At 68.9% G+C, this 227,458-nt stretch carries 224 protein-coding genes and 3 pseudogenes (2 of these 227 only partly in view); 77 read left to right on the top strand and 150 right to left on the bottom strand.

Annotation, left to right across the window (positions count from 1 at the left end; all coding sequences use genetic code 11):
• The 5 genes in view from OG817_RS10045 to OG817_RS10025 are tightly spaced (at most 23 nt apart) and all read right to left on the bottom strand, a layout consistent with a single transcriptional unit that may run on beyond the window.
• Positions 1-972: the 5' portion of a Gfo/Idh/MocA family protein gene (locus tag OG817_RS10045; protein WP_406053398.1), read on the bottom strand. It extends 192 nt beyond the left edge of the window; only the first 972 of its 1,164 coding nucleotides appear in the window; it begins with the start codon at positions 970-972; the stop codon falls past the left edge of the window.
• Positions 973-993: 21 nt separating this feature from the next.
• Positions 994-2,034 (bottom strand): substrate-binding domain-containing protein, encoded by a 1,041-nt coding sequence (locus tag OG817_RS10040; RefSeq protein ID WP_396393271.1) that lies wholly within the window; start codon positions 2,032-2,034, stop codon positions 994-996.
• A 23-nt stretch (positions 2,035-2,057) separates the two neighbouring features.
• Positions 2,058-3,098, bottom strand: coding sequence for an ABC transporter permease (locus OG817_RS10035; protein WP_396393270.1), 1,041 nt, complete (start codon positions 3,096-3,098; stop codon positions 2,058-2,060).
• Positions 3,095-4,597 (bottom strand): sugar ABC transporter ATP-binding protein, encoded by a 1,503-nt coding sequence (locus tag OG817_RS10030; RefSeq protein ID WP_406053397.1) that lies wholly within the window; start codon positions 4,595-4,597, stop codon positions 3,095-3,097. The genes OG817_RS10035 and OG817_RS10030 overlap by 4 nt, the downstream gene beginning before the upstream one ends.
• Entirely contained in the window at positions 4,594-5,865 is a 1,272-nt protein-coding gene (locus OG817_RS10025) for an ROK family protein (RefSeq protein WP_406053396.1), read from the bottom strand. Before OG817_RS10025 ends, OG817_RS10030 begins: the two co-directional genes overlap by 4 nt.
• A gap of 73 nt (positions 5,866-5,938) precedes the next feature.
• Between OG817_RS10025 and OG817_RS10020 the strand changes: the two genes are divergently transcribed.
• Positions 5,939-6,346 carry a hypothetical protein gene (locus OG817_RS10020; protein WP_406053395.1) on the top strand — a complete coding sequence of 136 codons (408 nt, stop codon included), beginning with the start codon at positions 5,939-5,941 and terminating at the stop codon, positions 6,344-6,346.
• On the opposite strand, the gene OG817_RS10015 is transcribed toward OG817_RS10020, so the two are convergent.
• From OG817_RS10015 to OG817_RS09995, 5 genes are all read right to left on the bottom strand, one after another.
• Positions 6,343-7,182 (bottom strand): hypothetical protein, encoded by an 840-nt coding sequence (locus tag OG817_RS10015; RefSeq protein ID WP_406053394.1) that lies wholly within the window; start codon positions 7,180-7,182, stop codon positions 6,343-6,345. The genes OG817_RS10020 and OG817_RS10015 overlap by 4 nt on opposite strands.
• Before the next feature lie 290 nt (positions 7,183-7,472).
• Positions 7,473-8,297, bottom strand: coding sequence for a dienelactone hydrolase family protein (locus tag OG817_RS10010; RefSeq protein WP_406053393.1), 825 nt, complete (start codon positions 8,295-8,297; stop codon positions 7,473-7,475).
• A gap of 161 nt (positions 8,298-8,458) precedes the next feature.
• Positions 8,459-9,823, bottom strand: a complete 1,365-nt coding sequence (locus OG817_RS10005) for an amidohydrolase (RefSeq protein WP_406053392.1) — start codon at positions 9,821-9,823, stop codon at positions 8,459-8,461.
• Positions 9,824-10,131: 308 nt separating this feature from the next.
• Positions 10,132-10,713: a dihydrofolate reductase family protein gene (locus OG817_RS10000; protein ID WP_406053391.1), complete on the bottom strand. Its 582-nt coding sequence runs from the start codon at positions 10,711-10,713 to the stop codon at positions 10,132-10,134.
• A 67-nt stretch (positions 10,714-10,780) separates the two neighbouring features.
• On the bottom strand, positions 10,781-11,620 hold the full coding sequence (locus tag OG817_RS09995; RefSeq protein WP_406053390.1) for a helix-turn-helix domain-containing protein: 840 nt from the start codon (positions 11,618-11,620) through the stop codon (positions 10,781-10,783).
• Between the two features lie 574 nt (positions 11,621-12,194).
• Between OG817_RS09995 and OG817_RS09990 the strand changes: the two genes are divergently transcribed.
• Positions 12,195-13,091: a phosphotransferase gene (locus tag OG817_RS09990; protein WP_406053389.1), complete on the top strand. Its 897-nt coding sequence runs from the start codon at positions 12,195-12,197 to the stop codon at positions 13,089-13,091.
• A gap of 416 nt (positions 13,092-13,507) precedes the next feature.
• Here the strand turns inward: OG817_RS09990 and OG817_RS09985 are convergent, their stop codons facing one another.
• On the bottom strand, positions 13,508-13,987 hold the full coding sequence (locus tag OG817_RS09985; protein WP_396393260.1) for a winged helix-turn-helix transcriptional regulator: 480 nt from the start codon (positions 13,985-13,987) through the stop codon (positions 13,508-13,510).
• A gap of 172 nt (positions 13,988-14,159) precedes the next feature.
• Between OG817_RS09985 and OG817_RS09980 the strand changes: the two genes are divergently transcribed.
• The 6 genes and pseudogenes from OG817_RS09980 (at position 14,160) to OG817_RS09955 (ending at position 20,493) form a co-directional block, all read left to right on the top strand.
• Complete coding sequence (locus tag OG817_RS09980) at positions 14,160-15,164, top strand: helix-turn-helix domain-containing protein (protein ID WP_406053388.1); 1,005 nt, start codon at positions 14,160-14,162, stop codon at positions 15,162-15,164.
• Between the two features lie 193 nt (positions 15,165-15,357).
• The gene (locus OG817_RS09975; RefSeq protein ID WP_406053387.1) at positions 15,358-16,770 is read left to right on the top strand and encodes an IS1380 family transposase; all 1,413 of its coding nucleotides are present in this window, start codon (positions 15,358-15,360) and stop codon (positions 16,768-16,770) included.
• A gap of 472 nt (positions 16,771-17,242) precedes the next feature.
• Positions 17,243-18,085 (top strand): alpha/beta fold hydrolase, encoded by an 843-nt coding sequence (locus OG817_RS09970; protein ID WP_406053386.1) that lies wholly within the window; start codon positions 17,243-17,245, stop codon positions 18,083-18,085.
• An 18-nt stretch (positions 18,086-18,103) separates the two neighbouring features.
• Positions 18,104-18,355 (top strand): hypothetical protein, encoded by a 252-nt coding sequence (locus OG817_RS09965; protein WP_406053385.1) that lies wholly within the window; start codon positions 18,104-18,106, stop codon positions 18,353-18,355.
• 115 nt (positions 18,356-18,470) lie between these two features.
• Positions 18,471-19,685, top strand: a pseudogene (locus tag OG817_RS09960) (integrase core domain-containing protein); the annotation flags it as partial.
• A 163-nt stretch (positions 19,686-19,848) separates the two neighbouring features.
• Entirely contained in the window at positions 19,849-20,493 is a 645-nt protein-coding gene (locus tag OG817_RS09955) for an alpha-ketoglutarate-dependent dioxygenase AlkB (RefSeq protein ID WP_406053384.1), read from the top strand.
• A gap of 92 nt (positions 20,494-20,585) precedes the next feature.
• On the opposite strand, the gene OG817_RS09950 is transcribed toward OG817_RS09955, so the two are convergent.
• A complete protein-coding gene (locus OG817_RS09950; protein WP_406053383.1) occupies positions 20,586-21,158 on the bottom strand; it encodes a hypothetical protein in 573 nt (190 codons plus the stop codon).
• 270 nt (positions 21,159-21,428) lie between these two features.
• Here OG817_RS09950 and OG817_RS09945 point away from each other — a divergent pair, with 270 nt between their 5' ends.
• From OG817_RS09945 to OG817_RS09930, 4 genes are all read left to right on the top strand, one after another.
• Positions 21,429-22,535 (top strand): IS110 family transposase, encoded by a 1,107-nt coding sequence (locus OG817_RS09945; RefSeq protein WP_406053382.1) that lies wholly within the window; start codon positions 21,429-21,431, stop codon positions 22,533-22,535.
• 118 nt (positions 22,536-22,653) lie between these two features.
• A complete protein-coding gene (locus OG817_RS09940) occupies positions 22,654-23,931 on the top strand; it encodes an MFS transporter (protein WP_406053381.1) in 1,278 nt (425 codons plus the stop codon).
• Positions 23,931-24,569: a pyridoxamine 5'-phosphate oxidase family protein gene (locus OG817_RS09935; RefSeq protein ID WP_406053380.1), complete on the top strand. Its 639-nt coding sequence runs from the start codon at positions 23,931-23,933 to the stop codon at positions 24,567-24,569. Before OG817_RS09940 ends, OG817_RS09935 begins: the two co-directional genes overlap by 1 nt.
• Before the next feature lie 84 nt (positions 24,570-24,653).
• On the top strand, positions 24,654-25,799 hold the full coding sequence (locus OG817_RS09930) for a sensor histidine kinase (RefSeq protein ID WP_406053379.1): 1,146 nt from the start codon (positions 24,654-24,656) through the stop codon (positions 25,797-25,799).
• Between the two features lie 4 nt (positions 25,800-25,803).
• Here OG817_RS09930 and OG817_RS09925 read toward each other — a convergent pair whose 3' ends face one another.
• Positions 25,804-27,018: an alpha-hydroxy-acid oxidizing protein gene (locus OG817_RS09925; RefSeq protein ID WP_406053378.1), complete on the bottom strand. Its 1,215-nt coding sequence runs from the start codon at positions 27,016-27,018 to the stop codon at positions 25,804-25,806.
• Between the two features lie 125 nt (positions 27,019-27,143).
• On the opposite strand from OG817_RS09925, the gene OG817_RS09920 reads away from it, so the two are divergent.
• The 6 genes from OG817_RS09920 to OG817_RS09895 all read left to right on the top strand — a co-directional run bounded on the left by OG817_RS09920 (position 27,144) and on the right by OG817_RS09895 (position 32,445).
• Positions 27,144-27,848, top strand: a complete 705-nt coding sequence (locus OG817_RS09920) for a FadR/GntR family transcriptional regulator (RefSeq protein ID WP_406053377.1) — start codon at positions 27,144-27,146, stop codon at positions 27,846-27,848.
• Between the two features lie 258 nt (positions 27,849-28,106).
• Positions 28,107-29,237 (top strand): sensor histidine kinase, encoded by a 1,131-nt coding sequence (locus OG817_RS09915; RefSeq protein ID WP_406053376.1) that lies wholly within the window; start codon positions 28,107-28,109, stop codon positions 29,235-29,237.
• On the top strand, positions 29,234-29,899 hold the full coding sequence (locus tag OG817_RS09910; protein ID WP_360443711.1) for a response regulator transcription factor: 666 nt from the start codon (positions 29,234-29,236) through the stop codon (positions 29,897-29,899). Before OG817_RS09915 ends, OG817_RS09910 begins: the two co-directional genes overlap by 4 nt.
• 39 nt (positions 29,900-29,938) lie before the next feature.
• Entirely contained in the window at positions 29,939-30,604 is a 666-nt protein-coding gene (locus OG817_RS09905; RefSeq protein ID WP_131514913.1) for a response regulator transcription factor, read from the top strand.
• Positions 30,605-30,689: 85 nt separating this feature from the next.
• Positions 30,690-31,610 (top strand): ABC transporter ATP-binding protein, encoded by a 921-nt coding sequence (locus OG817_RS09900; RefSeq protein WP_406053375.1) that lies wholly within the window; start codon positions 30,690-30,692, stop codon positions 31,608-31,610.
• The gene (locus OG817_RS09895; RefSeq protein WP_406053374.1) at positions 31,600-32,445 is read left to right on the top strand and encodes an ABC transporter permease subunit; all 846 of its coding nucleotides are present in this window, start codon (positions 31,600-31,602) and stop codon (positions 32,443-32,445) included. Before OG817_RS09900 ends, OG817_RS09895 begins: the two co-directional genes overlap by 11 nt.
• Here OG817_RS09895 and OG817_RS09890 read toward each other — a convergent pair.
• Genes OG817_RS09890 through OG817_RS09875 form a run of 4 tightly spaced genes read right to left on the bottom strand, consistent with a single transcriptional unit; the run spans position 32,438 to position 37,779 of the window.
• The gene (locus OG817_RS09890; RefSeq protein ID WP_406053373.1) at positions 32,438-33,712 is read right to left on the bottom strand and encodes a glycoside hydrolase family 125 protein; all 1,275 of its coding nucleotides are present in this window, start codon (positions 33,710-33,712) and stop codon (positions 32,438-32,440) included. The genes OG817_RS09895 and OG817_RS09890 overlap by 8 nt on opposite strands.
• 7 nt (positions 33,713-33,719) lie before the next feature.
• Complete coding sequence (locus tag OG817_RS09885) at positions 33,720-34,964, bottom strand: ROK family protein (RefSeq protein WP_406053372.1); 1,245 nt, start codon at positions 34,962-34,964, stop codon at positions 33,720-33,722.
• 10 nt (positions 34,965-34,974) lie between these two features.
• Positions 34,975-36,540: a hypothetical protein gene (locus OG817_RS09880; protein WP_406053371.1), complete on the bottom strand. Its 1,566-nt coding sequence runs from the start codon at positions 36,538-36,540 to the stop codon at positions 34,975-34,977.
• A gap of 48 nt (positions 36,541-36,588) precedes the next feature.
• Positions 36,589-37,779, bottom strand: coding sequence for a cysteine desulfurase-like protein (locus OG817_RS09875; RefSeq protein WP_406053370.1), 1,191 nt, complete (start codon positions 37,777-37,779; stop codon positions 36,589-36,591).
• 120 nt (positions 37,780-37,899) lie between these two features.
• Here OG817_RS09875 and OG817_RS09870 point away from each other — a divergent pair, with 120 nt between their 5' ends.
• Positions 37,900-38,859 carry a DMT family transporter gene (locus tag OG817_RS09870; protein WP_406053369.1) on the top strand — a complete coding sequence of 320 codons (960 nt, stop codon included), beginning with the start codon at positions 37,900-37,902 and terminating at the stop codon, positions 38,857-38,859.
• Here OG817_RS09870 and OG817_RS09865 read toward each other — a convergent pair.
• Genes OG817_RS09865 through def form a run of 4 tightly spaced genes read right to left on the bottom strand, consistent with a single transcriptional unit; the run spans position 38,856 to position 42,753 of the window.
• Positions 38,856-39,845: a DMT family transporter gene (locus tag OG817_RS09865; protein WP_406053368.1), complete on the bottom strand. Its 990-nt coding sequence runs from the start codon at positions 39,843-39,845 to the stop codon at positions 38,856-38,858. The genes OG817_RS09870 and OG817_RS09865 overlap by 4 nt on opposite strands.
• Positions 39,846-39,903: 58 nt before the next feature.
• The gene (locus OG817_RS09860; RefSeq protein ID WP_406053367.1) at positions 39,904-41,280 is read right to left on the bottom strand and encodes an RsmB/NOP family class I SAM-dependent RNA methyltransferase; all 1,377 of its coding nucleotides are present in this window, start codon (positions 41,278-41,280) and stop codon (positions 39,904-39,906) included.
• The gene (gene fmt / locus OG817_RS09855; protein ID WP_406053366.1) at positions 41,273-42,208 is read right to left on the bottom strand and encodes a methionyl-tRNA formyltransferase; all 936 of its coding nucleotides are present in this window, start codon (positions 42,206-42,208) and stop codon (positions 41,273-41,275) included. The genes OG817_RS09860 and fmt overlap by 8 nt, the downstream gene beginning before the upstream one ends.
• Positions 42,205-42,753: a peptide deformylase gene (def, locus tag OG817_RS09850; protein ID WP_360443745.1), complete on the bottom strand. Its 549-nt coding sequence runs from the start codon at positions 42,751-42,753 to the stop codon at positions 42,205-42,207. Before def ends, fmt begins: the two co-directional genes overlap by 4 nt.
• A gap of 389 nt (positions 42,754-43,142) precedes the next feature.
• Between def and OG817_RS09845 the strand changes: the two genes are divergently transcribed.
• Entirely contained in the window at positions 43,143-44,198 is a 1,056-nt protein-coding gene (locus OG817_RS09845) for a hypothetical protein (protein WP_406053365.1), read from the top strand.
• A 4-nt stretch (positions 44,199-44,202) separates the two neighbouring features.
• A complete protein-coding gene (locus OG817_RS09840) occupies positions 44,203-45,333 on the top strand; it encodes a hypothetical protein (RefSeq protein WP_406053364.1) in 1,131 nt (376 codons plus the stop codon).
• A gap of 21 nt (positions 45,334-45,354) precedes the next feature.
• On the opposite strand, the gene OG817_RS09835 is transcribed toward OG817_RS09840, so the two are convergent.
• The 3 genes from OG817_RS09835 to OG817_RS09825 are packed head-to-tail and all read right to left on the bottom strand — an operon-like array spanning position 45,355 to position 47,493.
• Positions 45,355-45,897: a DUF1707 domain-containing protein gene (locus OG817_RS09835; protein ID WP_406053363.1), complete on the bottom strand. Its 543-nt coding sequence runs from the start codon at positions 45,895-45,897 to the stop codon at positions 45,355-45,357.
• 4 nt (positions 45,898-45,901) lie between these two features.
• Positions 45,902-46,522, bottom strand: coding sequence for an HAD family hydrolase (locus OG817_RS09830; RefSeq protein ID WP_396393234.1), 621 nt, complete (start codon positions 46,520-46,522; stop codon positions 45,902-45,904).
• Positions 46,519-47,493 (bottom strand): Lrp/AsnC family transcriptional regulator, encoded by a 975-nt coding sequence (locus tag OG817_RS09825; RefSeq protein ID WP_406053362.1) that lies wholly within the window; start codon positions 47,491-47,493, stop codon positions 46,519-46,521. Before OG817_RS09825 ends, OG817_RS09830 begins: the two co-directional genes overlap by 4 nt.
• 97 nt (positions 47,494-47,590) lie before the next feature.
• Between OG817_RS09825 and OG817_RS09820 the strand changes: the two genes are divergently transcribed.
• On the top strand, positions 47,591-48,916 hold the full coding sequence (locus OG817_RS09820; protein ID WP_406053361.1) for an MFS transporter: 1,326 nt from the start codon (positions 47,591-47,593) through the stop codon (positions 48,914-48,916).
• Here the strand turns inward: OG817_RS09820 and OG817_RS09815 are convergent.
• On the bottom strand, positions 48,849-50,060 hold the full coding sequence (locus tag OG817_RS09815; RefSeq protein ID WP_406053360.1) for an MDR family MFS transporter: 1,212 nt from the start codon (positions 50,058-50,060) through the stop codon (positions 48,849-48,851). The two genes, OG817_RS09820 and OG817_RS09815, sit on opposite strands and share 68 nt — an antisense overlap.
• Positions 50,061-50,135: 75 nt before the next feature.
• On the opposite strand from OG817_RS09815, the gene OG817_RS09810 reads away from it, so the two are divergent.
• On the top strand, positions 50,136-51,125 hold the full coding sequence (locus OG817_RS09810) for a helix-turn-helix domain-containing protein (protein ID WP_393382141.1): 990 nt from the start codon (positions 50,136-50,138) through the stop codon (positions 51,123-51,125).
• Here OG817_RS09810 and OG817_RS09805 read toward each other — a convergent pair.
• From OG817_RS09805 to OG817_RS09760, 10 genes are all read right to left on the bottom strand, one after another.
• Positions 51,122-53,155 (bottom strand): primosomal protein N', encoded by a 2,034-nt coding sequence (locus OG817_RS09805; RefSeq protein WP_406053359.1) that lies wholly within the window; start codon positions 53,153-53,155, stop codon positions 51,122-51,124. The genes OG817_RS09810 and OG817_RS09805 overlap by 4 nt on opposite strands.
• Before the next feature lie 62 nt (positions 53,156-53,217).
• Positions 53,218-54,411 carry a methionine adenosyltransferase gene (metK, locus tag OG817_RS09800; RefSeq protein ID WP_406053358.1) on the bottom strand — a complete coding sequence of 398 codons (1,194 nt, stop codon included), beginning with the start codon at positions 54,409-54,411 and terminating at the stop codon, positions 53,218-53,220.
• A 188-nt stretch (positions 54,412-54,599) separates the two neighbouring features.
• On the bottom strand, positions 54,600-55,709 hold the full coding sequence (locus tag OG817_RS09795) for a winged helix DNA-binding domain-containing protein (protein WP_406053357.1): 1,110 nt from the start codon (positions 55,707-55,709) through the stop codon (positions 54,600-54,602).
• 39 nt (positions 55,710-55,748) lie between these two features.
• Entirely contained in the window at positions 55,749-57,002 is a 1,254-nt protein-coding gene (gene coaBC / locus OG817_RS09790; protein WP_406053356.1) for a bifunctional phosphopantothenoylcysteine decarboxylase/phosphopantothenate--cysteine ligase CoaBC, read from the bottom strand.
• 10 nt (positions 57,003-57,012) lie between these two features.
• Positions 57,013-57,315 carry a DNA-directed RNA polymerase subunit omega gene (rpoZ, locus tag OG817_RS09785; protein ID WP_130388473.1) on the bottom strand — a complete coding sequence of 101 codons (303 nt, stop codon included), beginning with the start codon at positions 57,313-57,315 and terminating at the stop codon, positions 57,013-57,015.
• Positions 57,316-57,317: 2 nt separating this feature from the next.
• Positions 57,318-57,959 carry a guanylate kinase gene (gene gmk / locus OG817_RS09780; protein WP_406053355.1) on the bottom strand — a complete coding sequence of 214 codons (642 nt, stop codon included), beginning with the start codon at positions 57,957-57,959 and terminating at the stop codon, positions 57,318-57,320.
• A 44-nt stretch (positions 57,960-58,003) separates the two neighbouring features.
• Complete coding sequence (mihF, locus tag OG817_RS09775) at positions 58,004-58,318, bottom strand: integration host factor, actinobacterial type (protein WP_132320042.1); 315 nt, start codon at positions 58,316-58,318, stop codon at positions 58,004-58,006.
• A 138-nt stretch (positions 58,319-58,456) separates the two neighbouring features.
• On the bottom strand, positions 58,457-58,831 hold the full coding sequence (locus OG817_RS09770) for a hypothetical protein (protein ID WP_131353643.1): 375 nt from the start codon (positions 58,829-58,831) through the stop codon (positions 58,457-58,459).
• 113 nt (positions 58,832-58,944) lie between these two features.
• Positions 58,945-59,304, bottom strand: coding sequence for a hypothetical protein (locus tag OG817_RS09765; protein WP_396393630.1), 360 nt, complete (start codon positions 59,302-59,304; stop codon positions 58,945-58,947).
• A 50-nt stretch (positions 59,305-59,354) separates the two neighbouring features.
• Positions 59,355-60,218: an EamA family transporter gene (locus tag OG817_RS09760; protein WP_406053354.1), complete on the bottom strand. Its 864-nt coding sequence runs from the start codon at positions 60,216-60,218 to the stop codon at positions 59,355-59,357.
• Between the two features lie 68 nt (positions 60,219-60,286).
• On the opposite strand from OG817_RS09760, the gene OG817_RS09755 reads away from it, so the two are divergent.
• Complete coding sequence (locus tag OG817_RS09755) at positions 60,287-61,156, top strand: LysR family transcriptional regulator (protein ID WP_406053353.1); 870 nt, start codon at positions 60,287-60,289, stop codon at positions 61,154-61,156.
• Here OG817_RS09755 and OG817_RS09750 read toward each other — a convergent pair.
• From OG817_RS09750 to pyrR, 9 genes are all read right to left on the bottom strand, one after another.
• Positions 61,129-62,037 (bottom strand): DUF4037 domain-containing protein, encoded by a 909-nt coding sequence (locus OG817_RS09750; protein ID WP_406053352.1) that lies wholly within the window; start codon positions 62,035-62,037, stop codon positions 61,129-61,131. The genes OG817_RS09755 and OG817_RS09750 overlap by 28 nt on opposite strands.
• A gap of 167 nt (positions 62,038-62,204) precedes the next feature.
• Positions 62,205-63,041, bottom strand: a complete 837-nt coding sequence (pyrF, locus tag OG817_RS09745; protein ID WP_406053351.1) for an orotidine-5'-phosphate decarboxylase — start codon at positions 63,039-63,041, stop codon at positions 62,205-62,207.
• Positions 63,038-64,066 (bottom strand): quinone-dependent dihydroorotate dehydrogenase, encoded by a 1,029-nt coding sequence (locus OG817_RS09740; RefSeq protein WP_406053350.1) that lies wholly within the window; start codon positions 64,064-64,066, stop codon positions 63,038-63,040. Before OG817_RS09740 ends, pyrF begins: the two co-directional genes overlap by 4 nt.
• Positions 64,059-67,364 (bottom strand): carbamoyl-phosphate synthase large subunit, encoded by a 3,306-nt coding sequence (carB, locus tag OG817_RS09735; RefSeq protein ID WP_406053349.1) that lies wholly within the window; start codon positions 67,362-67,364, stop codon positions 64,059-64,061. The genes OG817_RS09740 and carB overlap by 8 nt, the downstream gene beginning before the upstream one ends.
• Complete coding sequence (gene carA, locus OG817_RS09730) at positions 67,364-68,485, bottom strand: glutamine-hydrolyzing carbamoyl-phosphate synthase small subunit (RefSeq protein WP_406053348.1); 1,122 nt, start codon at positions 68,483-68,485, stop codon at positions 67,364-67,366. The genes carB and carA overlap by 1 nt, the downstream gene beginning before the upstream one ends.
• The gene (locus tag OG817_RS09725; protein WP_406053347.1) at positions 68,482-68,988 is read right to left on the bottom strand and encodes a hypothetical protein; all 507 of its coding nucleotides are present in this window, start codon (positions 68,986-68,988) and stop codon (positions 68,482-68,484) included. The genes carA and OG817_RS09725 overlap by 4 nt, the downstream gene beginning before the upstream one ends.
• Positions 68,985-70,277, bottom strand: coding sequence for a dihydroorotase (locus OG817_RS09720; protein ID WP_406053346.1), 1,293 nt, complete (start codon positions 70,275-70,277; stop codon positions 68,985-68,987). Before OG817_RS09720 ends, OG817_RS09725 begins: the two co-directional genes overlap by 4 nt.
• The gene (locus tag OG817_RS09715; protein WP_406057415.1) at positions 70,274-71,215 is read right to left on the bottom strand and encodes an aspartate carbamoyltransferase catalytic subunit; all 942 of its coding nucleotides are present in this window, start codon (positions 71,213-71,215) and stop codon (positions 70,274-70,276) included. Before OG817_RS09715 ends, OG817_RS09720 begins: the two co-directional genes overlap by 4 nt.
• Entirely contained in the window at positions 71,215-71,820 is a 606-nt protein-coding gene (pyrR, locus tag OG817_RS09710; RefSeq protein WP_396393216.1) for a bifunctional pyr operon transcriptional regulator/uracil phosphoribosyltransferase PyrR, read from the bottom strand. Before pyrR ends, OG817_RS09715 begins: the two co-directional genes overlap by 1 nt.
• Positions 71,821-72,024: 204 nt before the next feature.
• Here pyrR and OG817_RS09705 point away from each other — a divergent pair, with 204 nt between their 5' ends.
• Positions 72,025-72,537, top strand: coding sequence for a transcriptional regulator (locus OG817_RS09705; protein WP_406053345.1), 513 nt, complete (start codon positions 72,025-72,027; stop codon positions 72,535-72,537).
• A 275-nt stretch (positions 72,538-72,812) separates the two neighbouring features.
• On the opposite strand, the gene nusB is transcribed toward OG817_RS09705, so the two are convergent.
• Positions 72,813-73,223 (bottom strand): transcription antitermination factor NusB, encoded by a 411-nt coding sequence (nusB, locus tag OG817_RS09700; protein WP_131514879.1) that lies wholly within the window; start codon positions 73,221-73,223, stop codon positions 72,813-72,815.
• 25 nt (positions 73,224-73,248) lie between these two features.
• The gene (gene efp, locus OG817_RS09695; RefSeq protein ID WP_360443825.1) at positions 73,249-73,812 is read right to left on the bottom strand and encodes an elongation factor P; all 564 of its coding nucleotides are present in this window, start codon (positions 73,810-73,812) and stop codon (positions 73,249-73,251) included.
• Between the two features lie 139 nt (positions 73,813-73,951).
• Between efp and OG817_RS09690 the strand changes: the two genes are divergently transcribed.
• Entirely contained in the window at positions 73,952-74,650 is a 699-nt protein-coding gene (locus OG817_RS09690; protein ID WP_406053344.1) for a hypothetical protein, read from the top strand.
• Here the strand turns inward: OG817_RS09690 and fxlM are convergent.
• The 4 genes from fxlM to OG817_RS09670 all read right to left on the bottom strand — a co-directional run bounded on the left by fxlM (position 74,634) and on the right by OG817_RS09670 (position 77,846).
• Positions 74,634-75,848 carry a methyltransferase, FxLD system gene (fxlM, locus tag OG817_RS09685; protein ID WP_406053343.1) on the bottom strand — a complete coding sequence of 405 codons (1,215 nt, stop codon included), beginning with the start codon at positions 75,846-75,848 and terminating at the stop codon, positions 74,634-74,636. The two genes, OG817_RS09690 and fxlM, sit on opposite strands and share 17 nt — an antisense overlap.
• A gap of 34 nt (positions 75,849-75,882) precedes the next feature.
• The gene (locus OG817_RS09680) at positions 75,883-76,548 is read right to left on the bottom strand and encodes a LuxR C-terminal-related transcriptional regulator (protein WP_406053342.1); all 666 of its coding nucleotides are present in this window, start codon (positions 76,546-76,548) and stop codon (positions 75,883-75,885) included.
• 255 nt (positions 76,549-76,803) lie between these two features.
• Positions 76,804-77,253, bottom strand: a complete 450-nt coding sequence (gene aroQ / locus OG817_RS09675; RefSeq protein WP_131514875.1) for a type II 3-dehydroquinate dehydratase — start codon at positions 77,251-77,253, stop codon at positions 76,804-76,806.
• Entirely contained in the window at positions 77,250-77,846 is a 597-nt protein-coding gene (locus OG817_RS09670) for a TetR/AcrR family transcriptional regulator (protein ID WP_406053341.1), read from the bottom strand. Before OG817_RS09670 ends, aroQ begins: the two co-directional genes overlap by 4 nt.
• A gap of 56 nt (positions 77,847-77,902) precedes the next feature.
• On the opposite strand from OG817_RS09670, the gene OG817_RS09665 reads away from it, so the two are divergent.
• Positions 77,903-78,139 (top strand): hypothetical protein, encoded by a 237-nt coding sequence (locus OG817_RS09665; protein WP_406053340.1) that lies wholly within the window; start codon positions 77,903-77,905, stop codon positions 78,137-78,139.
• 100 nt (positions 78,140-78,239) lie between these two features.
• Here the strand turns inward: OG817_RS09665 and OG817_RS09660 are convergent, their stop codons facing one another.
• The 7 genes from OG817_RS09660 to OG817_RS09630 all read right to left on the bottom strand — a co-directional run bounded on the left by OG817_RS09660 (position 78,240) and on the right by OG817_RS09630 (position 83,210).
• Positions 78,240-79,325, bottom strand: a complete 1,086-nt coding sequence (locus OG817_RS09660; protein WP_406053339.1) for a Gfo/Idh/MocA family protein — start codon at positions 79,323-79,325, stop codon at positions 78,240-78,242.
• Positions 79,326-79,450: 125 nt separating this feature from the next.
• The gene (aroB, locus tag OG817_RS09655; RefSeq protein WP_406053338.1) at positions 79,451-80,539 is read right to left on the bottom strand and encodes a 3-dehydroquinate synthase; all 1,089 of its coding nucleotides are present in this window, start codon (positions 80,537-80,539) and stop codon (positions 79,451-79,453) included.
• Positions 80,536-81,036: a shikimate kinase gene (locus tag OG817_RS09650; protein ID WP_406053337.1), complete on the bottom strand. Its 501-nt coding sequence runs from the start codon at positions 81,034-81,036 to the stop codon at positions 80,536-80,538. The genes aroB and OG817_RS09650 overlap by 4 nt, the downstream gene beginning before the upstream one ends.
• Positions 81,033-82,238 carry a chorismate synthase gene (gene aroC, locus OG817_RS09645; protein WP_406053336.1) on the bottom strand — a complete coding sequence of 402 codons (1,206 nt, stop codon included), beginning with the start codon at positions 82,236-82,238 and terminating at the stop codon, positions 81,033-81,035. The genes OG817_RS09650 and aroC overlap by 4 nt, the downstream gene beginning before the upstream one ends.
• A gap of 51 nt (positions 82,239-82,289) precedes the next feature.
• Positions 82,290-82,700 carry a type II toxin-antitoxin system VapC family toxin gene (locus OG817_RS09640; protein ID WP_406053335.1) on the bottom strand — a complete coding sequence of 137 codons (411 nt, stop codon included), beginning with the start codon at positions 82,698-82,700 and terminating at the stop codon, positions 82,290-82,292.
• The gene (locus OG817_RS09635) at positions 82,697-82,957 is read right to left on the bottom strand and encodes a type II toxin-antitoxin system Phd/YefM family antitoxin (RefSeq protein ID WP_360443861.1); all 261 of its coding nucleotides are present in this window, start codon (positions 82,955-82,957) and stop codon (positions 82,697-82,699) included. Before OG817_RS09635 ends, OG817_RS09640 begins: the two co-directional genes overlap by 4 nt.
• Before the next feature lie 52 nt (positions 82,958-83,009).
• Positions 83,010-83,210, bottom strand: coding sequence for a hypothetical protein (locus OG817_RS09630; protein WP_406053334.1), 201 nt, complete (start codon positions 83,208-83,210; stop codon positions 83,010-83,012).
• Between the two features lie 121 nt (positions 83,211-83,331).
• On the opposite strand from OG817_RS09630, the gene OG817_RS09625 reads away from it, so the two are divergent.
• Positions 83,332-84,453: an ADP-ribosylglycohydrolase family protein gene (locus tag OG817_RS09625; RefSeq protein ID WP_406053333.1), complete on the top strand. Its 1,122-nt coding sequence runs from the start codon at positions 83,332-83,334 to the stop codon at positions 84,451-84,453.
• A gap of 60 nt (positions 84,454-84,513) precedes the next feature.
• On the opposite strand, the pseudogene OG817_RS09620 reads toward OG817_RS09625, so the two are convergent.
• From OG817_RS09620 to OG817_RS09570, 11 genes and pseudogenes are all read right to left on the bottom strand, one after another.
• A pseudogene (locus OG817_RS09620) lies at positions 84,514-84,588 on the bottom strand (BBE domain-containing protein); the annotation flags it as partial.
• 70 nt (positions 84,589-84,658) lie between these two features.
• Positions 84,659-85,366, bottom strand: coding sequence for a prepilin peptidase (locus tag OG817_RS09615; RefSeq protein WP_406053332.1), 708 nt, complete (start codon positions 85,364-85,366; stop codon positions 84,659-84,661).
• Between the two features lie 11 nt (positions 85,367-85,377).
• Positions 85,378-86,411, bottom strand: a pseudogene (locus tag OG817_RS09610) (DUF2330 domain-containing protein).
• Positions 86,412-86,451: 40 nt separating this feature from the next.
• On the bottom strand, positions 86,452-86,961 hold the full coding sequence (locus OG817_RS09605) for a BBE domain-containing protein (RefSeq protein WP_406053331.1): 510 nt from the start codon (positions 86,959-86,961) through the stop codon (positions 86,452-86,454).
• Entirely contained in the window at positions 86,901-87,230 is a 330-nt protein-coding gene (locus OG817_RS09600) for a twin-arginine translocation signal domain-containing protein (protein WP_406053330.1), read from the bottom strand. Before OG817_RS09600 ends, OG817_RS09605 begins: the two co-directional genes overlap by 61 nt.
• Positions 87,217-88,041 carry a shikimate dehydrogenase gene (locus OG817_RS09595; RefSeq protein WP_406053329.1) on the bottom strand — a complete coding sequence of 275 codons (825 nt, stop codon included), beginning with the start codon at positions 88,039-88,041 and terminating at the stop codon, positions 87,217-87,219. The genes OG817_RS09600 and OG817_RS09595 overlap by 14 nt, the downstream gene beginning before the upstream one ends.
• Positions 88,041-89,234: an endolytic transglycosylase MltG gene (gene mltG, locus OG817_RS09590; protein WP_406053328.1), complete on the bottom strand. Its 1,194-nt coding sequence runs from the start codon at positions 89,232-89,234 to the stop codon at positions 88,041-88,043. The genes OG817_RS09595 and mltG overlap by 1 nt, the downstream gene beginning before the upstream one ends.
• Positions 89,231-89,689: a Holliday junction resolvase RuvX gene (gene ruvX, locus OG817_RS09585; protein ID WP_396393198.1), complete on the bottom strand. Its 459-nt coding sequence runs from the start codon at positions 89,687-89,689 to the stop codon at positions 89,231-89,233. Before ruvX ends, mltG begins: the two co-directional genes overlap by 4 nt.
• Before the next feature lie 37 nt (positions 89,690-89,726).
• The gene (alaS, locus tag OG817_RS09580) at positions 89,727-92,396 is read right to left on the bottom strand and encodes an alanine--tRNA ligase (protein ID WP_406053327.1); all 2,670 of its coding nucleotides are present in this window, start codon (positions 92,394-92,396) and stop codon (positions 89,727-89,729) included.
• 5 nt (positions 92,397-92,401) lie between these two features.
• Positions 92,402-92,656 carry a DUF6167 family protein gene (locus OG817_RS09575; RefSeq protein ID WP_406053326.1) on the bottom strand — a complete coding sequence of 85 codons (255 nt, stop codon included), beginning with the start codon at positions 92,654-92,656 and terminating at the stop codon, positions 92,402-92,404.
• The gene (locus OG817_RS09570; protein ID WP_396393195.1) at positions 92,653-93,075 is read right to left on the bottom strand and encodes a DUF948 domain-containing protein; all 423 of its coding nucleotides are present in this window, start codon (positions 93,073-93,075) and stop codon (positions 92,653-92,655) included. Before OG817_RS09570 ends, OG817_RS09575 begins: the two co-directional genes overlap by 4 nt.
• Positions 93,076-93,295: 220 nt before the next feature.
• Here OG817_RS09570 and OG817_RS09565 point away from each other — a divergent pair, with 220 nt between their 5' ends.
• Positions 93,296-93,904 (top strand): hypothetical protein, encoded by a 609-nt coding sequence (locus OG817_RS09565; protein WP_406053325.1) that lies wholly within the window; start codon positions 93,296-93,298, stop codon positions 93,902-93,904.
• A 107-nt stretch (positions 93,905-94,011) separates the two neighbouring features.
• On the opposite strand, the gene OG817_RS09560 is transcribed toward OG817_RS09565, so the two are convergent.
• The 5 genes from OG817_RS09560 to OG817_RS09540 all read right to left on the bottom strand — a co-directional run bounded on the left by OG817_RS09560 (position 94,012) and on the right by OG817_RS09540 (position 99,829).
• Positions 94,012-94,320, bottom strand: coding sequence for a nuclear transport factor 2 family protein (locus tag OG817_RS09560; protein WP_406053324.1), 309 nt, complete (start codon positions 94,318-94,320; stop codon positions 94,012-94,014).
• Entirely contained in the window at positions 94,317-95,684 is a 1,368-nt protein-coding gene (locus OG817_RS09555) for a replication-associated recombination protein A (protein WP_406053323.1), read from the bottom strand. Before OG817_RS09555 ends, OG817_RS09560 begins: the two co-directional genes overlap by 4 nt.
• 44 nt (positions 95,685-95,728) lie before the next feature.
• Positions 95,729-96,373, bottom strand: coding sequence for a VC0807 family protein (locus OG817_RS09550; protein ID WP_406053322.1), 645 nt, complete (start codon positions 96,371-96,373; stop codon positions 95,729-95,731).
• A gap of 99 nt (positions 96,374-96,472) precedes the next feature.
• Positions 96,473-98,956, bottom strand: coding sequence for an accessory Sec system translocase SecA2 (secA2, locus tag OG817_RS09545; protein ID WP_406053321.1), 2,484 nt, complete (start codon positions 98,954-98,956; stop codon positions 96,473-96,475).
• Between the two features lie 69 nt (positions 98,957-99,025).
• Positions 99,026-99,829 carry a GNAT family N-acetyltransferase gene (locus OG817_RS09540; RefSeq protein ID WP_406053320.1) on the bottom strand — a complete coding sequence of 268 codons (804 nt, stop codon included), beginning with the start codon at positions 99,827-99,829 and terminating at the stop codon, positions 99,026-99,028.
• 105 nt (positions 99,830-99,934) lie between these two features.
• Here OG817_RS09540 and OG817_RS09535 point away from each other — a divergent pair, with 105 nt between their 5' ends.
• Positions 99,935-100,537: a hypothetical protein gene (locus OG817_RS09535; protein ID WP_406053319.1), complete on the top strand. Its 603-nt coding sequence runs from the start codon at positions 99,935-99,937 to the stop codon at positions 100,535-100,537.
• Positions 100,538-100,596: 59 nt separating this feature from the next.
• Here the strand turns inward: OG817_RS09535 and OG817_RS09530 are convergent, their stop codons facing one another.
• The 5 genes from OG817_RS09530 to OG817_RS09510 all read right to left on the bottom strand — a co-directional run bounded on the left by OG817_RS09530 (position 100,597) and on the right by OG817_RS09510 (position 105,635).
• Positions 100,597-102,618 (bottom strand): GxGYxYP domain-containing protein, encoded by a 2,022-nt coding sequence (locus tag OG817_RS09530; RefSeq protein ID WP_406053318.1) that lies wholly within the window; start codon positions 102,616-102,618, stop codon positions 100,597-100,599.
• 258 nt (positions 102,619-102,876) lie between these two features.
• Entirely contained in the window at positions 102,877-104,307 is a 1,431-nt protein-coding gene (locus OG817_RS09525) for a DUF2252 domain-containing protein (protein ID WP_406053317.1), read from the bottom strand.
• A gap of 38 nt (positions 104,308-104,345) precedes the next feature.
• Positions 104,346-104,699, bottom strand: coding sequence for a GntR family transcriptional regulator (locus OG817_RS09520; protein WP_360443925.1), 354 nt, complete (start codon positions 104,697-104,699; stop codon positions 104,346-104,348).
• Positions 104,700-104,751: 52 nt separating this feature from the next.
• Entirely contained in the window at positions 104,752-105,180 is a 429-nt protein-coding gene (locus OG817_RS09515) for a VOC family protein (RefSeq protein WP_406053316.1), read from the bottom strand.
• Entirely contained in the window at positions 105,177-105,635 is a 459-nt protein-coding gene (locus OG817_RS09510; protein WP_406053315.1) for a helix-turn-helix transcriptional regulator, read from the bottom strand. The genes OG817_RS09515 and OG817_RS09510 overlap by 4 nt, the downstream gene beginning before the upstream one ends.
• A 68-nt stretch (positions 105,636-105,703) precedes the next feature.
• Here OG817_RS09510 and OG817_RS09505 point away from each other — a divergent pair, with 68 nt between their 5' ends.
• Positions 105,704-106,375, top strand: a complete 672-nt coding sequence (locus OG817_RS09505; RefSeq protein ID WP_406053314.1) for a class I SAM-dependent methyltransferase — start codon at positions 105,704-105,706, stop codon at positions 106,373-106,375.
• Here the strand turns inward: OG817_RS09505 and OG817_RS09500 are convergent.
• The 12 genes from OG817_RS09500 to OG817_RS09445 all read right to left on the bottom strand — a co-directional run bounded on the left by OG817_RS09500 (position 106,372) and on the right by OG817_RS09445 (position 119,893).
• Positions 106,372-106,509: a hypothetical protein gene (locus OG817_RS09500; RefSeq protein WP_406053313.1), complete on the bottom strand. Its 138-nt coding sequence runs from the start codon at positions 106,507-106,509 to the stop codon at positions 106,372-106,374. The genes OG817_RS09505 and OG817_RS09500 overlap by 4 nt on opposite strands.
• A 10-nt stretch (positions 106,510-106,519) precedes the next feature.
• Positions 106,520-107,452 (bottom strand): proline iminopeptidase-family hydrolase, encoded by a 933-nt coding sequence (locus OG817_RS09495; RefSeq protein ID WP_393382053.1) that lies wholly within the window; start codon positions 107,450-107,452, stop codon positions 106,520-106,522.
• 10 nt (positions 107,453-107,462) lie between these two features.
• Positions 107,463-108,467 (bottom strand): alpha/beta fold hydrolase, encoded by a 1,005-nt coding sequence (locus OG817_RS09490; protein WP_406053312.1) that lies wholly within the window; start codon positions 108,465-108,467, stop codon positions 107,463-107,465.
• Entirely contained in the window at positions 108,467-109,405 is a 939-nt protein-coding gene (locus OG817_RS09485; protein WP_406053311.1) for an acetamidase/formamidase family protein, read from the bottom strand. Before OG817_RS09485 ends, OG817_RS09490 begins: the two co-directional genes overlap by 1 nt.
• A gap of 3 nt (positions 109,406-109,408) precedes the next feature.
• The gene (locus OG817_RS09480; RefSeq protein ID WP_406053310.1) at positions 109,409-111,469 is read right to left on the bottom strand and encodes a dipeptide ABC transporter ATP-binding protein; all 2,061 of its coding nucleotides are present in this window, start codon (positions 111,467-111,469) and stop codon (positions 109,409-109,411) included.
• Positions 111,466-112,422: an ABC transporter permease gene (locus tag OG817_RS09475; protein WP_396393178.1), complete on the bottom strand. Its 957-nt coding sequence runs from the start codon at positions 112,420-112,422 to the stop codon at positions 111,466-111,468. Before OG817_RS09475 ends, OG817_RS09480 begins: the two co-directional genes overlap by 4 nt.
• Complete coding sequence (locus tag OG817_RS09470; RefSeq protein WP_406053309.1) at positions 112,419-113,351, bottom strand: ABC transporter permease; 933 nt, start codon at positions 113,349-113,351, stop codon at positions 112,419-112,421. The genes OG817_RS09475 and OG817_RS09470 overlap by 4 nt, the downstream gene beginning before the upstream one ends.
• Complete coding sequence (locus OG817_RS09465; RefSeq protein WP_406053308.1) at positions 113,351-115,069, bottom strand: ABC transporter substrate-binding protein; 1,719 nt, start codon at positions 115,067-115,069, stop codon at positions 113,351-113,353. The genes OG817_RS09470 and OG817_RS09465 overlap by 1 nt, the downstream gene beginning before the upstream one ends.
• A 283-nt stretch (positions 115,070-115,352) precedes the next feature.
• Positions 115,353-116,024: a GntR family transcriptional regulator gene (locus OG817_RS09460; RefSeq protein WP_360443964.1), complete on the bottom strand. Its 672-nt coding sequence runs from the start codon at positions 116,022-116,024 to the stop codon at positions 115,353-115,355.
• 32 nt (positions 116,025-116,056) lie between these two features.
• Positions 116,057-117,859, bottom strand: coding sequence for an aspartate--tRNA ligase (gene aspS, locus OG817_RS09455; RefSeq protein ID WP_406053307.1), 1,803 nt, complete (start codon positions 117,857-117,859; stop codon positions 116,057-116,059).
• The gene (hisS, locus tag OG817_RS09450; RefSeq protein ID WP_406053306.1) at positions 117,856-119,190 is read right to left on the bottom strand and encodes a histidine--tRNA ligase; all 1,335 of its coding nucleotides are present in this window, start codon (positions 119,188-119,190) and stop codon (positions 117,856-117,858) included. Before hisS ends, aspS begins: the two co-directional genes overlap by 4 nt.
• A gap of 13 nt (positions 119,191-119,203) precedes the next feature.
• Complete coding sequence (locus OG817_RS09445; protein ID WP_360443973.1) at positions 119,204-119,893, bottom strand: MBL fold metallo-hydrolase; 690 nt, start codon at positions 119,891-119,893, stop codon at positions 119,204-119,206.
• Positions 119,894-120,128: 235 nt separating this feature from the next.
• Here OG817_RS09445 and OG817_RS09440 point away from each other — a divergent pair, with 235 nt between their 5' ends.
• From OG817_RS09440 to OG817_RS09430, 3 genes are read left to right on the top strand one after another with little or no spacing between them, the layout of a single operon-like run.
• Entirely contained in the window at positions 120,129-121,355 is a 1,227-nt protein-coding gene (locus OG817_RS09440; RefSeq protein ID WP_396393172.1) for a DUF349 domain-containing protein, read from the top strand.
• A gap of 52 nt (positions 121,356-121,407) precedes the next feature.
• The gene (locus tag OG817_RS09435) at positions 121,408-121,749 is read left to right on the top strand and encodes a hypothetical protein (protein WP_406057677.1); all 342 of its coding nucleotides are present in this window, start codon (positions 121,408-121,410) and stop codon (positions 121,747-121,749) included.
• The gene (locus OG817_RS09430) at positions 121,632-121,898 is read left to right on the top strand and encodes a hypothetical protein (RefSeq protein ID WP_406053305.1); all 267 of its coding nucleotides are present in this window, start codon (positions 121,632-121,634) and stop codon (positions 121,896-121,898) included. The genes OG817_RS09435 and OG817_RS09430 overlap by 118 nt, the downstream gene beginning before the upstream one ends.
• Positions 121,899-121,918: 20 nt before the next feature.
• On the opposite strand, the gene OG817_RS09425 is transcribed toward OG817_RS09430, so the two are convergent.
• On the bottom strand, positions 121,919-122,698 hold the full coding sequence (locus OG817_RS09425; RefSeq protein ID WP_406053304.1) for a hypothetical protein: 780 nt from the start codon (positions 122,696-122,698) through the stop codon (positions 121,919-121,921).
• A gap of 1 nt (position 122,699) precedes the next feature.
• Entirely contained in the window at positions 122,700-123,281 is a 582-nt protein-coding gene (locus tag OG817_RS09420; protein WP_406053303.1) for a papain-like cysteine protease family protein, read from the bottom strand.
• A 183-nt stretch (positions 123,282-123,464) separates the two neighbouring features.
• Here OG817_RS09420 and OG817_RS09415 point away from each other — a divergent pair, with 183 nt between their 5' ends.
• Positions 123,465-124,364 (top strand): hypothetical protein, encoded by a 900-nt coding sequence (locus OG817_RS09415; RefSeq protein WP_406053302.1) that lies wholly within the window; start codon positions 123,465-123,467, stop codon positions 124,362-124,364.
• Between the two features lie 82 nt (positions 124,365-124,446).
• Here OG817_RS09415 and OG817_RS09410 read toward each other — a convergent pair whose 3' ends face one another.
• The 12 genes from OG817_RS09410 to OG817_RS09355 form a co-directional block, all read right to left on the bottom strand.
• Entirely contained in the window at positions 124,447-125,088 is a 642-nt protein-coding gene (locus tag OG817_RS09410) for a hypothetical protein (RefSeq protein ID WP_406053301.1), read from the bottom strand.
• 284 nt (positions 125,089-125,372) lie between these two features.
• Positions 125,373-125,849 carry a hypothetical protein gene (locus tag OG817_RS09405; protein ID WP_406053300.1) on the bottom strand — a complete coding sequence of 159 codons (477 nt, stop codon included), beginning with the start codon at positions 125,847-125,849 and terminating at the stop codon, positions 125,373-125,375.
• Positions 125,850-125,854: 5 nt separating this feature from the next.
• On the bottom strand, positions 125,855-128,053 hold the full coding sequence (locus OG817_RS09400) for a RelA/SpoT family protein (protein ID WP_406057413.1): 2,199 nt from the start codon (positions 128,051-128,053) through the stop codon (positions 125,855-125,857).
• Between the two features lie 309 nt (positions 128,054-128,362).
• Positions 128,363-128,902, bottom strand: coding sequence for an adenine phosphoribosyltransferase (locus tag OG817_RS09395; protein ID WP_360444096.1), 540 nt, complete (start codon positions 128,900-128,902; stop codon positions 128,363-128,365).
• Between the two features lie 2 nt (positions 128,903-128,904).
• Positions 128,905-130,089: a protein translocase subunit SecF gene (gene secF, locus OG817_RS09390; protein WP_406053299.1), complete on the bottom strand. Its 1,185-nt coding sequence runs from the start codon at positions 130,087-130,089 to the stop codon at positions 128,905-128,907.
• A complete protein-coding gene (secD, locus tag OG817_RS09385) occupies positions 130,089-131,846 on the bottom strand; it encodes a protein translocase subunit SecD (protein WP_406053298.1) in 1,758 nt (585 codons plus the stop codon). The genes secF and secD overlap by 1 nt, the downstream gene beginning before the upstream one ends.
• 86 nt (positions 131,847-131,932) lie before the next feature.
• Positions 131,933-132,385: a preprotein translocase subunit YajC gene (gene yajC, locus OG817_RS09380; RefSeq protein WP_406053297.1), complete on the bottom strand. Its 453-nt coding sequence runs from the start codon at positions 132,383-132,385 to the stop codon at positions 131,933-131,935.
• A 189-nt stretch (positions 132,386-132,574) separates the two neighbouring features.
• Entirely contained in the window at positions 132,575-133,621 is a 1,047-nt protein-coding gene (gene ruvB, locus OG817_RS09375; protein WP_396393161.1) for a Holliday junction branch migration DNA helicase RuvB, read from the bottom strand.
• 3 nt (positions 133,622-133,624) lie between these two features.
• Positions 133,625-134,227, bottom strand: coding sequence for a Holliday junction branch migration protein RuvA (ruvA, locus tag OG817_RS09370; RefSeq protein WP_360444010.1), 603 nt, complete (start codon positions 134,225-134,227; stop codon positions 133,625-133,627).
• Positions 134,228-134,252: 25 nt separating this feature from the next.
• On the bottom strand, positions 134,253-134,849 hold the full coding sequence (ruvC, locus tag OG817_RS09365) for a crossover junction endodeoxyribonuclease RuvC (protein WP_406053296.1): 597 nt from the start codon (positions 134,847-134,849) through the stop codon (positions 134,253-134,255).
• A 76-nt stretch (positions 134,850-134,925) separates the two neighbouring features.
• Positions 134,926-136,083 (bottom strand): enhanced intracellular survival protein Eis, encoded by a 1,158-nt coding sequence (eis, locus tag OG817_RS09360; RefSeq protein WP_406057411.1) that lies wholly within the window; start codon positions 136,081-136,083, stop codon positions 134,926-134,928.
• A 43-nt stretch (positions 136,084-136,126) separates the two neighbouring features.
• Positions 136,127-136,588, bottom strand: a complete 462-nt coding sequence (locus tag OG817_RS09355) for a hotdog fold domain-containing protein (RefSeq protein WP_406053295.1) — start codon at positions 136,586-136,588, stop codon at positions 136,127-136,129.
• Between the two features lie 89 nt (positions 136,589-136,677).
• On the opposite strand from OG817_RS09355, the gene OG817_RS09350 reads away from it, so the two are divergent.
• The 9 genes from OG817_RS09350 (at position 136,678) to OG817_RS09310 (ending at position 149,054) form a co-directional block, all read left to right on the top strand.
• On the top strand, positions 136,678-137,145 hold the full coding sequence (locus OG817_RS09350; RefSeq protein ID WP_406053294.1) for an NUDIX domain-containing protein: 468 nt from the start codon (positions 136,678-136,680) through the stop codon (positions 137,143-137,145).
• A gap of 690 nt (positions 137,146-137,835) precedes the next feature.
• Complete coding sequence (locus OG817_RS09345; protein ID WP_406053293.1) at positions 137,836-138,888, top strand: LacI family DNA-binding transcriptional regulator; 1,053 nt, start codon at positions 137,836-137,838, stop codon at positions 138,886-138,888.
• Positions 138,885-139,526 carry a DUF1961 family protein gene (locus tag OG817_RS09340; protein WP_406053292.1) on the top strand — a complete coding sequence of 214 codons (642 nt, stop codon included), beginning with the start codon at positions 138,885-138,887 and terminating at the stop codon, positions 139,524-139,526. Before OG817_RS09345 ends, OG817_RS09340 begins: the two co-directional genes overlap by 4 nt.
• A gap of 189 nt (positions 139,527-139,715) precedes the next feature.
• Positions 139,716-140,348 (top strand): YesL family protein, encoded by a 633-nt coding sequence (locus OG817_RS09335; protein WP_406053291.1) that lies wholly within the window; start codon positions 139,716-139,718, stop codon positions 140,346-140,348.
• Positions 140,345-141,895 (top strand): extracellular solute-binding protein, encoded by a 1,551-nt coding sequence (locus OG817_RS09330; protein ID WP_406053290.1) that lies wholly within the window; start codon positions 140,345-140,347, stop codon positions 141,893-141,895. Before OG817_RS09335 ends, OG817_RS09330 begins: the two co-directional genes overlap by 4 nt.
• Before the next feature lie 3 nt (positions 141,896-141,898).
• A complete protein-coding gene (locus tag OG817_RS09325; protein ID WP_406053289.1) occupies positions 141,899-142,894 on the top strand; it encodes an ABC transporter permease in 996 nt (331 codons plus the stop codon).
• A 9-nt stretch (positions 142,895-142,903) separates the two neighbouring features.
• Positions 142,904-143,791, top strand: a complete 888-nt coding sequence (locus tag OG817_RS09320; protein WP_406053288.1) for a carbohydrate ABC transporter permease — start codon at positions 142,904-142,906, stop codon at positions 143,789-143,791.
• On the top strand, positions 143,788-146,391 hold the full coding sequence (locus OG817_RS09315) for a Tat pathway signal sequence domain protein (RefSeq protein WP_406053287.1): 2,604 nt from the start codon (positions 143,788-143,790) through the stop codon (positions 146,389-146,391). The genes OG817_RS09320 and OG817_RS09315 overlap by 4 nt, the downstream gene beginning before the upstream one ends.
• Positions 146,392-146,396: 5 nt before the next feature.
• On the top strand, positions 146,397-149,054 hold the full coding sequence (locus tag OG817_RS09310) for a Tat pathway signal sequence domain protein (RefSeq protein ID WP_406053286.1): 2,658 nt from the start codon (positions 146,397-146,399) through the stop codon (positions 149,052-149,054).
• 45 nt (positions 149,055-149,099) lie between these two features.
• On the opposite strand, the gene OG817_RS09305 is transcribed toward OG817_RS09310, so the two are convergent.
• The 5 genes from OG817_RS09305 to OG817_RS09285 form a co-directional block, all read right to left on the bottom strand.
• Positions 149,100-149,861: a YebC/PmpR family DNA-binding transcriptional regulator gene (locus OG817_RS09305; RefSeq protein WP_131353487.1), complete on the bottom strand. Its 762-nt coding sequence runs from the start codon at positions 149,859-149,861 to the stop codon at positions 149,100-149,102.
• 40 nt (positions 149,862-149,901) lie between these two features.
• Positions 149,902-150,528: a pyridoxal 5'-phosphate synthase glutaminase subunit PdxT gene (gene pdxT / locus OG817_RS09300; RefSeq protein WP_396393151.1), complete on the bottom strand. Its 627-nt coding sequence runs from the start codon at positions 150,526-150,528 to the stop codon at positions 149,902-149,904.
• Positions 150,525-151,070: a DUF6891 domain-containing protein gene (locus OG817_RS09295; protein ID WP_406053285.1), complete on the bottom strand. Its 546-nt coding sequence runs from the start codon at positions 151,068-151,070 to the stop codon at positions 150,525-150,527. Before OG817_RS09295 ends, pdxT begins: the two co-directional genes overlap by 4 nt.
• 17 nt (positions 151,071-151,087) lie before the next feature.
• Positions 151,088-151,999: a pyridoxal 5'-phosphate synthase lyase subunit PdxS gene (gene pdxS, locus OG817_RS09290; RefSeq protein ID WP_360444050.1), complete on the bottom strand. Its 912-nt coding sequence runs from the start codon at positions 151,997-151,999 to the stop codon at positions 151,088-151,090.
• Between the two features lie 74 nt (positions 152,000-152,073).
• A complete protein-coding gene (locus OG817_RS09285) occupies positions 152,074-153,429 on the bottom strand; it encodes a PLP-dependent aminotransferase family protein (RefSeq protein ID WP_406053284.1) in 1,356 nt (451 codons plus the stop codon).
• Positions 153,430-153,597: 168 nt separating this feature from the next.
• Between OG817_RS09285 and OG817_RS09280 the strand changes: the two genes are divergently transcribed.
• Positions 153,598-155,253, top strand: coding sequence for a bifunctional 3'-5' exonuclease/DNA polymerase (locus OG817_RS09280; RefSeq protein ID WP_406053283.1), 1,656 nt, complete (start codon positions 153,598-153,600; stop codon positions 155,251-155,253).
• A gap of 107 nt (positions 155,254-155,360) precedes the next feature.
• Here OG817_RS09280 and OG817_RS09275 read toward each other — a convergent pair whose 3' ends face one another.
• The 4 genes from OG817_RS09275 to OG817_RS09260 form a co-directional block, all read right to left on the bottom strand.
• Positions 155,361-155,516, bottom strand: coding sequence for a hypothetical protein (locus OG817_RS09275; RefSeq protein WP_406053282.1), 156 nt, complete (start codon positions 155,514-155,516; stop codon positions 155,361-155,363).
• The gene (locus OG817_RS09270) at positions 155,491-155,928 is read right to left on the bottom strand and encodes a hypothetical protein (RefSeq protein WP_406053281.1); all 438 of its coding nucleotides are present in this window, start codon (positions 155,926-155,928) and stop codon (positions 155,491-155,493) included. The genes OG817_RS09275 and OG817_RS09270 overlap by 26 nt, the downstream gene beginning before the upstream one ends.
• A 321-nt stretch (positions 155,929-156,249) precedes the next feature.
• On the bottom strand, positions 156,250-157,212 hold the full coding sequence (locus OG817_RS09265) for an RNA polymerase subunit sigma-70 (RefSeq protein WP_406053280.1): 963 nt from the start codon (positions 157,210-157,212) through the stop codon (positions 156,250-156,252).
• Positions 157,209-157,694 carry a hypothetical protein gene (locus OG817_RS09260; RefSeq protein ID WP_406053279.1) on the bottom strand — a complete coding sequence of 162 codons (486 nt, stop codon included), beginning with the start codon at positions 157,692-157,694 and terminating at the stop codon, positions 157,209-157,211. The genes OG817_RS09265 and OG817_RS09260 overlap by 4 nt, the downstream gene beginning before the upstream one ends.
• A gap of 85 nt (positions 157,695-157,779) precedes the next feature.
• On the opposite strand from OG817_RS09260, the gene OG817_RS09255 reads away from it, so the two are divergent.
• A complete protein-coding gene (locus OG817_RS09255; RefSeq protein WP_396393144.1) occupies positions 157,780-158,562 on the top strand; it encodes an S-methyl-5'-thioadenosine phosphorylase in 783 nt (260 codons plus the stop codon).
• Positions 158,559-159,605: an NAD-dependent epimerase/dehydratase family protein gene (locus OG817_RS09250; RefSeq protein WP_406053278.1), complete on the top strand. Its 1,047-nt coding sequence runs from the start codon at positions 158,559-158,561 to the stop codon at positions 159,603-159,605. Before OG817_RS09255 ends, OG817_RS09250 begins: the two co-directional genes overlap by 4 nt.
• A gap of 5 nt (positions 159,606-159,610) precedes the next feature.
• Here OG817_RS09250 and OG817_RS09245 read toward each other — a convergent pair whose 3' ends face one another.
• Both OG817_RS09245 and OG817_RS09240 read right to left on the bottom strand, forming a co-directional pair.
• Complete coding sequence (locus OG817_RS09245) at positions 159,611-160,762, bottom strand: sensor histidine kinase (RefSeq protein WP_406053277.1); 1,152 nt, start codon at positions 160,760-160,762, stop codon at positions 159,611-159,613.
• Positions 160,759-161,457 (bottom strand): response regulator transcription factor, encoded by a 699-nt coding sequence (locus OG817_RS09240; protein ID WP_396393141.1) that lies wholly within the window; start codon positions 161,455-161,457, stop codon positions 160,759-160,761. Before OG817_RS09240 ends, OG817_RS09245 begins: the two co-directional genes overlap by 4 nt.
• 122 nt (positions 161,458-161,579) lie before the next feature.
• Between OG817_RS09240 and OG817_RS09235 the strand changes: the two genes are divergently transcribed.
• The 5 genes from OG817_RS09235 (at position 161,580) to OG817_RS09215 (ending at position 166,679) form a co-directional block, all read left to right on the top strand.
• On the top strand, positions 161,580-162,230 hold the full coding sequence (locus tag OG817_RS09235; protein WP_406053276.1) for a glycosyltransferase family 2 protein: 651 nt from the start codon (positions 161,580-161,582) through the stop codon (positions 162,228-162,230).
• The gene (locus OG817_RS09230; protein ID WP_406053275.1) at positions 162,227-163,483 is read left to right on the top strand and encodes a DUF2064 domain-containing protein; all 1,257 of its coding nucleotides are present in this window, start codon (positions 162,227-162,229) and stop codon (positions 163,481-163,483) included. The genes OG817_RS09235 and OG817_RS09230 overlap by 4 nt, the downstream gene beginning before the upstream one ends.
• A 251-nt stretch (positions 163,484-163,734) precedes the next feature.
• The gene (locus OG817_RS09225) at positions 163,735-164,868 is read left to right on the top strand and encodes a glycosyltransferase 87 family protein (protein ID WP_406053274.1); all 1,134 of its coding nucleotides are present in this window, start codon (positions 163,735-163,737) and stop codon (positions 164,866-164,868) included.
• Between the two features lie 5 nt (positions 164,869-164,873).
• Positions 164,874-165,722: a RimK family alpha-L-glutamate ligase gene (locus OG817_RS09220; RefSeq protein ID WP_406053273.1), complete on the top strand. Its 849-nt coding sequence runs from the start codon at positions 164,874-164,876 to the stop codon at positions 165,720-165,722.
• Between the two features lie 27 nt (positions 165,723-165,749).
• On the top strand, positions 165,750-166,679 hold the full coding sequence (locus OG817_RS09215) for a threonine/serine dehydratase (RefSeq protein ID WP_406053272.1): 930 nt from the start codon (positions 165,750-165,752) through the stop codon (positions 166,677-166,679).
• Here OG817_RS09215 and OG817_RS09210 read toward each other — a convergent pair.
• The 4 genes from OG817_RS09210 to OG817_RS09195 form a co-directional block, all read right to left on the bottom strand.
• Positions 166,676-168,133, bottom strand: coding sequence for a glycosyltransferase family 87 protein (locus OG817_RS09210; protein ID WP_406057409.1), 1,458 nt, complete (start codon positions 168,131-168,133; stop codon positions 166,676-166,678). The two genes, OG817_RS09215 and OG817_RS09210, sit on opposite strands and share 4 nt — an antisense overlap.
• Positions 168,134-168,216: 83 nt before the next feature.
• A complete protein-coding gene (locus OG817_RS09205; RefSeq protein WP_406053271.1) occupies positions 168,217-169,014 on the bottom strand; it encodes an alpha/beta fold hydrolase in 798 nt (265 codons plus the stop codon).
• Positions 169,015-169,019: 5 nt separating this feature from the next.
• Positions 169,020-170,936 carry a glycosyltransferase family 4 protein gene (locus OG817_RS09200; protein ID WP_406053270.1) on the bottom strand — a complete coding sequence of 639 codons (1,917 nt, stop codon included), beginning with the start codon at positions 170,934-170,936 and terminating at the stop codon, positions 169,020-169,022.
• A gap of 111 nt (positions 170,937-171,047) precedes the next feature.
• Entirely contained in the window at positions 171,048-171,578 is a 531-nt protein-coding gene (locus OG817_RS09195; protein WP_406053269.1) for a MarR family winged helix-turn-helix transcriptional regulator, read from the bottom strand.
• 40 nt (positions 171,579-171,618) lie between these two features.
• Here OG817_RS09195 and OG817_RS09190 point away from each other — a divergent pair, with 40 nt between their 5' ends.
• The 4 genes from OG817_RS09190 (at position 171,619) to OG817_RS09175 (ending at position 175,597) form a co-directional block, all read left to right on the top strand.
• Positions 171,619-172,512: a DMT family transporter gene (locus OG817_RS09190; RefSeq protein WP_406053268.1), complete on the top strand. Its 894-nt coding sequence runs from the start codon at positions 171,619-171,621 to the stop codon at positions 172,510-172,512.
• Complete coding sequence (locus OG817_RS09185; RefSeq protein ID WP_406053267.1) at positions 172,509-174,533, top strand: glycoside hydrolase family 36 protein; 2,025 nt, start codon at positions 172,509-172,511, stop codon at positions 174,531-174,533. The genes OG817_RS09190 and OG817_RS09185 overlap by 4 nt, the downstream gene beginning before the upstream one ends.
• A gap of 57 nt (positions 174,534-174,590) precedes the next feature.
• Positions 174,591-175,235: a LysE family translocator gene (locus OG817_RS09180; RefSeq protein WP_406053266.1), complete on the top strand. Its 645-nt coding sequence runs from the start codon at positions 174,591-174,593 to the stop codon at positions 175,233-175,235.
• Positions 175,236-175,384: 149 nt separating this feature from the next.
• Positions 175,385-175,597: a DUF1918 domain-containing protein gene (locus OG817_RS09175; RefSeq protein WP_360454650.1), complete on the top strand. Its 213-nt coding sequence runs from the start codon at positions 175,385-175,387 to the stop codon at positions 175,595-175,597.
• On the opposite strand, the gene OG817_RS09170 is transcribed toward OG817_RS09175, so the two are convergent.
• Positions 175,581-175,889 carry a VTC domain-containing protein gene (locus tag OG817_RS09170; RefSeq protein WP_406053265.1) on the bottom strand — a complete coding sequence of 103 codons (309 nt, stop codon included), beginning with the start codon at positions 175,887-175,889 and terminating at the stop codon, positions 175,581-175,583. The two genes, OG817_RS09175 and OG817_RS09170, sit on opposite strands and share 17 nt — an antisense overlap.
• Positions 175,813-176,061, bottom strand: coding sequence for a hypothetical protein (locus OG817_RS09165; protein WP_406053264.1), 249 nt, complete (start codon positions 176,059-176,061; stop codon positions 175,813-175,815). The genes OG817_RS09170 and OG817_RS09165 overlap by 77 nt, the downstream gene beginning before the upstream one ends.
• Before the next feature lie 89 nt (positions 176,062-176,150).
• Here OG817_RS09165 and OG817_RS09160 point away from each other — a divergent pair, with 89 nt between their 5' ends.
• Positions 176,151-176,918, top strand: coding sequence for an SDR family oxidoreductase (locus OG817_RS09160; protein ID WP_406053263.1), 768 nt, complete (start codon positions 176,151-176,153; stop codon positions 176,916-176,918).
• Between the two features lie 11 nt (positions 176,919-176,929).
• Here the strand turns inward: OG817_RS09160 and OG817_RS09155 are convergent, their stop codons facing one another.
• From OG817_RS09155 to OG817_RS09145, 3 genes are read right to left on the bottom strand one after another with little or no spacing between them, the layout of a single operon-like run.
• Positions 176,930-177,430, bottom strand: a complete 501-nt coding sequence (locus OG817_RS09155) for a DinB family protein (protein WP_406053262.1) — start codon at positions 177,428-177,430, stop codon at positions 176,930-176,932.
• A 14-nt stretch (positions 177,431-177,444) separates the two neighbouring features.
• Positions 177,445-178,857, bottom strand: a complete 1,413-nt coding sequence (locus tag OG817_RS09150; RefSeq protein WP_406053261.1) for a ricin-type beta-trefoil lectin domain protein — start codon at positions 178,855-178,857, stop codon at positions 177,445-177,447.
• Between the two features lie 31 nt (positions 178,858-178,888).
• Positions 178,889-179,992, bottom strand: coding sequence for a DNA glycosylase AlkZ-like family protein (locus OG817_RS09145; protein WP_406053260.1), 1,104 nt, complete (start codon positions 179,990-179,992; stop codon positions 178,889-178,891).
• Between the two features lie 295 nt (positions 179,993-180,287).
• Here OG817_RS09145 and OG817_RS09140 point away from each other — a divergent pair, with 295 nt between their 5' ends.
• Both OG817_RS09140 and OG817_RS09135 read left to right on the top strand, forming a co-directional pair.
• Positions 180,288-181,016: a hypothetical protein gene (locus tag OG817_RS09140; RefSeq protein WP_406053259.1), complete on the top strand. Its 729-nt coding sequence runs from the start codon at positions 180,288-180,290 to the stop codon at positions 181,014-181,016.
• 104 nt (positions 181,017-181,120) lie between these two features.
• The gene (locus OG817_RS09135) at positions 181,121-181,390 is read left to right on the top strand and encodes a hypothetical protein (protein ID WP_360454617.1); all 270 of its coding nucleotides are present in this window, start codon (positions 181,121-181,123) and stop codon (positions 181,388-181,390) included.
• Between the two features lie 25 nt (positions 181,391-181,415).
• Here OG817_RS09135 and OG817_RS09130 read toward each other — a convergent pair whose 3' ends face one another.
• The 5 genes from OG817_RS09130 to OG817_RS09110 form a co-directional block, all read right to left on the bottom strand.
• A complete protein-coding gene (locus tag OG817_RS09130) occupies positions 181,416-183,782 on the bottom strand; it encodes a glycoside hydrolase family 65 protein (RefSeq protein WP_396393122.1) in 2,367 nt (788 codons plus the stop codon).
• A complete protein-coding gene (locus OG817_RS09125; protein ID WP_406053258.1) occupies positions 183,779-184,522 on the bottom strand; it encodes a beta-phosphoglucomutase family hydrolase in 744 nt (247 codons plus the stop codon). The genes OG817_RS09130 and OG817_RS09125 overlap by 4 nt, the downstream gene beginning before the upstream one ends.
• A 37-nt stretch (positions 184,523-184,559) precedes the next feature.
• Positions 184,560-185,531, bottom strand: coding sequence for an RNA polymerase subunit sigma-70 (locus OG817_RS09120; RefSeq protein WP_396393120.1), 972 nt, complete (start codon positions 185,529-185,531; stop codon positions 184,560-184,562).
• A complete protein-coding gene (locus OG817_RS09115) occupies positions 185,528-185,941 on the bottom strand; it encodes a VOC family protein (protein ID WP_406053257.1) in 414 nt (137 codons plus the stop codon). Before OG817_RS09115 ends, OG817_RS09120 begins: the two co-directional genes overlap by 4 nt.
• 76 nt (positions 185,942-186,017) lie before the next feature.
• Positions 186,018-187,031, bottom strand: coding sequence for an acetylxylan esterase (locus OG817_RS09110; RefSeq protein ID WP_406053256.1), 1,014 nt, complete (start codon positions 187,029-187,031; stop codon positions 186,018-186,020).
• Positions 187,032-187,055: 24 nt separating this feature from the next.
• On the opposite strand from OG817_RS09110, the gene OG817_RS09105 reads away from it, so the two are divergent.
• The gene (locus OG817_RS09105) at positions 187,056-188,510 is read left to right on the top strand and encodes a sulfatase (RefSeq protein ID WP_406053255.1); all 1,455 of its coding nucleotides are present in this window, start codon (positions 187,056-187,058) and stop codon (positions 188,508-188,510) included.
• Complete coding sequence (locus tag OG817_RS09100) at positions 188,507-189,505, top strand: phosphotransferase family protein (protein ID WP_406053254.1); 999 nt, start codon at positions 188,507-188,509, stop codon at positions 189,503-189,505. The genes OG817_RS09105 and OG817_RS09100 overlap by 4 nt, the downstream gene beginning before the upstream one ends.
• Here the strand turns inward: OG817_RS09100 and OG817_RS09095 are convergent.
• Positions 189,502-192,249 (bottom strand): AAA family ATPase, encoded by a 2,748-nt coding sequence (locus OG817_RS09095; protein ID WP_406053253.1) that lies wholly within the window; start codon positions 192,247-192,249, stop codon positions 189,502-189,504. The genes OG817_RS09100 and OG817_RS09095 overlap by 4 nt on opposite strands.
• Before the next feature lie 178 nt (positions 192,250-192,427).
• Here OG817_RS09095 and OG817_RS09090 point away from each other — a divergent pair, with 178 nt between their 5' ends.
• From OG817_RS09090 to OG817_RS09070, 5 genes are read left to right on the top strand one after another with little or no spacing between them, the layout of a single operon-like run.
• Complete coding sequence (locus OG817_RS09090; protein WP_406053252.1) at positions 192,428-193,147, top strand: SDR family oxidoreductase; 720 nt, start codon at positions 192,428-192,430, stop codon at positions 193,145-193,147.
• A gap of 13 nt (positions 193,148-193,160) precedes the next feature.
• A complete protein-coding gene (locus OG817_RS09085) occupies positions 193,161-194,018 on the top strand; it encodes a DUF427 domain-containing protein (protein WP_406053251.1) in 858 nt (285 codons plus the stop codon).
• Positions 194,015-195,697, top strand: a complete 1,683-nt coding sequence (locus tag OG817_RS09080; RefSeq protein ID WP_406053250.1) for an MOSC domain-containing protein — start codon at positions 194,015-194,017, stop codon at positions 195,695-195,697. The genes OG817_RS09085 and OG817_RS09080 overlap by 4 nt, the downstream gene beginning before the upstream one ends.
• Entirely contained in the window at positions 195,697-196,122 is a 426-nt protein-coding gene (locus tag OG817_RS09075) for a VOC family protein (protein ID WP_406053249.1), read from the top strand. The genes OG817_RS09080 and OG817_RS09075 overlap by 1 nt, the downstream gene beginning before the upstream one ends.
• Complete coding sequence (locus tag OG817_RS09070; RefSeq protein ID WP_406053248.1) at positions 196,119-198,002, top strand: Na+/H+ antiporter NhaA; 1,884 nt, start codon at positions 196,119-196,121, stop codon at positions 198,000-198,002. The genes OG817_RS09075 and OG817_RS09070 overlap by 4 nt, the downstream gene beginning before the upstream one ends.
• Here OG817_RS09070 and OG817_RS09065 read toward each other — a convergent pair.
• Positions 197,989-199,065 carry a mandelate racemase/muconate lactonizing enzyme family protein gene (locus tag OG817_RS09065; RefSeq protein WP_406053247.1) on the bottom strand — a complete coding sequence of 359 codons (1,077 nt, stop codon included), beginning with the start codon at positions 199,063-199,065 and terminating at the stop codon, positions 197,989-197,991. The genes OG817_RS09070 and OG817_RS09065 overlap by 14 nt on opposite strands.
• 9 nt (positions 199,066-199,074) lie before the next feature.
• Complete coding sequence (locus tag OG817_RS09060) at positions 199,075-199,269, bottom strand: hypothetical protein (protein WP_406053246.1); 195 nt, start codon at positions 199,267-199,269, stop codon at positions 199,075-199,077.
• Between the two features lie 126 nt (positions 199,270-199,395).
• Between OG817_RS09060 and OG817_RS09055 the strand changes: the two genes are divergently transcribed.
• From OG817_RS09055 to crcB (OG817_RS09035), 5 genes are all read left to right on the top strand, one after another.
• Complete coding sequence (locus tag OG817_RS09055; protein WP_406053245.1) at positions 199,396-200,808, top strand: MFS transporter; 1,413 nt, start codon at positions 199,396-199,398, stop codon at positions 200,806-200,808.
• 56 nt (positions 200,809-200,864) lie between these two features.
• A complete protein-coding gene (locus tag OG817_RS09050) occupies positions 200,865-201,716 on the top strand; it encodes a helix-turn-helix domain-containing protein (protein ID WP_406053244.1) in 852 nt (283 codons plus the stop codon).
• Positions 201,717-201,809: 93 nt separating this feature from the next.
• On the top strand, positions 201,810-201,953 hold the full coding sequence (locus tag OG817_RS09045) for a hypothetical protein (protein WP_406053243.1): 144 nt from the start codon (positions 201,810-201,812) through the stop codon (positions 201,951-201,953).
• Between the two features lie 184 nt (positions 201,954-202,137).
• Positions 202,138-202,620, top strand: a complete 483-nt coding sequence (gene crcB / locus OG817_RS09040; protein WP_406053242.1) for a fluoride efflux transporter CrcB — start codon at positions 202,138-202,140, stop codon at positions 202,618-202,620.
• A complete protein-coding gene (crcB, locus tag OG817_RS09035) occupies positions 202,617-202,991 on the top strand; it encodes a fluoride efflux transporter CrcB (protein ID WP_406053241.1) in 375 nt (124 codons plus the stop codon). Before crcB (OG817_RS09040) ends, crcB (OG817_RS09035) begins: the two co-directional genes overlap by 4 nt.
• Positions 202,992-203,013: 22 nt before the next feature.
• Here the strand turns inward: crcB (OG817_RS09035) and OG817_RS09030 are convergent, their stop codons facing one another.
• The 5 genes from OG817_RS09030 to OG817_RS09010 all read right to left on the bottom strand — a co-directional run bounded on the left by OG817_RS09030 (position 203,014) and on the right by OG817_RS09010 (position 207,162).
• Positions 203,014-203,307: a DUF1905 domain-containing protein gene (locus tag OG817_RS09030; protein ID WP_406053240.1), complete on the bottom strand. Its 294-nt coding sequence runs from the start codon at positions 203,305-203,307 to the stop codon at positions 203,014-203,016.
• A gap of 57 nt (positions 203,308-203,364) precedes the next feature.
• A complete protein-coding gene (locus tag OG817_RS09025) occupies positions 203,365-204,360 on the bottom strand; it encodes a cation diffusion facilitator family transporter (protein ID WP_396393103.1) in 996 nt (331 codons plus the stop codon).
• Between the two features lie 60 nt (positions 204,361-204,420).
• Positions 204,421-205,344 (bottom strand): ketopantoate reductase family protein, encoded by a 924-nt coding sequence (locus OG817_RS09020; RefSeq protein WP_406053239.1) that lies wholly within the window; start codon positions 205,342-205,344, stop codon positions 204,421-204,423.
• Positions 205,345-205,380: 36 nt separating this feature from the next.
• On the bottom strand, positions 205,381-206,808 hold the full coding sequence (gene rox, locus OG817_RS09015; RefSeq protein WP_406053238.1) for a rifampin monooxygenase: 1,428 nt from the start codon (positions 206,806-206,808) through the stop codon (positions 205,381-205,383).
• Between the two features lie 210 nt (positions 206,809-207,018).
• Entirely contained in the window at positions 207,019-207,162 is a 144-nt protein-coding gene (locus OG817_RS09010; RefSeq protein ID WP_396393100.1) for a GPGG-motif small membrane protein, read from the bottom strand.
• A gap of 138 nt (positions 207,163-207,300) precedes the next feature.
• Between OG817_RS09010 and OG817_RS09005 the strand changes: the two genes are divergently transcribed.
• Positions 207,301-207,984, top strand: a complete 684-nt coding sequence (locus OG817_RS09005) for an ANTAR domain-containing protein (RefSeq protein ID WP_406053237.1) — start codon at positions 207,301-207,303, stop codon at positions 207,982-207,984.
• 25 nt (positions 207,985-208,009) lie between these two features.
• Here the strand turns inward: OG817_RS09005 and OG817_RS09000 are convergent, their stop codons facing one another.
• Positions 208,010-208,957 (bottom strand): helix-turn-helix domain-containing protein, encoded by a 948-nt coding sequence (locus tag OG817_RS09000; protein ID WP_406053236.1) that lies wholly within the window; start codon positions 208,955-208,957, stop codon positions 208,010-208,012.
• A 367-nt stretch (positions 208,958-209,324) separates the two neighbouring features.
• On the opposite strand from OG817_RS09000, the gene OG817_RS08995 reads away from it, so the two are divergent.
• Positions 209,325-210,020 (top strand): GAF and ANTAR domain-containing protein, encoded by a 696-nt coding sequence (locus tag OG817_RS08995; RefSeq protein ID WP_360454537.1) that lies wholly within the window; start codon positions 209,325-209,327, stop codon positions 210,018-210,020.
• 70 nt (positions 210,021-210,090) lie between these two features.
• Positions 210,091-210,576 carry a DUF6328 family protein gene (locus OG817_RS08990; protein WP_396393096.1) on the top strand — a complete coding sequence of 162 codons (486 nt, stop codon included), beginning with the start codon at positions 210,091-210,093 and terminating at the stop codon, positions 210,574-210,576.
• A 7-nt stretch (positions 210,577-210,583) separates the two neighbouring features.
• On the opposite strand, the gene OG817_RS08985 is transcribed toward OG817_RS08990, so the two are convergent.
• Together OG817_RS08985 and OG817_RS08980 are read right to left on the bottom strand one after the other, a co-directional pair.
• A complete protein-coding gene (locus tag OG817_RS08985) occupies positions 210,584-211,168 on the bottom strand; it encodes a TetR/AcrR family transcriptional regulator (RefSeq protein ID WP_360454531.1) in 585 nt (194 codons plus the stop codon).
• On the bottom strand, positions 211,168-212,094 hold the full coding sequence (locus OG817_RS08980) for a GTP-binding protein LepA (RefSeq protein WP_396393095.1): 927 nt from the start codon (positions 212,092-212,094) through the stop codon (positions 211,168-211,170). Before OG817_RS08980 ends, OG817_RS08985 begins: the two co-directional genes overlap by 1 nt.
• A 209-nt stretch (positions 212,095-212,303) precedes the next feature.
• On the opposite strand from OG817_RS08980, the gene OG817_RS08975 reads away from it, so the two are divergent.
• Positions 212,304-212,702, top strand: coding sequence for a VOC family protein (locus OG817_RS08975; protein WP_396393094.1), 399 nt, complete (start codon positions 212,304-212,306; stop codon positions 212,700-212,702).
• Here the strand turns inward: OG817_RS08975 and OG817_RS08970 are convergent.
• Complete coding sequence (locus OG817_RS08970) at positions 212,696-212,938, bottom strand: hypothetical protein (RefSeq protein ID WP_360454522.1); 243 nt, start codon at positions 212,936-212,938, stop codon at positions 212,696-212,698. The genes OG817_RS08975 and OG817_RS08970 overlap by 7 nt on opposite strands.
• Positions 212,939-213,197: 259 nt before the next feature.
• On the opposite strand from OG817_RS08970, the gene OG817_RS08965 reads away from it, so the two are divergent.
• Both OG817_RS08965 and OG817_RS08960 read left to right on the top strand, forming a co-directional pair.
• The gene (locus OG817_RS08965; RefSeq protein WP_406053235.1) at positions 213,198-215,207 is read left to right on the top strand and encodes a hypothetical protein; all 2,010 of its coding nucleotides are present in this window, start codon (positions 213,198-213,200) and stop codon (positions 215,205-215,207) included.
• Between the two features lie 20 nt (positions 215,208-215,227).
• The gene (locus OG817_RS08960; protein ID WP_406053234.1) at positions 215,228-216,373 is read left to right on the top strand and encodes a S1C family serine protease; all 1,146 of its coding nucleotides are present in this window, start codon (positions 215,228-215,230) and stop codon (positions 216,371-216,373) included.
• 4 nt (positions 216,374-216,377) lie between these two features.
• Here OG817_RS08960 and glsA read toward each other — a convergent pair whose 3' ends face one another.
• The 9 genes from glsA to OG817_RS08915 all read right to left on the bottom strand — a co-directional run.
• The gene (gene glsA, locus OG817_RS08955) at positions 216,378-217,376 is read right to left on the bottom strand and encodes a glutaminase A (protein ID WP_406053233.1); all 999 of its coding nucleotides are present in this window, start codon (positions 217,374-217,376) and stop codon (positions 216,378-216,380) included.
• Position 217,377: 1 nt separating this feature from the next.
• Complete coding sequence (locus OG817_RS08950; RefSeq protein ID WP_406053232.1) at positions 217,378-219,174, bottom strand: SLC13 family permease; 1,797 nt, start codon at positions 219,172-219,174, stop codon at positions 217,378-217,380.
• 15 nt (positions 219,175-219,189) lie between these two features.
• Complete coding sequence (locus OG817_RS08945) at positions 219,190-220,851, bottom strand: AbgT family transporter (RefSeq protein ID WP_396393089.1); 1,662 nt, start codon at positions 220,849-220,851, stop codon at positions 219,190-219,192.
• Positions 220,848-222,377: a leucyl aminopeptidase family protein gene (locus tag OG817_RS08940; protein WP_406053231.1), complete on the bottom strand. Its 1,530-nt coding sequence runs from the start codon at positions 222,375-222,377 to the stop codon at positions 220,848-220,850. Before OG817_RS08940 ends, OG817_RS08945 begins: the two co-directional genes overlap by 4 nt.
• Positions 222,378-222,398: 21 nt before the next feature.
• Positions 222,399-222,620 carry a DUF1269 domain-containing protein gene (locus OG817_RS08935; protein ID WP_406053230.1) on the bottom strand — a complete coding sequence of 74 codons (222 nt, stop codon included), beginning with the start codon at positions 222,618-222,620 and terminating at the stop codon, positions 222,399-222,401.
• Between the two features lie 85 nt (positions 222,621-222,705).
• A complete protein-coding gene (locus tag OG817_RS08930; protein WP_406053229.1) occupies positions 222,706-223,218 on the bottom strand; it encodes an RDD family protein in 513 nt (170 codons plus the stop codon).
• On the bottom strand, positions 223,215-223,763 hold the full coding sequence (locus tag OG817_RS08925) for a hypothetical protein (protein ID WP_406053228.1): 549 nt from the start codon (positions 223,761-223,763) through the stop codon (positions 223,215-223,217). Before OG817_RS08925 ends, OG817_RS08930 begins: the two co-directional genes overlap by 4 nt.
• Positions 223,764-223,887: 124 nt before the next feature.
• Entirely contained in the window at positions 223,888-226,563 is a 2,676-nt protein-coding gene (locus OG817_RS08920; RefSeq protein WP_406053227.1) for a LuxR C-terminal-related transcriptional regulator, read from the bottom strand.
• Between the two features lie 175 nt (positions 226,564-226,738).
• Positions 226,739-227,458 carry the 3' portion of a c-type cytochrome gene (locus tag OG817_RS08915; RefSeq protein WP_406053226.1) on the bottom strand. 114 nt of this gene lie beyond the right edge of the window, so only the last 720 of its 834 coding nucleotides appear in the window; the start codon falls outside the window, past its right edge; it ends in the stop codon at positions 226,739-226,741.

Raw genomic sequence — 227,458 nt, 5'->3', positions numbered from 1 at the left:
CTCGACGTACGGGTGGGCGGACTCGGTGGCGAGGATCCGGCGGAAGCCTGCGGTCCTCGCGTCTTCGGTCGCGTCGTAGTAGTGCAGGAGGTTCATGTCCTCGAAGTCGAACGCGAGGCTGCCGTCACTGCCGTTGATCTCGATCCGGATCGCGTTCTTCCGCCCGGTCGCGAACCGGGTCGCCTCGAACACCCCGAGCGCGCCGGACCGGAAGTGCGCCAGGAAGACCGCGGCGTCGTCCACGGTGACCGGTCCGCGCTCGGTGCCCGCCGTACCGGCCAGGCCCGAGTGCTCGGCCGCGACCGGGCGCTCCTTCACGAACGTCTCGAGCTGACCGCTCACCTCGGCGATGCTGTCACCGGTGATGTACTGCGTCAGGTCGATGATGTGCGCGCCGATGTCGCCGAGAGCGCCCGAGCCGGCCTTCTCCTTGTCCAGCCGCCACGACAGCGGCGCCTCCGGATCGGCGATCCAGTCCTGCAGGTACTGCGCCCGGACGTGCCGGATCGTCCCGAGCTTGCCCTCGGCAACGAGCTGGCGCGCCAGCCCGATCGCCGGCACCCGGCGATAGGTGAACCCGACCATCGACCTGATCCCCTTGGCCCTGGCCGCTTCCGCCGCGGCCGTCATCGCCTCGGCCTCCTCGACCGTGTTGGCCAGCGGCTTCTCGCACAGGACGTGCTTACCGGCCTCCAGAGCGGCGATCGCGATCTCGGCGTGGCTGTCCCCCGGCGTGCAGACATCGATCAGCTGGATGTCGTCGCGGCCGAGCAGCTTGCGCCAGTCGGTCTCGGTCTCCTTCCAGCCGAGCTTGGTCGCGGCCGCCTGGACGGCCTCGGGGTTGCGGCCACAGAGCACGTTCATCGCCGGGTCCAGCGGCAGGTCGAAGAAGCGCGGCGCGCTCCGCCAGGCCTGCGAGTGGGCCGCTCCCATGAACGCGTAGCCGATCAGGCCGATGCCCAGGTTCGTCATGACTCTCCTTTGATCTGTGGGTCAGCTCTCGAACGCGGTAGGCATGTACTGGTCCACGTTGTCCTTGGTGACGACCGGCGCGTACAGCTGCACGGTGCGCGGAACCTCGACCTCCACCAGGTCGCCGAGGGCCTTCTTGTGCACCAGCAGCCGGGCCAGCCGGACGCCGTCGGCGCCCTGCGTGGACGGGTAGATGACGGTGGCCTTCAGCAACGAGTTGCCGGACTTGATGTCCCGCATCACGTTCGCCGAACCGGCCCCGCCGACGACGAAGAACTCCTTGCGGCCGGAGTTCTTGATCGCGGCCATCACGCCGACACCCTGGTCGTCGTCGTGGTTCCAGATCGCGTCGATCTTCGGCGCCGCCTGCAGCAGGTTGGCCGCGGCCTTCTCACCGGACTCGACGGTGAACTCGGCGGCGACCCGGTTGCTCACCTTCAGGCCGCAGTCGGCCAGGGCCTCCTTGAACCCCTTGCTGCGGTCCTGGGTCAGCGGCAGCGAGTCGATGCCGGCGATCTCCGCGACGACGGCGTCCTTCTTGCCCTTCAGCTGCTGGCAGACGTACGTGCCGGCCGAGACACCCATGCCATGGTTGTCGCCGAGGATCGTGGTCCGGGCCGCGAACGGGCTGTCGAACTCACGGTCCACGTTCACCACCGTGATGCCGGCCTCCATCGCCTTGGTCGCCACCGGGGTGAGCGCCGCGCCGTCGAACGGCAGCAGCACGATCGCGTCCACCTTCTGGTTGATGAACGTCTCGACCTGGCTGATCTGCAGGTTCACGTCGTTCGTGCCCTCGGCAACGATCAGCTCGACGTCGGAGAACTTCTTCGCCTCCGCCTGGGTCGCCTTGGTGATGGCCCCCATCCAGCCGTGGTCGGCAGCCGGCGCGGAGAACCCGATCCGCACCTTCTGGCCGGGCTCGTCGTTCTTCCCGGCCGCGACTGCCGGTGCCGGGGCGTTCTCGCTCTCCTCGGCCTTCGGGGTGTTGCTCGTACAGGCGGCCAGGGCGAGCACACCCAGACCGGCGATGGTAACGCTTGCGAGTGTTCGTGCAGACATCGTTGTCCCCTCCTTGTGGCGATTCATTGGCTGGTTGCCCGGACGGCGAGTCGCTGCTGGAGGAGGACGGCGATCACGATGATCGCCCCCTTGGCGACCGACTGGGCGGAGATGCTCAGGTTGTTCAGCGTGAAGACGTTGTTCAGAGTCGTGAAGATCAGGACACCGAAGACGGTGCCCACGATCGTGCCGCGGCCGCCGGACAGCAGCGTGCCGCCGATCACCACGGCCGCGATCGCGTCCAGCTCGTACAACTGGCCGTGGGTCGCGCTGCCGGTCGTCGTCCGGGCCATCAGCATCACCGCGGCGATCCCGCAGCACAGCCCGGCCAGGACGTAGAGGGCGACGGTATGGCGCTGCACCCTGATGCCGGCCAGCCGGGCGGCTTCGGAGTTGCCGCCGACGGCGAACGTGCGGCGGCCGAACGTGGTCCGGTTCAGCAGCACCCAGCCGGCCGCGGCGACCAGCAGGAAGATCCACACCAGCACCGGCACGCCGATCAGCGATCCGCCGAAGAAGTCGACGAACGAGTTCACCGTGATGATCTGGGTCTTCCGGTCGGAGATGATCTCGGCCAGGCCACGGGCCGCTGCCAGCATCGCCAGCGTCGCGATGAACGGCACGATCTTGCCGTAGGCAATGAGCAGGCCGTTCACCAGACCACAGGCGGCACCGACGGCCAGCGCCGTGGAGACCATGAAGATCCAGTGCAGGTCGGACCCCAGTTGCTGGGTGGCCACCGTGGTGGCCCAGACCGACGCGAGCGCGACCATCGCGCCGACGGACAGGTCGATCCCGCCGCCGGTGATGACGAACGTCATGCCGATGCTGACCACGCCGATCACGGCGGCGAGCCGCAGGATCGTCAGCACGTTGGCGCCAGTGGCGAACGTGTCCCCCGCGGTGATCACTCCCACGATGCAGAGCAGAACCAGCGCCACCACCAGACCGAGGTTGCGCCCCAGGCCACTGTTCAGCAGGCCACCGGACCGCGGGGCGGCCGGTTGGGTGACGGTTGCCTGGGTCGATGCCGTTGTGTCCTGAGGTGCGATCTCGTCACTCACACCGCACTTCCTTCCATCACCAGGTCCAGGACCTGATGCTCGTCGATGTCTTGCGCGGGCCCGATGTGGACGGCACGCCCCTCCCGCAGTACGACGACCCGGTCGGCCAGACCGAGCACTTCCTCGACCTCACTGGAGACCAGCACGATCGCGACCCCGTTGGCGGACAGATTGCGGATCAACGCGTAGATCTCCGACCGCGCGCCGACGTCGACGCCTCGCGTCGGCTCGTCGAGCAGCAGCACGCGGCACTCCCGCAGCAGCCAGCGGGCCAGCACGACCTTCTGCTGGTTCCCGCCGGACAGGTTGCGCACGGGATACTCCACCCCGGCCGGGCGGACGTCCAGTGCTCTGGCGAGCCCGGTGGCTGCCTCCCGCTCGGCGCGGCCGTTCAGGAACCCCCCGCTGGCGAACCGCCCCATGCTCGACACTGTGATGTTCTTGAACACGGCCTCGTCCAGGAGCAGCGCCTGACTCTTGCGTTCCTCCGGCGCCAGCCCGACGCCGGCCTTCACCGCGGCCTGCACCCGGCCGGGCCGCAGTGTCACGCCGTCGACCCGGACCGATCCGGTCGTGGCCCGGCGGGCGCCGTACACGGTCTCGAGGACTTCGGACCGCCCCGAGCCGACCAGCCCGGCCAGCCCGACGATCTCGCCGGCCCGCACGGTGAACCCGATGCCGGCGAACTCGCCCGGCCGGGTCAGGTCCTCCACCTCCAGTACGACGGGCGCCGTACTGAGGATCTCCCGGCGGGGCGGGAAGGCGTACTCGATCGAGCGGCCGGTCATCAGCCGGATCAGTTCCTTGGTCGGGGTCGCGCGGGCGTCGAGGCCGGTGGCGACGGTCGCGCCGTCCTTGAGCACGGTGACCCGGTCGCCGATCTGGCGGATCTCCTCGAGCCGGTGCGAGATGTAGACGACCGCCACACCGCGCGCGGTCAGGCCGCGGATGACGCGGAACAGGTTGGCGACCTCTTCGGGATCGAGCACCGCGGACGGCTCGTCCATCACGATCAGCTGCGCGTCCCGCGACAGTGCGCGGGCCATGCTGACCACCTGCTGGCCGGCGGCGGGCAGCGAACCGACGGACCGATGCGCCGGGATCTCGCCGTGCCCCAAGCCCTGCAGGATCTCTCGGGCCCTGGCCGTCGCCTCGTGCCGGCGGCTGAAGCCGAAGCTGGACGGCTCGTGGCCGAGGAAGATGTTCTCGGCCACCGACAGTTCCGGGACCAGGTCGAGCTCCTGGTAGATGGCGGCGATACCGCGCTGAATCGCGGCGGTCGGGCTGTTCAGCTGGACCTGTTCGCCGTTGATCCAGATCGCCCCGGCATCGGGCTGATGAGCGCCGGTCAGTACCCGGATCAGCGTGGACTTGCCGGCGCCGTTCTGGCCGAGCAGGCAGTGCACCTCGCCGGCCCGGACGTCCAGGTCGACGCCGCCGAGCGCTCGTACGCCCGGGAACTCCTTGACGATCCCGGTCATCATGAGCAGATCGTTCATTGGGTCACCCCCGCGCCCACGCGGCCGATCACGGTCGGATCGACCAGGACCCGCTCCAGCGAGATCTGCGCGCCGCCGCGGACCGCCGCGGCGAACCCGAGGTCCGAGCGGACCACCTGGCAGCCGCCACCGTCCGGCGCGATCACGCGGTCGCGGATCGCCTTCTCCAGTGGTTCCTTCAGCCACGGCCCGAGGACGGCGAAGTAGCCGCCGAGCACGAGCACGTCCGGGTTCAGGATGTTCACCAGGATCGCTCCCCCAATCCCCAGCCAGGTACCGACTTCCTTCAGCGCGCTCAGCGTGCGCGCGTCCCCCGCTTCGGCCCGCCGGGTGATCCCGGCCAGCCGTTGCTCCACGTCCAGGGACGGGTCCCGGACCGGGTCGTCCCTGTCCGTTGCCTTGTGCAACAGCGCGCTCAGGCCGACGACCGTCTCCCAGCAGCCGGTCCGCCCGCAGCCGCAGATCCGGCCGGGAGGCGCGACGGGCATGTGGCCGACCTCGCCGCTGTAGCCGCGTCCGCCGCGGAGCAGGTGCCCGTTCGACACCATCCCGCCGCCGACACCGACCGCACCGGTCAGCAGCACGAGATCCTGCACCGGCGTGTTCTTGCGCAGCTCCGAGTACGCCGCCAGGGCCGCGAGGTTCGCCTCGTTGTCGACGTGCAGCGGGTACGACGGTCCGCCGAGCCGCGACCGCATCTCCTGGATCACCTGGACCTCGCCCCAGCCGAGGTTCGGCGCGAGCTTGAGGTCGCCGGTGTCGCGCTGGACGAGGCCGGGCACGGCGACGGTCACGCCGGCCAGCCGTCCGGCGCGCGCCTGCACGGCAGTCACGGCCTCGCGGACGAGGTCGGCCACCCGGTCGAGCGTCGTACTGGGGTCGAGGTGGGCCACGTCGAGCGGGTCGCGGCGTTCGACGACGGTGTCGCCGGCCAGGTCGAGGGCGGAGACGGCGATGTAGTCGACGTTGATCTCGGCACCGATGCCACACACGCCGCTGCCGTCCAGCTCGACCAGTTGGCCGGGGCGGCCGAGGGCGCGGGTGGAGTCGGCCGGGCCTTCGCGAAGCAGGCCGCGTTCGACCAGCTCGGCGACCAGGCTGCTGACTGTGGCCTTGTTCAGGCCGGTGTCGGCGGCGATCCGGGCTCGCGACTTCGGCCCGGACTCGCGGACGTGGCGCAGGACCACGGAGAGGTTGTTGCGGCGCAGCGAGACGTGGTCCGCGGCAACGGCTCGGTCTCCCGGGCGGCGGCCATCGGTCAGCGTCATCAGGCCCACCCCTCCCTCCGACTTTGTCTGTTGAGCCAACAAACTAAGTTTCAGCGGTGGAGCCGTCAAGGCCTTGTCGCGATCGCTTTCTTGCAAGACTCTGTTCGAGATTTCCTCCGCCCCCGACAGCAGTCCGCCCCACGGCATCGACTACCAGGCGTGCGTCATCCCGGGCGACCTGCAGTCCGGCCACCGGCGGCACGGCGACCTGATGTGGCGCCAGTTCTACAACCTCACCCGCGTCGGGGTGCAAGGTCTCTACATCTCGATGTTCGACGAGTACAACGAGGGCAACCAGATCGCGAAGACCGCAGAGAGCGGCTCCTGGGTTCCGGCCGGCTCCGGGATCCGAGCCATCGACGAGGACGGTACGGCGTGTACGTCGGACTACTACCTGCGGTTGACCGACGACGGCGGGAGGATGTTCAAGGGCCAGGCGCCCGTGACGACAATCCGGCCCACCCAGCCGTGGCCGGCCTAGAAGAGCTCCATGCTGTCTGCAGCGGCTGTGATGACAGGGTTGTCGAGGTAGAGGCGGCAGGCGATGGCGTGTCCGGCGCAGGTCAGCAGTGACGGGCCGGCCGCGTCCACGACGCGGTAGGCCACCGGGTGCTGGCAGCGCTCGACGGCGCCCTCGTTCTGCCGGTGGCAGCCGAGAATGTGGCAGGTGACGGTGTCGCCAACGTTCATCAGCGTCAGACCGTGCTCGGGGCAGACGCCCCAGCCGACGCCACAGGCCTGGGCTTCGCTCGCGGCCAGGCGGACGAGGCTGCCGGCGGTCGCCTCGAGCTCGCCGGCGATCGTGCGGAACGTGCTCGCGGCCTGGTCGAGCTCACGCCGGAACCGGCGCAACTCGACGGACTCGGGCATGCCACGGGTGGCGGCCTGCAGGTTCTCGGACAGGGCCATCGCCGCGACCGCGATCTCGTCGACGCGGACCGGAGTGTTGAACTCGCCCAGCGGCGTACCGTTCACCCGCGTGCTCGGCCGCTGGGACCAATGCACCTGCTCGGCACCGTTCTCCGGGCCGTTCTCCGGGCCGTTCTGGGGGTCGGCCTGAGGACCAGGCTCAGGCCCCCTCGCGGGGTTGGCTGGTTGAGCAGCGGTGTCGCGTGCGGGAGCGTTCTGCGCGGCCTTGCCGCGGCCCCGCTTCTTGTGGTCGCGATGCTCCGCGGGAGCTCTGTGCTCGTCGGCCCCTTCGTCCGCCGGAAGGTGGCCGAGTGGAGCTTGCGGCTGTGGGCCGTGACCATTGGTCCCGTCAGCCGCCGCGGTCCCGTTGACCGGGAGCCGGCTGTCCTGTGCTGTCCGCCCGTTCATACAGCCTCACTCTTCAAGTGCCTGGCCATCGCCATGCCTGCCCCCTGATGTGCTCCGGGGGCCGATCGTGCCATGTCCGCGGCGCTTGATACCAGAGGAAGTCACCGAGCGTCACCCACTGCTCCCCCTTACTTGCACACCGCAACGATCCACCCCAGATTCCGGTATGGTTCCCCACCCGGAGTCCGGATACTCACACGCTGCGTATTCCTCGACACCGCTTTAACATTTCGACACTGACGGTCATAGCTACTCGGCACGCTGTGACGGACCGCCGGTTACCGCAGAGTTCAATCGTGCGATTGAGTTTCGCGTTTCTCCATAAGGTGTTCGCGGAGGAACTCGACCGTCCGGGCACGCGCCCGGTACGCCGAGTTCGGCGGGTCCTCCCGCACCTCGTGGGTGACGACCGCGTGGGCCGAGGTCTTGAAGCCGTCCGGATTGCCCGGGCCGGAGTCGAGCTCGATCACCTCGAACGCGTCACCGAGCTCCGCGCGAAGTGTGGCGAAGCGCTCCGGCGGCGCCGCCCGGTCCTTGCTGAACCGCAGACCCAGCACGCAGAGTCCGTCGTTCCGCGTCCGTTCCTTGACGATCTCGAACTCCCGCCGGGACAGACCCGGATCCTGCCGCATCGTGCGCGTCACCGGGAACGGCACCGCCGGCTGACTGAGAACCGGCGCCGTCACCGACTCCTCGACGGCTGCGGCCAGGGCGAACCCGCCGGTGAAGCACATCCCGATCACGCCGACCCCACGGCCCGGCGTCCGGGTGGCCAGGTCGGCGGCAACGGCCCGCAGGTACTTCGTGATCGGCCGTTCCGCGTCCGTCGCGAAGGCCCGGAACTCCTTGGACACGCACAGGCGCGCGACCGTCCGCAGCACGTAGCCCATGCTCGGCTCGCGTCCCGGCGTACCGAACGGCGACGGAATGACGACGGTGAACCCCGCGCCGACCAGATGCTCGCCGAAGGACTGGACCTCGGGTGTGAGTCCCGGGACCTCGGGGATCAGCACGACTCCTGGACCGGACCCGTTCTCGAAGCAGTCGTAGGTCAGTCCGGCGCCGGTGAACGGCCCTCGCCGCCAGCCGGACAGATCGGAGCCCGATGCCGCCATCACGCCTCCTCGAAGTCGTGCCCCAAAGCTTAGAGTGCGCGGCAGGCAACAACCCGTCGTCCAGCACGCGCTGCAAGTTTCGACATCTGCTCCGGTGGACGTTGGGCGCCGGCGTCCTGTCATACCCCCGGGCGAATGTCGACCGGGGCGTTGCTGTCGGGTCAGGGGGTGTAGTGCTGGACGGCGCCGCCCTTCGAGAGGTCCACGAGGGTGTGGGCCAGGTCGCGGGCTTCGGCGAGGACCTCGTCGAGGTCGAGGGTGGTGAGTTGGCGGTCGCGTACGACGACCTGGCCGGCGACGAGGACGGTGACGACGTCGGACGGGCGGACGGAGTACACCAGAGCCGCCCGGGGGTCGTGGAGCGGTTGGCAATGCGGCCCGGAGAGGTCGACCAGGGCGATGTCGGCCTGGCGGCCCGGTTCGAGGGCGCCGATCGTGTCGGGGAGACCAGCAGCCTTGGCGCCACCCCGGGTGGCGAGGCGGAGGGTGTCGGAGATGGTCATCCACTCGGCGTCTTGCTCGCGTTGCTTCTGGGTGAGGGCCACCATGCGCAGTGACTCCCAGACGTCGAGCGTGTTGTGGACCGCTGCTCCATCGGTGCCGACGCCGACGGGCACACCGATCGACTGCAGGCTTCGGATCGGTGTCACCGAACCCATCGCGAGCTTCAGATAGACCTTCGGGCAACTGGCGACCGCGATGCGATCGGCATGGCGCTCGAGGATCGCCAGGTCGGACTCCCGGATGCCGCAGCCGTGCGCGATCAGAGCACCGGCGTCCAGTACGCCGGTCCGGTCGAGGACCTCCATAGGCGTGACACCGAGTCGGTCCACCGACGAACGGGTCTGCTCCTCGGTCTCGGCCGCGTGCAGATGGATCCGGAACCCCTCGGCTCGCGCGATGTCCGCCGTACGACGAAGGTCCTCGTCCGTCACCGTGTACGTCGCGTGTGGGCCGAGGCTGGCGGTGATGCGCGGGTCGAGGGTGCTGAGGTCGCGGGTGGTCGCGATGGCTGCGTCGATGGCTTCTGGGCCTGTCGAGGAGAAGTACGTCGGGGCGAGGTCGGCGCGGATGCCGGACTCGAGCGCGGCCCGCGCGATCTGGTCGGCGTAGAAGTAATGGTCCACGAACGTGGTCACGCCGGCCAGCAGCATCTCCGCGCACGCCAGCCGTGCTCCGACACGCACCCGATCCGGGGTCAGATTGACCTCCATCGGCCAGATCCGTTGGTTGAACCAGTCATCGATCGACACGTCCTCGGCCGCGCCCCGCATCATCACCATCGGACTGTGCGTATGCGAGTTCACCAACCCCGGTACAGCCAGCAGCCCAGTCCCGTCGATCACCTCCACCTCCTCCGGCGCACCGGTCTCGTCCTCCAGCCCAACCTGGAGGTCGGCTCCGGTCGGGGCGACAGCAGTGATCCGGTCGTCGTGAACATGCAGATCCTGAAACTCGTCGATCCGGCACTCCCCCGCCTCCGGCACCACCAGCACCGAGACGTTGCGGATCATCAAGCGAGCCATCAATCCTCCACCAGCCGGTGTCACAACCCTGCGCGGTCGCCCAAAGTCTTGTCCATCCACAGGCCAACCTGTGATGTCTCAGGACATAGGTGACAGTTCTGCATCAGGACATCGGTGACAACCGATGTGTCAGGACATCGGTGACGATTCACGGGTCTTGTCGTGGGCCGCGGAGGCGACCGTTGCCGACATAAGTCACTCTGGGCGTCGGCCTGGTGTGCTCGATGAGGATCTCGCCTTCCAGGTCGGCGACGGTGATCTTGTCGCCGGCGGTGATGACGAGGACTTCGCGTGCCCGCTCAGATCGGTCAACGGCGCACCTGATAGCGCAGGTGAAGCACCCGGTTGCCCTGAATCATCACGTCAGGATCCTCCAACAGGTGCTGCGCGTGGACCGACCCGAAGTAGCGCTTGCCGGACCCGAACACGACGGGTACGACGTCCATGCGCACCTCGTCGATCAGGCCCGCGGCAAGCACCTGGCCGCCGACGTCGCCGGCGGCGACCTCGACTATGCGGTCACCGGCAAGGTCCTGTGCCTTGGCCACGGCTGCCTCGACGCCGTCGACGAAGTGAAACGGCGCCTCGGGGTCCCAGCCCTCGGGCTTCGGCCGGTGTGTCACGACGACCACGTGGTCGATCCCGCTCGGAGGCTTCCCGTCCCATCCGTCGGTCATGTCGAAGACGTGGCGGCCGGCGATTGTCGCCCCGATCTGGTCCCAGTACGGCCGGGTGTAGTCGTAGGAGGTCTGCGACACCTTCACGTAGCCGCTCTCGTCCAACGGGACGTCACCACTGGTCAACCAGTCGAACAGCGGTCCGGGCTGGTCATTCTCGTCCGCGATGAAGCCGTCCACCGACACCGAGCTGTACATGACTACTTTGCCCACGGGGCGCTCCTCTGCTTTGGCGTGCCCCAAAAGTAGCGTTTTCGTGAGCTGTCGCTCTTGTAAGAAATCAATCGGCCGGCAGCGGCCAGCCGTCCAGCGCGTGGCCGGGATGTTCGCGCAGGAACCGCCGCCGGACTTCGACGTACCGGGTCGGCGTGAGCCCGGTGAACGCCCGGAACTCGTGGCCGAAGTGGGCCTGGTCGAAGTAGCCTGCGCCACCGGCGAGGTCGCCCCAGTCGATCGGTCCGGCGGGGTTGATCGCGAGCACGGTGGCGGTGAAGCGGTAGGTGCGGGCCAGCCGCTTCGGCGTGACGCCGATGAGCTCCTTGAACCGCTGTGCCAGATGAGTGCTGCTGACACCGGCTGCCACGCTCAGGTCGCCGATCGCTACCGCCCCGCTGGTCGCCGCGATGACACGGCTCGTATGGCGGACCAGCCCCAGGCCGGCGGTCTCGCACAGCCGTCGCATCAGCTCCTCCTCGAGCAGCGTCAGCATCTCGTGCGGTCCGTCCGCCGTGGCCAGCCGGTCTCGCAGCTCAGCAATGGCGGGCAGGCCCCAAACCTGCTCTACCGTCACCGGCCGGTCACACAGCTCGGCTGCGGGCATCGGCAGGAACGGCGCTGGCCCCCACGGCTTGAAGTGCACGCCGACGGACCGGGTCTTGGGTGGGTAGCCGAACTCCCACGCGCGGGTGGGCATGGTGACCACGCAGCCGTCGGAGTACTCGGCCGTCTCGATGTCGGTGCCGGCGCGGATGCGGAACGGCGCCCCGAGGTTGACGATGAGCAACGCCGCCGGACTTGCCGGCAGCGCCAGCCGGGCGTACGGCGGCGCACCCTCCAGGTAGTAAAGGTCGTCGATCAGCCCGTCCAGCGGCGGTCGCGGCACTCTGGACACGTACTCCACGCCCACAGCATCGCCGACGCCCCGCCGGCATCGCGCGCGGGGCTACGACGCTCCCCGCATCGCGTACCTGCCGGGTGATCTGCCGGTGCAGATCCTCGGCCGAATGCGGTCGGCCCGTGTCCTGCATCCACCACGCCAACCTGTGTCCGTCTCGCGATCACGCAGTGGCCGTCTGATGCGCCCCGTGGGGCGGTGACGACCTTCTGTGCCGAGCACGGCATCTCGCGCAGGACGTTCTACGAGATCCGGCGGCACTCGATTGGCTTGGCGGACGGCGTTTGGCCGACTAGGAGTACGGCCGCCACAGCGGATGGGTAGCCACGCTCACACCATCGCATGGTCGACTCATGCCATCACCTTGACGCTGCGGAGCCTGAACGGGAATCGGGCCACGCGCAGGGCTAGAGCATGGGGTCTCCGCCAGCCAGTTGCCTCTACGTCTCGGCAGTTGTGGGCCAGGCGGGCCCTCGACAAGTCCCAGCCAACCAAACGCGGAAAGGGCGCGCAGCCACGATTTCTCTGCCAGAATCCAATCTGCGACGACGTAGATGCGTGAACCCTGGGGGAGGAACTGATGCCGGACGAACCCGATGCCGAGATCCGACGCCGGGTCGAACAGGCACTGGGCCGGCCGACCACGACGTGGGCCGTCCCCGATACCGGTTGGTCGGGGGCGATCCGGCACTCAGTCGGATTGGCCGACGGCACGCGCGTCTTCGTCAAAGCCGCCACCGACGACGATACCGAGCACTGGCTCCGCACCGAACACCTTTCCCTGCAGCACGTTCCCGAGCGGTTCGCGCCAACGATCATCGCGTGGCTCGACGAACCCGGCCGCCCGATTCTCGTCACTGAAGATCTCAGCCGGGCTCACTGGCCGGCCAGCCATCAGGGTGTGAATTGGCGCCCCGGCGATATCGATCTCCTACTCACCGCTGTCGCCGATCTTTCACATATCGAGGCACCGAACGTTTTCTCAACCACACCGCGAACGCGCGCTCGCTGGCCCGGCCTACTGTGCGGCCCGGACCGAACGGCCTTCCTCGAATTGCAGCTGTGCTCGGAGAAATGGCTCGACAACGCCGCGCCACAGCTCATCGCCGCCGAATCCCGCTGCGACGAGGACGGAACGAGCCTGGTGCACGGGGATCTTCGCAGCGACAATATCTGCATCGACGGCGACCGGGTGGTTTTCGTCGACTGGAGCCATACCTCACGCGGCAGCGCCGACCACGATCTGGCCGGATTGCTCCCGACCCTGCACCTGGAAGGCGGCGCCCTTCCCTACGACGTCATGCCCGACGGCGCACCCTGGGCCGCCGCCGGTGCCGCCACGCTCGCCTATCGCGTTCACCACGATTCCCTGCCGGACTGGCTGGTGCCGGTGATGATCCGGCTGATCGCGATCGACCTGTCGTGGGCAGCGTCATCGCTGGGGCTTCAGTCGCCCGACGGCACCGCCCCGCGCTAGCCGAACAATTCTGGATCATCCGAGTCCGCGTTCTGGCCACCGATCGCGAAGAATCGGCGGGCCGGACGCCCCCGGGCCGGTGCAGAACCTGGCCGACCTCGAACGCGAGTACGCAATTGCTGCCGCCGGACCGCCCCCTCAGGGCGGACTACCGTCCCGCCCAGCCGGCCCCGACCCACCCGGCGCCGGCCCGCTTCGCACATGGTCGCAGCGTCCCAGCCCGCCGCCTCGATGGACGTGATCGATCCAGCCGCCCACTCAGCCGGGAGCACACACCCAGCCGGAGCATCACGCCCCGGCTGGCCGCTCCCGTGCCGCTCTAGTGCTATGGCCAAGATTTTTGGCCCGCTACACGAATCTGAGGATCGGTGCTCGTCACGTCCTGCCGGTGTCCACAGGCGCCCTGGGATGCGAAGTCAGGAGACTGTGATCAGCCCCGGGCCTGCCTCGATTACGACGTCACCCGGATCCACATCGTGGCCCGCGTCGCAACGGATGCGGACTCCGACGGCTGCGCCGCAGGCGCGGTGGGTCGCACGCACGGACGGGCCCGCCTCGTCGGTCTCCCACTTCGAACCCCATTGAAGCAGCGCATAGACAACGGGCTGGAAGTCCATTCCCTTGGCGGTCAATTGGTATTCGTGCCGGGTCCGCTGACCGGGCTCCTGGTAGGGCACCCGCTCCAGCAGCCCGGCGGCGGTCAGTTCCTTGAGCCGGGCTGCCGCCGCGGGCTCGCCGATCCCGACTCGGCGGACAAAGTCCTCGAATCGGCGGGTGCCGAAGATCGCCTCCCGCAGGACCAGGATCGCCGAACGAGTGCCGACGACGTCGATCGAGGCGGCGACCGAGCAGTTGGCCATCGACCAGGTCTCCCGGTGGCTGAGCAGATCTGTCATGTCACGAGTGTAGGGGCTGACTTGCGTGGACAATAGTCTGGGCCGTAGTCTCCTAACTGACTTAGGCAAACAGAAGTCAGCCGCGCGAGAGTAGTCGACTGCTGCGGCGTCGGAAAGACGGCCGCCTGGGTCGACGGTTGTGAGCTGGTGCCGCGGATCGAAGGTGGACGAGATGACAGACATTCTTGATACGCGAAGCGTGCCTGCCGCCGTTCGCGCCGAGGTGGTACGGGAGACGATTGCCAGCGCGAAGGTGCGGGTCGAGATCGATTTCCCAGCCGAGGCTGGGCCCGCGGCTGCGTACGGCGCCATCAGTCAGCTCGGACAGCTGACGGTGTGTTCGGTCCGCTCGAACGCGCTCACTGTGGAGCGGACACCGGCCCTGGCCCGGGACGAGCTTGCGCCGAGCATCTTCCTCGGTCTCCAACTGGCCGGTTCGAGCCTGGTCGTCCAGGGTGGCCGGGAAGCGGTCCTCAAACCACGCGATCTGGTCATCTACGACTCGACCGCGCCGTACACGCTGGTCGATCCCGACGGCATCCGCCAGCACTTCTTCCGGATCCCCATCGCTGCTCTGGGTCTGCCGCACGACGCGATCACCCAGATCTGCGCCACGACTCTCAGCCCCGGACATCCGATCGCTGACCTGGTCGCCACCTATCTGTATCGGCTGGCAAGCCGCCCGGACATTTACACCCACCCGGCTGCTGACGCGGTGAGCCACCCGAGTGTCGCACTGGTCCGTGCGCTCATCACCACCCAGCTGGATGCCACCGCACTGGGGAAGGAAGCACTGCACGCGACACTGCGGTTGCGGATCCTGGAGTACGTCCGCGCCCGGCTGGGCGACCCCGGGCTGCACCCCGGCCAGATCGCCGCCGAGCACCACATCTCGGTGCGGCACCTCTACAACGTCCTCGCCGCGGGCGGGATTTCGCTCGGTGACTGGATCCGCAATCAGCGGTTGGAGAGATGCCGCGAAGACCTCGCCCGGCCCGGGTTGCGATCGTTGACGATAGCAGCGGTCGCCCGGCGTTGGGGATTCACCGATCCGTCCAGCTTCGGCCGCGTCTTCCGTGCTGCCTATGGGCTCTCGCCGCGCGAGTGGCGAACCCTGGCACACCGTGATCCGGTAGGTGCCACCGGTGTCTCGACCCTGATCTCGCCGCCGGAGTAGCCGCTGGAACGTGCGCCGACCGCCGATGTCTGCACTGCGTGCGCGGTCCTCGGCCGGAGGTGGTGGCCGGCTAGCCCGGAGCTTTCATGCCGGTCGGCTGTGAGGATGTGTCGTTGAACTGAAAGGTGCTCCTGACCAGCGACGATGTGGTTTGTCTAGGACCATGTCGTGCGGATCGAGGAGCACCTTCGAGGTGAAGACTACCGGGTTCTATCCCTGTGTTCGGGTTGATGCGGCGGGATCGGGGGTGGTGTCGCGGGCCGGTGGTCTGCTGCTCACCGACGCGGTCCGGACCAGCGGGCTGGGCGCTGAGTTATCGCGGGCGTTGGCGCCGTGGCGCAAACCGTTGGTCCGGCACGACCCGGCCAAGATCGTCTGCGATCTGGCGGTCGCTCTCGCGCTGGGCGGGGACTGCCTGGCCGACATCGCGGTGCTGCGCGGCGAACCGGCGGTGTTCGGCCTGGTGGCCTCCGATCCGACGGTGTCGCGCACGATCGACGCGTTGGCCGGAGATGCTGAGCGGGTGTTGAAGGCGATCGGCACCGCTCGCGCCGCGGCGCGAGCGAGGGTGTGGGCGCTGGCCGGCCAGCATGCCCCGGACGCCGGGATCGACGCAGACAGCCCGATCGTGATCGACACCGACGCCACCTTGCTGACCGCCCACTCCGACAAGCAAGGTGCTGCGCCAACATTCAAGCGGGGCTACGGTTTCCACCCGTTGTGGGCGTTCGTCGACCACGGCGCCGACGGGACCGGTGAGCCGCTCGCGGTGATGCTGCGGCCTGGAAACGCGGGCTCGAATACTGCCGCCGACCACATCGCCGTGGTCCGTGACGCACTCAAACAGTTGCCGTCGTGGCGGCCAGGGACACGGCCCGGGCGCAAGGTGCTGATCCGCGCCGACTCGGCCGGCTGCACCCACGACTTCCTCGACTGGGTGGCGGTGTCGCAGCGCATGTCGTACTCGGTCGGGTTCACCCTGCCCGACGACTTCGACCAGGTGCTGCCGCGGATCCCGAAACGCGCGTGGACCCCGGCCTACGACGCCGGCGGCAAGGTGCGTGACGGGGCTTGGGTCGCAGACGTCACCGGCTTGTTGAACCTGTCCACCTGGCCGAAGGGGATGCGGGTGATCGCGCGCAAGGAACGCCCGCACCCCGGCGCCCAGTTGCGGATCACCGACATCGACGGGCACCGCGTCACCGCGTTCGCCACCAACACCGCCCGCGGACAGCTGGCCGACCTCGAGCTACGGCACCGCCGCCGCGCCCGCGCCGAAGACCGGATCCGAGTGGCCAAGGACACCGGACTGACCAACCTGCCGCTGCACGAGTTCACCCAGAACCAGATCTGGTGCGCCATCGTCTCGCTGGCCTGCGAGCTCACCGCTTGGATGCAGATGCTCGCCTTCACCAGCGACAACCACACCGGCCACGAAGCCCGCCGCTGGGAACCCAAACGCCTACGCCTGCGGCTGTTCTCGACCGCCGCGAGGATCGCCCACACCGGCCGCCGCATCATCGTTCACCTCGCCCGCGACGGCGCCTGGACCGACCTCCTGCTGACCGCGATCACCCGCCTACGCCAACTCGCCGTCCCCGGCTGAGCACCACCACACCCTGCCCCAACGACCCCAGGACCCACCCGGCCGGAACCGGCGTCCACCGAGACGACACTCGGCAAACGGTCACACCCAACTGCAAGAATCACACCTGCTGCGCGTCACCAACGCGCACCAAGCCGACCGTGCCAGCCCGATGAAAGATCCGGGCTAGTCGAGCTCTCGCCACTGCCATGTGGGCATCTCGGACGCCGCGAAGGTGGCGGTGGACCATTCGTGCACAGGTATCTGCACGGTGTGCAGGATAACGCGCGCAACGGCGCCAGCGGCCGCGTCGGACCCTAGCGTCGATTCCGACACCACGGACGGTGTCCTCGACGGGCGGCCCACACGCCACCTTCTGGACGCACGCCGAGCCGTTCGCGCCGCGCTGCTGAAGCTCCAAGCTCGGCACCGCGGCTGCCCCCCCGCCCGGCGAGCCCGCTGAGCGGATAACGAACCCCGCAAAGGACATGCCATGCGTACACCGAAGAAGTCACTGCCCGCGGCCGTCGCGGCTCTCACCGCCGGCGTGCTCGCGCTGGGCATCGGCACCGCGACCAGCAGCAGCGCGCAAACCATGCAGAACGACGCGCCACTCAAACCGACGATCGTGCTCGTGCACGGCGCGTGGGCCGACGGCTCGAGCTGGTCTGCCGTCACATCAAAGCTGCAGAGCGCCGGATACACCGTCGATGTCGAGGCAAACCCGCTGCGCGGACTCGCAACCGACGCGCAGTACCTGCGTGATCTGCTGGCCACCATCCCTGGCCCAGTCGTGCTCGTCGGGCACTCCTACGGCGGCATGGTGACCACCAGCGCTGCCACCGGCAACCCCAACGTCAAGGCCCTCGTCTACGTGGATGCCTTCATCCCCGACCAAGGCGACAGCGTGGGCGCGCTCGCCGCCGCAGAGCCCGGCTCCGAACTGGACCCGAACAGCTCGATCAACACGGTGCCGATCCACGACGCCAGCGGAAACGTCATCAACGCCGACGTCTACATCAAGCCGAATCAGTTCGCGGGCCTCTTCGCGGGTGGTATCCCTGCCAAGCAGGCCGCCGTCCTGGCCGCCACCCAGCGGCCACTGACCGCCAGCACGCTCAGTGAGACCCTCGCTGGCGTTCCGGCGTGGAAGACCATCCCGTCCTGGGACCTCATCGGTACGGCGGACAAGGTGCTGCCACCGGCGGAGCAGCAAATCATGGCGCACCGCGCCGGCGCGCACATCACCAAGGTCGACGCGCCGCACCTGTCGATGATCTCCGACCCGGACGCGGTCACCGACGTGATCGTCGACGCCGCCCGTACCACCAACTGACCGGCCAACCGCCAAGAAATGCACGGATCGACGACCGATGTCGCGCTCATCGCCAATGCGATCGACAACGGACCCGACGGCCTGCTGGACCTCGTCGACGGGCGACGAGGCTTCCAGCAGGTCCACGTCATCACCGCCGCCGACAAGATCACCGTCGCCGACCTCGAAGGCGAGATCCTCATCGAGCACCAGACCCGCGCCCGGAGTGACCTACGTCGGCAACGGCCAACACGGCAACGGCCAACCTGTCATGTCGCAGGACATCGGTGACAGTTCTGCATCAGGACATCGGTGACATTTCTGGTGGGCTTGGTGGTGACACTTCGGCCGCGAGGCTCGGGCGGTGCCAGCCAATGAACCTATCGATCCCCGTGTCCGCCTTGCGATCTCGCAGTGGCCGGACGATGCTCCGCGCGGTGCGGTCTCGACCTTCTGCGCCGAGCACGGCATTTCGCGCAAGTCCTTCTACGAGTTGCGCAAGCGCGCGACGGCCGACGGTCCGGCGGCCGTGCTCGAGCCCAGGTCCAGGCGCCCGAGGACGAGCCCGGCGAAGTTGACCGAGGAGGTCAAAGAACAAGCGGTGCAGGTGCGGGCTGCGTTGGAGGCCTCCGGGCTCGACCACGGGCCGATCAGCGTGCACGACAAGATGCGCGCGATGGGGCTGGAGGTGGTGCCCTCGGTCGCGTCACTGGCCCGGATCTTCCGGCAGGTCGGTGTGGCGCGGTTCGAACCGCGGAAGAAGCCACGCTCGGCCTGGCGCCGGTTCGTCTATCCAGCTCCGAACGCCTGCTGGCAGCTCGACGGCACCGAGTACGTGCTCACCGGTGGGCGTAGGTGTGTGATCCTCCAGCTCATCGACGACCACTCCCGCTATGCGGTCGCTTCCCACGTCGCGTGGGGCGAGACATCTGCCGCGGCGATCGCCGTGTTCGACAAGGCCGTGGCCGCCAACGGCGTGCCTCAGCGGCTGCTGTCCGACAACGGATCCGCGCTCAATCCGTCGCGCCGTGGGCTCCTGGGTCAATTCGTCGTACACCTGATGGCACTGGGGGTCGAGCCGATCACCGGCAAGCCCTACAAGCCGACGACCCAGGGCAAGAACGAACGCTTCCACCAGACCCTGTTCCGTTACCTCGACAAACAACCGCTCGCCGAGACGCTCGACGAACTGCAGGCCCAGGTCGAGGCCTTCGACCACATCTACAACACCCAGCGCCCCCACCAGGGCCTGCCCGGACGCGTCACGCCCCAGGCCGCCTGGGAAGCCACCGCGAAGGCCGAGCCGCCACGTCCCACACACAACCTTCCCCGTCGCTCCCACCGTCCCGCCAGCCGGCCCCGGCCGCCTCTCGCACCGGCGCCCGCTGACCTGCCCGACGACACCGTCGTCAAGAAGCTGACTCCCGCCGGCATGTTCTACCTGGACAAGGTCCAATACCTGGTCGACGGGCGACGCGGCTTCCAGCAGGTCCTCGTCATCAGCACCGGCAACAAGCCCGGCGACAAGATCACCGTCACCGACCTGGAAGGCGAGATCCTCATCGAGCACACCAGACCCGCACCAGGAGTGACCTACGTCGGCAACGGCCGCCCCCGCGGCCCACGCCAAGACCCCTGAACCGTCACCGATGTCCTGACACACCAACTGTCACCGATGTCCTGATGCAGAACTGTCACCCATGTCCTGAGACATCACACGGCAACGGCCAACCATCGCGAGATTCAGGGGAACATATGTTCGAATCTCGGGTATGGTGGGGGTTATGGCTGCTGGGCTTCAAGGGTCGTTGCTGGATGCGTTCGAGGATCCTGCGCTGGGTTCGCTGGCGGGGGTCGGGCGGACGGAGCTGGGGCTCGGGGCCTGGATCGATGTGTTGCCAGCTTGGTTGACCGGGGCCGATCAGGTGTACGAGCGGTTGGCGCGGGATGTGCCGTGGCAGGCCGAGCGGCGGCAGATGTACGACCGGGTGGTCGACGTACCGCGGCTGTTGTGCTTCTACGGGGAGAACGAGGAGCTTCCGGTGCCGATCCTGGATGAGGCTCGGGATCTGCTCAGTGAGCACTATGCGGACGAGTTGGGTGAGCCGTTCCGGACGGCGGGATTGTGTTTCTACCGAGATGGGCGGGACAGCGTCGCCTGGCATGGGGATCGGATCGGGCGCGGGAATCACGAGGACACGATGGTCGCGATTCTGTCGGTCGGTGAGCCACGTGTGCTCGCATTGCGGCCGCGGCCGGGTGGGGTGAGTGGGCCGGTGGGTTCGACGGTGCGTTATCCGCTCGGGCATGGGGACCTCATCGTGATGGGTGGTTCGTGTCAGCGCACGTGGGAACACGCGATCCCCAAGGCGTCCGGGCGGGTCGGACCTCGCATCAGCATCCAGTTCCGCCCCCGAGGCGTCCGCTGACCTGTCGGCCGGTGGCGAATGGGTGACCGGTCGGCTGCGGCTGTGGACGGGGTGCGGGGTGGTTGGTCTGGCTGCGGATGGGTGCTGGGTGGTCAGGCTGCGGCTTGGGTTTGGAGTTGGGGTTGGTAGACGTGGTCGGCCGAGGCGACGTAGAAGCCGAGGAGGCGGACGTCGGCGGCTTGGCAGATGCGGGTGGCGGCTTCGGCCCACTCGGTGTCCACCTCCGGCTGGAACGGCGGTCCTGGGCGGCCTAGAGCCAGGATGAGCCCGGTGCCTGGCGCTGTTCGGACCGCGGGCAGGATCGGGTCCAGCGCGGATGAGCAGACGCCGGCAGTCCCAGCGCGGTGGTGGTGCGAGGCATCGGCAGTCCCGGCGCGGTCGTGATGTGGGGCACCGGCAGTCCCGGCGCGGTGGTGATCTGGGGCGTCGGCAGTCCCGGCGCGGTGGTGGTGCGAGGCGACGTGCTCGACCGGAGCTGCGAAGTCTTCGGGTAGGTCGAGCGTCAGGGCTGCTCGATAGTGGTTGTCGGGGTCGCAGAGGAGAACGGTGAAGGTGCCGCGACGCCGGTCGCCGAGGGTGACCATCAGGTCGACGACATCGGCGGCGCGGGCGGGATCGGACAAGGGCTGGTTGGTCCACGTGGGTGGAAGGTTCTGGAAGCTCATACCTAGAAAGTGCCGTCGTTCCGACCGTCGCAGAGAGTTATCCACATGGATGATGTGCTCGTCGGCCGGATGACTCTGTTATCCACCGTCGCCTGGGAACGGGTTGACTTTTGTCTGATCTGTCTTCGGCCGGCGAGCTGCACGCACCGGCCGGACGGAACGTGACCTGATAGGAGCCTGTCGCAGAGGCCCGTCCATGTGCTGTCCGCCCAGCCGGCGGTGCGTGCCGTCCCATGTCGGTTCGCAAACGAGAGGACGGCTGTCTCTACGATGACAGACCCGATCAGCGCTACCCAGTTCGACATCACCGAGGTCGCTGGACCCGGTCAGGTCGTCGGCGGCGTGGATACCCACCTGGACACGCACACCGCGGCGTGTGTCGATCACCTTGGCAGGTTGCTGGCTCATGCCCAGTTCCCGGCCACCGCCGCCGGGGAGAAGCGCTTGCTGGCCTGGCTGGGCGGGTTCGGCGATCTGGCTGCCGTGGGTGTGGAAGGCACCGGCAGCTACGGCGCGTCGCTGGCTCGCAAGCTGACTGCCGAACGTCTGCGGGTCGTGGAGGTGTCGCGGCCGAACCGGCAGACCCGCCACCAGCACGGCAAGTCCGACCCGATCGACGCCGAGGCCGCCGCTCGCGCGGTACTGGCCGGCACCGCGACCGGCACCCCGAAGGCACGAACCGGTGTGGTGGAATCCATCCGCGTCCTGCGGACCGCGCGCTCCGGTGCGGTCAAGGCCAGGACCGCCGCGACCAACACGCTCAAGCACCTGGTCGTCACTGCCCCCGAGCCACTACGCAGCCAACTCGCCGGCCTGCCCACCGACCAACTCGTCGAGCACGCCACGGCGCTGCGCCCGGCCGCCGATCTGGCCGACCCGATCCAGGCCACCAAGACCGCGCTGCGCCGCCTCGCCCGCCGCTGCCAGCACCTCACCGAAGAGATCACCGACGCCGACACCCAACTGCGCGCCCTGACTCGCCAGACCGCACCCGCGCTGCTCGAGCGCTGCGGCGTCGGCCCGGAAACCGCCGGCCAACTCCTGGCCACCGCCGGCGACAACCCCCACCGGCTCCACAGCAACGCAGCCTTCGCCGCGCTCTGCGGCGCCTCACCCGTCCCGGTCGCCTCCGGCCGCACCCATCGCGTCCGCCTCAACCATGGCGGCGACCGCCAGGCCAACTCCGCCCTGCACACCATCGCCTTGGTCCGCATGCGCCACCACCAACCCACCCGCGCCTACGTCGCCCGACGCCACACCGAAGGCAAAACCACCAAAGAAATCATGCGCTGCCTCAAACGCGCCCTCTGCCGCGAACTCCTCCCCCTCATCCAACAAGCCCTCACCACCCCAAACTTGACACCCGGCGGTCTATAGGAGCATCAGACCAATTCCCGCACGTACAAATGGCCCACCACAGGAGGCATGAAGTGGATCTGCCTGCTGGGCCGCCGCGCTCCTAGGCTCGAAGCAGACCGAGCCGAGGGAGACTCCGATGAGCATCACGACAGACCGCATCCGCAGCGGACGCGGCAGCATCCTGCCGCCGGCCGGAGCACCCCGCGACCTCGCGATGGCGCAGCTGGCCAACTCCGTCGGCGACGGCGCGTTCATCGTCACCTCGGCACTCTTCTTCACCCGGGTCGTCGGACTGTCGACCGCCGAGGTCGGCCTCGGCCTCACGATCGCCTGGCTGGTCGGCTTCCTCACCGGTGTCCCGCTCGGCAACCTCGCCGACCGTCGGGGCCCTCGCGGCACAGCCGTCCTGCTCGCCCTGACCACAGCTGCCTCGGTCGCCTCGTTCCTCTTCGTCCGCAGCTTCGTTCTGTTCCTGGTCGCCGCGATCGTCTACGCCTGCAGCCAGACTGGTCTCACCGCCGCCCGGCAAGCACTCCTGGCCGGTCTGGTCACGCCGACCGAGCGGACCCGCATCCGGGCTTTCCTCCAGTCCACAGTCAACGCCGGCCTCGCAGCAGGCGCCGCACTCGGCGGCCTCGCGCTCCGCTTCGACACATCAACGGCGTACCTGACGGTCTTCGCACTGGACGCGCTCAGCTTCCTGATCGCCGCCCGACTGCTCCACCGCGTGCCGTCGGTGGCGGTCAGAGTGCGCGTGAAGGGTGAGCCGCGGCTCGCCGTACTGCACGACCGCCCGTACGCCGTCCTCGCGCTGCTGAACTCGATCATGCTGCTGTTCATGCCGCTGCTCAGCCTGGTGGCACCGCTATGGATCGTCTCGCACACGGACGCACCGGACTGGGTGGTCGCCTCGTTGCTGATCGTCAACACGCTCGGAGTCACGTTCTTCCAGGTGCGGATCGCCCGCAGCGTTCGCGACCTGCGCACCGCCACCCGCTCGGTCCGGTTCGCCGGAGTCGCGATGCTGACCGCGTGCGCGGTGTTCGCCATCTCCGCCGCCAAGATGAGCGCGTGGACCGCGGCCGTCGTACTGGTCGCCGCCGCTGCGCTGCTGACGCTCGGCGAGATGAAGCTGGCGTCCGGTGCTTGGGAAATCAGCTTCGAACTGGCGCCGGCCGACAAGCAGGGCCAGTACCAGGGCTTCTTCGGCACCGGCCCTGCGATTGCTCGCATGCTCGGTCCGGCGCTGCTGACCACAGTGGTCCTGGGGTGGGGTCCGATCGGCTGGATCGCTGTGGGTGCACTGTTCCTAGGGACCAGTTGCGCAACTGGTCCCGCCGTACGATGGGCTGCACGGACGAGGACCGTCAGCGAGACGGACCATCCGTTGCAGGCAAAGGAGAACGCCGTCTGATGGACATCCCCGGACTGGTCGAGATCACGACGTACGACGAGCTGCGCAGCGTGGTCCCGGAGCCGCTCGATGCCGCCGCCAACAAGACCCGCAAGGAGCTCCACGAGCTCGACCGGCAGTGGCTGTCGGTCTCGCCGTTCTGCCTGATCGCGACGTCCGCGGCCGACGGCAGCTGCGACGTCTCACCGAAGGGCGACCCGGCCGGGTTCACCAAGGTCTTCGACGACAGCACGATCGCGATCCCCGAGCGCGCCGGCAACCGGCGGGTCGACGGCTTCACCAACATCCTCTCCAACCCGCACGTCGGCCTGGTCTACTTCATCCCGGGCCGCGGTGACACGCTCCGGATCAACGGCCGGGCCCGGATCGTCCGCGAGGCGCCGTTCTTCGACGAGATGATCGTGAAGGGCAACCGGCCGCAGCTCGCGCTGCTGGTGGAGATCGAGGAGGTCTTCCATCACTGCTCGAAGGCGTTCCTGCGCTCGCGGTTGTGGAAGCCCGAAACCTGGGACCCGACCGCGGTGGCGAACCGGGCCACCATCTCGAAGACCCTCGAGCGGAAGGACACCGATCTGGCCGAGCTGGAGGAGTACTACGGCACGGCGTACGAGGAGAAGATCTACAAAGTCAAGTACTGACTCCGGATACTCCCGACGGAGCAGAACGAAGTACTCCGTGGCGACGATGACACCTGACCGCGCGGCCCCGTACGGTTTCGTATTGTGAGCACGACTGACCTGACAACCGAAACCGCACCCACCGTCTTGGCCCGGGCGCGGCGGATCGCGTTGCCGCTGGTGCTCTCCTTGATCGGCGTGGTGGGCTCGCTCGGCGCGTCCAGGGGCGAACCGGAACGCCGGGCCGCCGACTGGTTCATGGTCGTTCTGGTGCTGATCGGGACAGTGTCGCTGTACTGGTTGCAGACCCGGCCGATTCCGGTGCTGTGGGCAACGGTCGGGTCCACGCTCGTCTACATGCTGATGCAGTACCCGTACGGCCCAGTGATCTTCGCGTTCGTGATCGCGGTCTTCAGCGTGATCCGGCGCGGCTACCGGCTGGCGGGCTGGGCCGGCCTCATCACCTTGTACGTCGGGCACCTCCTCGGCCGGTTGGTGCTCGGGATCAACGAGGATGGTGTGTACCAGGTCCTCCTCGTCGCCACGTGCTTCGTCGTACTCGGATTCGTTGCCGAGCTTTTCCGGGCGCACCGCGACCGCGTCATGGCTGCGGCCCGGACCCGCCGGGAGGCGGAGCTGCGGAAGGCCGGTGAGGAACGGCTGCGGATCGCACAGGAGCTGCATGACGTGGTGGCGCACCACATCTCGCTGATCAACGTGCAGGCCTCGACCGCGCTGCATCTGGTCGACCGGCAGCCCGAACAGGCCGGTCCGGCGCTCTCGGCGATCAAGGACGCCAGCAAGGAAGCCCTGGTCGAGCTGCGCACGATCGTCGGCATCCTGCGGCAGTCCGACGAGACCGCACCACGCCAACCGGTCGCGGGACTCGAACGGCTCGAGCATCTGATCAGCCGGACATCGATGGCCGGCCTCGAGGTGCACACTGTCGTCCACGGCGATCCGCATCAGCTCCCGACCGGACTGGACCGGGCCGCGTTCCGCATCATCCAGGAGTCGCTCACCAACATCGTCCGGCACGCCAAGGCGAGCGAGGCGACCGTCCGCATCCAGTACGGCGCACAGTCGCTCGTACTGCAGGTCGACGACGACGGTCAGTCCCTCGCGGGCCCGCCGAAGGAAGGCAACGGCATCATCGGCATGCGTGAGCGAGCCACCGCCCTCGGCGGGACACTCACCGCCACCCGCACGCCGACGGGTGGCCTGCGCATCATCGCCAACCTGCCGCTGTAGCGGCCTACTCCGGCAGGCGGACGTGTGAAGGGTTGAGGTCCGCCACCTGCGAGACACCGAGCAGCGCCATCGTGCGGCGGACCTCCTTGGTCAGGATCTCCGCGGCACGCGCCACACCGCGCTGGCCGCCGGCCATCAGGCCGTACAGGTACGCACGGCCGACCAGACACGCGTCCGCGCCCAGAGCGATCGCCGCGACGATGTCAGCGCCGGACATGATGCCTGTGTCGAGGTAGACCTCGGCGTCACTGCCCACCGCCTTGCGAACGTCCGGGAGGATGCGCAGCGGTGTCGGAGCTCGGTCGAGCTGGCGGCCACCGTGGTTGGACAGCACGATCGCGTCCGCGCCGGCATCGACCACCCGGCGGGCGTCGTCGACCGTCTGGATGCCCTTGACGATCAGTGGACCGTCCCAGATCGAGCGCAGCCAACTGAGGTCGTCGATGGTCATCGTGGGGTCGAACAGCTTGTCCAGTAGCTCGGCGACCGTACCGTCCCAGGTCGACAGCGACGCGAACGTCAGCGGCCGCGTGGTCAGCAGGTTGGCCCACCACGCCGGGTGCAGCGAAGCGTCCAGCACAGTCTTGGCCGTCAGCTGCGGCGGGATGGTGAAGCCGTTGCGTACGTCGCGCAGCCGCGCACCGGCGACCGGTACGTCGACCGTCAGCATCAAGGCCTCGTAGCCAGCCGCGGCCGACCGCTTCACCAGGTCCTCACCGGCGTCGCGGTCCTTCCACACATACAGCTGGAACCACTTCCGCGCGGCCGGCGCGGCCTCGGCGACGTCCTCGATCGAGGTGGTGCCCATGGTCGACAGCGCGTACGGGATGCCGATCTCCTCGGCGACCTTCACGACCGCGCTCTCGCCCTCGTGGTTCATCATCCGGGTGAACCCGGTCGGCGCGAACGCGAACGGCAGCTCGGACCGCCCACCCAGGATCGACGTCCCGAGGTCGATGTCGGACACGTCGCGCAGGATCGACGGCTGCAACTCCAGCTCCGCGAACAGCCGGCGTGCACGGCGCAGGCTGATCTCCGCCTCGGCCGCGCCGTCGGTGTAGTCGAACACCGACCGCGGCGTCCGCCGCCTGGCGATCGCCCGCAGGTCCGCGATGGTGAGCGCCTTCTCCAGCCGGCGGTCGGTCGCGTTCACCGTGATCGGCTTCGGCCGCAGCAGCGGCTTCAGCTCGGACCATTTGGGCAGCTGTCGATCGGTCATCAGAACTCCGGAACGGCCGGTTCGGCGGACGACCAGGCGCACCTGATCGTGTGGTCGGACCACAGCATAGCGTGTGGTCCGACCACACAGGTAGAGTCGCCCACAACCGAGGCGGGGGTTGTCGCGTGAAGAACTACGAACTGGTCCTGCACCGGGTCGAGGCCGATCTGGCCGCGGGGCGGTTGCGGATCGGCGGGCGGCTGCCCGGTGAGCGGACGCTGGCCGAGCAGCTCGGCATCAGCCGGCCCTCGGTGCGCGAGGCCGTCCGGGTCCTCGAGGCGATGGGCGTGGTGCGGACCGCGACCGGGTCCGGTCCGGAGGCCGGCGCGGTGATCGTCGCGGAGCCGGTGTCACCGCTGACCGCCGTACTGCGGTTGCACCTGGCAACCAATCACCTGCCGATGAGCGACGTCGTGCAGACCCGGATCCTGTTGGAGTCGTGGTCCGCGCGGGAGGCCGCCGGGCGTGCGCCGGGGCTGGACGTGGCCGAGTTGAAGATCGCCGATGACCTGCTGGACCGGATGGACGCCGACTGGTTGTCGCCGGACGAGTTCCACCTGCTGGATGCGGAGTTCCATGTGGCGCTGTCCGGGCTGGCGGGCAATGTGCTGATCGCCGCGGTGATGGCGTCGTTGCGATCCGCGATCCATGGGTACGTGCTGGCCGCCGTACCCAATCTCCCGGACTGGGAGGCAATGGCCGTCACACTGCGAGGCGAGCACCGCGCGATCGTGGCGGCGATCCGTGCGGGCGAGCCGGACAGTGCGGCCGAGTTGGTGACCGCGCATATCCGGGGCTTCTACCAGGCGGCTCAGTTGCAGACTCCCTAGCAGCGTTCCTGGGCTGTCAGAGCGGTGCGACGCAGGCCGAGGACGATGGCCGCGCCGACCACACGGTGGAGTGAGGCGAGGCCGAGCTTCGCGCCTCCGTGGTTGGTGGTGGGTTCACGGTGGCTGAGGACGAGGTGTCGCGGCATCGGCCGCGGGGCTCGGGCGGGGTGGTCCGAAGTCGGGAAGGGATCGACTTTGGTCGGTGGTGTGTGAACCGCAGCCCGCCCTAGGGTCGGCGGCATGGAGGTTTGTGCGCCGGTGAGGCGGAATCGTCGGGCGTACTTGGTCGGCGTGGCCCTGGTCGGTGTCCTGTCGGCCGCCAGCATCTACGGCCGGGTGGCCAGCACCGGCGACACGCAATGGCTACCGCTCGACATCATCGTCGGGATCGTCTCGACCGGCCTCCTCCTTCTGCTGCCCCGCCGGCCCGTTTCCACCGCGCTCGGCCTGGCCGTACTCGCAGCCCTCTCCCCCGCCGGCACTCCCCCCTCGACCGTCGGTACGCTCACCGTTGCCCAACGGTTCCCGCTGCGTACGGCGGCCCTCGTCGCGCTGGCCGGGACCGCCGGCCACCTCGTCCAGGGACTCTGGCGCTCCTTCGACAACCTCAGCTATCTGTGGTTCGTCATCCTCGACTTCGCCGTCCACGCGGCGCTGCTCGGCTGGGGGCAGTGGACCCAGGCCCGTCAGCAACTCCTGGACTCCCTGCGCGAGCGCGCCGAGCGCGCCGAGGCCGAGCAGGGCCGGCGGGTCGCGGAGGCGCGCACTCTGGAGCGGACCCAGATGGCCCGCGAGATGCACGACGTTCTCGCCCACCGGTTGTCGCTGCTGGCGACGTACGCAGGCGCCCTCGAGTACCGGCCGGACTCGTCACCGGACAAGCTCGCCAAGGCCGCCGGGGTCATCCGCTCCGGCGTCCACCAGGCGCTCGACGAACTGCGAGAGGTGATCAGCGTGCTGCGCGACACCGAGATCGACGAGATGCCCGGTGGGCGGCCGCAGCCGACCTTCGGCGATCTCCCCGCGCTGGTGGCCGAGTCCCGCGAGGCGGGTACGACGGTCTCGTACGACGATCATGTCGCCGACGCGACGACGTTGCCTCCGGCAACCGGACGGACGGCGTACCGGGTCGTGCAGGAAGGGCTCACGAACGCACGCAAGCACGCGGCCGGGCATCCGGTCTGGCTGACCGTGGCCGGCGGGCCGGGCGACGGCCTGCGGATCGAGCTGATCAACCCGGCATCGAACGGAACGCCGCTCACCCCGGGCAGCGGGACCGGGCTGGTCGGCCTGACCGAACGCGTCCACCTGGCCGGCGGCACGCTCGACCACGGAAAGGCGCCCGGCGGCGGGTTCCGGCTCGAAGCCTCGCTACCGTGGCCCGCATGACCGGGAACGAGAACGCGACCATCCGCGTGCTGGTGGTGGACGACGACGCGCTCGTCCGGGCCAGCCTGGAGATGATGCTCGACGGGACGAACGGGATCGCGGTGGTCGGCCAGGCAGCCGACGGCGACGAGGTCCCGGCCGCGGTGGACGCGCACTTCCCCGACATCGTGCTGATGGATCTGCGGATGCCCCGGGTGGACGGCATCGTCGCGACCCGCCGGCTCCGGGCCCGGACCAATCCCCCGGAGGTCGTCGTCCTGACGACGTTCGACACCGACGAGAACGTGCTGCACGCGCTCCGCGCCGGGGCGAGCGGGTTCCTGCTGAAGGACACCCCGCCGGCGCAGATCGTCGACGCCGTACGACGGGTGGCCGCGGGCGACCCGATCCTGTCGCCGGCGATCACCCGGCGGCTGATGGACCGGGCCGCCACCCAGGCCGACGCGCACACGACGGCACAGCAGGCGCTCGAGCGGCTGTCACCACGGGAGTACGACGTGATGCTCGCAGTCGCGCAGGGGAAGGCGAACGCGCAGATCGCCACTGAGCTGTACATGAGCCTGGCGACGGTGAAGGCGCACATCTCGCACATCCTGACCAAGCTGGAGCTCGGCAACCGGACCCAGATCGCCCTCCTCGCCCATGACGCCGGACTCGCCTGACGCAGTGGCTTGGCCTGACGCATGCTCTAGCGTGAGCGCATGATCAGGGTGCTGCTGGCGGATGACCAGGCGTTGGTGCGGGCCGGGTTCCGGTCGTTGCTGAACGCCGAGGACGACATCACGGTGATCGGTGAGGTCTCCGACGGGGCCGAGGCGTTCGCGGTGGCGCAGGCGGAGAAGCCGGACGTCGTGCTGATGGACATCCGCATGCCCGGGACCGACGGGCTCGAGGCGACCCGGCTGATCGGGGCCGACGAGGCGCTGGCCGACGTCCATGTGGTGATCCTGACGACGTTCGACCTGGACGAGTACGTGTTCGAGGCGCTGCGGGTCGGGGCCAGTGGGTTCCTGGTGAAGGACACGGAGCCGGTCGAGCTGCTGCAGGCGGTGCGGGTGGTGGCGCGCGGCGATGCGCTCCTGTCCCCCGGCGTGACCAGGCGGCTGGTCGCCGAGTTCGCGACGCGGAGCCGGCAGCCGCACGCCAGCAAGGAGCTCGACGTGCTGACCGAGCGCGAGAAGGAGATCGTCGCCCTGGTCGGCGAGGGCCTGTCGAACGACGAGATCGCCGAGCGCCTCGTGCTCAGCCCCGCCACCGCGAAGACCCACGTCAGCCGCGCCATGATCAAACTCGGCGTCCGTGACCGCGCCCAGCTCGTCGTCGTCGCCTACCAGACCGGCCTCGTCCGCCCCGGCTGGCTCGGCTGACCCCCGGAGTACTCCGGCTGCGGTAGGAGCGGTCACTCCCTCTGGCCGACGCGGCGCCAGGCGCTCGACCGGCAGTCTCGTTGGTATGAACGAGACAGCTGCTCCGCTGGTCGAGGTGACCGGGTTGACGAAGAGGTACGGCGACACCCTGGCGGTTGACGGGGTCGATCTGACGGTGCTGCCCGGGGAGGTCTACGGGTTCCTCGGGCCGAACGGCGCCGGGAAGACGACGACGTTGCGGATCCTGACCGGGCTGATCGCGCCGACGAGCGGCAGTGTCCGCGTGCTCGGTGGCGCACCGGGACAGGCCGACGTCCTCGGGCGGACCGGGTCGATGATCGAGTCGCCGGCGTTCTATCCGTACCTCTCCGGTCTGGACAACCTGCGGCTGCTGGCCGAGTACGCCGAGGTGCCGCGGGAACGGATCGACGAGGTGCTGGACCTGGTCGACCTCCCCGATCGGGCCAAGGACCGGTTCTCGACGTACTCCCTGGGGATGAAGCAACGGCTGGGGGTCGCGGCCGCCCTGCTGAAGGACCCGGAGCTGGTGATCCTGGACGAGCCGACCAACGGGCTCGACCCGGCCGGGATGCGGGACATGCGCCGGCTGATCCGGGAGCTCGGTTCCGAGGGACGGACGGTGCTGCTGTCCAGCCATCTGCTCGGCGAGGTGCAGCAGATCTGTGACCGGGTCGGGATCATCAACTCCGGTCGGATGGTTGCCGAGCACAACGTCGAGGACCTGCGCGGCGAGCAGGAACTGGTGGTCCGGGCCACACCGCGGGAGACCGCGCAGTCGGTCCTCACCGACTTCCTCGGCACCGGCACGGTCCACCTGTACGACGACACGCTGCGGGTCAAGGTGGCCCCGGACCGGGCCGCCGAGGTGAACCGGGTCCTGGTCGAGGCCGGGATCGCCGTGTCGGAGTTGCACAGCACGGAACGGGCTCTGGAGGACATCTTCTTCGAGCTCACCACCAGCGAGGAGAAGACCGATGTTGGGTAGTTACCGCGCGGAGTTGCTGAAGCTCCGCAAGCGGTCAGGGGTGTGGGTGCTGTTCGGTGCCGGGCTGGTGCTGAGCCTGATCTTCGGCTATCTGCTGCCGTACCTCGGCTACGCCACCGGCGACGACAACCCGGGGACCGACGGCGTACCGAGGGCCCAGGTCCTCGAGGGCATGCTGCCGAGCCACGTACTGGACAACACGATCGGCGGCTATCCGATCTTCGCCGGCGCGCTTGCCCTGGTGCTGGGCGCGATCGTGATCGGCGGCGAGTACACCTGGGGCACGCTGAAGACGATCCTCACCCAGCGGCCCGGTCGCGCCTCCGTACTGACCGCACAGTTCCTCGCCCTCGGCACCATGATCGTGGTCTGGGTGCTCGGCATCTTCGTCGCCTCCGCGCTGTGCAGTATCGGGATCGCCGCGGCCGAGAACGGCTCGACGAGCTGGCCGGGACCGCTCGACCTGCTGCGCGGTCTCGCCGGCGGCTGGTTGGTGCTGATGATGTGGTGCCTGGCCGGCGCGGTCCTGGCGGTTGCCTTCCGCAACGTCGCGCTGCCGATCGGGCTGGGCGTCGTGTGGATCCTGGGGATCGAGACCCTGCTGGCCGGCGTCGTGAGCAGCCTGCTGCCGGACCTCGACGTGGTGTCCAACGCGTTGCCGGGCACCAACGCCGGATCGCTGGTGTTCGCCGTCACCGGCATCACCGCGGCCGACGCGCCTCCTGGAGTGCGGGATGCGGTCAGCGGCGGCCGTGCCCTTCTGACCCTGCTCGTCTACTGCGCGGTCTTCGCCGGACTGGCCGCCTGGACGACCCGGCGGCGAGACGTCACCTGATCCCGGCGTGAACCAGCGCGAGCTCGCAGAACATCGCGTTCGCCCAGGAGAACCACTCGCGCGTGAAGTTGGCAGGGTCCTCGACGTGGAACGACTCGTGCATCTGGCCGGTACCACCCGTGGTGTCTCGGAGGAGCTCCAGCAACCGCTGGCGCTCCTCCGTCGACGTGCTCGTCAAACCTTGCACCGCGAGCGCGATCGGCCACACCTGGTCCGTCGGCGTGTGCGGACTTCCGATACCGGCGGCGTGCGTTCCGCTGTAGTAGAAGGGATTCTCGGCGCTCAACAGCAGCCGGCGCGTGGCGACGTACGTCGGATCGTCAGCCGCGGCGTAGCCGCTCAGGGGCATCGACAGCAGGCTCGGCATGTTGGCGTCGTCCATCAGCAGGGTCGCACCGGCGCCGTCCACCTCGTAGGCGTAGATCCGGCCGTGTTCCGGGTGGTCGACCATGCCGTGCCGCGCGATGCCGTCGTCGATGTCGGCCTTGAGTTCCTTGGCACGCGCGGCCAGTGACTCGTCCGCGAACACCTCGGCCGCCATCTCCTCCAAGTAGCCGAGCACCACGGAGGCGAACATGTTGCCGGGCACGTTGAACCCGAGCTCGGTGGCATCGTCACTCGGCCGGAACGCACTCCACGACATCCCCGTCGGCCGGGTCAGCCGGCCGCGCCCTTCGCGGGCCAGGGTGTCCGACGGCAGCATGTCCGGTTCGTCCCGCTGGAACCGGTACGGCGACCTCGCCTCGTGGTCCTGCTCCACGGTCCACAGGTCGATGGTCGCGTCGGCCGCGGCCCGCAGGCGCTCGTCGATCACGTCCGCCCGTCCGGTGATCCGCCACAGCCGGTAGGCCAGGTCGAGCGGGAAGCACAGCGAGTCGATCTCGTACTTGCGTTCCCACACCCACGGCGACATCTCGGTCTCGTCGTCGGTGTGGCCCTCGCCGTTGGGCTCGCGGTTGAACGCGTTCGCGTACGGGTCCAGGACGACGTACTCGAGCTGGCGGTGCAGGACGCCGATCAGCATGTCCTGCAGGGCGGGATCGTCCTTGCACAGCAGCAGATACGGCCGGAGCTGGGCGGCGGAGTCGCGCAGCCACATCGCCGGGATGTCGCCGGTGAGCACGAACGTCGTGCCGTCCGGCAGCCGTTCGGCCACCGCGGGCAGGTTCTCGGCCATCGACCGCCGGAACATCTCCGCGATCACCTCGTCGCCGGTCGCCCGGCGAACCGCCTCGGTGGCGCGGGACAGAACCTCGGGATCGATCATCGACACATCACCTTTCAGCAACGAGTTCACGGTCGGGCAGCAGCACCGAGGGATTGGGCGAGAACGTCTGGTCGAGCACCAGGCTGGCCGCGCCGATCGCGCCGACGTCGACGCCGAGCGCCGTACCGGCGACCTCGAACGGGTGCACCGAGCGGACCAGGAACCGCTCCTCGAGGGCGACTCGGACCGCGTCGCCGAGCAGTGGTGCGAGCTGCTCCCAGTGCGGGCCGCCGAACACCACGCGTTCGAGGTCGAGCAGGTTCGCGATGTCCTCGACCACCTTGGCGATCCGCTGGGCCAGCACCGCGACGATCTCGCGCGCGAGCCCCGGCCCGTCCTCGGCCTCCGAGCAGAGCCGGGCGAACGCCGCGTCGACCGCGCCGCGATCGTCCAGGTCGATGCCCTGGGCAAGTACTCCGGCCTGCATCGCCTGCTGGACCAGGTAGCGCGGCTGGCTGGTCTCGCCGACGCAGCCGCGGCGTCCGCAGTAGCAGACCGGGCCGTCCGGGTCGACGATCACGTGACCGATCTCGCCGACGTTGCTGGACGATCCGCGGACCACCTCGTCGCCGATCACCAGCCCGGCGCCCACACCCGTGCCGAGGTAGAAGAAGACGAAGCTGCCGCCTCCGCCGGCCCACTTCTCGGCCGACGCTGCCGCCGTCACGTCCTTGTCCAGCAGGACCGGCAGGCCGATCCGCTCGCGCAGTTCGTCTCGTAGCGGGACCAGATGCCAGGCGGACAAGTTGGGCGGGTCGACGACTACGCCGCGTTCGACGTCGATCGGTCCGGGTGCGGCGATCCCGACACCGGTCACGCGATCGCGCGGTGCCCCGGCCTCGGTGATCACGTCCTCGATCGTGGCCGCGATCCCGTCGATCAGGACCTCCGGGTCGTCGGCGTGCGGCGTACCCACACTGCGACGCGCGATCACTTCGCCGGTGAGGTCGAGTACGACGACAGTCACGACTGCAGGGTCGAGGTGAACGCCGACGGCGTACTGGCCGGCGGGTTCCAGCTCGAGCAGTGTGCGCGGCTTGCCCAGGCCGGTGCTCTTCTGCCGACCGGCTTCACGAACCAGTCCCGCTTCGAGCAGTCGGCGAGTGATGTTGGAGATCGCCTGGCCGGACAGACCGGTGACCTCGGCAAGCTCCACCCGGCTCAGTCGGGCACTGCGGCGGATCGCGTCGAGGACCACCGCGTCGTTGAAACCGCCGACGCGATCGAGGTTCGTGCCCCGGCGAACGCTCACAACTCCCCCATCAGCCGGACACCGGATCCGCACCCCACGGACGTGACCAGTCGTAGTGGATGGTCCCGCTCCCCGTCCGCCACGCGTTGGGTGTGGTGTTCACAAGCCAGTCCACCGGCTCGATCCCGGACGCGTCTCCACCACTGAGCGCCAACCGTATGCCGTCGCTCAACGCCCGGTCCGTCTGCTCCGTCCGGGCCGCCGGATCGACCGACACGAACAGCGCCGTCCCCGACCGGGCGACCAGATCCAGGAAGCGCTGGTTCAGTTCCCACGGCGTCTCCGGCGTACACGGGACGCAGTCCGCGTCGACGCTGAAGAACCGGTTGTGCTGCGGCAGCCGGAACGCGAGCGTGTTCACGCCCATCTTCCGGGTCCGCTCCCAGTCCCGGCCGGAGGTGTCGTCACCGATGCGCTGTACGTCGACCAGCCCCGCCGCGAGATGCCCGACGGTGTTGCATCCGATCAGTACGACGTCCTCGGCCGCGGACCGGATCTCGCGGTAGAACGCCAGCACGATCTCGGCCGTCGTCCGCGCCGGATCGTGGAGCTGCCAACCGCTGTCCGTCAGCCGCGATCCCATCGCCGGCCCGAACCGGCCGAAGACGTCGTACGTGCTGAAGTCGTGCTTCACGAGCTCGAATCCCCAGCCCTTGAACCGCTGCAGGTCCGCGCGGACAAGGTCCAGGACCTCCGGGTACGACGGGTCGAGTGCGCGACCGTTGCCGGGTCCGGGGCGGCTCCACGGGCCGGCCTCGCGGACCAGGAGCGGGCGGAACCACAGGCCCGGCCGGGCGCCGAGCTCCTTGATCGCGGCCGCAGTACCGGCCATGTCGTCGAAGACACCGGGCTTGCCGAGGTCCCATGGACCGCCGGACGCGATCCCTCCCGGGTACCAGCCGTCGTCGACCACGCTGAACGGCTTGACCGGGTGACCGTCGGCCAGCTCGACGATCGTGGCGGCGTCCTCGAGCACCGCCTTCTCGTCGAAGTTCTGGCCGTACGCGTAGTACCAGTTGTTGGCCCCGACTACCGGCGCGGGCTCAGGTCGTGCCGGTAGCCGGGAGCTCATGGTGGCGACCGCCGCTTCCACGGTCTGCCAGGGGGTGCCGGCGTCGTCGAAACTCCGGACGATCGCGGCGGTCAGGGTCCGGCCGTTGAGCTGGGTCGGGCCGCCACCGTTGCGAAGGTCTAGCCACAGAGTGAACCCATCCGCGTCGACCGTCCACGCACAGAACGCATTCGGCTGGACCTCTACGCCGGCGCCTGTCGTGCTGCCGGCCCGCGGATCGTGGCTGAGGAAGTACCACGGGAGCAGTCGCTCGGGTTGCAGATGCCGCCATTGCAGGTCGCCGTACGAGCGCTCCCAGGCGTCGCCGAGCACGAGGGCTTGCTCGGGCAAGGCTTCGGCCCAGCGGAGAGCGACTCGCGAGACAGAGGCGGCGGTCACGTCGACGGCGCCGTCGGACCAGTCCACGTCGACTCCGGCGGCCGACCAGGTCGTGCCGTTCCGGACCGCCGTGCTCAGGGCGTCCGCAGAACCGACCTGGACGAAGACCGCGCTCGGTTCTCTCACCCAACCCCCTCGAACGAATTTCCCCACAGACTTTAGATAGTCGCCTGATTAATCGTCAAGACGGGCGATCGCGTCCACGAGACGATCCACATCGGACTGATCCGTGTACGGCGCGAGGCCAACGCGGACCCCGCCGGCCGAACCCAGACCGAGGTGGCGGGCGGCTTCGTAGGCGTAGAACGAGCCGGCCGGAGCGTTGACGCCGGCCGCCGCCAGCCGCGCGGCCACCGCCAACGGTTCCCAGCCGTCCACGGTGAACAGCAGGGTCGGCGTACGGCGGGATGCGTGGCCGTGGAGCGTGATGCCGGCGATGGCAGCCAGCCGGGATTCCAGATCCTCCCGGAGCCTGTCCTCGTGCTCCTCGACCAGCCGCAACGAGTCGAGCAGACACTCACGACGGGTGCTCCCGGTCCCACCGAGCCCGGCGATGAAGTCGACCGCCGCGGTGGTCCCGGCCAGGAGTTCGTACGGCAGCGTGCCGAACTCGAAGCGCTCGGGTACGACGTCCGCCGACGGCAGCAACTTGTCCGGCCGCAACGTCTCGAGCAACTCGGGCGCTGCCGTCAGCACACCGAGATGCGGCCCGAAGAACTTGTACGGCGAGCACGCGTAGAAGTCGGCGTACGTCGCATCGACCGGCGCGTGTGCGGTCAGGTGGATACCGTCGACGTAGATCAGCGCCCCCGCCTGGTGGACCTGATCGGCGATGTGGGCGACATCGGGTCGGGTGCCGAGCAGGTTGGACGCGCCGGTGACGGCGACCAGGCGAGTGCGGTCGGTCAGCAGCGGCGCGATGTCGTCCAGTTCGGACGTCGCGGTGTCGAAGCCGAGCCAGCGGACGGTCGCGCCGACGGCCTCGGCGGCCTGGACCCACGGGCGGACGTTCGCGTCGTGGTCGAGGCGCGAAACGATCACCTCGTCGCCGGGTCCCCATGACTTGGCGAGTGTGCGGGAGAAGTCATACGTCAACTGGGTCATGCTACGTCCGTAGACGATGCCGCGCGGATCCGTACCCAGCAGGTCGGCCATCGCCGCGCGGCCGGCGACGACGATCTCGTCGGCCCGACGCTCGGCCGCGGTGAGGTGACCACGATTCGCCATCGCCGAGACCATCGTGGCCGCGACGGCGTCCGCGACCACGCGCGGCGTCTGCGAGCCGCCCGGACCGTCGAAATGTGCGGCGCCCTCGTCGAGCGCGGGGAACTGCTTGCGGACCGAGATCACGTCGAAGGCACCCATGGCCGTCATCCTCCCCCGCCGGACAAGACCTCAGTCACCGGGTGGCTATTTCTCACGACCATTGCCCGATGCCGGGCAGATATATACGAACTGTCCATCAGGTAGTGCAGGATGTCAGGAGTGAGCACCGAGACGACTACTGACCAGGTCCCGCTGCAGGCCTGGCTCCCGACAATGCTGGCCCTCGCGGCCATCTGGGGTTGCAGCTTCCTGTTCATCTCCGTCGGGGTGCGCGAACTGCACCCGCTGTACCTCGCGCTCGGGCGGGTGATCGCCGGCGCGACGGTGCTGCTGGTGATCCTCGCGATCAAGCGCGAACCGCTTCCCCGCGACCCGCGGCTGTGGATGCACTCCTTCGTCGTCGGCGCCGCCGGCTCGGCGATCCCGTGGACCCTGTTCGGGTTCGGCGAGGAGCGGATCCCGTCCCTGCTGGCGGGCATCTGGAACGGCATCACGCCGCTCATCGTGTTGCCGATGGCGGTACTGGTGTTCCGGACCGAGACGTTCTCGGCGCAGCGGGTCGCCGGTCTTGTCGTCGGATTCGGGGGCATGCTCGTCGTCCTCGGAGCCTGGCACGTCGACGGTGGAGCGGACCTGCTCGGGCAGGCGCTGTGCATGCTCGCGGCGGTCAGCTACGGCGTCGTGATCCCCTACCAGAAGCGTTTCGTCGCGGGCTCCTCCCTGTCCGGGACCGCCTTGTCGGCCAGCATGTTCTTGTGCGCAACGGTTCAACTGGCGATCGTGGCGCCGATCGTGACAGGGCAGGCACCGCCTGCTCCCTGGTCGCTGTCCATCGAGGTGATCGCCAGCGTGCTCGCGCTCGGCGCCCTGGGCAGCGGACTCGCGTTCGTGCTCAGCATGCGCAACATCCGCCTGATCGGCGCCAGTCGTGCGTCGATGGTGACCTACCTGATGCCGGTGTTCTCGATCCTGGTCGGCGTGATCGTGCTGCACGAGCACATCACCTGGTACCAGCCGGTCGGCGGCCTCGTCGTACTGCTCGGCGTCGCGGTCTCGCAGGGGCTGTTGGCGTCACTTCGGCGTAAGCCGGCGGTCGTGGCGACGGCGACGACGGGTTAGTGGCGGCGGAGGTTCGGAACCGCCGCGATCACGACGGCGGCGAGGGCCAGCACGGTCCCGGCGACGACCGGGGACGTGACCGCCTTGTCGGCGGCCGGGAGGAACAGGTCGATGAACAGGCTCGCGATCAACTGACCCGCGATGGTGCCGAGGCCGAGCACGAACACGCCGACCACGCGGACCACGGCGGCCGCGGCGCTGATGAAGATCACGCCGCAGGAGCCGCCCAGGTACAGCCACGGCTCGCTCGGCAGGTGGTGCGGCAAGCCCTCGAACCCGAGATCGACGAGGAACACCAGCAGCAACGCGGCGAACCCGACCAGGAAGTTGACCACGCCGGCCGCGATCGCGCCGTACGCATCCGGTGAAGCGGTCCGCGCGACGCGTCCGTTGATCGCCTGCTGAACTGCGGCGCCGAGCCCGGCCAGTGCGGGCAGGATCGCCAGCAGCAGGCCGTCGGGGTGACCGAGTTGATCCGAGACCGCCAGTACCACGGCGACCAGCGCGACCAGCGCGCCCACAACGCGGACGGTGGTGAACGCCTGCGGGCCGGCGGGACCGAAACCGAGCCGGTCGACGACGAGGCTGCTGATCGCTTGACCTGCAACGCCGGCCACGGTGAAGACCGCGACGCCGATCACCGACACGGTGATCGACTGGGTGGCGACGAGGAAGGCACCCGAGAGGCCGCCGAGGCATTGCCACCAGCGCAGGCCGCCGTGCCCGCGCATCGGCGTACGGATCGCTCGCCAGACGTTGCCGAGCGAGTGACGAATCTGCGGCACGAGCGCGGCACCGGCGAGCAGGACGGCGAGTCCGGTGGCGAACGAGATCAGGGCGGCCGCGATGCCGTCGGCGAGGACGTCGCCGAGCTCACCGTTCAGCCGGGACTGGACCGCCACCAGCATGCCGATGCCGAAGGCGGCGGTCAGCCCGATCAGGTGATGCTGTCGGGTCGAGCGAGGCGCCGGGGCGATCGTTGTCACCCCACCATCATGACCGTCGCGCCTCTTGCACCTGACAGCAGGTCCAGGTGGTGGGCCGCTACGTCCGGCGGATGAGCGCGAGGTACATGGCGTCCGTGCCGTGCAGGTGCGGCCACAGTTGGACGTCGGGGCCGTCGCCGAGGTCGGGTACGCCGGGGAACAGCGGGCGGGCGTCCTCGAGTTTGGCGTCGTCGCGCTTGGCGAGTACGGCGTCCACTACCGCTCGGGTCTCGTCGGGATGCGGGGAGCAGGTGACGTACGCGACCACGCCGCCTGGGCGGGCCGAGGTGATGGCTGAGTCGAGCAGGTCCTCTTGGAGTGGGCGCAGTTCGGCGACGTCTTCCGGCGTACGGCGCCAGCGGGCCTCGGGCCTGCGGCGGAGTGCGCCGAGGCCGCTGCAAGGGACGTCGGCGAGCACTCGGTCGAATGAACCAGCCGGCCAGGTCGGCTTGGTGCCGTCACCGATGAGTACCTTGTGCTCCCCTGGGATCGCGCGCAGGTTCGAGCGGACGAGTTCGGCGCGGTGCTTGAGGGGCTCCACTGCCGTCAGTTGACCGTCGCGCTGGTTCACGAGGGCTGCCAGCAACGCGGACTTCCCGCCGGGTCCTGCACACAGATCCAGCCAGCTTGCGTCTGCGCCCTCGATCTCGGCCGTCGCCAATGCGACCGCAACCAGTTGGGATCCTTCGTCCTGAACGCCCGCTCGCCCGGTCGCGACGGCGTCGATCCGGCCGGGATCACCCCCGCCCTCCAGCACAGCCGCATACGGCGACCACCGCCCCGCGGTAGCACCCGCCGCCACCAACTCGTCGAGATCGGACACCCCAGGCCGAGCCACCAGCGTCACCCGAGGCGGCTCGTTGTCGGCGTCCAGCAGCGCTTCGACGTCACCGTCCAGTGCCTGGGCGAAGGCCTCGATGACCCAGCGTGGGTGGGCCTTGGCGATCGCCAGGTGGCCCAGGCGATCCTCCTCGACCGGCGGAGCGACGGTGTCGATCCATTGGGTGAGGGTGCGTTGGCTGATCTTGCGGAGGACCGCATTCACCAGGCCGCTGCGTTTCTGGCCGATCTCGGCTCGGGTGAGGGTGACCATCTCGGAGACCGCGGCGTACGAGTCGACGCGCATCCGGAGGAGTTGGTGGGTGCCAAGACGGAGAAGGTCGAGCAGCTCGGGATCGAGATCGGCGAGAGGGCGCGACACGCTGCGGGCGAGGAAGGCGTCGTACGTGCCCTGCCAGCGCAGTGTGCCGTGCACGAGCTCGGTGCAGAACGCCGCGTCACGACCGCTGAGTCGCTGCTCGCGGAGCGCCTTGTTGAGCGCGAGGTTCGCGTAGCCACCTTCGGCCGTGACCTGACGGATGACCTGATACGCAACCCCGCGCACCCGATCCGGCCGACGCTGCGGCGCGCGATTGCGAGGCGACCGGTCACTCACCGGACGGTCCCAACCGGTCCTCGTCGGTCAGACGGACACCACGGGCCCAGTCGGCCGCGGCCATCGGCTTCTTGCCCTGGGGCTGCACCGTCACCAGCTCGACCGCCTTGCTCCCGGTGCCGACCGTGACGCTCGACTTGGTCGCGCGCAACTCCCCCGGCTTCAGTTCCTCGTCGGTCAGCGCCACCGCGAGCACCTTCAATCGCTCGCCACGGAACACCGTCCACGCGCCCGGCGCGGGGTTGCACCCACGCACCAGCCGATCCACGCGCTGCGCCGGGGCGGCCAGATCCAGCTCCGCGCCCTCGACGGTGATCTTCGGCGCGAGCGTCACGCCGTCGGCCGGCTGCTCCCGCGCTTCCAGTACTCCAGCCTCGATCCCGTCCAGCGTGTCGACCAGGAGCTTCGCGCCCGACTCGGCCAGCCGGGCGAGCAGGTCGCCCGAGGTGTCGTGCGGACCGATCGGCTCGGTCAGTACGCCGTACACCGGGCCGGCGTCGAGCGCCTTCACGATGCGGAACGTGGTGGCGCCGGTCACGTCGTCCCCGGCGATGATCGAGTGCTGCACCGGCGCGGCACCACGCCACGCAGGCAGCACCGAGAAGTGCAGGTTGATCCAGCCGCGCGGCGGGATGTCCAACGCCGCCTGCGGCAGCAGACCGCCGTACGCGACCACCGGGCAGCAGTCCGGGGCGATCTCGGTCAGCCGGGCCAGGAAGTCCGGGTCCCGCGGCTTGACCGGTTTGAGGATCTCGATGCCCCCGAGCTCCTCGGCGTACTGCGCGACCGGGGAGGCGACCAGCTTGCGGCCGCGGCCGGCGGGCGCATCCGGACGGGTCACGACGCCGACGAGTTCGTGGCGGCTGGCAACGATCGCCTTCAGCGCGGCGACAGCAGGTTCCGGCGTACCGGCGAAGACGAGTCTCACAAGCCGAATCCGTTCGTCGGGTGGGGCGAGATCCTGACCTGCGGCGGGCCGCTGAGGCCGGACCACTCGGCCTCGCGGATCGCCTTCATCGCCTGCTTGCGGGTGACGGTGTCGAGCCGGTCGACGAAGAGGATGCCGTCCAGGTGGTCGGTTTCGTGCTGGATCGCCCGGGCGAGCATGTCGGAGCCCTCGATCACGACCGGGTCGCCGTACATGTTGAAGCCCTTGGCGATCACAGACAGGGCGCGGCGGCAGTCGAAGGTCAACCCGGGGATCGACAGGCAGCCCTCCGGGCCGAACTGCTCATCCGCGGACAGCGTCAGCTCCGGGTTGATCAGGTGCCCGAGTTCGCCCTCGACGTGGTACGTGAACACCCGCAGGCCGACGCCGATCTGCGGCGCGGCCAGGCCGGAGCCGGGCGCGTCCTGCATGGTGTCGGTGAGGTTCGCCACCAGGCGGCGCAGCTCGGCGTCGAAGTCGACGACCGGCTCGGCCTTGGTGGTCAGGACGGGGTCGCCGAACAGGCGGATGGGTTGGACCGACACAGACTCTCCACAGCGTTCCACGGACCGGGACCGGCCAAGTCTAGTGCGCACCGGGAGTGGATTCAGGTGGCAGGGGGCTCTCCACATTGTTGCCCCAAGCACGTACTGTGGTCTCAGGCGTACCCTCAGTCACTGTCGTCACACGCCCAACGGGAGACCCAATGCCCACAGCAGCACGGGGGGCAACTCTGATCCTCCTGGGTGCACTGCTTGCACAGGCACCCCTCACCGCAGCCGCCTACCAACCCCGCGACCCGGAGACCTCCGGACCGCCTCGCACCGTGGTCCCTTCCGCGGAGCCCACGGTCGCCCCGACTACCGCCCCGACAACCGCGCCGCCCAGCGAGCCGGTTGCCGAGCCTGAGGCGGCGCGGTCCTGGAGTGATGTGGTGAAGCAGGTGACGGAGACGTCGCCGAACGATCCGCAGTTGAAGGCGGCGGATACGTCTGCGCAGGCGTCGTCGATCCTGCGTTGCTTCACGTTGGAGGACGAGAACTACTGCCTCGGGCTGGGGTTTGTCGACCAGGTTCCGACTGGGGCTCAGTTGCAGGAGGTGATGAGCCCGCCGGCTGTTCGCGCGGACGGTGAGGTCGGGGTCGAGCGGGACATTCCGACCGGGGATCTGACCCCGGCCGCGTTCGTGGCGGAGCGCGCGGCGATGCCGAAGAGCGCCCGGGTCACCACCGAACTGGACGAAATGCGAGCCGCCTGGGACGGGCGGGCCAAGGCCCGAGACCTGCGGCTCCTGGCTGAGCCCCGTTCGCCGTCGGCTACGCCGACGGCGACCACGACTGCAACACCTGTGCCTACTGCTACTCCGACGGTGACTCCTACGCGGAGTGCGCCCACTCAGGGGACTCCTGTACCCGTGACTCCGTCTGTGGTGCCGGTTGTGGCTCCGGGGTCGGCGTACATCATGAAGGGGTTTCAGACTTCGCAAGAGAAGGGGTACTGGTGCGGGCCGGCGACGTTCCAATCGATCGACTGGGCCGACGACAACCAGAAGGACACGCAGGCGTCCTGGGCCAAGGACCTCGGTGCGACCACGTCCGGTACGGCGATCTCAGCGATGGTCAAGCAGACCAACCTGAAGACGGCTTGGCCGAAGTCCGCCGGCACCTACATCGTGCAGAACGTGTCCGGCTGGAACTCGAAGACGTTCATGACCGTGCACGAGAAGCACCTCGGCGTCTACAAGGCACCCGTCATCGAGCACGTGCAACTGCTCAAGCGGTACTTCCCCTACCTCGCCTTCAACCACAGCGGCCACTACCAGGTCGGCCGCGGCTACGACCGGGCCAAGAACACGATCGCGATCTTCGAGGTGTTCAACGAACGCCGGTTCAACAGCCGCGGCAACGTGACCGACGGCCCGAAGAACATCCCGGCGTCCGCCCTGTTCAACGCCACCCTGGCCAACTCCTTCCAGAACATCGGACTCTGACCGGATGCGTCGTACCGCCGTTGCCGTAGGCACCGTTCTCGTCCTCCTGCTGGCCGGCTGCTCGTCCTCCTCGAAGGACGGGTCGAGCCCCGCACCGTCCAGCCCACCGAGCCGGACCCCGACGGGAACGCCGGGCCCGCCGACCGACTCCGGTACGGCGGTCCCGGCCTGGACGAAGGTGATGCGGCAACCGGTGGACGGCCTGCACCTGGTCACCCAACAGCGCAAGTACGTCGTCACCCGCGCCAGCGACGAGGCCGGGATCACCACCGTGACCGACCGGAGCAGCAAGAAGGTCGTGATCCGGCACACCCCGGCCGCCGGATTCGTCGCGCAGTCGCCGGTGGTGATCGACGACCACTGGGCCCTGATCGAGGACATCCGGTCCGACGGTCCGGCGCCCGAGATCAAGGTGTTCCGCTACGACCTGACCACCGGCCGCTCGGCCGAACTGTCCCAGCTCCCCAAGGTCTCCGAACCCGAGATCGGCGCGTACGACGGCACGTTCGCCTACAGCTCGACCGATGCACGCAACCGGTCCTGCCTGATCGTCGCCGACCTCGCCACGCTGAAGGGACGGATCGTCACCTGCGTCACCGACCCCGGGTACGTTGCGGATCCGGTGGTGTCGGCGGACTCGGTGACGTTCAGCGAGATCATCGCACCCGAGACCACCCGCCGCTGCAAGCGCCTCCTGACCGCACCGCTGACCGGCGGCCCGGGCCAGCCCGTGCCGGCGGCAACCAAGTGCATTCAGTGGAGCGGCGCATCGGTGCGCGGGGCAACGGTGTGGTCGGAGGTCGGCGCCGCCGACCCGGACCAGTACCAGAGTAAGGCGTACGTGCGCGAGTCCGCCGACTCCCCCGCGCGCCCTCTCGGCACCGTCGTCACCGACACGATCATTGCCTGCGGCGGCTGGATCCTCTGGGAGACCCGGACCGTCATGGGTGGCGAGGACGTCTACCAGATCAACCGCTGGCGCCCCGGTCTCGGCAGTCCGCAGCGCATGTACGCCGGCAAGCCCGGGACCGCGCTCACACCGATGACCTGCCAGGACAACACGGTGTACGTCGAAGCCGCCGACTTGTCCGGCAGCCCGACGTACACCGAGGCGATATCAGCAGCCCTCACCTAGGGCGTGTCTGGGAGACACGCCCTAGCGGCGCGAGTGGCGGATTCTCAGCTTCCCGAACCCCATGGACCCCGAGATCCGGATCGTCGGTCCTGCTGCACCAGTCTGCCGTGGCGGTTGGTACTGCGAGTCCTTCCATCCGGTGCGCAGCCCTTCGACGTCGACGATCGCATCGCGCGGCACGGTGATCTTGGCCCCGCCGGTGCCGAGTTGCAGCTCGATGTCCACGACCCGATGCTTGATGATCGCCCGCGACAGATCCAGGTGCACGCGCCCGAACGAGGAGTGGACCTTCAGCGTCCTCGGCACCAGCCATTCGCCGCGCCGCCGGATGCGCCCGGAGGCAGCGGAGATCGTCGACGTGGTGCCGGCATCCGGCGCAGGAAGCCCGGACAAGGCCCCATCGATGTCGTGCTGGGTCGTCGCCGTGAGCACCTGGTGGAGGCGCTGATCCATGTCCTCGTGCGAGATAAGCCCACTGGTGTAGGCCTCCTGAACACGCTCGACGGCCGTGTCGCGGTCGTCGGACCTGATCAACGATGAGCGGTCGTCCGGCACAGAGGTCACCGCTTCACTGTAGTGCGATCCCCCGGGCACGGAGCTGATCGCGGAGGTCGGCGGCGCCGGTGAACTGCTCCGCGTCGAGGCCGACCGCGCGAGCGCCGTCGACGTTGTACTGCATGTCGTCGGTGTAGAACGTGCGCGCCGCGTCCAGGTGGAAGCGCTCGAGCAGGATCCGGTAGATCTTCTCGTCCGGCTTCACCGTCTGCTCGACCCCCGACACGATCTCGCCGTCGAAGCTGGTGAGGATCGGGAACGCCTCCTGCGCGACCTCCCACTTCTCCGCCGAGAAGTTGGTCAGCGCGTACGTCGGGATGCCCAGCGCACGGATCTCGGTGACGACCGCGGCAGTGTCCTCGAAGACGCCCTTCACCATCGTCAGCCAGCCGGTGTCGTACGCCTCGATCAGGTCGGCGTGCTGCGGGTGCAGACTCTTCAGCTCCGCGATCGCCTCGGACCATGGCCGGCCGGCGTCCTGCTGGTGGTTCCACGCCGGAGTGGTGACCTCGGTCAGGAATCGGGTCCGCTCGTGCTCGTCGGGGATCAGGTCGGCGTACAGGTAGTCCGGGCTCCAGTCCAGCAACACTCCACCGATGTCGAACACCACTGCGTCGATCGTCCGCTCAGTCATGCCCGCAACCCTACGAGACCGGGGGTGAAGGGTGCGGCGGCCTTCACGGTGCGGAGGACGGGGACGGTCTCGAGGGCGGTGATGTGGTCGATCGCGCCGAGGCGGTCCGTCAGGTAGGTGTGGAGGGCTGCGGGGTCAGCGCAGAGGACCTGGGTGGCGAGGTTCGTCCGGCCGGTGGTCGCGGCGACGAAGGCGAGTTCGTCATGTTCGGCCAGGGCGCGGGCGACGGCGTCCAGGTGCGCGGGCGGGACCGAGAGCCAGAGCATCGCGCTGGTGGTGGCACCGAGCGCGGCCGGGTCGACGTCCACGTCGAAGAAGAGCGCGCCGGTGTGCTGCAGTTCGTCGAGCCGCCGCGCGACGGTCGCGGCCGACCAGCCAGTGCGTACGGCGAGGTCCGCGAGGGTGGCGCGACCGTCCTCGCCGAGCGCGGTGAGGAGCTTCGCATCACCGGCATCGAGTGGACGGATCTGACCGATGGGCGCAACCACGCGACGCAATGTGGTCTCCTGCTCCGGCGTCAGGCTCTTCGCGCGACCCCGCCAGGCCGTCGGGCCGCCGACGTACAGATGCAGGAGGTGCTGCGCCGACACGGACGTGATGCCGGCGGTCCTCGGGATGTCGTGCAGGAGCAACGCGTTCCCGTCGCTGGGCGTGGTGTGGACAATCGCCATGATCTCGGTGCCACCCGATGCCAGCTTGATCCAGCTCGTATCCGGCCGCCGCGCGAGAGCACTCGCGAGATCCTGCGCAGCCTGAGGTGTCGCCGTCAGCCGGACGAACCACTGGGAACGGCCCGCCTGCTGGGGATCCGGCAGACCGGCCACCCGCAGCCCGGCCTCCACCCGCAGCCGGTTGTACCGCCGTGCGACCGTCTGCGTCGATACCTCCAGGACCTCCCCGATCCGGCTGTACGGCGCCCGCCCGTCGATCTGCAGCGCATGGATCACAGCGCGATCGATCTCATCCAGCATGTGAAGATCATGGCGAAGTACGGACTCATATGGAAGATATCCGCAGATATCGACCGGAACTCGGAACTACCGAGTCACTGCCGTTGACAGTTGTCGCATGCAGAAACGATGGATCGGGCTGATCGCCCTACTGGTAGCCGAGGCAATGAATCTGCTGGACGCGACGATCGTCCAGGTCGCGGCGCCGGTGATCCACGCCGACCTCGGCGGCCGAGCGTCCGACATCCCCTGGTTCAGCGCGGCCTACACCCTGCCGTTCGCCGCACTGCTGATCACCGGCGGCCGCCTCGGCGACGTCTTCGGCCGGCGAAGGATGTTCCGGATCGGCGTCACGGGCTTCGTGATGGCGTCGAGCGCGTGCACCCTGGCGGCGCAGCCCGGCGTACTGATCGGAGCACGGGTCGTGCAGGGAGCGGCGGCCGCGTTGATCATTCCGCAGACGATCGGATTGATCAGATCCAGCTTCGAGGGACCGGAGTTGCCCAAGGCGCTCGGCACCATCGGCCCGGTGATGGGCCTCGCCGGCATCTCCGGTCCGCTGCTCGGCGGGTTCATCACCGAGGCCACGTCGTGGCGGGCCGTGTTCCTCGTCAACGTCCCGCTGGGCCTCGCCGTCCTCGGCCTCGCGCATTTGCTCCCGCAGTCGAAGTCGCCGCGTCGACCGGCCGTCGACCTCGTCGGTACCGTCTTGCTCACCGCGGGTACGGCGCTCGTCGTCTACCCGATCCTGCAATCGCAGAACTGGTACCTGCTCCCCGCTGGTGTCGCACTGCTCGGCCTGTGCCTACTACAACAGCGCTACAGCCGCGGCCGCCTGATCGAGCTGAGTCTGTTCACCCACCGAGGCTTCAGCGCCGCCCTCGTCACCTCGACGCTGTTCTTCGCCGTGATGAGCGGCCTCACCCTGGTCGTCGTACTGCATCAGCAACTAACACTCCACCACGGCGTCATGCGCTCGAGCCTCGCGTTGCTGCCGTGGTCGGCGGCGACCGGCATCACCGCCTGGATCGCCGGTCAGTGGCTGATCGGCCGCTTCGGTTCACGGCTCATGTACGTCGGTCTCGGCGTACTGCTGGTCGGCATCGTCATCGCCAACTACTGGCTCCTTCCCGGGCTCGCCCTCGGCGGCGCCGGTGTCGGATTGTTTACAACCGCATTCTTCACCGAAGCGCTCCAGCGGGTTCAGCCGCACGAGACCGGATCAGCGGCCGGACTGCTGAACGCGGTCCAGCAGTTCGGCGGGACGCTCGGCGTCGCCGGGCTGGGCACAGTGTTCCTGCACCACCCGGCGACACCGCACCGCGCCTTCTGGATCGCGACCGCGGTCATCGCCGCGACCGTGGTCACGGCTCACCTCATGCGGTCGCAGCGTTCGCGGCAGCCCGCGCATGCAGCGCCGGCGCCAGCGAGTACTGCCCGATGAAGATCACCACGCCCAGTACGGCGCAGCCCAGCCAGGTGACGGTCGGACCGAAGTGCTCGAGGGCGTTGGTCCCGGTCAGAGGGCCGATCACCGTGCCGACTCCGAAGGCCATCCCGGCCAGACCCATGTAGCGGCCCCGCAGGTCGATCGGAGCGAGGTCGGCGAACACGGCACCGATGACTGCCGCGAACCCGATCTCGCCGACCGTCCAGACCACGACCGACAGCCCGTAACCCCACCAGGTGTGGACGACGGCACCGATCCCGAACCCGAGACCGACCACGAGCATCGACACCGCGAGCAGCTTCGGCCGGTCGATCCGCACCAGCCACTTGCCGAGGAACGGCTGGATCAGCACGATCACCACGCCGTTCAGCGCGATCACCAACCCGTACGTCGAGGACGGCAGACCGTCGCCCGCCATCGCCAGCGGGAGCGTCGAATAGCCCTGCATGTAGATCGTCGCGTAGCCGATCTGGAGCAGGATCATCAGCAGGAACACGGTGTCTCGCAGTACCACCGGGAGCAACGGCCGGCGCGGTACGCCGGCCTCCGGTGTCGGCCGGCTCTCCGGCACCATCGCCCAGATCACCAGACCCGCGATCACCGAGGTACCGGCGTTCAACCAGAACAGCAGGCCGTAGCCGACCGAGGCCAGCACGCCCGCGCTCACGGTGGACACCGAGAAGCCGAGGTTGATCGCCCAGAACAGCAGGCCGTACGCCCGAACGCGTTCGCCCGGCTCGAGCAGATCGGCCACGGTCGCCTGGACGGCCGGACGGAACAGGTCGCCGAGCAGGCCGACCAGGAAGGCGGTCACCCAGATCATCGCCATCGACCGGGCCGAGCCGAGCAGGATCAGGGCGGCGGCGGTGCCGAAGAAGCAGATCAGCATGGTCAGGCGGCGCCCGACCCGGTCCGCCAGCCAGCCACCGCTGAGCTGGGCGGCGACGCTACCGGCTCCGACCGCGGCCGCGACGGCACCCGCCGTACCGGCCGACAGGTGGCGGTCGTGGGTCAGGTAGAGGACCAGGAACGGCTGCACGAAGCTGCCGAGCCGGTTGACGAGCTGGCAGACCCAGAGCGCCCAGAAAGCCCTCGGCAGGGCGGCGGGCGCAGGGGACTCGACGGCGACAGCACTCATGGTGACAACTCTCCCGGTGAGCTCGGGCAGTGTCGAACATTAGGCACAGGACTAATCGAGGGGTAGTCTGCCCAGGTGATCACGATCAGCCTGAACGCCGGCGATGTCGGCCGGATCCGGTTCGCGCTCTCACCGGTGTGGGAGGCAGTGACCAGTGTTCGGGCGCTGAGCAACAACACCGCGCGCAGTGTGCACGGGCCGTGGCTGCAGAAGGTGCGGCCGATCATCGAGGGCCCGGATCTGACGTTGCTGAGGGCACTCATTCCGCCGGTCGGCTACATCCCCGACTTCATGACGCCGGCGCCACCCCGCAGGTCGACCAGCCTGGAGTCGGGCCTGGCCGCGATCGCCGCCACACCACACCATCTGGTGGTCAACGAGATCGGCCAGGTCCAGGCAGACAATCCGCATCCCCTGCTGCCGGACCTGATCGCTCACCCGGCCAAGGCGCTGGAGCTGATCACCTCGTCGCTGGAGACGTACTGGCGGCGTGCGATCGAGCCCGACTGGCGGCGGATGCGGGCGCTGCTGCAGGAGGATCTGGCCTTCCGGCTGGACGAGCTGGCCAGTGGCGGGCTGGAGCGGCTGTTCCGGAGCCTGCATCCGTCCGTGCGCTTCACCGGCGATCGGATCGTCATCGAGCGGCCGTTCTGCTGCCACGGCGAACCGATGACCGGCCAGGGTGTGCTGCTGGTGCCGTGCGTGTTCAACTGGCCGGCCGCGCTGGCGGTGACCGCGGCGCCGCACGTACCGACGATCACGTACCCGCCGCGCGGTCTTGGGCGCCTTTGGGAGGACCGGCAGGAGACGGCCGACTCGCCGCTGGCCGACCTGGTCGGGCGGACCCGAGCCGCGATCGTGAGTCACCTGGATCTGCCGATGTCGACGACGCATCTGGCCCATCAGCTCGGGGTGTCCGCGCCGACGTTGAGCGTGCACCTCGGCATCCTGCGGAACGCCGGTGTGGTCGATTCGCGCCGCGACGGCCGGACCGTGCTCTACTACCGCACCTCCCTCGGCAGCCAACTCCTGACCGCCGCCACTCCCTTGGCCTCTACGGCCTAACCGAAGCTGGGCGGGTCCACCTGGATTCGGACGGAGCCGGGGTTCTTCTTCGTCGTGCGCGCGGACTGGGCTTCCTTGAGCGAGCGCGCGAGGGCGGTGCCTGCCGCGCGCGGCGTACGGACCACCGCTCGGACAGTCTCGTCGTCGACGTCGACAGGGCCCAGGACCTCGAGGCCGGCCGTGGTTGGTAGCAGCGGGCGCAGCCGGGTGATGAGGTCGGCGACCGCGTCGGCAGGTCCGGTGAGTTCGGCGAGCTTTGCAGCGGGCGCGAGGCGCGCAGCCCGGCGCTCCTCGATCTCGCGCGTGGCAAAGCCTTCTGGGCTCCAACGGACGACTGCCTGCAGCGGGAGCGCCGACGGCTCACCGACCAGGATGACTGTGCCGCCGTCGCGGGCGGGCCGGACCAGAGCCGCCGCGTTGAACCACCGCCGTACTGCTTCCTCCGGCGCGCGCAGATCCGGGCGGGCGAGCATCAGCCACGTGTCGAGCAGCAGCGCCGCGCTGTAGCCTCCCTCCGCGACCGGCTCCGCGCCCGGCGTACTGACGATGAGCGCCGGTTTGTCCGGCACGACGTCCAGCACGTTATCGCCCCCCGACGTACGAACCACCAATCCGGGAAAGGCTCGCCCCAACTCCTCCGCCGTACGACGGGCTCCCACGACAGCAGCGCGCATTCGGGTGTCACCACACTCCGGGCAACGGTGGTCCGCCGCGGGCCGTCCGCAGATGCTGCAACTCGCCGGCCCGGCTCCTCCGGTACGACGCAACGTCCCGCCGCACGTCGAACACCGCGACGGCGCTCGGCACGTCTGGCACACCAGGCTCGGTAGATACCCGGCCCGCGGAACCTGCACCAGCACCGGCCCGGACCGCAGCCCCTCCCGGGCGATCTCGAAGGCCCGATGCGGCAGCCGCGCCGCGCGAGCCGCCGGGTCGCGGGCCAGATCCGTGTCCGACTCCCCCGCGATGTGCACCGCCGGAGCCGCCGCCCGGATCACACTCCGGTCCGCGATCAGCTCGTGCGCGAAGCCTGACTCGATCAACGCCGCCGAGTCCACCGACCGCGCGAACCCACCGACCAACGCCGCACACTTCTGCCGGAACGCTCGCAGCAGCAACACCTCACGAGCATGCGGGTACGGCGCCCGCGGCTCGGCGTACGAGTCGTCACCGTCGTCCCACAACGCGACCAGCCCAAGGTCCGCCACTGGCGCGAACGCGGCCGCCCGCGTCCCGATCACCACCCGCGCGGACCCCCGCAACGCCGCGAGGAAGGCGCGGTAGCGAGCGGTCGGCCCGAGATCCGCCGACAACGTGACGAACCCCGCATCCCCGAGCACCGCCGTACACGCCGCCGCCAGCCGCTCGAGATCACGCGCATCCGGCGCCAACAGCAACGCCCCCCGCCCCGACGCCGCGCACACAGCCGCGGCCTGGGCGAACGCGAGCGGCCAATCAGCCCCGGGTACGGCGGTCCAGATCGCGCGCGGCGACTCCGATCGCGCGATCGCGTCCAGGAACCCAGCCGGGTACTGCGACCACTCGGAGCGCGAGGTGGACACCGGTGGCGGCGCGGGCTGGTTGCACCGCAGCGCCTCGCCCTCGACCTTCGCGTGGCGGGGCGGCACCGCCAACCGCGTCACGTCCGCGAACACTCCGGCGTACCGATCGGCGACCGCGCGGCAGAGGTCCGCGATCTCCGGCTTCAGCACCTGCTCGGGCGACACGACCTTCCGGATCCGGACGAGCTTGCCCTCATGGTCGGACGACTCGAGCCGCTCCAGCACGAACCCGTCCAAGTCCTTGCCTGCGAAGCGCACCTTCACCCGGGCACCAGGCTGCGCCGCCGCGGCCAGATCCTCCGGCACGAGATAGTCGAACGGCCGGTCGAGATGGGGCAACGACACATCGACCGCGATCCGGGCCACCGGCAACGTCTCGGTGATGCCGGCCGGCTCCTTGATGCGGGACTTGCGAACGGTGTCCCGCAGCAGTGTCAGCTGCTCCGGCGAGTCCCCGTTCGATGTCACCGGGAAACTCTAGTCCGGTGGGACGACAGTGCGGGTGAGCACTGCCGTCCCCCTGTGGACAACTACTTGTTGATCGCGGCCTTCAGCGCCTCGACCCGGTCGGTCCGCTCCCAGGTGAAGTCCTCACCGGTGCGGCCGAAGTGGCCGTTGCGGGCGGTCTGGGCGTAGATCGGCCGGAGCAGGTCCAGGTCGCGGATGATCGCGGCCGGACGCAGGTCGAACACCTCGCGGACCGCGTCGGCGATCTTGTCCACCGGCACGGACTCGGTGCCGAAGGTGTCGACGTAGAAACCGACCGGCGCGGCCTTGCCGATCGCGTACGCGACCTGGCACTCGACCCGGTCGGCCAGCCCGGCGGCGACGATGTTCTTCGCCACCCAACGCATCGCGTACGCCGCGGAGCGGTCCACCTTCGACGGGTCCTTGCCGGAGAACGCGCCACCACCGTGCCGCGCCATCCCGCCGTAGGTGTCGATGATGATCTTGCGGCCGGTCAGTCCGGCGTCACCCATCGGGCCGCCGACCTCGAACCGGCCGGTCGGGTTCACCAGCAGCTTGTAGCCGGTCGAGTCGATGTCGAACTGCTCGAGCACCGGGTCGACCACGTGCTTCTTGATGTCCGGCGTCAGCATCGAGTCCAGGCTGATGTCGGCCGCGTGCTGGCTGGACACCACCACGGTGTCGATCCGGACCGCCTTGTCGCCGTCGTACTCGACCGTGACCTGGGTCTTGCCGTCCGGCCGCAGGTACGCCAGCGTGCCGTCCTTGCGGGCCTCGGACAGCCGCTCGGACAGCCGGTGCGCGATGGTGATCGGCAGCGGCATCAACTCGGGCGTCTCGTTCGACGCGTAGCCGAACATCAGGCCCTGGTCGCCCGCCCCCTGCAGGTCCAGCGCGTCCTCCGACGCGTCCGAGCGCGTCTCGTACGCCGTGTCGACACCCTGGGCGATGTCGGGCGACTGACTGCCGATGGCGACCTGCACCCCGCAGGACGCGCCGTCGAAGCCCTTCAGCGACGAGTCGTAGCCGATCTCGAGGATGCGTGCCCGCACGATCCCCGGGATGTCGACGTACGCCGCCGTAGTGACCTCACCCGCGACCACGACCAGCCCGGTGGTGATCAAGGTCTCCACCGCGACCCGGCTGCGCGGATCCTCGGCCAGCAGGGCATCGAGAATGGAGTCGCTGATCTGGTCAGCGATCTTGTCCGGGTGACCTTCGGTCACGGACTCGGACGTGAAAAGGCGCCTCGCCACAGTTCTCCCTCGGATTCCTCTTGTGCCACGCGGCTGTCTGCGGCAGCCGTGCGATCCCCCCAAATGCACCGACGGTTGGCGATGCATCTTGGGAAGTATGCCAGCAGTTTCGGCCCGCGTCCCGGCGACCCTCCGAATTCCTCCACTATACGGGATTCGCGGCCATATCGTGGACAGAGGGTCGGGTTTCAGGCGTGCGGACCGACCGCGACGTCGCCCACGGTGAGCGACGGTGTGCAGGCCAGGATCGCAGCCGACCGGTCCACCTCGGCTTCGAGTTGCCGGCGTCGGGTGCGGTTGAGGGAGGTGAGCGCCTCGACGGTGACGTGCACTGTCCGGCCGGCCTTCTTGTGGTGCCAGACGCCCGCGACGATGCCGTCGATCAGCACGAGCGGGTAGTTGCCGGCCTGGCCGCGGGCGAGTGCCCGGGTGAAGGCCTTGCCCGGGAACAACAGCTCTCTCGGGTAGCTGCCGACGCCGTAGGCATCGAAGTACGGCAACAGCCTGACGCCTCGCGGCGGTTCGTCGTCGAAATCACCGTCGCCTGGTGCGTGCCAGGCGGGCTGGCCGTCGAGCTGCACCTGCGGGAGGCCGGTGAAGTACGGCTTGACGAAGGTCGGCGTCGTGTTGAGCCAGCGGGCGAACTGCTGCGGCGTCGCGGGTCCGTAGGAGTGCAGGTAGCGGTGGAGAAGCTCGGTGAGCGCTGCGTCGCCGTTCATCGGCTCGAACGGCTGGAAGCGGTGCGGGTTCGAGTACGTCGTCTTGCGGCCGCGGTTGGGTCCGTAGCAGAGGACGCCGGCGTTGGCCGCGACCGAGATCGCCTGCCGCCACCGTGGCCAGTAGCCCTGGAACGCCGGCATCACCAGGTCACCCGCCCAGGACCCAGTACGCCGTACGACCTCGTCGGAGAGTTCGTCGACGGACAGGTCGTCGTGAGCGAGCGCTTCACCGATGGCGGCGATGACTTCCGCGGTCTGCTCCGGAGTCATCCGCATGAAGGGCGGCGCGAGCCCGGTCGGCAGAGCGGAGAGCGCCCCGGTCCACATCGGGAGATCGTCGAGCGGCAGGAGATGCACGGTCCCGCGTGGCCCGAACGTCTTCACGAGGCCGTCGGCCTGCTGCACCGTCTCCCGCGTGGCATCCGCGAGCCGGAGAGCCACGGACATCTCCCCCGCCGACAACACCTGGGCATGCGCCCCACACATCGCCCGTACGACGTCGACCGGAGTGGCACCGGGGTCGGTCAGGTGGTGTCGCTTCATCCGCCGGGCGACGACGGCCTGCCAGCTGATCTGCATACCGCGACGCTAACCGCCGAACAGGACAGATCCTGTCCTCTACTTCCAGTGAGCCGCGACCAGGTTCCAGATCACTCCGGCCAGCGCGTCTTTGCTGCCGGACGGGAACGGGAGGGCGCCGCCGTCGCGGTCGAGGATGACGGCGTCGTTCAGGTCGCTGCCGAAGACCTTGCCGCCGGAGACGTCGTTGACGACCAGCAGGTCGCAGCCCTTGCGCTCCAGCTTGGCGCGGCCGAGCTCCAGGACCGAGTGCTCCGCGTCGCCGGTCTCGGCGCCGAAGCCGACAATCACCTGGTTCGCCCGGCGGCGGTCGTGCGAGACCGTCTGCAGGATGTCCACGTTCTGCACCAGGTTGACCGCGGGGACCGCACCGTCCTCGGTCTTCTTGATCTTGTGCTCGGCGACCTCGGCCGGACGGAAGTCGGCCGGGGCGGCCGCCATCACGATCGCGTCCGCGTCCGCGGCGCGACCAGTGATCTCGTCGTACAGATCTCCGGTGCTGACGACCGGGACGACCTGGACGCCGGCCGGATCGGGCAGTTCGGAGTTCGCCGCGACCAGAGTGACCTTGGCGCCGCGCGCGGCGGCGATCCGGGCCAGGGCGTAGCCCTGCTTGCCGGACGAGGAGTTGCCGAGGTAGCGGACCGGGTCGAGGTGTTCGCGGGTCCCGCCGGCGCTGACCAGGACGTGCTTGCCGGTGAGGTCGGCGACCTCATGACCGGCGGCGCGGGCGGCCTCGTCGGCGAGCATCAACTGGCTGATCGCGAAGATCTCCGACGGCTCGGGCAACCGGCCGCGGCCGGTGTCCGTGCCGGTGAGCCGGCCGACGGCCGGGTCGAGCACGGTGATGCCACGGGACCGCAGGGTGGCGACGTTCGCCTGAGTGGCCGGGTGCTCCCACATCTCGGTGTGCATCGCGGCCGCGAACAGGATCGGGCAGCGCGCGGTCAGCAGCGTGTTGGTGAGCAGATCGTCGGCCAGGCCGTGGGCGGCCTTGGCGATCAGGTTGGCGGTGGCCGGAGCGACCACGACGAGCTCGGCGGCCTTGCCGATCCGGACGTGCGGAACCTCATGCACGTTGTCGAACGGATCGGCCGTCACCGGCTGACCGGACAGTGCGGCCCAGGTCGCCGCACCGACGAACTCCAGCGCACCCGCGGTCGGGACCACCCGCACACTGTGCCCGGACTCGGTCAGCCGTCGCAGCAGGTCACAGACCTTGTACGCAGCGATACCGCCGCCGACTCCGAGCACCACATTCGGCCGGCCCACGCCGGCGGACCCGGTCGCCATCGCCCGAGAACTACTCGGACTTCTCCGCGGCGGCGGCTTCCGCCTCGGCCTCGGGGTCGATGTCGGTGCAGGTCAGCACGCCCTCGTTGATCTCGCGCATAGCGATCGAGAGCGGCTTCTCCTGCACGTGGGTCTCGACCAGCGGACCGACGTACTCGAGCAGGCCTTCGCCGAGCTGCGAGTAGTAGGCGTTGATCTGCCGCGCCCGCTTGGCCGAGTACAGCACCAGCTTGTACTTGGAGTCGGTGCGGGTGAGCAGGTCGTCGATCGGCGGGGACGTGATGCCGATGGCGACGGGCTGGTTGCCAGACAAGGTCAGCTCTTTCCAGAGATGGAGGGTGATCGAATCAACTTTACCAACTGATCAGCGGCTTCCCGAACCGACGCGTTCACGATCGTCGCGTCGAACTCCTTCTCGGCGGCCAGCTCGACGGTCGCGGTCTCGAGCCGGCGCTCCCGCTCCTCCGGAGTCTCGGTGCCGCGGAAGACCAGGCGCCGGACCAGTTCGTCCCAGCTCGGCGGGGCCAGGAAGACGAACTGCGCCTCCGGCATCGACTCGCGGACCTGGCGGGCACCCTGCAGGTCGATCTCGAGCAGGGCGGGCCGGCCCTCGGCCAGTTTGTCCAGCACCGGCTGCTTCGGAGTGCCGTAGCGGGCCGCTTTGTGCACCACCGCCCACTCCAGCAACTCGCCGTCGGCGATCATCCGGTCGAACTCGGCGTCGGACACGAACAGGTAGTGCACGCCGTGCACCTCGTTCGGCCGGGGCTTGCGGGTCGTGGCCGAAACGGAGATCCAGATGTCCGGGTATCGCTCCCGGACGTCGGCGGCCACCGTGCCCTTCCCGACCGCCGTCGGCCCGGCCAGTACGGTCAGCACAGCTCCCCCGGTCGTCGACCTGTCGGTCCGGCCGGAACCGGCCGGGTTGTCTGTCTGGTTCCTCGGGTGCGTGGTCATCGTCACACCAGTGTCCAACGAGCCGCGGAGAACGTCGGTTCGGCTCACTCGGCGAATTCGCGCTCGAGCGCGGCGATCTGGTTCGAGCCGAGGCCGCGCACCCGCCGCGTCTCCGAGATCCCCGCCCGCTCCATGATCTGCTGGGCGCGGACCTTGCCCACGCCGGGGATGCACTGCAGCAGCGCGCTCACCCGCATCTTGCCGATCACGTCGTTCGTCTGCCCCTCGTGGAGCACCTCCGTCGGAGACGCTCCCGAATGCCGGATCCGGTTCTTGATCTCGGCTCGTTCACGCCGCGCCGCCGCGGCCTTGTCCAGAGCCGCCGCTCGCTGCTCCGGGGTCAAAGAAGGAAGTGGCACCGTTTCACCTGTCCCGTTGTGTGGCTTCGCAAGGGAACCTAACACGGCCACGGGCGCCTCCAGCGCCCAATCGGGGCATGTCAAGGCCCCCTGCGCGCACAGTCACCGGCCGGGCGGCGGATTGGACCGATCAGAGGGTCAGTTCAGCGCCGGGACGTCGACCTTGCAGGAGTCCTTCGCGTGCGTGCTGATCGCCTTGTACGCCGTCATGACGGTGCCGGTCTCCTTGCTCAGGCGAGCCAGTTCGACCCGGTCCGAGCCCGCCTTCTGGGCCTTCTCGGCGAAGCCGACCACGACGCCCCAGTCGTCCTTCACGTCCGCGGGGGCAGAATCGCGCAGCTTCTTGGCGTCCTCGAGGATCTTCACGTAGTCGGCCGGCTTCTGCGGGTCGACGTTCACCGCGTTGGCGGCGTACCCGGCGAGGTCGACGCAGTAGGCCTGCTCCTCGGTGCAGGCGGTCAGCGTGGCGGTACCGGCGATGACGGTTGCGGCCAGGGCGAGGGTGCGCTTCATGCCTGCCGAGGCTACCGGCGGTGATCAAATCATCAGAAACGAATACTTTCCGCAGCCGCGCCCGACCGGACGGCGCGGAAGAGGACGGCGGGGACGGCCGCCGTCCTGGCGGGTCAGCCGTCGATGGTGACCTTGCAGGTGTCCTTGGCCTGCTTGCCGATCGCCTCCATCGCGGGGGTGATCTTCTCGCCGTCGCTCTTGGCCAGCTCGGTCAGCTTGTCCATGTCGCCGTTCGCGTCCTGGGCCTTCTCGGCGTAGTCGAGCACGATCTTCCAGTCGTCCTTCAGATCGTCCGGCGCCGACTTGGACACCTTCTTCGCCTCGTCGAGCATCTTGCCGACCGCCTCGGAGTCCTTGATGTCGAGGTTCTTGGCCGCCTCGGCGTAGTTCTGGAGCTCGCTGCAGTAGTCGCCACCCGAGCACGCCGTCAGCGCGCCGACACCCATGGTCATTACCGCCGCGAGGGCCGCCACCTTACGCAATTGCATTCCTTACTCTGCTGCGAGGAGACCGTCACTCCCCGTCAGCGGACACCCTTCCGGACGGCGGGGTCAAACGGACGGACCAGGATCGCGACGGCGTTCGCGGTCACGATCACCGCGATGGCGATCCAGTCGATCGGGCCGAGGTGCTGATCGAGCACGACCAGGCCGACCATGGCGGCCAGCACCGGGTTCACGCTCATGAAGACGCCGAAGAACTGAGCCGGCACCCGGCGCAGCGTCAGCAGGTCCACCAGGAACGGGACCGCCGACGACAGCACCCCGGCGACCAGCGCGTACGACACCGCCGCAACCGTCGGTGGGTGCTGCCAGAGCACGAACACACCGATCGGCACGTACACCAGAGCGGACACCCCCGCCGCCGCGGCCGATCCGGTCGCGCCTGGCAGCTCGCGCCCGACGACCCCGTTCAGCAGGATGTAGCAGGCCCAGCAGACGGCAGCGAGCAATCCGAGCCCGATACCGACGTAGTCCGACGTCGCCTGCGGCCTGGTCAGCAGCAGGACCGCCGGTGCGGCAGTCAGCGCACACAGCAGGTCGACCATCCGCCGCGATCCGATCAACGCGACCGCCAACGGCCCCAGGAACTCCAGCGTCACCGCCAGCCCGAGGCCGATCCGGTCGATCGCCGTGTAGAGCGACAGGTTCATCACCGCGAACACGGCGGCCAGCGCCAGCACCGCGCGCCATTGCCGCCTGGTGATCGTCCGTAGCTTCGGCCGCCCGACCGCGAGCAGCACCGCCCCGGCCATCCACTGCCGGACAGCCACCACGCTGACCGGTCCGATGACCGGAAAGGCGAGCGCGGCGACCGACGCACCCACCTGAGTCGACAGCCCGCTCCCGAGCATCATCGCTACCCCACCCAGCCGACCTCTCTCCATCCTCAGAGGTTCCGTGCCGCCGCGCCTTCGGCAAAATGCATCGGCGCAGCCATCTATACGCTGGGGTTATGGATCTCGAGCTCCGGCACCTGCGGTGCCTGGTCGCCGTGGTGGACACCGGGACGTTCACCGACGCGGCGATCGAGCTGGGCGTCTCGCAGGCCGCGGTGTCGCGGAACCTCTTGGCGCTGGAGGGCCGGCTGGGTGTTCGGCTGCTGCACCGGACGAGCCGGTCAGTGACGCCGACGACCGCGGGCGTGCAGGTGCTGGCGCGGGCTCGCCAGATCCTCAACGACGTCGACGAGTTGGTGGCTGAAGCGACGACCGGGCACAGGCGGTTGCGGATCGGGCATGCGTGGTCGGCGATGGGACGTCATACGGCCGAGTTCCAGCGGCGATGGGCCACCGAGCATCCAGAGATCGAACTGCAGCTGATCCGGACCAACACGTCGACCGGCGGACTCGCCGAAGGACTGTGCGACCTCGCGGTCGTCCGCACCCACATCGACCTGCGCCGGTTCGCGCACACCACAGTCGCCCAGGAACGCCGGTACTGCGCCCTGCCCGCCGACGACCCGCTCGCCCGCAAACGCACGGTCACCCTCGACCAACTCCGCGACCGCGTCCTGGTGATCGATCGAAGGACCGGCAGTACGACGGCCGACCTCTGGCCCGAGGAAGCACGCCCACGGATCGAGTACACGCACGACGTCGACGACTGGCTGTCCGCCATCGCCTCCGGCCGTTGCGTCGGCGTCACACCGCAGGCGACGACAACGCAGTACCGCCGGGACGGCGTCGTCTACCGTCCGCTCCGCGACGCACCGCCGGTCGACGTCCACCTGATCTGGCACCGTCAGGACCCGCACCCCGCGACCCAGGCTGCAGTCGACCTACTGTCCGGCCTGTATCAGGAGTCCAAGAGCTCGACCAGCTGACGGCGGTCGTTCACGCGGCCCCAGAAGACCTCCCGGACCTGCTCGATCCCGCCCACCGGCCAGCGCTCGGCGACCCGCTTCACGTCCGGATCCTCGATCGCCGCAGCGAGCGCGCCCGGGAAGTCGGCCCAGACCACCCTGAACGGCCGCCCACACATCCGCTCCACTCCGAGCTCCAGTGGCGGCGTAATCTCCAGCCGGTTGTGGAGCTCCCCCACTGCCCGGTACGCCGCCATCAGCGCCTCCTCACGCTCCTGCCACGAAGTAGCCCGCAGCACGTCGCGCAACATCGGACCCACCGTCGGGCCACAGGACAGCCGGCTGAACGCCGTACCGAACCACTTCCGGTACGGCGCGTAGTCCCGCTCCAGCAGGAAACACAACTGCATCAGGTCCTGCACGAGCTGCGCCCCGATCACCGCCGACCCGAGCTCGTCCCCGGCATACCCGGCTCGCCCGATCAGATTCATTTCCGGATGGACCCGCCACCAGGCCGCGATCATCAGGTAATACCAGACATCGCGCGGGTAATACGCCAGCCGATCGCGCACATCCTGCAACCCGAGCTCGTCATGAAAGACACCACCGGCCGTCTGCATTCGCAGGATCTGCTCCGGGAATGTCAGCCAATCCCGGACCGTGAGTTCCCGATCCGGATCGAATCCCAACTGCTTCTGGTAGTACGACCGGAGCGTGTGGACCTCGACGAAGGAGGGCCGCCCCTCGAACTCGTCCGGCACCTCCGGCTCCAGCGTGACGCCGTCCTGAACGAACAGCAGCGCCCGGGGCTCCCAGTTGTGGTCCCCCGACATCTCGTCGTCGAACCCGAGCACCTCCGAGCCGCGTCCCATCAGCCCCGCACTGTGTGGCACGTCGACCACCGGTCGCACCTTCTCCTGATAAAACCGCCGGCTCAACTCCAACCCAGAAATGAACATGCCGAAAAGATCGCACGCCAGAGCCACGGAATACAAGAAAAAACACCAAATGGCGCGAAATTCATCGCGCCATTTGGTAAATCAAATTCTACCGAACAAACCGGCCTTTGTCAGTAACCCAGCACCGTCCGGAACGCATCGTTGGCCCGGTCGGCGGCATCCTTCAAACCGGAGGCCGAGGGACCGGCACCGAGGATCTCCCGCGAGCTGGACGGTACGACGTTGCGCACCGCCGCCCCGAACACGGCGGCCAGGCCCTCGGCGGTGCCGCCCTGGGCGCCGAGCCCGGGCGCCAGCAGCGGACCGTTGATGTCGAGGACCTCCTCGGTCGGCTTGATGGTCGCGCCAACGACCGCACCGAACGACCCCAGCCCCTCAGCGCCGGCGTTGAGCGACCGCAGCCCGTCCAGTACGGCGCCCGCCACCGTCGGACCGTCCGCGGTCCGAGCCGACTGGAACTGCGGTCCCTCCGGATTCGACGTCAACGCGAGCACGAACAGACCGGCGCCGGACTCCCGGGCCACATCGATGGCCGGCTGCAGCGACCCGAACCCGAGGTACGGGCTGACTGTCAACGCGTCGCACGCGAGCGGCGCCTTCTCCGCGAGGTACGCCGCCGCGTACCCATCCATGGTCGAGCCGATGTCACCGCGCTTGGCGTCGATGATGACCAGCGCACCGGCCTCCCGCAGCCGGATGGTCGCCTGCTCGAGAACGGCGATTCCGGCCGAGCCGAACCGCTCGAAGAACGCCGACTGCGGCTTGAACACCGCAACCCGGTCCGCCAGCGCGTCCACTACGCCGTACGTGAACGACGCGAGGCCGTCCGGGTCGTCGGGCAGATCCCAGGCGGCGAGCAGATGTGCATGCGGGTCGATGCCCACGCACAGCGGGCCGCGGGTGTCCATGGCGGCCCGGAGCCGGGCGCCGAAGGGTTGGTTACTCATCTCACTCCCCGATTGATCTGACGGACAAGGCCGGGGCCGCGGTAGATCAGCCCGGTGTAGATCTGGACGAGACTGGCTCCGGCGTCGAACAGCCGGGCCGCGTCGGCGGAGTCGAGAATGCCGCCGACACCGATGATCGGCAGGGTTCCCCCGGTCTCCGCATGGATGTGGGCGACCGTCTTGGCCGCCGTCTCGGTCAGCGGCCGCCCGGACAGGCCGCCGGTCTCCGACGCCAGCGGGTGCGACTCCACCCCGGGCCGGCCGATCGTGGTGTTGGTGGCGATGATCCCGGCAATGCCGACCTCGGTGCAGACCTGCAGCAGTTCGTCGATCGCCGACGAGGTCAGGTCCGGCGCGATCTTCACCAGGATCGGCTTCCCGTCCAGACCGCCGACGCTCAACGACGAAGCCTCGGCCCGCAGCGCCGTCAGCAGCTCGCGGAGGTGCCCGGCATCCTGCAGGGAGCGCAGCCCCGGCGTATTCGGCGACGACACATTGACCGCGAAGTAGTCGCCGTACCGGTAGAGCCGCCGCAGCGACGTCACGTAGTCCTCGACGGCATCCTCGAGCGGGGTCACCTTCGACTTCCCGATCGAGACGCCCAGCGGATAGCCGAGCGGTCCGTACGCCGCCAGCCGGGCAGCGAGTGCCTCGGAGCCCAGGTTGTTGAACCCCATCCGGTTGATCACGGCCTCGTGCTCGACCAGCCGGAACAGCCGCGGCTTCTCGTTCCCGGGCTGCGGGTGCGCGGTGACGGTGCCGACCTCGACGAACGCGAACCCGAGCGCCCGCCAGGCCGGCAGTGCGATCCCGTTCTTGTCCATGCCCGCGGCCAGGCCGACAGCACCCGGGAAGCGCACTCCGAAGACCGTCCGCTCCGAGCCGGTCTGGAAACGCGACATCAAGCGGACGGCACCCGGAACGCGGCCCAGCCGTCGCAGGGCGTTGAGCGTCTGCTCGTGCGCGACCTCGGCGTCGCCCTTCCCCAGCCGGTACAGGACCGGCCGGACGACGCGGCTATACACCGCGGATCCTCGGCACCCAGTCCTGCAGCGACCGTACGCCGATGTCACCGGCCCGCTGCGCCTCGATCCCCTGCACCGCGGCCGCCAGTCCCTGCACCGTGGTGATGCACGGGATGTTCCGGGCCACCGCGGCACTGCGGATCTCGTATCCGTCCAGCCGGGGCGAACCGCCCTGGGTGATCCCGATCGGGGTGTTGACGATCAGGTCGAGTTCGCCGTCGTGGACCATCTGGACGATGGTCGGCTCGCCGTTCGGGCCCGGACCCTGGCTGTTCTTGCGGACCGTGATCGCCTCGACCCCGTTGCGGCGCAGTACGTCGGCCGTCCCGTCGGTCGCGTAGATCTCGAAGCCCAGATCGGCCAGCCGCTTCACCGGGAAGATCATGTGCCGCTTGTCCCGGTTCGCCACCGACACGAACACCTTGCCGGCGCCCGGCAGCGGCTGCGACGCCCCTGCCTGCGACTTGGCGAACGCCGTACCGAACGTGTCGTCGATACCCATCACCTCACCGGTCGAGCGCATCTCCGGCCCGAGCACGGTGTCCACCGACCGGCCGTCGACGGTCCGGAACCGATTGAACGGCATCACGGCTTCCTTCACCGCGATCGGCGTGGACGTCGGCAGCGTCCCGCCGTCGCCCTCGGCCGGCAGCATGCCCTCGTCGCGCAGCGACGCGATCGTGGCACCGAGCATCACCCGGGCCGCCGCCTTCGCCAGCGGCGTCGCGGTCGCCTTCGACACGAACGGCACCGTCCGGGACGCCCGCGGGTTCGCCTCCAGCACGTACAGCACGTCACCGGCGAGCGCGTACTGCACGTTCAACAGACCCCGTACGCCGACGCCGCGCGCGATCGCCTCGGTCGACTGGCGGATCTTCTCGATGTCCGCGTTCCCGAGCGTGATCGGCGGCAGCGCGCAGGACGAGTCACCGGAGTGCACCCCGGCCTCCTCGATGTGCTCCATCACGCCACCGAGGAACAACTCCTCGCCGTCGAACAGCCCGTCGACGTCGATCTCGACCGCGTCGTCGAGGAACCGGTCGATCAGCACCGGATGCTCCCACGATCCTGTGCCACCGCTCAGCCGTCCCAGCGCCGCGGTCAGTTCGGCCTCGCTGTAGACGATCTCCATCCCGCGGCCGCCCAGCACGTACGACGGCCGCACGAGCACCGGGAACCCGATCTCCTCGGCGACCTCACGCGCCTCGTCGGCCGACATCGCCGTACCGTGCTTCGGCGCCGGCAGCGCCGCGTCCGCGAGCACCTTCCCGAACGCGCCCCGCTCCTCGGCCAGGTGGATCGCCTCCGGCGACGTACCCACGATCGGTACGCCGGCGTCCGCGAGCCGCTGGGCCAGACCCAGTGGCGTCTGCCCGCCGAGCTGCACGATCACCCCGGCGACCGGTCCGGCCTGCATCTCGGCGTACACGATCTCGAGCACGTCCTCGCAGGTGAGCGGCTCGAAGTACAGCCGGTCCGAGGTGTCGTAGTCGGTCGAGACCGTCTCCGGGTTGCAGTTCACCATCACCGTGCAGTAGCCCGCGTCGCGCAGCGCCATCGACGCGTGCACACAGGAGTAGTCGAACTCGATCCCCTGCCCGATCCGGTTCGGCCCCGACCCCAGGATCAGCACAGCCGGCTCGGTCCGCGGCGCGACCTCGGTCTCCTCGTCGTACGACGAGTAGTGGTACGGCGTCTCGGCCTTGAACTCGGCCGCACAGGTGTCGACCGTCTTGTAGACCGGCCGGATCCCGAGCGCCTGCCGGACCCCGCGGACGACGTCCTCCGTCAGCCCCCGGATCTCGGCCAGCTGCCGGTCCGAGAACCCGTGCCGCTTCGCCAGTCGCAGCACCTCCGGCGTGAGGCGCGGCGCGGCCGCGGTCTGCAGGGCGATCTCGTGGATCAGGTAGAGCTGGTCCACGAACCAGGGGTCGATCTTCGTCGCATCGAAGATCTGCTCCGGCGTCGCCCCGGCCCGGATCGCGTCCATCATGGTCCGCAACCGGCCGTCGTGCGGCGTCTTGATTGCCTCCAGCAACGGTTCGAGGTCGGTCGCGGGCGAGCCGGCCCAGGAGAACCGGGCCTCCGGCTTCTCCAGCGAGCGCAGCGCCTTCTGCAGTGCCTCGGTGTAGTTGCGGCCGATCGCCATCGCCTCGCCGACGCTCTTCATGTGCGTGGTCAGCGTGGCGTCCGCGGCCGGGAACTTCTCGAACGCGAACCGCGGCACCTTCACCACCACGTAGTCCAGCGTCGGCTCGAAGCTGGCCGGCGTCTGCCGGGTGATGTCGTTCGGGATCTCGTCCAGGGTGTAGCCGATCGCCACCTTGGCGGCGATCTTGGCGATCGGGAAGCCGGTCGCCTTGGACGCCAGCGCGGACGAGCGCGACACCCGTGGGTTCATCTCGATCACGATCAGCCGGCCGTCGGCCGGGTTCACCGCGAACTGGATGTTGCAGCCGCCGGTGTCGACGCCGACCTCGCGGATGATGCCGATGGCAAGATCCCGCATCACCTGGTACTCGCGGTCGGTCAGCGTCATCGCCGGCGCGACCGTGACCGAGTCGCCGGTGTGCACGCCCATCGGGTCGACGTTCTCGATCGAGCAGATGATCACGACGTTGTCGGCCTTGTCGCGCATCACCTCCAGCTCGTACTCCTTCCAACCGAGGATCGATTCCTCGATCAGCACCTCGGTGGTCGGGCTGGCCTGCAGTCCGGCGCCCGCGATGCGGCGCAGGTCCGCCTCGTCGTACGCCATCCCGGAGCCGACGCCGCCCATCGTGAACGACGGCCGCACCACCAGCGGGTAGCCGAGCTCACCGGCCGCACCGAACACGTCGTCCAGCGTGTGGCAGATCCGCGACCGCGCGACCTCCGCGCCGAGGTTCTCGACGATGTGCTTGAACGACTCGCGGTTCTCGCCGCGCTGGATCGCGTCGACCGACGCACCGATCAGCTCGACGCCGTACTTCTCCAGTACGCCGTTCTCGTGCAGAGCGATCGCCGCGTTCAGCGCGGTCTGGCCGCCCAGCGTCGCGAGCAGCGCGTTCGGGCGCTCCTTCTCGATCACCTTCTCGACGTACTCCGGAGTGATCGGCTCGACGTAGGTGGCGTCGGCGAACTCCGGGTCCGTCATGATCGTGGCCGGGTTGGAGTTGACCAGGACGACCCGGAACCCCTCCTCGCGCAGCACCCGGCAGGCCTGGGTGCCGGAGTAGTCGAACTCGCAGGCCTGACCGATCACGATCGGGCCGGAGCCGATCACCAGGACCGACTCGATGTCTGTACGCCGCGGCATCAGGCCCGCCCTTCCATCAGCTGAACGAACCGGTCGAAGAGGTACGCGGAGTCGTGCGGACCCGCCGCCGCCTCAGGGTGGTACTGCACCGAGAACGCCAGCACCCGGCCGTCCTTCCCGGTGAGCTTCAGCCCTTCGACCACGTTGTCGTTGAGGGAAACATGGCTGACTTCAGCCGTTCCATACTCGGTCTCGACCGTCTGCTCGATCGGCGCGTCCACCGCGAAGCCGTGGTTCTGCGCGGTGATCTCGACCTTGCCGGTGGCTCGGTCGAGCACCGGCTGGTTGATCCCGCGGTGCCCGTACTTGAGCTTGAACGTGCCCAGTCCGAGCGCCCGGCCGAACACCTGGTTGCCGAAACAGATCCCGAAGTACGGCTTGCCCCGCTGCAGCAGGGCCTTGAGCAGGTCCGTCGGGTGCTCGGTGGTCTCGGGGTCGCCCGGGCCGTTGCTCATGAAGATGCCGTCCGGGTTCACCGCCAGCACCTCCTCCAGCGTCGCGGTGGCCGGCAGGACGTGTACCTCGATGCCGCGCTCGGCCATCCGCTTCGGCGTCATCGACTTGATCCCGAGGTCGAGCGCGACCACGGTGAACCGCTTCTCGCCGTCGGCCGGGATCACGTAGGGCTCGAACGTGGTGACCTCGGAGGCAAGGTCCGCACCGACCATCGGTGGCTGCTGCAGGACCTTGTCCAGCAGCGCGTCCGGGTCGAGGATCTCGGTGGAGATCCCGGCCCGCATCGCGCCGCGCTCGCGCAGGTGCCGGGTCAGTGCCCGGGTATCGATGCCGGAGATCCCGACGATGCCCTGGCCCTTGAGTTGGTCGTCCAGCGAACGCGTGGCGCGCCAGTTCGACGGCACCCTGGCCGGGTCGCGAACGACGTACCCGGCGACCCAGATCCGCTGCGACTCGTCGTCCTCGTCGTTCACGCCGGTGTTGCCGATGTGCGGTGCGGTCTGGGTGACGATCTGGCGGTGGTACGACGGGTCGGTCAGCGTCTCCTGGTAGCCGGTCATCCCGGTGGTGAACACCGCCTCGCCGAACGTCTCGCCGGTCGCCCCGTACGACGTACCGGTGAATGACCGGCCGTCCTCCAGGACCAGCAGTGCGGGCTGGCTCATCTTTGCTCGACTCCGATCACGGTCGCGATGGTTTCGGTCAGCGGTGCGGTGTCTGCCTTGCGGCGGGGACGGAAGCCGGTGTCGAGCTCGCGACCGTCGTGGTTCCAGGTGACCACCACCAGGCCGGACTTCTCCGCGGTCACCTTGCCGGCGATGCCACGGTCGGTCCGGACGGCGGTCAGGTGGTCCGCGGGGATGAACACATCCGCCGCGCCCTGCCGGTGGAAGATCAGGCCGGCCTCGCTGACGGCCAGGTCCGCGATACTGCGGACGCCCAATTCGTGCACGGCGATCCGGTCCATCCAGTCGCCGGCCGAGGTGGTGGCGACGTAGATGCCCTCCACGCCCCGTTGATTGAACAAGTTCTTGTCGTTCTCGGGCACTGCGGGCAGCGGTGCCAGCTCGGCCTGCCGGGCCTGGCGGTTCCGCCAGCCCCGGAGCATGCCGTAGTACGCCAGCGCGAGCACCAGCAGCGTGCCGAAGATGCCCAGGAAGGCCTTCACCGGGCCGGCTTTCCGTGCAGGACGGTCGGCGTACCGCGCAGGAACGTGGCCACCACCCGGCCCGGCAGGGTCATCCCCCCGAACGGCGAGTTCCGCGACAGCGACGCCGACTCCGCCGGTACGACGGTCCGCTCGACCGCCGGATCGATCAGTACGACGTTCGCCGGCGCACCGGCCTCGAGCGGACGGCCGTGGTCACCGATCTGGCCGATCTCGGCCGGGCGGTAGCTCATCCGGTCGGCCACCTCGGCCCAGGTCAGCAGCTTGGTGTCGACCATCGCGTGCTGGACCACACTCAGCGCGGTCTCCAGACCGATCATGCCGGGCGACGCTGCGCTCCACTCGCAGTCCTTGTCCTCGATCGGGTGCGGCGCGTGGTCGGTGGCGACGATGTCGATCGTCCCGTCGGCCAGGCCCTCGCGGACCGCCTCGACGTCCTCCTTGGTCCGCAGCGGCGGGTTCACCTTGTAGACCGGGTTGTACGAGGCGGCCAGATCCTCGGTCAGCAGCAGGTGGTGCGGGGTGACCTCGGCGGTCACGTCGAGACCGCGTCGCTTCGCCGCCCGGACGATCTCCACCGAGCCCTTGGTGGACAGGTGGCAGATGTGCAGCTTCGAACCGACGTGCGCGTTCAGGAGGATGTCGCGAGCGATGATCGCCTCCTCCGCGACACTCGGCCAGCCGGTCAGGCCGAGGACGCCGGAGAGCGCTCCTTCGTTCATCTGCGCGCCCTGGGTGAGCCGCGGCTCCTGCGCGTGCTGGGCGATCACGCCGCCGAACGCCTTCACGTACTCCAGCGCCCGGCGCATCAGCGCGGCGTCCCAGACACAGTCGCCGTCGTCGGAGAACACCCGCACGCGCGCGGCCGAGTCCGCCATCGCGCCCAGTTCCGCGAGCTGCGACCCCTGCCGGCCGACCGTGACCGCGCCGATCGGGAACACATCGGCGTACCCGCCCTCGCGGCCGAGGCGCCAGACCTGCTCGACGACGCCGGCGGTGTCGGCGACCGGGTCGGTGTTGGCCATCGCGAACACCGCGGTGAATCCGCCCAGCGCGGCGGCGCGGGTGCCGGTGAGGACGGTTTCGGCGTCCTCGCGGCCGGGCTCGCGCAGGTGCGTGTGCAGGTCGACCAGCCCGGGCAGCGCGATCAGGCCCTTGGCGTCGATCGTCTCCACGTCCGCCGGCGTCTCGAGGTTGGTGCCGACAGCAACGATCTCGCCGTTGTCGATCAGCAGGTCCGCCACCTCACCGCCCAGGATGTTGGCTCCGGTGATCAGGTACGCGGTCATGCGGTCTGCTCCTCAGTGGTTTCGTTGCTTCCGGACAGCAGTAGGTACAGCACGGCCATGCGGATGGCCACTCCGTTGGTGACCTGCTCGACGATCACCGAGCGGGTCGAGTCCGCGACATCGGCGCTGATCTCCATGCCGCGGTTCATCGGGCCGGGGTGCAGCACGATCGCCTCGTCCGGCAACTGCGCCATCCGGTGCACGTCGAGCCCGTAGCGGCGGGTGTACTCGCGAGCGCTCGGGAAGAACGCGTCGTTCATGCGCTCCCGCTGCACCCGCAGCATCATCACCGCGTCGCTCTTCGGCAGCGCCGCATCCAGGTCGTACGACGTGACACACGGCCAGCTCGTCATGTCGACGGGCAACAGTGTCGGTGGCGCGACCACGGTGACGTCCGCGCCGAGCGTGGACAGCAGCAGCACGTTGGACCGGGCGACGCGGGAGTGCAGTACGTCGCCGACGATCGTGATCCGGCGACCCTCCAGCGAGCCGAGGTGACGGCGCATGGTGAACGCGTCGAGCAGCGCCTGGGTCGGGTGCTCATGGGTGCCGTCGCCCGCGTTGACCACCGAGCCGGTCATCCAGCCCGAGGTGGCGAGCAGGTGCGGCGCGCCGGACGAGCCGTGCCGGCAGACCACGCCGTCGGCGCCCATTGCCTGCAGGGTGAGCGCGGTGTCCTTCAGGCTCTCGCCCTTGCTCACACTGGAGCCCTTGGCGGAGAAGTTGATCACGTCGGCGGACAGCCGCTTGGCCGCCGCCTCGAACGAGATCCGGGTCCGGGTGGAGTCCTCGAAGAACAGGTTCACCACGGTCCGGCCGCGCAGCGCTGGCAGCTTCTTGATCGGGCGGTCGGCCAGCGACCGCATCTCCTCGGCGGTGTCCAGGATCAGGTGCGCCTCGTCCCGGCTCAGATCCCCCGCACTCAGCAGATGCCGCATCATGCCTTCGCCCCCGTTCCGGTCTTGTCCGCGATCAGGACCGCGTCGGCTCCGTCGTACTCGGTGAGGTGGACGGTGACGCGCTCGACCAGGGAGGTCGGCAGGTTCTTGCCCACGTAGTCGGCGCGGATCGGCAGTTCGCGGTGGCCGCGGTCGACCAGGACCGCGAGCTGGACCGCGCGCGGCCGGCCGATGTCGCCGATCGCGTCCAGCGCGGCCCGGATGGTGCGGCCGGAGAACAGCACGTCGTCGACCAGCACCACCACCTTGCCGTCGATGCCGCCGGGCGGGATGTCGGTGTGCTCCAGGCCACGGGGTGGTTTGAGCCGGATGTCGTCGCGGTACATGGTCACATCGAGTGACCCTGTCGGTACGCTCTGCCCCTCGACCGCCGCGATCCGGTCGGAGACACGCCGGGCCAGGCCGACGCCTCGGGTGGGGATGCCGAGCAGGACGACCGGGTCGGCACCGCGGTTGCGCTCGAGGATCTCGTGCGCGATCCGGGTCAATGCCCGGGAAATGTCGGAAGCGTCCAGGACCGTGCGGGGCGCCGGTTTCGGCGCGGCCGCGAAGTCTGGGGACTCTGCGCTGTGGGCAGGGCTCATCGCTACCGTTCCTCCTTTCCCGCCTCTCTGGACGGGTCTTTAAAGGACGTTCGGACCGCTTGACATGGTATCGGATGTGACACGCCGTCTTGACGCTGGCCTCTGGCCCGGAATATTGTTACTCTGTGTAATCGAGGGGGTTTCACCGACCGGCCCGTTCCGGCAGGCCGGACCAGACGAAACTAGTCGGAGGGAAGAACCAGCGTGCCTAGCGAATACGCGAAGACACTGGGTGGCAAGCTACGTGCCATCCGCCAGCAGCAAGGACTGTCGCTGCATGGCGTGGAAGAGAAGTCCAAGGGTCGCTGGAAGGCGGTCGTCGTCGGCTCGTACGAGCGCGGCGATCGGGCCGTCACGGTCCAGAAGCTCGCGGAGCTCGCCGATTTCTACGGCGTGCCGATCCGTGAACTGCTGCCTGGTTCCGCCAGCGCGGCCGCTGCGGCTGCCGCTCCGCCCCGGTTGATCCTCGACCTGGAGGCTCTGCAACACCTCGACGCGAGCGAGGCCGGTCCGCTGACGCGGTACGCGGCCACGATCCAGGCTCAGCGCGGGGACTACAACGGCAAGGTGCTGTCGATCCGTCAGGACGACATGCGCACGCTCGCGGTGATCTACGACGAGTCGCCGACGACTCTGACCGAGCGCTTCATCTCCTGGGGAGTACTGAACCCGGAGGCGAAGGGCGACGTCGAGGAGGCCGAGGTAGCCGGCGCCTGAAGCGAGGCGTGAGAGACGGTCGGGGCTCGTAGCAGCTGGCCCGCGGCCGCCCGCCCGCTCCCTTCCGGGGCCGGGCTTGACCAGAACAAGCAGGAACGCAGTACCGAAGACGCAGTACTGAAAGCTGCGGGACCAGTGGCGGGCGCCACCAGACCCGCCGCGCCAGGCCGGGGCCGTTCCCCCCGCGCCACACCACGGGGACGACAAGCCGGCCCGGGACCGTACCGAGACGGTCACCGGGCCCGATTTCCCGGAGGGCTCGCCCCCCTCGTTCCTCAGACGCCGAGGGTGGGCTTCAACTGCAGCAGTCTGGCCAGTAGGCCGTTCACGAACGCCGGCGACTCGTCCGTCGACAGGTCGCGCGCCATCGCGACCGCTTCGCTCACCGCGACCACATCCGGCACCTGGTCGTCGAACAGCAGCTCGTAGGTCCCGATCCGCAGGATGTTGCGGTCGACCGCGGGCATCCGGTCCAGGGACCAGCCCACCGAGTGCGTCTGCAGCAGGTCGTCGATCACGTCGATGTGCTTCGCGACACCCTCGACCAGCGCCACGGTGAACTCGTTCACCGGCGGGTCGTTGTCCGCCACCCGGTCGGCCAGGGTGCCGCCGACCGGCAGTCCCCTGACCTCGGACTCGAACAGCACGTCGAGTGCGCGTTTACGGGCCTTGCTACGGGCAGACATGTTCTGTTGTCAGCTCTCTCGAACGTCAGGAAGTGACGCGGCCGAGGTAGTCCCCGGTGCGGGTGTCGACCTTGACCTTCTCGCCGGTGGTCAGGAACAGCGGGACCTGGATGTCGTAGCCGGTCTCCAGCTTGGCCGGCTTGGTGCCACCGCTGGAGCGGTCGCCCTGCAGACCCGGCTCGGTGTACTCGACCGTGAGCTCGACCGAGGCCGGGAGCTCGACGTACAGCGGCAGGTCCTCGTGAACGGCCACGATCGCGTCCTGGTTCTCCAGCAGGAAGTGGGAGGCGTCGCCGACCACCTCGGGCTGGATCTGCAGCTGGTCGTAGGTGGACTTGTCCATGAAGACGTACGCCGAGCCGTCGTTGTACAGGTAGGTCATGTCGCGCTTGTCGACCGTGGCCACCTCGACCTTGACGTCGGCGTTGAAGGTCTTGTCGACCACCTTGCCGGACAGCACGTTCTTCAGCTTCGTCCGGACCACGGCGCCGCCCTTACCCGGCTTGTGGTGCTGGAACCAGACCACGGACCACAGCTGCCCGTCCAGGTCGAGCACCATGCCGTTCTTGAGGTCGTTCGTCGTTGCCACGCGGGTATGCCCTTCGAAATCGATCAGCGGTAACACCGGATTGTAGCGGTCACACCCGCATCCTCCGATTCCGCGGCGGCGGGCGGCCCCCGACGGCCCGTAGGCTGGACCATCGGGACACCGGGACAGGAGGTCAGCCGTGGAGTTCGCGATCTTCGTCGTGATCATGATCATCGTCAGCCTGGTCGCCAAGGCCAAGCAGCAGAGCAAGGGAAGCGGTACGCCGAACGCCCGCGTCCAGGCGGTGATCAACCGGATCCAGACCGAAGTGCAGAAGAACGGCGGCCCGCCGCTCGAGCTCGGGCCGAAGTACGCCCAGTACACGCAGCCCGCCCAGCCAGCACAGCCGCCGCAGTACCAGTCGGCCCAGTACCAGCCGTACCAACCGGGTCCGTACCAGCAGTCGCAGTACCAAGCGGCCCGGCATGAGACGCCGCCGCGGCAGGACACGGATGCCCGGGTGCGGGAGCTGATGATGGCGGGCCACGAGGTGAGCGCGGTCCGGCTGCTCTCCGACGAGCAGGACATGGGCCTCCTGGAAGCGCAGGAGTACGCCCGCGCCCTGATCGCTCCGACCGCCGCCAAGCCAACGGGAACCGCGAGCAAACCGGCACAGGACAAGCCGGCGCCGGAGACTCCTGAGCCTGAGGCCGACGAGGACACCCGGTACGTCGGCTCGGCTGCGTTCGCCGAGTCGATCTTCGACCTGGACCGCGACGAGGAGACCTGGGCCAGCGGCTGGGTCGACAAGCCCGAGGCCGACGACCGTTCGGACATCGACGAGCTCTGGGAGACGGTCCGGAACGCGGCGCGCCCCGGGACTACCCCGGCCAGTTGACGGTGACGCTGCTGTGCCGCCGGTCGATGTGGAACCCGGCGGGCGGTTCGGTCCCGGCCGCGTCGACCCGGTAGCGCGGCCCAGGACCGTGCCGAAGCCGCCGGTTCCAGATCCGCACCTGGTCGATCAGCCGGTCGATCAGGTCATCCGCGTCCGGGCCGTGGCCGTTCACCCCGAGTTCCATGTGCGACTCCGGCCGCCGCTTGGCCGGACACGACGTCAGATACGCCACGCTGTCGCCGGTTGCCACCGCCGCCGCTCCCCAGTGCGGCGACGGCGTGACCACGCCTTCCTCCTGGAGCGATCGCTGCGCGGACAGAACGCAGTACCCGGGCAGTGTGCTGGCCAGCCAGAGCTGGAGGTCCGACAGCTGTTCCTCGCGGTTGACCACGACGCCTGACCAGACCTGTTCGCGCGGCTGGTCCAGGACCCCGTCGAACGGGTGCTCCTCCGGCACCTGGTCCTCGTCGAAGCTCACACTCGCCGCGTCACCCCGGATCGAGATCAGCCGCTCGTAGTTCGCCCCCGCTCCCTGCATGGAGACGAAACCGCAGGGCGTCGTCGACCGGCTCTCCAGATGCTCGTCCACCCGGTCGAACGCGATCGACCGCGTCTGCCCCCGCAGCCGCAGCGGTACGACGATCCGGCCGCCGGCGCCGAGCTGATCGCTCCAGGCCGGCGCGATGTCCCACGCCGTCACGGTCACCACGATCCGGTCGTACGGCGCGTCCTCCGGCACGCCGAACTCCCCGTCGGCCTCGACCACACGGACATCGCCGTACCCGGCATCGTCGAGCACGACCCGGGCCCGGTCGGTGACCTCGGGGTCGATGTCGACCGTCGTCACTGCGCCCTTCGGTCCGGCCAGTTCGCGCAGCAGGGCGGCGTTGTAGCCGCCGGAACCGATCTCCAGCACACGATCGCCGGGACGGACCTCGGCCTGCTCCAGCATCAGCGCGACGATGCTCGGCTGCGACACCGAGCTGATCACCACCCCGGCCGCGTTGCGCTTCATCAGTACGACGTCGTCGGCGTAGGCGATGTCGAGGCTGCTCCGGGGGACGAACAGATGCCGCGGCACGCTGGCGAAGGCCGCCGCCACCCGCTCGTCCCGAATGGTGCCTTCGGCAACCAGATGCCGGGTCAGCGCGGCACGCAGCGCATCGGCCTGGGCCGCGTCGCTGCGGTGATCTGTCATGCATCCAGCGTAGTCGCGCGCCGACCCGAACGGGCTAGATCAGGCCCTCACGCAGGGCGTAGGCGACGGCGTGCGAGCGGTTCTTCAGTTGCAGGCGGCTGGTGACGTCGTGCAGGACGTTCTTCACCGTGCGCTCGGAGTAGGACAGCTCCCGGGCGATCTCCTGGGTGTCCTTGCCGTCGGCCACCAGGCGCAGTACCTGCGTCTCGCGGTCCGACAGCCCGGTGTGCGACAGCCCGCGCGGTGCGAGCACGTGCCGCTGCATCCGCGACACCTGACCGAGCAACCGGCCGAGCAGATCGGGTGGCAGGCTGCCGTCACCCGCAGCGGCGGACTGCACCAGGTGCACGATGCGGTCGGCCGTCGCCTCGGTCCGCCGGAGTACGCCGGACACCCCCAACTCGACCGCGGTCATCAACGCGTCGTCGTCGATCACGCTGCCGATCAGCACAGTCCGGCGGCACCCCCGCTGAGTAGCCGACCGGAGCACCTGGACCGCGGCCGCGTCCAGCGAGTCGACGGCGATCAAGGCAACCGCTGGCGGGGCGGTGCGGTCGGTCGACTGGCTCTGCAGCGCGGCCAGGTCGGTCTCGTTGATCATCGCGATCTCCGGCCGCTGCCTGAGCGCGTGCACGAGCCCGAACTGCGACAGCGGGTCCAGCGCTTTCACCCAGACCGGAATAGGTTGTTGCGTCGTCATTCTTGTCACTCCCCCAGAGCGTTGATGAACGGAACGGACCGAATCCGAAGTCACGCGAAGCCCCCACATCGTCGATTCCGATCGTGACCCCTGGCCTTCAGCAGCCTTAAGAACTGGTGACGGCCACAACACGACCCGATCCCTAGCGTGAGGCATCCACATTTCACCGGCATCTCAGCCTGATCTCTTGGCCGCATCGCCGCCCCCGGCCGGCCCCACGCTCCCTAGATGCCCGAAAGGGCACTTTGGTTCGAATCAGGCGGTCAGTGAGGTGATCGCGCGCAGCGCGAGGCGGTACGAATCGGCGCCGAATCCGGCGATGGTGCCGGTGGCCACGCCCGCGACCACGCTGGTGTGGCGGAACTCCTCGCGGGTGGCGGGGTTCGTCAGGTGGATCTCGATCAGGGGGGCCGTGCGCTGGGAGCAGGCGTCGCGCAGGGCGTAGGAGTAGTGGGTGAAGGCCGCCGGGTTCAGCACCACCGGGATCTTGCCGTCGGCCGCCTCGTGCAGCCAGTGGACCAACTCGGCCTCGTCGTCGGTCTGCCGCACCTCGACGTCCAGCCCGAGCTCGGCGCCGGTCTTCTCGCAGTCGGCCACCAGGTCGGCGAACGTCGTCGCGCCGTACACATCGGGCTCGCGCGACCCGAGCCGCCCCAGGTTCGGCCCGTTCAGTACCAGCACCCGCCGCCCACTCACATCAGTCACGGGACCACCCTAGTGGTCAGCCTCCCGAAGGCCGCGTCGGCTTCCGCGACCGCCGCCGGGTAGCGATCCGCCGCAGAGCTGCCGGCATCGATGGCCGACCAGTTGCGCCGGGCCAGCACCCGCTGGACCGCCACGACCTGGGCAGCAGTCAGCTCAGCCGTCGCGTCTCCCCCGAGCGCCTCCGCCAGCGCCCGCTCGTCCTCGTCCATGAACTCGTGCATCCGCGTCGACAGCGCCGGCGTCGTGAACACGAGCCGGTGATACGCGAGCACCTGAGGTACGTCGCTCAGCCCGGTGACCGGATCGCGGAGATCCAGCCCGGCCAGGAAGTGCCGATGCAACGCCTCGATCGGCGATCCCGCAGCGGCCGCCACAACACGAGCGGCCTCGTTCTGGTGATCGGCGATCCGGTGCAGCACCAGGTCCTGCTTGGTCGCGAAGTACTTGAAGAGCGTCGGTTTGGAGACATCGACCGCTGCCGCGATGTCCGCGACCGAGACCTCGTCGAAGCCGCGCTCGAGGAACAACGCGATCGCCGCCTGCGACAAAGCGTCGTACGTCTGCTGTTTCTTCCGCTCCCTGAGTCCGGTCACAGGCTCATGTTAACCTGGGCAAAAGATTGACCGGGTTAAACTTTTCAAGGAGGGTGATGCGGGACCTCGACCTGGTGATGGCCGGGCACGAATGCAGCAACGTACTGCGCTCGTCGCGACGGCAGACCGCGCTGCGCGGCCGGATCGAGCTGCTCGAGCACGACAGTACGCCGGACCACTCGGCCGTCACGGCCGCCAAGGTCGACGACGAACGCGCGATGAGCGACATCCGCCGCCTGCTCGACAAACTGCCCGCGAAAGCCGGCAACCTCGAACTCCGTCAGCTGCACTGACCAGGCACGTTGGCCCGATGACGGGTTGTGTCACCGCTGACGGGCAAACAACACGCCAGCCGTCACACAACCCGCCATCCATGCACCGCGATCTCGGCGCCTAGCTCCAGGGGGCGCCCGGCCCGCCCATGCGGCTGGCATACGGGGAGCCCTGGGCGAGTTCGCCGCGGTGGACCGGCTTGTCGGTGAAGGACGAGGCGTAGATGGCGGCCGCGAGCTCGAGGGTGTTGCGGGCCTCGGTCAGGGTGACGGGCGTCGGGGCGCCGGAGGTCAGGGCGTCCAGGACGGCAGCGTACTGGGCGGCGTGGCCGCTCGGTACGTCGACGGCATCCGCGGACCAGGCGGTGGCGACCGCGTCCTGGCCTGGCGCCGGGGTCACCGTCCAGTTCTCGTCCTTGTAGCCGTAGAGGTGCTCGAGCTCGACCGTTGCGTTCTCGTAGTCGAAGCGCAGTTGTGAGGTCTGCCGCGCCGACACCAACGAGTTGACGACCGACGCGACAGCGCCGTTCTCGAAGGTCACCAATGCCATCGAGACGTCCTCGGTCTGCGTCGGCCGTGCCTGCCGGGCCGCCAGCGCCGTCACCTTCTGCCAAGGCCCGAGGATCGACAGCAGCAGATCGAACTGGTGGATCCCGTGCCCCATCGTCGGGCCGCCGCCCTCGACGTCGAACGTCCCGCGCCACGGTACGGCGAAGTACGCGTCGTCCCGGTACCACACGGTGTTGCACAAGGCAACCAATGGACGACCGAGGACACCCTCGTCCGCCAGCCGCCGCAGCCGCACCGCGCCGGACCCGAACCGATGCTGGAAGACACAGGCGACCTGGGCGGACGACTTGGCCTCCGCGTCGATCAGTTCGTCGAGCTCGTCCAGCGACAGCGTCGGCGGCTTCTCCATGAAGACATCGACGCCCGCCACCAGGCACTCCACGGCCAACGGGACGTGCGAGTTCGGCGGCGTACACACGTGGATGAGGTCGACTCCCCCGGCGGCGAGCAGCTCGGTCAGGCTCGGATACGCCGCGGGGATGTTCCAGGTGGACGCGAACTCCTTGGCTCGACCGAGATCGACGTCGACGGCCGCGACCAGCTCGGCGCGGTCCGGATGGGAGGTGACGGCCCGTGCGTGGGAGCGGGCGATCCCGCCGGTCCCGACGATCGCGATCCGGTGCTTGCGGTCAGACATAGAGTGCCCTTCAGGAAGCTGGAAAGCCTTTTCCAAAATCCTCGGCCGGAATGCACCGATGTACAACCCCAGCCCGCGAGTTGACCGCTTCCGGCCACTCTCCGTGCTCGGCTGACTTCGGGCGATCAGCTGACTTCGGCGTACGCAGCGATCAGCAGGCTGGGGTCGGGGGCCTCGAAGATCGTCGGCCGGGCCAGCGCGTCCAGGACGACGAAGCGGAGCCGGTCGGCCCGCGTCTTCTTGTCGAGCTTCATCGCGTCCTGCAGGTGCGGCCAGGCGTCGGCGCGGTACGTCACGGGCAACCCGAGCGACTCGAGTACGGCGCGGTGCCGATCGGCCGTGGCGTCGTCGAGGCGACCGACGGCTCGGGCCAGCTCGGCGACGAACACCATGCCGATGCTGATCGCGGCGCCGTGCCGCCATTTGTACCGCTCGACGCGCTCGATCGCGTGGCCGAGCGTGTGCCCGTAGTTCAGCGCCTCCCGGCCGATCGCTGCCCCGGCCGTCGTGGTCCGCTCACGCAGATCCGCACCGACCGTGTCGGCCTTCACCTGGATCGACCGCGCGATGAGTTCCTCGGTCGCGTCGTACGACGGGCTTGCCGCACCGGCCGGGTCCTTCTCCACCAGGTCGAGGATCACCGGGTCCGCGATGAACCCGCACTTCACCACCTCGGCGAGACCACTGACGTAGTCGTTGCGCGGCAGGGTCTCCAGCGCGGCCAGGTCGCACAGCACGCCGGCCGGCTCCCAGAACGCACCGACCAGATTCTTGCCCTCGGCGGTGTTGATGCCGGTCTTGCCACCCACGGCCGCGTCCACCATGCCGAGCAGGGTGGTCGGGATGTGCACGACCTTCACCCCACGCAGCCAGGTCGCCGCGACGAAGCCGGCCAGGTCGGTCGTCGTACCGCCACCGATGCTGACGATCGCATCGGAGCGGGTGAATCCGGCTTGCCCGAGCACCGACCAGCAGTAGGCCAGCACCTCCGCGGTCTTGGCGTCCTCGGCGTCCGGGATCTCGATCGCGTGCGCGGTGTACCCGGACCCGGTCAGGTCGTCGCGAATCGCGTCACCACTGGTCCGCAGCGCGCGCGGGTGGATCACGGCCACCCGCTGCACACCCTCGCCCAGCAGTCCCGGCAGCTCACCGAGCAGATTGTTGCCGATGACAACGTCGTACGGCGCTGCGGCTTCCACCCGGATCCTGGTCATCCGAGCTGCTCCTGGATCTCGTCGGCGATCTGCTCCGGGGACTTGTCGTCGGTCAGCACGGTCAGCTTGGCCACCTCGCCGTACAGCGGGCGGCGCGCCTCCATCAGGTTGCGCAACTGGGTGCGGACGTTGCCGAGCAGCAGCGGGCGGGCGACGCCGAGGCCGACCCGCTTGGCGGCCTCGCCGACGCTGACGTCCAGGAAGACGACGTTGTGGCCGGCCAGGTCGGCGCGAGTATCGGCGTCGAGGATCGCGCCGCCACCGAGCGACAGCACCTCTCCGTCGTCCTGCAGCGCGGCGACGATCGCAGCCCGCTCGAGCGCACGGAAGTGCGGCTCGCCCTCGTCGACGAAGATGTCCGAGATCGGCTTGCCCGCGCCGGCCTCGACATCGGTGTCGGTGTCGCGGTGGGTGGCCTTCAGCCGCTCGGCGAGCAGCGCGGCGACGGTCGACTTGCCCGAACCAGGCGGGCCGACGAGAACGACAACCGGACTCACTGCTCTGCCCACTCCCGCGGCGTGATGGTCGACGGCAGGCTCGCCAGGTACGACTTGTGGTTGCGCGAGGACTCGGCGACCGAGTCGCCGCCGAACTTCTCCAGCGCGACCTCGGCCAGGACCAGCGCCACCATCGCCTCCGCCACGATGCCCGCGGCCGGTACGGCGCAGACGTCGGAGCGTTGGTGATGCGCGGCCGCGGCCTCACCGGTGCTGGTGTCGATCGTGCGCAATGCCCGCGGCACGGTCGCGATCGGCTTCATCGCGGCCCGCACCCGCAGCGTCTCGCCGGTGCTCATGCCGCCCTCGGTGCCGCCCGAGCGGCCACTGGTCCGGCGGACCATGCCGTCCTCGGCGACGATCTCGTCGTGCGCCTGCGAACCCGGCGTCCGGGCGAGCTCGAAGCCGTCGCCGAGCTCGACGCCCTTGATCGCCTGGATACCCATCAGCGCACCGGCCAGCTTGGAGTCCAGCCGGCGGTCCCAGTGCACGTAGCTGCCGAGGCCCGGCGGAAGACCGTCCACGACCACCTCGACCACGCCGCCGAGTGTGTCGCCGGCCTTCTGCGCGGCGTCGATCTCGGCCACCATCGCCTTGCTCGCGTCCGCGTCCAGGCAGCGCACCGGGTCCGCGTCCAGCTTCGTGACGTCGTCGTACGCCGGGATCACGCCGTACGGCGCCTTGACGGTGCCGAGCTCGACCACATGGCTGACGATCGTCACGCCGTACGCCTGCCGGAGGAACCGGGTCGCGACCTCGCCGAGCGCGACCCGGGCGGCGGTCTCGCGGGCGCTGGCCCGCTCGAGCACCGGGCGCGCCTCGTCGAAGCCGTACTTCTGCATGCCGGCCAGGTCCGCGTGGCCGGGGCGCGGGCGGGTCAGCGGCGCGTTCCGGGCCAGGTCCGCCAGCGTCTCCGGGTCGACCGGGTCCGGGCTCATCACCTGCTCCCACTTCGGCCACTCGGTGTTGCCGACCTGGATCGCGACCGGACTGCCCAGGCTCAGACCGTGCCGGAACCCACCGACGAACGTCACCTCGTCCCGCTCGAACTTCATCCGCGCGCCACGGCCGTAGCCCAGCCGACGACGAGCCAAGGCGTCGGCCACGTCATCAGTCGTGACCTGAACACCAGCGGGAAGACCTTCGAGTACGGCGACGAGCGCTTGTCCGTGCGACTCGCCGGCGGTAAGCCAGCGCAGCATGCCGCAATCCTCCCACGCCCATCCCACTCCCCAGACGCCGGTCTCATCCGCTCAGTCGCCGAAGGGATTGAGCACCCGCACACCCGTTGGCTCGACATCGCGGACGTTGCGCGTGACCAGGGTCCAGTCATGCACGAGCGCAGTCGCCGCGAGGAGCCCGTCGACCACCGGCAACGACGAGCCGGCGTTCAGCCGTCCCCAGGTCTCGGCGACCTCCAGCGACACCGGGACGATCCGATCGCCGTACCCGTTCACCAAGCGCTGCCGCCAGTCCTCGATCGCGGCCGCCTGCTGCGGATCCCGCGCCGCCAGCCGCTCGATGCCCTGCTTGATCTCACCGACGACCAGGACACTCAGGAACAGCTGACTCGAGCGCACCGACCCGAACCAGGTCGAGGCTGCGGTGTGCGGCGCCGACCGCCGGAACTCCGACACCACGTTCGTGTCCAGCAGGTAGCTCACTCGAGGTCGACCTCGCGCGCCGGTGCCGTCGACCGCTCGATCTCGAGGACACTCAGATCGGGCGCCGAGGCCAGAAAGTCCTTGAAGTCCACGAGTTCCTCCCCACGCATCCGGCGGTAGTCGAGGATGTCCAGCACCACCGCGACCTGCTCGCCGTGCTTGGTCACGAACTGCGGACCGTCCGCCTGGACCGCCCGGATCAACTCACTGAAGTGCTGCTTGGCCTCCTGCAGCTGCCACTGTCCCGCGATCGACATCGTCGCCATCACCTCGGAAACAGTCTAGACAGACTGGACAGAATTCCTCAACTCAGCGACAGGAGTGGGTTTCTTGGGTCAGGCCGTCGCGGACGGAGAGGACGAGGTCGAAGGTTTTGACTATGGGTGAGGTGTGGCAGGAGGTGGAGGTGGTGGCTGCTTGACCGCCGGCAAGCGCGGCACCGGCCAGGGCGGTGGTGGCGAGCGCCGCCACGGCCAGGCGCCCGGCGGTACGACAGAATGCGGGGGTCATGATGCGCTCCTCGGCGATCGTTGTGTCCTACTAACAACCGTAGGAACTGGACGGCCCGGGCGAGCGGGCCTTGAAACCCGTCTTCGGGTAGCCCTGACACCACCATCGATAGGGTTCTGGCATGACTCGGGCGGCGGAGGAGACGTGGCGGGCGCGGGTCCGCGGATGCTTGCTGGGCGGGGCGATCGGGGACGCGCTCGGTGGTCCGGTCGAGTTCCAGGACAGCGCAACGATCCTGGCCAAGCACCCGGAGGGCGTCCGTTCCTTCGTTGCCGGAGGCGACGCCGGCTGGCCGCCGGGGACGATCACCGACGACACCCAGATGACCCTGTTCACGGTCGAGGGACTGATCCGGGCCAGCGTGCGCACCGACCGCGGCCTCGGCTTCACGGTCGCCGTGCTGCACCATGCCTACGACCGCTGGCTCGACACCCAGACCCTGCGCCGACCGAGCGGTGAGCGCGACGGCTGGCTGCAGGCCGAGCAATGGCTCTACGTACGACGTGCGCCCGGTACGACGTGCCTCAACGCGCTGATGTCGGCCCGCAACGGCCAGCCGAAGATCCGGCAGTTCGGCGACCAGGCCCTCAACGACTCCAAGGGCTGCGGCGGCGTGATGCGCGTCGCGCCGTTCGGTCTGATGCCCGCGATCTACGGCACCGAATGGGTCTTCGACTCCGCCGCGACCGCGGCCGGCTACACCCACGGCCATCCGACCGGCAAGCTCGCATCGGGTGCCCTGGCCGCGATCATCCACGAGGTGTGCAACGGGGCCGACCTCGATGCGGCGCTCGACACCACGATGGCGATGCTCGCCCAGCACGAAGGCAACGAAGAGACCAGTACGGCGCTCGCCGCGGCGCGACGTACCGCGGCTGCCGGAAGGCACGGACCGGCGACGATCGAGCAGGAGCTGGGCGGCGGATGGATCGCCGAGGAGGCATTGGCCATCGCCGTCTACGGGGCACTTGCCTACCCGGGGCCCGAACAGTTCCTCGACGCCCTCGCACTCGCGGTGACCCACACCGGCGACAGTGACTCCACCGGCGCGATCTGCGGCAACATCCTGGGTGCCCTCCACGGTGAGACAGCCCTACCCGCAGAGCTCGTCTTCACCGTCGAGGGCCGTTCGGTCATGCTGCAGCTGGCCGACGACTTCGCCCTGGAGTTCGTCAGCAACCGCCGCCTGCACGGCGACTACGGACCGGAGACGCCCTGGCGATTCCGCTACCCGGGCTGGTGAATCAACGCGCTTGAACCGACCGGGGTGGTGGGGTGGGGTCGGCAGTTGAATGGCCAGCTTGTGGTGGAACACGTTGCGCGGGTCCCATTTCGCCTTGAGCTGCTGCAGCCGCGGGTAGTTCCCGAGGTAGTACAGGTGGCCGGCCCGATCTTCTCACCGCCGCCGACGGCACCGCTCGCGGCACCACCGGCGACCGCGGCGGACGCTATCCGACGTACAACCGCTCCAGCGGACCGCCGAGCAGTACGCCGCCCAGAGCGCCGATCAACATGAACGGCCCGAACGGAACCATCTGCTTGCGCTTCATCCCCCTTGCCACGATCAACACGATCCCGACCAGCGCACCGATGAAGAACCCGCCGTACAACCCGCTGACGAACTCTCCCCAGCCGAGCCAGCCGAGCGCCAGTCCGAGCAGCCCGGACAACCGGACGTCGCCGAATCCGACCCCGCTCGGGAAGACGAACCACAGCACGTAGAACACCACGAACCCGATCACGCCCGCGATCGCGGCCCGGCGTAACGCACCCCAGTCCCCCGACCCCGCCGAGGCGCCGACCAGCGCGACGCCGACCACGGCGTACGTCGGCCAGATGATCGCCGACGGCAGGAACCGCGTCCTCGCGTCGATGTAGCCGAGGACCGCGCCGGAGATCGCCATCAACAGCCACGCCGGCAACACCGCGGAGGTGCCGAGCATCCACCCGAGCAGCCCACCGGACACGGCCGCCAGGGCGCCACACCAGTACGCCGCCTGCGGCCCGGCCAGGTCGGCGTACGGGATTTTGGTATCGCCTTCCTCGAGCAACGGCTCGGGGATCCGCCGCAGCAACCAGGGACCGAGCACGAACGCGGCAGGTCCGCAGAGGACCACACCGGCCCCTGCGGCGAGCAACGCGTTGTCAGCCGGCACGATCCAGGAGCCTAGACGATATCGGTCGGTCGCCCCGGACGGCCTGTGGACGACCGCCGGACCAGCACCCGCGCGATCACCGCCGCACCGACGCCGATCAGCAGTACGCCGCCGAACAGGACGCCGATCGTGCTCAGCAAACCGTCGTTGCGGGTCACGTACTCGATCCGCTGGAACTCTTCATCGGTCGCCGCCCGGCCGAAGGTGAAGTCGCTGGAGATCTTGCTCGGGTCGCGGTAGGTAACCGTGTACGCCGTCAGGAAGTCGGCCGGCGCCGTCATCGCGTCGTCCTGGACCCGACCGGCGTACAGCAGCTCCGGCCGCACGTCCGCGTCCGGCAGGGTCGTCGCGTCCACGCGATGCGCCGACGCGACGTACACCGTGACCGTCTGCGCGGTCGACGCGCCCTTGCTCAGCCGCATCGGTAGACGATCCGGTCCGACGCGAACGTCAACCGCAGCGGCGGCGTCGCACCACTCATCGACTCGCCGTCGGTCCGCGGTGCCAGCTTCACAGCAACGATCTCCCAGTTCTCACTGAGGTACGGCGTCAGGTTCGCCGCCAGCCCAGCCGGTACGACGTACCCGTTCGTGCGCAGCCAGTCAGTCACCGCGGAACCGGTCGAGCCGCCGAGCCGCGCGACCTGGAACGGGCCGAGCACCATCTGCTCGCGCACGTTCACCCCGGAGGCCGGTGCCGCGGCACCGGCCGTGTCGCCGCCCGCCATGATTCCGAGGTTGCGGAACGGCCAGTAGGTCTTGCGGACCACCACCTTCGGCCGGGTCATGTGGTTCAAGCGGTCGAACAGCGCGGTGTCGCCGAGTTCGACCTTCGCCGCGGCGGGCACCGGCATGATCCAGGCCGCCTTCTTCGACGACCCGTTGATCGCCATCGACAACGTGATCTGCTCGGTGCCGGCGTCGTGCCGGACGAATGCGTTCTCGCCGTACGCCCGGGCGAGCGACTGGGCGTCGGGCAGGTAGCCGCCGCAGGCGCACGCCCAGGCGGGGGTCACGCCGGCCGCGACGAATCCGGCCGCCACCATTCCTGCGAGAACTCGCCACAATCTCATGGCGGGAGAGTAGCTAGCCGAGGGTGTAAGCAGTGTGGAAGAAGTTCGCCGGGTCGCATTTCTTCTTGACCGTCCGCAGCCGCGCCAGGCTCGCACCGTAGTACGTGCTCACGGCGCGGCCGGTCTCGACGTAGTTCACATAACCGCCGGCCGGCTGCTTGGCCGCCTGCCCACCAAGCGGGTCGATGATCGCCGACGCCGGCGTCTTGGCCCGCGCGGCTGCCTTCACCGCACCGAGCAACGCGGTGATCGATCGGACCGTTGCCTTCGACCCCACAAACGACTCGAGCTGTGCCGCGGCGGCCGACGCGTTGCCGGTGGTGGAGATCCCGAGCACGTGGATCGACAGCGCTCCGTTGCTCCGGGCATCGATGTGCAGATTGCCCCAGGAGGTGACCGGCGCGGTCTGGGCGAACCTCTGCCAGCCGCGGACCGCAGCCGCCGCCGTCGACTCCGGCCAGGTCAACCGGAAGAATCCGATCTTGGCGGCCGGGATCGTGGCCATCCGGAACGACGTGACCACCCCGAGGTTCCCGCCGCCGCTCCCCCGCAGCGCCCAGAACAGGTCCGGATCGACGGCCGCGCTGACGTTGTGCGCGGGTTGAAGAGCTGGTGCGAGGCGGCGTACCCGGACGACGCAGGAAGGTACACGCGGCCCGCCAGTGAATGGGCGAGGCTGTTCCAGTTCGGGGCGCCGGCACTGGCGTCCTTGGTGTCGGTGCAGCTTGTCAGCGCGGCGGCGGCGAGAACTCCGCCTGCCTTCAGTACCGTCCGGCGGTCAAGCTGGCTCACGATCGTCGAGCTCCTCACGGGCAGCGGACCTCATGGCCGCCAGTGGTGCGGGCGACCTACCGGTCATCATCTCCACCTGGAGGATCGCCTGATGCACGAGGAGATCAAGGCCGTTCAACAGCTCTGTACCGATCCGGTGCGCCGCGATCGCGAGCTGCGTCGGCCACGGGTGGTACGCCACGTCGAACACCACCGGCGCGACTCCCGCGAAGTGGTGGGCCCACGGATCGACGGCGCCTCCGGGCAGCGTCGAGACGCACAGATCGAACCCACCGATCTGCTCGACCTGGGAGAAGTCCGCGACCGAGGTCTTCAGCCCGAGCTCGGCCGCCAGGTCCAGCAGCCGCTCGGCCTTCGAGAGGTCGCGTACGACGACTGTCACCTCGCTGACCTTCAGTCCGCGCAACGCGGCCAGCGTGGACGCGGCGGTCGCGCCACCGCCGAGCACGACGGCCGAATCCGCGGCGGTGATCCCGCGCTCGGCGAACGCGTTCACCAGCCCGGGGACGTCGGTGTTGTGCGCCGAGCGGGATCCGTCCGGCTCGAACAGCATCGTGTTCGCCGCGCCGATCAGCTCGGCGACAGGGTCGACGGTGTCGACGAGGTCCAGCGCGACGCGCTTCAGCGGCATCGTCAACGACAGCCCGCGGACGTCGTTCCCGAGTGACGCGACGAATGCGCGCAACTCGTCTTCCCCGACCTCGTAGGCGTCGTACCCCCAGTCCAGGCCGAGCCCGGCGTACGCGGCCCGGTGCATCGCCGGCGACAGCGAGTGCGCGATCGGCGAACCGAGCACGGCACAACGGGTCATCAGCACCGGCCCTTGTGCGCCGCGCACCAGGTCTGCAGCTTCTGCACGTTCTGCAGGTGCTCGTCCGCCGAGCTCGCGAACGCCGTCTCGCCGGTGTCCAGGTTGACCAGCGTGAAGTACATCCACGAACCCGCGGCCGGGTTGATCGCGGCCCGCAGCGTGTCCTTGGTCGGCGAGTTGATCGGCGTCGGCGGCAGCCCTCTCACCTTGTAGGTGTTGTACGGCGAGTCGATGTCGCGCTGCTCGGACGACGTGAACACCCCGCCGTTCCTGCCGACCACGTAGTGGATGGTCGAGTCCATCTGCAGCATCTTCCCGGCCTGCAGCCGGTTGTAGATCACGCGCGCGACCTTGGCGTAGTCCTGCGGCCGGTTGGTCTCGGCACCGATGATGCTTGCCACGATGACCGCCTGGTACGGATCCAGCTTCTTGCGCTGAGCGGTCTTCACCAGGTCCTGCGCGGCCGCGTTCTTCGCGTACTGCGCCGTCATCAGCTTGAGGATCGTGTACGCCGTCGCACCCTTCGGGATGTCGTACGTTCCCGGGTACAGGAAGCCCTCGGGGTTGTTCTTGGCGTACGCCGGCAGGCCGAGCGCGGCGGGCTTGGCCATCGCTGCGGCGGCGGCGCCGGCCGGCAGCTTGAGCTTCGACTTCTGCAGGGTGTCGCTGACCTCGGCCTTGGTCTGGCCGGAGCGGAAGCTGATCCGGGTGATCAGGATCGACTTGGCCGGGTTCAGCATCAGTTCGAGCGCGGCCTTGGCCGACATCTCCTTGCGCAGGGTGTAGGTCCCGGCCTGCACCTGACGCGACCGCGGATCGTCGCGGGCGGCCCGCTCGAACGCGCGAGCACTCTTCACCACGCCCTTCTTCTCCAGCGTGTCCGCGATCGACTGCGAACTCTGGCCCTGGGTGATCTCGACGACCACGGAGCCGGTGCCGTCGCCGCTGTAGTCCGGCGCCGCGAACATCTGCTCGAGCGCGTCCTTGCCCTTGCCGAAGCCGATCACAGCGCCGACGACCAGCGAGCCGACGACCAGCAGCGAGATCAGTCCGGCGAAGCAGCCGAACCCGCGCCGGGCGCGGGCCTTGCGGCGGTTCGCCCGGCGCTCGACCCGGCCCTCCGGCCGCAGTCCGAGGCCGGCGCCCAGGTCTTCGCTCTCGTTCAGATCTTCGTCCAGCGATGGTCTGTTCACAGGGGCCTCCCGGGCGGGTTGCCGGACTCGCGCTCGAGGTCGAGCGCGTGTTGCAGAATCACGACCGCCGCGGCCTGGTCGACCACCGCGCGTCGTTTGGAACCCTTCTTGCCCCGTTCGCGCAGCATCCGCTCGGCCGTCACCGTGGTGAACCGCTCGTCCACCAGCCGCACCTCCGGCCCCGCGTTCCCCTCCCGCACCTTGTCTCGCACCTGTTCCGCCGTCTCCCGGATCTTCACCGCCGCCGGCCCCTCGCCCCCGGACAGGGAGCGGGGCAGACCGACCACGATCTCGAACGCCTCCAGTTCGGCGGCGAGTGTGGCGATCCTATCGAGATCACCGGGGCCACGGCGGACCGTCTCCACCGGAGTGGCGAGGATTCCGTGCGGATCACTGCTGGCGACGCCGATCCTGGCGTCGCCGATATCCAGCGCGAGCCGCACGCCCCGGCGCATCAGCGTGCCTCCGGGTGTGCCGATCGGACCATCAGGGTCAACCCGTGACCAGCTGGCCGACGGTGTGTTCCACCGCGCTCAGCGCGTCGTCGGCGCCCGCCGGATCGGTGCCGCCACCCTGCGCGACGTCGTCCTTGCCGCCGCCGCGACCACCCAGCTTCTCGGCCGCGACCCGGACCAGGTCCCCCGCCTTCAGCCGCCACTCGCGAGCGGTGTCGTTGAGGGCGATCACCACGCCGGGCTTGCCGTCGTTCACGCTGAGTACGGCGATGACCGCGGGCTTGTCGGCCGGCATCCGGCCGCGCACGTCCAGCGCCAGCTTGCGCAGGTCGCCACCGTTCACGCCGTCCGGCGCGCGATGGCCGACGTACTGGACTCCGAAGACGTCCTTCGGGTTCGCGGCGAGCTCGGCGCCGGCGGCCAGGACCTGGCCGGCCCGGACCCGCTCGAGCTCTTTCTCCGCGGCCCGCAGCCGCTCGGACAGGTCCGCCACCTTCGCGGGCAGCTCCTCCGGGCGGGTCTTCAGGTTCTCGCTGAGCAGCCGGATCAGCGCGCGCTCGCGGCCGAGGTAGTGCAGCGCCTCCATACCGACGAACGCCTCCAGCCGGCGCACACCGGCACCGACCGACGCCTCGCTGGTGATGGTCAGCGCACCGACCTGCGACGAGTGCTTGACGTGCGTGCCACCGCAGAGCTCACGCGACCAGGGGCCGCCGATCTCGACGACGCGGACCGACTCGTCGTACGTCTCGCCGAACAGCGCCAGCGCGCCCCAATCCCTTGCCTCCGGCAGCGACATGTACTGCGCCGAGACCGGGAGGTCCTGGCGGACGGCGAGGTTCGCGACCTCTTCGATCTCGGACCGGGTGGACTGGTCCAGCGCCGACGACCAGGCGAAGTCGAGCCGCAGGTAGCCGGGCTTGTTGTAGGAACCGCTCTGCAGCGCGTTCGGGCCGAGCACCTGGCGCAGCGCCGCGTGCACGACATGCGTGCCGGAGTGTGCCTGGCAGGCGGAGACGCGCCACTCGTGGTCGACCTCGGCGTGCACGTCCTGGCCGGGCCGCAGTACTCCCTCGACGACCTCGACCCTGTGCACGATCAGACCCTTGACCGGCCGCTGGACGTCGAGCACCTTCAGCTTCACGCCGTCGGCCACGATCAGGCCCTCATCGGCGATCTGGCCACCGGACTCGGCATAGAACGGCGTCTTCTCCAGCACGACCTCGACGGTCTCGCCCTGCTCGGCGGCGTCGGAGACGACGCCCTCACGCAGCAGGCCGCGGACCTGGGAGTCGGTGGACAGTTCCTGGTACCCGGTGAACTCGGTGACGCCCTTCTCGCGCAGCTCCCGGTAGCCCGAGGTGTCCGCGTGACCGGCCTTCTTCGCGCGCGCGTCCGCCTTGGCCCGCTCGCGCTGCTCCTTCATCAGGGACTTGAAGCCCTCGGTGTCGACCTGCAGGCCCTGCTCGGCGGCCATCTCGACGGTCAGGTCGATCGGGAAACCGTAGGTGTCGTGCAGCTGGAACGCCTTCGAGCCCTCGAGCTGGTGCGCACCGCCGGCCTTGGTCTCGCGCACGGCGACGTCGAAAATGCTCGTCCCGGCCGTGAGAGTACGCCGGAACGCCTCCTCCTCGGCGTACGCGACCTGGCTGATCCGGCCGAAGTCGGGCTCCAGCTCGGGGTACGACTTCTTCATCTGCTCGAGGCTGACCGGCAGCAGCTCGACCAGGCTCGGGTCCTCGTAGCCGAGCAGGCGCATCGAGCGGATCGCGCGGCGGAGCAGCCGGCGCAGCACGTAGCCGCCCTGCTCGTTGCCAGGGTTCACGCCGTCGCCGATCAGCATCAGCGCGCTGCGGACGTGGTCGGCGACCACACGGAACCGTACGTCGTCGACGTGGTCGGCGCCGTACTTTCGGCCGCTCAGGTCGGCGGCCCGCTCGATCACCGGGTAGATCTCGTCGATCTCGTACATGTTGTCGACGCCCTGCAGCAGGTACGCGACGCGCTCGAGGCCGAGACCGGTGTCGATGTTCTTCTTCGGCAGCTCGCCGAGGATCTCGTAGCCGTCCTTGCCGCCGCCCTCGCCGCGGATGTTCTGCATGAAGACCAGGTTCCAGAACTCCAGGTAGCGGTCGCCCGCCTCCCAGTCCCGGTCGGCGCCGAACTCCGGGCCGCGGTCGATCAGGATCTCCGAGCACGGGCCGCACGGGCCGGGGATGCCCATCGACCAGAAGTTGTCCTTCATGCCGAGGCGGACGATCCGGTCGTCGGGCAGACCGGCGATCCGCTTCCACAGGTCGATCGCCTCGTCGTCGTCGTAGTACACCGACGCGTACAGGACCGACTCGTCGAAGCCGTAGCCGCCGTCGTTCTGGGACCGGGTGACCAGGTCCCAGGCGTACTCGATCGCCTTCTCCTTGAAGTAGTCGCCGAAGGAGAAGTTGCCGTTCATCTGGAAGAACGTGCCGTGCCGCGTGGTCTTGCCGACCTCGTCGATGTCGAGGGTGCGGACACACTTCTGCACACTGGTCGCCCGCGGGTACGGCGGCGTCTGCTGGCCGACGAAGTACGGGACGAACTGGGCCATGCCGGCCACGTTGAACAGCAGGTTCGGGTCCGGCGACGGCAGTGGCGCACTGGGCACCACGGTGTGGCCCCGGTCCTCGAAGTACTTCAGGAACCGCCGCCTGATCTCACTGGTTTCCATGGGTGTTACCGGTAATCCTCACGCTGCGTCGTGTCAGTTGGGTTGGGTGCGGTGTCGATGCCCAGCGCGTCACGCAGCTCCGTCTCGCGCTCGGCCATGCCCTCGCGGACCTCGTCGCCGAAGTGCCGGACCGCCGCCGCGAGCTTGGCCGCGGACTCCTGCAGGCCCTCCGGCGCGAGCACCTGGGCCCGCTTCTTCAACCGGGTCACCGCATAGACACCGACAGCGATGCCGATGATCAACCAGAAGATCCGCTTCACCGGACGTCACCCCGCTTGCGCGCCTTGCGCTCCGCTTTCATTTCTTCCTTCACCCTCCGGGACACATCCCGGCGCTGGCTCTCGCCCAGTGCGCGGCGCACGCCGTACGTGAACGCGGCCGCCTTCACCAGCGGGCCGCCGGCAGTGGCCGAGAACAGCGACATCAGCGCGGCCGCGTTGGTGGTCACGGTGGTCGCGTTGTCGGTGATGGTGTCGACCTTGGCCAGCTGAGCGTTGGTCGTCGACACGGTGGTGGTCACCTCACCGAGCAGCGGGACAGTCTCGTTGGAGACGCCCTTCACAAGGATCCGGGTCTCGTCGAAGACCTTGCCCAGCTTCAGGATCGGATAGGCCAGCAGGCCCACCAGGATGAGCAGCGCGCAGGCGGCTATCAACCCGGCGACTTCACCGACGCTCATGGAAACGATCCACCTTCCCGTTGCGACCACGTGGACCGCCCGACCTTATCGCGCGGCGTAGTCGCACTCCGCTCCAGGACACCATCCCTCACATCACAGTCGCCCACCAAACCGCGTCATCCGGGGGTCGGGGTGCATGACACCGGCATGACACTGGCATGGCCACTGGCAAGGCCACTGGCATGGGCACTGTCAGGGGCTCGGCGTCGGGTGGGCGTGGGTGTTGCTCGGCTCCGGCGTACTGGGGCTCGGCTCGGCTGGAGTGGCGCTCGGCTCCGTCGGAGTGGTGCTTGGCTCCGTTGGAGTGGTGCTTGGCTCCGTTGGAGTGGTGCCGGGATCGGTCGGGCTGCTCGGGCTTGGTGTGGTCGGCTGGGTCGGTGTGCTCGGCCGGGTCGAGGACGGCTCCGACGGTGCAGGGCTGGCCGGCCGGCCTGGCGGCTGGGTCGAGGAGGGCTTCGTCGGCGCGGTCGAGGTCGACCGCGGCGACGCTGATGGTGACCACGGCGGCTCAGGTGCGCTCGGAGTCGCCGCGGGCTGCGTCGGGGTGAACCAACCCGCCGCGGGGTTGGCGAGTCTCTCCTTGCTGGCCGTGGGCTCCTGCGTGGGACTCGCCGGCCCGGAGTGCGGCCGGTATCCCGTGAAGTCGCCGTACGGCGACTCGGACGCCGTCTGCGTGGACGTGCTCGGCGACGACGCCGCAATCGGCGGTGTGCTGCTGGTCGAGTCAGGTGACTTGAACGGCACGAAGATCAGCAGGCCGGCCAGCACCAGCACGATCGCCGCGAGTCCGGCGATCTTCAGTGCGGTCGGTCTTCCGGTTTTTCGATGACGGGCGAAGGGAGGGTTGTACTGCCTCAAAACGACGAGCCTTTCACCCCCAGGTCGTCTGGAATCCTACCGACCTGGTTCATCCGCTTGAGCAGGCCCCCGCCGTACTCAGTCGAAGCTGACGATGAGTGTCTGCACGGTTCCGTCGGGTGCCCAGCTGAGGTCCATCGTGCCGGTGTCGCCGCCGGCCCAGCGGAACTTCACGGTGTCGCCGTCCGCTCCTTCGAGAGTCATCGTCTCGGTCGGCGGGTTCTCCCGGTACGCCGCGGCGATCGCCGTACGGCCCTCGAACGGCCCGGCCGGGACACCTACGAAGGACATCCGGGCGTCGGCGGCGAAACGCTGGGCGAACGTGTCCCAGTCACCGCTGGTGACGGCGTGGTTGAAGGCGTCCACGTGCTCGGTGGTCCGGCTCACTTGCGGTCCCTCAGGATCTTGCGGATGTTGGCGACCCGGTCCGCGTACGCCGCTTCACCGCCACGACGGGTGGGCTTGTAGTAGTCGGTGCCGTCGATCACGTCCGGCGCGTACTGCTGCGGGACGATGCCGCGCGGGTCGTCGTGCGAGTACTGGTACGAGCTGCCGTGGCCGATCTTCTTCGCCCCCGCATAGTGGGCGTCGCGCAGGTGCGGAGGGACCGGGCCGACCTTCCCCGCCTTCACATCCGCGATGGCGGCGTCGACGGCCATGATGACCGCGTTGGACTTGGGTGCCAGGGCGAGCGCGACCACTGCCTGGGCAAGGTTGATCCGCGCCTCGGGCATGCCGATCAACTGCACCGCGTCGGCCGCGGCCACCGCGACACCGAGCGCGGTCGGGTCGCCCATGCCGATGTCCTCACTGGCCGAGATCACCAGCCGGCGCGCGATGAAGCGCGGGTCCTCCCCGGCCTCGATCATCCGGGCCAGGTAGTGCATCGCCGCGTCCACGTCCGAACCACGGATCGACTTGATCAACGCCGACGCCACGTCGTAGTGCTGATCCCCGGCCCGGTCGTAGCGCACCGCGGCCCGATCGACCGCCGTCTCCAACGTCTTCAGGTCGATGACCTTGGCGTCCTTGGCCCGTGCACCACCGGCCGCAGCTTCCAGATAGGTCAGCGCCCGGCGCGCATCTCCCCCAGCCATCCGGAGCAGGTGCGCCCGCGAGTCCTCGGCCAACTCGAACTCGGCATTCAGCCCGCGCTCGTCGGTCAGCGCCCGATCCAGCAGTACGGCGATGTCGTCGTCGGTGAGCGACTCGAGGGTGAGAAGCAAGGACCTCGACAGCAGCGGGGAGATGACAGAGAAGAACGGGTTCTCCGTGGTCGCGGCGACGAGCGTCACCCAACGGTTCTCGACACCTGGCAACAGCGCATCCTGCTGCGCCTTCGTGAACCGGTGCACCTCGTCGATGAACAGCACCGTCTCCACTGCACCCGAGGGCTTGGAGAGTTCACGGCGCGCGCCGTCGATCACCTGCCGGACGTCTTTCACGCCCGCGGTGACAGCCGACAGCTCGACGAACTTCCGGTTGGTCTGATGCGACACGACCGCCGCGATCGTCGTCTTGCCTGTGCCGGGAGGACCCCAGAGCAGCAGCGACATCGGCTGGTCACCCTCGACCAGCCGCCTCAGCGGTGACCCGGGGGCCAGCAAGTGCTGCTGCCCCACCAGCTCGTCCAGACTCCGCGGCCGCATCCGCACGGCCAACGGAGCGGCAGTGTGGTCGACGTCGGCGAGGCTGCCACCCCCACGAGCAGGGGCAGGCGCACCTGGCAGATCGAACAGACCGTCACTCACGCCCTGAGCCTAACGAACCGCACCGACACTCGGATCGGTCGAGGTCAGGAGCGCTCCGCCTGGTCCACGAATCGCCGCGGGCCGAAGACCAGGTGAATGGTCCCGCTGCGCCGAAGCAGCACATGGGTCGGGATCTGCAGAGCCACGATGGTGGCCACCGTGATCACCGGCTCCAGCGCCGGTACGACGGACAGCGGCAGCGTGTACGTGAGCACGACCCGGATCACCGCGTCGACGATCGAGAAGATCCCCCAGAGCACCGTGATCCGCCGCCAGGCGAGCCGGAAGCGCGGGTCCTCGTCGTACAGGCGGTCCATGATGGCCGCCCGCCTCGGCATGATCGCCCGGGTGAAGGTGTAGCAGAGCGGCTGAGGATGCCTGAGCGACCACAGCGTCACGCCTGCGAACGGAAGACTGATCCAGGCCCCGCGCACGAGCAGGACGCGAGCATCCCCACCCAGCCACGCCACGACCGCGCTCCCGACCAGGCTGAAGATCACCGCCGTACCCACCAGGTCGGCACGGCGTTGGCGTACGAGCGAGGCAATCGAACTGACCAACGCCGGCACGGTGCTGATCAGCAGCGCGGTCACGTTGCTCACGCCTGCAGCTCGCAGGCCGTAGAACAGCGCAACTGGGATCGCGATATCGAGAACGAGGAGCCACGGGCTGCCGGACCGGGAGGACATGACCCGAGACTCGCCCAGGGGTCCACCACCCGGCATCGGGCCGACGGCTGCCCCTACCGAGCCCTTCGGACCACCCCCTAGACCAAAGTCGGGGGCCCGCTACTTCTTGCTGTCCTTGGGGTGGTCTTCCTCGTCGTCGGCGTCCCGCAGTTCCTCGGGCAGCTCGTCGTCATCGGCCTCGTCGTCCGCGTCCCGCAACTCCTCCGGGAGTTCGTCCTCGTCGAACTCCTCCGGAAGGATCTCCTCGGCCTCAGCCACGGACTCGGGCTTGATCGCGTTCCGAAGCCGCCCGAGGATCCGGTCCGCCTCGGTGCCGAACGGGTTGTCGTTGATCAGATACGTCCAGGTCGCTGTGGGCCGCGGCACGCCCGACGCCGCCTCGTCCAGCCCCTCCGACGTGATCTCAGCCGTCTTGAACGTCTCGACCGCGTCGGTCCACGAGTCCGCGATCAGCGTGTCGAACGACGCGATCGCCGACTTGTTGAACTCGTCGATCGGCTTCAGGTGCACGATGCCGCCGGCCAGCGACCGCAGGTGGATGCCTTCGCGCAGGTCGGCCAGGTACGCCAGGTGGTCGGTCCAGCGCCGGTCCAGGTGGTGCAGCGCGATCCGCCGGGCCGCGTCCTTGACCGTGTCCTCGCCGACCTCTTCGACGAGTTCGTCGTACCGCTCCTTGGCCTTCTCGGCCAGCTCGGTGGCGGCGAGGTCCTCGGTGAGCACCTTCTCGCGGGTGTCGAGCAGGATGGCGCGCTGCTGCCCGGTGAGCCGGTGGTACGACCAGGTGGTGCGGTGCAGTTCCGCGTTGGCGCCGTCCGCGACCCGCTGCGCGTGCTCGAGGACGCCGAGCGACTTGCGGTCGGTGAGCCGACCGGTGTCGTCGGGGTGCGGCCGCAGACCGGACGAAACCGAGTACCGGGTGACGAGCTCGTCGGCGAGGCTGGCGAAGAACAGCGATCCGCCCGGGTCGCCCTGGCGTCCGGCGCGGCCGCGTAGCTGGTCGTCCAGCCGTCGCGACGCGTGCAGGCCGGTGCCGACGACGTACAGGCCGCCGAGCTCGATGGCCTTGTCCTTGTCGTGCGACTCGTCCCGGCCGCCGAGCCGGATGTCGGTTCCGCGACCCGCCATCTGGGTGGACACGGTCACCGTCCCGGGTACGCCGGCCTCGGCGATGATCGCCGCTTCCTCGGCGTCGTTCTTCGCGTTCAGTACGACGTGCGGGATCTCGGCCGCCTCGAGCCGGTCGCTCAGTTGCTCCGACTCCTCGACGCTGTGGGTGCCGATCAGGATCGGCCGGCCGGCCTCGTGTACTTCGGCGATGTGCTCGACCAGCGCCACGTTCTTCTGCTCGACCGTCAGATACAGCCGGTCCGGATCGTCGACCCGGATGTTCGGCTTGTTCGGCGGTACGACGGCCACGTCGACCTCGTAGAACTCCTGCAGCGACTCCCCGACGACAACCGCCGTACCGGTCATGCCGCACAGAGTCTTGTAGCCCTTGACCAGGGCCTGCACGGTGATGCTGTCCAGCACCTCACCGGAGTCGCTGACCGGCACGGCCTCCTTGGCCTCGACCGCGGCCTGCAGGCCGTCGGGCCAGCGCTGCAGCTTGGCGATCCGGCCGCGGTTGTTGTTGATCAGGCTGACCTTGCCGTCGCGGACCAGGTAGTCGACGTCCTTGCGCAGCAGCACCTCGGCGTGCAGCGCGACGTTGATCTGGGTCAGCCGGTCGAGGTTGTCGTCCTCGTACAGGTTGATCCCCTCGAGCGCCGCCTCGACCTTGTCGGTGCCCTTGTCCGTCAGCGCTACCGTCCGGCCGTCGCCGTCGATCTCGTAGTCGACCCCGGCGCGCAGCGTCCGGACCAGCTGGACGACGTCCTCGTCGAGCTCCTCGGTCCGGGTCGCACCGGCCAGCACCAGTGGCACCCGGGCCTCGTCGATCAGCACCGAGTCGGCCTCGTCCACGAGCGCCACGTCCAGCTCGGCCGTGACCCGGTCGGCGACGTCGTTCACGAGGCGGTCCCGCAGTACGTCGAACCCGACCTCGCTCACCGGGACGTAGCAGACCTCCGCCTCGTACGCCGTACGCCGTTCGTCCGGCGTGGACGCCTGGCCGATGTGCGACACGGTGACCCCGAGCAGCTCGTACACCGGGCCCATCCAGTCGGCGTCGCGGCGGGCCAGGTAGTCGTTCACCGCGAGGATCTGGACCTTGCGGCCGCCGATCGCGTATCCGGCGGCGGCGATCGCACCGGCCAGCGTCTTGCCCTCACCGGTGGCCATCTCCACCACGCGGCCCTGCAGCATCGCCAGCGCGCCGACGACCTGGCCGTCGAACGCCCGCTCGCCGATCGCCCGGTTGCCCGCGTCCCGGGCCAGCGCGAGGAACTCGATCTGCTCGTCCTCGTGCAGTCCACCGGTCGTCCGCAGTTCGCCGACCGCCTCGGTGAGCTCCTCGTCGGTCAGAGCCAGGACGGATTCCTCCGCCTCACCGACCAGCTGGGTGAGCCGCTCGTACGGGCCGAGATCGATCGAACCGGGGCGCTGCAGCAGCCGACGGAAACGTGACGCGATTTTCAGTGCCATGATGACCGCAACGTACAGCGTCGCGCCGTCGTTCCGTAGCACACCCCCGGGTGTCAGCTCCCGGCGCCGTCAGCTAGCTGGTTCCCACTCGTACGGCGTGGTCGTCGTGACGCCGTACAGACCCAGCTTCTGCAGGATCGGGCGGGAATCCTCGGACGCGTCCACCCGCAGGAATTCGTAGCCGCGCTCCTTCGCCAGCCGCGCCCGGTGCGCGAGGACCGCGCTGTAGAGCCCCTGCCGTCGCCACTCCGGCAAGGTCCCGCCGCCCCAGAGGCTGGCGAACCCGGTGCCCGGATGGAACCGAACCCACGCCGCGGTCAGCGCCGGTCCGTCCGGTCCCTTCAGGGCGTCCTCGACCAGGAACACCGACAACCGATCCGGGAACATCCGCGCCTCGGCCGCGAGCCGCTCCTCGATCCGCTCGAGCCCGTTGTGCCACAGCGTGTCCATCAGTACCGCGATCCGGTGGTAGTCGCCCGGACCGTCGGCCTCCCGCAACCGCACCTTCGACGGCAACGCGGACGGCCGCTGCAGGACCCGGTCCACCTCGCCGAGGATGAGCGTCTCCGGCTCACCCTTGACGAACCCTGCCCGGGCCAGCCGGTCACCGAGGTCGGCCGGCTCGTCGTACGCGTACGTCTTCCACTCGAACGGCAGGCTGCGCTCGCGGAAGAACTCCACCTGGCCGGCGATCACCGCGTCCGGATCCTCGCCCAGGCCGCGCGGCGTCTCGACGAACCCGGCGCCGTCCGGCCCCTCGACGTACGACCGGTGCACCAGACCGTCGTGCTCCTGCTTCCAGCCGGGGATGGTGTCCGCGTCCGGCAGGCGGATCCGGCGGTGGAACACGTCGAGCAGCTCATCGGGGGTCATCCGCACATAGTGCCCGATCGACTACCTGAAATCACCAGGCTCGAAAGCCAACCAGTTGGCCACTGGTCTCGTCCAAGTAAGTGTCCTCAAAGGGGGGAACACATCATGAACATCCACCGCATCACTCGCAAGACGATCCTTGCCGCAGTCGCCGTCATGGCGATCCCCGCGGCCGCGATCGCCGCACCCGCCGTCATCAACTCGGCCTCCGCCCCCCGCACCACCTCGGCCGCAGCCGTCGCTCTCCCGTCCTGCCCGAGCGGCTGGGGATCGTTGCCCGAGGCAAACAGCAGGATGACGCAGGCACCTGTCACCGCCGTCCGCACCGGACGGCACGCCTGCTACGACCGGCTCGTCGTCGACATCCGCGGCCGCGTGGCCGGGTACGACGTCCGCTACGTCCCGAACGTCTACACCGACGGCGAGGGCGCCCTCGTCCCGCTGCGCGGTGGCGCGAAGCTGCAGTTCGTCGTCCGCGCTCCGGCGTACGACGCAGCCGGTCGTCCGACGTACACCCCGGCCAAGCCACGCGAGCTGTCCAACGTGGCGGGCTACAGCACCTTCCGTCAGGTCGCGATCGCCGGCAGCTTCGAGGGGCAGACCACGATCGGCGTCGGCGTCCGCGCCAGGCTCCCGTTCCGCGTCTTCACGCTGGCCGGCCCCGGGTCCAGCACCCGAGTCGTGCTCGACGTCGCACACCACTGGTAACAGACCCCCACCCCAGCGGTCGCCCGGATTCTCCTCCCGGGCGACCGCGTCGCGTTCGGCTACACCAGCACGCGGTTGAGCAGGTCGAAGAAGGCGTTCGCCAGAACCAGTTCGTACGGATCGCCGAGCAGAGCGGCCAACTCCGAAATGTCCGACGGGGTCCACGACCACGCGTTGATCCCGCCGGAGATGAACAGCGGACTCGCGCCGTCCCACTGGGCGACCCGGGCGTCCAGCGCGGCCTTGTACTCCCCTGCCTTGCCCGGTGCACCCCACTGCCCGACGATCGGCAGACCGCCCTGACGGACCGCCAGCAGATCGCCGTCCCAGGTCTGCATGATCCCCTTCAGCGGGGTGTACTTCGCGAATCCACTGGCGATCTCCTCCGAGAGCAGGATCCACTTGTCGTTCTCGCGGCTGCTGTACGAGTACACCAGGTCCATCCCGGTGGTCCGCAGCATCGAGCCGGTCAGCTGCAGGTACTGCGGGAACTGATCGGCCGCCCATGATCCCGGGTAGGTGTAGCCCGCGCCCGACGGGCCGCAGACCAGGAGGTCGTTGGCGGTCGCGGTCCGCTGGAAGTAGCTGAACAACCCGGGCCCGGTCTCTGCGAGCAGCGGGCTGATCGTCCAGTTGGCCGGCGCCTCGCCCCGCTTCGGGTCGTCCCACAGGTCACGCATGTGGCGCTGGCAGTACTGGATGTTGTCGCCCTCACCGAACGTCAGTGTCAGGTAGACCTTGTTCTGCGGCTTGCTGATCCGCCGGATCGGCCGGACCTTGTCCGAGATCGGCGCCGTGAACCCGGAGTGCACGGTGCCGTTCATGTAGAAGTCCGCCGCGATGACGGGCGAACCACCTTGCGAGGCGAGGTCGACGCCGTCCCACTCGCCCGACACGTCGTTGGCGAACCAGCCCATGTACGGCGCGAGCGTCGGCCACTTGGCGAAGTGCTCGATGAGCAGTTCGCCGGTCTCACCGGCCGGTGGCAGCCAGCTCACCAGGGCTTTGGTGGCCACCACGTAGTCGCGGAAGTACGGGAACGGCTCGATGCGGGTGGGCGAAGTATCGGTGGCCGTGACCAGGTACTGGTTCCACATCGTCACGGTCACCACCAGGGACGTCGTACCGGCCGGTGGTTCGAACCGGTAGATGAAGTAGCCGCCGCCGTCACTGAAGCGGTTGGCGTCCCCACCGATCGACGAGTGGACACCGTCGAACAGGTACGGCTCCTCCTCCGGCGTACCGGGCAGGAAGTGCGCGATCTCGGTGCCGTTCGCCTTGACCGTGACCTCGGAGACCGACGGGCCCCAGCCGTCGTCGGTGAACGAGTCCTGGAACCGGACGAACACGGCCTCCTTGCCGAGCTTGGCCGAGACGTCGAGGTCGTAGTTGCCCTTGTTCGACGAGTCCCGGATCTGCTCGGTCTCGCGGGCGATCTCCGTCCACTGGACGTTCTCGACCGGGACCACCCTGGTCGGTGGCAGGCCGGCGAGCAGCTTGTGGGTGACCCGCGGGAACAGGTTGTCGAGCTGCCACCGGTAGGTCTTCACCCGGTCCTCGTCGAACATCCCGCGCAGGTCCTTCACGATCCGCAGCCCGTGCGCGTTGACCTGGTCCGCGTCGGCGACGACGGCATTCTCCAAGCCGGCCAGGGTTGTGGCGACGTTGAGCGAGTCGGGTACGGCGGAGTCGTACACGATCGCACCGCGGACGCGGTTGCGGTACTTGGCGACCAGGTCCAGCGGGTTCTTGTACAGCTTGGTGGGCAAGTGCATGTCGGTCAGCCACTTGGCGTCCGGCGTGCTCATGGTGCCCGTGTCGTAAAGGAAGTACAGCTCGGGCTCGGTACGGTTGACGACGCCTTGCAACGTTGTCAGCAATGTCTGGTCACCACCGCTGAGTTTGCTGACGTCGCCGTAATCCAGGTGGTTCGGGCGGCTGAACACCGGCAGCAGCCGAGCGGGGCTGCCGGACGTCGATGAAGTCGCAGCATGTGCGCTGGATGCGAGGCCCGGAACCAGTCCGAACCCACCCGCGGTCACTGCACCGCTGCCCGCCAGGAACGTTCGTCTCGACACCATCGTGACCACTCCCTGTCGTTGACATCGATGTCAAATCAGGCGGGACAGTAGCAACCCCACGACACTGTGTACAGAGCTCACTACACCGTTCCCGCAAGAATCTGGAATCGTTTCCGACAGACCGTGTTGCCCGAACGATCTTCGGAAACAAAAGTGCACCCAGCGACGAGAAGTTTCCGATGATCGGCCCACGCGCGTACCCGGTACGCTGCCGGCGACCCGTGCGGAGACTCGGAGGCGGCTCCCACAACCGACAAGTCAGGTTTCGGGGGTGGTGGGGATGGTGCCGGCGTCTACTGCTGCGGCGAGGCGGCTGTGGTCGCGGGCGTTGATGTCGGCGTAGGTGAGGGCGAAGTCGGCGATGGCCTCGTCGAAGACCTCGGACTTGCCGAGGTAGCCGGCGATGGCGATCTCGTCGCCTCCCCGGCCGTGGGCGCGGGCGAGGGTCCAGCCGCACATCCCGCCGTACACGCCGAGGCCGCCGGGGGTGAGCTTGGCGGGGTCGATCGAGCCTTTCATGTCCCACAGTTGGCGCACGTAGTAGTCGAAGCCCCGCGGTCCGGTCGTCCAGCCCAGGAAGATATCGGGAAGGGACTGCAGGAGCCGTTGTCCGTCGACCACGCGCCGGCCGTGGTGCGGGAACTCGCTGGCGGCGACGTACGGCTCCAGGACGCTGGCCTCGGCTTGCTTGACCTGGAGGAACAGCACGTCATGGGCCCCCTTGCCGCGGAGCAGTACGACGTAGCAGCGGGTGCCCACGCTGCCGACACCGACAACCTTGCGCGCCATGTCGACGATCTCGAACTGGTCGAACAATGCCCGGCGGTCGTCGGCGAGCGTGTGCCGGAAGTCGTCGACGGCCTCCCGAATGCCGGCGGCGACTCGGTCTGCGTCCGCCGCGGCGAACAACTGGCGGATCGGGAGGAGTAGCGGCGGGTGGCTGGCCAACTGTACCCCGGCGCCGCTGCGCACGCAGAGCTTGGCGAACGCACGCAGGTTGTCGTGCGACTTCGCCTTGGCGAACACCTTGTCCAGCCTGGCGGGGGTCAACTTCGGCGCCGTGGTCCCGAACTCCGTTTCGAGGCGGCCGATGATGTTGCTCAGCTGCGCGGACGACAGGTGCAGGTACCACAGGTCGAGGGTCGCCAGCTCGGCGAACGTGATCATGGCTTCGCGGTACTCGCGGACCGTGTCGCGAGCCGCTTGGCGCTGCTGCTTCAGCGTGAAGCCGTTCTGCCGGGCGGCGACGGCGACGCTGGCCGCAAGCCGTTTCATGTCCCATTCCCACGGGCCGGGCAGGGTTTCGTCGAAGTCGTTGACGTCGAAGACGAGGTCGCGCTCCGGTGTTCCGAACAAGCCGAAGTTGACCAGGTGGGCGTCGCCGCACACCTGGACGGTGATGCCGCTGCTCGGCGTACCGGCCAGGTCGTTCGCCATGATCCCCGGGCCGCCGCGGAAGAATGCGAACGGCGAGGCCAGCATCCTGCCGTAACGCACCGGAACCAGCACCGGATCCCGGGTAGCGGCCTGGGCCTGAAGAATGTCGAGCGGATCCGGCCGATCGAGCGCCGGTTCCCAGTCACCGTGCGAACGACGCGACACCCGCCGACGGGCGGCCCGGCCATCGGCCTTCCGCTCCTGCACTCCGGGAACCGCGGCACCCGCGGTACCCAGCCCACCCCCACCCATACCTCCACACTGCCACATCCGCGGCTGCGACGGTCCGTTTACCAGGCTCGGTGGAGGATTTCGGTGGCTTCAGCCTGGCTGAGGCCGGCTCGGTGGGCGGCTCGGGCGAAGACGGTGGCGGCGGCACGGGTTTCTTCGTCGTCGACTCGGCTGCGGGAGGCGAGGACGAAGGTGCCGTTCCGGCCGCGGGTCTCGACCAGACGATCGGCCTCGAGCTCCTTGTACGCCCGCGCCACCGTGTTCACCGCCAGCCCAAGATCACCCGCCAGCTGCCGGACCGTCGGCAACCGCGTACCCTGCGCCAGCTGACCGGCCCGGATCAGCCCGTCGATCTGGTCCTTCACCTGTTCGTACGGCGGTTTGGCCGCGCCCGGGTCGACCGTGATGATCATCTGCTGCCCCCTCGAGTCTTTGTATCAAATGTATTGAGACAAAGACTCGAGGTCAAGTGAAGTCCGTCGCGGTGTAGGGCCTCTGCTCCACCAGGACCAGCCAGTTGCCGGAGTTGTCGCGCAGTACCGCCTCCACGCCGTACGGGCGATCGGACGGCTCCTGGAGGTACTCGACGCCGTTGGCAACCAGCTCGGCGAAGGTCTTGTGGCAGTCGTCGGTGGCCATGCCGAACCCGTGCATGGAGCCCTTGGCCATGATCCGGCGGATCGAATCCGCGGACTCGGAGTCCATCGGCGGCCCGGGCAGCATCAGCGCCAGCTCGAGCTCGGGGTGGTCGGCCTGGTGCACCGTGCACCACCGGAAGTCCTCGCTGAGCGTGATGTCGTCCCCCACCACGAACCCGAGCTTGTCGGTGTAGAACGCCTTCGCCTCGTCGATGTCATTGACGTAGACCGTGACCAAACTGACGTTGGTGATCACTGTTCCTCCTCGTCGTTGGTACGACGGTAGGCTTCGGCAGCCCCGGCGTGCTTCTCCGGAATTGCGGAGTTCAGTCCGAGCATGAACACGAAGCAGCCTGGGATGCGCGGACCCGTCCGGGTCCGCTGGTACTGCGTCGGCGTCATCCCGACCAGCTCGGTGAACCGCTGCGAGAACGAACCCAGGCTGCTGTACCCGACCAGGCCGCACACCTCGGTCACGGTCAGGTTGGTCGCCCGCAACAGATCGGTGGCCCGCTCGATCCGCCGGCGGGTGACGTACTGCATCGGCGTCTCGCCGTACTCGGCCGCGAAACACCGCAGGAAGTGGTACTTCGACACGCCTGCGGCGGCCGCCAGCCCAGCCAGGTCGAGCGGCTCGGCATAGTTGCGATCGGCAACATCCCGGGCACGGCGCAGATGCGCCAGCAGCTCCACCGGTACGACGGGCCGCATCGCTCCCCCTTCTTTCGGTGTGGACCGAAGGTTTGGAGACTACCGGCCGATTCGTGAAGCTGGCCTGCATGAGAGTCGGACAAGGCGGGACCGGACCTGGGCCGCACACACCGGACGGCAGTGCAATCGAACTCTACGAGGCCACACCGGCGCACGGTGAGGACGAATTGATCAACGCCGCGATGGAACCGGGCAGCAGCATCCTCGAGCTCGGCTGCGGCACCGGGCGGATCACCCGGCCACTGCTCGCCCTCGGGCATCAGGTGGTCGCAGTCGACGAGTCGCCGGACATGGTCGCGCGTGTGACCGAGACCGAGACGATCTGCTCGACGATCGGCGACCTCCGGCTGGACCGCCACTTCGACGTGGTGCTGATGATGTCGTATTTGATCAACGTCGCCGATGACGACGAACGCCTGCGCCTCCTGCGCACTTGCGCCCACCACGTCCGCCCGCGCGGAGCGGTTCTGCTCCAGCAGCAGATCCCCGGGATGATTCGTGGTACCACCGTGATGGAGAACGAGCACCGCCGCCTGGTCGTCTCCGACGTCGAGGAACTCCCCGGCAACCGCCAGGCGGCAACGCTGACCCACACCATCGGCGACCGCTCCTGGTCGCAGCGCATCCTGACCCAGAACCTCAGCGACGACCAGCTGTCGGCCCAGCTGACCGAAGCTGGGCTGACACTGGCCGACTACCTCACCCCCGACAAGACCTGGGTCCGAGCGCGCCGCCCTTAGCCGAGGCCGCCGCCCGGGACGGAGCCGGTGAGGTAGCGGATCGCGTTCTTGAACGAGTCGCAGCGCCGCTGGTCCTCCGCGCCGGCCGGGTAGCCGATCGCCGCCAGTTTCCTCCCAACTCCGGTCGAGCTCAAGCCTCTCGAGTCAGTCCCGGCCGCGCAGGAAGGACTCGACCATCGAGACGTACCGGCTGTGCTCCTCGATGTGCGGCATGTGGCTGGAGTACTCGAACACTTCCCAGCGGACGTCCGGGATCAGCTTCGCGTACGGAATCACGGTGACCGGTGCCGCCTCGTCGTACACCCCTGAGATCACCAGCGTCGGCACGTCGATGTTCGCCAGCCGGTCCACGATGCTCCAGTCGCGCAGACTGCCGACCACGTGGAACTCACTCGGCCCGTTCATCGTGTGGTAGACCGTCGGGTCCTCCTCCAGTGCCGCGAACGCCGCGCGCACCTCGGGCGGGTTCGGCACCACCCGGCAGACGTGCCGGTCGTAGAACGTCGTCATCGCGGCCTCGTACTCCGGGGAGTCCGTGGTCCCGGCCTCCTCGTGCGACCGGAGGGTCTGGTCGATCACCGGAGGGAGTCCGGCCCGCAATGAGGCGGCCGCCTCCAGCCACAACGGCATCGACGCCGGCGAGTTCGCGATGACGAGCCGTCTCAGCCCGGCAGGACGCCGTACGGCGTGTTCCGCGGCGAGCATGCCGCCCCACGACTGTCCCAGCAAGTGGTAGTTGTCGGCGATCCCGAGCAGCGCGACCAGGTTCTCCAGCTCGGTCAGAAACAGTTCGACGGTCCAGTACGACGGGTCGGCGTCGGGCAAGTGCGTCGAGTTCCCGCAGCCCAACTGGTCGTAGTGCACGACCGGCCGCGCAGGCCCATCTGGATCCGCAAATGCGGTCAGCGACAGCAGATACTGGTGCGTGGCGCCGGGACCGCCGTGCGCGACGACCAGCGGCGTAACGCCACTGGACAGGTCACCGGTGACGCGGAACCAGGTCTCACCGTCGGCGAACGGGATCCGCCCGTCCAGCGTGGGCGGCAGGATGCGGTAAGACGAGTCGGCGATGCTCATGGTGGTCCTTTCAGTCGGCGAGCCAGCCGCGTACGTGCCGGCGGAGGAAGGCGAGGTCGTCCGGGATGTCGCGCGGTGATCCGGCCCGGTGACCCCACACGCTCGGGATCTCGGCCAGCTCCGCCTTGCGCAACGCGGCCAGCTCCAGCTCGTTGTCCGCCGTCCGGAAGTAGAGATCGGTTGCCGAAGGCACCAGCAGGACCCGGGCGGTGATCGCCGCCAGCGCGGCGTCCAGGTCACTGTCGTACGGTGTGCTGATGTCGGCCGCCAGCCAGGTCAGGGCCTGGGCGTACTGATCGGCCGCGCGTCCCTCCGCGAACCGGTCGACCCAGTCAACCTGCAGGAAGGTGTCCAGGTCGGCGAAGCCGAGGGTCTCGAACAGCCGGGCGCGATAGAAGTCCTGGCTCAGCCCCCAGCCGGCGTACACGTGCGCGAAGGCCCTCTTCGCCGCGACCGGCTCCGCGCCGAACCGCCCGTCGCCGAGGTGTTCCGGGGCCGCCTCCAGGATGCGGAGCAGCCCGGACAAGAAGACCCGGTTGTGCAGCGACGTACGGGCGCTGCCGCACACGACGATGGCCCGCTGGACGAAGTCAGGGTAGAGCGCCGCCCAGTGGTAGGCCTGGCCGGCGCCCATCGAGAACCCGTACGCCGCGTGCGCCTGGGTGATGCCGAACGCCTCGGTGAGTAGCCGGTACTGCGCGTGCACGTTGTCCGCCATCGTCACCAGCGAGGGGTAGTCCGGATCGGTGGACGGGCTCGACGACAACCCGTTGCCGAACATGTCCGGAATCACCACGAACCAGCGCTCCGGGTCGAGCACCCCGTCGGGCCCGATCAGCCAGTCCTGCGTCTCGTGCGTCGCGCCGTAGCTGCAGGGATAGACGATCACGTTGTCCCGGCTCGGCGCCAGCGTGCCGTGCGTCTGCCAGGCCAGCCCGGCGTCGCGGATCACGCCGCCGCGTTCCACCGGCAGGTCCCCCAGCGCGAACAGCCCGGTCTCCACCGGCCAGGCCATCACACCAGTACTCCGGTCGGCAGCACGGCATGCACGCCCCAAGTCTGGTTCGCGACCTGGGTGATCCTGAGATCGACGGCGGTGCTGGCAAGGGCCAGGGCGGTGCTCTTGTCCACGTCGAGGATCACCTCCAGCCAGCACACCATCGCGTCCAGCGCGTCGCCCATCGCGACGTCGAGATCGGGGTCGAAGCCGAAGGTGATCCGTCCCGCCGGGGTTTCCGCGTGGATCGACCGCAGCGGCGGCGGCTCGCGGACCAGGTCCAGCGCCAAGGTGGTGGTCATCGGGCACTCGATAGCGGTCCCGCCGACCTCGCCGTCGCCCTGGGCCGCGTGCCCGTCGCCGAGGCTGAGCATCGCCTCGGCGACGGCGAGCGGCAGGTAGAGCGTCGACCCGGCGACGAGTTCCTTGCAGTCGATGTTGCCGCCACCGACCGTGCGGGGCGGGATGGTCGAGTGCTCGCCGGTGGCCCGCGGAGCAACGCCGATCACGCCCAGAAAGGGCGCCAGTTGCCGGCTGAAGCCGGCGTTGCAGATCCCCGTGCCGGCCTCGGCGTCCAGATCCCACAGCAGCCAGGACGGCGGCTGCCCGGTGATCCCGAGTCGTTCGGTGATCGGGGACTCGAGCGCACCGGCGACGGTCCAGCCCCACGGATCCGGGGTCAGCGACAGGAGCCGCACTGCCAGCAGGTCGCCCGGCCGCGCACCCCGCACCGCGATCGGGCCGGTCAGGCAGTGCCCGCGCGACTCGGCGAACATCGTCGGCTGCTTCTCCCCGGGCGTGGTCTGCGGCTCGAGGTAGCCGGAGGCGTCCAGCGACCGTACGACGAGGGTGTCGCCCGGGTCGACGGTCAGCACCGGTGCACGTTCGGCGGTGAACACGTCGACCGTCGTCCGCGGGGTGGGGTCGAGTCTGTGGGTGGTGTCGTGGATGGTCATCCGCTACCTCGCCGGTGTCAGGAGTTCGGTGGTCAGGGGGTGGTGGCAGGCCACCGCGTGCAGGCCGTCGCCGGCGGTGAGCGCCGGTGCTTCTATGGCGCAGCGCTCGGTGGCCAGTGGGCAACGGGTCCGGAAGTGGCAACCGCTCGGCGGATCGATCGCGGACGGCAGCTCGCCGCCGAGTCCCACGGACCGCACCGGTCCCGACTGCTCCTGACGTGACTCGGGCTGGTCGGCCTTGGCAGCTGGTGGCAACGGGATCGCCTTGATCAGTCCCGCCGTGTACGGGTGCCGAGGCGCACCGTAGACGTCCTCGCTCGGCCCCAGCTCGACCAGCCGGCCGAGGTACATCACGCCGATCCGGTCGGCCAGGTACTTCAGCAGCGACAGGTCGTGCGAGATCACCACGTACGTCTGGCCGTACCGGTCCTGCAGCGAGCGCATCAGGTTCAGGATCTGCGCCTGGACCGAGACGTCGAGCGCGGACACCGGCTCGTCGGCCACGATCACCCGCGGGCGCAGCGCCAGCGCCCGGGCCATCGCGATCCGCTGCCGCTGCCCACCGGAGAACTCGTGCGGGTAGCGCTGCGCGGCCTCGGGCGGTAGGCCCACCGCGTCCAGCAGTTCGCGCACGGTGTCGCGCCTCTCGCGGCGCGTGCCGACGCCCTGGGCGATCAGTGGTTCCTCGATCAGTCCGGCGACTGTCATCCGCGGGTCCAGGGCGGCCGCGGAGTCCTGGAACATCATCTGCAGGTCCCGCCGGCGACGCCGTCGTACAGCCGGACTCTGAGCGGCCAAGTCGCGGCCGTCGAAGGTGACCGAGCCGCTGCTCGGACGTTCGAGCCCGACCAGCATCCGGCCGATCGTGGTCTTGCCGCAGCCCGACTCCCCCACGATGCCGAGTGTCTCACCGGCCCCGATGCTCAATGTCACCCCGGACACCGCGTGCACCGCCCGCCTGGGCCTGAACGGCCGCTGCGACTTCAGCCCGAACCTCTTGTGCACGTCGAAGAGCTGGACCAGGGTCTCACTCGTCCGCGGCTCGGCTCCGCTCCGCACACGCCGTACCTCCGGCTCCCACCGCGCAGGGGACTCCGCGGTGGGATGGAAACACGCGTGCAGGTGATCGCTGCCCGGTGTCACCTCCACCAGGGCCGGGTCCGTACCGCGGCAGTCGTCCTGCGCGAACGCGCACCGCGGCGCGAAGCGGCACTGCGGCGCGAGGTCCAGCAGCTTCGGCGGTGCTCCGGGGATGGTGGACAACTCTGTGCCGCGGTCCAGCTCCAGCGTCGGCATCGCAGCGAGCAGCGCCTTCGTGTAGCGGTGCCGGGGTGCCTCGAACAACTGCTGGACGCCGGCCTGCTCGACCATCCGGCCGCCGTACATCACCGCCACCCGGTCGGCGTACTCGGCGATCACTCCCATGTCGTGCGTGACCAGCAGCACTCCCATCGACAGCTGCGACTTCAGGTCGTCGATCAGGGTCAGGATCTGCGCCTGGATCGACACGTCGAGCGCAGTGGTCGGTTCGTCGGCGATCAGGAGCTTCGGTTCGCACATCAGGCCGAGCGCGATCATCACCCGCTGCCGCATCCCGCCGGACAGCTGGTGCGGGTAGTCACCCAGCCGTTCCCGTGGCCGTGGCATGCCGACCAGTCCGAGCACCTCGGTGGCCCGCGCGGTCGCTGCCGCCCGGCTGGCGCCGACGTGGATCCGGTACGCCTCGCGGAGCTGGCTGCCGATCGTGCGGACCGGGTTCAGCGAGGTCATCGGGTCCTGGAAGATCATCGCCATCCGGCTGCCGCGCAACCGGCGCATCGCGGGCTCGTCCAAGCCGGTCAGCTCCTCGCCGTCAAGGCGGACGGACCCGCCGGTGACGGCTCCGCCGGGCGGCAGCAGCCGCAGGATCGACAGGCCGGTCATCGTCTTGCCGCACCCGGACTCCCCGACCAGGCCGAGGGTCTGACCCGCCTCGACGGAGAAGCTCACCCCGTCGACCGGACGGATCCGGCCCTGCCGGGTGTCGATCTCGGTCCGTAGGCCGCTGACCTCGAGCAGGCTCATCTGTCGTCCCTTCCGTCGCGGGTAGCGGACCGCCGGGCGGCGACCAGCCGGAACAGGCGGCCGAACCGCACGCCCTCGCGCGGGTCGAGCACCCGCATCAGGTGGTCACCGGCGAAGTTGGCCAGCAGGATCGTGGCCATGATGGCCAGGCCGGGAAAGGTCGAGAGCCACCAGGCGTCGGCCAGGTTCGTCGCACCGGCGGCCAAGTCGCTCCCCCAGTCGGGTGCCGGCAGCCGGACGCCGAGGCCGAGAAAGCTCAGCGTCGTCGCCGTCAGCACACCCCAGCCGATCGCGCTGCTGCCGAGCACGACCACCTCGGTGAGCAGGTTGGGGATCAGGTGCCGCCAGGACGTGCGGATGGTGGTCGACCCGAAGACACGCGCCGCCTCGACGTACTCCGCCTTGCGTAGGCGGCGGACCGAGGACTCCACCACGCGGGCGAAGCCGGGAGTGAAGGCAATGCCGATGGCGAGCACGATGCTGCGGACGCCGGATCCGGCGGTCGCGATCAGGATCAGTGCGATCAACAGCACCGGGAGGGCCAGGAACACATCGACCAGACGCATCACCACTGCGTTGACCAGCCTCGGAGCGACTCCGCCCAGAACCCCGATGGCGACACCGGCCGCCGTGGCAAGCAGAACCCCGAGCAGGCTGGCCAGCAGCACCGGGCGAGCGCCGTACACGGTCCGGCTGAAGACGTCGCGGCCGAGCAGGTCGGTGCCGAACAGGTGACTCCCGCTGGGGCCTTGCAGGTTCGCGTCGCTGGTGGCAACCGGGCTGACATGCGCCAGCAGGCCGGGTGCGGCCAGGAGGATGCCGATGAGAAGCACCGCCAGCAGCAGCCCGGTACGTCCGATGGTTGCCTTCAGCCCCTTGACGGAGCCGGTGGCGGGCATCGCCGTCCGCCCCGGCACGACGGCCGGGCTCAGGCTCAGGGGGTCGGTCGTCATCCTCGGGCCTCCTGCCGGGTGCGGGGGTCGATGGCACCGACGAGCAGGTCGACGCCGAGGTTGATCAGGACGTAGGAGACGCCGATCACCACGACGGCGCCCTGCACGACCGGGATGTTCTTGCTGGTGATCGAGGTGGCCAGGAAGCTGCCGAGCCCGGCGCGGCCGAAGATCACCTCGGTGATCGCGGCACCGGTCAGGATGTTGCCGAACTGCAGGCCGATGGTGGTGACCGCCGGCACCGACGAGTTGCGCAGCACCTGCCGCAGCAGCACGCGCAGGTCGCCGCTGCCCCTGGCCCGGGCCGCCTTCACGTAGTCGCTGCGCAGCTCCTCGATCACCCGGCCGCGGACCAGCCGGGTCAGGATCGCGGCATAGCCCCAGCCGAGCGAGACCGCCGGCAGCACCAGGGCCTTCGCCGTTCCGTCGTCGATCGCGGAGAACCACTGCAACTTGACGCTGAACACCAGCACCAGCAGCAGGGCCAGGAAGAAGTACGGCACCGCCACCCCGGCGAACGAGATCCAGCGAGCCAGCGTGTCGAGCGCCGAGCCGGGCCGCATCCCCGCGACCAGACCTAGCGGGACCCCGATCACCACCGCCACGAGCATCGACGCCACCGTCAGGACCAGCGTGCTCGGAGCCCGGGAGAGCAGCTCGAAGGCCACCGAGTTCTGGGTCAGGAACGACGTGCCGAGGTCGCCGCGCAGCAGCTGGCCGGCGAAGGCGGCGTACTGGCGCCACAGCGGGAGGTCGAGCCCGAGCTGCTGGCGCAGCGCGGCGATCTGCTCCGGGGAGGCGTTCGCGCCGTACAGGATCACCTTGGCCGGGTCGCCCGGAACGACGTGCACCAAGATGAACGCGATCACTGTGATGCCCAGCACGACCGGGACCGCCGCGCCGAGCCGGCGCAGGACGAACAGCGCCATCAGCCGACGGTGGCGCTGTGGAACGCCAGGTAGCCGTTGAGGGTCTGGTGCAGGTTCTTCACCTTCGGCGAGAGCGTGAACGCACCCGCGACATCCCACAGAGGCAGGAACATCGAGTCCTGCATCAGCTTCGTCCCGACCTGCTGGTACAAGTTGTTTCGGGCGGCCTCGGCCGCGGTGGCGTTGGCCCGGGCGATCATCTTGTCGATCGCCGGGTTGTTGTAGTGGGACCAGTTGAAGCCCGACTCGATCGCGTTGGAGTTGACCCAGATGTTGAGCAGGTACGGGTCGGCGCCGTAGTAACCGAACGAGCCGAGGTTGTGCACGCCGGAGTTGAAGCTGGCCTGCGCGGTGGCGAACGGCTGGACCGACGTGGTCGCGCTGAAGCCGACCTTCTGCAGCTCCGAGACGATGAACTGGGTCGGCAGCTCCAGGCCTCCCCCGCCGAACAAGATGATGTCCAGGTTGAGCTTCTGGCCGTTCTTTGTCCGGGTGCCGCCGTCACCGACGGACCAGCCGGCCCGGTCGAGCAGCGCTGCCGCCTTGTCCGGGTCGTAGGAGTAGGTCTTGCTCGCCGCCTCGCTGTACCCGGGGGTGATCGGCGTCAGCACATTGTGGGCCGGCTTGTAGACGTCGTACAGCACGCTCTTGACCATCGCGTTCTGGTCGACCGCGGACAGGATCGCCTGCCGGACCAGTGGGTCGTCAGTCGGCGGCTTGGCCACGTTGATCGGCATCCCGAGCGGAGTACCGATCGAGGGCACCACCAGTTGCTGGTACCTGCCGGACTTCTGGGCGGCGGAGATGTTGTTCGGCGGCAGGTTCATGGCAATCTGCAGCTGACCGCTCTGCAGCGCGTTGTAGCGGCCGCTGTCGTCGGTGACGATCCGGAAGACCAGCTTGTCGAGCTTGGCCGGCCCGTCGCCGAGCGCCTTCGGCCCCCAGGTGTATTTCGGGTTCTTCAGCAGTGTGAGCTGGCTGCCGGTTTGGTAGCTGTCGAACGTGAACGGCCCGGTGCCGACCGGGTGGTTGCCGAAGCCGGTCGGTCCGTACTTGGTCAGCGCGGCCGGCGACGAGATACCGAAGTTGCCGGCCGCCTGCTGGTGCAGGAATGACGCGTTCGGCTCGGTGAAGACGATCTGCACGGTGTAGTCGTCGAGCACCTTCGTCTCGCGGTACGGCCCGAGCGCCCCCAGCCCGCTCTTGGACTTCGTCCGCGGGTCGACCACGTGGTCGTACGTCGCCTTCACCGCGGCGGCGTTGAACGGGGTGCCGTCGTGGAACGTCACGCCCTTGCGCAGCTTGAAGGTGTAGACCGAAGCGTCGGGCGAGATCGTCCAGGACTCGGCGAGGCCCGGGTGGAAAACGCTGCCGCCGTTGCCGTCGGGCAGCCAGTAGACCAGCGGGTCGAACAGCGCGAACGAGATCAGCAGGGTCAGCGCCAGACCGGTGGCTCCGGGGTCGAGCGTGTCGGGCGTGGCGTTGATGCCCATCGTCAGCGTCCCGCCACTGGACGAGACCGCGGCGGTCGTGGTGGCGTCGTCGGCGCTGCAGGCGGACAGCACCGAGGCGAGGCCGACCCCGGCAGCGAGGCCGCCGCCCAGCCCCAGCAGCCGGCGGCGGGAGATCGGACGGCGGACGGCGGTGCCGAAGGCCGCGGTGGTGGAGGCCGCGGCGGTGGAGACCGCGGTGGTGGAGCGATGGGGGTGGTGGTCCATGAGAGGTGCTCCTCGAGGTGACAGGCCAAGCTCTTCCGTATGTTGTATACGGCCTGTGCTACGGGCATATTTCCGATCCGCCACGTGACAGTTTCGTCTCCGGCTGTGGAGCGGTGGCCACCGTGCGCTTGTTTCCTTGAAACACAGGGCTCCACGGCAGGAAGGGCAGCAAAAACTTCCGGCCATGGGCCGGGGCCGACGGAGGATTCGGTCCTCGCGAGTGGAGACCGTCGAGATCGCCGTCGTATACAGATTGCGGGTGTCGCGGCGGCCTGAGGTGGGCTCAGGCGCGATCGAGCCGGGGCCGCAGTGAACTGCGTACGCTCAGCACGTGGTGGCGGGCGGCCGCCTCGGCGAGGTCGGCGTCACCGGCCTCGATGGCTTCGATCAGGCCGTAATGCTCGGTCCACGCGGCCGGGTTCTGCAGCGGCGCACTCTGCCGGAGCAGCCACTGGCCGCGCTTCACCATCGGGATCGCGATGGCGATCAGGTAGCTGTTGCGGGTCATCTCGAATACCAGCGAGTGCAGCTCGGTGTGCAGGGTCGACAGGGTGTCGAGATCCTGGTCCGGCCCGGAGTCGCGGACCATGGCCAGGATCTCCCAGGCCCGTTGCAGCAAAGCGGTTGGCGGCTCCTCGACCGAGGCGGCCAGGCGGGCTCCCAACGGCTCCAGTGCGAGCCGGACATAGAACAGGTCGTCGGCCTGGCGGGCCGACAGCTTCGCCACGAACGCCCCGCGCCTGGCGACCACGTCGAGAAAGCCCTCGGCCTCCAGCACCCGCATCGCCTCCCGGATCGGGTTGCGCGAGACGCCGAGCTGCTGGGCCAGCCGATCCTCGACGAGCCGTTCGCCCGGTTGCAGCGAACCGTCCAGGATCAGCCGGCGCAGTTCCGCCGCGACCACGTCGCGCAGGGGCAGATGGCCGTCTCCGACAAGAACCGGGTTGGAGGTCACCAGGTCGACTGTATACGAACTGCCAAACCGGTTCAGCCGTTACCGCCGCCGACACTGCCCGGAGCGTCGGACTTGGCCGGCGTGGCGTCGACGCCGGCCTCCTTGCGCTGCGCGGCGGTGATCGGCGCCGGCGCGGCGGTCAGCGGGTCGTACCCGCCGCCGGACTTCGGGAACGCGATCACGTCGCGGATCGACTCGGTGCCGGCCAGCAGCGCGGTGATCCGGTCCCAGCCGAACGCGATCCCGCCGTGCGGCGGCGCGCCGAACTTGAACGCGTCGAGCAGGAAGCCGAACTTCTCCGAAGCCTCCTCGTCGGTCAGGCCCATCACCTTGAAGACCCGCTTCTGCACGTCCTCGCGGTGGATACGGATCGACCCACCACCGATCTCGTTGCCGTTGCAGACGATGTCGTACGCGTACGCCAGCGCCGAGCCCGGGTCAGTGTCGAAGGTCTGCAGCGAGTCCGGCTTCGGCGAGGTGAAGGCGTGGTGGACCGCGGTCCACGCACCCGAACCGACGGCGACGTCGCCGGCGGCGGTCGCCTCATCGGCCGGCTCGAACAGCGGCGCGTCGACGACCCACACGAACGACCACGTCGACTCGTCGATCAGGCCACCGCGGCGGCCGATCTCCAGCCGGGCCGCGCCGAGCAGCGCCCGCGACGACTTCACCGGACCGGCGGCGAAGAAGATGCAGTCACCCGGCTTCGCGCCAACGTGGTCGGCGATGCCCGCGCGCTCCTCGTCGGACAGGTTCTTGGCGACCGGGCCGCCGAGCTCGCCGTCCTGACCAACGAGCACATACGCCAGACCGCGAGCTCCACGCTGCTTGGCCCAGTCCTGCCACGCGTCCAGCTGCTTGCGCGGCTGGTCCGCTCCCCCGGGCATCACGACGGCACCGACGTACGGCGCCTGGAACACCCGGAACGGCGTGTTCTTGAAGTACTCCGTGCACTCCACCAGCTCCAGGCCCATCCGCAGATCCGGCTTGTCGCTACCGAACCGCGCCATCGCCTCGGCGTACGTCATCCGCGGGATCGGCGTCTGGACGTCGTACCCGGCAAGCTTCCAGAGCGCGGTCAGGACCTCCTCGGACAGCGCGATGATGTCGTCCTGGTCGACGAAGCTCATCTCGATGTCGAGCTGGGTGAACTCCGGCTGCCGGTCGGCGCGGAAGTCCTCGTCGCGGTAGCAGCGGGCGATCTGGAAGTACCGCTCCATCCCGGCCACCATCAGCAACTGCTTGAACAGCTGCGGCGACTGCGGCAGTGCGTACCAGCTGCCCGGCTGCAGGCGGGCGGGCACCAGGAAGTCGCGGGCGCCCTCCGGCGTGGAGCGGGTGAGCGTCGGCGTCTCGATCTCGACGAAGTCGTGCTTGGCCAAGACCTCACGGGCCGCCTTGTTGACCTCGCTGCGCAGGCGGATCGCCGTCCCCGGGCCCTGGCGGCGCAGGTCGAGGTAGCGGTACTTCAGCCGGACCTCTTCGTTCACCGGCGTCGCGTGGTGCTCCTCGACCGGGAACGGCAGCGGCGCGGCCTCGTTCAGCACCTCGACCTCGGTCGCGATGATCTCGATCTCGCCGGTCGGGAGGTTCGGGTTCGCGTTGCCCTCCGGGCGCAGGGCGACCTCGCCGACGATCTTCAGGCAGTACTCCGAGCGCAGGCCGTGCGCGGCGTCCTCGTCGCGGATGACCACCTGCACGGTGCCGGTCGAGTCGCGCAGGTCGATGAAGGCCACGCCACCGTGATCGCGTCGCCGCGCCACCCAGCCCGCCAGGATCACGGTCTGCCCGGTGTGCTCGGCGCGCAACGAGCCTGCGGAATGGGTACGGATCACGAGTTCTCCTGAGTAGTGGTGTCGATACGGGGTCGGATGTCGGCCTCGGGCGGCGTCCAGGTCGCGGCGTCGGCGGGCACCTGCTCACCGCTGCGGATGTCCTTCACCTCGGAACCGTTCTCGGTGCTGAACCAGACGAACGGGATGCCTCGCCGGTCCGCGAACCGGATCTGCTTGCCGAACTTCGCCGCGGCCGGCGCCACCTCGACCGGGATCCCCCGGCCGCGCAGCGTCGCCGCGGTCCGCATGGCCTCAGCCCGGTCCTCTTCCGCGGTGAGGGCCACGAGTACGGCGGTCGGCGTACTGCGGGTGCCCTTGAGCAGCCCCTGGCTGACCAGCCGGTGCACCAGCCGGGACACACCGATCGAGATCCCCACACCCGGGTACGTCGTCTTGCCGTCGGATGCGAGGGCGTCGTACCGGCCACCGCCACCGACCGACCCGAACGACTCCTGGCCGACCAGGTACAGCTCGTAGACCGCGCCGGTGTAGTAGTCCAGGCCACGGGCGATCCGCAGGTCGGCCATCAGCAGGCCGGGTGCGTGCTCGGCGGCCGCGGCCATCACCTGGCTCAGCTGCTCGAGACCCTCGTCCAGCGTCGGGTGCTCGACGCCGAGCGCACGAACCTGATCCACGAAGGAGGTGTCGGTGCTGGAGATGTCGGCCAACTGCACCGCGAGCCGGGCCTGCTTGTCGGTCGCACCCGCCTCGATCAGCCGCTCGACGACCTTCTCCGGGCCGATCTTGTCGATCTTGTCGACGATCCGCAGCACCGAGGTCACGTCGTCCAGGCCGAGCCCGCGGTAGAAGCCCTCGGGAATCTTGCGGTTGTTGACCTTGATCACGAACTCCGGCACCGGCAGCCGGCGCAGCGCGTCCGCGATCACCAGCGGGAGCTCGACCTCGTAGTGGTTCGGCAGCTCGCCGGAGTCGATGATGTCGACGTCCGCCTGGGTGAACTCGCGGTAGCGGCCCTCCTGCGGGCGCTCACCCCGCCAGACCTTCTGGATCTGGTAGCGGCGGAACGGGAAGACCAGCTTGCCGCTGTGCTCCAGCACGTACCGCGCGAACGGCACGGTCAGGTCGAAGTGCAGACCGAGCGCCGCGTCCTCATCGGCTCCGGCAGCGAGGCGCCGTACGCCGTAGATCTCCTTGTCCGCATCCTCGCCCTGGTTGGACAAACGCTCGACCGGCTCGACCGCGCGGGTCTCGATCGACGCGAAGCCGTGCAGCTCGAACGTCTCCCGGATCACGTCGAGGAACTGCTGCTCGACAATCCGGTCCTGCGGAAGGAATTCGGGGAACCCGCTCAATGGGCTGAGTTTGCTCACGATTTGGCCTTGCTCATGGTTTCGGTATCTCCAGGTCCTGCAAGTAGGGGTTGGTCGCCTTCTCCCGGCCGATCGTGGTCTGGCCACCATGACCCGGCAGGACGACGATCTCGTCGCGCATCGGCAGGATCTTGGTGGCCAACGTATGCAGCATGGCCGGATGGTCGCCCCCAGGCAGATCCGTCCGGCCGATCGACCCGGCGAACAACACGTCACCGGAGAACAGAACCGCGGGCACGTCTTCCGGCCCGTCGTACGGCGTGGTGAACGTGACCGAACCCCGGGTGTGCCCCGGCGTGTGGTCCACGGTGAAGCCGAGGCCGGCCAGCTCGAGACTCAGGCCGTCCTTGAGTTCGGAGACGTCGTCCGGCTCGGCGAACTCGTGGTTGCCGCCCAGCAGCATCCGCGCCGTCTCCGGGCTGAGGCCGGCCATCGGATCGGCCAGCAGGTGCCGGTCGTCCGGGTGGATCCAGGCGGTCGCGTCGTACGTCCCGCAGACCGGCAGGACCGAGAACATGTGGTCGATGTGACCGTGTGTGAGCAGCACGGCCACCGGTTTGAGCTTGTTCTCCCGGACCACCTGCTCGACGCCCGCGGCCGCGTCCTGGCCCGGGTCGACGACGATGCATTCCGCGCCCTGGCCGGTGGCGACGACGTAGCAGTTCGTACCCCACGACCCCGCGGGGAACCCGGCGATGAGCACGACTGACCTTCCTGGAACGGTTCGGGACCACCCAAGGCTACCGGTGCGAAGGCGGTGAGTTCGAACCGGATTGTGACGCAACACCGTTGCGTCCGCGACGGGAGTTTGTGATTGTTCAGGGATAAGCGTCGGGAAAGCGCCTCGACGCGCCCGGCCAGGCCTTGTTCGCGCGGTTGGACCAGGGACTGACCAGAATGGGCACGAGCGCAGTACATACCGCCGGAAGGGGCGAGTTGTGGCCGGAGAGAGCTGGGGCCGGGTAGCGGAGGACGGAACGGTCTTCGTACGGACCAAGGACGGTGAACGCGCGGTCGGCCAGTGGCCGGACGCCAACCCAGAGGAGGCCCTCGCCTTCTACACCCGCCGGTACGACGCCTTGGCGTTCGAGGTGGACCTGCTCGAACAGCGGGTCCAGGCAGGCACCGTGTCGCCCGACGACGCGCGCGCCGCGGTGAAAAAGGTGACCAGCTCGATCGAAGAGGCCCAGGCGGTCGGCGATCTCGACGGCCTGCGGACCCGGCTCGAGGCGCTCACCCCGCTCGTCGCCCAGCAGCGCGAACGGCGCAAGGCCGAACGGGCCGCGAAGGTCGAGGAAGCCCGCTCGGCCAAGACCAAGATCGCCACCGAGGCCGAGACCATAGCGGCCGGGACCGACTGGCGCCACGGCGTCACCCGCCTGCGCGAACTGCTGGACGAGTGGAAGGCCCTGCCGCGGCTGGACAAGTCCAGCGACGACGAGCTGTGGCACCGGTTCTCTTCCGCGCGTACGACGTACACCCGGCACCGCAAGCAGCACTTCGCCGAGCTGTCCTCGAAGCGCGAGGAGGCAGCCGTGGTGAAGGAGCGGCTCGCGGCCGAGGCGGAGACGCTCGCGGCATCGACCGAATGGGGTCCGACGTCAGGTCGCTTCCGCGACCTGATGCGGCAGTGGAAGGCCGCCGGCCCCGCGCCGCGCGAGGTGGACGACAAGCTGTGGGCGCGCTTCCGGGCCGCTCAGGACATGTTCTTCGGTGCCCGGGACGCCATCCAGGCCGAGGAGAACGCCGAGCAGGTCGAGAACCTCCGCGCCAAGGAGGCCCTGCTGGTGGAGATCGAGACGATCGTGCCGGTGGAGGACGCGAAGGTCGCGCGCGAGCAGTTGCGCGAGTACCTCGACCGCTGGGACCAGATCGGCAAGGTCCCGCGCGACGCGATGCGCTCGGTCGACTCCCGCCTCCGCGCCGTCGAGCAGGCCGTCAAGTCCGCCGAGGACGAGGTCTGGAACCGCAGCAACCCCGAGGCCCGCGCCCGCGCCGAGGCCACCGTGAAGCAACTCCAGTCCCTCATCTCGGACCTGGAGAAGCAGGCCGCCAAGCACGAATCCCAAGGCAACACCCGCAAAGCCACCGAAGCCCGAGAAGCCATAGCCGCCCGCCGGGAATGGCTCACCCAAGCCCAAAACGCCCTGACCGACTTCAGCTGACCCTGTGGATAACTCGAAGCACGCCTAGGCGGTTGTCGGTCATCCTGCTGGGATGTTCGAGTACGACGAGGCCGACTACTTCGCGGGCATTCCCTTCGCGGCCCGCCAGGTGCCGCGCAAACTGGCATGGCTGCTGGGCCGTGGCCAGATTCGCGAGCTCCTGAAGGGTGTCTACTCCGGCTTCTGGATGTTGGTTTTGGAACGCCCGACCTACAGGTTCGCGTGGATGGGCCTAGCCGGGTCTATCGGCTGGATCTGGGTTATCCGGATCGGCCGGTGGATGGGAAGCGGCTCGGGTTGGAGTATGACAGCGACCAGTGGCACTCGACGCAGAAACAGCAGCTGCGCGACGAGACCCGGCGTACTGAGCTGGATGCTCTTGGCTGGCACGTGATCTCGGTACGGCGGACCGATCTGTGGGGCTCGTATCCGGCGCTCGAGCTCGCTGTCGGCGCATTCCTGTGCCAGGAGCCCAGACTCCCCGCCGCTGGTGATCGCCGCCGGTGGATCGGCAGGTCAGGCTGGTGGGGACTCCCGGTCTGACCTGCCGATTCCTCTAGGACCTACCGCGCATTGCGGGGGGTGGCTGCGGACCTCCGGTTGACGCGGCGGTGATAGAGGCACGCCAGGCCCAGAAGGGCGATGGCGCCGACTGTGGAACGGAGGATGAGGTCGTTGTAGGTGTCGGTGGGTGCTGCGGCGGCGGTGGTGTCGTAGCCGCCGGCTACACCCTGGTGTGAGTAGTGGGTGCCGGGGAGTTTGTCGGAGTAGCGGGTGGAGACGAGCTCGTTGTAGGCAGCGATGGTGATGGGAGCGGGGCCGATCGACTTGGTGGCGGAGGCGTTGAGGGGGCGGATCTGGGTGCCGGTGAGGGCGTACCAGGCGCCGATCTGAGGCTCGGTGAAGACGACCGCGCCGCGGGCTGCGGCGAACATGCGGGCTTCGGTGTTACCGCTTGCCACGTTGACTGCCTGCCAAGCACCGGCCTGGTCTGGAGCGGTGTAGACCGTCAACGCCTGACCACCTTTGCTGGCGGGCGTGGCGGCGTACCAGAAGGTCGCCACCGGCGCCGAGGCGTCGCGAACGAAGGCCGGGTTGAGCGCGTACACCGCGTGGGTGTCCTGCGAGACCGTGGCCGCAGTCTTCGCAGATCCGGTCGAGACCTTGCCGAGCAAGCCGAGGGCCGTCGGCGAGTGTGCCGCGGTGGTTGCCTTTGACAACTCATCGCTGGAGACCGGCTCGGGACCGGCCGCGCCGGCAGTCCCGCCGACGGTCAGCACGAGGCCGAGACCGACGGCCAGTACGGCGCTGAGACGGAGCAGGATGTTCTTCGGGCGGGGCATGTCAGGCTCCGATCCGGTACAGGGAGTGGGTCCAGGTGAACTGGGAGTTGGACCGGTACCAGGTGTACGTCGAGTAGTTGTAGCGCGGGTCGTCCGGCCAGGGGTTGTAGTACTCGATCGTCGAATCGGAGGAGTCGTACCCGATGATGTCCATCATGTGCCCGCCGCCCGACGACCAGCCGATGCGCGTCATCACCGGGCGCCCGGCCGCGATCTCGGCGACGAGCGTGCTGAAGCCGAGCGTGGACGAGACGTAGCTCCCGGCGCTGATCCCGATCGACCGGAACGCCCGCTGGTCGTTCGCCAGCGTGGCCTGGTTGTTCGGACATATCACGTTCGTGCTGTTGCCGAAGGCCAGGTTGCAGAACTGGTTCTGCGAGTACGACTTCCCGTAGAACGCGGCGATGCTGTTGCCGGTGGCGGCCCAGCACCAGTTCGACTTCTGCTGCGCCTGCCCGGTGACGTCGAGGTAGTAGCTGCCAGGCGCGGCCGAGGCCGGCGGAGCGAGCGGTACCAGCGTGGCCAGGCCGATGATCATTGCCAGAAGCAATGACCAGGTACGGCGGGGGCGGAGCCTGCGCATGGATCCTCCTTCGGTGGGTGGGGAGAGGTCCATCGTCAGGAGCACGCCCGCGCCCGGCAAGAACCGGCGGACCGGCCGGATGCCCACTGTGAACGCGACGCGGCCGTGAACAGCGCGTGACGAACTACTGCCGGAGAGTGCTGTGAATGTTTACACTGACCGGCGGACCCAAGGAGCATCACCATGATCGAATCGTCGGTGCGGCCTGTGACTCCGGAAACGTCGTTCGCCGAGGCGCTGCGGCAGGCGATCGCGCGCCGTGGCCTGGCCCTGAACCGCATCCGCACGCATCTGGCCGACCGCGGGCTCCACGTCGGCGTCGCGACGCTCAGTACCTGGCAGAGCGGCCGCCGGATCCCGCGCGAGGACTCGCTGGCCGTCATCAGTGCGCTCGAGGAGCTCCTGCGGCTGCCACCCGGCTGGCTCACGGTCCGCATCCCGCCGGCCCGCAGCGAACCGGCCGCCACAACGCCGCCGTACGCCGTCGTCGACTATGCCGTGTCCCTCACCCGGCTGCTCGATCGGCTTCGTCGCGACGCTCACGGCCGGCTCCGCACCCTCTCCGTCCTCGACGAGATCCACCTCGGCCCGGACCGGAGCGCCCAGCGGAGACGAGTGACTCAGAGCGTTGTCGCCGTGGAGCCGGTGGACCGGCTGATCATCGCGCACCAAGGCGAACCCGGATGCGATGTCGACCAGCTCGCCCTGCACACGGTGAGCGGCTGCCGGACCGGCCGGGTCGCGCGTGCTCCCGAGGCCGGCGCGATGCTCGCTGAGCTCCTGCTCGATCGCCTTCTCGCCGTCGGCGACACGGCTGTCGTGCACTACGAGATCGAGGACCGGACCGGCCTGCCGTCGGTGGACTACCAACGGTTCAGCGAGTGGGGCGGTGCGCACTACGTGCTCGAGGTGCAGTTCGACCGGGCCGCCCTGCCGGTTCGCGTGCACGAGTTCCGTCGCCGGCACACCAGCGGTCCCGATCTCCTGCGGCGCAATCTGATGCTCACCGCCGACAGCCGCGCGCACGTCGTCGAACCCTCCGCCGATCCCGGCACGGTCGGCATCGCGTGGGAGTGGGACTAGGGCGTGTCTCCCAATTCCACGCCGTAGCGAGCAGGTACCCGCCGAGTGCCGCGCAGTGGGCGTGGGATTTGGGAGACACGCCCTACGTCTGGAAACCGGCGTGGACGTGGTCGTGGTGGGTCTGGTCGGAGAAGAAGGCGGCGCCGGAGAGTTGGTACGGGCCGCCGACGTTGTAGGAGCCGAGGGATTCGGCGGCACGCATGTACGACGTGACCAGGGAGCGTGAGGTGCCTGGGGCGACGACCGCGTGGCCGTTGATCTGCCAGGTGTCGAAGGCCCGGCCGCGCGGATGGTCGCTGGGGCGGTTGGTGCCGAAGACGTTGATCGGATGGCCGGAGCGGATCACGCTGATGCCGATGCGGTAGGTCTTCGCGAGCTCGAGCATCGTGGTGAGCACGCTGTCGTGGACCTGCCCGGAGCGAATGTCCGCCGCGGAGGCCGGCGGCAGCGCGATCCGCTCACTGGCCAGCACCTTCCGAGCCACCGAGGACAACCGTGACGTCGCCGCTCCGGGTTGCGCCGGATGCGTCGCGGTCACCCGCCAACCCCCGCCCGATCTGCTCAGCCGAACATCGACCGTGGTGCCGCTGGTCACGACGCGTCCGCCGGCAATCGTGGAGACACGGCAAGGCACCAGCACGCTGGCCGAATCGCTCAGGATCCCGCCGTACTGCGCGTCGATCACGTCGACCGCGGCCCGTGGCCGGCCCAGCAACTTCACCACCGCCGCCACCGCCGACCGCTTGACCTCCGGATGAATCTCTCCCGCACCCGGTACCCACGGGCGCACAACCGGCAGCGCAACCGTCGGACGCGGAGTGACGGAGACCTTCGGACGTGGAGTCGTCGGACCTGGAGTCGTCGGACCTGGAGTCGTCGAAGGTGGAGTCGTCGGAGGTGCAGCTGAGGTCGGCGTACTCGAGGAAGCTGAGGTCGTTGGAGACGGGCTCGCAGGACTGCTGCATCCGGCCAGCAACCCAGCCCCGACGATCAGCAGACTGCGGCGTTTCACGAACAGACTCGGCAGTCCGTGTAGTCGCCGAGGAACAGCCCATGCTCACGGCAACGAGTGAACGCCGTAGCGGCCGGCTCCGGATCCCACATCCGCGGCAGCTCCACTGGCTCAGCCGGCGGCCGGTAGTCCCGCACTACTTCCTCGTAATCCGCCAGATACTTCTCCGCGTACGGCGGCTCGTACGACAGCATCTCCCACCGGAAGCGCGCCTTCGCCAACCCGATCACCCGCAGCAGGAACCCACGCTCCGCCTCCCAGCCCACCGACGGCCACGGCAACTCGTCCAGATCGAAGCTCTCGTTACCCAGCCCGATCCGCGAATTGCACAGCAGCAGGGCGAACCCGCGCTGGAACCCGGTCTCCGCCAGCTCGCACGCCGCCAGCGCAAGCACGTCCAGGAACACGTCCGAACCACCATTGGACAGCCGCACGCGCGGCCCGGCGACCGAACTGCCGAAGGCGTTGCCCACCGCCCCTACTGAGTGACGCGGTAGACGTCGAAGACACCCTCGACGGACCGGACAGCCTTGAGGACGTGGCCGAGGTGGGTCGGGTCGCCCATCTCGAAGGTGAAGCGGGACTTGGCGATCCGGTCGCGGGTCGTGGTCAGGGCCGCGGACAGGATGTTGACGTGGTAGTCGGACAGCACGCGGGTGATGTCCGACAGCAGCCGCGCCCGATCCAGCGCCTCGACCTGGATCGCGACCAGGAAGACGGACTGGGCGGTCGGGGCCCACTCGACCTCGACGATCCGCTCCGGCTGGGTCTGCAGATTCTCGACGTTCGCGCAGTCGGCCCGGTGCACCGAAACACCGGCGCCGCGGGTGATCCAGCCGATGATCTCGTCGCCCGGAACCGGCGTACAGCAGCGCGCCAGCTTGGACAGGATGTCGGTCGCGCCCTTGACGATGACACCAGCATCGCCACGAGCCGTCCGCTTGCGCCGCTCCCGGGTGGCCGGCAGGTGGACGCCCTCGGCCAGATCCTCGGCCGCGCCCTCCTCACCGCCGTACGTCTCGATCAGACGCCGTACGACGGCCTGTGCGCTGACGTGACTCTCGCCGACCGCGGCGTACAGGCCGGTGACGTCCGGGTAGCGCAGCGAGTTCGCCACCGCGGTGAGGGTCTCGTGCGACAGCAGACGCTGCAGCGGCAGGCCTTCCTTGCGCAACTGCTTGGCGATCGCGTCCTTGCCGTGCTCGATCGCCTCGTCCCGGCGTTCCTTGGAGAACCAGTGCTTGATCTTGTTCCGCGCCCGGGGGCTCTTGACGAACGACAGCCAGTCGCGGGACGGACCCGCGCCCTGCGCCTTCGAGGTGAAGACCTCGACGACGTCACCGTTCTCGAGCGTGCTCTCCAGCGGCACCAGGCGGCCGTTCACCCGGGCGCCGATGCAGCGGTGCCCGACCTCGGTGTGGATGGCGTAGGCGAAGTCGACCGGCGACGACCCGGTCGGCAGGGACATCACGTCGCCGCGCGGGGTGAAGACGTACACCTCGGAGTTGTTGATCTCGAACCGCAGCGAGTCGAGGAACTCCGACGGGTCGGAGGTCTCCCGCTGCCAGTCGACGAGCTGCCGCACCCAGGGCATCTCGTTCGGCCCGCCGATCTCGGTGGTCGGCGCACCGGCGACCTCCGGCGCGGCCGTCGTCGGGTCTTCCTTGTACTTCCAGTGTGCGGCGATGCCGTACTCCGCCCGGCGGTGCATCGAGAACGACCGGATCTGCAGCTCCACCGGCTTGCCCTGCGGGCCGATCACGGTGGTGTGCAGCGACTGATACATGTTGAACTTCGGCATCGCGATGTAGTCCTTGAACCGGCCGGGGACCGGATTCCAGCGCGCGTGCAGTATGCCGAGCGCCGCGTAACAGTCCCGGACCGACTCGACCAGCACGCGGATGCCGACCAGGTCGTAGATGTCGCCGAACTCGCGGCCGCGGACGATCATCTTCTGGTAGATCGAGTAGTAGTGCTTCGGCCGGCCGGTGACGGTCGCCTTCACCTTGGCCGCGCGCAGGTCCTCGTGCACCTGGTCGATCACGGAGGCGAGGTACTCGTCGCGGGACGGTGCGCGCTCGGCGACCAGCCGGACGATCTCGTCGTACACCTTCGGGTGCAGGGTCGAGAAGGACAGGTCCTCGAGCTCCCACTTGATCGTGTTCATACCCAGCCGGTGGGCCAGCGGGGCGTAGATCTCGAGCGTCTCGCGGGCGATCCGCTCCTGCTTCTCCTGCCGCAGGAAGCCGAGCGTGCGCATGTTGTGCAGCCGGTCGGCGAGCTTGATCACCAGCACCCGGATGTCCTTGGCCATCGCGACCACCATCTTGCGGATGGTCTCGGCCTGCGCGGACTCGCCGTACTTGACCTTGTCCAGCTTGGTGACGCCGTCGACCAGCATGGCGATCTCTTCGCCGAAGTCGCGGGTCAGCTCCTCGACCGTGTACGGCGTGTCCTCGACGGTGTCGTGGAGCAGCGCGGCGCACAGGGTCGGCGCGGTCATACCGAGCTCGGCCAGGATGGTGGCGACGGCGAGCGGGTGGGTGATGTACGCGTCACCGCTCTTGCGCATCTGGCCGGTGTGGTACTTCTCCGCGGTCCGGTAGGCGCGCTCGATCATGCCGAGATCGGCCTTCGGGTGGGTCGCACGGACGACCCGGAACAGCGGCTCGAGCATGGGCGCCCGGTTCGGGTGCCTGGTGCCGCCGAGGCGGGCCAGGCGGGCCCGGACGCGGGCTGGAGCGATCCGCGGCGGTTGGGCGGCAGGCGGCTCCGGCGCCGGGCGCACCGGTACCGGCGCGCGCGGAGGCTCCTGCGGTGCAACGTTCGGCACCGCTGATGCAATCGCCGGGTCTTCGCCCACGTTGTGTCCCTCCGCCGACAGACCACCAGTCTAGGGGGCGCCGGCCAACGAGGCAGAAATACCCTGTGGACAACACGCCGGGTCAACTCCTGGTCGCGGAGAGTTTGCCCGGAGTCGGAACTGTCAGACGGTCACGAGGGCACTCAGCTGCTCCCCCGCCAGGCGCTTGCGGCCCGGGAGGAAGGAAAGCTCGAGGAGAACCGCCGTATCGACCACCTCGGCCTCGCAGCGGCGGATCAGGCGCAGACAGGCCTCGACCGTGCCACCGGTGGCGAGTACGTCGTCGATCACGAGCACGCGATCACCCGGCGTGAACGCGTCCTGGTGCACCTCGATGGTCGCCTCGCCGTACTCCAGCGCGTACGACTCCTCGTACGTCGCGGCCGGCAGCTTCCCCTTCTTGCGCACCGGCACGAACCCGGCGCCGAGGGCGAGCGCGACCGGGGCGGCCAGGATGAACCCGCGCGCCTCGATCCCGACCACCTTGTCGACCACCGGGTTCCCGTCGTCGTCACGCCCGAACGCGGCCAGCGCGTCGACCACCTGGGCGAACCCGCCGTGGTCGGCCAGCAGCGGGGTGATGTCCTTGAACACCACCCCCTGCTGCGGGTAGTCCGGGATGTCGCGAATGCCGTCGGCGAGGACCTGCTCCAGCGTCCGCATCGTCACTTGCCGCGCTTCGAGCGCGGTTTGCGCGACGGCTGCGGGCGTCCGGCCGCGGCGGCCTTCATCGGTCGTGACGCCGGCGTCGGCGCCGTACCAGCCGGGCGGTCCTGCTTGCGCGGCGTGTCCTGTACGGCGGTCCGCGCGGCAACCGCACCGGCACCGGCAGTCGCCACGGCAGGAGCCGGCGTACTGGCGGCCGCGGCCTGAGCCCGCTTGGCCATCACCCGGCGGCGCAGCGCCTGCATGCCCGGCTCACGCTCCTTGAAGACCGCGAGCAGCGCCGGAGCGATGAAGATCGACGAGTACGCACCGACCGCGATACCGACGAACAGCGCCAGCGACAGGTCCTTCAGCGGCCCGGTCCCGAGTACGACGGTGCCGACGACGAGGATCGAGCCGACCGGCAGCAGCGCGGTGATCGTGGTGTTGATCGACCGTACGACGGTCTGGTTGACGGCCAGGTTGGTGGCGTCCGAGTACGTGTACCGATTGGACCCGGTGATGCCCCGGGTGTTCTCCCGCACCTTGTCGAACACCACGACCGTGTCGTACAGCGAGTAACCGAGGATGGTCAGCACGCCGATCACCGTCGCCGGGGTGACGTCGAAGCCGATGATCGCGTACAGCCCGACCGTGATCGTCACGTCGTGGATCAGCGCGATGATGGCGGCCATCGAGGCCTTGGGTTCTCGGAAGTACAGCCAGATCACCGCGAACACCAAGACGAGGAACACGACCAGCGCCAGGATCGCCTTGTTCGCGATCTGCTGCCCCCAGGAGGCGCCGATCTGCTGCGAGGTCACCTGGTCGATCGGTATGCCGGCCTCCTTGGCGACCGCGGCGCGGACCTTGGCGATGTCGTCCTGGCCGAGCGGCTTGGTCTGCACCCGCACCGCGCCATCACCGATCGTCGTGACGACCGGGTCACCGAGATCCTTGGCGTTGGTCGCCTTTGCCGCGTCGGTGAAGTTCTGCACCGTGTCGCCGGTGACCTTGACCTTGGCCTGGTACTCGACACCGCCCTTGAACTCGATTCCGAGCGCCAGGCCGCGGGCGAACAGGCCGGCCAGCGAGACGATCACCAGGATCGCGGAGACGCTGAACCAGAGCTTGCGATGACCGATGAAGTCGTAGGAGACGTCACCGCGGTGCAGTTTGGCACCGAGTTGTCCGAGCTTCGACATCAGACCTCCCCTCCGACCGGCTTGCGCGTCGACGGCGTCTTGCGCGGCCGCGCCGTCGGTTTCATCTGCCCGGGCAGCCGTTCCACGCCGAGATGCTCCGGATCCAAGCCGGACAGCTTGTGCCCGTGGCCGAAGAAGTCCGTCCGGGCCAGCAGGGTCACCAGCGGCTTGGTGAACATGAAGACGATCAGCAGGTCGATCAGCGTGGTCAGGCCGAGCGTGAACGCGAAGCCCTTCACGCTGCCGATGGCGAGGACGTAGAGGACCAACGCGGCCAGCAGCGAGATCGAGTCGGCCGCGATGATGGTGTGCTTGGCCCGGGCCCAGCCTGTCTCGACCGACGAGCGCAGGCTGCGGCCCTCGCGCACTTCGTCGCGGAGGCGTTCGAAGTAGATGATGAACGAGTCCGCGGTGATACCGACAGCGACGATCAGACCCGCGATGCCGGCCAGGCTCAGGGTGAACCCGATCGCCTTGCCGAGCAGGATCACGATGGCGCCGGTCAGGAGGCCGGCGATCGCGAGCGACGCCACCACCACGATGCCCAGACCGCGGTAGTACAGGAACGAGAAGATCACGACCAGCGCCAGACCGATCAGACCGGCCCAGATACCGGCCGACAGTTGGTCACCACCCAGCTGCGGCGACACCGTCTCGACCGAGGAGATGTCGAACGACACCGGCAGCGCGCCGTACTTCAGCACGTTCGCCAGGTCGCGGGCCTCGGTCTCGGTGAACGTGCCGGTGATCTGTGCCTGACCGCCGGGGATCGGCTGCGCGACGCTCGGGGCCGAGATGGTCACGCCGTCCAGCACGATCGCGAACTGGTTCTGGCCCTCGCCGCGCTGCGAGATGGCCGTCGTCGCGTCGAGGAAGTTGTCGCCGCCCTCGCCGGTGAACTTCAGGTTGACCTGCCACTGGAAGCCGCCCTGCGGGATGCCCGCGGTGGCGTCGGACAGGTCGGTGCCCTTCATGATCGCGGGACCGAGCAGGTACTTGGTCGTCCGCTGGCGGTCGCAGGAGAACAACGGCTTGTTCGGGTCGTCCGTCTGCGCCGCGATGTCCTTGTCGGTGCACTGGAACGCCGCGAACGCCGCCTGGGTGGCCGCGTCCGGGGTGTACTTCAGCGGGTCACCGTTGGCAGCCGGCGTGGACGGCGTCGCCGGCGGAGTGCTCGGCTTGGCGGTCGCCGGGGTGCTCGGCTTCGGGGTCGGCGTCGGCGTGGCGTTGCCGAGGGCGCTGCTCCAGGCCCGCCCGTTCGGCGTGTTCGCCGGCGTACTGGGCTTGACCGTGGTGCTCGGCTTCGGCGTCGTGGTCGGCTTCGTACTCGGCTTCGGCGTGCCCGTGGGGGTCGACGTCGGAGCCGGCGCCGGCGCGCCCGCCTGGGCGTCGTACACGATCCGGAAGTAGAGCAGCGCGGTCTGACCGATCTGCTTCACCAGGGCGTCCTGCGTGGCACCCGGGACGGCCACGTTGATGTGGTTCGCCCCGGAGGTGGTGATGTCGGCTTCGGCGACACCCGCACCGTTGACCCGCTGGGAGATGATGTTCTTCGCCTCGTTCAGCTGGTCGGCGGTCACCGAACCACCACCGGCGAGGGAATTGGCCGTCAGCGTGATGGTGGTGCCACCGCGCAGGTCCAAACCGAGCTTGGGCTTCCAGGTCTTGGTGAGCCCCATGATCCCGAACAGCAGGACCACAATGACCCCCAAGACGATCAGTAGCCGCCCGGGGCGGGATGTCGTCGTTGTTGCCACGTCAGTTTCAACCTTTGTGCTTCTGGGCGCGCCACACCATCTTGTGGACGCTGATGACCGCGCCGCACTCCGTCAGGGGCGGTGGATCAGTTCTCGGTGTGCGTCGGCGGGAGCTTCGGCGCGTCCTGCACCTTGTCCGCGGCCTTGTCCTTGCCGGCGTCCGGTACGTCGACGGAGTCCTTCTCGGCGTCGTCGGCCAGGTCCTGCCCGGCCGGCTCCTCGATCGTCGCGGCGGGGTCCTCCTCCGGGACCACCCGGCCGACCGCGGCCTTGACCACCTGCACCAGCACACCCTCGGAGATCTCCAGGGTCACGTACTCGTCGTCGGTCTCCTCGACGATCCCGACCAGGCCACTGGTCGTGATCACCTTCGTGCCCGGGGTGAGAGCGGCCACGGTCTCGGCCTGGCGCGCCCGCTGCTTACGCTGGGTGCGGCTCATGAACCAGATCATTCCGACGATCAGAATCAGCGGAAGCAGGAAGGTGAAGGCGGAGCCACCGCCCCCGGAAGAGGCGAGCGGTACGGCGATGAGTTGCATCGGGACTCAGAATCCTTCGTCGTCGGGAGTACGGGCGTCCGGCACGCTCTGCAAGCGCGCAGGTCGCAGCGGAATGACCTTAGGTCAGGCCACCGGCGAGTCTAGCCGTGGGCGGCAACAAGTACCTCATGACACCGGGTCACGTTTGCGTTACTCGACTCGGCCTGCGGACCGATCAACACACAGTATTCAGTCTTCGTCAAAAAGCGTGTCGGCGAACGTCGCGCCCTTCGGGACTTTCAGGCCGATGTGCCGCCAGGCCGCGGGCGTGGCGACGCGACCACGCGGCGTACGGGCCAGATAGCCCGACCGGACCAGGAACGGTTCGGCCACTTCCTCCACAGTCTCACGTTCTTCGCCGACCGCAACAGCCAGCGTGGAAAGTCCCACCGGTCCGCCGCCGAATCGGCGGCACAAGGCGTCCAGGACCGACCGGTCCAGCCGATCCAGGCCCATCTTGTCCACTTCGTAGAGCTCGAGGGCCGCTTTCGACAGCGCGAGCGTGATGATCCCGTCCGCTCGGACCTCTGCGTAGTCGCGGACGCGACGGAGCAGCCGGTTCGCGATGCGCGGCGTACCGCGGGACCTGGAAGCGATCTCGGCCGCGCCCTCCGGTGTGATGTCCACGTCGAGCAGCGCGGCGGACCGATTCACGATCTTCTCCAGCTCGGCCGCCTCGTAGAACTCCAAGTGACCGGTGAATCCGAACCGGTCACGCAGCGGCCCCGGCAGCAGCCCGGCCCGCGTGGTCGCACCGACCAGCGTGAACGGCGGAATCTCCAGCGGAATCGCGGTCGCGCCCGGGCCCTTGCCGACGATCACGTCGACGCGGAAGTCCTCCATCGCCATGTAGAGCAATTCCTCAGCAGGGCGGGACATCCGGTGGATCTCATCCAGGAACAGGACCTCGCCCTCGCTCAATCCGGACAGGATCGCGGCCAGGTCGCCGGCATGCTGGATCGCCGGCCCGCTCGTGATCCGCAGCGGTGCGGACAGCTCGCTGGCGATGATCATCGCCAGCGTCGTCTTGCCCAACCCGGGCGGTCCGGACAACAGAACGTGATCCGGTGCCCGGTTGCGCCCTCGCGCCGCGTGCAGCACCAGCTCGAGTTGCTCACTGACCCGGCGCTGGCCGCCGAACTCGGCCAGCGTGCGCGGCCGCAGCGCGGACTCGATCTTGCGTTCCTCGAGGTCCACCGCGTCCGCGGACACCAGCGGCCGGACGTTGTCCTCCATCGGCTAAGCCTTCGAAAGCACGCGCAGCGCAGCGCGGAGCAGGTCGGGGACGGACGGATTCGGGTTGTCGGCGGCCAGCGGCGACACCGCGGTGACGGCGTCCTCGGCGTCACGTGTCGACCACCCCAGGCCCACCAGACCGGCATGCACCTGGTCCCGCCAAGCTTCCTGGGACTGCAGCGGGCGGCCGGTCACCGTCTTCGACGGCGCACCGATCTTGTCCTTCAGCTCCAGCACGATCCGCTGCGCACCCTTCTTGCCGATCCCCGGAACCTTCACCAGTACGGCGAGATCCTCGGAGGCGACGGCCTGGCGCAACTGGTCCGGGCTGAGCACGGCGAGTGCGGCCTGCGCCAGCTTCGGCCCGACACCGGACGCCGTCTGCAGCAACTCGAACAGGCTCTTCTCGTCGTCGTCGGCAAACCCGTACAGCGTCAGGGAATCCTCGCGCACCACCATCGAGGTGGACACACGCGCCTCCTGCCCCGGACGCAACCCCGCCAGCGTGCCGGGGTGACAGAACACCTGCAGGCCCACTCCCCCGACCTCGATCACGGCACTGTCCACCCCGATTGCCGCCACCGGGCCGCGCACGAACGCGATCATCCCCGACCTCCTTGCACGACCGTGCTCATCTCTTGCTCTCCTGCGCCGCTACCGCCGCACGCAGTCTGGCCACCTGCAGACGCGATTGCGCCTGCGCCATGGCTTCCAGATTCGACCGGCTGGCGGCTGCTTCCTGCAGCTTGCTGGTCACGCCGCCGCGCCACACCTGACAGATCGCGAGCGCCAACGCGTCGGCGGCATCGGCGGGCGTCGGACGCTCGGCCAGCCTGAGGATCCGCGTGACCATCGTCGTCACCTGCTCCTTGCCGGCCCGCCCCGAACCCGTCACCGCCGCCTTCACCTCACTCGGTGTGTGCAGCGAGACCGGTAGACCGCGCCGAGCAGCCACCACCATGGCCACCCCTGAGGCCTGCGCCGTACCCATCACTGTGCGGACGTTGTGCTGCGCGAACACCCGCTCGACCGCGACCGCATCCGGCCGGTGCTCGGTGATCCACTGGTCCAGCTCGGACTCGATCTGCACCAGCCGCCGGGACACGTCCAGATCGGCCGGCGTCCGGATCACACCAACGGCGACCAGCGCCGGCGGCTTGCCCGGGGTGCCCTCGACGACGCCGAGGCCGCACCGGGTCAATCCCGGGTCGACGCCGAGCACTCGCATGGATCACCTCCGAACGTTTGTTCGACAACCCTAACGGCCGCCCGCGAGGCCCCGGAAATCGACGCGCCGCCCCGCCTCAGAAGAAGTCGAGCATGTACGCCGTGGGGCCGCCGAAGGCCGTATCGATCGCGAGATCCGCAGTGCTTTGGCCCGTGGCCAAACCGGCCGATCGCAGGGCGTTGAGCGGCGTACCGGCGTACAGAGCGGCCAGTCCGCGCGGGCCGAGGCGCAGTGCGTCACCAGACGGCTGTGCGGACGTGAGACTGCCGGCGCCGTCGGCGACGGACAGGTGCCAGTCGCCGGTGTTCGCCGGTACGTCGGGGTCGTCGATCCGCAGGTCAACCTCCAGTACGGCGCCGGGCGCGAACCCGCGCGCCGCGATCGCGGCCGGGGCGTCGAGCAGCCTGAGCATCCAGCGCGAGACGTTCGCGGTGGAGTCCGCCTCGTGCTCGGCCATGAGGTTGATCGGATCAGTCGGCGGGGTGTACGCGTGCACAGTCCTCGCGATCGACGCACCGGACCCGACCGTCGTCCACAACGCCCGCGTGGTCCCCTCTGACCCGGCGATCAGTTCGTCGACGGACAGGTTCTGCTCGGACCAGTTGTAGACGACGAAACCGTCGTCGGCGACGTACGCGAAGTTGGACTCGTCCTCCAGCCAGGACTCCACCTGGGCGAGCGGCCAGATCAGCGGACCGTTGGACCGTCGGCTCTCATGCACCTTGCTCGCCAGGTCGATGACCAACTGAGCATCTTCCCGGCCGGCCTTCCGCAGCGTCACGCCTTTGCCGCCCAGTGACCGCAGGTCCGACGACTGGAAGGAGAACTTGTAGCGGCCGCCGGCGAACTCGTACCCCAGATGCCGATAGAGCACAGTCGTCGCCGGATAGAGCCCGGACAGCGGACAGCCCATCTCGACACTGCGCTGCAGCACCCCGCGCATGAGCATGCTGCCGACTCCGCGGCCGCGGTACTCCGGCGACACCACTACGCCCGCAATGCCGGCCATCGGGACCCGTCGACCGCCCCACCACTGCTGGAAGGGCCAGATCCGGGCCGCGGCGACGACCACGTCCCCGTCGGCCACTCCGACGTACCGGCCGTCCTCGATGAACCGCAGCGCATCCTTGCGCCACTCGTCCTTGTCCCCACCCGGTCCGAACGACCTCAGCCGGACCTCCCACACCGAGTCCAGATCAGCCTCGGAAACATTCACCACCCGCAGCGCATCCATCACGCCGAAGACCCTACGTGAGCCCTCGCCGGGCTGCTCGCTATTACTTCCGATCCGTCACCCAGAGATGGATGGTGCCCTCGACAACAACCTTGCCGTCGTCCCGCGTCGCCTGGACCCGCACCGGCACATCCGGCCCCGCCGTCCAGGCACCAGGATCCGTCTCGGCCGAGCAGGTCAGATCGGAGGTCGACTTGGCCAGATACGCGACCTCCATCCCCTTCGGCAGCCAGCGTTTCCCCACCGGGACGGTCGCCTCGGCCAACGCTCCCATCGCCGCCTCGAGACCGTTGCACACGGCAATCGCATGCACCGTGCCGATGTGGTTCTGTACTGCCCGCCGCTTCGGCAACACGACCGCCGCGTAGTTGGGACTCACCTGAACAAAGCGCGGCCGAATCGACCGAAAGTACGGCGCCTGCCACGTGAACGCCCGCGAGAACACCCGCTCCCCACCAGGCAGCCCTCGCAACCGCTCCCACATCCCCAACACCCGACTCGCCATCCCCACATGTTACCCACGAGTCACATAAGCCCGCCACCCTGCAGTGGGTTGGGTAGTATCGCGGCACCTCGACCCGGAGTCGACCCTCAATGACGCGCACCGAGTACTACGGGGACCCCGACGCCCCGGCCCCCAACTCTCTCGTTCCGGCCTGCAACCTGCTGGTGGTGGACGACGCCGGCCAGCTCCTTCTGCAGAAGCGTCGTGACACCGGACAGTGGGCGCTGCCCGGCGGCGCACAGGACTTCGGTGAGACGCCGAGCGAATGTGCGGTCAGAGAATGCTGGGAAGAAACCGGCATCACAGCCGAGGTCACCAACCTCCTCGGCATCTACTCCGACCCCAGCCACATCGTCAGGTACTCCGACGGCGAAACCCGCCAAGAGTTCGAGATCACCCTGATAGGCCGCCCGATCACCGGCGAACCCACTCCCAACGCCGAAGCCAGCGAGGTCGCCTGGTTCACCGTCGACGAACTCCCAACCCTGGACATCCACCCCTCAATGCTCCGTCAGATCAACGCCTACAAGGCCGGCATCCGCTCCCACGTCGACTAATCCCGAGCCCTCTCGCCTCTGGCCAGTCACCACCAGCGACTCCACAACACCACCGCAACTCCGGCACAGACACCGACCCGAGCCGGTCTCCCTCCTCCCGACAGCCATCGCCTCCCCCATGCCTGTCCACTGGGCCACCTCCGACGGCCGAGCCGTACCGAAGAACGGGTGGTAGTCGGCGGCGAGTCATCACCGCCCGCTCTGCGGACCGAGCCATGGCCCAAATCCTCGGACTACTACCCGTCCTTAAGTACGACACCCACCGCGAACCGCCGCGCCTCCCGTCCGACCGGCAACGCCACCGCGGACCCTCCTCGGTCTCCCGGTGAGGGGCCGCCGCCGAAGGTGGCCAAGGTGTACCGAAGGACGGTGAGAAGTCGCCGGCAAATCGCCACGGGCGACCGCATGAGCCGTGCCAGAGCTCGGATGGCGGCACCACTACCTGTCCTTCGGTACACCTCACCGCACGCCGCCAAGGGGCAGCAGGCGCAACAGTGTCCCTGGCGTGGTGCTTCCGCCGATCACCTCTTCCACCGCCGACGGGTGTGCCCGCCGAGGACCCCACCCGTGTCACCGGTCAGCGGCTCGCCGCCGGAGGCGGCCAGAAGACAGCCGCCGCGTGGCGGTGTGCGTTGCGGGTTCCTCGACGAAGGTATTTAGACGATTCAATCCGGGGTGGATAGAGTGGGCGTGACGAGGATCTACGGCCGCGACCGGGGGACGATGGCAACGCCCAGCATCAAAGAGGTCGCGCATCGCGCGGGTGTGTCGGTCGGGACGGTCAGCAACGTACTGAATCGGCCGTGGATCGTGGCTCCCGCGACCAGGCAGCGCGTGCAGGACAGCATTCGCGCGCTGGGGTTCGTGCGTAACGAGGCCGCCCGGCACCTGCGCGCCGGCAAGAGCCGGACAGTGGGCCTGGTCGTGCTCGACGTGGCGAACCCGTTCTTCACCGACCTCGCCGAGGGCGCCGAAGCGCTGGCGTACGAGCACGACACCGTGGTGATGCTCTGCAACAGCAAGACCGATCCGGTCCGCGAAGGTCACCACCTCGACCAGCTCGAGCAGCAGCGGGTGATGGGCATCCTGATCACCCCGTTCGACAGCAACGATCCACGGCTGACGGCGTTGGTCTCGCGCGGTACGCCGGTCGTCCTCGTGGACCGTGCCGCGGATCGCGGGTTCTGCTCGGTGTCTGTCGACGACCAGCTCGGCGGACGGCTCGCCGGGAATCACCTGATCGAGTCCGGGCATCGCCGGATCGCCTTTATCGGTGGACCTTTCACCATGCAGCAGGTGTCCGACCGGATGGCCGGGTTCGCGGCGACGGTCGAGCGGGCCGACGACGTCGAGTTGCAGCGGTACGAGGTCGATGTGATGGGCGTCGTGGAGGGCCGCGCGATCGGCGAGAAGATCGCGGCACTGCCACCACGGTCCCGGCCGACCGCCGCCTTCCTGGCCAACGATCTGCTCGCGCTCGGCTTCCTGCAGGCGATGTCGGTCGCCGGTCTGCAGGTTCCCCGCGACATGGCGATCGTCGGGTACGACGACATCGACTTCGCCCGGGCCGCCGCCGTAGCGCTGTCGTCGGTGCGGCAACCGGCGGAGATGCTCGGGCGGTCCGCCATGGAGTTGCTGCAGGAAGAGGTCGAGGCGGCCGAGCAGCACCGGCACCGGCAGGTGATCTTCCAGCCCGACCTGATCGTCCGCGAATCCAGCGACCACACCCGGCGCCGCACATGAGCGACCAGGTGCTGTACGAGAACCCGCTCGCGTCGGCGGCTGATCTCGACGGCTTCCGGACTGAGGGCGATGGCGCCGTCTCGTTCCCGCTCGGCCGGCTGCGGCTGGAGAGCACGCGACCACCCGAGGACGGACAGGACGCCAACGTCGTGCTGTGGTGTCCCGAGGAATTCCCGCCGGACATCACCGTGGAGTGGGACTTCTGGCCGATCCGCGAGCCCGGCCTCTGCATCCTGTTCTTCCACGCGAAGGGCCGCCAGGGCGAGGATCTCTTCGACCTCACCCCGAGGACCGGCCCGTACGAGCAGTACCACCACGGCGACCTGGACACGTACCACGTCTCGTACTTCCGGCGCCGCTGGCCGGCCGAGCGCGCGTTCCACACCTGCAACCTGCGCAAGAGCTACGGCTTCCACCTCGTCGCGCAGGGCGCGGACCCGATCCCTGGCGTCCTGGACGCCCAAGGTCCTTACAAACTGAGGCTTTCGGTCCATCGCGGCGAGATCACCTTCGCGATCAACGACCTGATCAGTTTCCAGTGGTACGACGACCAGCCGCTGGCCGGCGGCCGGCTCGGCTTCCGCCAGATGGCACCGCTCGTCGGCGAGTACGCGAACCTGCGGATTTCCCGCACCTGACTGCGACTTCAGGCAGTCGGCAGGCCACCGCCTGACCGTTCTCTGACAAACGCTTTCCCAGCCGTTGACAATTGAGACGATTCAACCATATGGTCACATCACTTTTCGCCCGAATCACCCTCGTCACAAGGCAGGGATCCGCATGAATCACCCACGTGACAACGCCTTCCGCCGGCCTGATGGCGGTCCATGATGAGCGTGACCGGCTGGTCGATCCGGCTGTACGAGGCCGCTGACGAGGTCGTCTGGGCGATCAAGTTGAACGCGCTGTGGATCGGCTTCACCTTGGTCGGCGGTGTCGCGCTGGGTATTGGCCCGGCGACGCTCGCAGCATATTCACTGGCCAGACGCAGGTCTTCCGGTGAATCGTTTCACGCATTGCCTGCCTTCCGTACGGCGTTCCGCCGCGAGTTCCGCCGCGGCTGCCTCGTCGTACTCCCGCTGGTCGCGGCCGCGGTGCTGCTGATCGGCAACTACCTGTACTTCGCGTCGCTCGGGACCAAGGCGTCACTCCCCCGGCTGGCCAGCCTCGTAGCCCTGGTCGCGCTCGGTGTGATCGCCGCCTACCTGCTCCCGATGGCCGTGCACTACGACCTCAAGGTCCGCGAGTTGTTGCCCAAGGCATCGTTGGTCGCGCTCGCGCGGCCGGCCTCGTCCCTGCTCCTGCTGTTCGTCGCGGTGTCCATCGCCTACGTCTCCGGCCGGTTCCCCGTTCTCGGGATCGTGCTGGCCGGCGGCGGCTGGATCCAGCTCAACACCTGGCTCTGCCTGCGCTTCTTCGCCGAGAACGAGGCGCGCCTGCACCTGAAAGGGAACTCATGACCATCTTCTCCCGACGGCGTCTCGCCGCGGCCCTGACAACAGCACTGACAACGGCCCTGCTCGCCTCGGCCTGTTCCGGCGGTGGCGACGACAAAGGAAGCCAGGCCAGTGACGAGCTGACGGTGATGGCGCCGCTGTTCGGCACCGCACCCGATCCCAGCGGCGAGCTGCAGCAGGCGGTCGAGAAGCAGATCGGCAAGAAGCTCAAGATCACCTGGGTGCCGAACGCCGAGTACGGCGACAAGTCCAACGTCACGCTGGCCTCGGACAAGATCCCGGACGTGATGGTGGCGAACGAGAAGAGCCCGTCGTTCGTCAAGGCGGCCGACGCGGGCGCGTTCTGGGACCTGACCGGCAAGCTGGACAAGTACCCGAACCTCAAGCCGGTCGACGAGCAGACCGCCAAGAACTCGATGACCAACGGCAAGACGTACGGCATCTACCGGATCCGGCCGCTGCTGCGTTCGGGCATCGTGATCCGCAAGGACTGGATGGCCAAGCTGGGCCTGAAGGACCCGGAGACCGTCGACGAGCTCTACGCGATCGCGAAGGCGTTCACCGAGCGGGACCCGGACGGCAACGGCAAGAAGGACACCTATGGCCTGATCATCCCGAAGTGGCCCGGCAACTACGCCAGCGCCAGCCCGTACGACGTGGTCGAGACGTGGTTCGGCGCCCCGAACGGCTGGGGTGAGCGCGACGGCAAACTCGTGCCGGGCTTCGACACCCCGGAGTTCCTGGCCGCCAACCGCTGGCTGCGCAAGTGGGTCACCGAAGGCCTGGTCAACAAGGACTTCGCCACCCTGGACAGTGCGAACTGGAACGACCCGTTCGTGCAGGGCAAGGGCGGCATGATCATCGACGTCAACGTCCGGGCCACCCAGCTGCTCGACCTGTTCAAGGAGAAGAACCCGAAGGACTTCGACAAGGTCACGCTGATCGGCAACCTGAAGCGCTCCGACGGACAGAAGTTCTCCTATCCGTTCACCGGCTACAACATGGTGATGGCGATCTCCAAGCAGCACATCCGGACCGAGGAGCAGCTCGACCAGGTGCTGCAGACGCTGGACAAGCTCGAGTCCAGGGAGGGCTCGATCCTGCTGGCCAACGGCATCGAGGGCCGCAACTTCAAGGCCGACGGGAAGTACGCCGTACCGATCAATCAGGACGACCCGAAGGTCAAGGCGATCCAGAACGACGTCGACAAGGCCTTCATCCAGCTCGGGACCCGAGCCGCCGTCGGTGTCAGCGCCTACCAGCCGCGGCCGAGCGACGCGGCCAGCCGGGAGATGCGGGAGCGCTTCGACATCCTGATGAACGAGGACCTGAAGACCGCGGTGTTCAACCCGGCCCTGAGCGTGATCGCGCCGACCTCTGTGTCCAAGGGCCAGACGCTGGACACGATCGTCCCGGACGCCCGGATCAAGTACCTGTCCGGTGCGATCACCGAGGACCAGCTGAAGGCGCAGATCAAGCGCTGGTACGACAGCGGCGGCACGCAGATCGCCCAGGAGGTCAACGACCTGGCCGCCAAGGCCGGCGGCTGACAGATGGCCACCGATCTGGTCCCGAGCCAGGTGGTGCCGCCGTCGGCGGAGGCCACCCCGGGGGCGCCGCGCCGCACGCGGCGCCCCCGGCCGGTACCGCTGTGGCGGGACCTGCTGCGCTACCGCTGGCTCTACCTGTTGCTGCTGCCCGGTCTGGTGTACTTCGTCGTCTTCAAGTACCTGCCGATGTACGGCCTGACCATCGCGTTCAAGGACTACGTGCCGTTCCTCGGGTACTCCGGCAGTGAGTGGGTCGGCCTCAAGCACTTCCAGGAGTTGTTCACCGGACCGGACTTCGGCCGGTTGATGTTCAACACTCTGCTGCTCGCATTGTTGACAATAGTCTTCGTCTTCCCGGCGCCGATCGTTGTCGCGCTGATGCTGAACGAGCTGCGGGTGCGCGTGATGAAGCGATCTGTGCAGTCGCTGATCTACATTCCGCACTTCCTGTCCTGGACGATCGTCGCCTCGCTGACCTACCTGCTGTTCTCCGTGGACTTCGGCGTGATCGCGAACTGGATCCACGGCCTCATCGGCGGTGAGAAGACCGACTACGTCGCGCAGGCCGACTGGTTCCGGCCGCTGATCGTGCTGCAACTGCTGTGGAAGCAGACCGGCTGGGGCACGATCATCTACCTGGCCGCGCTGGCCGGAGTCGACTCACAGCTGTACGAGGCGGCAAGGGTGGATGGTGCCGGGCGCTGGCGGCAGTTCTGGCACATCACGCTGCCGGCGATCCGGCCGACGATCGTGGTGATGGCGATCCTGACGTCCGGTCACCTGATGGATTCGGGGTTCGAGCAGATCTGGCTGATGACCACGTCGCTGAACCGCGATGTCGCCGACGTCTTCGACACGTTCGTGTACTACATCGGGATCACCCAGGGTTCGTTCAGCTACGCGACCGCCGTCGGCCTCTTCAAGGGTGTGGTCGGGGTTGTCCTGATCTTCGGCTCCAACCTGCTGGCCAAGCGGCTGGGCCAGCGTGGGCTGTTCTGAGGAGACGACATGAAACAACGGGTCCGGTACTACGACTCGGCCGGCAGCCGGGCGTTCGACGTACTGAATGTCGTATTGCTGACCGGTCTGGCAATCGTCACGGTTCTGCCGCTGCTGTACGTCCTCGCGGGGTCGTTCGCGACCGAGTCCGAGATCAGCTCGCGGCCGTTCTTCCTGTGGCCGCACCGGTTCGTCACCGACACGTACCACTACATCTTCTCCACTGACACCTTCGTCCGCGCCTTGCTGACCACGATCGCCGTGACCGCGGTCGGCACGGTGATCCAACTGGCGCTCACGTTGACCATGGCCTATCCGCTGGCCAAGCGATTCCTGCCCGGCCGCGCACTGGTGCTCAACCTGGTGATTTTCACGCTGGTGTTCAGCGGCGGCATGATCCCGACGTACCTGGTGGTGCGTGATCTCGGCCTGCTGGACAGCTACTGGGCGCTGATCCTGCCGCTGGCGATCAACCCGTTCTACCTGATCGTGGTGAAGAGCTTCTTCCAGGAGTTGCCCGAGGCGCTGGAGGAAGCAGCCCGGATCGACGGGTGCAACGAGCTGAACGTGTTCCTGCGGATCGTGCTGCCGCTGTCGAAGCCGATCATCGCGACCTTCTCGCTGTTCTACGCGGTCGGCATCTGGAACGACTACATGTCGCCCTTGCTCTACATCGACGACAGCAGGAAATGGACGCTGCAGATGATCGTCCGCCAGTTGACCGCGGCGAACGCGGACTCGGCGAACGTGCTGCAGCAACTGGAGACCGTCACGTTCCCGGAACAGGGCCTGAAGTTCGCGGTCGTGGTGGTCGCGACGCTGCCGATCCTGTTCTTCTACCCGTTCCTGCAGAAGCACTTCGCCAAAGGCGTCCTGATCGGATCGGTGAAAGAATGACAACACTGCAATGGCTGGAGACTCCTTGCCGGCAAGGAGTTTCCTGGGGTGTCCCGTGGCCGCGCGGCACCGTTGCCGAGGGCACACATTTTGCCCTGGCCGACGGTACGCCGGTGCAGAGCTGGACCACCGCGACCTGGCCCGACGGCTCGGTCAAGTGGTCGGCCCACGCGATCGGGCCATCCGAGCACCCGGAATCGTCGTACGAGCTCGTGCCCGGTCAAGAGCCGACAGCCCCAGGTACGCCGGTCCAGGTCGATCAGACTGCGGACGGCGTACGGGTGACGACCGGCGAGGTCACCTGGACGCTCACCAAGCCGCTGCTGATCGCGTCGATTGTCGACAACGACCAGGAGGTCGTGCGCGACGTACGGCTGGTCAGTCTGCGACAGGACGCGCCGGACGAGGACCTGGGCCGCGCCCGGGAGCAGACCACCGCGACCGTCGACCGCATTACCGTCGAACAGGACGGTCCGGTGCGAGCCGTGGTCAAGCTGGACGGCAAGCATGGCGACTGGCTGCCGTTCTCGGTCCGCCTCTACTTCTACGCCGGTGCGACCGACGTACGCATCGTGCACAGCTTCATCTGGGACGGCGAACCGGACCGGGACTTCCTGGCCGGGCTGGGTCTCAGTGCGGACGTCGTGATGCGCGACGAGCCGCACAACCGGCACATCCGCCTGGCCGGCCCGTCCGGCTTCCTCACCGAGGCAGTCCGCGGCCTCACCGGTCTACGCCGCGATCCAGGTGAAGAGGTACGTCGCGCACAGGTCGCCGGGCACGCGATCGAGGACATCCCGAACCCCGAGGTGTCGGACCGACTGCACCTGATCCCGCAGTGGAACGACTACACGCTCGACCAGAGCAGCGCCGACGGCTTCACCCTGCGCAAGCGCACCGGATCGGAGCACGCCTGGGTCACGATCCCGGCCGGCACCAGGTCCCCCGGTTACGGGTACGTCGGTGGTGTCAGCGGCGGACTCGGATTCGGCCTGCGCGATTTCTGGAAGCTGCACCCGACCCGCCTCGACATCCGCAACGCCGCCACGGACCTGGCCACCGCGACCGTCTGGATGTGGTCGCCCAGCGCGCCCGCGATGGACGTGCGCTACTGGCACGACGGCATGGACCAGGACAGCTACGCCGAGCAGCTCGAAGGCCTCGAGATCACCTACGAGGACTACGAACCAGGCTTCGGCAACGCGCACGGCGTCGCCAGGACGCACGAGCTGACGCTGCGAGTGCATGACACCACTCCGTCGGCCGACGACCTCGCCGAGCACGTTGCGCTGCTCAACTCCCCCGGTCTGCTCGCGGCGGCGCCGGCACGGTTCCTGGAGGCAGGTGTCTTCGGCAGCTGGAGTCTGCCCACCGCCGACGACCAGGACATCGAGGCGCGGCTGAACTTCCTGTTCCAGTACTACGTCGGTCAGCGGGAGCAACGGCGCTGGTACGGGTTCTGGGACTACGGCGACGTCATGCACACCTACGACTGGGATCGGCACACCTGGCGGTACGACGTCGGCGGCTATGCGTGGGACAACTCGGAGCTGTCGCCGGATCTCTGGCTCTGGTACCAGTACCTGCGGACCGGCCGGGCGGACGTATTCCGGTTCGCCGAGGCGATGACCCGGCACACCGGTGAGGTCGATGTCTACCACCTCGGCCGGTGGAAGGGCCTCGGCTCACGGCACAACGTGCAGCACTGGGGCTGCAGCTGCAAGCAGGTCCGCATCTCCAGTGCGCTCTACCGGCGCTTCTACTACTACCTGACCGCGGACGAGCGGACCGGTGACCTGATGGACGAGCTGGCCGCGGTCGAGGAGACCCTCCTCGTCGTCGATCCCCAGCGCAAGGTGCGGCCCGACGTCTACTCCCCCGACCCGCATGCGCTCTCGGTCGAACTGGGTGTGGACTGGGGTGCACTCGCTGCGGCTTGGCTCACGCGATGGGAACGGCATGGCGATGAGAAGGCCCGTGCACGGCTGGTCGGAACGATGGCCGATATCGCAGCAATGCACTATGGCTTCCTCACCGGCAACGGGCGGCTGGATCTGTCCACCGGGCGCTTCGACACCAGCCGGCGCGGTGTCGCGGTCTCGCACCTGTCCTCGCTCTTCGGGCTTCCCGAGATCTGTTCGGAGCTCATCGACCTGGACCTCGACGTACCCGGGTTCGAGAAGGCGTGGCTGGACTACTGCCGGCTCTACCTGGCGACACCGGAGCAGCAGACCGCGGAGGTCGGCCACCCACTGCGGAGCATCGCACTAGTCCAGGCACACAGCCGACTCGCCGCGTACGCCGCCGCCCGCACTGGCGACGCGGAGCTGGCCCGGCTGGCCTGGCGCAAGTTCTTCGTCGGCGACGGCGACACGCTCCACCGCAGCGCGCTGCAACGCGAGAAGGACTGGAAGACGACTCAAGTCGACGGTGCGTTGATGCCCGTCGACGAGGCCGCCTTCGTCAGCACCAACAGCGCCTCGCAGTACGCACTCGCAGCGATCCAGAACCTGTCCCTGATCCCCGAACACCGAAACATCCCTGAACACCGAAACGACAGAGGTGGAAAGGCATGGAGGTCTCCCGACGTACAGTCCTAGCAGGCATGGCCGCAGTCCCCGCGGCCTCCCTGCTCGACACCCGCTCCACGGCGGTGGCCGACGTACCAGAAGTGAAGCTCAGCTGGCTGGAAGGCAAGCCGACCACGGCTGCCGTCACGACCTGGGGTACGCCGTGGCCGAAGGGCGCCGTACCTGCAGACCAGTCCTTCGCACTCAAGGCCGCCGACGGCAGCGCCGTACCCCTGCAAAGCTGGCCGACTGCCTACTGGCCTGACGGCTCGCTGAAGTGGAGCGCGCACGCCATCGCAGTCGACGCACCGGCCGAGTCGTACACCCTCGGCCCAGGTACGGCGGCCGCACCGCAGCGACCGGTCACGGTCAAGAACGAGACGACGTACGTCGATGTCGACACCGGGGTGATCAAGACCCGGATCCGCAAGAGCGGCTCGGAGCTGATCAGTCACATCTGGCGTGACGACGTGCTGATCGCGCGCAAGGGTCAGCTCGTCAACCTGAAGCAGGACAAGATCACCGACGACGAGGAAGGCGGCAGCGTCCGGGAACGCTACGAGAGCGACATCACGCGCGTCACGGTCGAGCAGTCCGGCCCGGTCCGCGCTGTGGTCCGGATCGAGGGCCGGCACAAGTCGAAGAAGGGCATGACCTGGCTGCCGTTCTCGGTCCGGCTCTACTTCGTGGCCGGCGCCGAGAACGTCCGGATGGTGCACACGTTCGTGTACGACCGCGACGGGCAGAAGGACTACATCGCGGGCCTCGGGGTGCGTTTCCGGGTGCCGATGCGCGATGCGGCGTACGACCGGCACGTGCGATTCGTCGGTGAGGGTCATGGCATGGTCTCGGAGGCGGTGAAGGGGATCACCGGGTTGCGGCGTGACCCGGGTGCGACCGTCCGCGCGGCGCAGATCGCCGGGACCAAGCTGCCCGATCCGGCCACCTGGGACCAGCGGGTGACGACGCGGCTGAAGTGGATCCCCGAGTGGGGTGACTACACGCTGAGCCAGCTGAACGCCGACGGCTTCACGGTGAAGAAGCGGACCAAGCAGGGGTACGGCTGGGTCTCGGTCGACCAAGGTGGGCGCGCGTCGGGACTCGGGTACGTCGGCGGCGTGAGCGGCGGGTTCGCCTTCGGCCTCAGGGATTTCTGGCAGCGCCACCCCACGCAACTGGACATCCGGGGTGCGTTCACCGAGGAGGCCGAGATCACGGTGTGGCTGTGGTCGCCGGACGCCGGCGCGATGGACACGCGGTTCTACCACGACGGCATGGGCGAGGACACGTACCCGGAGCAGTTGGACGCCCTCGAGATCACCTACGAGGACTACGAGCCCAACTTCGGTACGCCGTACGGGGTCGCGCGGACCTCCGAGCTCACCTTCTGGGCGCTCGCGGCGACTCCTTCGGCTGCCCGGCTCGGCGACCTGGCCGATCAGGTGCGGACTCCCCCGCAACTGATCAATCCGGTGGACCAGCTCATCGGTACGCGCGTCTTCGGCGGGCTCGTCTCGCCGGTCGACCGGTCGGTGCCGGCGAAGAAGGCCATCGAGGACCACCTGGACTTCCTGTTCGACTTCTACCGCGGCCAGGTCGAGTCCCGGCACTGGTACGGGTTCTGGGACTACGGCGACATCATGCACACGTTCGACGAGGACCGGCTGGTCTGGCGGTACGACGTCGGCGGATACGCGTGGGACAACTCGGAACTGTCACCGGATCTGTGGCTCTGGTACTCGTTCCTGCGCTCCGGACGGGCCGACATCTTCCGGTTCGCGGAAGCGATGACCCGCCATACCGGCGAGGTCGACGTGTACCACCTCGGGCAGTGGGCCGGTCTGGGTACGCGGCACGGCGTACAGCACTGGGCGGACAGCGCGAAGCAGCAGCGCATCAGTACGGCGATCTACCGGCGGTTCTACTACTACCTTACGGCCGACGAGCGCACCGGTGATCTGCTGTCCGAGCTGGTCGACTCCGACCAGACGTTCCTGGTGCTGGATCCGCTCCGGAAGATCAGGACCGAGCCGTACGAGCCCGACCCGCATGCTCTCGCGATCGGTCTCGGCACGGACTGGAGCGGTCTGGCTGCCGCGTGGCTCACCGAGTGGGAGCGGCAGGGACCGAAGGCGGACGTTGCCCACAGCAAGCTTCTCGGCACGATGGAGACGATCGGTGCGATGCCGAACGGCTTCGTCACCGGTGGCGGCCTGTACGACCTGGACACCGGACGGTTCGCGCCGGTCACCGAGAAGACGGTCAGTGTCTCGCACCTCAGCGCGATGTTCGGCCAAGTGGAGATCTGCGCCGAGATCCTCGACCTTGTGGACCTGCCGCCGTTCGAGGCGGCCTGGCTGCAGTACTGCCGCCTCTTCAACGCCACCCGGGACGAGCAGACGGCGGAGTGCGGTGCGTACTTCGGCAACCTGATCCTCCGCCAGGGCCACTCCCGCCTCACCGCGTACGCCGCCGTACGCCTGGATCGGGACGACCTGGCCACGCGGGCGTGGAAGGAGTTCTACACCGGTGACGGCTACGGCCCGAACCTCCCGTGGGCCTCCGAAGAGGTGAAGTCGACGCTCAACCCGACGCAGGCCGCCAAGTGGGTCTCGACCAACACCACAGCCCTCTACGGCCTGGCCGCCATCCAGACACTCGCGCTGGTCGGCGACCAGATCGTCAACCCGTAAAGGCTGGAGGGCGCGGGACCTCCCGCGCCCTCAGTCAGCCGTGGGTCAGCCGACCTCGGCCATGATTTCGTCGGAGACGTCGAAGTTCGCGTAGACGTTCTGGACGTCGTCGCTGTCCTCGAGCGCGTCGATCAGGCGGAAGATCTTGCCGGCCCCGTCGGCGTCCAGCTCGACCGTCATCGACGGGACGAACTGGACGTCGGCCGAGTCGTAGTCGATGCCCGCGCCCTGCAGCGCGGTCCGGGCCTGGACCAGGTCGGTGGCCTCGGTGACGACCTCCCAGGACTCGCCGAGGTCGTTCACCTCCTCGGCACCGGCCTCGAGCACGGCCTCCATCACGTCGTCCTCGGACAGCGACTTCCCGTCCTGGTCCTTGGCCACGACGATGACGCCCTTGCGGTTGAACATGTAGGCGACCGAGTTCGGGTCGGCGAGCGAGCCGCCGTTCCGCGTCATCGCCGTACGGACATCCGCGGCCGCGCGGTTGCGGTTGTCGGTCAGGCACTCGACCAGCATCGCGACGCCGTTCGGGCCGTAGCCCTCGTACATGATCGTCTGGTACTCCGCACCGCCGGCCTCGGCACCGGAACCACGCTTGACCGCGCGGTCGATGTTGTCGTTCGGGACCGAGGACTTCTTCGCCTTCTGGATGGCGTCGTACAGGGTCGGGTTCCCGCCAGGGTCGCCGCCGCCCATCCGGGCGGCCACCTCGATGTTCTTGATCAGCTTCGCGAAGAGCTTGCCGCGCCTCGCGTCGATGACGGCCTTCTTGTGCTTCGTGGTGGCCCACTTGGAGTGGCCTGACATGGCGAACCCAACCCTTCTACCGCTACTACCTGCTACCGACTCAGAGGCCGCGGACCAGCTCGGCGAAGTAGCCGTGCAGCCTGGCGTCCCCGGTCATCTCCGGATGGAACGACGTGGCCAGCAGCCGATCGTGGCGAACGGCGACGATCCTACTGCGTTCTGCCTCCGGCCCCAGCCCAGCCCACCCAGCGTCCGGGCCCGAGCTCACCGTCGAGAGTACCTCGACGTCCCGTCCGACCCGCTCCACCCACGGTGCCCGGATGAACACGGCGTGGTACGGCGTGTCGAACGCGGCGAAGGTCAGGTCCGCCTCGAACGAGTCCACCTGCCGCCCGAACGCGTTCCGGCGTACTGTCACGTCGAGTCCGCCGAGGGTCTCCTGACCCTCGATCCCGCCGGTGATCTCGTTCGCCAGCATGATCATCCCGGCGCAGGTGCCGAACACCGGCATCCCGTCGGCGATCCGCTTCTGCAGCGGCTCGAACAGCTCGAACGCGCGGGCGAGCTTGTCCATCGTGGTCGACTCGCCGCCCGGCAGAACCAGCCCGTCCACCTGCTCCAGCTCGGACGGGCGCCGTACCGGCCGCGCCTCGACGCCGACCTGGGTCAGCATCGCCACGTGCTCACGCACATTCCCCTGCAACGCGAACACACCGATCACGGTCATAGCGTCACCCTTCGCTTCCAGTCGAGCGTGACCTCGATGCGGCCCTCGTCGAACGTGGCGGGGAAGTCGTACTCGTGCAGCAGCGCGAGGACGTCCTCCAGGAGCGGCTCGCCAGGGGCGACGTTCGCGGTGTCGGGGTGCCAGAGCTTCAGCTCGAGCATGCCGAAGTCGACCGCATGCCAGACGTCGGTGTCGGTGAAGAACACCAGCCCGTTGGGATCCGCGGCGGCCTCGAGCGCCTGCCGGGCGGCGTGGTGGTCCGACGTGTACCGGACCACCACGAGTCCCAGCTTCTCGAGCTCGGAGAGTACGGCGTCCAGCCGGTCAGGATCCGTCGCCGACGGCCACTCGGCCGACTCGGCGTTCAGATCCATCACGGCCTCGCCGATCAGCAGCGGCACCAGAGCGGCCGCGTCCATCGACGGCGCGTCCTCCTGGACCGCCTCTGTCAACGCAGCCGTGATCGCCGCGTGGTCGGCGTACCCGGACCGCACCAGGACGCGGGCGAGACCGCGCAGCTCCCGCGCGGTCCGCTCGTCCACAGACTGCAGGCTGTTGGTCACCAGCCGCGCTCGGCGAGCCGGTGCGGCTGCGGGATCTCGTCGACGTTGATGCCGACCATGGCCTCGCCCAGGCCGCGGGAGACCTTGGCGATCACGTCGGGGTCGTCGTAGAAGGTGGTGGCCTTGACGATCGCCTCGGCGCGCTGGGCCGGGTTGCCAGACTTGAAGATGCCGGAGCCGACGAACACGCCCTCGGCGCCGAGCTGCATCATCATCGCGGCGTCGGCCGGGGTGGCGATGCCGCCGGCGGTGAACAGCACCACCGGGAGCTTGCCGGCCTGCGCGACCTCCTTGACCAGCTCGTACGGCGCCTGCAGCTCCTTGGCGGCGACGTACAGCTCATCCTCGGGGAGGCCCTGCAGCTTGCGGAGCTCCTGCCGGATCTGACGCATGTGGGTGGTCGCGTTGGACACGTCACCGGTGCCGGCCTCGCCCTTGGAGCGGATCATCGCCGCACCCTCGGTGATCCGGCGCAGCGCCTCGCCCAGGTTGGTCGCACCGCAGACGAACGGCACGGTGAACTGCCACTTGTCGATGTGGTTGGCGTAGTCGGCCGGGGTGAGCACCTCGGACTCGTCGATGTAGTCCACACCGAGACTCTGCAGCACCTGCGCCTCGACGAAGTGACCGATCCGGGCCTTGGCCATCACCGGGATCGAGACAGCGTTGATGATGCTGTCGATCATGTCCGGGTCGCTCATCCGGGAGACGCCGCCCTGCGCGCGGATGTCGGCCGGGACCCGCTCCAGCGCCATCACCGCGACCGCACCGGCGTCCTCGGCGATCTTGGCCTGCTCGGCGGTGACGACGTCCATGATCACGCCGCCCTTGAGCATCTCGGCCATCCCGCGCTTGACCTTCGCGGTGCCAGTCTCGGGGCCGGTCTGGGGGGTCTGGTTCTCGGTCACTGCGTCCTCCTGCTCGTCGGGCTCCTGCCTCCAGATTAGGGGGCAGCAGGCACCGATCCTCAGTCCACCTCGAATCAAGTGGACTGAGCCAGCGCCGCACCCAGACGGGCCACCACCAGCCGGAGGGTCGCGGGCGGCGCGGTGAACGGAATCCGGATGTGACGCCGGTCCGTGCCCTCTGGCGTGAAGAGGTCTCCGGCCCCCAGTAGCAGTCCGTGCTCCCTGGCCGCATCCAGCACCCGTCGTGCGCGGACTTCGGTCAGCTCGAGCCAGAGCGTCATACCTCCGGTCGGCGTGGGCCAGGCCACACCGTCGAGCGTCTTGAGACCGGCCTCCAGCGCCATCAGGTTGGCCCTCAGCCGAGTACGGCGGCGGCCGATCACCTTGTCGAGCTTCTGGATGATCGCCTGGGCCAGGAGGTCGTCGAGAGCGCTGGGCGACGCCACACTGAGCTGTGCGGCTGTGTTGATGCGCCTGCGGAGCTGCTTGCCGGTCCGGACCCAGCCGACGCGGAGTCCGCCCCACACCGTCTTCGAGAGCGAGCCGACACTCACAGTGCGCGGGTAGCGACTCAGTGGCTCGGCTTGTTCCCCACTGGCCAGCCAGAGCGGTCGCATGGTCTCGTCGCTGATCAGTGCGGCGCCGTACCTGCGAGCGATCTCGATGATCGTCGTACGGCGATCTGCCGGGATGCTGAGGCCGGTTGGGTTGTGGTTGTCGGCCTGGAGGTAGATGACCTTGGGGCGGTGCCTTCGGCAGAGGTGGGCGAGTTGGTCGGTGTCCCAGACCCCTGCCGGCCAGCCGGCCACGTCGAGGCGATGCTTGCGCAGCAGGTCGAAGGCAGCGGGGTACGTCGGTGTCTCGGTGATCGCCACGCCCGGTCCGAGGTCCAGTCCGGCCAGTGCGGCGTTCAGTCCGGCTGCTGCGCCCACGGTCAGCGTGAGCTGGTCCGGCTCGGTCGGGACGCCCTCGATCGTGAGCCGCTCTGCTAGAGCTTGGCGCAGTTCCAGCGACCCGCCCGGCGGCGGTCCGTCTCCGCCCATGGCGTGCGGTAGTGCGTCCTCGACGACCTGGGCTGCTACTTCCGCCACGTCGTGCGGCGCCGCTGTGGTTGCGAACCGGAGGTCGAGGACGGGTTCGTCGCCCGCCGTGACGGTCGAGGCCGGCGCGATCGGGTCCAGCAGGCGGTCCAGTGGTCGGACGTGGGTGCCGGAGCCTCGCTTGGTCTCCAGTACGCCGTCCGTGCGCAGTTGGTCCAACGCCCGTACCACGGTCACCCGGCTCACACCGAGTCGATCGGCCAGCACGCGTTCCGAGGGGAGGCGCGAGCCGATGGACAGGTCGCCGCGCTCGATCCGGCGCAGGACCAGCGCCTCGACCTGCTCGGTCTTCGTCCCGTCCACCGGGTCGAGATCCGTCTCCCGCCACATAAGTCCAGTCTGACACCAGTGGCCTGACGGCGGTCGCTCCGGCTGCTGGCTGGCGGGTTGTTGTGCCGCTGACGCCTTGTTACCCGGCAGCGGTCACATAACCCGCCAGCGGCCGCGGTGGACGGGCGCCGGGCGAGGATTGTCGGTGCGGGGTGTGAGGATTCGGGTATGGACGAGCGGTGGGCGATTGCGCCGGAGGAGGGTGGCGGGGCTGTGCTCGTCGCCTTGCATCCGGACGGGCAGCCTGCTGGTCCGGTGCTGCACGAGCCTTCGCTGGCCGGCGCGGTCGGTTCGCGTCCGCAGGTGTCTCGGTGGGTGTGGCGATCTTCGGCCGAGATTTATCCACGGTTGCTGGCCGGCGGCGTACGGGTGGAGCGCTGCTACGACATCGAGAACAGCGAAGGGTTGTTGCTGGGGCACGCGGGCCGGTTGGGCGAGCCCCGTTCCGCGGCCGCGGCTTGGGGGCGGCTGAGTGGTGGGCCGGTCCCACCGGATCCGCCGCTGCGAGCCGTCGTACCAGGTGAGCAGTCGTCCTTGTTCGAGATCCAGGAGGAGCCGGTTGCCTTCGAGGCGCTCCTCCGGGTGTACGCCGATCAGCTCCGGCGGCATGGGGAGGCGGAGTACCCGGACCGGATGCGGTTGCTCACGGCATCGGAATCGTCGGGGATGCTGGTGGCCGCGGAGATGGACCGGGCGGGGTTGCCATGGAGCTCGGACGTTCACCGGGCAGTGCTGGCCGAGCTGCTCGGGGATCGGTTCGGCGGGACGGGTGAGCCGCGGCGGCTGACCGAACTCGCGGACGAGGTGTCGGCGGCGTTCGGGCGCCGGGTGCGGCCGGATCTGCCGGCGGATGTGCTGAAGGCGTTCAAACAGGCCGGGTACGAGCTGAAGTCGACGCGCCGATGGGAGCTGGAGACGATCGACCATCCGGCGGTGGTGCCGCTGGTCGAGTACAAGAAGCTCTATCGGATCTACACGGCGAACGGGTGGTCGTGGCTGCAGGACTGGGTGCACGACGGTCGCTTCCGGCCCGGGTTCGTGCCTGGCGGGACAGTCTCCGGGCGCTGGATCACCAATGGCGGTGGTGGTCTGCAGATCCCCAAGGTGATCCGTCGCGCGGTCGTCGCCGACCCCGGCTGGAGCCTCGTGGTCGCGGACGCATCCCAGCTCGAGCCGCGCATCCTGGCCGCGATCTCCCGCGACCCGGCGCTGATGGAGGTCTCGAGCGATCCCGGTGATCTGTACAAGGCCGTCTCGGACCAGGCGTTCTCCGGTGACCGCGGGAAGGCGAAGCTCGCCGTACTCGGCGCGATCTACGGCCAGACGTCCGGCGACGGCCTGAAGAACCTGGCCATGCTGCGCAGACGCTTCCCGCTGGCAGTCGCGTACGTCGACGACGCCGCGCGCGCCGGCGAGGAGGGCCGCCTCGTCCGCACCTGGCTCGGCCGCACCTGCCCACCGGCCGGCGCCCCGCTCGACGACGCGATGCTCGAAGGTCCTCCCGCCGACGAGCCCCAGACCGACGCCCGCCACGCACGAGCCCGCGGCCGCTTCACCCGCAACTTCGTCGTTCAGGGATCCGCCGCCGACTGGGCCCTCCTGATGCTCGCCGCCCTCCGCCAATCCTTGGCGGACCTCAAAGCCGAACTCGTCTTCTTCCAGCACGACGAGGTCATCGTCCACTGCCCCACCGAAGAGGCCCCCACCGTCGCCGAAGCCATCCAAGCCGCCAGCAACCTGGCCGGCACCCTCACCTTCGGCCCCACCCCCACGAACTTCGCCTTCACCACCGCAACCGTCAAAACCTACGCCGACGCCAAGTAGAGCTCAGCCGTCACGGCGCTCGAGAATCAGGCCCACGGCCGACTCAATCTCCTGACCAGCCGTCAAGTGCAGGTGCGCTCCGCTCGGCGCATCCTCTTGCGCCAGGGTCAGCAACTGCCGTGCCAACGAGACCAGTCCGGCCCGATTCGCCACCACCCGAACCTCGGCTCGTCAACGTCCACGCCGATCTCGAATCCGTCCTCCCACTCGACATGCAGACCGCGCTGTACGTCGTACTCAGGAACGCTGATCACCACGTCCATCCGCATCACCACCCCATTCACCAACGAAGAAGTACTCGACCTGACGCTGCGCATGCTTGTCCGACAACCCAACTCCTTCGGTCAGGGACAGCAGGTTGTGGACGGACCGCACGAACGCATGCAGACTCCACCGCAGCAACCGGTCGGCCCCGTCGATCACCACCGCGACCGGCGGCTCCTCGCGTGCCGTCAGAAGGTCCCACAACCGATCATTGAAGGCAGCCCAACTCCCCGCACCGAGCGGCGAGAACCCCAGCCGCGCGCTCAACTCAACCAGCAGGCCCTCCTCCAAGTCGCCACCCTCAGGCGCCTCCGCCCGCACGACCCAGAACCCGAGCTCCCCCAATCTCCGCAGAGTCGCATCCAGATCACCGGTCTCGAGCAGGTACGGCGCCGTCGTCAACCAACCCATGCGCGCCTCAACATCAACCCACGTCGCCCACTCCCCCGGCCTACCAACAGCCACACGTATCTCCTCCGACCACAGGCACGATCAGCAGATTCACCCGAGTTCCAGGCGCGCGCAGACTGCAACGTACCGAAGAACGAGTAGTACTCGCCCACGACCAGGGTCTGGCCGACAGCGCAGCGCGACCGACTAGTCCGGCCGGTGGACCACTACCCGTCCATCGGTACAGCCGGCGCACGAGCGGAACCTCCAAAGCAATCGCCCTCGCGCGGGCCGCCGTCCTCCGCCATCGACCCTCCTCAGAGCCCGTGCCTGCGGTGCACCTTAGCTGTCGGCAGCGAGGTGATCTGGCAGGCCGTACAGGCTGAAGTTGGTGGTTTCGTAGGCGGTTATTTCGGCGACCAGGCCTTGCTCTACGCGGAAGATGTCCAGGCCGAAGGGGGTGTAGGTAGGGGCGCCTCGGGGCTTCAGGTAGGCGGCGAGGGTGGGTTGGCGGTTGACGGTGGTGGGGAGGAAGCGCCAGTGGCCGCGGTAGGCCGGGTCGAGGTTGGGGGCGAGGGAGCGGCGGGCGGCGGCCAGGCCCTCGAACCAGAAGGGGTACGGCGGCATGGTGATGCGGACGTCCTCGTGCATCAGCGCGACCAGGGCGTCGGGATCGCCGGCTTCCCAGGCGGCGACGTACTTGCGGAGGAGGGCTTGTTCGTCGGCGGATGAAGGGGTGGCGGACCACTCGGAGCGGTGTGGGGGCAGGTGGTCGCGGAGGACCGGGCGGGCGCGTTGGAGGGCTGAGTTGACGGCCGCGACGGTCAGGTCGGTCGCGTCGGCGGTATCCCGAGAGGGCCAGCCGAGGACGTCGCGGAAGATGAGTACGGCGCGTTGCCGCGGTGGCAGCTGCTGGATCGCCACCAAGAACGCCAGCTCGATCGTCTCCCGGCGTACCACCTGGGCGTCCGGCTCCTCGGCGCGATCGAGCAGTACGTCGGGGAACGGCTGCAGCCACGGCAGATCCTCGCGAGGCGGCAATGCGGTAGCTGGGAACGACGCCGGTTCGAGCTGATGCGGGAGGACCCGCTGCGGACGCCGTACGTCGTCGATGCAAGCGTTGGTCGCGATCCGGTAGAGCCAGGCGCGCAGCGAGGAGCGACCCTCGAAGTCGTCGCGCCGGCGCCACGCCCGCAGGAACGTCTCCTGGACCATGTCCTCGGCCTCGTCGTACGAGCCGAGCATCCGGTAGCAGTGCACCCGCAGCTCATGCCGGTACTTCTCGACGTCGAAGTCGATGCTCACCTGCCGTCCTCCAGCTCGATCGTGCTCGGCATCGGCGCGTGCCCGGCCAGCCGGAACCAGCTCACCAGCCGCCGCCGGCGCAGATCACGCGTCGACACCACGATGTCGTTGTGGAAGCGGCGTGCCAACTGGACCCGCCGCATCGCCAGGTTCAGCTCAGCGGTCCACGGCTCCACATCGGTGCCGGTGGCATGGATCGCGCGGGTCAGTGCCGACTCCCGCTGCTCGCGCTCCTCCGGCGACGCGGTCCGGGCGCGATGCGCCGCGTCGAGCAGCAACAGGGACGACGCGGGGTCGAGGATCCCACTGCCGCCCAGCTCACCGACCAGCCCGGAACGCCGGGCGAGCTCCGTCTCCAGTGACGCCCGGGCGAGATCGACCCGGTGGTGCAGGCGATCCAGCCGCCCGGCCGTCCAGCTCGCGTACGCGCCGAAGAGCAGCAGTACCACGCAGATCGCGAGCAGCGCCCAGGACACCTTCACGAACCTATTCGATCACCCTTACGGAGCGCTGACGGTCGAGGCGAATCCGGTAATCACCGCTCCGGCCGCCACTAGCGTCAGGACCATGGCTGATATCGGTGTGATCGGCGGTTCCGGCTTCTACTCGTTCCTGACCGACGCGAAACCTGTCGAGGTCGACACCCCGTTCGGCGCGCCCAGCGAGCCGCCGGTCGTGGGTGACCTCGACGGTCGCGAGGTGGCGTTCATCCCCCGGCACGGCGCGGACCACCGCTTCCCGCCGCATCGCGTCAACTATCGCGCCAACCTGTGGGCGCTGCGGTCGCTCGGCGTCCGCCAGGTCCTCGGGCCGTGCGCGGTCGGCTCGCTGAAACCCGAGCTCACGCCCGGGACCTTCGTCGTCCCAGATCAGTACGTCGACCGCACCTGGGGACGCGCGCACACGGTGTACGACGAGACGCCGGTGGTCCACACGTCGGCCGCTGACCCGTACTGCCCGGTCGGCCGGGCCACGGTGATTGCTACCGGCAACGTCGTACCGGACGGCACGATGGTGGTGATCAACGGGCCGCGGTTCTCCACGCGTGCGGAGTCTCGGTGGCACGCCGCACAAGGGTGGTCGGTCGTCGGAATGACCGGCGTACCCGAGGCGTCCATCGCACGGGAACTCGCGCTCTGCTACACCTCGATCGCGGTCGTCACCGACCACGATGCGGGTGTGGAGACCGGCACCGGCGTCACGCAGGCCGAGGTCCTCCAGGCATTCGAGCACAGCATCGGGCGACTCAGGGGTCTCGTCACCGACGTCATCGGTCAGCTGCCGAAGCCGGATGCGGACTGCAGCTGCCGGCATGTGCTCGACGGTACGGCGGCGGAGGACCTCTGGTGAGGATTCTGCTGACCGGCGGCGCGGGCTTCATCGGCCGGCACGTCCAGACCCAGCTCGTTGCCGAGGGCCACGAGGTCGTCGTTCTCGATTCCTTCCGCCCCGACGTCCACGCACACAAGCCCGCGCCGCGACCCGGGCTGATCGTGGGCGACGTCCGCGACGCCGACATCGTCCGCGGAGCGCTTCACGGCATCGACACCGTCGTCCACTTGGCGGCGAAGGTCGGTCTTGGTGTCGACCTCGACGACCTGGACGACTACGTCTCCAGCAACAGCCTCGGTACGGCGGTCCTCCTCCGCGGACTCGCACGCGCGAAGATCCGGCGGCTGGTCTACGCGAGCTCGATGGTCGTGTACGGCGAGGGCCGCTACGACTGCGACGTACACGGCCAGGTCGCACCCGGTCCGCGCCGGACCGAGGATCTCGACGCCGGGCGGTTCGAGCCGCCCTGCCCGCGGTGCGGCGCCCAACTCCGGCCCGGTCTCGTCGAGGAGGACGCCGTACTCGATCCGCGGAACGCGTATGCGGCCAGCAAGCTCAACGGGGAACACCTAGCAGCCTCGTGGGCGCGCGAGACAGACGGCCGAGTGAGCGCTCTCCGGTTTCACAACGTCTACGGCCCCGGCATGCCGCGGAACACGCCGTACGCCGGGGTCGCGGCGATCTTCCGGTCCGCGCTGGAGCGGGGCGAGGCACCCACGGTCTTCGAGGACGGCCGGCAACGCCGTGACTTCATCCACGTCCACGACATCGCCACCGCCGTCAGCGCCGCCGCAGGAGCGCTCTCCGGGCCATTCACCGCCTACAACGTCGGCAGCGGCACCATCCACACGATCGGCGACGTAGCCGCCGAACTCGCCCGCGCCTACAACGGCCCGGCCCCAGTCACCACCGGCCACTACCGCCTCGGGGACGTCCGCCACATCACCGCCTCCTCAGACCGCCTCCGCCACAACCTCGGCTGGAAACCGACCTACGACCTGGCCACCGGCCTCGAGGACCTCCTCGGATCCCCTGGAGCAACCGGAGGACGTCGGGGTTGAGGGCTTCAGTTGCTGGCGGAGACCGGGGGAAGGTCTATCTGGAAGGCGCAGCCGCCCGCGACGTTGGCTACGCCGATGGTGCCGTCGTGGGATTCGACGACGCCGCGGGCGATGGCGAGGCCCAGGCCGCCGCCGCTCGAGTTGGTTGCGTTGGCGGGGGTGCGTTGTTCGTCGCCGCGCCAACCGACGTCGAAGACTCGCTCCAGGTCATCGGCTGGAATACCGCCACACGCATCCGTCACGGCGAGACGTACGCGGCCGTCGGGCTCGCGGTCCACCGTCAGCATGACCGTGCCGCCGGGTTCTGTGTGACGGATCGCGTTGCCGACGAGGTTCGTCACAGCGCGGGTCAGCTCATCAGGATCCCCTTGAACGGCGAGCCGATCGTCACCACCCGGCGTCGAGACCGCCAGCCGCACCCCGGACGCTCGCGCGTGCTCACCGTTCTCCCCCACCACATCCTCGGCCAGCTCGCGCAGACTGACCGCGGACCGCCGCCGCGGCACCGGCGCCGCGGACAACCGCGACAGCTCGAACAGGTCGTCCACGAGCCCGGTCATCCGATCGACCGTCGACCGCATCTGCCGCAGCGCTCCCGGTACGTCGTCGACCACGCCGTCCTCGAGTCCCTCCGAGACGGCCCGCAAACCGGCGAGCGGCGTACGAAGATCGTGCGACATGAACGCGACCAGCTCCCGCCGGCTGGACTCGAGTGCACGCTCGCGTTCGTGGGACGCGGCGAGCTTGCGTCGCGTCATCTCCAGCTCTTCTGTCAGCGCCGCCAACTCCGCCGGGACCGCGCCGCCGACCACCTCCGACGGCTCGTACGACGTACCCAGGTGGCGCAGCCGCCGACCGACCTCGCGCGATCCGGTGCTGATCCATTGGCCGAGGAGCACCGACATCCCCAGCCCGAGCAGGGCCGCGAATGCCAGCGTCCACAGCACCACCCACGAGTCGTGCTCGGAGATGAACATCGCCCGCACGCTCTGCAGCACCGCCGCGAGCGCGGCCGCCATCGGCGCAAGCGCCACCACGATCATCGTGATGCGCAGTGAGCGGCGCCGGAACTGCCACAGGATCGCGCCGCCGATCGCCGCGACCACCAGCGTCCACAGCGTGGTGAGCGCGAGGATCGTGACCATGTCTCGATTCATTCGGTATCCCCGACGAACCGATAGCCCGTCCGCGGCACGGTCACCACCAGCCGCGGATCGGACGGATCCGCCTCGATCTTCTCCCGCAGCCGGCGTACGTGGACCGTGACCGTCGAGGAGTCGCCGAAGTCCCAGCCCCACACGCGCCGGAGCAGTTCGGCCTTCGTGAACGCCTTGCCGGCGTGCGACACCAGGAACGCCAGCAGGTCGAACTCGCGATGCGTCAGCGACAGCTCGTTGCCGTCCAGAGACGCCAGCCGGGCAGCGGTATCGATCGTCACGGGTCCTGAGCTCAGCTTCGTCGGGGTCAGATCGAGGCCGGCCAGGCGTTCCTCGCGGCGCAGCATCGCCTGCACCCGCAGCGTGAGCTCGCGCGGGCTGAACGGCTTGACCACGTAGTCGTCCGCGCCGACCTCGAGTCCGACCAGGCGGTCCTCCTCCTCGCCCCGGGCGGACAGCATGATCACCGCGGCCCCGTCGTCCGCCGCGCGCATCCGGCGCAGCACCTCCAGCCCGGACAGTCCGGGCAGCATCACGTCCAGGACAACGACCGACGGCTTCCACTGCTGCCAGACCTCGACAGCCGCGGCACCGTCGGCCACCATCCGGGCGTCGTACCCGGCCTTGGTCAGGTACGCCGAGACGACATTGGACACGGTCGGGTCGTCATCGACCACGAGTACACGAGTAGCCACGATCAGAGCCTAGTTCTTCCGGGCAGGGGCCGGGCCGCGGGCTCCCTGGGTGACAGCGGCCGTAAGCGAGCCGTAGTCAGGTCCGGCACCCCGCGGCAGGCGATTGTCCCTACGGTCGAAGAGTGTCAGTCGATCTCATCCTGCCGTGCCTGAACGAGGCGGCCGCGCTGCCCTGGGTGCTCGAACGGCTGCCCGTGGGCGTCCGGGCCGTTGTCGTCGACAACGGTTCCACCGACGGGTCGCCAGAGATCGCCACGCGCTTCGGCGCGTCGGTGGTCCGGTGCGAGATCCGCGGGTACGGCGCTGCGTGTCATGCCGGTCTGGAAGCGGCCGAGGCCGAGGTGGTGGCGTTCATGGACGCGGACGCATCACTCGATCCGCGGCAGCTGGGCCGGGTGACGGCGCCTGTCCTTGCGGGCACGGCCGATCTGATGGTGGGACGCCGTAGGCCGCTCTCGCGGCGTTCCTGGCCGTGGCATCTGCGGCTGGCCAACGCCGAGCTGTCCCGTCGGATCCGACGCCGTACCGGCGTTGCGTTGCACGATCTCGGACCGATGCGGGCCGCGCGCCGGTCGGCGTTGCTGGACCTGGACCTCCGCGACCGGCGATCGGGTTATCCGCTGGAGACCGTGGTCCGCGCCGCCGAAGCCGGCTGGCGGATCGGCGAGGTCGACGTGGACTACCTGCCTCGATCCGGACGCTCCAAGGTCACCGGTACGCCGCTCGGTGCTGCCCGGGCCGTGCTCGACATGTCGAAGGTGCTGGCCAGATGAACTGCAGGACTCTGATCGTCATCGCGAAGGAGCCGGTGGCGGGCCGGGTCAAGACGCGGCTGCAGACCGAGTTCACCGCGCACGAAGCCGCCGCGCTGGCGCGGGCGTCGCTGGTGGACACGCTGAACACTGTCCGGTCGGCGCGCGCGTCCCGCCGCGTCCTTGCGCTCGACGGCGATCCGGGGCCGTGGCTCCCGGACGGGTTCGAGGTGATCGGGCAGCGCGGCGACGGGCTGGACGAGCGGTTGGCCGCGGCCTTCGAGGACGCCTTCGACGGTACGCCGATGCTGCTTGTCGGGATGGACACGCCGCAACTCACGGCCGGCCTGCTGAGCGTCCCATGGTCCGGGTACGACGCGATGCTCGGGCTGACCGAGGACGGCGGCTACTGGTGTCTCGGGTTGCGCGAGCCGGATGCTCGCGCGCTGATCGGCGTACCGATGTCGACGGATCACACTGGGCGGGATCAGCTGCGGCGGCTGCAGGATCTCGGGCTGCGGGTGTTGTTGCTGCCGACGTTGCGAGACATGGACACGCCTCGGGACGCGTCAGTGATCGCGGCGGCGTATCCGTCGTTGCGGGTGTCGCGGTTGTACCAGCGGTTGCAGCACGCGGCGCATCCAGGGCTGCTGTTCGAGCAGGCGTTGGTCGGTACGACGAGAGTGGTCGCCACTGGCATCGACGGGCGGACTGTGCCGTCGTTGTCGGAGCTGGATCGGTGGAGGTCTCCTGCTGACGAGGTGGATCGGCTGGCGTTGAGCCGGTGCGAGGGGCCGGTCCTGGACGTCGGGTGCGGGCCTGGCCGGATTGTGACAGCGCTGGCGGAACGCGGCATCCCCGCTCTTGGGGTCGATATCTCGCCGCGGGCGGTGTCGCTCACCACCTCGCGTGGCGCGGCTGCGCTCCGGCGACCCGTCCAGGACCGGCTTCCGGGTGAGGGGCGCTGGGGCAGCGTGCTGTTGATGGACGGCAACATCGGCATCGGCGGGGACCCGGCCGATCTGCTGCGGCGCTGTGCCGAACTGGTCCGACCCGACGGGCTGGTCCTGGTCGAGGTCGATCCCGACGACGATCTGGACGAGACGGCGCCGATCGTCCTGCGGAGCTCCACCGGGCGGCGGTCGACTCCGTTGCCGTGGGCAAGGGTAGGGACTCGTGCCCTGCTCCGGCACGCGCACGCCGTCCACCTCCACCCCACCGAAGACTGGCGCGCCGGCCACCGTGCCTTCCTGACCCTCCGCCCCACCGCCTGATGCCTGAACGGGTGAGGTCGCGGATGGCACCGGGCGTTGGTGGAACGGTCTCGAGAAGCAGTGGGGTGATTGCTGGAGGCGTGGCGGTGGGGGTTGCCAGCGGTGTGGTTGTGGCGGCTGCGAAGCAGTGGTGGCCGAACTTGGTGTTGGTGGTGGGGAGCTTGGTGGTTGCGGGGGTGGTGTGGCGGTTTGGGGGGCGGCTGGGCGTGGTCGCGGTTGTGGTGGTTGCTGGGGTTTGTCAGGTTCCGGGCGTGGTGCATGCACCGATCACCAGCACGGATGCCTACCGGTACGTGTGGGACGGGCGGGTGCAGTTGTCGGGGAGTTCGCCGTACTCGCATGTGCCGTTGGATGACGCGTTGGCGCAACTGAGGGATCCGGTGCTGTTTCCAGGGCTGTCACGCACAGAGAGATCGGGAGTGACCGGTCCCCCGCGCCTCCCGAAGGATCCGGCGGCACTCGCCGCCCTATCCACCGACGACCCCAGAACGAGGATCAACCGCCCTCGGGTGCCGACCATCTACCCGCCCGTCGCGCAGGCGTACTTCACCGTGGTCGCCTTCCTCACCCCGTGGTCCGCGGGCACCCTCGGCCTGCAGATCGCTGCCGCGTTGCTCGCGATCGCGCTCACCTGGCTACTCGCGGTAAGCGATCCTCGCTGGGCCGCGTTGTGGGGTTGGTCACCGATCGTCGCCCTCGAAGCCGGCAACGCCGCGCACCTCGACGTCCTCGCCGCACTCCTGATCACGGCAGCTGTGATGACCGCCGCCCGCCGCCCGAAACTCGCCGGCTTGATCCTCGGCGCGGCCGCAAGCGTCAAACTCCTGCCGCTGCTCCTCCTCCCCGCCTTCCGCCGACGCTCCGGCCTCGTTGCCATCAGCACCTTCCTCGCCTCCTACCTCCCGCACCTGATTGCCGCAGGCACCTTGGTCCTCGGATTCCTGCCCGGCTACCTCACCCAGGAAGGGTTCTCCGACGGCAGCTCCCGATCCGCGATTCTCGCGCTCCTGCTGCCTCCTGAGGCCCGGCAACTCGTCGCGGCCGCCGTCGCGATCGGCCTCGCCGCCCTGGCCTTCCAGCGGGCCCGCCACGAACCGATCGCGATCACCTGCTGCTGGCTGTACGGCGCCGCGCTGCTCGTCGCCACCCCTACGTACCCGTGGTACGGCCTCCCCCTGATCGCCCTCGCGGCCCTCGCCCACCGCCCCGAATGGCTCGCCGTACCGCTGGCGTCGTACCTGGCCTACGCGAGCTTCGGGCACGAGACCCGGCAGGGCCTGATCCACCTCACCGCGGCTGTAGTCGTCCTCACCGGACTCACGCTGCGTCACAGGTCCGTTACACCAAAGCGGTTTGACGTGATCGCGACCACCAACCAACACTGATCGGCGTGACGAAACGCATCGCCCTCGCAACCTCGGCGGACCACGCTGAGCTGCACGCGCACGACCTCCCGCTCGTCGACGCCCTCCGTGCCGCCGGCCTCGACCCGGTCGCCGAGGTCTGGACCGACCCGTCGGTCGACTGGTCCGCCTACGACGGGGTCCTGCTCCGCTCGGTGTGGGACTACCACCTGCGGTACGACGAGTTCACCGAATGGCTCGCGCTCGTCGACAAGGGCGGCGTACCGGTCTTCAACGACAGTGGTCTGGTCCGCTGGAACGGCGACAAGCGCTACCTGCTGGAACTGCGCGAGCGCGGCGTCGCGATCGTGCCGTCGCAGATCGCGGCCGGCGCGTGCCTGCGCGAGGTCGTCGCCGGGCTCGACGGCCAGGAGATCGTGATCAAGCCGACCGTGAGCGCGACCGCCCGCCTCACCGTCCGCGGCGTGGCCGGCTCGCCTGAACTCGCCCAGGCGATCGACGAACTCCCCGACATCGTGTACCTGGTCCAGCCGTTCCTGCCCGAGATCCAGACCGACGGCGAGTGGTCGCTGATGTTCATCGACGGCGAGTTCACTCACGCCGTCGTGAAGCGCCCGGCGGCCGGCGACTACCGGGTCCAGGAAGAGTACGGCGGCCACGCGACGGTCACCGAGCCGTCGCCGGACATCCTCGAGAACGCACAGAGAGCACTCGCCACGGCCGGTCCCCGCCCCGCCTACGCCCGCGTCGACGGCGTCGTCGTCAACGGCCGCTTCCTCCTGATGGAGCTCGAGCTGATCGAGCCCTACCTGTACCTCCCCCAGTCCCCCGAAGCAACCCACAAACTCGCCACCACCGTCGCCGCCCGCTTGTAGAAATCCGAGGCGGATAAGGTCGGGACCATGCCGACGCTCGACGACATCCGCCTGGCCGCGCAGCAGTTGCGGGGCCGCATTCACCGCACGCCGATGGTCACCTCGACCGCGCTGAACGAGCGCTTCGGCGCAGATCTGGTGCTGAAGGCCGAACTGTTCCAGAAGACGGGCAGCTTCAAGGTCCGCGGACTGCTCACCAAGCTGCTGCGGCTGAGCCCCGAGGAGCGCGAGCGCGGCGTCATCACGGTCTCGGCCGGTAACGCGGCCGGCGCGCTCGCCTGGGCCGCCCGGGACGCCGGCGTACCGGCCACCGTGGTGATGGCGACCACCGCCGTACAGGCCAAGATCGACGCGGCCCGTGGGTACGGTGCCACGGTCGAGCTCGTCGAGGGTGACCTGATGGGTCAGTACGAGCGGATCCGGGACGAGCGGAAGCTCACCGGCGTCCACCCGTTCGACGACGAGGACGTGATCACCGGCCATGGAAGCCTCGGCCTCGAGCTCCTCGAGGACCGCCCGGACCTCGATACGGTCCTGGTCCCCGTGGGAGGCGGCGGCCTGATCTCGGGTGTCGCGCTGGCGGTCAAGCTGGTCAAGCCGGAGATCCGCGTGATCGGCATCGAGCCCGAGCAGGCGGACGTGGTCAGCCGCAGCCTCGCGGCCGGCGAACCTCAGAAGCTCCCCACCGCACGCTCGATCGCCGACGGCCTCGCGGCGCCGGTCTGCGGCACGCGCAACTTCCCGCTGATCCAGCAGTACGTCGACGAGGTCGTCCGCGTCAGCGAGGACGCGCTGCTCGAGGCGACGCGGCTCGTCATGTCGCGGACCAAGCTCGCACTGGAGCCTGCGGCCGCGGCACCGTTCGCCGCAATGATCGAGGGCAGCATCCAACCGGCCGGCGTCACCGCCAGCGTGATCAGCGGCGGCAACCTCGATGTATCGAAGCTGATGCTCTAAGCGGTGGCCAGCTGACGTGGTGCGGCGTCGGACTTGACGCCGTCGCTGGGATCGTCGACCAGATCACCTTGCCGGACCGGATCGTTGTCCGGCAGCAGGATGTCGCGCGCCACCATGAGCATCAGCCACAGCGTCCCAGCCATCCGCAGGATCACGGCGAACCAGTAGATCCGGTCCGGTACGTCGGGATTGCCCGGCGCCAGGAACTGGGCCAGATGCATCCACACCAGCATCCAGTAGAAGCACTCGCACGCCTGCCAGATCAGCCAGTCCCGCAACCGCGGCCGCGCCAGCGCGACCAGCGGCAGCAGCCAGAGCACATACTGCGGTGAGTAGACCTTGTTGACCAACAGGAACGCCGCCACGACAAGGAACGCGAGCTGTGCGAAGCGGGGCGGCCGTGGCGCCATCAGGCCGAGGATCGCGATCGACAGGCACAACCCGGCGAAGATCACGATGTTCAGCTGGTTGACGTCGGCGACCTCGTGCTTGGCCAGCTTCAGCACATACCAGATCGATCCGTAGTCGCTCTCGCGCTGATCGTTGAACGTCCAGAACGACATCCACTCGTTCTTGGCAAGCAGGTAGATCGGCGCGTTCACCAGTGCCCAGGACACGCCCGTCGCGATCACCGCCTGGAACCACGGCCACATCTTGCGGCCGCGGATACACACGATCAGCAGCGGCCCGAGCAGCAGGAACGGGTAGAACTTCGCCGCCGTCCCCAGCCCGAGCAGCACGCCGAACCAGATCGGTTTGCCGCGCGACCAGGCGAACATCGCCCCGGCCGTGAGCACGACCGCGAACAGGTCCCAGTTGATCGTCGACGTCAGCGCCAGCACCGGCGCGGCGGCGACGTACAGGGCGTTCATCGGCTGGCCGCGGGCCGCACCGGGGCGCGACTCGACGCCACGCGCGGTGGCGACGGTCAGCCCGACCAGGATCAGGGCGCAGAGGAACAGCATCACGGTGTTCACGACGAAGAACACGCCCGCGGTGGCGCGCTTCTGCTCGGCCGTGTGGTCGTTCTTCGGGTCACCGGTGATCACCCAGGTGATCCGCGCCGCGACCTCCATGAAGCCGCCGGTGAGCACCGGGTACTCGAGGACCGGGTAGTTGCCCGTGTCGAGGAACGGGCGATTGCCTTCGGCGAACCCGCGCTCCTGGTACAGGAAGCCGATGTCGGAGTAGCACAGCGCCTTGAACGGCCGCCAGCTCTGCCGGTCCCAGCCGGCCTCCATGCAGGGAGCCTTCTGCAGTACGCCGAGCGCGAAGGTGACCGTGCACACCGCGAGCGCGATCCGCAGCGGCGTCCACCAGGACGAGCTGAGCCGGGCGAACCGCCCCGACGGCCCACCGAGCCCCACGGTCAGACCCGCAACGGCAGGGTCGGCCTCCGACGGGGTCAGCCGGTCCTGCGGGTCCTGGCTACGTGGTCCGGTCACGGTGGGCATCATCTCCTATCGCTCACCCAAACGACCAGGGAAGGTTACCCACCCACGACCATCCGGGACCGCACCCGGTCCCCCGCGCGCCGTCAGGCCGTGGTGTGGGTCACCAGCAGCGTTGCGGTCCGGTCCGGATCTTCCCACCAGAACAGATGACCCGCGTCGTCGAACAATTCAACCTTCGCCGCAGGGATCAGGCCGGACAGCCGTTGGGCGTTCTCCACCGGGATCTCGGCGTCCGCTGTGCCGTGCAGGATCAGGACCGGTACGGCGATCGCACCGAGCCGCTGCGTGGTGTCGTGGGCCTTGGCGGCCTGCCACTGCATCAGCACGACCGGCACGGGGACCTTCACAGCGAGCGCTCGCCGGCGGTAGATCTCCTGCGCGTCCGGCACCGCCGCGGCGTATCGCGGAGACAGGTTCGCCTCGAAGCTGATCCTCAGCCCGCGCTCCACGTCCCGGCTGGCGATCGCGTCCACCATGTCCCGCGAGGTCTCGGCGATGACCCCGCTCGCTCCCCCTGCCCAGGTGCAGCCCAACGCGACCGACCGGACCGTGTCCGGATGGCGAAGTACGAGCTCCTGGGCGACCATCCCGCCGAGTGAGATACCGAAGACGTGCGCGGATGTCCAGCCCGCCGACGCGATCACGGCGGCCGCATCGTCAGCCAGGTCGGCGACGGTGAACGGCTCGTCCGCCCGGTCGCCGCGTCCGACGCCGCGATGGTCGTACGCGACGATGTCGAACCGGTCTTCCAAGCGGCTGAGCAGTTCGTCGCCCCACATGGCGTGTTGGCCCGCCATCCCCTGGATCAGCAGCAACGGCTCGCCACGCCCGCGCCGTACGTAGTCCAGCCGACGTCCACCGACCCCCGTCAGAAAGTCCATCGGCGTCAGTCGGCGATGAACTTTCGCAGGATCTCGGTGCCCTGCTCGCCCGTCGGCAGCCACTCACTGTCGGGGACGGAGTCGAGCATCGCCTCGTCGGTGACGAAGACCGTGCCGTTGTAGGCCTTCACGCGCTCCCGCGTCGCCGGCCGATCGGGCCGGCTGTAGACGACTACGCCGTGCTTGATGCGCGCCGCCGCGAGCAGCGGGAGGTCCGTGGTGATGTCGGAGCTGCCGAGCACGGACTTCCAGTCCTCCATCACGACGTGCGTGATGCCGTCGAGGTCGGCCGGAGTCAGCCGGCGCCCGACCACCTCGGCCTCGTCGATCTCCCGCACCCAGGCGCTCGGCGCGCCGTCGGCATCCACCGGTCCGATGACCAGCCGCGGCTTGACCGTCTCGACGCCGTCCACCGGCCCGAGGAGTTCGTCGTACAGCGCGCGGAGGTTGTCGGCCTGCGCCTCCCATGACATCTCGTGCCGCAGCTCCGGGGAGGCGGCACGCTCGCGGTACGGCTTGGGGTCGGCCAGGACCTTCGACACCTTGGCAGCGAGGTCGGTCGGGTTCTCCGCCTCGAACACCTCGCCGATCCCGGTCTTGCCGACGAACTCTTCCAGCGTCGGCATGTTGCTGGTGACGACCGGCAGCCCCGCGAAGGTGTACTCGAAGACCTTGTTCGGCAGGGCCATCTCGTGCGACGGGTAGCGCAGGATCGGGATCAGCCCGAGGTCCGCGGTGCGCAGGAAGCTGGTCACATCGTTCGGCGCGACCGGGTTCAGGTAGTGCACCCGGTCCACCACGCCGACCTTCGCCGCGAGCGCACGCAGTTCGTCGACCGGCTTCATCTCGGTCGTCGGCACGCAGACCACGGCCAGGTGCACGCCCGGCAGCTGAGGCAGCGACGAGATCGCGGTCTCGACGCCGCGCGCACGGGTGATGCCACCGCTGTAGACGATCAGCGGTACGTCGTCGGCCAGCCCGATCGCGCTCCGGATGTCAGGTGCATCGTGATCCAGCTCGACCAGCTGCGGGCTGTTGATCACCACGCTCGGCTCGCGGTCCAGCTTGTACCGCGTGTGCAGCGTCCGCGCGATCGCCGGACTCACAGTGACAACGCGGTCGACGGTGCGGATGTAGTCACGCTCGTGCTGCGCCCACGCCGCCACCAACCGCGGCGTACGCGGCGGGTACGTCGACAGGCCGGGGACGTACTCGTGAGCGTCGTACACGACCTTCACGGTCCGGCCACGCAGCGCGGCCCGCCCGGCGGCACGAGAGGCCACACCGATGACGTGCATGTCGTGGGCGTGCAGTACGTCGGGCATCAGCCGGTCCAGCACGGAGGCGAAGATCGTCTCGTAGTCGTCGGCCTCCGGGATCACCTTGCGCCAGTTGATCGGCCGCCTCTGCTGGGTCATCCAGAGGTCCCACCGCCGCCAGAACCGGGTCGCCTTGCGGGCCTCGAGCTGGGCCGCGCGGTTCAGCAGGCCGGCGCCCTTCCCGGAGAACGACAGCTGCCGGCGCTGGAGCGCCCGGCGGACCGTCCCGGCCTTGAAGGCCAGCGGACCGACCGCCCCGGCCTTGCGCTGGGCGACGGCGCGGCCAGACTCCGCCTTCAGGTCGGCCAACCGGGCCGTCACGAGCGCCTTCCGGACCGGCGCCGGCTTGCTGACCATGAGCAGGCGGCGAGCGCGGCGAACCCGGCGGCGCCGGTTCCGGTCGTCACGCAGCAGGAACTTCCCGGGCAGCCGGATCATCACCACGCCGGCGTCGATCGTGTCGATCTTCAGCTCACCGGACGCCGAGACACCCAGCAGCGTCACCCGCCGCCCGGCCTGCCCGAGAGCGACGGCTTCCTTCAGGACTCGGGTGTCGTTGGCGATGTCGTTCGCGACGATCATGACGACATGGGGGCCGGCCACGTACTCTCCTTCATGAGACTTCGGCACTGTGGAAACGTGCCGAACGCACAGGAGCGTTGCACGGTTTCACGGACAGCCTAGGGATCGTACCGGAGGCCCAGGGGCTTGCTGTCATTCCGTGACGGCCCGACTATCCTCCGGCGGCTCGAGGTCCGCGAGCCACGTCGTGAGCAGTTCTTCCAGCTGATCCGCCTGCGCCGGACTGAGAGAGCCGAGCAGCCGCCGCTCGTTGGTCATGTGGGCGGCGAACGCCTTGTCGATCAGCCTCCGGCCCGCAGGAGTCAGCCGTACGACGCGACCGCGGCCATCGGCATCGCTGCGTCGGCGATGGACCAGACCGGCCTCCTCCAGGCGATCGACCCGCTTCGTGACTGCGCCCGTCGTCACCATCGTGTGGAGCGCTATCTCTCCCGGCGCCCGCTCGTACGGCGTTCCCGCACGCCGCAGCGCCGCGAGGACATCGAACTCTCCCTCGGTCAGGCCGTACTTCGCATAGAGCAGTGTCAGCTCGCCGGTCAGATGATTCGCGATCCGGTGCAGCCGGCCGATCACGCCCTGCGGCGCGACATCGAGATCCGGCCGGGCTGCCCGCCACTCCGCCTGGATCCTGGCCACGTGGTCTTCAGGGTGGTCTTCGGTCACACCGCAGACTATATCTTCCTGGGAAGATATAGTGTCTTCCGTGGAAACTACTTTCCGATGGGTGCTGATCACCGCGATCGCGCCCGTGGCGTGGGGCACGAACTACTTCGTCACCCATGAGTACCTGCCGGCCGGATCCCCCTTGTACGGCGCGGTGTTCCGCGCTCTGCCCGCCGGATTGCTGCTGCTCTGCCTGGCACGCCGCCTCCCCCGCGGCATCTGGTGGTGGCGGTCGCTGCTGCTCGGCGTCTGCAACATGGGAGCGTTCTTCGCGCTGATCTACCTCGCGTCACAACTGCTGCCGGTCAGCCTTGCGTCCACGATCATGTCCGCGTCGCCGCTCGCGATGACGCTCTTCGCCTGGGCCCTGCTCTCCGAGCGACCAACGCTACCGGTGCTCGTCGGCGCCGCGGCCGGCCTTACGGGCGTCTGCCTGATGCTCGGCGCGGGTACGACGGCGGTCGACGTACGGGGTGTTGTCGCCTCGCTGGCAGCGATGACGATGTCGTCCTGCGGGTACGTGCTGGCCAAGAAATGGGGACGCGCCGACGGGCCGCTGGCGACGACCTCGTGGCAACTCATCGCGGGCGGTCTGGTGCTGATTCCGTTCGCCGTCGTCTTCGAGGGCGCTCCGCCTGCGCTGGACCTCGCGGCGGTCGGCGGGTTCGCGTACGTCGGGCTGATCGCGACAGCCGTTGCGTTCACGGCGTGGTTCACCGGCTTGCGCCATCTGAGTGCCGCGACGGTCGGGCTGATCGGGCTGCTCAATCCGGTGACGGGCGTACTGCTCGGGCTGACGTTGTCGGGTGAGGCGCTGACGCTGCGCCAGGTGGCGGGGCTGGCGCTGGTTCTGGCGGGGATCACGCTGAGTCGTCCACGACGCGGATCGCGGGTTGAAGTGCGGACGGAGGAACCTTCTAAGGTTTATCGATGAACCTCCTGCGCTGGAGCACGCCCGAGCTGACCCTGACCTTCACGCTCGACGACGGTCCGGTCCGGCTGATCGCCGTCCAAGCCATTGAGGCACCGGCCCACGAGTCCCCGGTGCCTGGGCAGGCGTTGGTGGAGGTCTCGGCGCTCGGGTACGGACGATCCCCGGGGACGAACCGGCACGTCGACACGATCCTCGGCCAGCGGCTGCGGTACGTCGGCCATGACGACGACGGATCCACGTTGCGCATCGTCCAGGAAGACGCCGGTACCGGTCTGCGGATCACCAGTGTGTTCGAGGCGCGCGCCGGCGTACGGGCGTGGTCCGAGGCGTCGCTGACCGGACCGGGTGAGCTCGAACTGACCTTCCTGTCATCGCTGGTCGTCGGTCTGGAGTCGGTCGACGCGGAGCTGCACTCGGCCGCCAACGACTGGATGGCCGAGAACCGATGGTCGGTCCAACCACTCCGATCGGGCCGGGTCCCGAAGATCGTCCGCGATCCGCACTACCCGGTCGCGAAGGGCCGGCACGCGGTGACGAGTACCGGCTCGTGGTCGAGTGGTGAGTCGTTGCCGGTCGGCGTTCTGGTCGACCGCGAGTACGCCCTGGGTTGGCAGATCGAGCACAACGGACCCTGGCACTACGAACTCGGGGAGAACCGCCATGGCGGTTACCTGCTGCTCAGCGGGCCGACCGATCAGGAACACCAGTGGACCGTGCGGCTGACCGCGGACGCGCCGTTCACCACCGTGCCTGTCTCGCTCGTCGTCGGAACCGACTCAGACAGCGCTGTCGGCGCTCTCACCCGGCTGCGGCGTGCGCTGCGGATGCGGCGGCCGGTCGATGACCGGATGCCGGTGATCTTCAACGACTACATGAACACGTTGATGGGCGACCCGACGACGGAGAAACTACTGCCGCTCATCGACGCCGCGGCCGAGGCGGGTGCGGACTACTTCTGCATCGACGCCGGCTGGTACGCCGAGGGCGACTGGTGGAGCACCGTCGGTGCGTGGCAGCCGTCGACCACCCGCTTCCCGAAGGGACTCGGCGAGGTGATCGACCGGATCCACGAGCGTGGCATGGTGCCCGGTCTGTGGCTGGAGCCGGAGGTGATCGGTGTCGACTCCCCGATCGCCGGCAGCCTGCCCGACGACGCGTTCCTCACCCGGGCTGGCGTCCGCGTCGCCGAACACGGTCGCTACCTCCTCGACCTGCGCAGCCCGGTGGCGCGCCAGCACCTCGACGACACCGTCGACCGGTTGGTCAGCGACTTCGGCATCGGCTTCTTCAAGTTCGACAACAACACGATGACCGGCCCAGGCACCGACAAGGGCGGTACGTCGCTCGGCCACGGACTGCTCGAACACAACCGCGCACTGCTCAGCTGGCTCGACGGCATCCAAGCTCGGCACCCTGACCTGCTGATCGAGAACTGCGCGTCCGGCGCGATGCGGATGGACTACGCCATGCTGTCGCGGCTCCACCTGCAGTCGACGTCGGACCAGCAACATCCCTTGCTGTACGTTCCGATCGCGGCCGCCGCGCCGGCCGCCGTACTCCCCGAACAGGCCGGCCACTGGGCGTATCCGATCACCGGGACCACGCGCGAGGAGTTCACCCTCGCCTTGGCCAACGGCATCCTCGGACGGCTGTATCTGTCCGGTCACCTCAACCAGATGACCGAGTCCGAGCGGGAGCTGGTCCGATCCGCGGTCAGCGCGCACCGCGGCGTACTCGAGGACCTGCCGAACCTGCTCCCCCGCTGGCCGCTGGGCCTTCCTGATTGGGATGACGAGTGGATCGCCCTCGGCCTCAGCGACTCGTCCACCACCTATCTGAGTCTCTGGCACCGGTCCCCCGGTCCGTCCGAGGTCACCTTCTCTCTCCCGCACGGCACCGTCACGCCGGTCTTCCCGACAGACCTCGACGGCTGGACCTACAGCTGGTCAGGAGACTCCCTCACCGTCACGACCGCCGTTCCCGAGCCATCCGCCCGCATCATCCGAGTGAGCGCCGCCTGACGTTTCACGACGTGGAAATTCGCGTGAGGGCAGGCGAGGCCGGGTCAGGATGGGGAGATGGAGACTTCGGTAGTCGTGGGGTTCGTGGTGGCCGTGTTCCTGGTGAGTGTGGTGCCGGGGCCGGACATGCTGTTCGTGGTGGCGAACGCGGCGGTCGGGGGCCGACGAGCCGGGGTGGTCGCGGCGGCGGGGATGTCGACCGGGCTGGCGGTTCACACCGTCGCAGCGGCGCTGGGGCTCGGTGCGCTGATCCAGGCGGCGCCCCAGGTGCTGAACGGCGTACGGATCGCCGGAGCGGCATTCCTGCTGTACCTCGCCTATCTGACCTGGCGGGCCAGCCGGCAACACGTCGGTGAGCCCGAGGAGGTGCCTGACGTGCCACAGCGGACGCTGCGCAAGACGTATGTGATGGCGACACTGACGAACCTCGCCAACCCGAAGGTCATCCTGTTCTACCTGGCGTTCGTCCCGCAGTTCATCAGCACCGGCACGGGCGCCTGGCCGGCGACCGTCCAGTTCCTGATCCTCGGCGCGATCTTCATCCTGGTCGGCTTCCCGGTCGACGCGTCGGTCGCGCTGCTCGCGGGCGGCCTCACCAGCAAGTTCCTCCGCGCGGGCAGCACGGTCCGTCGCCGCCTGGAACGCGTCTGCGCCGGTATCTTCGCCGCCCTGGCCGCCCGCCTCGCCACCGACATCCATTGACGGCCGATGCGGTCGGGCTCACGGTGATCTGACCGGGCGCAGGGGGTGGTGCCGGGCGAGGGTTCGGGCCAAGCTGGGGGCATCGGGGCGGCAACGGGGATCGCCGTCCGACCAGCGGCGACGGAGGTTGTGATGGGAGCGAAGGAGATGTGCGACTCGAGCGGGTGGGCCCGGTGAAGGCGGCCGCCGGCGACCAGGTAGTTGTCGAGAGCAACCACCTGAGCGCGCACCGGCGGGAGGGCCAGATCGTCGAGGTCCACGACCCCGGCGGCGCACCGCCGTACCTGGTGCACTGGTCCGACACCGACACCGAGTCCCTGTTCTTCCCCGGCCCGGACGCACACATCATCCCGGCTGGGTGAACAGCCGTACGGTCCGGTGCCACGGATTGGACCGCAGATCGGGATTGAGCAGCGCGGCGGCGACACAGTACTTGCTGACGTGGGTCGGCCCGACCTGAAGCTCGCGCAGGACCCGATCCGCGACTCCCGCACGTCCGGCCGTCTTGCTCTCCACCAGCACGCTGTCCGGCAGCACCGCGATCGACTTCCCCGCGTCGAAGAACCGGAGCCCGACGTCACAGGTCATCCGCGCATGCTCCACCGGATCGACCAACGTGCTCCGCCGGTACGTCGTGATGAGCGACGGCCGCATTCGGCCGCGGGTTCGCGGTCGGTGGCGGCGTCGGCGGGCTCGCAGCGGCAGGGACGACGACCGTGTCGCCGAGCTCAGGCTGGGACCGGCCGGCCGGGTACCGCGGCAGCACGAACCCGGCCACCACCAGCACGCCGGCGACAAGCCCGTAGATCAGACGTGGAGACCGCATGCTCACAGCCTGCGATCCCTCCCGGTGAACCGCATGAGCCGAACATTACAGATTTCTCATGCGCACGCCCGGACCGGCAGAATCGCGGTATGACTCTCCCCACCTCGGACCGTCCTGTCGCGCTCGTCACCGGCGTCGGCCGCACCGTCGGCATCGGCGCGGGCATCGCCCGCCAACTCGCCGCGTCCGGATGGGACATCGCCTTCACCTACTGGACGGCGTACGACGAGCGGATGACGTGGGGCGTGCAGTCGGGCGCGACCGAAGAGATCACCAAGGAGCTCAGCGGCCTCGGGGCGACCGCGGTCCCGATCGAGGCGGACCTGGTCGACCCGGCGGCTCCCGAGCGGATCTTCACCGCGGCCGAGGAGCGGTTGGGCGGCGTGACCGCGCTGGTGATGTGCCACACCGAGTCGGTCAACTCCGGCATCCTCGACACCACCCTCGAGAGCTTCGACCGGCACTTCGCCGTGAACGCGCGAGCGACCTGGCTGCTGATCCGCGAATACGGCCTGCGGTTCAAGGGCGCGCCGGCCACCGGCCGGATCATCGCGCTGACCAGCGATCACACCGTCGGCAATCTCCCGTACGGCGCGAGCAAGGGCGCGCTGGACCGGATCACCCTGGCCGCGGCCGAGGAACTGGCCCACCTCGGCGTCAGTGCGAACGTCGTCAACCCCGGGCCGATCGACACCGGCTGGATGACCGACGAGATCCGCGCGAGCGGCATCCACCAGACCCCACTCGGCCGGCTCGGTACGCCGCAGGACGCGGCCAACCTGGTCGACTTCCTCTGCTCCCCGCGGGGCCAGTGGATCAACGGCCAGCTGCTGCTGAGCAACGGCGGCTTCGCCTAGACAGGACCCGCTCAGGCGCCGGTCGCGCCGTCGAGCCGTTCGCGGAGGATGTCCGCGTGGCCACCGTGGCGGGCGTGCTCGCGGATCATGTGTACGTAGACCCAGCGCAGCGAGACCTCGCCGAGGCGCTCGTGCGGTACGACGTGATCCAGCGGCAGGTCAGCCGCTATTCGGCGGGACTCGGCGCACGCCTCCTCGTAGGCGGCGATGATGTCGTCGATGGTCACGTCGTCGGCAACCGTCCAGCTCTGCTCGCCGCCGCGTGCGTCACCCGCGATCTCCTCGCGGGGCCGCTGGGCGATGCTGTGCTGGAACCAGTTGCGCTCCACGCCGGCGAGATGGTTCACCAACCCGATCGGCGTGGTCAGCGACGGCACCAGCCGGCGCCGGGCGTCCGCCTCGGACAGGCCGCGGAGCTTGTCGACCGCCACCCGCCGGTGCGCGTCGAGGAAGGCTTCGAGCACCTCGCGCTCGCCCGCGGTCCGGGCGAGGTCTTCATCGAACAGATCCACCCGCTGGACTGTAGTCAGGAGCGAGTCCATTTCTGGTTGTCCGCGCCGTTGCAGAGCCACACGTCGACCGCCGTACCGTTGCCTGTCCCGCCGCCGGCAGCGTCCAGGCACAGGTCGGGATCGGCCACGCTGGCGACGGTCTGGTCGGCGTTGAGCTCCCACGCCTGGTTGGTGGCTCCGGTGCAGTTCTCGATGGTGACCGCGCTCCCGGCGGCTGTCCCGGCAGTCATGCACTTGTCGGTGTAGACGGTGAGCTGCTTGTCCGCGGTGTAGTTCCACGACTGGTTGCCGCCGTTGTTGCAGTCCCACAGGTCGAGCGCCGTACCAGGGCTGGTCGAGAAGCCCGGTACGTCGACGCACCGGCCGCTCGCGACTCCACGCAGCGGTGCGCCCGGAGGCGCGGGCGGCAGGTCGTTCGTCGGCTCCGTCTTGAGCAGACCCCAGCCCCACCACAGCTGCGCGCGACCACTCTGGCTGTTGACCGACAGGTCCGCCGGGCCGACCTGCGTGGTCATCGAGTACGAGTCGCCGGTCCGCAGTCCGGGCCAGTAGACGATGCCCATCTTGTTCTCGCGCGCGACCTGCGTGAGAGCACCGAGGTACGCCGTATAGACGTTGCCCTCGTGGTTGCCGTAGTTCAGGCCGATCGTCATGGGTGAGCCGGCCTCGTCGATCACGGTGCGCCAGCCGTACGAACCGATCCGGGGCCGCAGGTTCGCGAGCCACGCGGCCTGGGTCGTGTCGGAGGCCCAGAAGCCGTAGAAATGCAGGGACAGCAGCGTGCCCTCGAGCTCGGGAGCCGCGCCGACTCCGGTGACGCTGTCGTTGTAGCCGGTGCCTGAGATGACGAACCGGCCGCGCGGAACGCTGTGGTGCCGCTGGATCCAGGACGAGGTGAGCGACACCCACTCGGGCAGCGAGTAGCCGAACGGCTCGTTCATCGGCTCGAAGTACACCCGAGGGTTCTTGCCGTAGGCCTTGAACACGGTGTCCCACATCGCGTCGAACTTCGCGGGGTCGTCGACCCGGCCGTCCTTGGCGTTGTCGGCCTCCCAGTAACTAAGGATCACCTTGAAGCCGCTCGCCACGGACGCGTCGATCGCGGCGCGGTAGGAGTTCCACCAGGCCGTGCCCACGCTCGACGGGTTGATCGGCAGCCGGATCGTGTTGGCCTTCAGTTCGTGGCGGAACTCGCCGACGATGCCGGTCGCCTTCCCGTACGTCGTCTCGTAGTCGTCAGCCGTGCTCAGTCCGGACGGGACCACTTCGTCGTCGGCGTAGTTGTCCCTTGGATCGGCCCAGTTGACCCCGCGAAAGTCGTTCGTCGTAGGCGGCGGTGGTGCCGCGACGGCGGGAACGGTCAGCGCGGTGGTGAGGGTGGCAGCGGCGAACAGGGCGGCGGCGATGCGGCGGGCGGTTGATCTCACGCTGCGATGTTCACGTAAACATAGGGCCTCGTCAAGACTTCACGACGAGGTGCAGCTCGAGCCACTTGGCCAGGTCCTGCAGCTCGCGATGCACCGCCGTGCTCAGTGCCTTGGAGAACGGTGCGTCCTCGTGAATGGCGTCGACCCGGAACACACCCGCCTTCCGGTCCGAGGTCGCGTCGACCTTCCCGACCAGCCGGTCGCCGTGCAGGATCGGCAGCGCGAAGTACCCCCAGCGGCGCTTGGCGACGGGCTTGTACATCTCCAGCTGGTAGTCGAACTCGAACAGTTCCAGGATCCGCTTGCGGTCGTAGACCAACCGGTCCAGCGGCGACAGCAACGCCGTACGTCCGGAGAACGGCTGACCCAGCAACTCCGGGTCGACGCGCCATTCACCCCGGACGCCGTCGACCACGGCCGGCTCCCCCGCGACGCCTGCGTCGAGTGACTCGCCGGCGCACGCTTCACCTTTGACGCGCAGAATGCCGTGTGATCGCAGCCGCTGTCCGTCCCGGATCCGCCGCGCCTCCTCGATCGGGATCGCCGGCTCGTCCGGATACACCCGCGTGGCCAGATCCCACAGCCTGTCGCGCCCGTCCCGGCCCGCGATCGCGACCTCGCCGCGCTGGAGCATGAACTCCAGCATTTGCGAGACGTTGCGGTTGTTGGTCCATCCGCTCGATTTCCACGGCACCACACAGGTGTCCGGCAGCTCGCGCATGATCAGTGGACCGTCCTGCCGCAGCCGCTCGAGGATGTCCAGCCGGCAGCCCTCGTTGGCCTTCACCCAGTCGCGCCGGTCCTCCTGCCAGTCGAGCAGCGGACCCGTCCCCGGCCACGCCTCCATCTCGGCGCGGAACAGCACCAGGCTCTCGCTCGGCCGGGCGAACCCCCGCAACTCCAGCAGCTCCAGCGTCGCGAGTGCTTCGGCCAGTTCCGCCGGCGAGTACGACGATCCGAGCCGGCTCCACGCCACCAGGTCGGCGTTGGGTGCGACGGCCGCCGTCTGATCGAGCTGCACCGCGGTCAGGCCACGAACCATCTCCATCAGTCCGGCCGGCCGTTCGCGTCCGAGCAGTTGTGCACGCACGGCAAGGCGCCGCGCATCCCGCCGGGACAGCTGATGAACAGTCACGTCCCGAGGCTAATCCACCCTGCGGACAGTTCCGGCCGCGCGGAATTTCGACACTGCCGGGTCCACTCACAACCCGGCCGCGCAGGACGTTGAAGTCGTTTGCATCGCGATGCAAAACTGGTGTTGTACACGCCCGAGCAGGTGGGGACCTGGTGAGCTCGGTGGCGTGGTCGCATGGGGGGGCATCGTGGTCGTTCGAGCATGGACGTTGGCGTGTGTTGCTGTACTCAGCCTGGTCGCGGGATGTTCGAGTGCCACGGGGGCCGATCAACCGAGTGGGGACACGATCACTCCGTTGGTTCCACCGCCGAGCAATCCAGCTCCACTGAGGCCCGCGGCCGACTGCTCGAAGTCCGACCTACCGCTGGAGCCGGCGTCGGCGATGGATGGCGTACGGCTGGATGCCAGCACGGACGCGACCCAGACGTCACTGCTGCTCAAGAACACCGGACTCCTGTCGGTCGTCGTCATCCCGGACGAGAGCTGGACCACGCGCCTGATGGTCGCACGGCACGGCAACCCGACCGATCCGGCCTCGGTGGCCGCGCTGGCCGCGGTGATCGGCAGCGGCAGTCTCAGCGCGGTGTCCGCGTTGCCGACGGGATTCCCGGCAAGTCAGGCGGTCATCGTTCCGCCGGGCTGGGCAGTGTGTGCCCTGTCCGACGATGTCCGCGAGCCGGCGAGCGTGCGCTATCTGAGGGACAAGGCGTCCAGCGCGGAGTACTTCGTCGTGAAGGGACTGGCGGACCAGTTGGTCTCGCGGACGAGGACGTCCGGCGCCACGCTGCTGGAGTGCGCGAAGAGCACGTTGCAACTGCTCAAGGAGCGGCCGGACCTAGGAGACATCCAGCTCTACGCGGAAGTGCTCGGCGCCGAGTCCGACTGCCGCGCGAGCTACAAGGCGCTGCTCTCCAACGACGAGCGGGCCGCCCAGCGAACCAGCACCACGGTGCTGAACCTGCTGGAACGGACTCCACAACTGCTGGAGACGACCAGACTGTTCGCGGCTCTGGCACGCGGCTGACCCAGGGTCGGCTCCGGGTGCGATCAGGGTCAACTCCAACTGCGCGGCGACCCTGTCTGCCGGACACTGGAGACAGAATCGTTCGCACCCGGAGGAATCAGACCATGATCGGCTTCATCGTTGCCGGACTCATCATCGGCGCGCTCGCCCGACTCTTCACGCCCGGCAAGCAGAAGCTCGGCCTGCTCGCCACTCTGCTGCTCGGCCTGGCCGGATCCGTCATCGGCGGCACGATCGCCAGCGTTCTCGGCACCGGCGGCATCTTCGAACTGAACGTCCTCGGCTTCGTCGTCGCGGTGATCTCCTCGGTCCTGCTGGTCGGCACCGCGGAGTCCCTCTCCGCCCGACGTAAGCACTCGATCACGCAGCGCTGACTCAACCAAGCTGTCAGTCCGAGGCTCAGTGGTCGTTGTGTGCAATGGCCGACCGCGGCTCCCGGCCCACCGGCTGGGTCGGCCGCGGTAGCAGGGGCTGACGTTTCTCCAGGGAGCGGGTCACCGGCGAATCCGTCGTCACGGTGATCCGCTCCCCTGCATGTCGCAACGTCATGCTGGCCCCCGGACCGTCATGGACGCTGTAGGTCACGTCGACCGAGTTGATGTCCACCGTCAACCGGACGCCGCGCCAGCGGATCCTGAACACCAGCCGGGGCAGGCCCTCCGGCAGAGCCGGATCGAAGCACAGATCGCCGTCCACCTGCCGCAGTCCGCCGAAGCCGGAGACCAGAGCGGTCCACGCACCGGCGAGTGACGCCATGTGCAGGCCGTCGCCGGTGTTGTGGTGCAGGTTCCGCATGTCGATCAGCGCGGCCTCGTACGCGTAGTCGTAGGCCAGGTCCAGATGACCCACCTCGGCCGCCATCACGGCCTGGACGCACGCCGACAAGGACGAGTCCCGCACCGTCAGCCGCTCGTAGTAGTCGAAGTTCCGCGCCTTCTCCTCGAGCGTGAACGCATCGCCGCACCAGAACGTCGCCAGCATCAGGTCGGCCTGCTTGATCACCTGTTTGCGGTACAGCTCGAAGTACGCCGCGTGCAGCAGCAGCGGGTACTTGTCCTTGTACGCCTCGAAGTCCCACTCGGCGTACCCGGTGAAGCCTTCGGACTGCGGATGGACGCCGAGGTCCTCGTCGTACGGCACATGGACGGCGGCCGCCGCGTCGCGCCAGCACGCCTCCTCCTCGCTGTCGACGCCGAGCTCACGGGCCTTGGCCGGGTGCTTGACCGCCACCTCGGCCGCCGACCGCAGGTTCCGCGCAGCCATCAGGTTGGTGAAAACGTTGTCGTCGGCAACGGCGCTGTACTCGTCCGGTCCGGTCACGCCGGGCAGATGCCACCGGCCGTGCCGGTCGTGATGGCCCAGCGAGATCCACAACCGGGCCGTCTCCACCAGCAGTTCGAGCCCGACCTCCTCGAGGAACTGGTCGTCGCCGGTGACGGTGTAGTGCCGCATCACCGCGTCGGCGATGTCGGCGTTGATGTGGAACGCCGCCGTCCCCGCCGGCCAGTAGCCGGAGCACTCCTGGCCGCGGATGGTCCGCCACGGGAACGACGCACCGCGCAGCCCCAGCACCGCTGCACGCTCCCTGGCCATGCCGAGCGTGGAGTGGCGCCAGCGGAGGGCGTCGGCCGCCGCGTCGGGCATCGTGTAGTTGAGGACCGGCAGCACGAAACCCTCGGTGTCCCAGAACGTGTGGCCGTCGTACCCGGCACCGGTCAGGCCTTTCGACGGGATCGCGCGTCGCTCCGCGCGTGCACCCGCCTGCAGGACATGGAAGAGCGCGAACCGGACGGCCTGCTGCAGCTCGGAGTGGCCGTGCACCTCGACGTCGGCGCCGTCCCAGAAGTCGTCCAGGAAGTCGGCCTGCTGCTTGACCAGACCGTCCCAGCCCGAGAAGCGCGCACTGGACAGTGCGGCGGCAACCTGGTCCCGGATCGCCGTCTCCGAGCGCAGACTCGACCAGCCGTACGCGAGGTACTTCACCACCCGCAGGCTCTCCCCCGGCTGCAGCTGGCAGATCACCGTGGACCGGGCCCAGTTCTCCCGCACATCCAGGTCCATCGCGTAGCGCGCGGGTGCCTCGACCTCATGTGTCATCGCGGCCGCCATCAACTGCCGGCTTCGCGTGGTCCGGTGAATCAGCACGACGCCGTTCTCACCGCCGTCGTGGCTGACCGGCTTCAACGGGTTGTCCAGTACGGCGGCCACCCGCGGATCGTCGGACAGCTTCGGCTGGCTCTCGTTCGCGACCAGTTCGGACTGCACCACGAACCGGGCCGGCTGGTCCACCGGCTCCACGACGTACTCGATCGCGGCGATCGCACGCTGGGTCAGCGACACCAGTCGGCGGCTGCGCACCCGGATCCGCTTGCCACCTGGTGACGTCCAGTCCACGTCGCGCTGCAGGATGCCGGTGCGGAAGTCCAATGAGCGCTCGTGCTGGGTCAGGTAGCCGTAGCGGATGTCGAACGGCGAGTCGTCGACGAGCAGCCGGATCAGCTTGCCGTTGGTCACGTCCACCAGCGTCTGCCCCGACTCGGGATAGCCGTACCCGGCTTCGGCGTACGGCAGCGGGCGCTGCTCGTAGAACGAGTTCAGATAGGTGCCCGGGATCGCGTACGGCTCGCCCTCGTCCAGATTGCCGCGCAGCCCGATGTGCCCGTTGGACAGCGCGAACAGCGACTCGGACTGGGCCAGCCGGTCCATCTGCAGTCGCGTCTCGCGCAGCCGCCACGGCTCGATCGGATGGTGCCCGCGATCGATCATCGACCCTCCAGAAGCTCGGCCAGGTCGCGGACCACGACGTCGGCACCGTGGACCTTGAGCTGATCGGCCTGTCCGACCCGGTCAACACCAATCACATGCCCGAAATGCCCGGAACGGCCGGCGGACACGCCGGCCAACGCGTCCTCGAACACCGCGGCCTCCGACGGATCCACGCCGAACTTCTTCGCCGCGGCCAGGAACGTGTCCGGCGCCGGCTTCCCGTGCAACCCCTCGGTCCGGATCGTGATGCCGTCGACGACCTCCTCGACGTACTGCGCCAGCTCGGTGACGGCGAGGACCTCGCGGGTGTTGGCGCTCGACGACACCACCGCCCGCCGGAGTCCGACCGCCTCGACGGCCTGCAGGTATTGCCGGGAGCCTTCGAACACGTGCACGCCCTCGGTCCGGATCCGCCGCTGGACTGCCTCGTTCTTACGGTTGCCGAGACCGTTGACGGTCAGGGCGTCCGGCGGGTCGTCCGGGGTCCCGTCCGGCAGGCTGATCCCGCGCGCCGTCAGGAAGTCCCGGACGCCGTCGACGCGCGGCTTGCCGTCGACGTAGGCGTCGTACTCCTTACGGGCATCGAAGGGCATGAACGGCCGGCCGTGCTCGTCGGCGTACGCCTGGAGGAACTTGTCGAACATCTCTTTCCAGGCCGCGGCATGGACGGCCGCGGTGTCGGTGAGCACACCGTCGAGGTCGAACAGACAGGCCCGGATCCCCGTGGGCAGTCCCAGCATCTTCCACCTTCTCGTGTCCGGTGAGCGTGCCTCCAGATTAGTCAGACAAGAGGGGCGGCAGCCCGAAGGCGGGGAAGCGGGAGTAGCCGAACGTGGTGATCTCACCGATCAGACCGTCGGCGGTGACCCGGAGTACGTCGAGTTTGAACGCACGGAACTCCGTGTCCCCCGGCCGGCGCAGGTACGACGCCGCGGCCGGCTGCCGGTTCGCCAAGGTGGGCACCAGCCGCCAGTCGCCGTCGCGGTCCGGGCCGAACGCCCGCTCGAACAACGGCAGGCACGCGTCCAGACCCTCGAACGACAACAGGTCCGGCGGCATCGAGACGCGCAGATCCTCGGCCGCGATGGCGACCGCGGCCGCCGCATCGCACCGCTCGTGCGCGTCGATGAAGCGATCGAGGAGCTCCCGCTCGGCGGCGGTCGGGCGCGGCGCGGTCCAGTCGGTACGGCGAGCAGGCAACTGTTGCTGCATCGTCGCCCGGGCCCGCTGCAGGGCACTGTTCGCCGCCGCCACGCTTGTCTCGAGCAGTGTGGCGGTGTCGGTGGCGGGCCAGCCCAGCACGTCCCGGGCGATCAGTGCGGCCCGCTGCCGCGGCGGCAACGCCTGCAGTGCGACCAGGAAGGCGAGCTCGATCGTCTCCCGGTCCACTGCGACCGCGTCCGGCTGGTCGGCGGACGGAGCGATCTCGTCGAGCAACCGGTCCGGGTACGGCTGGAGCCACACCATCTCCCCCGGCGACGCGTTCTGCCTGCGCGCGTGCCGCCGGGTCTCGTCCAGGCACACGTTGGTCGCGATCCGGTACAACCACGCCCGGAAGTACGTGCGGCCGTCGTAGGAGTCCCGGCCGCGCCAGGCCCGCAGCAGCGTCTCCTGTACGGCGTCCTCCGCATCGTCGAAGGACGCCAGCATCCGGTAGCAGTGCACATGCAGCTCGCGCCGGTACCGCCCCGCGAGGTCGGCGAACGCGGTCTCGTCACCCGCGAACGCCGCCTCTTCAACCGTGCTCATGACGCCTTGCCCACCTCCTGGACCGTCCAGCCGTTGCCGTCCGGGTCCTGGAAGCTGAGGAAGGTGCCGTAGTCGCTGCGGACAGGGTGTACTCCGTCCTGCTTGCCCGCCGCGGAGAAGTGGAAGGGCTCGCTGACCTCGACTCCGCGCTCCACCAGCTCGGTCCGGGCGGCCTCGACGTCGTTCACCACCAGGTGCGTGCCCTCGTACGTGCCCGGCGCGGCCTTGGTCAGTCCGGTGCCGATGGTGATCGAGCACGCGGATCCGGGCGGCGTCAACTGCACGACCCGGAAGTCGTCACCGGCCCGGTGGTCGACGTCCTCGGTGAAACCGAGCTGCTCGGTGTAGAACTTCTTGGCCCGGTCCACGTCGGACACCGGCACGATCACGAGTTCGAGCTTCCAGTCCATCTGCTGCCTCCTGCGGTCGGGTCGGTCTCAGTCTGACCGACGCTGTTGACCGTGTAACGACAGCCGCGGCGGAAACTCATCGGTCCGCCGATGACTCCTTTCCGGCGAAGATCTCCGCGAACCAGTTCAGCTGGGCGAGCTGCTGGTACGTCTGCCCGCCCTCGTGCTCGTTGTACTGGTAGACCTCGATCTCCTTCTGCGCGCTGCCGTAGTGGTTGTAGGCCGCGAACACGGTCGACGGCGGGCAGGTCGCGTCCATCAGCGCGACCGAGAACAGCGCCGGTGCGGTGGCCAGGCGGCCGAGATTGACGCCATCGAAGTAGCTCAGCGTCCGGAGCGCCGGTTCGACGTGCTCGCGGAACCCCTTCAGGAACCGGGTGATCTCGCCGTACGGGTCCTTGTCGGTGATCTGCAGCGCCCGCTGGAAATGGCACAGGAACGGTACGTCGGGAGCGCAGCCGAGCAACTCGATCCCGGCCAGGCCCGCGAGCCCCGCGGCCGCGATCGCGATGCCGCCGCCCTGGCTGCCACCGGTGACGATGATCCGGTCCGGGTCCACGAAGGGTGACGTCCGGACCGCCTCCAGTGCCCGGATCGCGTCGATGAAGACCCGCCGGTAGTAGTAGGTCTCCGGGTCGGTGATGCCCGCGGTCATGAAGCCGGGAGTGTGGTTGAGACCGGCGTACGCGCTGTCGTCCGCCGTACTGCTGCCGCCGCCGACGCTGAAGCCCTGACCGCGGGTGTCCATCACGAAGTGGGCGTAGCCGGCCTGCGCCCACAGGTTGGTCGCGTGCGGGAACCCGCGGCCGCCGGAGTAGCCGAAGTACTGGACCACCGTGGGCAGTGGTCCGGTCGCCCCGGCCGGCACGTGCAGCCAGCCCTTGATCGGGGCGCCGCCGAAGCCGGCGTACGTCACGTCGTAGGTGTCGATCACCGCGAGCTTGTTGTCCACCTCGGTGAACGTCGCATTGAGGTCGTCGGTACGCGCCTTCTCCAGGGAGCGGCGCCAGAAATCGACCAGGTCGGCGGGTGCGGCCACCTCGGGCCGGTACGCGCGGAGCTTGTCGAGGGAAAAATCGAACATGGCCATGGGCAACAAACCTAAGGTGGAACCATGCCTTCGCCCAACCTCGTGTTCATCATGTCAGACGACCACGCCGCGCACGCCATCTCGGCGTACGGGAGCAAGGTCAACCAGACCCCGCACCTGGACCGCTTGGCCCAGGACGGCGTACGGATGGACGCCACCTACAGCACGAACTCGATCTGCTCGCCCTCGCGGGCCTCGATCCTGACCGGTACGTACAGCCATATCAACGGGGTCGCCTCGATCTACACCGACATCGACTACCGCGTGCCGACGTTCGCGGAGGTGCTGCACGGGGCCGGCTACCAGACCGCCCTGTTCGGGAAGTGGCACCTCGGAGAGCGGCCGGAGTCCGCGCCGCGGCACTTCGACTCCTGGCAGGTGTTCCCGGGGCAGGGTGACTACGTGGATCCGTTGATGATCGGACCGGACGGAGCGCAGACCGTAGGCGGGTACGCCACCGACATCGTCACGGACCAGAGCATCGACTGGCTGCGGCAGCGCGACCCCGACCGGCCGTTCCTGCTGCTGGTGCATCACAAGGCGCCGCACCGCCCGTGGGTGCCGGACGAGAAGCACAAGGAGCTCTACCCGGTCGGCTCGATCCCCGAGCCGAGCACGCTGTTCGACGACTACTCCACGCGCAGCCGTGCGGTGCGCAGCGTCCGGATGTCCGTGGCGGACGACCTCGGAGCGGAGGAGCTCGGCGAGGAGCTGCCGGAGGAACTGCGTGGGCCGGAGAACCGCACTGAGCGGATGCGGTGGAAGTACCAGCGCTACCTGCGCGACTACCTGCAGTGCGTCCAGTCGATCGACGACAACGTCGGCCGGCTGCTCGACGTACTGGAGTCCGAAGGGCTGGCCGAGGACACGGTGGTCGTCTACACGTCCGACCAGGGGTTCTTCCTCGGTGATCACGGCTGGTTCGACAAGCGGCTGATGTTCGACGAGTCGTTGCAGATGCCGATGCTGATCCGCTGGCCGGGCCGGATCCCGGCCGGCAGCACCTGCGATGCGATGGTGACCAACGTCGACTTCGCCGCGACGTTCCTGGACATGACCGGGATGGACGCCGCCGGCGTTATGCCCACGTCGCAGGGCCGGAGCTTCCTGCCGTTGCTGCGCGGTGAGGAGGTCGCGGACTGGCCGGACGCCATGTACTACCGGTATTGGGAGCACGACGATCCGAATCACCATGCGCCCGCGCACTACGGCGTACGGACGAAGGAGTTCAAGCTCATCCACTACTACGGCGCCGGCCTCGGCGTACCCGGGTCGTCGGAGCAGCTGTCCGAACCGGAGTGGGAGCTCTACGACCTACTGAAGGACCCCGAGGAGCTGGTGAACGTCGCGGACCACCCGTCGTACGCCGACATCCGGACCGCACTGACCAAGCGGCTCGCCGACCTGCAGCAGCACTACCAAGACATCCCGTACGCGGGCCCGACAACGCCGCACCCGCACTGGCCGTGGGCGTCATGACCAGCACCACCGAGGTGAGTGCAGCCTTGGGTACGCCGGTGTCCGGTGTGGAAGTGCTGGACACGTTTGCGGCGTCGGAGGCCGAGGTCGTGCGGCTGCGGGTGCGTTCGGCGGGTGGAAACCAGACCACTGTCATCGCCAAGCGCGCGACCGGCGCCGGGATGGCGGCGGCGCGGCGTGAGATCCGGTTCTTCGAGGAGCTCGCACCACGGTGGGATCATCCGGCGCCGCGGTTGCTGGGGGCCACGGATGCTGGTGACGAAGTCCTGTTGCTGAGCGAGGACCTGGAGGCGGCCGGCTACCGCGTGGTCGGCGCTGAGGTGTCGGAGGCGCAGATACACGGCACGATCGACATGCTGGCGGGTTTGCACGCGCGGTTCTGGAACGACGTACCGGAGTATCTCCTCAGCGCATCGGAGCCGTCGGTGACCAGTTCGGCGCAGGCGTTGCCGCGCGAGGTGATCAAGCGGAACGCCGCGGCGGTGCGCAACGAGGCCGCCCAGTTCTTCCCGACGGCGACCGAGCTCGACGACGCGGAGCGCTCGGTGCTCGAGGAGATCCTGGAGCGGTGGGAGCGCCAGTTCCTGGCCCGCGTCGCCGACGGTCGCGCGATCACGCTCGTCCACGGCGACCTGCATTTCCTCGGCAACGTGTTCTTCAGCGCGGACGATCCACGGCCGAAGGTGATCGACTGGTCGGAGCTGAAGCCCGGGCTCGGGCCGCACGATCTCGCCTACTGCCTGTCGGTGGTCCCGGCCGGCGACCGGCTCGCCCGCGATCGTGAGCTGCTGCGGCGCTACTGGGAGGCGTTGCGCGCCGCCGGTGTGGACGACTACAGCTGGGATCTCTGCGAGTGGGACTTCCGGTTCTCGGTGATCAGCAATCTCTTCCAGTCGGTCTTCCAGCGCAGCGTGCGGTGGTACCGGACGTCACTGGCCGCCATCGACGTTCTCGACGCCCAGGCGACCCTGGTCGGAAAGCCGCCCATCAGCTAAGGCGGCAGCACCCGGTCGAGCTGGCTGCGGGAGGTGATGCCGAGCTTGGTGAAGACCTTGCGCAGGTGGTACTGGACGGTGCGGGCGCTGATGAACAGGCGGGTGGCGATCTCCGGGTTGGACAGGCCGTCGCGGGCCATTCGCGCGATCTGCGCCTCCTGCGCGGTCAACTCGCTCTGAGCCGGTACGACGCGTTTGCGCGCGGCAGCCCCCGCAGCCTGAAGCTCCCGGCGGGCCCGCTCGGCGAAGCCGGCCATCCCCATCGCGTCGAACATCCCGTGCGCCGTCCGCAGATACTCCCGGGCGTCGCTGGGACGACGCTCGCGCCGCAGCCATTCGCCGTACAGGAGGTGGGCGCGGGCGAGCTCGACCCGCACCCGGGTCTTGTCCAGGTGGGCGATCGCTTCGCGGTAGAGCCGTTCGGCAGTGTCACCCGCACTGACCAGTGCCAGCGATCGGGCGTGGACTCCGAGCGCCCAGTCGGTGCCGGTCGCCGTCGCCATCTCGCCGAGCCGCTCGCAGGCGCGGTACGCCGTGTCGATCGACCCACTGCGGACAGCGGCCTCGACGAGCTCGCTCGGTACGAACATCACCGACAAGGCGTCGCGCGGATCCTCACAGGCTCGCTGCGCCGCCTCGGCCGCGTCCCGGTAGCGGCCGAGTCCGTTGTCGAGGACCGCGGCCGCCCACTCGGCGAACGCGATCCCGATCCCCTCGCCACGCCGCGACCCGTCCTTCTTGGTGGCCTCACCCAGGGCCAGCGTCTCGGTCCGGTCGCCCCGGAACGCGGCCAGCGCGAGCCGCCCGTACGGGGCGAGGTTCCCGCCGGTCGCCTCGTTGGCCGCCTGGACCTCGTCGGTCAGCGACGCCGCCGCGTCCAGATCGCCGGCGAACAACCTCGCATAGGCGAGTGAGGTCAGCGCCAGCGCCCGATCGTTGACCACACCGGTCTCGCGGGCGAGCTGCAGGTGCCGCCTGGACAGTTGCTCCCACCGGTCCGCGTCCCACAGCCGCAGTGCGGTGGTGGTTGCCATCCACAGCAGTTGCAGCTCCTCCTCGACGGACACGTCGGTGCCGAACGCCGCCAGAGCCTGGTGCAGTGTCGGCGCTCCAGCGGCGTACCCGTCCCGGTAGTACAGCGCAGTACCGTCCAGGAGCAGGTCCGCCGACCGCATCACCACCGGCCGCGGTGCCGTGGCTGCCTCGCGGGCGACGTCGATGACGTCGCCGCCCGGGGTCGCTAGCCGGCTGGCGAAGATCGCGGCCGACAAGGCATCCAGGTACGTCGCCCGCGACAACCCGACATCGATGGTCTCGAGCCGCTTGGCCGCCTTGAGCATCAGTTGTGGTGCGTCGTTGCCGCGGTTGGTGAAGAAGGCGAGCTGCGCACGAACGAGGTCGGCCCGGGCCCGCTGCAGGTCGGTCAGAGGCTCTGCCTCGGCCATTGCGAGCATGTCCGCCGCCGAGTCGAAGGCACCGGTCCCGAGCTCCGCGTGCGCGGCCGCCAGCGCCCGGTCCGCGCGCTTCGCCGGGTCGAACGTCAGCGCGGCCGCGCGTTGCAGGAACGCAGCGGTCGCGGCCAGCCCACCCCGCGCACTCGCCCGCCCGGCCGACAGCTCGAGCTCGGCAGCGACCTCTTCGTCGGGTCCGGGGGTTGCCTGCGCCCGGTGCCACGCCCGCCGATCCGGATCAGCCTCGGCGTCGGTCAGCTCGGCCAGTACGCCGTGCACCTGACGCCGTTCCCCGGCCGACGCCGACCGGTACGCCGCCGATCGCACCAGCGGATGCCGGAACCGGATCCGCGTCCCGAACTCCGCCAGCCCGGCGTCGGCCGCCGCAGCCGCGGCCTCCGGACCGATCCCCAGTCGCTCGGCGGCACGTCGTACCAGCAAGTCGTCGCCGGACGGATCCGCGGCGGCGAGCACGAGCAACCGCCGGGTCTCGTCAGGTACGGCGTTCACCCGGCGGACGAAGCTCTCCTCGATGGTCCCCGCTCCTGGTAGACCGAATCCGCCGGCCAACTGTGCCGGAGTCAGCCCGCGCGGCAGCTCGAGCAGCGCCAGCGGATTCCCGTGCGCCTCGGCGACCAACTGGTCCCGCACCTGCGCATCGATCGGCCCGGTCAGTACGGCGTCCAGCAGCCGGCGCGCCTCCGTGTCGTGCAGTCCACCTATGGGATACCCAGGCACGCCGGCCAGGTCGCCGGCGACCGCGCGGGTCGCGAAGACCATCGCCACCGACTCGGCGTCCAGCCGGCGGGCGACGAAGGCGAGGATCTGCGCCGAGCACCGGTCGAGCCACTGCTGGTCGTCGACCAGACAGACGAGCGGCTCCTGCTCGGCTGCCTCGGACAGCAGCCCGAGCACAGCCAGTCCGATCAGGAACGGGTCCGGAGCGGGGCCTGCGCTGATGCCGAACACCGTCCGTAGCGCCTCCCGCTGTGGTGGCGGCAGCACATCGATCCGGTCCAGCACCGGTGCGCACAGCTGGTGCAGACCGGAGAACGCCAACTCCATCTCGGACTGCACCCCCGAGGCGCGCGTCACCCGGCATCCGGCCGACTGCGTCTCGAGGTAGTCGAGCAGTGCGCTCTTGCCGACGCCGGCCTCGCCGTGCAGCACCAGAGCGCGACTCTCGCCGGCCCGGACAGCGCCCATCAGCCGGTCGAGCACGCCGCACTCCAGGTCGCGGCCCGTCAACTCGATCGCACGCCGCCAACCCGGCGGCTCGGCCTGCCCATGCACGTCATCACGCTAGCGGCTGGCGAGCACGGGCGGACCTGGCTGGCCAGTGGCGGATGCGGACGTGGATCCCCGTCCCGCAGGCTCATGCCGGGCGCGCGGACCCGCATTTCTGGCCGCGGATCGCCGCAGCGATCCGTTCGCGTCCGGTAATCCGCTGCCCTCCGGAAGGACCCTCGCCATGGCCACACCACTCCTGGACCGCACCGTGCTCGTGATCGGGCGCGGCGGCGGGATCGCCCGCGCCGTGACCACGGCCGCGCGCGACGCGGGGGCACAGGTCATCGCGGCCGGCCGGGACCAGGAGGCTCTCGCCAAGGCGTACGCCGACGATCCGGGCGTCCGGACCGAGTACGTCGACCTCACCGACGAGGCCACCATCGCCGCCCTTGGGGAGCGGATCGGCAGCGTCGACCACATCGTGTCGACCGCCTCGGCCCGGGCCCGCGGCAAGCTCGCCGACCTCGATCGGGAGAAGGTCCGGCTGTCGTTCGACACCAAGGTGATCGGCCCGCTGATGCTCGCCAAGCACCTGGCGGTGCGGATCAGCGAGGGTGGCTCGTTCACGCTGTTCTCCGGCGTCGCCGCGGCCAAGATCGCCGTCGGCACCCTGGCGGTGGCCATCACCAACGGGGCAGCCGACGTACTGGCCCGGTCGCTCGCGCTCGAGCTGGCTCCCATCCGGGTGAACGCCGTCTCCCCCGGCGTGATCGACACCGGCGCCTGGGACGCCCTCGGGGACGCGGGCAAGGCGGACTACTTCGAGGACATGAGCACCCGCAATCCCGCCCGGCGGATCGGCACCACCGACGACATCGCCGCGGCGGTGCTGTTCGCCATGACCAACACCTTCCTGACCGGTACGACGCTGCGCATCGACGGCGGCGAACCGCTGATCTGAGAGGAGCCGAACCATGGGCCTTTCCTGGCAACAGGGTCCGCTCGCCACCGCGGCGATCGGCCGATTCCTGGTCCCCGACCCACTGCCCGAGCGACTGCTGTTCGCCGAGCCGCTGCGCCGGCGGATGCGGGTGAAGTTCGGCGACCGATGGATCGCCGACAGCGCGGACGTCGTACTGCTGCATGAGCCGGCGCGGTATCCGGTGGCGTACTTCCCGATCGGTGACATCGTGACCGGTGTCCTGGAGGCCGCCGAGCGGACCACAAAGCATCGCGACTTCGGCGAGACGACCTGGTACACCGTGACCGCGGGCGACAGCAGCAAGACCCGCGCGGCCTGGCAGCACACCGCTCTGCCCGATCACGCGAGCGATCTGAAGGGACGCGTCGCGTTCGCGTGGCGGGCGATGGACGCGTTCTACGAGGAGGACGAACGGATCGTCGGCCACGCTGCCGACGCCTACCACCGGATCGACATCCGGCAGACCAGCCGCCATCTCATCGTCCGCGACGGCGAGCGGGTCGTCGCCGAGTCCACCCGGTCGCTCGCCCTCTACGAATCGGGCTTCGCACCGCGGTGGTACGTGCCGCGCGAGGACGTGGACGACTCGGCGCTGACCCCGGTCGAGGGCCAGACCTTCTGCCCGTACAAGGGTCTGTGCAGCTACTGGGACATCGGCGCCGCCCGCGGTGCGGCCTGGGGCTACGAGGACGCCTGGACCGAGGTCCGGCGGATCTCCGGGATGATCTCGTTCGAGCCGGACAAGGTCGAGGTGGAACTGGACGGCACGCGGCTGCGGCTGGAACCTGGACAGAGCGTGATCTCGCACGGGGTCGACCGCGATCTGACCGTGGAGGAACTGTCCGGATGAGCGATGCGGCAACAGTGCTGGCGGTGAACGTCGGCCGGCCGAAGGACGTCGGCTGGAACGGCAAGACCGTCTACACCGGGGTGTGGAAGGCGGCGGTCGACGGCCCGGTCATGGTCCGGCGGCTGAACATCGACGGCGACGGGCAGGGCGACACCGCCGGGCACGGCGGCGAGATGCGCGCCGTCCTCGTCTATCAGATCGACTCGTACCGGTACTGGGAGCAGCACTTCGGGCGGGACGACTTCGTCTACGGGCAGTTCGGCGAGAACCTCACCGTCGACGGGCTGCCCGACGACGAGGTGTGCATCGGCGACCGGTACCGGATCGGCGAGGCCGAGTTCGAGGTGACCCAGCCGCGGGTCACCTGCTACCGCGTCGGCATGCGCATGGGCGAACCCGAGCTGCCCGCATTGCTGGTCAGCCATCACCGGCCCGGCTTCTACTGCCGGGTGATCACGGAAGGGCACATCGAGGCCGGTGACCAGATCATCAAGTCCAGGACCGGTCCGGGTGCCCTGAGCGTCGCGGAGATCGACGCCCTGCTCTACCTACCGAACCGGGATGTCGCGAAGCTGCGCATCGCGACACAGATCCCGGCCCTCAGTCCAGGCTGGCTCGGCTCGTTCCGCGATCTGCTGGAAGAGACCACCACCCCCAAGCCGGCCTGGGACGGCTTCCGTCCGTTGCGGGTGACCGAGGTGATCCCGGAGAGCGCGACCGTCTCCTCGATCCGCCTGGCCGCGTCGGACGGGAGCCGGCTGCCGGCCGCACGCGCCGGTCAGTACCTGACGTTCAAACTCGCGGACGCCGGTCTGCCGGTCCCGGTGCGGAGCTACTCGCTGTCCTCCTCGCCCGGGACCGGCTCGTACCGGATCAGCGTCAAGCACGAACCGCACGGTGTCGGGAGCAGCTACCTGACCACGAACCTGCAGCCGGGCGCCGTACTGGAGGTTGCTGCGCCGCGGGGCGAGTTCGTGTTGGAGGAATCGACCGGTCCGATCGTGCTGCTCTCCGCTGGGATCGGGCTGACACCGGTCCTGTCGATGTTGCATGACCTCGCGGAACAACGCAGTACGCGCGAGGTCTGGTGGATCCACTGTGCTCGAGGGCCGGACGAGCATCCGCTGGCGGCTGAGGCGCGGGAGCTACTCGGGTCTCTGCCCAACACGCACGAGTACATCTGCTACACCGCGACCGAGGGTCGCCTCACCAAGGACAAGCTGGTCGACCTGGCCCTCCCGGTCGACGCGACGGCGTACATCTGCGGACCGGCCGGGTTCATGACGGACATGCGCGAGGCACTCACCGCGATCGGCATCGATCCGGCCGGTATCCGGACCGAACTGTTCGGCGCACTGCCGCCGACGAACCCGGGCATCACCGACCAGACCACACGACCGCCGCACCAGCCACCAGGACCGCCTGGCAACGGGCCTCTGGTGACCTTTGCCCGCAGCGGCATCTCCACGCCGTTCCGGGACGGCAGTGTGCTCGAGCTCGCCGAGGCCTGCGACGTACCGACGCGCTGGAGCTGCCGTACCGGTGTCTGCCACAACTGCATCACTCCACTGCTGTCCGGTGAGGTCACCTACTCCCCCACGCCGCTGGAGCCACCGCCCGAAGGTCAGACGCTGGTCTGCTGCGCCCGACCGAACACCGATCTAGTTCTGGACATGTGATGGAATTTTCACTGGAAGTCGTCACCCTGGCCGTCCGCGACGTCGACGAGGCCAAGGCCTTCTACATCGAGAAGCTCGGCTTCGCCCTCGACGTCGACTACCACCCGCGCGCCGGCTTCCGGGTCGTCCAGGTGACCCCGCCCGGCTCGGCCTGTTCGATCCAGTTCGGCGACGGGCTGACCGACGCGGCGCCCGGCTCGGCGCGCGCGAACTACCTCGTGGTCGCTGATCTGGCGGCTGCGCACGAGGAACTGGTTGCCCGCGGCATCAAGGTTTCCGACATCCGGCACAAGTCTCCGGTGGACACCTGGGACGGCGCGTTCGCACCCGGTGTGGACCCCGAACGCCGCAGCTACGCGAGCATGGCCGACTTCGCCGACCCCGACGGCAACACCTGGACCCTGCAGGAGATCAGGCGCTCATGAAACCGAAGGACCCGGGCGATCTGCCGATGTCCATGGTCGGCCCGGCCAGCAGTCCGCTGCGTGCCTTCCTGCGGACCGAGGCGGCCAGCGCCGCGATCCTGGCGGCCGCGATCGTGCTCGCGCTGATCTGGGCGAACGTCGCCACGGACCAGTACGACGCCTTCTGGGACTGGGTTCTCGCGGTCCGGATCGGGCCGTGGTCGGCCGAGCTGGATCTGCGCACCTGGGTGAACAGCGGGCTGATGGCGTTGTTCTTCCTGGTCGTCGGACTGGAGGCGCGGCGCGAGTTCGACCTCGGCGAACTGCGGGAGCGGCGCCGGATGATCCTCCCGGTCACGGCCGGTCTGGCCGGCATGGTCATCCCGGTCCTGATCTACCTGGCGATCAACCGATCGGGCTCCGGTGTCCACGGCTGGGGCGCGGCGATGTCGACCGACACCGCGTTGGCACTCGGTGTCTTCGCGGTGGCCGGGCAGCACGTCCCCGATCGGATCCGGACGTTCCTGCTCACCGTGTTCGTCGTCGACGATGTCGTCGCCCTGCTCGTCATCGCGGTCGCGTACACCAGCGAGATCCACCTGACCGGGCTGCTGGTCGCGATCGCGGCGTACGCCGGGGTCCTCGCCAGCACGCGGTTGGGGTACCGCTACCGCCGGCCGGTCTTCACCCTGCTCGCGCTCGTGGTCTGGGCCGGGTTGCTTGCCAGCGGCATCGACCCCGTCGTCGCGGGTCTCGCGGTCGGCCTGGCCACGTCGGCGTACGTGCCGCGCCGGGACGCGTTGGAGCAGGCGACCACTCTGGTCCGGCTGTTCCGCGAGCAGCCGACGCCGGAGCTCGCCCGTTCGGCGACGCGCGAGCTCACCGGGACGCTGTCGGCGAACGCGCGGCTGCAGCACGCCTTTCACCGATTGACCAGCTACGTGATCGTTCCGCTGTTCGCGTTGGCCAACGCCGGGATCGTGATCGACGCAGACCTGCTGAAGGCAGCGTTGACCGCGCCGGTCACGGTCGGGATCGTCGTCGCGTTCGTCATCGGCAAGCCCGTCGCCGTGGCGGGCACCTCGTGGATCCTCACTCGGACCACGCATGGCGCCGTACGTCCGTCGGTCGGCTGGGCCGGCGTACTCGGCAGCGGCATGATCTCGGGCGTGCCCTTCACCGTCTCGTTCCTGATCGCGGACCTCGCCTTCACCGGCCCGACGCTGGAGGAAGCGAAGCTCGGTGTGCTGGCGGCCGCCATCGCAGCGGCAGTGCTGAGCGTGAGCTTCTACCGGCTGATCGGATTGCTGCCGGTCCGCACCCGCGCCCGTGCGCTGCTCGGGACCGCCACCCTGCCCATCGACCTCGCCCCACCGGTCGACCCGTCCCGCGACCACATCCGCGGACCGGCCGAGGCGACGGTGACAGTGGTCGAGTACGGCGACTTCGAGTGCCCGTGGACTCAGATGGCCGCACCGACGGCCCGGGAACTGCTCGCCGAGAACAATCACATCCGCTACGTGTGGCGGCACCTGCCGCTGCCCGACGTACACCCGCACGCCCAGCTCGCCGCAGAGGCCGCCGAGGCCGCCGGCCGGCAGGGCAAGTTCTGGCAGATGCACGACCTCCTGCTCACCAACCAGCAGAATCTCGAGCTCGACGACCTCCTCGGGTACGCCGCCGACCTCGGCCTCGACGTCGACCGTTTCCGCGAGGACCTCGTCCAGCACGACCACACCACTCGCGTCGCGCAGGACGTCGACTCCGCCGACCGCAGCGGCGTGGCCGGCACCCCGACGTTCTTCATCAACGACCACCGCCACGACGGCCCCCAAGACCTGCCCCTCCTCAACCAGGCCATCCAGCTGGCGTACGACGAGCAGCTGGCTACTTCAACGTGATGCCGAAGCCGGGTTCGTCGGACAGCGTGAGGTGGCCGTCGGCGAGGGTGTAGCCGTTCCCGTCGGTGCCCACTGTGTTGCCCGGGACGCCTTCGATGATGGGGACGTTGCCGAGTCCGGCTGCGATGTGGGCGGCGTACAAGGACTTGAGCGGCATCCCCCAGGCATGCGGGGATGCCTCGGCCGACGTCTCGGCGAGGCGTGGCATGGTGCGGCGCCAGGCGGTCAGGCCGTGGCCGACGACGTCCATCAGGGCGACGTCGACGAGGCCTTCCTGCGCGAGCCGGAGGATATGGTCCTCGTCCGGATCGAACTCGCCGTCGGCGATCTTCGGCTGCCACGAGAGCGTGGCGAGGTGCTCGCGGAGGAAGCGGAAGTCCTCCCAGCGTTCGGCGAACGGTTCCTCGATCCAGTACAGGTGGCAGGTGGACACGGCGGCCAGGTAGGCGGTCAGCGCGTTCGCGGTGTAGCCGTCGTTCGGGTCGACCAGAATGTCCGCGTCCGGGTACAGCTCGCGGGTCAGCAGCGTCACCTCGATGTCGCGCTCGAGGCCTTCCTGCGGGTCCATCCAGCGGTAGCCGCGGCCGAGCTTCAGCTTGAAGTCGCGGAAGCCGAACTCGTAGTCCTGCGCCAGGTTCGCCCGGATCGCATCCGTCCCGGCCGGCGCGTCGTCGGGGTCCAGGTCGTCGAAGTAGATCCCGCCGCTGTAGCTCCGCACCCGCGGCGATCCGGCCGCGCCGAGCATCGCGTACACCGGTACGTCGAGGATCCGTCCGGCCAGATCGTGCAGCGGATAGTCGAGGAACTCCGCGGCCGGATCGACCACTCCCCGGGCCGGATCGATCAGCTCGGCCAGGTTCTTGCCGATCAGCCGCGCCGGATCACCGTCGTACAGCGGCAGTCCCCAGCCGCTGGCCCCGCGATCGGTCTCGACGACGTACGCCGTCGAGGTGTTGCCGCTGCCGTGATGACCGCGGAAGGAGTTCCGTCCGACGGCCCGGAGATAGCGCGAGCCGACCTCGGCGGTCGTGACGGAGCTGACCACATGCCGGGAGAGAGTCACCCTGGAACCCTACGTCCGACCGGCCGGGCACCGGATGCGAAAGGCGCGTCGTCCTGTTCGGGCCTCGTCGGCCTGGTCCTGCGACCACGACGACCGGTCCACCGCGAGGTTGAGTGACGCCTGCTGGCTGGCTGCTGCCTCCTTGCGGACCGGCTCGGCTGGCTCGGCCGGCACCACTCTCGGCAGCTCACGGATCGCACTCATGCCGTCCATCAGGCCGTCCGGCCGTGGCTGTGCCTGTCACTGTCAGTGCTAGGCAGAAGGGAGTGAGGTACGGCGGGTCCGATGTCACGACAGTGGAGAAACCAACCTCCGAAAGGACTTTCTCCCATGAGTGTCGTCGGCCTGACCACCCCCACGGTCAGCCCCTCGCGGCAGCGACTGGTGTTGCTGGTGCTGCTGACCGCAGGTTTCACCCTCGCGGTCGACTTCTCCATCCTGAACGTCGCGCTGCCGACCATCGGTCAGGACGTCGGGCTGCCCCTCGCGCACCTGCAGTGGATCGCCACCGCGTTCGCGCTCTGCGCCGCCGGCTTCACGCTGCTGTTCGGCCGCGTCGCCGACCTGTTCGGCCGCAAGCGCCTCTTCCTCATCGGCATGGCCGTCCTCGGCATCGCCTCGCTGGCCGGCGGACTCGCCACCACACCGACGATCCTCATCGCAGCCCGGATCGCGCAAGGCTTGGCCACCGCAGCGGTCACCCCAGCCGCGCTGTCGCTGCTGACCACCTCGTTCCCCGAAGGACCGCTGCGGGAGCGCGCGCTCAGCCTGAACGGCGCTCTCATGGCTGCGGGCTTCACCACCGGCGCCATCCTCGGCGGCCTGCTGACCGACATCCTGAGCTGGCGCTGGGCCTTCTTCATCAACATCCCAGTCGCAGCGATGGTGCTGGTGCTCGGCCCGCGCACCCTGGTCGAGGGGCGGCCGAAGGACAGGCTGCGGCTAGACGTCTGGGGCGCACTGACCGCGACCGGCGGCCTGCTGGCGCTCGTGTACGGCCTGACCAGGGTCGGCGAGACCTCCTGGACCGACGCCCATGCTCTGATCGCGCTGGCGGCGGCCGTCATCCTGCTGGTCGGCTTCCTCCTGGTCGAGCGGCGGGTCCAGGACGCGCTGATCCCGCTGCCGGTACTGCGTCGTCCGTCGGTCCGGTGGGGCAACCTGGCTGGTCTGCTCGCGTTCGCCACCGAGACCTCGCTGGTCTTCCTGCTGACCCTCTATCTGCAGAAGGTGCTCGGCTACTCGCCTCTGACGACCGGTCTGTCGTTCGCGGTCCTCGGAATCGGCACAGTCCTCGGCGGCCTGGTCGCACCGAAGGTGCTGGGCCGGATCGGCTCCCGCAAGACGATCGTGACGGGCTTCGTGCTCCAGGCAGCGGCCACCGTCCCCCTGGTACTGCTGGGCACCTCGAGCGGTTGGATGGTTCTGTTGCTCATCACCACGTTCGTGGGCGGCGTGGCCAACCTGATCGCCATCGTCGGCTTCATGGTCACCGCGACGTCCAACCTGCCCGACGAAGAGCAGGGCCTGGCGACCGGTCTGACCACGATGAGCCAGCAGGTCGGCATCACAATGGGCATCCCGGTGATGAGCGCCATCGCCACGGCTGCGATGCATGGCGCGGACGGCCCGGATCAGGTGATCAACGGGGTCACGACAGCCATCTGGGTGAACGCCGGCCTGGCTGTGCTGGGCGCCGTACTGACTGGTGTTCTGCTGCGGCCGGCGAAGGGCGGCGAGTGACCATGTGCCGGAGTTGTGCCGAGTGGGACCCAGGCACCGGCTCTACGATGGACTTCGTGGAGACCGACCTCGGACACTTCCTGCGCAGCCGGCGAGCCCGGCTGCAGCCTCAGGACGTCGGCATGGTCTCGTACGGTGCCCGCCGGGTGCCGGGACTGCGCCGGGAGGAACTCGCTCAGCTGGCCGGGGTCAGCATGACCTACTACACCCGGCTCGAGCAGGGCCACAGCGAACAGGCCTCCGACGAGATCCTGCTCGCCATCGCCCGGGCACTCCGCCTGGACGACGACGAGACGGCCCACCTGCGCAACCTCGCCCGCCCGTCGAACCACCGCCGCCCACAGGCACCGGAGCCCGAGGCGGCTCGCAACGGCGCCCGTCGCCTGGTCACCGCGATGAGCGGTGTCGCCGCGGTCGCGATGGACCGGCGCAGCGACGTACTGGCCTGGAACTCCACGGCCCACCGCTTACTGGCCGGCCACTACGACGAGCACAGCCCCGACTCGCCCGACACCCGGCCGAACCTGACCCGGATGCTGTTCCTGGACCCCCACACCCGCGAGCTGTACGTCGAGTGGGAGCTGGAGGCCGAGCGGTCCGTGGCGTCCCTGCGGCTGGTCGCCGGGCGGCACCCGGACGACCGCTACCTGGCCGAGCTGATCGGGGAGCTCTCCATGAAGAGCCCCGACTTCGCCCGGCTCTGGTCGAGCCACTCGGTCCTCAACTGCTCCTTCGGCACGAAGGTCCTCCAGCACCCGATGGTCGGCCGGCTGGATCTCGGCTACGAGGCGGTGCAGTTCCCGGACGGCTCGGCCCACCGTCTGCTGATGTACACCGCCCAGCCCGAGTCCGCCTCAGCCGCCGCCTTCGACCTCCTCGACCGAGGCACCGCGGACATCACGCCCTGAGCCGGAGAGCGCGGCCTGTTGCCAATTGCAACGAGGTCGGGCGAAACGTTTCGGGGGCTGGGACCGATAGGTCTCAGGAGGGGGTGATCCGGTATGTGCGAGGCGACCCGCAGGATGATGGCGTTACTGCGGCTTCTGGAGGGAGAGCGCTCCCAGTCCACGGCGGCGGACGACGACGTACTGCTGGACACCCATTTCGGCGTCCATTCGCGGGAATTCCCGTTCGATCGGTTCTGACCTGCCGACCGGCCGGCAGGCGGACTGGGGGATCTCCGACGCAGGGCACTAGGTATGCTGGCGGGGCTTGACCGGCGGTGGGGCTCGCCGGACCGAACCGTCGCCACCCGGCGGCCAACAGTCCCTACCTGTCGAACCGTGCGGCGCTCGGCGCCGACGCCTGTCCAGGTAGGAGATCGATCGGATGCAGCACGAGCGGACGGACCCGGCCCCCTGGGAACCCGTCGACTCTGATGTTGACCTACGCCACGACCGCCCGGTACGCCGTACCGGGGACACCGCTGTCCTGAGCGTCATCGCGGCCGGCGGTGCCATCGGCGCAGTGGCTCGGTATCTGGTCGGGCAAGCGTGGCCGACGCCACCCGGCTCCTTCCCCTGGGCGACCCTGGTCATCAATGTCGTCGGCTGCGGCCTGATCGGGATCCTCATGGTCGTGGTCAGCGAGGTCCTGACCCGGCGACGGCTGATCCGCCCCTTTCTCGGCACTGGCGTACTCGGCGGGTTCACGACGTTCTCGACGTACGCGCTCGACATCCAGCAACTCATCGCCGGCCGGCATCCCGGAACGGCGCTCCTCTACCTCGCCGCCACGATCGCCGGTGCCCTGATCGCCGTGTGGGCGACCGTCACCGCGACCCGGGCCCTGGTCGCCGGGAGAATCCGATGAGCGTTCTCCTCGTCATCGCCGGCGCCGTGATCGGAGCGCCGCTGCGCTACCTCACCGATCGCGCCGTCCAGAAGCGCCACGATTCCGCGTTCCCGTGGGGCACGATCTCCGTCAACGTCGTCGGCTCGCTGATCCTCGGCGTCGTGGCAGGCGCGAGTACGGCGTCCGCACTGCCGCATCAGGTCCAACTCGTCGTGGGTACCGGGTTCTGCGGCGCGCTCACGACGTACTCGACCTTCTCCTACGAGACGTTGCGGCTCTACGAGGACGGCGGCCGGTTCCTCGCCGTCGCGAACGTGGCCGTCAGCATCGTCGCCGGTCTCGGCAGCGTCTTCCTCGGCGTCGCGATCAGTCAGGCCATCTGGCCCTAGTCAGGCCCTAGTCAGGTCTCAGTCAGGCCAGGGTCATCGTGACCGAGATCGTGTCGCCTTCCTCGATGCCCTCGGCCTTGCGGACGCGATCCTTGAGCGGCAGCACGTAGCCACCGTCCTTCGGGAACAGCGACGTCGTCCATTCGGTGCCGCCGATCGTCGCGCGGACCGGCACCACACCCCAGCCGTAGGTGACCGCCGCGGCGACCTCCTGCAGTTCCGCAGCCTCGTCCTCCGGCACCGTGACGAAGTAGTACGGCGCCGGCCCACGCCACTCCCAGATCTCGCCCTCGAAGTGCAGCTCAAGAAGGTCCACGCGGCAGATGCTAGCCCCCATTCCGGACGTCTACCTTCCGGATCTGGTTGAGCGCGCTCAGGCTGACGGGTCGACGTACCAGGCGGGGAGCTGGACCGGGCGCAGGTCGGTGAGGTCGCCGGGGCGGCTCAGGGTGAGGACCGCTCGCTGGATCTCGGGCCGCGCGTTCAGGGCGTCCTCGACCGCGGTCAGCCGGACGGCGACGTCGGACTCGCGATCGTTGCCGGTGACATCGACCGCGGCGACCAGGAAGACCTTGTCCGCGCCGACCCACTCCATGTGCAGGAAGCTGACCCGCTCGATGGCGTCGTGCTCCAGCAGGGCGCGCAGGACCCGGTTGCGGCCCAGGGGCGAGACCGCCTCGCCGGTCAGGAAGTCCATGTTCCGGCTGATCAGGAACAGCGCGACACCGCCGAGCAGCAGACCGACCACGATCGATCCGATCGCGTCCCAGACCGGGTCGCCGGTGAGCTGGTGCAGCAGGATGGCCAGCGTCGCGATCACGATGCCGATCAGCGCCGACAGGTCCTCGACGAACACCGCACGCAGCGCCGGATTCGAGGTCAGCCGGACGTACCGCAGTGGCCGCAGCATCCGCTCGAACGCACCGGCCTTCGTCTGCCGCAACGCCTGCGCGAACGAGATCCCCTCCAGCACGAACGAGATCCCGAGTACGGCGTACGCCCAGCCGTACGACGTACCGCCCTCGCCACCGTGCAGCGACTGGATGCCGTGCCAGACCGAGACCGCCGCACCGACGATGAACAGGCCGAAGGCGGCGAACATCGACCAGACGTAGCCGACCCGGCCGTACCCGAGCGGATGCGTCGCGTCGGCCGGCTTCGCGCCACGGCGCTCGCCGATCAGCAGGAAGATCTCGTTCCCGGTGTCCGCCCAGGAGTGTGCGGCCTCCGCCAGCATCGCCGCCGACCCGGTGATCACGGCCACCACCGACTTGGCCGTCGCGATCAGCAGATTGGCCGTCAACGCCACCAGCACGGTGACGAAGCTCTCCCCGTTACCTGAAGCCGCAGCCTCCTGCCCGGAACTCACTCTCCGACCCTAGCCCGGCTTGTCCAGCAGCGGCGGCAACCTGCCGCTTGCACGCTGTGGTCAGCCCGTGCGGCCCTCGCTGTGCACCGACAGGATGTCGGTGATCGCGCGGTTGCACGGCGTCGGGATGCCGAGGGTGTTGCCTCGGGCAACCACGTCCCCACTGAGCCACGGCACCTCGAGCCGGTTGCCGCGGTCGAGATCGTGGTGCATCGACGACGTCATGTCGGCGGGCACCGTGTCGATGAACGCGAGCCGTCCGTCGGCGAAGTCGGCCGGCAGCGGCACCCCCTGAGCCTGCGCGACCTGCACGACCTCGTCCATCACGTCGTGCAGGAAGGCGCGAGCCCGCGGGTGGCTGCGGATCGGGCCGATCGGCGTACGGGCGGTGGTCGTCGTACCGGACAGGCCGACCAGGAAGACGAACTTCTCCCAGATGGACTGCTCGATCTGACCGCTGATCTCGGCATCGATGCCACTGGCCACACAGGCGTCGTAGAACTCCTGCACCCGCGCCGAGGCGCTGCCGTCGTACTCACCGAAGACCAGCTTCTGCAGCGGTCCGGAATGGCGGATGACACCGGGCTCGGCGATCGTGGCGGCGATGTAGGCGACGCCACCGACGACGTGCTCGGGGCCGAGAACGCTGCGCAGGATGTCGTCCTTGACCACACCGTTCTGGAACGACACCACGCCGGCACGCTCGGTGAGCAGCGGCTCGATCAGCTTGGCCGATGCCTCGGTGTCCCACAGCTTCACGCCGAACAAAACCAGGTCGACCGGGTCCAGCTGCGCCGGATCGTCGGTGACCGCGACCGTGGGCAGTCGCGCATCGCCGAGTTGGCTCTCCAAGCGGAGGCCATGGGTGCGCAGCGCCTCGAGCTGGCGGCCCCTCGCGATGAACGCGACGTCATGCCCGGCCAGCGCCAGCCGGCCGCCGAAGTACCCGCCGATCCCACCGGTCCCCATCACCGCGATCCGCATACAGCCTCCTCGTTGGACGCCCGTACAAGGTATCGCTCAGCCGGCGGCGGCCCCGAACCACCTCGGGAGGTGCCCCTGCAGATCCTCCTGAGCCTCACCGACCCACGCCACGTGGCCGTCCGGCCGCAGCAGCGCCGCGGGCACGTCCAGTTCCTCGCTGAGGTCGACGACGTGGTCGACCCGATCCGCCCAGCCTGCCACCGACAGCCGGCCGGTCTGGTCGAGCAGGAGTCCGCGGCCCTCGTGCATCAGCTCGTAGAGGCGACCGCGCTTCAGCTCCACGTCCCGCAATCGGCGGCCGAGGAGTTCGTGACCCTCGCCGAAGTCGTAGCGGATCGCGATCGCGGTGTTCTTCTCGATCAGGTACCGGTTCACGTCCTCGAAGTCCATCAGCTCCCCCAGCAGCCGGCGTAGTGCCTGGGGACCCGGCTCGGTGGACAGCAGCTCCATCTGCGCGCGCGTGTTCACCAGTACGTCGGCCGCCACCGGATGCCGTTCGACCTGATAGCTGTCCAGCAGCCCCTCCGGTGCCCAGCCGTTGACCTCGGCGGCCAGTTTCCAGCCGAGGTTGAAGGCGTCCTGGACGCCCATGTTGAGCCCCTGCCCGCCGATCGGCGGATGGACGTGCGCAGCGTCGCCGGCCAGCAGCACCCGACCGGACCGGTACCTCTCGGCCAGCCGGGTGCCGTCGCCGAAGCGCGACAGCCAGCTCGGTGAGTGCGCGCCGAAGTCGGAGCCGGCAGTCAGCCGCAACTGCTGCTTGAACTCCTCGAGCGTCGGCGCCTCCGCACGGTCCTCGGACACCACCGGTGCGCCGGGAACAACGAACCGGAACACGGTGCCCTCGACGTGCATGGCACCGAACCGCAACTGGGTCTTGCGGACCTCCGTCCCCACCGCGGTGACCGTCTCCGGCGGAGCGGTCACCTCCATCTCGCCGAGCAGCGTGTCGACCCGGCTGGGTTCGCCCGGGAAACCGACGCCGAGCAGCTTGCGCACCGTACTGCGGCCGCCGTCGCAGCCGACCAGGTAGCGCGAGCGCAGTTGGGTGCCGTCGGCCAGATCGACGGTCACGCCGTCGTCGTCCTGGCTCAGCCCGACCAGCTCGGAGCCGAGCCGGATGTCGGCGCCCAGCTCGGCGGCACGTTCGGCCAGCAGGCGGTCGGTGATGGCCTGCGGGATGCCGAGCAGGTATCCGTGTGCGGTGTCCAGCCGCTCCGGCGCCGGCTTGTAGATGCCGGCGAAGCCGCCGACCGGGTACTTCGTGCCGAGCGCGAGGAACCTTTCCAGCAGACCACGCTGGTCCATCACCTCGATACTGCGTGCGTGCAGACCCAGCGAGCGGACGATCTTGGTCGGCTCCAGCGCCTTCTCCAGCACGACCACGTCCACACCGTGCAGCCGCAGCTCCGCGGCCAGCATCATGCCGACCGGCCCGCCACCGGCAACGATCACGTCGATCATGCAATCCCCCTGATTTCCATAGGTTCTGAGTTCCGGTCGGCGATTCTCCAGCAGAACCCGGGGCTTGCGGCAAGTCCCCCGATGCGTTATAGGTTGATAGTGGCAAGGAGAGTGCAATATCTCCTTGCCTTTCCTTTTGCCCACCCCGAACGACGCCTGCCCCCACGCGGAGGCGACGTGGGGGCAGGCGACCGGTTTTCCGGTGGAGAACTAGGTGAAGATGCTGACCCCACCCGGCCCGACCAGCAGGCCGATCACGATCAGCGCCGCGCCCCACAGCACCTGGCCGCGGAACAGGGAGACGATCCCGGAGATCACGAGGATCACCGCGATGATCCACAGAATGAGAACCATGGCCCTTCCCATCAGACGGGCCGGGCGAACACCCGGCAACTGAACTCCCCGTGCTCCGATCCGGTGCCCGCGCCCAACCCCGCACAAACGGTGGATCAGCCGGGCATGGTCGGCGGCCGGGCGGGTACTGGGCCTGACATGAAGCGCGGTGCGATTCTCGCCCGATTGATCGAGGCGATCACGGTGGCGCCCGCGCGCAGTCGTCCCGATGAGCTGGGGCGCACCTGTCGTGACCTGCTCGGAGCGGTCGGTACGTCGATCACGATCGAGAACTCGGCCACGAACCGCGTCACGCTGACCGCCACCGACTCGACAGCCGCGCGGCTCGAGGATCTGCAGGACGTCCTCGGCGAGGGGCCGGGCCATGCGGCCTACGGCGCCGGCGAGGCGGTCGCGGCGCACCTCGAGACCGACAGGCGGTGGCCGGAGTTCGTCCGCTCGGCGTTGGCCGCGGTCGGACCGCTGACCATCCGGTGCTTCCCGATCCGCCCGGGCGGACGCCCGTTCGGTGTGCTCAGCGCGTACGTCGCCGACGGCCGGACGTTCACGGAGAGTCCGCAGACCTCGCAGTTCGTCGCCGACGCACTCGGTGTCGCGCTGCTCAACGATCCACCCACCGGCGACGAACCCGACGACCGCAGCCCGTGGATGTCGCGCGCCGTCGTCCATCAGGCGACCGGGATGATCGCGGGCCATCTGGGCCTGGCCATCGACGATGCCTCGGCGCTCCTGCGTGCCCGCGCCTACGCCCGCGACGAGACGCTGGCGCGGGTGGCCCGGCTCATCGTCAGTCGCCGGCTGCAACTCGACGGCGATCGCTGACCGTCGCCCAGGGCAACGATCGCGTTCAGCGACCCAACGTTGTCCTCGGCAACTCGCCGTACTGCTCCCGGTAGGCGGCGGCGAAGCGACCCAGGTGGTGGAAGCCCCAGCGCGCCGCCACGGCTGTGACGGACAGCTTGGCCGGATCGCCGGCGAGGAGTTCGGTGCGGACCTCGGCCAGGCGCAACAGGCGCAGGTACGCCATCGGGGTGGTCCCGAGATGCCGCTGGAAGGCAGTCTGAACGGCACGCACAGTCACCCCGGCGGCCGCAGCGACGTCACCGACGGCGACGTCCTGATCGACGCTGGACTCCAGGAAGGCGATCGCCCGCTGCACTGTCCGCGGATGCGCGTCACGCCCGTCGGCCCGATCCTGCGCGATCAGCGCCGTGTTCGGGAACGCGGCCAGAACGCTCGAGGCGAGCAGGCGCGAGACCGAGGACTGCAGCAGCACCGACGTCCGTACTGTCGAGTCCGGCAGCACCTGATCGCCCAGATAGTTGATCGTGCTGACCAGGTGGCGGGCGGCCGCGGCCGAGTGCGGGCGATGGCCGAGCAGCCGGACCGGCCCACCGGTTCGGTTGTCAACGCCTGCGGTCCGGGTGAGCAGCGCGGGATCGAACATGGTGATGCTGTAGCGCGACCGGCAGACCTTGCCGACGTACGGGCGATCCGGCGGGGCGAACGAGACGACATCGCCCGGGCCGAAGGCGTCCTGCCAGCCATCGGTGGCGTGGTCCTGCACAGTGCCGGCCTCGACCACGCACAGGCAGATCTTGCCGAGCGGGTCGGCGTCGTACTTCATCTCGAAGCCGATGTCGAGCCGGTCGACACTGATCGAGCCCACCGCCTCGCGGGTGATCCGCGCGCTCACGTCGTCCGTGCCGCCGCCGATCCGCATCTTGGTGTACGCGCGGTTGAGGAACTCCTCGGTGCGCGCCAGATCGCGGCTCTCGAATGTGAGGGACTCCATGCACCCATCCTGCGAACAGTCCCCAGCGGCCGACTTCTTCAGCCGACCCCAAGGTACGCCAAGCGGCGCGATGCATCCATCTGGGCATTCGGGGCACAGGGAGGGGAGAGAGGTTCCTCAACGCTCGGGCGGTGGGAAGCCTCGAGGTCTGGACCCGTTCAGTGGCGCAGCGGGCCCAGACCGCACCAAACGGCTCGTTCCGGCGGCACAATCCGGAGAACGCACCCTCCGACGGCCGGAGAACGACAATCGTGGCAGGGTCACTGAGTTGTTATCCCGCAGCGCGGCGGGATCGGTCATAGGACCGGCATGATGACCACGGGCGCTCACAGGCGGGCGTCCCTGGTGACCCCCAGGAGCTGTGGCCATGATCGACCCGGACGCCAACGACGCGGCGATGGCTTTCGCCCGCCTGGCGGTCGAGTTGCACGACGCCTCGGGCGTGGACGAGACGGTCGACGCCGTCGTCCAGTTCGCCCTGCACGCACTCAACTGCACCTACGCCGGCGTGGCGCTGTACTCCCGTGGATCGCAGGCGGAGATCGCCGCGGTCACCGACCCGGTCGTCGCGGACGTGTACGACCTGCAGCTCACCTCCGAATGTGGGCCGCTGGTGACCGCGCTCCGTGAACGCACCACCGTGCTGATTCGTGACACCACCACCGACGACCGCTGGCCGGAGTGGGCTGCGAAGGTTGCCGCGCTCGGGGTGCGCAGCGTGCTCGACGTACCGATGGTGACTGGTGACGGCAATCGCTCCACAGTCGGCGTACTCGGGCTTTACAGCCCGTCACCTGACGCGTTCAGTCCCGACGACGAGGCGATCGCCCACATCCTTGCGCGGCATGCATCCGTTGCCCTCGCCTCCGCGCGGCACGAGGAATCGATGGCGCAGGCGGTCGATGCCCGCAAGCTCGTCGGCCAGGCGATGGGCATCCTGATGGAACGCTTCGATGTCGACGGCGACCGGGCCTTCGCCATCCTCAAGCGCTACTCCCAGGACACCAACACCAAACTCCGCGACGTCGCCCAGCAACTCATCGACACCCGCGAACTCCCGTAGTACTCGACCTCGCATACGCGCAGGTGACGTGGGGTACCAGACCTGGAAACCACCGGACGATCGGGTAGCCATGACCCAGCCCTACCGGCGCGAGGACGAGAGCTCCGGCGAGCGACTCGACCGGCACTGGAACGAGTTGCTGCAGGAACTGCGGCTGGCCCAGACCGGCACGCAGATCCTGTTCGCGTTCCTGCTGAGCATCGCGTTCCAGAACGCCTTCCAGGCCGCCGACACCTTCACCCATCTCGTCTACGCCTGCACGCTGATCGCCTCGGCGCTCGCGGTCGCCCTGTTCCTCGCACCGATCTCGCTGCACCGCATCGTGTACCGGCAGGGGCTGCGCGACCGCCTGGTGACGATCGCCGACTACCTGCTGCGCGCGGGCCTGGTCTTCCTGGTCACCGCGGTCTGTGGTGGGGTCCTGCTCGCGCTGGACGTCGTCGTGTCCCGACCGGTCGCCATCGGCGTCGTGATCGCCGTACTGGTGTGGTTCCTGACCTTCTGGTTCGTGATCCCGGCGTACGTCCGGCAGACCCGCGAGCCGGACGGCGTCTGAGCCGACGTCACTTGGCGTGTGGCGTGGTGAGTGACTCCTCGATGAGGTCGATCATGGCCGCGTGGCGTTTGGTCGCGGTGTCGGCCTGACCCAGAGCGATGATGTCGAGGAAGACGCGGCTGACGATGAGATCCGCGGCGGTCCGCACTCGATCCGGTTCGGCGACGACGTCCTCGGCGCCGCTGAGGATCTCCGCGACCGTGGTGGTGGCTTCGTCGAACAACTCTGCCGCGCGGTCGGCGATCTCGGGACGGGCCTGCGCCTCCCGGAAGACGATGATCCGCGCGGCGCGATTACGTTCCAGCTCCTCGGCCATGGACGACACGACGGCCCGCAACCGCCGGTGAACCGACCGGCCGCGTGCGGCGGTCCGGAGCACCTCACCTGGTGTCGGCCTCTCGTGCACGATGGCCAGCAGGAGATCCAGCTTGGTGGCGAAGTGGTAGAACACCAGGCCGGTCGGTACGCCGGCCTCGTGCGCGATCAGCGCTGTCGACGTCGCGTCGTACCCGCGCTCGGCGAACAGACGCTCGGCCGTCTCGATGATGGCCTCACGTTTGGAGGGGCGCCCGGAAGCGGCGGCGGTCATCATCAGGCCCGTCCCGGGGCGGGCTGGTGATCACCGTCCAGGTCCGCGGCCGCGTGGGCGGCACGACGGAAGGACTCGAACACGTACTTCGGGACCCGCAGACCTCGCCGGTGGGCCCAGAGCAACTCGTGCTCGACCCGCCCGACCTGATCGGCATAGTGCTGAAGATCCGCGTCGTCACCGGTGACGATGCCCAACGCGCGGATCGCCTTGCCGAACTCCAGCCGCTGCTGCTTGTTCTCGGCACCGACCGGACCGAACGTCGTGCGCCGCAGCGTGCGGACCAGCCACTTCTGCCAGCCGCCCAACTGCGACCAGAGACCACGGGCGGCGATCTGGTAGTACGCGAAGTGCCCAGGTTCCTGGCGGCGGATCGGTGCGACCACGGTTCTCGCGACGGCCCGCTCCCCCAGCTCGAGCATGCCGGCGTGAAGCTTGTTGTAGGCAAGCACCGCCGATCGCTCGGTGGCCAGCCCGGTCAGGTAGTACAGCATCCGGCTGACGTCCTGTACGGCGCCCACCCGGCCGAGCGCCCCGAGCAGCTTGAGCCGGAACGACACGTCGGTCAGGTTGGGTGTGGTGGGCTCGAGACCGGCCAGGACCTGGAGACGGTCGAGGATCAGGCCGTGGTGCGTCTCCTGCGGCATCCATACGTCGGCGTAGAAATGCTGGTCGACCTCGGGTGGGTCGGGCAGCAGGATGTTGAGCTCGAGAACGTTCCGTTCGACCTCGAGCTCGACCCGCGACATGTAGGCCAGGACCGACCCGAACCGCTCGGCGAGCAGGCCGGGCCGCTTCATCGTGTAGTCGACACTGTCGAGCGGGATCGGTGGGTGTTCCTCCCCCAGCCGGTCGACATGGTCGGCCAGCCTCGACTCCTCCCGCCGGGCCTTTCTCCGGCGAGACAAAGACACATCCGCAAGCGCCATGGTCGGCACCTCACTCCATCGACAGGAATGCCCCAAATGCAGCACTGTCGAGCCTAGCAAGATAACTGACTGATCAGTCAGTCAGATCCCTGTGACCTCGCTGACACGTCAGGACACATCAATCGGCGGCCGATACACCACCCGCCAGGGCAGGCCTTTGCCGGGGCCGCGGTGACGTGATCCGCCGGCGGCTGCCTAGCCTCGGCCGCATGGCGATCGAACAGCAGGCCCACGTGCGGATAGCCCGTCCCAGCAGGGATCTGACCACCGTCGAGCGGTTCTGGGTCGACGGTCTCGGGCTCAGTGTGATCTACCGGAAGTCCGAGGACGGCCACCATCTCCTGATGGTCGGCTGGCCCGAGGCGGGCTGGCATCTCGAACTGGTGCAGATCGACGGCGATCCGGTGCAACCGCAGCCGACCGAGGAGGACCTCCTGGTCGTCTACCTGGACGGTCCGGTGCCGGACGAACTGGTCGCACGCCTGGTCGCGGCCGGCGGCCGGGTGGTTCCGTCGCGCAACCCGTACTGGGACACCTGGGGCGTCACGATCGCCGATCCGGACTCGTACCGCCTGGTCCTGTGTACCCGGGGCTGGAGTAATCACTGAGCGGTGCTGGATGCGGGGTCGTCGTCGGGCGGGCGGGTCGAGGGGACTTGCAGGACCTCGATGATGTTGATGCCGAGCATGTCGAGGTGGTTGAGGATGCCGGCCAGCGCCGCCTGATCGTCGAGGTGCCCGTGCAGGACTGTCTGCGCCGGCTCGGAATCGGCGGTCATCGAGGGAAAGGCGTCGGTCAGGTCGCGCGACAGTTCGCCCTTGACCCTGATGACGTAATGGCCCATGGCAAGCCCCCTTTCGCGCCCCGTCACCACGACTCTGCTGCGGGCCGGGGCCTTCGGCCTCCCCCGGACAGGGGGAGACCGAACGCGGCCCGGCGTCCGGTAGCCCCGATTCGTGGCGGCAACTCGCATCCCGGTGCGCTACGTGCTGACGGGATCACTGACGGGCGCGAGGATCACCTGGATCGGGTGACCTCGGCCGCCGAAGTGACGCCAGAGCCGGATGGTGTGGGGAGCGGTACGTCGTGCGCATGCTGTGGAAATGACGGCCCGCGCCTGGAGACGATCCCTGCCGCCACTGCTGTTCGCCTTCCTCACCGTGACGATTCTCTGGCTGCCGGACTCAGCAGCAGCCGGCACCACCGCCTCGCCGGACGACCCCGCCGCGCAAGCACTGGCCGAGCGCTACTCCCCCGTCGTCAAACTGCAGGAAGCGTCGCCGAGGTGCGAGGACGGCGAGCAGTTCCAGCCGACCGACGTCGAGGCCGTGCTCGGCGATCAACAGGTCGCGCTGCGCGGCCCGTGGCGACCGCCGGACCTGGTCAAGACGCAGCCTAAAGGCAAGGACATCAGCCCGGGGTTCCCGGGGCACTTCCTCGACTTCCCGGGTGATCCGCTGCGTCCGGGCTGCACCTACGCAGAGTGGTCGGCGCTGATCAACGCGGTCCAGCCGGCCACTGTCTATGCCCATGTCGTCGCGGATCCGGCGTTCCCCGGCAAGCTCTCGCTGGAGTACTGGTTCTTCTACGTTTTCAACGACTACAACAACACCCACGAAGGCGACTGGGAATCGATCCAGCTCATCTTCGACGCGGCGAGCCCCGCGGCCGCGCTGACCACGGAGCCGACGGCGGTCGGATTCAGCCAGCACGGAGGTGCCGAGCGAGCCCGATGGGACGACGCCAAGCTCGAGGTCGTCGACGGAACCCATCCGGTCGTCTACCCGGCGGCCGGTTCACATGCCAACAAGTACGGCCAACGCTTGTACCTCGGTCGTGGCTCGGAAGGACTGGGTTGCGACGACACCACCCGGCCTCAGGCCGCGATCCGTCCGCGGGTCGCCTATGTACCGCTGACCCGCGCGGACTACCTGCAGGAGTTCCCCTGGCTTGGATTCGAAGGCCGATGGGGCGAACGGCAGCGCTCGTTCTTCGACGGACCGACCGGGCCGAACATGAAGACATCGTGGCTCACACCGATCCAGGACGCCGAGGAGACCTGGCGGGACGACAGCGGTACGGTGCCGGCCGGCACGTTGCTTGGTCCGAGCAGCACGGGCGCCTTCTGCGCCGCGGTCGCCACCGGATCCAACCTGGTCCGCGAGACCCTCGATCGGCCCTGGCTGCTGGGCCTGGTACTCGCCGCACTCATCGGGCTGATCTGGTTCGCGGCCAGCCGTACGCGGTGGACCGATGCTGCCCCGCTGCCCGCCAGACGACGGCGGGCCTGGGGTCAGACGGTGGTCGCCGCGCTGCGCCTGTTGCGGCACCGACCGGGCCTGTTCGCGGGGTTCGCGACAGCGTTCATCGTCCTGAGCCTGGCGACTCTGACTCTCGCCAGGTTCCAGGTGGCCAGACGCGACGCACCCACCGACCTCGGCGCGCCGACCGAGAACGCTCCGGGATTCTGGGCCTCGTTGACCACGTTGGCCGTCACGATCCTCACGATCGCGGCGTACGTCGTACTGCTCGCGGCCGTCACGAGGATGCTCGACCAGCTGGATCGAGGCGAGACCGTCACCGCGATGGGAGTGCTGCGCCATCTCTTCTCGCGCCGGCGGCCACTGACCCGGGTGGCCCTGCAGTACTTCGTCGTCCTCGCGGTACTCGCCTTCTTCGTGGCGACGATCCCGGTGGCCGTCTACTACGCGGCGAGCCGGGCGTTCGCGATACCGGTCGTGGTGGCGGAGCACTGCTCCGGAGGTACGGCGCTGAGACGCAGCCGGAGGCTCGTCCGCGGCCATTGGTGGCGGACCGCCGTACCGCTCGCGATCATCATCGGGCTGGGACTGGCCGTCGGACCGATCGCCGGGATCGTCCTGCTCCTGGCCACCGATTGGTCGCCCGTCCTGATCAACGTGGTCTCATCGCTGCTCTTCGCGCTCGCGATGCCACTCACCGGATCGGCCGTCGCCTACCTGTACTTCGACCGTGCCACATCCGTGCCGGCTTCACCTGGATCGGGTGACATGTCCGGCGGCCAGCGAACCTATTCTCGGGTGGGCGACGGGAGCGTCGAGCACGACGTGCCATCGGTGCGCTCCGACTCCTGAGTGGGCCAGAGGAGGTCCAGATGGTCCAGGCCGACAACGGAAAGCCCGGTCCGGCAGCCACACCACCGGACGGCCGGGGTCGCTTCCGGCTCACTCGCGGCCTGTCCCTGGCGATCCTGGGTGGCGCCGTCGTGGGCGCGTTGATCGCCTCCCTCGTCTTCGTGCTCGTGGATCGTGACGGAGGATCCGCCAACGCCTCGTCCTCCGTCTCGACGGACGCCAGTACGGCGATGTGCGCGGCGATCCCGGTGGCGAACCAGATCCTGCCGTCGATCGTGACGATCTCGGCCAGCAGCGGCGCCTCGGCCGGCACCGGTTCGGGGCAGATCTTCAAGGACGGCGGTTACATTCTCACCAACGACCACGTCATCTCGGTCGCGGCCAACGGCGGCAAGGTGGCCGTCCAGTACAGCGACGGCACGAGTTCGGACGCCACGATCGTCGGCCGTGATCCCAGCACCGATCTTGCGGTGCTCAAGGCCGCGGATGCCGCGAAGGATCGCCCAGTGATCGAATTCGGTTCGTCCGCCGAACTGCAGGTCGGACAGCCTGTCGTCGCCCTGGGCGCTCCGCTCGGACTCGCGAGCACGGTCACCTCCGGCATCGTCAGTGCGCTGGATCGCTATGTACCGGTGCCAGGCGACGGGGTGACCCATCACCTGATCGGCGCGATCCAGACCGACGCGGCGATCAACCCCGGCAACAGCGGCGGTGCACTGGTGGACTGCTCCGGCCATCTGGTCGGAGTGAACGCCGCGATCGCCACGGTCCCGAACGCGTCCGGCGTCGCCGGCGGCGGAAGCGTCGGCCTCGGCTTCGCGATCCCGGTGGACCTGGCGAGCCCGATCGCCGACGAACTCGTCCGTACCGGGGAGCCTGGACATCCGACGACCGGGCTACAGGTCCAGGAGATCCCGCCTGCCCTCGCGAATGCGTCGGGCAACCCGGCCGGTCTCTTCGTCGTCTCGGTCGACCCCGGAGGCCCGGGTGTGAAGGCCGGTCTCAAGGCAGGCGACATCATCACCAAGATCGACGGCCAACCGGCCCAGAGCAGCGAACAGATCGTGGTCGCGACCCTGACCCGCAAGGTCGGCGACACCATCGAGCTGACCTACTCCCGAGCAGGTCAGACGGCCACCACCACGCTGACGCTCGCCGAGCCCTGAGCACTCACGACACGTCGGCGGCCGGTGGTACCGGTTGTGAGGCCAGCAGATCGAGGCCGAGGTGACGGGACAGGAAGCGTGCCGTCCATTGGCCTTTGACGCTGTTGCCAGCGTGGTCCAACCGCGGCGCGAAGGTGCCCAGCGCACCCTTGCCCGGCGAGACAGTCACGATGCCGCCGCCGATCCCGCTCTTGCCCGGAACGCCGACGTCGAGCAGCCAGTCACCAGAGGTCTCGTACAACCCCGCGATCGTCATCACGGCCAGCGACACCCGGGCGATGTCAGGGTCGATCACCCGTACGCCGGTTGTCGGGCACACGCCGCCGTCCGCCAGCGTGGCGCCCATCACCGCGAGATCCACCGCGGTGACCGCCAGACTGCTCTGCCTGGTGTAGAGCACGGTCGCCTCGACCGCATCGCCGACCAGGCCGCCGTCGCTGCGGAGCAACTCGGCGAGGGCACGATTGCGATGGTTCGTCTGCAGCGCGGACTCGAGCACCTCCGTGTCCAGGGCGAGCTCATGACCCGCGAACCGGGACAGGCCGTCGACGATGAACCTCCAGCGGTCCTCCAGCGACGTACCCGGCGTCAGACTCGTGGTCGCGATCGCCCCGGGGTTGACCATCGGATTCGTGCGTCCGGCCGGGGGCTGTTCCACCGCCTGCACCGAGTTGAACGGCAGACCAGTCGCGTTGACGCCGACCAGGTCGCGCACCGCGTCGACACCGATCGCCTGACTGACCAGCGCGAACACGAACGGCTTCGCGACACTCATGATGCTGAACGGGCTCCGGGAGTCGCCCGCCTCGGCCAACCGGCCGTCGCTGGCCGCGACACATATGCCGAACGCATCCGGGTCGACCCGGGCCAGCGCCGGGTACACGTCCGACACCGCCCCCTCGCCGATCCCGCGGCCCAGCTCGTACGCCGCCTGGACCAGTTCGACAACCGCGACCGTTCCGGGCAGCCCGCCGGTGGACACGTACCTGTCGTCGGCCGGCATGTCAGAACGGCCAGACCAGCGGGATGATGACGAGAGCCGTCAGCAACCACCACAGCATCACCGGGAGGCCGAGTCTCCAGTAGTCGCCGAACCGGTACCCCGCCGGATTCATGATCATCATGTTCGCGGGAGTCGAGATCGGGGTCAGCAGCGACGCGGCACCGGCGACCGCGGTGAGCATCAGGACCGGCTGCACCGAGGTTCCCGTCCCCTGGGCGGCCGCGACCGCGATCGGTGCGACGATCAGCACGGTCGCGGTGTTACTGACGACCTGGCCGAGTGTGGCCGTGAGGACGAAGAGTGCCAGCAGCAACAAATACGGGCGGCCGGGCCCGACCGCGTCGATGATCACGTCGGCGATCCGGTCGGCGCCGCCGCTGGTCTGAATCGCTGTGGACAAAGGGATCAGCGCGCCGATCAGTACGACGATCTGCCACGAGATCGCGCGGTACGCCTGCCGCGGCCCGACCACCCTGGTCGCCACCATCGCCGTGGCGGCCAGCAGCCCGGCCAGGGCGGGCGGGACCGCACCGGTGGCGAGGAGAACGACCATGCCGGCAAGGATCGCGACGGCGATCGACGCCTTCGAACCCCACGGCACGGCTTGGCGCCGGACCAGATCCGGCGAATCCACGAGCAGGACGTCGCGGTCCCTGGTCAGCTCGTCCAAGGCGGCCCAGGTGCCGTGCACCAGAAGCGCGTCTCCCTCGGCGAGCTCGGTGGGCTGGTTGCCCCGGTCCTTGGCCATCCGTTGCACCGCGATGATGACCAGGTCGTGCGCCCGATGCATCCCCGGGAAGACCGTCTCCCCGACCAGTGACGACCGCGGCGGGATGACGACCTCGACTACCCCGGCTTCTCGCGTCAGCAGATCGTCGACCGGTGTCGGCGCCATACACACAGCGAGCAGGCAGTCGATCGTCAGGCTGCCCACCTCTTCCGAGGGACCGGTCACCACGAGGACGTCGCCAACAGCAAGAGCGTCGCTCACCCGGGACACTCCGTTCCCGTCCTGGGCTCCGACGATCTGCACACCCGGGTACGGCGTGAGGTCGACGTCGGCCACGCCACGGCCCAGCAACGGCGAGAGTTCGCGGACGCGCAGCCGGTAGAAGCCGTCGGTCAGGGCGTAGTGCAGATCCAGCGTGTGCGCATGCCCGGCCAGGTCGGCCGGCGGGTGCGCCGGGCGTGCGGCCGGGAGCAACCGCGGGCCGAGGAACACCGAGATGGCGATCGTCCCGATGACGAGCGGTACGCCGACGACCGCGAAGGAGAAGAACGGAAAGGCGCCCGCACCGGCATCGCTCGACGCTTCGGACACGATGATGTTGACCGGCGTACCCGTCAGCATCAGCAAGGATCCCGCACTGCCGGCGAAGGTGAGCGGCATCAGCATCCGCGACGGCGGCTCCCCGATCCGTACGGCGAGCATGACGACCAGCGGAAGCAGCGCCGCGACCGCACCGTTCAACGTGATCAGGGCCGTCAGCAGCGCACACAATGCGGTCACGGCGACGAGCAGTCGGGTCCGCTGCGTTCCGGCGTACTTCACGATCGTCTGGCCGGCCCAGGTGGTGACTCCGGTCGAGTCGATGCCCTCGCTCACCACGAACAGTGAGGCGATGAAGATGACGACCGGATCCCCGAAGCCCGCGATGATGCCGGGGAAGTCGAGGACTCCGGTCGCCCACAGCGACAGCGCGCTCAGGACCGCCACCAGGTCGACCGGCAGCCGGTTCCATACGAACACGGCGACGGTGAGCCCGAGGATGATCAGGCTGATCGTGCCGTCATCCATTGCGCTCGTACCGCCCTAGCCGAGGTGGACCGGGGCGGACGGCCCCCAGGGAATGCCGAGGACGTACCAGAGCACGTAGAACAGCGTCCAGGTGACCAGGACGATGAAGGTGTACGGCAGCATCATCGACACCACCGTGCCGATACCGGCCTTCTTCCGGTACTTCTGGCAGACGAGCACGATGAACGGCAGGTAGACCATCAGCGGCGTGATGACGTTGACCGGTCCGTCGCCGACCCGGTACGCCGCGATCACCGTCTGCGGCGCGATGCCGAGGCGGTAGAACAGCGGGATGAAGATCGGCGCCAGGATCGCCCACTTGGGGATCACGCCGGGCATGATCAGGTCGATGACCAGCACCAGCAGGATGAAGCCGATCAGCAGCGGCAACGCCCCGATGTCGGCACGCTCGAGCAGGTCGGCCAGGCCGGTCGCGGCCAGCGTCGACATGTTCGAGTAGTTGAAGTAGGCAATGAACTGCGCGATCAGCAGCATCAGGAAGATCAGCCCGCCGAGGCCGTTGAACGTCTTGACGATCGCGTTGATGATGTTCGTGCTGCCGGTCAGCGACTTCGAGCCCCGGCCGTAGCCGAGCCCGGCGGCGAGGAACAGCATCGAGATGATGAACAGCAGGCTGCTCATGAACGGCGACGACCCGAAGATCTCGCCGGTGTCGGGGTTGCGCAGCGGAGCACCCGGGATGAAGGTCAGCAGCGAGACGATGGCCACGGCCACCAGCAGGTAGTACCCCGACCACCGCAGTCCGCGCGATTCCAGCGCCATCTCGTCGTCGCTGGGCTGGTGGTCGACCGGCGCGTCGACCGGCGCCTCCGAAGCGTCGTACCTGCCGAGCCTGGGCTCGATCAGGCGCTCGGTGACGATGGTCATGACGATCGCGCAGAAGATCGTCGAGGCGATGCTGAAGAAGTAGTTCTGGGTGACGTTGAGATGTACGTCGGGCGCGACCAGCGCGATCGTCTCGTTGGTCACCTCCGTGATGATGCCGTCGGCCGGTGTGATCAGGATGTTGACGAAGAACGCGGCGCTGACACCGGCGTACGCCGCGGCGATGCCGGCCAGCGGATGTCGCCCGAGCGAGACGAACGCGGCCGCGCCGAGCGGGACGAGCACGAGGTAGCCCGCATCGGAGGCGACGCTGGAGATGCCGCCGAGCAGCACGATGATGAACGTGATCACGCCCTTCGGCGCCACCTTGACCATCTTGCGGATCAGCGCGGCGATCAGCCCGGCCTCCTCGGCCACGCCGACGCCGATCATCGCGACCAGGATCACCGCGACGACGCCGAAGTCGTTGAAGTTCTGGACGGCGGTCGTGAAGATGAAGCGGATGCCGTCACCGTCCAGCAGGCTCTCGGCGGTGATCTTCTCGGTGTGCAACTCGTAGTCGGGTATGGCCGGCGCCGGCGGCGTGTCCGAGCCGGCGACGCTCGACCCGGCCTCGTACTCGGGCATGACCTGCGCGGTCTGGGGCTCGGCGACCTCGGTGGTGACGCTCGCCCCGGTCCAGGCCAGGACCTGCGACAGCACGATCACGATGAAGATCAGGGCGAGGAAGATGATGGCCGGGTGCGGGACCTTGTTGCCGGCCCGTTCGATGCCGTCGAGAACTTTCTGCATCGTCCCCTTCTTGGCGGGCGCCTCCTCGACCGCGCTCATCGCTGCGCCGCCTGACGGCTGTCGCCGGTGGGGGTGGCGAACGCGCGGGCGAACTCGATCAGCAACTTGGTGCCGAATCCGCTCGCGCCCTTGTTCCGCCAGGATCTCGGCGCCGGCAGCTGAGCCGTCCCGGCGATGTCGACGTGCGCCCACGGCTTGCCGTCGACGAACTCCTCGAGGAACAGTCCCGCGGTGATCGAACCGGCGTTGATCCCGCCCATGTTGGTGAGATCGGCGATCGACGAGTCGAGTTGCGACCGGTAGGACCGATGCAGCGGAAGCTCCCACACCGGCTCGTCGGCGAGCTCACCCGCACTCCGCAGCTGCTCCACCACGGCCGAGTTGTTACCCATGACACCGGCTATCTCGACGCCGAACGTCCGCAGGCAGGCACCGGTCAGCGTGGCGATGTCGACGATGGCGTCGACGGGTTCCTCGGTCGCCAGTGCCAGCGCGTCGGCCATCACCAGACGGCCTTCGGCGTCGGTGTTCAGTACCTCGACCGTCGTACCGTTACGCATCCGGAGCACATCACCGAGCTTCATCGCGGATCCCGACGGCATGTTGTCGGTGCACATGAGGTAACCGGTCACTGCCGTCGTACAGCCCAGGGCCTGCAGGGCGGTCATGGAGGCGAGCACGGCCGCGGCTCCGGTCATGTCGTTCTTCATCTGCGCGTGCGACTCGTCGCTCGGCTTGAGGCTGATCCCCCCGGAGTCGTACATGATCCCCTTGCCGACAAGGGCGATCCGGCCGGTGGGCTCGGCGGGCTCATAGCGCAGGCGGATCATCCGGGGTGGCTCGACACTGCCACGGTTGACGCCGAGCAGCCCGCCGCAACCCATCTCGATCAGCTGGTCCTTGTCGAAGACCTCCACCTGCAGGCCGGTCCGCGCACCGACCTCGACCGCGACCTCAGCCATCCGGACAGCAGACAGTGTCGTCGCCGGGCAGTTGGCAAGATCGCGGCCGAGGCTGCACGCCTCGGCGATGATGCGGCCGCGCTCGACTCCGGCAGCGACTTCCGCGGCGTCCTCGTCGGAGGCGACGACCAGGAGCGATTCGAGCTGAGGGGTGTCCGCACCCTGGCCGACGAAGTACCGCCAGCGCGCCAGCAGCACGCCTTCGGTCACCGCCTGGGCGAAGTCGCCGGCCGAGAGACCGGTCGCCCGGGACGGAACCTCGATCGCGAGGCGCTTGTGCCACGGCACCGCGCGGGCGAACTCGGCCGCCAGATCACGCGCGAGCGTGACGTCGACGTGATCCGGTATGCCGGTCCCGACGGCAACCCGGACAGGACCACTTGACCGGGTCTGGACCAGGGTCTGGCCGCGCGTGCCGCTGAAGCCGGCCGAAGCCAGCCCGGCCGCGTCGGTGCCGAGCTCGTCCGGCGGCTCGGTGCCAGAGGCAACTGGTACCGCGAGCGCGTCCGCTTCCTGCTCTGCCTGCTTCAGGGAGCCGACGGTGACCGGTATCCGGTGCCGGGTCGAAGGGATTGGGTCGAAGTCGTCCGGGGTGGCGTTCACGAAATCTCCTCTGACACCTGATCAGGACTGCAGGGCCAGCGTGCCCCACAAAGCGCCGCTGGGCGCCGCGGGCGCGGTCAGGCTCATCGACTGCTGGATCCGAACCTTGCCCTTGGCATCCTTGTAGGCATAGGCGGCATCCTCCCGCTGCAACAGCTGCTGCTTGGCCAGTTCCTCGGTCAGTTGGACGACACGCTCGGCGTCCTCGCGGCTGTCCAGTCCGAGCACCACCAGATGGATCATGAGGAACTCCTCCATGGGGCGACTGGCGCGTCGGGGTCGCGCGCTGGAGGCAATCCCATCAACCGGGCGACGCGGCGACCTCCTCCTATTCGGGTGATTTGCCGCCGGCCCGGCTGAGGAAGTCCGACAGCGGGCCGGGGAGCTCCGCGGGCCGCTCGCCCCAGTCGTAGACGACCGCGGTCCCGGCGATCAGGTCGTGCAAGCCGCGATGCTCACGCTGGAACACGATCAGGACGAGCCCCAGTCCGGCGACCAGCACGCTCAGGACGGACGCGCACACCCGCAGGAATGCCCGGCCGGGTCCGATCGTCCCGCCGTCGGACCGCACCACCCGGAGTCCGACGATCCCCTGCCCCGGCGTCCGTGCGGCGACCGCGAGGAACCCGAACGCGTAGGAGAACGCCACGACTGCGAGGGCGATCGTCGCCCCCGTCGACTCGCGCCGTACCGACACTCCCCAGAAGGCAGTGGTCAGCAGATCAAGGCCCGCGAAGCCGATCGTGAACGACGTGAAGACGATCAGTACGTCGAGTACGGCGGCCGCGAGCCTGCTCACGGCGCCGGCGTAGTGACCCGTGACGGTCATACGCCCGTTCATTCCCGCACCTCGAGCAGGCGTGGGGTCGTCGGCCGCGATCCGATGTCTCTGCGCAGCAGCCGGTTCACGACCCGGTCGAGTACGGCGTCCAGCCCGGCGAGTTGCCGGCGGATGAGATCGAGCAGTGAGCCGGCCAACTGGGTCTGGCTTTCGACCACGAGACCGGGTACGCCGGACCGGCGTACGAGGGCCTCGACATCCACCGACCGGAGCAGTTCGTCGAGGTCGACGCCGGCCAGCAGGCGCTGCAGGTCGAGCCGCCCGGCCAGCCGGTCGACATCGATCCGGTCGATCAGCCGATCCGGGTCGATGCGGTCCAGGACGTGGTTGACGTCGACGCGCTCGAGAACGCGGTTCAGGTCCAGGCGGTCGAGCACGTGGTTCAGGTCCACGCGGTCCAGGATGCGGTTCACATCGACGCGGTCGACCAGGGCGTCGACGTCGATGTGGTCGAGGATCAGGTCCGGCGGAACGGTCTCGACGACCCGGCCCGTGACCTTGCCTGCGAGCCGCCCGAGCGCTGCGACAGGGCGCGGCGTCGTCACCGTGGTCCGGTCCCGCGGCCGCTGTGACGCATCCCGGTGTCCGCCCTGTCTGCTCCGCCTGCCAACACCTTCGTCCGCCGCCGAGGCCCTCGGATCACCCGATCCGGGGGATGAATCCAACGCCCTAGTTCGACTGCTGCGTCAGGCCGACGGTGCGGGCGACTCGCAGGGCCGCGGATCGTTTCTCCACGCCCAGCTTGCGATACAGCGACATCAGATGGGTCTTGACGGTGTTCTCGGTGATGAACAGGGCACGGGCGATCTCGGTGTAGGAGTTCCCGAGCGCGAGCTGGTCGAGTACGTCTGCCTCCCGCGGCGTCAGCCGGATCCGGGCACCGTCGATCACCGCGTCCAGGCGGCGGGGTGGCGGTACCTGCGCGTCCGGCCGGACCCGCGCCAGGAGCGACGTACCGCCGACCTCGCTCCAGGCGGCCCGGTAGGACGACAGCTGCTCGAGCGTGGCGGCGGCGAACGGATGGGGGTTGGGCCCGGCGACATGCCTCTGCAACCGGTCGAGGAAGTCCGGTTCGCGGCCGACCGGGGTGAGCGCGTACAGCATCCGCTGCGGCGTGGCCCGGTTCAGCGTGTCCACCAGCGCGGCTTCGGCGGCGGCCTCGTCGCCCATCCGCACCAGCAGGACCGTCCGGAACGAGGCGGCTGCAGAAGCCAGCGGAGGGTAGACGTCCGGCCGGTTGAGGGCCTCGTCGACCAGCTTCAGCGTGGTCTGGACGTCACCGCGGACGATCGAGGTGATGGCCCGGATCAGGTCGGCCTCGGACGTGTTGCCGGTCCGGTCGAGTACGTCGCACTGCGTCTCGGCACCGGTGTGATCCCCGACCATGGTCGCCATCCGGAACCGCAGCAGGGCCAGATCCCGCGACAGGAACGACGGCAGCGGCCCGGCTGACGCAGGATCGGTGGTGAGCTCTGTCAGCGCCTCCTCGAGCCGGCCCGCCTCGAGGAGAAGCACCGCTCGCAGGATGGCGCGCAGCCCCGAGACCACCGTGTCGGAGCCGGCCACGTCCGTCGCCACCACCAGCTCGTGCTGGCGCCACGCGCTGTCCAGGTCCAGATGACCCAGCGCCGCGAAGCCCAGTACGACGTGCGCGCGGACGGCGTACTCCTGGGGAAGCCCCTGCTCGCCGGCCGCGTCGAGAGCGGCCTGTGCCGAGCCGGCCGCGTTCTCCACCTGGCCGCGCGCGTACTGCACGACGGCCCGGTGAGCCAGTCCCCCGCCGATCAGCCGCCGATGGCCGGCCATCCGCGCGGTGACGAGTGCCTCGTCCAGGTGGCTGAGCGCGGCGTCCAGCTCGTCCGCCCACGTCTCCGCCGCCGCGAGCTCGATCAGCAACCAGGCCAGCCGCTCAGGTCCGAGTACGGCGCGCGGCCGGCCATAGGCGTCCGTGGGATCGAGCGCCAGCAGGGTTCTCGCCCGTCCGATCGCGGCGTGGACGTCGTGCCAGCCGTAGCGCGATTCCCACAACCGCAGCAGTACGGCGTCCGCCTCCAGCGCGTTGTCGTCCGGTGTCACCGGCTGCGGGTCTGCCGCGCACGCGAGGTCGTCCGCCGATGCCGCATCCATGATCGCGCCGGTCACGTCGCCAGTGGCACGCCGCAGCAGCCCACGGACGCCGATGAGGTGCGGATGCTGCTCGACGTAGCCTTCCGGAAGGCTCTCGAAGCCGTCCGCGACGAGGCTCAGGTCGCCGGCCGCCAGGATCGCCGGCCCGTGACCGAGCAGGATGCGGGCGACCAGCGCCGGGTCGGCGGCGCCGAGCGCGGCGCGCAGGGCGCTGCCGCCATCGCCGCGGTTCTCGTAGTACAGCGCCGACCGATGCTGCGCCGCGGTGACGATCTGTGCGTTCTCGCTGTGGCCGGCCACCCGCCGCCGGAGCAGCTCGACGAGGAGCGGGTGGAACCGGTAGAGCGGCTCGCTGCCCGGATCGTCGGCGTACGCGGTGATCAGCAGTCCGCTGCCGGCGAGATCCCCCAGCATCGCGCCGGCGTCCGCATCGCCGCTCAGCATGGCCGCCTGGTGTCCGGTCACCGACGCGGCCCCGAACGTGCTCAGGAGGACTGCCTGGACCCTCTCATCGAGGGTGCTCAACGTTTCACCCAGGAGCAGATCGAGCACCGGCTGCTGGTTGGCGAAGGACCACCCCGTGTCTCCGGAGGCGGCGAGCGTTCGCGCCGCGAGCACGAGGGCGGCAGCCCAGCCCGCTGTCCGCTCCTGGAACAGCTGGACGTCCGCGGCGGTGGCGTTCGAGGCATGGGCCTGGACGAGCTCGGTGGCCTCGGCGTCGGTGAAGCGCAGATCCCGTGACCGCAAGGTCAATGCCATCCCGCGCAGTTCGAGCTCGGACACCGGCAGCGGCAGGTCGTACCGGCTGGCCAGCAACAGCCGGACGGCGTGCGGCGACTTCTTCAGGATCTGGGCCAGGCCGGTAATCGTTGCCGCAGGCAGCAAATGGGCGTCGTCGATGACGATCGGATCCGGCGGTGTCGCCACGTCGGGACCGGCCAGATGCTCGAGGGCTCCGGCGAGCGCGCCCGGCGCCTGCCCGGGCACCCACAGCACCGACTGGCCCGACCGCCTGCGGCGCGCCACCCAGTCCGACAGCAGCACCGTCTTGCCGGTACCGGCCGGCGCGATCAGCATCGTCAGCGGCGACCGTACGCCGAGATCGAGGGCAGAATGCAACCGCTCGCGGGCCACCAGAGTCAACGGCGGCCGCGGGATGCGACCCGACGCCGAGGGCTGGGACTGCTGCTGCACTCGGTCGGGCTTCAGGCTCGTCACACGCGTCGCCCCTCCCCCTGGCTGGGCGGCTCTGCAGTTGGACTGTTCGATCCTGCGTTCCCAAAAACCGAGACTAACCGGTCTACGGCGATTCCGGCAGATGCTGAGCAGGCATGTCGTCCGGTTTCTGGACGCGCGCAAGCGTTTGCATCGCTCGCCCGCGCGCCGGTGGACCTCAGGCGCGAGGAACTTTCGCCCCGATCCATACCGCCACTGCTATGAGCGCGCCGATTCCGACCAGCCATCCCCACAGGCCCTCGGAGACGGGGCCGAGCCGTCCCAGCCCGAAGCCGCCCGGGTTGTGCTGCTGCTGGAGGCTGACGACGTACGCGATGATGGCCCGCTTGTCCTCGGGGAGGAGCACCGCGTCGGAGAAGACCGGCATCTGTTGCGGGCCGGTCAGCATCGCCTGATAGAGGTTCTTGGGTGACGTCTCCATCAACGACGGCGCGTACTTGCCGTTCGGCAGCGCGCCACCGCTGCCGGCGAAGTTGTGACAGGCCGTGCAGTTGGTCCGGAACAGCTCACCGCCGCGGGTGACTTCCTCCTGCGTCGCGTTGCTGACGTCGTAGTACTCCTCCGGCGGTATCGCGGGCCCCGGTCCGAGAGAGGCGACGTACGCCGCCAGCGCCGCGATCTCCTCGTCGGTGTACACCGGAGGCTTCGCCGGTATCTGGGCACCGGGCTGCGTCGCGGGCATCCGCCCCGTGCCGACCTGGAAGTCCACCGCGGCCGCGCCCACGCCGATCAGTGAGGGTCCGGTGAAGTTTCCCTCGCCGTCGGCCCCGCCCTCGGCATGGATGCCGTGGCAGCTCGCGCAGCCGACCGCGAACAGCTTGCGGCCTTCCTCGATCTGCTGGGACTGCGGTCCGTCGGCACCCATCGCGCCGTTCGG

This window comes from Kribbella sp. NBC_00889 (genome assembly GCF_045207705.1).
Lineage (GTDB): Bacteria > Actinomycetota > Actinomycetes > Propionibacteriales > Kribbellaceae > Kribbella.
This window is presented reverse-complemented; position numbering and strand designations above follow the sequence as displayed.

Bases quoted from the DNA above. Each gene is read 5' to 3' on its own strand.
- OG817_RS10040 (WP_396393271.1), bottom strand. From the start codon at position 2,034: ATGTCTGCACGAACACTCGCAAGCGTTACCATCGCCGGTCTGGGTGTG.
- OG817_RS10030 (WP_406053397.1), bottom strand. From the start codon at position 4,597: ATGAACGATCTGCTCATGATGACCGGGATCGTCAAGGAGTTCCCGGGC.
- OG817_RS10025 (WP_406053396.1), bottom strand. From the start codon at position 5,865: ATGACGCTGACCGATGGCCGCCGCCCGGGAGACCGAGCCGTTGCCGCG.
- OG817_RS10015 (WP_406053394.1), bottom strand. From the start codon at position 7,182: ATGAACGGGCGGACAGCACAGGACAGCCGGCTCCCGGTCAACGGGACC.
- OG817_RS10010 (WP_406053393.1), bottom strand. From the start codon at position 8,297: ATGGCGGCATCGGGCTCCGATCTGTCCGGCTGGCGGCGAGGGCCGTTC.
- OG817_RS10005 (WP_406053392.1), bottom strand. From the start codon at position 9,823: ATGGCTCGCTTGATGATCCGCAACGTCTCGGTGCTGGTGGTGCCGGAG.
- OG817_RS09990 (WP_406053389.1), top strand. From the start codon at position 12,195: ATGCCGGACGAACCCGATGCCGAGATCCGACGCCGGGTCGAACAGGCA.
- OG817_RS09985 (WP_396393260.1), bottom strand. From the start codon at position 13,987: ATGACAGATCTGCTCAGCCACCGGGAGACCTGGTCGATGGCCAACTGC.
- OG817_RS09980 (WP_406053388.1), top strand. From the start codon at position 14,160: ATGACAGACATTCTTGATACGCGAAGCGTGCCTGCCGCCGTTCGCGCC.
- OG817_RS09970 (WP_406053386.1), top strand. From the start codon at position 17,243: ATGCGTACACCGAAGAAGTCACTGCCCGCGGCCGTCGCGGCTCTCACC.
- OG817_RS09965 (WP_406053385.1), top strand. From the start codon at position 18,104: ATGCACGGATCGACGACCGATGTCGCGCTCATCGCCAATGCGATCGAC.
- OG817_RS09955 (WP_406053384.1), top strand. From the start codon at position 19,849: ATGGCTGCTGGGCTTCAAGGGTCGTTGCTGGATGCGTTCGAGGATCCT.
- OG817_RS09950 (WP_406053383.1), bottom strand. From the start codon at position 21,158: ATGAGCTTCCAGAACCTTCCACCCACGTGGACCAACCAGCCCTTGTCC.
- OG817_RS09945 (WP_406053382.1), top strand. From the start codon at position 21,429: ATGACAGACCCGATCAGCGCTACCCAGTTCGACATCACCGAGGTCGCT.
- OG817_RS09940 (WP_406053381.1), top strand. From the start codon at position 22,654: ATGAGCATCACGACAGACCGCATCCGCAGCGGACGCGGCAGCATCCTG.
- OG817_RS09935 (WP_406053380.1), top strand. From the start codon at position 23,931: ATGGACATCCCCGGACTGGTCGAGATCACGACGTACGACGAGCTGCGC.
- OG817_RS09925 (WP_406053378.1), bottom strand. From the start codon at position 27,018: ATGACCGATCGACAGCTGCCCAAATGGTCCGAGCTGAAGCCGCTGCTG.
- OG817_RS09910 (WP_360443711.1), top strand. From the start codon at position 29,234: ATGACCGGGAACGAGAACGCGACCATCCGCGTGCTGGTGGTGGACGAC.
- OG817_RS09905 (WP_131514913.1), top strand. From the start codon at position 29,939: ATGATCAGGGTGCTGCTGGCGGATGACCAGGCGTTGGTGCGGGCCGGG.
- OG817_RS09900 (WP_406053375.1), top strand. From the start codon at position 30,690: ATGAACGAGACAGCTGCTCCGCTGGTCGAGGTGACCGGGTTGACGAAG.
- OG817_RS09895 (WP_406053374.1), top strand. From the start codon at position 31,600: ATGTTGGGTAGTTACCGCGCGGAGTTGCTGAAGCTCCGCAAGCGGTCA.
- OG817_RS09890 (WP_406053373.1), bottom strand. From the start codon at position 33,712: ATGATCGATCCCGAGGTTCTGTCCCGCGCCACCGAGGCGGTTCGCCGG.
- OG817_RS09875 (WP_406053370.1), bottom strand. From the start codon at position 37,779: ATGGGTGCCTTCGACGTGATCTCGGTCCGCAAGCAGTTCCCCGCGCTC.
- OG817_RS09840 (WP_406053364.1), top strand. From the start codon at position 44,203: ATGCGTCGTACCGCCGTTGCCGTAGGCACCGTTCTCGTCCTCCTGCTG.
- OG817_RS09830 (WP_396393234.1), bottom strand. From the start codon at position 46,522: ATGACTGAGCGGACGATCGACGCAGTGGTGTTCGACATCGGTGGAGTG.
- OG817_RS09825 (WP_406053362.1), bottom strand. From the start codon at position 47,493: ATGCTGGATGAGATCGATCGCGCTGTGATCCATGCGCTGCAGATCGAC.
- OG817_RS09820 (WP_406053361.1), top strand. From the start codon at position 47,591: ATGCAGAAACGATGGATCGGGCTGATCGCCCTACTGGTAGCCGAGGCA.
- OG817_RS09815 (WP_406053360.1), bottom strand. From the start codon at position 50,060: ATGAGTGCTGTCGCCGTCGAGTCCCCTGCGCCCGCCGCCCTGCCGAGG.
- OG817_RS09795 (WP_406053357.1), bottom strand. From the start codon at position 55,709: ATGCAGATCAGCTGGCAGGCCGTCGTCGCCCGGCGGATGAAGCGACAC.
- coaBC (WP_406053356.1), bottom strand. From the start codon at position 57,002: ATGGCGACCGGGTCCGCCGGCGTGGGCCGGCCGAATGTGGTGCTCGGA.
- gmk (WP_406053355.1), bottom strand. From the start codon at position 57,959: ATGACCACGCACCCGAGGAACCAGACAGACAACCCGGCCGGTTCCGGC.
- OG817_RS09770 (WP_131353643.1), bottom strand. From the start codon at position 58,831: ATGAAGCGCACCCTCGCCCTGGCCGCAACCGTCATCGCCGGTACCGCC.
- OG817_RS09760 (WP_406053354.1), bottom strand. From the start codon at position 60,218: ATGGAGAGAGGTCGGCTGGGTGGGGTAGCGATGATGCTCGGGAGCGGG.
- OG817_RS09755 (WP_406053353.1), top strand. From the start codon at position 60,287: ATGGATCTCGAGCTCCGGCACCTGCGGTGCCTGGTCGCCGTGGTGGAC.
- pyrF (WP_406053351.1), bottom strand. From the start codon at position 63,041: ATGAGTAACCAACCCTTCGGCGCCCGGCTCCGGGCCGCCATGGACACC.
- carB (WP_406053349.1), bottom strand. From the start codon at position 67,364: ATGCCGCGGCGTACAGACATCGAGTCGGTCCTGGTGATCGGCTCCGGC.
- carA (WP_406053348.1), bottom strand. From the start codon at position 68,485: ATGAGCCAGCCCGCACTGCTGGTCCTGGAGGACGGCCGGTCATTCACC.
- OG817_RS09720 (WP_406053346.1), bottom strand. From the start codon at position 70,277: ATGACCGCGTACCTGATCACCGGAGCCAACATCCTGGGCGGTGAGGTG.
- OG817_RS09715 (WP_406057415.1), bottom strand. From the start codon at position 71,215: ATGCGGCATCTGCTGAGTGCGGGGGATCTGAGCCGGGACGAGGCGCAC.
- pyrR (WP_396393216.1), bottom strand. From the start codon at position 71,820: ATGAGCCCTGCCCACAGCGCAGAGTCCCCAGACTTCGCGGCCGCGCCG.
- nusB (WP_131514879.1), bottom strand. From the start codon at position 73,223: ATGTCTGCCCGTAGCAAGGCCCGTAAACGCGCACTCGACGTGCTGTTC.
- fxlM (WP_406053343.1), bottom strand. From the start codon at position 75,848: ATGACAGATCACCGCAGCGACGCGGCCCAGGCCGATGCGCTGCGTGCC.
- OG817_RS09680 (WP_406053342.1), bottom strand. From the start codon at position 76,548: ATGACGACGCAACAACCTATTCCGGTCTGGGTGAAAGCGCTGGACCCG.
- OG817_RS09665 (WP_406053340.1), top strand. From the start codon at position 77,903: ATGCGGGACCTCGACCTGGTGATGGCCGGGCACGAATGCAGCAACGTA.
- OG817_RS09660 (WP_406053339.1), bottom strand. From the start codon at position 79,325: ATGTCTGACCGCAAGCACCGGATCGCGATCGTCGGGACCGGCGGGATC.
- aroB (WP_406053338.1), bottom strand. From the start codon at position 80,539: ATGACCAGGATCCGGGTGGAAGCCGCAGCGCCGTACGACGTTGTCATC.
- aroC (WP_406053336.1), bottom strand. From the start codon at position 82,238: ATGCTGCGCTGGCTTACCGCCGGCGAGTCGCACGGACAAGCGCTCGTC.
- OG817_RS09635 (WP_360443861.1), bottom strand. From the start codon at position 82,957: ATGTCGATCGCGGGACAGTGGCAGCTGCAGGAGGCCAAGCAGCACTTC.
- OG817_RS09630 (WP_406053334.1), bottom strand. From the start codon at position 83,210: ATGACCCCCGCATTCTGTCGTACCGCCGGGCGCCTGGCCGTGGCGGCG.
- OG817_RS09625 (WP_406053333.1), top strand. From the start codon at position 83,332: ATGACTCGGGCGGCGGAGGAGACGTGGCGGGCGCGGGTCCGCGGATGC.
- OG817_RS09595 (WP_406053329.1), bottom strand. From the start codon at position 88,041: ATGACCCGTTGTGCCGTGCTCGGTTCGCCGATCGCGCACTCGCTGTCG.
- ruvX (WP_396393198.1), bottom strand. From the start codon at position 89,689: ATGCGCCGGGGCGTGCGGCTCGCGCTGGATATCGGCGACGCCAGGATC.
- alaS (WP_406053327.1), bottom strand. From the start codon at position 92,396: ATGGAAACCAGTGAGATCAGGCGGCGGTTCCTGAAGTACTTCGAGGAC.
- OG817_RS09570 (WP_396393195.1), bottom strand. From the start codon at position 93,075: ATGAGCGTCGGTGAAGTCGCCGGGTTGATAGCCGCCTGCGCGCTGCTC.
- OG817_RS09550 (WP_406053322.1), bottom strand. From the start codon at position 96,373: ATGTCCTCCCGGTCCGGCAGCCCGTGGCTCCTCGTTCTCGATATCGCG.
- secA2 (WP_406053321.1), bottom strand. From the start codon at position 98,956: ATGGCACTGAAAATCGCGTCACGTTTCCGTCGGCTGCTGCAGCGCCCC.
- OG817_RS09540 (WP_406053320.1), bottom strand. From the start codon at position 99,829: ATGACCCCCGATGAGCTGCTCGACGTGTTCCACCGCCGGATCCGCCTG.
- OG817_RS09535 (WP_406053319.1), top strand. From the start codon at position 99,935: ATGAACATCCACCGCATCACTCGCAAGACGATCCTTGCCGCAGTCGCC.
- OG817_RS09530 (WP_406053318.1), bottom strand. From the start codon at position 102,618: ATGGTGTCGAGACGAACGTTCCTGGCGGGCAGCGGTGCAGTGACCGCG.
- OG817_RS09525 (WP_406053317.1), bottom strand. From the start codon at position 104,307: ATGGGTGGGGGTGGGCTGGGTACCGCGGGTGCCGCGGTTCCCGGAGTG.
- OG817_RS09520 (WP_360443925.1), bottom strand. From the start codon at position 104,699: ATGATCATCACGGTCGACCCGGGCGCGGCCAAACCGCCGTACGAACAG.
- OG817_RS09510 (WP_406053315.1), bottom strand. From the start codon at position 105,635: ATGCGGCCCGTCGTACCGGTGGAGCTGCTGGCGCATCTGCGCCGTGCC.
- OG817_RS09505 (WP_406053314.1), top strand. From the start codon at position 105,704: ATGAGAGTCGGACAAGGCGGGACCGGACCTGGGCCGCACACACCGGAC.
- OG817_RS09495 (WP_393382053.1), bottom strand. From the start codon at position 107,452: ATGAGCATCGCCGACTCGTCTTACCGCATCCTGCCGCCCACGCTGGAC.
- OG817_RS09490 (WP_406053312.1), bottom strand. From the start codon at position 108,467: ATGGCCTGGCCGGTGGAGACCGGGCTGTTCGCGCTGGGGGACCTGCCG.
- OG817_RS09485 (WP_406053311.1), bottom strand. From the start codon at position 109,405: ATGACCATCCACGACACCACCCACAGACTCGACCCCACCCCGCGGACG.
- OG817_RS09480 (WP_406053310.1), bottom strand. From the start codon at position 111,469: ATGAGCCTGCTCGAGGTCAGCGGCCTACGGACCGAGATCGACACCCGG.
- OG817_RS09475 (WP_396393178.1), bottom strand. From the start codon at position 112,422: ATGACGACCGACCCCCTGAGCCTGAGCCCGGCCGTCGTGCCGGGGCGG.
- OG817_RS09470 (WP_406053309.1), bottom strand. From the start codon at position 113,351: ATGGCGCTGTTCGTCCTGCGCCGGCTCGGCGCGGCGGTCCCGGTCGTG.
- OG817_RS09465 (WP_406053308.1), bottom strand. From the start codon at position 115,069: ATGGACCACCACCCCCATCGCTCCACCACCGCGGTCTCCACCGCCGCG.
- OG817_RS09435 (WP_406057677.1), top strand. From the start codon at position 121,408: ATGTTCGAGTACGACGAGGCCGACTACTTCGCGGGCATTCCCTTCGCG.
- OG817_RS09425 (WP_406053304.1), bottom strand. From the start codon at position 122,698: ATGCCCCGCCCGAAGAACATCCTGCTCCGTCTCAGCGCCGTACTGGCC.
- OG817_RS09420 (WP_406053303.1), bottom strand. From the start codon at position 123,281: ATGCGCAGGCTCCGCCCCCGCCGTACCTGGTCATTGCTTCTGGCAATG.
- OG817_RS09415 (WP_406053302.1), top strand. From the start codon at position 123,465: ATGATCGAATCGTCGGTGCGGCCTGTGACTCCGGAAACGTCGTTCGCC.
- OG817_RS09400 (WP_406057413.1), bottom strand. From the start codon at position 128,053: ATGCTCGAGCCGCTGTTCCGGGTCGTCCGTGCGACCCACCCGAAGGCC.
- OG817_RS09395 (WP_360444096.1), bottom strand. From the start codon at position 128,902: ATGCGGACGCTGGAGCAGGTCCTCGCCGACGGCATTCGCGACATCCCG.
- secF (WP_406053299.1), bottom strand. From the start codon at position 130,089: ATGTCGAAGCTCGGACAACTCGGTGCCAAACTGCACCGCGGTGACGTC.
- yajC (WP_406053297.1), bottom strand. From the start codon at position 132,385: ATGCAACTCATCGCCGTACCGCTCGCCTCTTCCGGGGGCGGTGGCTCC.
- ruvB (WP_396393161.1), bottom strand. From the start codon at position 133,621: ATGGAGGACAACGTCCGGCCGCTGGTGTCCGCGGACGCGGTGGACCTC.
- ruvA (WP_360444010.1), bottom strand. From the start codon at position 134,227: ATGATCGCGTTCGTGCGCGGCCCGGTGGCGGCAATCGGGGTGGACAGT.
- ruvC (WP_406053296.1), bottom strand. From the start codon at position 134,849: ATGCGAGTGCTCGGCGTCGACCCGGGATTGACCCGGTGCGGCCTCGGC.
- eis (WP_406057411.1), bottom strand. From the start codon at position 136,083: ATGGATGCGCTGCGGGTGGTGAATGTTTCCGAGGCTGATCTGGACTCG.
- OG817_RS09355 (WP_406053295.1), bottom strand. From the start codon at position 136,588: ATGGCGAGTCGGGTGTTGGGGATGTGGGAGCGGTTGCGAGGGCTGCCT.
- OG817_RS09350 (WP_406053294.1), top strand. From the start codon at position 136,678: ATGACGCGCACCGAGTACTACGGGGACCCCGACGCCCCGGCCCCCAAC.
- OG817_RS09340 (WP_406053292.1), top strand. From the start codon at position 138,885: ATGAGCGACCAGGTGCTGTACGAGAACCCGCTCGCGTCGGCGGCTGAT.
- OG817_RS09335 (WP_406053291.1), top strand. From the start codon at position 139,716: ATGATGAGCGTGACCGGCTGGTCGATCCGGCTGTACGAGGCCGCTGAC.
- OG817_RS09330 (WP_406053290.1), top strand. From the start codon at position 140,345: ATGACCATCTTCTCCCGACGGCGTCTCGCCGCGGCCCTGACAACAGCA.
- OG817_RS09325 (WP_406053289.1), top strand. From the start codon at position 141,899: ATGGCCACCGATCTGGTCCCGAGCCAGGTGGTGCCGCCGTCGGCGGAG.
- OG817_RS09320 (WP_406053288.1), top strand. From the start codon at position 142,904: ATGAAACAACGGGTCCGGTACTACGACTCGGCCGGCAGCCGGGCGTTC.
- OG817_RS09315 (WP_406053287.1), top strand. From the start codon at position 143,788: ATGACAACACTGCAATGGCTGGAGACTCCTTGCCGGCAAGGAGTTTCC.
- OG817_RS09310 (WP_406053286.1), top strand. From the start codon at position 146,397: ATGGCCGCAGTCCCCGCGGCCTCCCTGCTCGACACCCGCTCCACGGCG.
- OG817_RS09305 (WP_131353487.1), bottom strand. From the start codon at position 149,861: ATGTCAGGCCACTCCAAGTGGGCCACCACGAAGCACAAGAAGGCCGTC.
- pdxT (WP_396393151.1), bottom strand. From the start codon at position 150,528: ATGACCGTGATCGGTGTGTTCGCGTTGCAGGGGAATGTGCGTGAGCAC.
- OG817_RS09285 (WP_406053284.1), bottom strand. From the start codon at position 153,429: ATGTGGCGGGAGACGGATCTCGACCCGGTGGACGGGACGAAGACCGAG.
- OG817_RS09280 (WP_406053283.1), top strand. From the start codon at position 153,598: ATGGACGAGCGGTGGGCGATTGCGCCGGAGGAGGGTGGCGGGGCTGTG.
- OG817_RS09275 (WP_406053282.1), bottom strand. From the start codon at position 155,516: ATGGACGTGGTGATCAGCGTTCCTGAGTACGACGTACAGCGCGGTCTG.
- OG817_RS09270 (WP_406053281.1), bottom strand. From the start codon at position 155,928: ATGGGTTGGTTGACGACGGCGCCGTACCTGCTCGAGACCGGTGATCTG.
- OG817_RS09255 (WP_396393144.1), top strand. From the start codon at position 157,780: ATGGCTGATATCGGTGTGATCGGCGGTTCCGGCTTCTACTCGTTCCTG.
- OG817_RS09245 (WP_406053277.1), bottom strand. From the start codon at position 160,762: ATGAATCGAGACATGGTCACGATCCTCGCGCTCACCACGCTGTGGACG.
- OG817_RS09230 (WP_406053275.1), top strand. From the start codon at position 162,227: ATGAACTGCAGGACTCTGATCGTCATCGCGAAGGAGCCGGTGGCGGGC.
- OG817_RS09215 (WP_406053272.1), top strand. From the start codon at position 165,750: ATGCCGACGCTCGACGACATCCGCCTGGCCGCGCAGCAGTTGCGGGGC.
- OG817_RS09210 (WP_406057409.1), bottom strand. From the start codon at position 168,133: ATGCCCACCGTGACCGGACCACGTAGCCAGGACCCGCAGGACCGGCTG.
- OG817_RS09205 (WP_406053271.1), bottom strand. From the start codon at position 169,014: ATGGACTTTCTGACGGGGGTCGGTGGACGTCGGCTGGACTACGTACGG.
- OG817_RS09185 (WP_406053267.1), top strand. From the start codon at position 172,509: ATGAACCTCCTGCGCTGGAGCACGCCCGAGCTGACCCTGACCTTCACG.
- OG817_RS09180 (WP_406053266.1), top strand. From the start codon at position 174,591: ATGGAGACTTCGGTAGTCGTGGGGTTCGTGGTGGCCGTGTTCCTGGTG.
- OG817_RS09170 (WP_406053265.1), bottom strand. From the start codon at position 175,889: ATGCGGCCGTCGCTCATCACGACGTACCGGCGGAGCACGTTGGTCGAT.
- OG817_RS09165 (WP_406053264.1), bottom strand. From the start codon at position 176,061: ATGCGGTCTCCACGTCTGATCTACGGGCTTGTCGCCGGCGTGCTGGTG.
- OG817_RS09160 (WP_406053263.1), top strand. From the start codon at position 176,151: ATGACTCTCCCCACCTCGGACCGTCCTGTCGCGCTCGTCACCGGCGTC.
- OG817_RS09135 (WP_360454617.1), top strand. From the start codon at position 181,121: ATGATCGGCTTCATCGTTGCCGGACTCATCATCGGCGCGCTCGCCCGA.
- OG817_RS09130 (WP_396393122.1), bottom strand. From the start codon at position 183,782: ATGATCGATCGCGGGCACCATCCGATCGAGCCGTGGCGGCTGCGCGAG.
- OG817_RS09125 (WP_406053258.1), bottom strand. From the start codon at position 184,522: ATGCTGGGACTGCCCACGGGGATCCGGGCCTGTCTGTTCGACCTCGAC.
- OG817_RS09120 (WP_396393120.1), bottom strand. From the start codon at position 185,531: ATGAGCACGGTTGAAGAGGCGGCGTTCGCGGGTGACGAGACCGCGTTC.
- OG817_RS09115 (WP_406053257.1), bottom strand. From the start codon at position 185,941: ATGGACTGGAAGCTCGAACTCGTGATCGTGCCGGTGTCCGACGTGGAC.
- OG817_RS09110 (WP_406053256.1), bottom strand. From the start codon at position 187,031: ATGGCCATGTTCGATTTTTCCCTCGACAAGCTCCGCGCGTACCGGCCC.
- OG817_RS09105 (WP_406053255.1), top strand. From the start codon at position 187,056: ATGCCTTCGCCCAACCTCGTGTTCATCATGTCAGACGACCACGCCGCG.
- OG817_RS09100 (WP_406053254.1), top strand. From the start codon at position 188,507: ATGACCAGCACCACCGAGGTGAGTGCAGCCTTGGGTACGCCGGTGTCC.
- OG817_RS09090 (WP_406053252.1), top strand. From the start codon at position 192,428: ATGGCCACACCACTCCTGGACCGCACCGTGCTCGTGATCGGGCGCGGC.
- OG817_RS09085 (WP_406053251.1), top strand. From the start codon at position 193,161: ATGGGCCTTTCCTGGCAACAGGGTCCGCTCGCCACCGCGGCGATCGGC.
- OG817_RS09080 (WP_406053250.1), top strand. From the start codon at position 194,015: ATGAGCGATGCGGCAACAGTGCTGGCGGTGAACGTCGGCCGGCCGAAG.
- OG817_RS09075 (WP_406053249.1), top strand. From the start codon at position 195,697: ATGGAATTTTCACTGGAAGTCGTCACCCTGGCCGTCCGCGACGTCGAC.
- OG817_RS09070 (WP_406053248.1), top strand. From the start codon at position 196,119: ATGAAACCGAAGGACCCGGGCGATCTGCCGATGTCCATGGTCGGCCCG.
- OG817_RS09060 (WP_406053246.1), bottom strand. From the start codon at position 199,269: ATGAGTGCGATCCGTGAGCTGCCGAGAGTGGTGCCGGCCGAGCCAGCC.
- OG817_RS09055 (WP_406053245.1), top strand. From the start codon at position 199,396: ATGAGTGTCGTCGGCCTGACCACCCCCACGGTCAGCCCCTCGCGGCAG.
- OG817_RS09045 (WP_406053243.1), top strand. From the start codon at position 201,810: ATGTGCGAGGCGACCCGCAGGATGATGGCGTTACTGCGGCTTCTGGAG.
- crcB (WP_406053242.1), top strand. From the start codon at position 202,138: ATGCAGCACGAGCGGACGGACCCGGCCCCCTGGGAACCCGTCGACTCT.
- crcB (WP_406053241.1), top strand. From the start codon at position 202,617: ATGAGCGTTCTCCTCGTCATCGCCGGCGCCGTGATCGGAGCGCCGCTG.
- OG817_RS09020 (WP_406053239.1), bottom strand. From the start codon at position 205,344: ATGCGGATCGCGGTGATGGGGACCGGTGGGATCGGCGGGTACTTCGGC.
- rox (WP_406053238.1), bottom strand. From the start codon at position 206,808: ATGATCGACGTGATCGTTGCCGGTGGCGGGCCGGTCGGCATGATGCTG.
- OG817_RS09010 (WP_396393100.1), bottom strand. From the start codon at position 207,162: ATGGTTCTCATTCTGTGGATCATCGCGGTGATCCTCGTGATCTCCGGG.
- OG817_RS09005 (WP_406053237.1), top strand. From the start codon at position 207,301: ATGAAGCGCGGTGCGATTCTCGCCCGATTGATCGAGGCGATCACGGTG.
- OG817_RS09000 (WP_406053236.1), bottom strand. From the start codon at position 208,957: ATGGAGTCCCTCACATTCGAGAGCCGCGATCTGGCGCGCACCGAGGAG.
- OG817_RS08995 (WP_360454537.1), top strand. From the start codon at position 209,325: ATGATCGACCCGGACGCCAACGACGCGGCGATGGCTTTCGCCCGCCTG.
- OG817_RS08990 (WP_396393096.1), top strand. From the start codon at position 210,091: ATGACCCAGCCCTACCGGCGCGAGGACGAGAGCTCCGGCGAGCGACTC.
- OG817_RS08985 (WP_360454531.1), bottom strand. From the start codon at position 211,168: ATGATGACCGCCGCCGCTTCCGGGCGCCCCTCCAAACGTGAGGCCATC.
- OG817_RS08980 (WP_396393095.1), bottom strand. From the start codon at position 212,094: ATGGCGCTTGCGGATGTGTCTTTGTCTCGCCGGAGAAAGGCCCGGCGG.
- OG817_RS08975 (WP_396393094.1), top strand. From the start codon at position 212,304: ATGGCGATCGAACAGCAGGCCCACGTGCGGATAGCCCGTCCCAGCAGG.
- OG817_RS08970 (WP_360454522.1), bottom strand. From the start codon at position 212,938: ATGGGCCATTACGTCATCAGGGTCAAGGGCGAACTGTCGCGCGACCTG.
- OG817_RS08965 (WP_406053235.1), top strand. From the start codon at position 213,198: ATGACGGCCCGCGCCTGGAGACGATCCCTGCCGCCACTGCTGTTCGCC.
- OG817_RS08960 (WP_406053234.1), top strand. From the start codon at position 215,228: ATGGTCCAGGCCGACAACGGAAAGCCCGGTCCGGCAGCCACACCACCG.
- glsA (WP_406053233.1), bottom strand. From the start codon at position 217,376: ATGCCGGCCGACGACAGGTACGTGTCCACCGGCGGGCTGCCCGGAACG.
- OG817_RS08950 (WP_406053232.1), bottom strand. From the start codon at position 219,174: ATGGATGACGGCACGATCAGCCTGATCATCCTCGGGCTCACCGTCGCC.
- OG817_RS08945 (WP_396393089.1), bottom strand. From the start codon at position 220,851: ATGAGCGCGGTCGAGGAGGCGCCCGCCAAGAAGGGGACGATGCAGAAA.
- OG817_RS08935 (WP_406053230.1), bottom strand. From the start codon at position 222,620: ATGATCCATCTGGTGGTGCTCGGACTGGACAGCCGCGAGGACGCCGAG.
- OG817_RS08930 (WP_406053229.1), bottom strand. From the start codon at position 223,218: ATGAACGGGCGTATGACCGTCACGGGTCACTACGCCGGCGCCGTGAGC.